This is a genomic window from Peribacillus sp. NPDC097197 (assembly GCF_050278025.1).
Classification (GTDB): domain Bacteria; phylum Bacillota; class Bacilli; order Bacillales; family DSM-1321; genus Peribacillus.
Genome location: NZ_JBNNST010000007.1, coordinates 1 through 228,217 on the forward strand (window position 1 = coordinate 1; position 228,217 = coordinate 228,217).

At 42.5% G+C, this 228,217-nt stretch carries 224 protein-coding genes, 21 tRNA genes, 2 rRNA genes, 5 pseudogenes, 2 riboswitches and 1 other annotated feature; of the genes and pseudogenes, 174 read left to right on the forward strand and 78 right to left on the reverse strand.

What is annotated here, in order from left to right:
* The 23 genes from ACQKL6_RS10690 to ACQKL6_RS10800 form a co-directional block, all read left to right on the forward strand.
* Positions 1 to 89: ribosomal RNA gene (locus ACQKL6_RS10690) — 23S ribosomal RNA — on the forward strand; the annotation flags it as partial.
* 119 nt (positions 90 to 208) lie between these two features.
* Positions 209 to 324 (forward strand): 5S ribosomal RNA (gene rrf, locus ACQKL6_RS10695).
* Positions 325 to 333: 9 nt separating this feature from the next.
* Positions 334 to 409 (forward strand) — tRNA-Val (locus ACQKL6_RS10700).
* A gap of 15 nt (positions 410 to 424) precedes the next feature.
* Positions 425 to 500: transfer RNA gene (locus tag ACQKL6_RS10705), tRNA-Thr, on the forward strand.
* Between the two features lie 22 nt (positions 501 to 522).
* Positions 523 to 595: transfer RNA gene (locus ACQKL6_RS10710), tRNA-Lys, on the forward strand.
* Between the two features lie 13 nt (positions 596 to 608).
* Positions 609 to 690 (forward strand) — tRNA-Leu (locus tag ACQKL6_RS10715).
* Between the two features lie 8 nt (positions 691 to 698).
* Positions 699 to 773 (forward strand) — tRNA-Gly (locus ACQKL6_RS10720).
* Between the two features lie 12 nt (positions 774 to 785).
* A tRNA-Leu gene (locus tag ACQKL6_RS10725) sits at positions 786 to 874 on the forward strand.
* A gap of 9 nt (positions 875 to 883) precedes the next feature.
* Positions 884 to 960: transfer RNA gene (locus ACQKL6_RS10730), tRNA-Arg, on the forward strand.
* Between the two features lie 10 nt (positions 961 to 970).
* Positions 971 to 1,047: transfer RNA gene (locus ACQKL6_RS10735), tRNA-Pro, on the forward strand.
* 18 nt (positions 1,048 to 1,065) lie between these two features.
* Positions 1,066 to 1,141, forward strand: a tRNA-Ala gene (locus tag ACQKL6_RS10740).
* A 31-nt stretch (positions 1,142 to 1,172) separates the two neighbouring features.
* Positions 1,173 to 1,249, forward strand: a tRNA-Met gene (locus tag ACQKL6_RS10745).
* Positions 1,250 to 1,259: 10 nt separating this feature from the next.
* Positions 1,260 to 1,336, forward strand: a tRNA-Ile gene (locus ACQKL6_RS10750).
* A gap of 20 nt (positions 1,337 to 1,356) precedes the next feature.
* Positions 1,357 to 1,449: transfer RNA gene (locus ACQKL6_RS10755), tRNA-Ser, on the forward strand.
* Positions 1,450 to 1,552: 103 nt separating this feature from the next.
* Positions 1,553 to 1,626, forward strand: a tRNA-Met gene (locus tag ACQKL6_RS10760).
* A 6-nt stretch (positions 1,627 to 1,632) separates the two neighbouring features.
* Positions 1,633 to 1,708, forward strand: a tRNA-Asp gene (locus ACQKL6_RS10765).
* Between the two features lie 7 nt (positions 1,709 to 1,715).
* Positions 1,716 to 1,791 (forward strand) — tRNA-Phe (locus ACQKL6_RS10770).
* Positions 1,792 to 1,809: 18 nt separating this feature from the next.
* Positions 1,810 to 1,885: transfer RNA gene (locus ACQKL6_RS10775), tRNA-His, on the forward strand.
* 4 nt (positions 1,886 to 1,889) lie between these two features.
* Positions 1,890 to 1,963 (forward strand) — tRNA-Gly (locus ACQKL6_RS10780).
* A 4-nt stretch (positions 1,964 to 1,967) separates the two neighbouring features.
* A tRNA-Ile gene (locus ACQKL6_RS10785) sits at positions 1,968 to 2,044 on the forward strand.
* 11 nt (positions 2,045 to 2,055) lie between these two features.
* Positions 2,056 to 2,130 (forward strand) — tRNA-Asn (locus tag ACQKL6_RS10790).
* A 1-nt stretch (position 2,131) separates the two neighbouring features.
* A tRNA-Ser gene (locus tag ACQKL6_RS10795) sits at positions 2,132 to 2,222 on the forward strand.
* A 3-nt stretch (positions 2,223 to 2,225) separates the two neighbouring features.
* A tRNA-Glu gene (locus tag ACQKL6_RS10800) sits at positions 2,226 to 2,297 on the forward strand.
* A 190-nt stretch (positions 2,298 to 2,487) separates the two neighbouring features.
* On the opposite strand, the gene ACQKL6_RS10805 is transcribed toward ACQKL6_RS10800, so the two are convergent.
* The 3 genes from ACQKL6_RS10805 to hxlA all read right to left on the reverse strand — a co-directional run bounded on the left by ACQKL6_RS10805 (position 2,488) and on the right by hxlA (position 4,339).
* Positions 2,488 to 2,697: an ABC transporter permease subunit gene (locus tag ACQKL6_RS10805; protein WP_402957659.1), complete on the reverse strand. Its 210-nt coding sequence runs from the start codon at positions 2,695 to 2,697 to the stop codon at positions 2,488 to 2,490.
* Positions 2,698 to 3,140: 443 nt separating this feature from the next.
* A complete protein-coding gene (gene hxlB / locus ACQKL6_RS10810) occupies positions 3,141 to 3,698 on the reverse strand; it encodes a 6-phospho-3-hexuloisomerase (RefSeq protein ID WP_402991868.1) in 558 nt (185 codons plus the stop codon).
* 8 nt (positions 3,699 to 3,706) lie between these two features.
* Entirely contained in the window at positions 3,707 to 4,339 is a 633-nt protein-coding gene (hxlA, locus tag ACQKL6_RS10815; RefSeq protein WP_402991865.1) for a 3-hexulose-6-phosphate synthase, read from the reverse strand.
* Positions 4,340 to 4,548: 209 nt separating this feature from the next.
* Between hxlA and ACQKL6_RS10820 the strand changes: the two genes are divergently transcribed.
* Positions 4,549 to 4,914 (forward strand): winged helix-turn-helix transcriptional regulator, encoded by a 366-nt coding sequence (locus ACQKL6_RS10820; protein ID WP_402875234.1) that lies wholly within the window; start codon positions 4,549 to 4,551, stop codon positions 4,912 to 4,914.
* Positions 4,915 to 4,999: 85 nt separating this feature from the next.
* Here the strand turns inward: ACQKL6_RS10820 and ACQKL6_RS10825 are convergent, their stop codons facing one another.
* Together ACQKL6_RS10825 and ACQKL6_RS10830 are read right to left on the reverse strand one after the other, a co-directional pair.
* Positions 5,000 to 5,770 carry a TraR/DksA C4-type zinc finger protein gene (locus ACQKL6_RS10825; protein ID WP_402875231.1) on the reverse strand — a complete coding sequence of 257 codons (771 nt, stop codon included), beginning with the start codon at positions 5,768 to 5,770 and terminating at the stop codon, positions 5,000 to 5,002.
* Positions 5,771 to 5,908: 138 nt separating this feature from the next.
* Positions 5,909 to 6,832: a 1,4-dihydroxy-2-naphthoate polyprenyltransferase gene (locus tag ACQKL6_RS10830; protein ID WP_402991862.1), complete on the reverse strand. Its 924-nt coding sequence runs from the start codon at positions 6,830 to 6,832 to the stop codon at positions 5,909 to 5,911.
* A 298-nt stretch (positions 6,833 to 7,130) separates the two neighbouring features.
* On the opposite strand from ACQKL6_RS10830, the gene ACQKL6_RS10835 reads away from it, so the two are divergent.
* From ACQKL6_RS10835 to ACQKL6_RS10865, 7 genes are all read left to right on the forward strand, one after another.
* Complete coding sequence (locus tag ACQKL6_RS10835) at positions 7,131 to 8,540, forward strand: isochorismate synthase (RefSeq protein WP_402991859.1); 1,410 nt, start codon at positions 7,131 to 7,133, stop codon at positions 8,538 to 8,540.
* Positions 8,533 to 10,284, forward strand: a complete 1,752-nt coding sequence (menD, locus tag ACQKL6_RS10840; RefSeq protein WP_402991856.1) for a 2-succinyl-5-enolpyruvyl-6-hydroxy-3-cyclohexene-1-carboxylic-acid synthase — start codon at positions 8,533 to 8,535, stop codon at positions 10,282 to 10,284. Before ACQKL6_RS10835 ends, menD begins: the two co-directional genes overlap by 8 nt.
* Entirely contained in the window at positions 10,281 to 11,090 is an 810-nt protein-coding gene (gene menH / locus ACQKL6_RS10845) for a 2-succinyl-6-hydroxy-2,4-cyclohexadiene-1-carboxylate synthase (protein WP_427651058.1), read from the forward strand. Before menD ends, menH begins: the two co-directional genes overlap by 4 nt.
* A 12-nt stretch (positions 11,091 to 11,102) precedes the next feature.
* Positions 11,103 to 11,921: a 1,4-dihydroxy-2-naphthoyl-CoA synthase gene (gene menB, locus ACQKL6_RS10850; protein WP_402991850.1), complete on the forward strand. Its 819-nt coding sequence runs from the start codon at positions 11,103 to 11,105 to the stop codon at positions 11,919 to 11,921.
* Positions 11,922 to 12,022: 101 nt separating this feature from the next.
* On the forward strand, positions 12,023 to 13,504 hold the full coding sequence (locus tag ACQKL6_RS10855; RefSeq protein WP_427651059.1) for an o-succinylbenzoate--CoA ligase: 1,482 nt from the start codon (positions 12,023 to 12,025) through the stop codon (positions 13,502 to 13,504).
* Positions 13,501 to 14,604, forward strand: coding sequence for an o-succinylbenzoate synthase (menC, locus tag ACQKL6_RS10860; protein ID WP_427651060.1), 1,104 nt, complete (start codon positions 13,501 to 13,503; stop codon positions 14,602 to 14,604). The genes ACQKL6_RS10855 and menC overlap by 4 nt, the downstream gene beginning before the upstream one ends.
* A gap of 373 nt (positions 14,605 to 14,977) precedes the next feature.
* Complete coding sequence (locus ACQKL6_RS10865) at positions 14,978 to 15,124, forward strand: hypothetical protein (protein WP_402875202.1); 147 nt, start codon at positions 14,978 to 14,980, stop codon at positions 15,122 to 15,124.
* 44 nt (positions 15,125 to 15,168) lie between these two features.
* Here ACQKL6_RS10865 and ACQKL6_RS10870 read toward each other — a convergent pair whose 3' ends face one another.
* On the reverse strand, positions 15,169 to 15,864 hold the full coding sequence (locus ACQKL6_RS10870; protein WP_402957002.1) for a response regulator: 696 nt from the start codon (positions 15,862 to 15,864) through the stop codon (positions 15,169 to 15,171).
* Positions 15,861 to 17,465, reverse strand: coding sequence for an ATP-binding protein (locus ACQKL6_RS10875; protein ID WP_427651061.1), 1,605 nt, complete (start codon positions 17,463 to 17,465; stop codon positions 15,861 to 15,863). Before ACQKL6_RS10875 ends, ACQKL6_RS10870 begins: the two co-directional genes overlap by 4 nt.
* Before the next feature lie 143 nt (positions 17,466 to 17,608).
* Between ACQKL6_RS10875 and ACQKL6_RS10880 the strand changes: the two genes are divergently transcribed.
* Positions 17,609 to 18,670, forward strand: coding sequence for a DctP family TRAP transporter solute-binding subunit (locus ACQKL6_RS10880; RefSeq protein ID WP_427651062.1), 1,062 nt, complete (start codon positions 17,609 to 17,611; stop codon positions 18,668 to 18,670).
* A gap of 47 nt (positions 18,671 to 18,717) precedes the next feature.
* Here the strand turns inward: ACQKL6_RS10880 and ACQKL6_RS10885 are convergent, their stop codons facing one another.
* From ACQKL6_RS10885 to yidD, 3 genes are all read right to left on the reverse strand, one after another.
* Positions 18,718 to 18,879, reverse strand: coding sequence for a DUF1540 domain-containing protein (locus tag ACQKL6_RS10885; RefSeq protein WP_402875188.1), 162 nt, complete (start codon positions 18,877 to 18,879; stop codon positions 18,718 to 18,720).
* Positions 18,880 to 18,992: 113 nt separating this feature from the next.
* Positions 18,993 to 19,934, reverse strand: a complete 942-nt coding sequence (locus tag ACQKL6_RS10890) for a metal ABC transporter solute-binding protein, Zn/Mn family (protein ID WP_427651063.1) — start codon at positions 19,932 to 19,934, stop codon at positions 18,993 to 18,995.
* Between the two features lie 143 nt (positions 19,935 to 20,077).
* Positions 20,078 to 20,296 (reverse strand): membrane protein insertion efficiency factor YidD, encoded by a 219-nt coding sequence (gene yidD / locus ACQKL6_RS10895; RefSeq protein WP_427651157.1) that lies wholly within the window; start codon positions 20,294 to 20,296, stop codon positions 20,078 to 20,080.
* 205 nt (positions 20,297 to 20,501) lie between these two features.
* Between yidD and ACQKL6_RS10900 the strand changes: the two genes are divergently transcribed.
* Positions 20,502 to 20,975: an S-ribosylhomocysteine lyase gene (locus ACQKL6_RS10900; RefSeq protein WP_402957008.1), complete on the forward strand. Its 474-nt coding sequence runs from the start codon at positions 20,502 to 20,504 to the stop codon at positions 20,973 to 20,975.
* A gap of 40 nt (positions 20,976 to 21,015) precedes the next feature.
* On the opposite strand, the gene ytzI is transcribed toward ACQKL6_RS10900, so the two are convergent.
* Positions 21,016 to 21,171, reverse strand: a complete 156-nt coding sequence (gene ytzI, locus ACQKL6_RS10905; RefSeq protein WP_402875181.1) for a YtzI protein — start codon at positions 21,169 to 21,171, stop codon at positions 21,016 to 21,018.
* A gap of 122 nt (positions 21,172 to 21,293) precedes the next feature.
* Here ytzI and ACQKL6_RS10910 point away from each other — a divergent pair, with 122 nt between their 5' ends.
* The gene (locus tag ACQKL6_RS10910) at positions 21,294 to 21,734 is read left to right on the forward strand and encodes a Dps family protein (RefSeq protein WP_402875179.1); all 441 of its coding nucleotides are present in this window, start codon (positions 21,294 to 21,296) and stop codon (positions 21,732 to 21,734) included.
* 52 nt (positions 21,735 to 21,786) lie between these two features.
* Here the strand turns inward: ACQKL6_RS10910 and ACQKL6_RS10915 are convergent, their stop codons facing one another.
* The gene (locus ACQKL6_RS10915) at positions 21,787 to 22,701 is read right to left on the reverse strand and encodes a DMT family transporter (RefSeq protein WP_427651064.1); all 915 of its coding nucleotides are present in this window, start codon (positions 22,699 to 22,701) and stop codon (positions 21,787 to 21,789) included.
* 152 nt (positions 22,702 to 22,853) lie between these two features.
* On the opposite strand from ACQKL6_RS10915, the gene ACQKL6_RS10920 reads away from it, so the two are divergent.
* Both ACQKL6_RS10920 and ACQKL6_RS10925 read left to right on the forward strand, forming a co-directional pair.
* Positions 22,854 to 24,257, forward strand: a complete 1,404-nt coding sequence (locus tag ACQKL6_RS10920) for a PLP-dependent aminotransferase family protein (RefSeq protein WP_427651065.1) — start codon at positions 22,854 to 22,856, stop codon at positions 24,255 to 24,257.
* A gap of 97 nt (positions 24,258 to 24,354) precedes the next feature.
* On the forward strand, positions 24,355 to 24,705 hold the full coding sequence (locus ACQKL6_RS10925; protein ID WP_427651066.1) for a GNAT family N-acetyltransferase: 351 nt from the start codon (positions 24,355 to 24,357) through the stop codon (positions 24,703 to 24,705).
* A gap of 534 nt (positions 24,706 to 25,239) precedes the next feature.
* Here ACQKL6_RS10925 and ACQKL6_RS10930 read toward each other — a convergent pair.
* Both ACQKL6_RS10930 and ACQKL6_RS10935 read right to left on the reverse strand, forming a co-directional pair.
* The gene (locus tag ACQKL6_RS10930; protein WP_427590957.1) at positions 25,240 to 25,773 is read right to left on the reverse strand and encodes an isochorismatase family protein; all 534 of its coding nucleotides are present in this window, start codon (positions 25,771 to 25,773) and stop codon (positions 25,240 to 25,242) included.
* Between the two features lie 253 nt (positions 25,774 to 26,026).
* On the reverse strand, positions 26,027 to 26,284 hold the full coding sequence (locus ACQKL6_RS10935; RefSeq protein ID WP_402875161.1) for a DUF6154 family protein: 258 nt from the start codon (positions 26,282 to 26,284) through the stop codon (positions 26,027 to 26,029).
* 241 nt (positions 26,285 to 26,525) lie between these two features.
* Here ACQKL6_RS10935 and ACQKL6_RS10940 point away from each other — a divergent pair, with 241 nt between their 5' ends.
* Positions 26,526 to 26,870: a hydrolase gene (locus ACQKL6_RS10940; protein ID WP_402875159.1), complete on the forward strand. Its 345-nt coding sequence runs from the start codon at positions 26,526 to 26,528 to the stop codon at positions 26,868 to 26,870.
* A gap of 97 nt (positions 26,871 to 26,967) precedes the next feature.
* On the forward strand, positions 26,968 to 27,429 hold the full coding sequence (gene ytkD / locus ACQKL6_RS10945) for an RNA deprotection pyrophosphohydrolase (protein ID WP_427651067.1): 462 nt from the start codon (positions 26,968 to 26,970) through the stop codon (positions 27,427 to 27,429).
* Positions 27,430 to 27,495: 66 nt separating this feature from the next.
* On the opposite strand, the gene ACQKL6_RS10950 is transcribed toward ytkD, so the two are convergent.
* The 5 genes and pseudogenes from ACQKL6_RS10950 to ACQKL6_RS10970 form a co-directional block, all read right to left on the reverse strand.
* The gene (locus ACQKL6_RS10950) at positions 27,496 to 28,287 is read right to left on the reverse strand and encodes an ABC transporter permease (protein ID WP_402875150.1); all 792 of its coding nucleotides are present in this window, start codon (positions 28,285 to 28,287) and stop codon (positions 27,496 to 27,498) included.
* On the reverse strand, positions 28,277 to 29,047 hold the full coding sequence (locus ACQKL6_RS10955) for an ABC transporter ATP-binding protein (RefSeq protein WP_402957022.1): 771 nt from the start codon (positions 29,045 to 29,047) through the stop codon (positions 28,277 to 28,279). The genes ACQKL6_RS10950 and ACQKL6_RS10955 overlap by 11 nt, the downstream gene beginning before the upstream one ends.
* A gap of 24 nt (positions 29,048 to 29,071) precedes the next feature.
* Positions 29,072 to 29,533, reverse strand: a pseudogene (locus tag ACQKL6_RS10960) (ABC transporter substrate-binding protein); the annotation flags it as partial.
* A 175-nt stretch (positions 29,534 to 29,708) separates the two neighbouring features.
* Entirely contained in the window at positions 29,709 to 31,208 is a 1,500-nt protein-coding gene (locus ACQKL6_RS10965; protein ID WP_427651068.1) for a malate:quinone oxidoreductase, read from the reverse strand.
* A 506-nt stretch (positions 31,209 to 31,714) separates the two neighbouring features.
* Positions 31,715 to 32,251 carry a TetR/AcrR family transcriptional regulator gene (locus ACQKL6_RS10970; protein WP_402957024.1) on the reverse strand — a complete coding sequence of 179 codons (537 nt, stop codon included), beginning with the start codon at positions 32,249 to 32,251 and terminating at the stop codon, positions 31,715 to 31,717.
* Positions 32,252 to 32,416: 165 nt separating this feature from the next.
* Here ACQKL6_RS10970 and ACQKL6_RS10975 point away from each other — a divergent pair, with 165 nt between their 5' ends.
* From ACQKL6_RS10975 to ACQKL6_RS10985, 3 genes are all read left to right on the forward strand, one after another.
* A complete protein-coding gene (locus ACQKL6_RS10975) occupies positions 32,417 to 33,847 on the forward strand; it encodes a DHA2 family efflux MFS transporter permease subunit (RefSeq protein ID WP_427651069.1) in 1,431 nt (476 codons plus the stop codon).
* A 152-nt stretch (positions 33,848 to 33,999) separates the two neighbouring features.
* Positions 34,000 to 34,206, forward strand: a complete 207-nt coding sequence (locus tag ACQKL6_RS10980) for a hypothetical protein (protein ID WP_427590953.1) — start codon at positions 34,000 to 34,002, stop codon at positions 34,204 to 34,206.
* Positions 34,207 to 34,267: 61 nt separating this feature from the next.
* Entirely contained in the window at positions 34,268 to 35,875 is a 1,608-nt protein-coding gene (locus ACQKL6_RS10985; protein ID WP_427651070.1) for a recombinase family protein, read from the forward strand.
* An 18-nt stretch (positions 35,876 to 35,893) separates the two neighbouring features.
* Here ACQKL6_RS10985 and ACQKL6_RS10990 read toward each other — a convergent pair.
* Positions 35,894 to 36,400, reverse strand: a pseudogene (locus tag ACQKL6_RS10990) (ABC transporter substrate-binding protein); the annotation flags it as partial.
* Positions 36,401 to 36,580: 180 nt separating this feature from the next.
* On the opposite strand from ACQKL6_RS10990, the gene ACQKL6_RS10995 reads away from it, so the two are divergent.
* The 7 genes from ACQKL6_RS10995 to ACQKL6_RS11025 all read left to right on the forward strand — a co-directional run bounded on the left by ACQKL6_RS10995 (position 36,581) and on the right by ACQKL6_RS11025 (position 43,068).
* On the forward strand, positions 36,581 to 37,369 hold the full coding sequence (locus ACQKL6_RS10995; protein WP_402957029.1) for an alpha/beta hydrolase family protein: 789 nt from the start codon (positions 36,581 to 36,583) through the stop codon (positions 37,367 to 37,369).
* A gap of 39 nt (positions 37,370 to 37,408) precedes the next feature.
* On the forward strand, positions 37,409 to 37,651 hold the full coding sequence (locus tag ACQKL6_RS11000; RefSeq protein WP_403080354.1) for a DUF2584 domain-containing protein: 243 nt from the start codon (positions 37,409 to 37,411) through the stop codon (positions 37,649 to 37,651).
* Between the two features lie 299 nt (positions 37,652 to 37,950).
* Entirely contained in the window at positions 37,951 to 38,721 is a 771-nt protein-coding gene (locus ACQKL6_RS11005) for a TSUP family transporter (RefSeq protein WP_407406295.1), read from the forward strand.
* Between the two features lie 156 nt (positions 38,722 to 38,877).
* On the forward strand, positions 38,878 to 39,450 hold the full coding sequence (locus ACQKL6_RS11010) for a TetR/AcrR family transcriptional regulator (protein ID WP_402875130.1): 573 nt from the start codon (positions 38,878 to 38,880) through the stop codon (positions 39,448 to 39,450).
* Between the two features lie 24 nt (positions 39,451 to 39,474).
* A complete protein-coding gene (locus tag ACQKL6_RS11015; RefSeq protein ID WP_402957033.1) occupies positions 39,475 to 40,836 on the forward strand; it encodes an MATE family efflux transporter in 1,362 nt (453 codons plus the stop codon).
* Positions 40,837 to 40,966: 130 nt separating this feature from the next.
* Complete coding sequence (locus tag ACQKL6_RS11020; protein WP_402957035.1) at positions 40,967 to 41,104, forward strand: hypothetical protein; 138 nt, start codon at positions 40,967 to 40,969, stop codon at positions 41,102 to 41,104.
* Between the two features lie 275 nt (positions 41,105 to 41,379).
* Positions 41,380 to 43,068, forward strand: a complete 1,689-nt coding sequence (locus ACQKL6_RS11025) for a methyl-accepting chemotaxis protein (RefSeq protein ID WP_427651071.1) — start codon at positions 41,380 to 41,382, stop codon at positions 43,066 to 43,068.
* 247 nt (positions 43,069 to 43,315) lie between these two features.
* On the opposite strand, the gene pckA is transcribed toward ACQKL6_RS11025, so the two are convergent.
* Entirely contained in the window at positions 43,316 to 44,899 is a 1,584-nt protein-coding gene (gene pckA / locus ACQKL6_RS11030) for a phosphoenolpyruvate carboxykinase (ATP) (RefSeq protein WP_402875118.1), read from the reverse strand.
* 577 nt (positions 44,900 to 45,476) lie between these two features.
* Positions 45,477 to 45,640, forward strand: a riboswitch (SAM riboswitch).
* 167 nt (positions 45,641 to 45,807) lie between these two features.
* On the opposite strand from pckA, the gene metK reads away from it, so the two are divergent.
* The gene (gene metK, locus ACQKL6_RS11035; protein WP_402875116.1) at positions 45,808 to 47,004 is read left to right on the forward strand and encodes a methionine adenosyltransferase; all 1,197 of its coding nucleotides are present in this window, start codon (positions 45,808 to 45,810) and stop codon (positions 47,002 to 47,004) included.
* Between the two features lie 140 nt (positions 47,005 to 47,144).
* Here metK and ACQKL6_RS11040 read toward each other — a convergent pair whose 3' ends face one another.
* Positions 47,145 to 47,663 (reverse strand): gamma carbonic anhydrase family protein, encoded by a 519-nt coding sequence (locus tag ACQKL6_RS11040; protein WP_402875249.1) that lies wholly within the window; start codon positions 47,661 to 47,663, stop codon positions 47,145 to 47,147.
* A gap of 214 nt (positions 47,664 to 47,877) precedes the next feature.
* Between ACQKL6_RS11040 and ACQKL6_RS11045 the strand changes: the two genes are divergently transcribed.
* Positions 47,878 to 48,681 (forward strand): lysophospholipase, encoded by an 804-nt coding sequence (locus tag ACQKL6_RS11045; protein WP_427651072.1) that lies wholly within the window; start codon positions 47,878 to 47,880, stop codon positions 48,679 to 48,681.
* A 327-nt stretch (positions 48,682 to 49,008) separates the two neighbouring features.
* Here the strand turns inward: ACQKL6_RS11045 and ACQKL6_RS11050 are convergent, their stop codons facing one another.
* On the reverse strand, positions 49,009 to 49,581 hold the full coding sequence (locus ACQKL6_RS11050) for a class I SAM-dependent methyltransferase (protein ID WP_427651073.1): 573 nt from the start codon (positions 49,579 to 49,581) through the stop codon (positions 49,009 to 49,011).
* Entirely contained in the window at positions 49,578 to 50,543 is a 966-nt protein-coding gene (locus tag ACQKL6_RS11055; RefSeq protein WP_403080356.1) for a TIGR01212 family radical SAM protein, read from the reverse strand. The genes ACQKL6_RS11050 and ACQKL6_RS11055 overlap by 4 nt, the downstream gene beginning before the upstream one ends.
* Positions 50,544 to 50,707: 164 nt before the next feature.
* Between ACQKL6_RS11055 and ACQKL6_RS11060 the strand changes: the two genes are divergently transcribed.
* From ACQKL6_RS11060 to ACQKL6_RS11080, 5 genes are all read left to right on the forward strand, one after another.
* Entirely contained in the window at positions 50,708 to 51,211 is a 504-nt protein-coding gene (locus tag ACQKL6_RS11060) for an SMI1/KNR4 family protein (RefSeq protein WP_402875102.1), read from the forward strand.
* A gap of 87 nt (positions 51,212 to 51,298) precedes the next feature.
* Positions 51,299 to 51,562 carry a DUF2524 family protein gene (locus tag ACQKL6_RS11065; RefSeq protein ID WP_402875099.1) on the forward strand — a complete coding sequence of 88 codons (264 nt, stop codon included), beginning with the start codon at positions 51,299 to 51,301 and terminating at the stop codon, positions 51,560 to 51,562.
* Positions 51,563 to 51,721: 159 nt separating this feature from the next.
* Positions 51,722 to 51,950 (forward strand) — a binding site (T-box leader).
* 54 nt (positions 51,951 to 52,004) lie between these two features.
* Entirely contained in the window at positions 52,005 to 54,419 is a 2,415-nt protein-coding gene (gene leuS / locus ACQKL6_RS11070) for a leucine--tRNA ligase (protein ID WP_427651074.1), read from the forward strand.
* Positions 54,420 to 54,567: 148 nt separating this feature from the next.
* Positions 54,568 to 55,053, forward strand: coding sequence for a GNAT family N-acetyltransferase (locus ACQKL6_RS11075; RefSeq protein WP_427651158.1), 486 nt, complete (start codon positions 54,568 to 54,570; stop codon positions 55,051 to 55,053).
* Positions 55,054 to 55,494: 441 nt separating this feature from the next.
* Positions 55,495 to 58,401 (forward strand): S8 family serine peptidase, encoded by a 2,907-nt coding sequence (locus ACQKL6_RS11080; RefSeq protein ID WP_427651075.1) that lies wholly within the window; start codon positions 55,495 to 55,497, stop codon positions 58,399 to 58,401.
* Positions 58,402 to 58,542: 141 nt separating this feature from the next.
* Here the strand turns inward: ACQKL6_RS11080 and ACQKL6_RS11085 are convergent, their stop codons facing one another.
* From ACQKL6_RS11085 to ACQKL6_RS11095, 3 genes are all read right to left on the reverse strand, one after another.
* Complete coding sequence (locus ACQKL6_RS11085) at positions 58,543 to 59,127, reverse strand: hypothetical protein (protein ID WP_427651076.1); 585 nt, start codon at positions 59,125 to 59,127, stop codon at positions 58,543 to 58,545.
* A gap of 126 nt (positions 59,128 to 59,253) precedes the next feature.
* Entirely contained in the window at positions 59,254 to 59,775 is a 522-nt protein-coding gene (locus ACQKL6_RS11090) for a spore coat protein (RefSeq protein WP_402987301.1), read from the reverse strand.
* A gap of 82 nt (positions 59,776 to 59,857) precedes the next feature.
* Complete coding sequence (locus ACQKL6_RS11095) at positions 59,858 to 60,760, reverse strand: LysR family transcriptional regulator (RefSeq protein WP_402957059.1); 903 nt, start codon at positions 60,758 to 60,760, stop codon at positions 59,858 to 59,860.
* A 133-nt stretch (positions 60,761 to 60,893) separates the two neighbouring features.
* On the opposite strand from ACQKL6_RS11095, the gene gltB reads away from it, so the two are divergent.
* The 6 genes from gltB to ACQKL6_RS11125 all read left to right on the forward strand — a co-directional run bounded on the left by gltB (position 60,894) and on the right by ACQKL6_RS11125 (position 69,812).
* Positions 60,894 to 65,444: a glutamate synthase large subunit gene (gltB, locus tag ACQKL6_RS11100; RefSeq protein ID WP_427651077.1), complete on the forward strand. Its 4,551-nt coding sequence runs from the start codon at positions 60,894 to 60,896 to the stop codon at positions 65,442 to 65,444.
* 16 nt (positions 65,445 to 65,460) lie between these two features.
* Positions 65,461 to 66,942 carry a glutamate synthase small subunit gene (gltD, locus tag ACQKL6_RS11105; protein WP_427651078.1) on the forward strand — a complete coding sequence of 494 codons (1,482 nt, stop codon included), beginning with the start codon at positions 65,461 to 65,463 and terminating at the stop codon, positions 66,940 to 66,942.
* Positions 66,943 to 67,527: 585 nt separating this feature from the next.
* Positions 67,528 to 68,022, forward strand: a complete 495-nt coding sequence (locus ACQKL6_RS11110; RefSeq protein WP_402875070.1) for an RNA polymerase sigma factor — start codon at positions 67,528 to 67,530, stop codon at positions 68,020 to 68,022.
* On the forward strand, positions 68,019 to 68,567 hold the full coding sequence (locus ACQKL6_RS11115; RefSeq protein WP_427651079.1) for a zf-HC2 domain-containing protein: 549 nt from the start codon (positions 68,019 to 68,021) through the stop codon (positions 68,565 to 68,567). Before ACQKL6_RS11110 ends, ACQKL6_RS11115 begins: the two co-directional genes overlap by 4 nt.
* Before the next feature lie 2 nt (positions 68,568 to 68,569).
* Entirely contained in the window at positions 68,570 to 69,253 is a 684-nt protein-coding gene (locus tag ACQKL6_RS11120; protein WP_427651080.1) for a hypothetical protein, read from the forward strand.
* Between the two features lie 133 nt (positions 69,254 to 69,386).
* On the forward strand, positions 69,387 to 69,812 hold the full coding sequence (locus ACQKL6_RS11125) for a cytidine deaminase (protein WP_427651081.1): 426 nt from the start codon (positions 69,387 to 69,389) through the stop codon (positions 69,810 to 69,812).
* 56 nt (positions 69,813 to 69,868) lie between these two features.
* Here ACQKL6_RS11125 and ACQKL6_RS11130 read toward each other — a convergent pair whose 3' ends face one another.
* Together ACQKL6_RS11130 and ACQKL6_RS11135 are read right to left on the reverse strand one after the other, a co-directional pair.
* Positions 69,869 to 70,504, reverse strand: coding sequence for a FusB/FusC family EF-G-binding protein (locus ACQKL6_RS11130; protein ID WP_427651082.1), 636 nt, complete (start codon positions 70,502 to 70,504; stop codon positions 69,869 to 69,871).
* Between the two features lie 137 nt (positions 70,505 to 70,641).
* Positions 70,642 to 70,905, reverse strand: a complete 264-nt coding sequence (locus ACQKL6_RS11135) for a CD3324 family protein (RefSeq protein ID WP_427651083.1) — start codon at positions 70,903 to 70,905, stop codon at positions 70,642 to 70,644.
* Positions 70,906 to 71,248: 343 nt separating this feature from the next.
* Between ACQKL6_RS11135 and ACQKL6_RS11140 the strand changes: the two genes are divergently transcribed.
* The 5 genes from ACQKL6_RS11140 (at position 71,249) to ACQKL6_RS11160 (ending at position 76,885) form a co-directional block, all read left to right on the forward strand.
* Positions 71,249 to 71,890 carry an SDR family oxidoreductase gene (locus tag ACQKL6_RS11140; protein ID WP_427651084.1) on the forward strand — a complete coding sequence of 214 codons (642 nt, stop codon included), beginning with the start codon at positions 71,249 to 71,251 and terminating at the stop codon, positions 71,888 to 71,890.
* A 364-nt stretch (positions 71,891 to 72,254) separates the two neighbouring features.
* Positions 72,255 to 73,583: a branched-chain amino acid transport system II carrier protein gene (gene brnQ, locus ACQKL6_RS11145; RefSeq protein WP_427651085.1), complete on the forward strand. Its 1,329-nt coding sequence runs from the start codon at positions 72,255 to 72,257 to the stop codon at positions 73,581 to 73,583.
* Positions 73,584 to 73,721: 138 nt separating this feature from the next.
* Entirely contained in the window at positions 73,722 to 74,585 is an 864-nt protein-coding gene (locus ACQKL6_RS11150) for an AAA family ATPase (protein ID WP_427651086.1), read from the forward strand.
* A gap of 15 nt (positions 74,586 to 74,600) precedes the next feature.
* Positions 74,601 to 76,517 (forward strand): vWA domain-containing protein, encoded by a 1,917-nt coding sequence (locus ACQKL6_RS11155; protein WP_427651087.1) that lies wholly within the window; start codon positions 74,601 to 74,603, stop codon positions 76,515 to 76,517.
* 74 nt (positions 76,518 to 76,591) lie between these two features.
* Complete coding sequence (locus tag ACQKL6_RS11160) at positions 76,592 to 76,885, forward strand: spore coat protein (protein ID WP_427651088.1); 294 nt, start codon at positions 76,592 to 76,594, stop codon at positions 76,883 to 76,885.
* 67 nt (positions 76,886 to 76,952) lie between these two features.
* On the opposite strand, the gene ACQKL6_RS11165 is transcribed toward ACQKL6_RS11160, so the two are convergent.
* Positions 76,953 to 77,072, reverse strand: coding sequence for a DUF4023 domain-containing protein (locus tag ACQKL6_RS11165; RefSeq protein ID WP_402875037.1), 120 nt, complete (start codon positions 77,070 to 77,072; stop codon positions 76,953 to 76,955).
* A gap of 175 nt (positions 77,073 to 77,247) precedes the next feature.
* Here ACQKL6_RS11165 and ACQKL6_RS11170 point away from each other — a divergent pair, with 175 nt between their 5' ends.
* On the forward strand, positions 77,248 to 78,222 hold the full coding sequence (locus ACQKL6_RS11170; RefSeq protein WP_427651089.1) for an alpha/beta fold hydrolase: 975 nt from the start codon (positions 77,248 to 77,250) through the stop codon (positions 78,220 to 78,222).
* Between the two features lie 108 nt (positions 78,223 to 78,330).
* On the opposite strand, the gene ACQKL6_RS11175 is transcribed toward ACQKL6_RS11170, so the two are convergent.
* On the reverse strand, positions 78,331 to 79,041 hold the full coding sequence (locus ACQKL6_RS11175; protein ID WP_427651090.1) for a DUF4261 domain-containing protein: 711 nt from the start codon (positions 79,039 to 79,041) through the stop codon (positions 78,331 to 78,333).
* Positions 79,042 to 79,502: 461 nt separating this feature from the next.
* Between ACQKL6_RS11175 and ACQKL6_RS11180 the strand changes: the two genes are divergently transcribed.
* The 3 genes from ACQKL6_RS11180 to ACQKL6_RS11190 all read left to right on the forward strand — a co-directional run bounded on the left by ACQKL6_RS11180 (position 79,503) and on the right by ACQKL6_RS11190 (position 81,190).
* On the forward strand, positions 79,503 to 80,219 hold the full coding sequence (locus ACQKL6_RS11180) for a YebC/PmpR family DNA-binding transcriptional regulator (RefSeq protein ID WP_427651159.1): 717 nt from the start codon (positions 79,503 to 79,505) through the stop codon (positions 80,217 to 80,219).
* Positions 80,220 to 80,619: 400 nt separating this feature from the next.
* Positions 80,620 to 80,862, forward strand: a complete 243-nt coding sequence (locus ACQKL6_RS11185) for a hypothetical protein (RefSeq protein WP_427651091.1) — start codon at positions 80,620 to 80,622, stop codon at positions 80,860 to 80,862.
* Positions 80,831 to 81,190: a hypothetical protein gene (locus tag ACQKL6_RS11190; protein ID WP_427651092.1), complete on the forward strand. Its 360-nt coding sequence runs from the start codon at positions 80,831 to 80,833 to the stop codon at positions 81,188 to 81,190. Before ACQKL6_RS11185 ends, ACQKL6_RS11190 begins: the two co-directional genes overlap by 32 nt.
* Positions 81,191 to 81,795: 605 nt before the next feature.
* On the opposite strand, the gene ACQKL6_RS11195 is transcribed toward ACQKL6_RS11190, so the two are convergent.
* Positions 81,796 to 83,208 (reverse strand): polysaccharide deacetylase family protein, encoded by a 1,413-nt coding sequence (locus ACQKL6_RS11195; RefSeq protein WP_427651093.1) that lies wholly within the window; start codon positions 83,206 to 83,208, stop codon positions 81,796 to 81,798.
* 256 nt (positions 83,209 to 83,464) lie between these two features.
* Positions 83,465 to 83,689 (reverse strand): hypothetical protein, encoded by a 225-nt coding sequence (locus ACQKL6_RS11200; protein WP_402875029.1) that lies wholly within the window; start codon positions 83,687 to 83,689, stop codon positions 83,465 to 83,467.
* Between the two features lie 50 nt (positions 83,690 to 83,739).
* On the opposite strand from ACQKL6_RS11200, the gene ACQKL6_RS11205 reads away from it, so the two are divergent.
* The 3 genes from ACQKL6_RS11205 (at position 83,740) to ACQKL6_RS11215 (ending at position 85,028) form a co-directional block, all read left to right on the forward strand.
* Entirely contained in the window at positions 83,740 to 84,141 is a 402-nt protein-coding gene (locus ACQKL6_RS11205) for a hypothetical protein (RefSeq protein WP_427651094.1), read from the forward strand.
* 172 nt (positions 84,142 to 84,313) lie between these two features.
* Positions 84,314 to 84,652, forward strand: coding sequence for a barstar family protein (locus tag ACQKL6_RS11210; RefSeq protein ID WP_427651095.1), 339 nt, complete (start codon positions 84,314 to 84,316; stop codon positions 84,650 to 84,652).
* Positions 84,653 to 84,797: 145 nt separating this feature from the next.
* Positions 84,798 to 85,028 (forward strand): DUF3953 domain-containing protein, encoded by a 231-nt coding sequence (locus tag ACQKL6_RS11215; protein WP_402875021.1) that lies wholly within the window; start codon positions 84,798 to 84,800, stop codon positions 85,026 to 85,028.
* 251 nt (positions 85,029 to 85,279) lie between these two features.
* Here ACQKL6_RS11215 and ACQKL6_RS11220 read toward each other — a convergent pair whose 3' ends face one another.
* Both ACQKL6_RS11220 and ACQKL6_RS11225 read right to left on the reverse strand, forming a co-directional pair.
* Positions 85,280 to 86,104 (reverse strand): hypothetical protein, encoded by an 825-nt coding sequence (locus ACQKL6_RS11220; protein ID WP_427651096.1) that lies wholly within the window; start codon positions 86,102 to 86,104, stop codon positions 85,280 to 85,282.
* 141 nt (positions 86,105 to 86,245) lie between these two features.
* Positions 86,246 to 87,169, reverse strand: a complete 924-nt coding sequence (locus tag ACQKL6_RS11225) for a substrate-binding domain-containing protein (protein ID WP_427651097.1) — start codon at positions 87,167 to 87,169, stop codon at positions 86,246 to 86,248.
* 154 nt (positions 87,170 to 87,323) lie between these two features.
* Between ACQKL6_RS11225 and modA the strand changes: the two genes are divergently transcribed.
* From modA to ACQKL6_RS11245, 4 genes are all read left to right on the forward strand, one after another.
* A complete protein-coding gene (gene modA / locus ACQKL6_RS11230) occupies positions 87,324 to 88,118 on the forward strand; it encodes a molybdate ABC transporter substrate-binding protein (RefSeq protein ID WP_403080361.1) in 795 nt (264 codons plus the stop codon).
* A 126-nt stretch (positions 88,119 to 88,244) separates the two neighbouring features.
* Complete coding sequence (locus ACQKL6_RS11235) at positions 88,245 to 88,478, forward strand: hypothetical protein (protein WP_402875010.1); 234 nt, start codon at positions 88,245 to 88,247, stop codon at positions 88,476 to 88,478.
* Positions 88,471 to 88,809, forward strand: coding sequence for a hypothetical protein (locus ACQKL6_RS11240; protein WP_402875008.1), 339 nt, complete (start codon positions 88,471 to 88,473; stop codon positions 88,807 to 88,809). Before ACQKL6_RS11235 ends, ACQKL6_RS11240 begins: the two co-directional genes overlap by 8 nt.
* Positions 88,806 to 89,306 (forward strand): hypothetical protein, encoded by a 501-nt coding sequence (locus ACQKL6_RS11245; RefSeq protein ID WP_402875005.1) that lies wholly within the window; start codon positions 88,806 to 88,808, stop codon positions 89,304 to 89,306. The genes ACQKL6_RS11240 and ACQKL6_RS11245 overlap by 4 nt, the downstream gene beginning before the upstream one ends.
* 170 nt (positions 89,307 to 89,476) lie before the next feature.
* On the opposite strand, the gene ACQKL6_RS11250 is transcribed toward ACQKL6_RS11245, so the two are convergent.
* Entirely contained in the window at positions 89,477 to 90,178 is a 702-nt protein-coding gene (locus tag ACQKL6_RS11250; protein ID WP_427651098.1) for a hypothetical protein, read from the reverse strand.
* A gap of 271 nt (positions 90,179 to 90,449) precedes the next feature.
* Between ACQKL6_RS11250 and ACQKL6_RS11255 the strand changes: the two genes are divergently transcribed.
* The 3 genes from ACQKL6_RS11255 (at position 90,450) to ACQKL6_RS11265 (ending at position 92,412) form a co-directional block, all read left to right on the forward strand.
* Positions 90,450 to 90,968, forward strand: a complete 519-nt coding sequence (locus tag ACQKL6_RS11255; RefSeq protein WP_402987240.1) for a GrpB family protein — start codon at positions 90,450 to 90,452, stop codon at positions 90,966 to 90,968.
* A gap of 30 nt (positions 90,969 to 90,998) precedes the next feature.
* Positions 90,999 to 91,301, forward strand: a complete 303-nt coding sequence (locus ACQKL6_RS11260; protein ID WP_402874996.1) for an ArsR/SmtB family transcription factor — start codon at positions 90,999 to 91,001, stop codon at positions 91,299 to 91,301.
* Between the two features lie 97 nt (positions 91,302 to 91,398).
* Positions 91,399 to 92,412 carry an LLM class flavin-dependent oxidoreductase gene (locus tag ACQKL6_RS11265; RefSeq protein ID WP_427651099.1) on the forward strand — a complete coding sequence of 338 codons (1,014 nt, stop codon included), beginning with the start codon at positions 91,399 to 91,401 and terminating at the stop codon, positions 92,410 to 92,412.
* Between the two features lie 939 nt (positions 92,413 to 93,351).
* Here ACQKL6_RS11265 and ACQKL6_RS11270 read toward each other — a convergent pair.
* The gene (locus ACQKL6_RS11270; RefSeq protein ID WP_427651100.1) at positions 93,352 to 94,041 is read right to left on the reverse strand and encodes a type 1 glutamine amidotransferase domain-containing protein; all 690 of its coding nucleotides are present in this window, start codon (positions 94,039 to 94,041) and stop codon (positions 93,352 to 93,354) included.
* A gap of 74 nt (positions 94,042 to 94,115) precedes the next feature.
* Between ACQKL6_RS11270 and ACQKL6_RS11275 the strand changes: the two genes are divergently transcribed.
* Complete coding sequence (locus ACQKL6_RS11275; protein WP_403080368.1) at positions 94,116 to 94,451, forward strand: MerR family transcriptional regulator; 336 nt, start codon at positions 94,116 to 94,118, stop codon at positions 94,449 to 94,451.
* Positions 94,452 to 94,511: 60 nt separating this feature from the next.
* Here ACQKL6_RS11275 and ACQKL6_RS11280 read toward each other — a convergent pair whose 3' ends face one another.
* On the reverse strand, positions 94,512 to 95,378 hold the full coding sequence (locus ACQKL6_RS11280) for an SDR family oxidoreductase (protein WP_427651101.1): 867 nt from the start codon (positions 95,376 to 95,378) through the stop codon (positions 94,512 to 94,514).
* 611 nt (positions 95,379 to 95,989) lie between these two features.
* On the reverse strand, positions 95,990 to 96,541 hold the full coding sequence (locus ACQKL6_RS11285) for a GNAT family N-acetyltransferase (protein WP_403080370.1): 552 nt from the start codon (positions 96,539 to 96,541) through the stop codon (positions 95,990 to 95,992).
* 78 nt (positions 96,542 to 96,619) lie between these two features.
* On the opposite strand from ACQKL6_RS11285, the gene ACQKL6_RS11290 reads away from it, so the two are divergent.
* Positions 96,620 to 97,219, forward strand: coding sequence for an RNA polymerase sigma factor (locus tag ACQKL6_RS11290; protein ID WP_427651102.1), 600 nt, complete (start codon positions 96,620 to 96,622; stop codon positions 97,217 to 97,219).
* Positions 97,209 to 98,798 carry a DUF4179 domain-containing protein gene (locus ACQKL6_RS11295; protein WP_427651103.1) on the forward strand — a complete coding sequence of 530 codons (1,590 nt, stop codon included), beginning with the start codon at positions 97,209 to 97,211 and terminating at the stop codon, positions 98,796 to 98,798. The genes ACQKL6_RS11290 and ACQKL6_RS11295 overlap by 11 nt, the downstream gene beginning before the upstream one ends.
* Positions 98,799 to 98,937: 139 nt before the next feature.
* On the opposite strand, the gene ACQKL6_RS11300 is transcribed toward ACQKL6_RS11295, so the two are convergent.
* Positions 98,938 to 99,354: a hypothetical protein gene (locus tag ACQKL6_RS11300; protein WP_427651104.1), complete on the reverse strand. Its 417-nt coding sequence runs from the start codon at positions 99,352 to 99,354 to the stop codon at positions 98,938 to 98,940.
* 223 nt (positions 99,355 to 99,577) lie between these two features.
* A pseudogene (locus tag ACQKL6_RS11305) lies at positions 99,578 to 99,838 on the reverse strand (hypothetical protein); the annotation flags it as partial.
* Here ACQKL6_RS11305 and ACQKL6_RS11310 point away from each other — a divergent pair.
* Together ACQKL6_RS11310 and ACQKL6_RS11315 are read left to right on the forward strand one after the other, a co-directional pair.
* Positions 99,793 to 99,951, forward strand: coding sequence for a winged helix-turn-helix transcriptional regulator (locus tag ACQKL6_RS11310; RefSeq protein WP_402987417.1), 159 nt, complete (start codon positions 99,793 to 99,795; stop codon positions 99,949 to 99,951). The pseudogene ACQKL6_RS11305 and the gene ACQKL6_RS11310 overlap by 46 nt on opposite strands.
* 304 nt (positions 99,952 to 100,255) lie before the next feature.
* On the forward strand, positions 100,256 to 101,356 hold the full coding sequence (locus ACQKL6_RS11315; RefSeq protein WP_427651105.1) for a metallophosphoesterase: 1,101 nt from the start codon (positions 100,256 to 100,258) through the stop codon (positions 101,354 to 101,356).
* Positions 101,357 to 101,475: 119 nt separating this feature from the next.
* On the opposite strand, the gene ACQKL6_RS11320 is transcribed toward ACQKL6_RS11315, so the two are convergent.
* Positions 101,476 to 102,036, reverse strand: a complete 561-nt coding sequence (locus tag ACQKL6_RS11320) for a TetR/AcrR family transcriptional regulator (RefSeq protein ID WP_402873959.1) — start codon at positions 102,034 to 102,036, stop codon at positions 101,476 to 101,478.
* Positions 102,037 to 102,186: 150 nt separating this feature from the next.
* Between ACQKL6_RS11320 and ACQKL6_RS11325 the strand changes: the two genes are divergently transcribed.
* From ACQKL6_RS11325 to ACQKL6_RS11355, 7 genes are all read left to right on the forward strand, one after another.
* Complete coding sequence (locus ACQKL6_RS11325) at positions 102,187 to 102,945, forward strand: SDR family oxidoreductase (RefSeq protein WP_427651106.1); 759 nt, start codon at positions 102,187 to 102,189, stop codon at positions 102,943 to 102,945.
* Positions 102,946 to 103,163: 218 nt separating this feature from the next.
* Positions 103,164 to 104,792, forward strand: a complete 1,629-nt coding sequence (locus tag ACQKL6_RS11330; RefSeq protein WP_402957212.1) for a spore germination protein — start codon at positions 103,164 to 103,166, stop codon at positions 104,790 to 104,792.
* Between the two features lie 16 nt (positions 104,793 to 104,808).
* A complete protein-coding gene (locus ACQKL6_RS11335) occupies positions 104,809 to 105,993 on the forward strand; it encodes a Ger(x)C family spore germination protein (RefSeq protein WP_427651107.1) in 1,185 nt (394 codons plus the stop codon).
* A gap of 25 nt (positions 105,994 to 106,018) precedes the next feature.
* A complete protein-coding gene (locus ACQKL6_RS11340) occupies positions 106,019 to 107,131 on the forward strand; it encodes a GerAB/ArcD/ProY family transporter (RefSeq protein ID WP_427651108.1) in 1,113 nt (370 codons plus the stop codon).
* A gap of 447 nt (positions 107,132 to 107,578) precedes the next feature.
* Positions 107,579 to 108,316: an alpha/beta fold hydrolase gene (locus ACQKL6_RS11345; protein WP_427651160.1), complete on the forward strand. Its 738-nt coding sequence runs from the start codon at positions 107,579 to 107,581 to the stop codon at positions 108,314 to 108,316.
* A gap of 4 nt (positions 108,317 to 108,320) precedes the next feature.
* Entirely contained in the window at positions 108,321 to 109,553 is a 1,233-nt protein-coding gene (locus ACQKL6_RS11350; protein WP_427651109.1) for an MFS transporter, read from the forward strand.
* Positions 109,554 to 109,906: 353 nt separating this feature from the next.
* Positions 109,907 to 110,392, forward strand: coding sequence for a hypothetical protein (locus tag ACQKL6_RS11355; RefSeq protein WP_427651110.1), 486 nt, complete (start codon positions 109,907 to 109,909; stop codon positions 110,390 to 110,392).
* 113 nt (positions 110,393 to 110,505) lie between these two features.
* On the opposite strand, the gene ACQKL6_RS11360 is transcribed toward ACQKL6_RS11355, so the two are convergent.
* Entirely contained in the window at positions 110,506 to 110,868 is a 363-nt protein-coding gene (locus ACQKL6_RS11360; RefSeq protein ID WP_403124777.1) for a hypothetical protein, read from the reverse strand.
* A gap of 72 nt (positions 110,869 to 110,940) precedes the next feature.
* The gene (locus tag ACQKL6_RS11365) at positions 110,941 to 111,105 is read right to left on the reverse strand and encodes a hypothetical protein (protein ID WP_402873984.1); all 165 of its coding nucleotides are present in this window, start codon (positions 111,103 to 111,105) and stop codon (positions 110,941 to 110,943) included.
* Positions 111,106 to 111,297: 192 nt separating this feature from the next.
* Between ACQKL6_RS11365 and ACQKL6_RS11370 the strand changes: the two genes are divergently transcribed.
* The 6 genes from ACQKL6_RS11370 (at position 111,298) to ACQKL6_RS11395 (ending at position 117,568) form a co-directional block, all read left to right on the forward strand.
* Positions 111,298 to 111,648: a n-acetylglutamate synthase gene (locus tag ACQKL6_RS11370; RefSeq protein ID WP_403124774.1), complete on the forward strand. Its 351-nt coding sequence runs from the start codon at positions 111,298 to 111,300 to the stop codon at positions 111,646 to 111,648.
* 449 nt (positions 111,649 to 112,097) lie between these two features.
* Positions 112,098 to 113,129 (forward strand): ABC transporter substrate-binding protein, encoded by a 1,032-nt coding sequence (locus ACQKL6_RS11375; protein WP_402873989.1) that lies wholly within the window; start codon positions 112,098 to 112,100, stop codon positions 113,127 to 113,129.
* A 13-nt stretch (positions 113,130 to 113,142) separates the two neighbouring features.
* Positions 113,143 to 113,949, forward strand: coding sequence for an ABC transporter ATP-binding protein (locus ACQKL6_RS11380; protein WP_402874284.1), 807 nt, complete (start codon positions 113,143 to 113,145; stop codon positions 113,947 to 113,949).
* Positions 113,950 to 113,975: 26 nt separating this feature from the next.
* Positions 113,976 to 114,797 (forward strand): ABC transporter permease, encoded by an 822-nt coding sequence (locus ACQKL6_RS11385; RefSeq protein WP_427651111.1) that lies wholly within the window; start codon positions 113,976 to 113,978, stop codon positions 114,795 to 114,797.
* Positions 114,798 to 114,820: 23 nt separating this feature from the next.
* Entirely contained in the window at positions 114,821 to 116,179 is a 1,359-nt protein-coding gene (locus ACQKL6_RS11390) for an LLM class flavin-dependent oxidoreductase (RefSeq protein WP_427651112.1), read from the forward strand.
* 36 nt (positions 116,180 to 116,215) lie between these two features.
* A complete protein-coding gene (locus ACQKL6_RS11395; RefSeq protein ID WP_427651113.1) occupies positions 116,216 to 117,568 on the forward strand; it encodes an LLM class flavin-dependent oxidoreductase in 1,353 nt (450 codons plus the stop codon).
* An 85-nt stretch (positions 117,569 to 117,653) separates the two neighbouring features.
* Here ACQKL6_RS11395 and ACQKL6_RS11400 read toward each other — a convergent pair whose 3' ends face one another.
* Complete coding sequence (locus tag ACQKL6_RS11400; RefSeq protein ID WP_427651114.1) at positions 117,654 to 118,382, reverse strand: FadR/GntR family transcriptional regulator; 729 nt, start codon at positions 118,380 to 118,382, stop codon at positions 117,654 to 117,656.
* Between the two features lie 319 nt (positions 118,383 to 118,701).
* Between ACQKL6_RS11400 and ACQKL6_RS11405 the strand changes: the two genes are divergently transcribed.
* From ACQKL6_RS11405 to ACQKL6_RS11485, 17 genes are all read left to right on the forward strand, one after another.
* Positions 118,702 to 119,895, forward strand: coding sequence for a M24 family metallopeptidase (locus ACQKL6_RS11405; protein WP_427651115.1), 1,194 nt, complete (start codon positions 118,702 to 118,704; stop codon positions 119,893 to 119,895).
* On the forward strand, positions 119,892 to 122,015 hold the full coding sequence (locus ACQKL6_RS11410; RefSeq protein ID WP_402987196.1) for a hydantoinase/oxoprolinase family protein: 2,124 nt from the start codon (positions 119,892 to 119,894) through the stop codon (positions 122,013 to 122,015). Before ACQKL6_RS11405 ends, ACQKL6_RS11410 begins: the two co-directional genes overlap by 4 nt.
* A complete protein-coding gene (locus ACQKL6_RS11415) occupies positions 122,008 to 123,786 on the forward strand; it encodes a hydantoinase B/oxoprolinase family protein (protein WP_402874009.1) in 1,779 nt (592 codons plus the stop codon). The genes ACQKL6_RS11410 and ACQKL6_RS11415 overlap by 8 nt, the downstream gene beginning before the upstream one ends.
* A gap of 159 nt (positions 123,787 to 123,945) precedes the next feature.
* Positions 123,946 to 125,181 carry an acyl-CoA dehydrogenase family protein gene (locus tag ACQKL6_RS11420; RefSeq protein WP_407407060.1) on the forward strand — a complete coding sequence of 412 codons (1,236 nt, stop codon included), beginning with the start codon at positions 123,946 to 123,948 and terminating at the stop codon, positions 125,179 to 125,181.
* Positions 125,160 to 125,936, forward strand: a complete 777-nt coding sequence (locus tag ACQKL6_RS11425) for an SDR family NAD(P)-dependent oxidoreductase (RefSeq protein ID WP_402987193.1) — start codon at positions 125,160 to 125,162, stop codon at positions 125,934 to 125,936. Before ACQKL6_RS11420 ends, ACQKL6_RS11425 begins: the two co-directional genes overlap by 22 nt.
* Positions 125,937 to 125,958: 22 nt before the next feature.
* The gene (locus ACQKL6_RS11430) at positions 125,959 to 127,254 is read left to right on the forward strand and encodes an aromatic ring-hydroxylating oxygenase subunit alpha (protein WP_402957247.1); all 1,296 of its coding nucleotides are present in this window, start codon (positions 125,959 to 125,961) and stop codon (positions 127,252 to 127,254) included.
* An 18-nt stretch (positions 127,255 to 127,272) separates the two neighbouring features.
* Positions 127,273 to 127,851 carry an aromatic-ring-hydroxylating dioxygenase subunit beta gene (locus ACQKL6_RS11435; RefSeq protein ID WP_427590905.1) on the forward strand — a complete coding sequence of 193 codons (579 nt, stop codon included), beginning with the start codon at positions 127,273 to 127,275 and terminating at the stop codon, positions 127,849 to 127,851.
* A gap of 18 nt (positions 127,852 to 127,869) precedes the next feature.
* The gene (locus ACQKL6_RS11440; RefSeq protein ID WP_427590904.1) at positions 127,870 to 129,378 is read left to right on the forward strand and encodes a glutamine synthetase family protein; all 1,509 of its coding nucleotides are present in this window, start codon (positions 127,870 to 127,872) and stop codon (positions 129,376 to 129,378) included.
* A 24-nt stretch (positions 129,379 to 129,402) separates the two neighbouring features.
* Positions 129,403 to 129,669 (forward strand): hypothetical protein, encoded by a 267-nt coding sequence (locus ACQKL6_RS11445; protein WP_402874025.1) that lies wholly within the window; start codon positions 129,403 to 129,405, stop codon positions 129,667 to 129,669.
* 17 nt (positions 129,670 to 129,686) lie between these two features.
* Complete coding sequence (locus ACQKL6_RS11450) at positions 129,687 to 130,373, forward strand: class II glutamine amidotransferase (protein ID WP_403124760.1); 687 nt, start codon at positions 129,687 to 129,689, stop codon at positions 130,371 to 130,373.
* Between the two features lie 39 nt (positions 130,374 to 130,412).
* Entirely contained in the window at positions 130,413 to 130,733 is a 321-nt protein-coding gene (locus ACQKL6_RS11455) for a hypothetical protein (protein WP_427590902.1), read from the forward strand.
* A gap of 372 nt (positions 130,734 to 131,105) precedes the next feature.
* Entirely contained in the window at positions 131,106 to 131,750 is a 645-nt protein-coding gene (locus tag ACQKL6_RS11460) for an FMN-dependent NADH-azoreductase (RefSeq protein ID WP_402874033.1), read from the forward strand.
* A 152-nt stretch (positions 131,751 to 131,902) separates the two neighbouring features.
* Entirely contained in the window at positions 131,903 to 132,148 is a 246-nt protein-coding gene (locus ACQKL6_RS11465; protein WP_402987183.1) for a DUF2164 domain-containing protein, read from the forward strand.
* A gap of 451 nt (positions 132,149 to 132,599) precedes the next feature.
* Complete coding sequence (locus ACQKL6_RS11470) at positions 132,600 to 133,820, forward strand: M20 metallopeptidase family protein (protein WP_402957257.1); 1,221 nt, start codon at positions 132,600 to 132,602, stop codon at positions 133,818 to 133,820.
* A gap of 79 nt (positions 133,821 to 133,899) precedes the next feature.
* Positions 133,900 to 134,709, forward strand: coding sequence for a DUF3100 domain-containing protein (locus ACQKL6_RS11475; protein ID WP_427651116.1), 810 nt, complete (start codon positions 133,900 to 133,902; stop codon positions 134,707 to 134,709).
* 31 nt (positions 134,710 to 134,740) lie between these two features.
* Positions 134,741 to 135,184: a hypothetical protein gene (locus ACQKL6_RS11480; protein ID WP_402874046.1), complete on the forward strand. Its 444-nt coding sequence runs from the start codon at positions 134,741 to 134,743 to the stop codon at positions 135,182 to 135,184.
* 118 nt (positions 135,185 to 135,302) lie between these two features.
* Positions 135,303 to 135,458 carry a hypothetical protein gene (locus tag ACQKL6_RS11485; RefSeq protein WP_402957261.1) on the forward strand — a complete coding sequence of 52 codons (156 nt, stop codon included), beginning with the start codon at positions 135,303 to 135,305 and terminating at the stop codon, positions 135,456 to 135,458.
* Positions 135,459 to 135,575: 117 nt separating this feature from the next.
* On the opposite strand, the gene ACQKL6_RS11490 is transcribed toward ACQKL6_RS11485, so the two are convergent.
* Both ACQKL6_RS11490 and ACQKL6_RS11495 read right to left on the reverse strand, forming a co-directional pair.
* Positions 135,576 to 135,920, reverse strand: a complete 345-nt coding sequence (locus tag ACQKL6_RS11490) for a DUF1048 domain-containing protein (protein ID WP_402957263.1) — start codon at positions 135,918 to 135,920, stop codon at positions 135,576 to 135,578.
* Positions 135,917 to 136,261: a PadR family transcriptional regulator gene (locus ACQKL6_RS11495; RefSeq protein ID WP_402987181.1), complete on the reverse strand. Its 345-nt coding sequence runs from the start codon at positions 136,259 to 136,261 to the stop codon at positions 135,917 to 135,919. Before ACQKL6_RS11495 ends, ACQKL6_RS11490 begins: the two co-directional genes overlap by 4 nt.
* A gap of 289 nt (positions 136,262 to 136,550) precedes the next feature.
* Here ACQKL6_RS11495 and ACQKL6_RS11500 point away from each other — a divergent pair, with 289 nt between their 5' ends.
* From ACQKL6_RS11500 to ACQKL6_RS11515, 4 genes are read left to right on the forward strand one after another with little or no spacing between them, the layout of a single operon-like run.
* Positions 136,551 to 136,928: a GntR family transcriptional regulator gene (locus ACQKL6_RS11500; protein ID WP_402957265.1), complete on the forward strand. Its 378-nt coding sequence runs from the start codon at positions 136,551 to 136,553 to the stop codon at positions 136,926 to 136,928.
* The gene (locus ACQKL6_RS11505; protein WP_402987179.1) at positions 136,925 to 137,611 is read left to right on the forward strand and encodes an ABC transporter ATP-binding protein; all 687 of its coding nucleotides are present in this window, start codon (positions 136,925 to 136,927) and stop codon (positions 137,609 to 137,611) included. Before ACQKL6_RS11500 ends, ACQKL6_RS11505 begins: the two co-directional genes overlap by 4 nt.
* An 8-nt stretch (positions 137,612 to 137,619) precedes the next feature.
* Entirely contained in the window at positions 137,620 to 138,441 is an 822-nt protein-coding gene (locus tag ACQKL6_RS11510; RefSeq protein WP_403124754.1) for a hypothetical protein, read from the forward strand.
* Positions 138,442 to 138,475: 34 nt separating this feature from the next.
* The gene (locus ACQKL6_RS11515) at positions 138,476 to 139,651 is read left to right on the forward strand and encodes a hypothetical protein (RefSeq protein WP_403124751.1); all 1,176 of its coding nucleotides are present in this window, start codon (positions 138,476 to 138,478) and stop codon (positions 139,649 to 139,651) included.
* Between the two features lie 55 nt (positions 139,652 to 139,706).
* Here the strand turns inward: ACQKL6_RS11515 and ACQKL6_RS11520 are convergent, their stop codons facing one another.
* A complete protein-coding gene (locus tag ACQKL6_RS11520) occupies positions 139,707 to 140,399 on the reverse strand; it encodes a hypothetical protein (RefSeq protein WP_427651117.1) in 693 nt (230 codons plus the stop codon).
* Positions 140,400 to 140,529: 130 nt separating this feature from the next.
* Positions 140,530 to 141,291: a YqjF family protein gene (locus tag ACQKL6_RS11525; protein WP_427651118.1), complete on the reverse strand. Its 762-nt coding sequence runs from the start codon at positions 141,289 to 141,291 to the stop codon at positions 140,530 to 140,532.
* A gap of 137 nt (positions 141,292 to 141,428) precedes the next feature.
* Here ACQKL6_RS11525 and ACQKL6_RS11530 point away from each other — a divergent pair, with 137 nt between their 5' ends.
* Complete coding sequence (locus ACQKL6_RS11530) at positions 141,429 to 141,836, forward strand: VOC family protein (RefSeq protein WP_402874072.1); 408 nt, start codon at positions 141,429 to 141,431, stop codon at positions 141,834 to 141,836.
* Here the strand turns inward: ACQKL6_RS11530 and ACQKL6_RS11535 are convergent.
* The gene (locus ACQKL6_RS11535; protein WP_402957273.1) at positions 141,833 to 142,489 is read right to left on the reverse strand and encodes a DUF6944 family repetitive protein; all 657 of its coding nucleotides are present in this window, start codon (positions 142,487 to 142,489) and stop codon (positions 141,833 to 141,835) included. The two genes, ACQKL6_RS11530 and ACQKL6_RS11535, sit on opposite strands and share 4 nt — an antisense overlap.
* A gap of 175 nt (positions 142,490 to 142,664) precedes the next feature.
* Between ACQKL6_RS11535 and ACQKL6_RS11540 the strand changes: the two genes are divergently transcribed.
* Positions 142,665 to 142,946: a hypothetical protein gene (locus ACQKL6_RS11540; RefSeq protein ID WP_402874078.1), complete on the forward strand. Its 282-nt coding sequence runs from the start codon at positions 142,665 to 142,667 to the stop codon at positions 142,944 to 142,946.
* 19 nt (positions 142,947 to 142,965) lie between these two features.
* Entirely contained in the window at positions 142,966 to 143,439 is a 474-nt protein-coding gene (locus ACQKL6_RS11545) for a DUF4306 domain-containing protein (protein ID WP_427651119.1), read from the forward strand.
* A 162-nt stretch (positions 143,440 to 143,601) separates the two neighbouring features.
* Here ACQKL6_RS11545 and pruA read toward each other — a convergent pair whose 3' ends face one another.
* The gene (gene pruA / locus ACQKL6_RS11550) at positions 143,602 to 145,146 is read right to left on the reverse strand and encodes an L-glutamate gamma-semialdehyde dehydrogenase (RefSeq protein WP_427651120.1); all 1,545 of its coding nucleotides are present in this window, start codon (positions 145,144 to 145,146) and stop codon (positions 143,602 to 143,604) included.
* 138 nt (positions 145,147 to 145,284) lie between these two features.
* Between pruA and ACQKL6_RS11555 the strand changes: the two genes are divergently transcribed.
* Positions 145,285 to 146,577: a sigma 54-interacting transcriptional regulator gene (locus ACQKL6_RS11555; protein ID WP_402987165.1), complete on the forward strand. Its 1,293-nt coding sequence runs from the start codon at positions 145,285 to 145,287 to the stop codon at positions 146,575 to 146,577.
* 83 nt (positions 146,578 to 146,660) lie between these two features.
* On the opposite strand, the gene ACQKL6_RS11560 is transcribed toward ACQKL6_RS11555, so the two are convergent.
* On the reverse strand, positions 146,661 to 147,653 hold the full coding sequence (locus ACQKL6_RS11560; protein WP_402987163.1) for a proline dehydrogenase family protein: 993 nt from the start codon (positions 147,651 to 147,653) through the stop codon (positions 146,661 to 146,663).
* A gap of 245 nt (positions 147,654 to 147,898) precedes the next feature.
* Here ACQKL6_RS11560 and ACQKL6_RS11565 point away from each other — a divergent pair, with 245 nt between their 5' ends.
* Both ACQKL6_RS11565 and brnQ (ACQKL6_RS11570) read left to right on the forward strand, forming a co-directional pair.
* A complete protein-coding gene (locus tag ACQKL6_RS11565) occupies positions 147,899 to 148,879 on the forward strand; it encodes a proline racemase family protein (RefSeq protein ID WP_427651121.1) in 981 nt (326 codons plus the stop codon).
* 33 nt (positions 148,880 to 148,912) lie between these two features.
* Positions 148,913 to 150,277, forward strand: coding sequence for a branched-chain amino acid transport system II carrier protein (brnQ, locus tag ACQKL6_RS11570; RefSeq protein ID WP_427651122.1), 1,365 nt, complete (start codon positions 148,913 to 148,915; stop codon positions 150,275 to 150,277).
* A gap of 188 nt (positions 150,278 to 150,465) precedes the next feature.
* Here brnQ (ACQKL6_RS11570) and ACQKL6_RS11575 read toward each other — a convergent pair whose 3' ends face one another.
* On the reverse strand, positions 150,466 to 151,392 hold the full coding sequence (locus tag ACQKL6_RS11575) for a ketopantoate reductase family protein (RefSeq protein WP_427651123.1): 927 nt from the start codon (positions 151,390 to 151,392) through the stop codon (positions 150,466 to 150,468).
* Positions 151,393 to 151,519: 127 nt separating this feature from the next.
* Here ACQKL6_RS11575 and ACQKL6_RS11580 point away from each other — a divergent pair, with 127 nt between their 5' ends.
* The 7 genes from ACQKL6_RS11580 to ACQKL6_RS11610 all read left to right on the forward strand — a co-directional run bounded on the left by ACQKL6_RS11580 (position 151,520) and on the right by ACQKL6_RS11610 (position 161,101).
* Positions 151,520 to 152,056 carry a GNAT family N-acetyltransferase gene (locus tag ACQKL6_RS11580; protein ID WP_427651124.1) on the forward strand — a complete coding sequence of 179 codons (537 nt, stop codon included), beginning with the start codon at positions 151,520 to 151,522 and terminating at the stop codon, positions 152,054 to 152,056.
* Positions 152,057 to 152,370: 314 nt separating this feature from the next.
* A riboswitch (guanidine-I (ykkC/yxkD leader) is annotated at positions 152,371 to 152,478 on the forward strand.
* 91 nt (positions 152,479 to 152,569) lie between these two features.
* Complete coding sequence (locus tag ACQKL6_RS11585; RefSeq protein ID WP_427651125.1) at positions 152,570 to 153,874, forward strand: APC family permease; 1,305 nt, start codon at positions 152,570 to 152,572, stop codon at positions 153,872 to 153,874.
* Between the two features lie 34 nt (positions 153,875 to 153,908).
* A complete protein-coding gene (locus ACQKL6_RS11590; RefSeq protein ID WP_402874102.1) occupies positions 153,909 to 154,646 on the forward strand; it encodes an urea amidolyase associated protein UAAP1 in 738 nt (245 codons plus the stop codon).
* Positions 154,646 to 155,302, forward strand: coding sequence for an urea amidolyase associated protein UAAP2 (locus ACQKL6_RS11595; protein WP_427651126.1), 657 nt, complete (start codon positions 154,646 to 154,648; stop codon positions 155,300 to 155,302). Before ACQKL6_RS11590 ends, ACQKL6_RS11595 begins: the two co-directional genes overlap by 1 nt.
* Positions 155,303 to 155,307: 5 nt before the next feature.
* Positions 155,308 to 158,943, forward strand: coding sequence for an urea carboxylase (gene uca, locus ACQKL6_RS11600; protein WP_427651127.1), 3,636 nt, complete (start codon positions 155,308 to 155,310; stop codon positions 158,941 to 158,943).
* Positions 158,915 to 160,636 (forward strand): allophanate hydrolase, encoded by a 1,722-nt coding sequence (locus ACQKL6_RS11605; RefSeq protein WP_427651128.1) that lies wholly within the window; start codon positions 158,915 to 158,917, stop codon positions 160,634 to 160,636. Before uca ends, ACQKL6_RS11605 begins: the two co-directional genes overlap by 29 nt.
* Before the next feature lie 150 nt (positions 160,637 to 160,786).
* On the forward strand, positions 160,787 to 161,101 hold the full coding sequence (locus tag ACQKL6_RS11610) for a thioredoxin family protein (protein WP_402874112.1): 315 nt from the start codon (positions 160,787 to 160,789) through the stop codon (positions 161,099 to 161,101).
* Between the two features lie 207 nt (positions 161,102 to 161,308).
* Here ACQKL6_RS11610 and ACQKL6_RS11615 read toward each other — a convergent pair whose 3' ends face one another.
* A complete protein-coding gene (locus ACQKL6_RS11615) occupies positions 161,309 to 161,809 on the reverse strand; it encodes a membrane lipoprotein lipid attachment site-containing protein (protein WP_402874114.1) in 501 nt (166 codons plus the stop codon).
* A 316-nt stretch (positions 161,810 to 162,125) separates the two neighbouring features.
* Between ACQKL6_RS11615 and ACQKL6_RS11620 the strand changes: the two genes are divergently transcribed.
* Entirely contained in the window at positions 162,126 to 164,318 is a 2,193-nt protein-coding gene (locus tag ACQKL6_RS11620) for an SH3 domain-containing protein (RefSeq protein ID WP_427651129.1), read from the forward strand.
* A gap of 249 nt (positions 164,319 to 164,567) precedes the next feature.
* Here ACQKL6_RS11620 and ACQKL6_RS11625 read toward each other — a convergent pair whose 3' ends face one another.
* The gene (locus ACQKL6_RS11625) at positions 164,568 to 164,819 is read right to left on the reverse strand and encodes a hypothetical protein (RefSeq protein ID WP_402874120.1); all 252 of its coding nucleotides are present in this window, start codon (positions 164,817 to 164,819) and stop codon (positions 164,568 to 164,570) included.
* 228 nt (positions 164,820 to 165,047) lie between these two features.
* Between ACQKL6_RS11625 and ACQKL6_RS11630 the strand changes: the two genes are divergently transcribed.
* From ACQKL6_RS11630 to ACQKL6_RS11645, 4 genes are all read left to right on the forward strand, one after another.
* Entirely contained in the window at positions 165,048 to 165,557 is a 510-nt protein-coding gene (locus ACQKL6_RS11630) for a hypothetical protein (protein WP_402987141.1), read from the forward strand.
* A gap of 7 nt (positions 165,558 to 165,564) precedes the next feature.
* Entirely contained in the window at positions 165,565 to 165,957 is a 393-nt protein-coding gene (locus tag ACQKL6_RS11635) for a DUF1648 domain-containing protein (RefSeq protein WP_427651130.1), read from the forward strand.
* Positions 165,958 to 166,310: 353 nt separating this feature from the next.
* Positions 166,311 to 168,869 (forward strand): 5'-nucleotidase C-terminal domain-containing protein, encoded by a 2,559-nt coding sequence (locus ACQKL6_RS11640; protein WP_427651131.1) that lies wholly within the window; start codon positions 166,311 to 166,313, stop codon positions 168,867 to 168,869.
* A gap of 162 nt (positions 168,870 to 169,031) precedes the next feature.
* Positions 169,032 to 173,369: an endonuclease gene (locus ACQKL6_RS11645; protein ID WP_427651132.1), complete on the forward strand. Its 4,338-nt coding sequence runs from the start codon at positions 169,032 to 169,034 to the stop codon at positions 173,367 to 173,369.
* A 97-nt stretch (positions 173,370 to 173,466) separates the two neighbouring features.
* Here ACQKL6_RS11645 and ACQKL6_RS11650 read toward each other — a convergent pair whose 3' ends face one another.
* Complete coding sequence (locus ACQKL6_RS11650; protein ID WP_427651133.1) at positions 173,467 to 174,264, reverse strand: peptidoglycan-binding protein; 798 nt, start codon at positions 174,262 to 174,264, stop codon at positions 173,467 to 173,469.
* Between the two features lie 624 nt (positions 174,265 to 174,888).
* On the opposite strand from ACQKL6_RS11650, the pseudogene ACQKL6_RS11655 reads away from it, so the two are divergent.
* Positions 174,889 to 175,014, forward strand: a pseudogene (locus tag ACQKL6_RS11655) (hypothetical protein); the annotation flags it as partial.
* 2 nt (positions 175,015 to 175,016) lie between these two features.
* On the opposite strand, the gene ACQKL6_RS11660 reads toward ACQKL6_RS11655, so the two are convergent.
* From ACQKL6_RS11660 to ACQKL6_RS11675, 4 genes are all read right to left on the reverse strand, one after another.
* Complete coding sequence (locus tag ACQKL6_RS11660) at positions 175,017 to 175,712, reverse strand: ABC transporter ATP-binding protein (RefSeq protein ID WP_402874135.1); 696 nt, start codon at positions 175,710 to 175,712, stop codon at positions 175,017 to 175,019.
* Positions 175,709 to 176,521: an ABC transporter permease gene (locus ACQKL6_RS11665; protein WP_427651134.1), complete on the reverse strand. Its 813-nt coding sequence runs from the start codon at positions 176,519 to 176,521 to the stop codon at positions 175,709 to 175,711. The genes ACQKL6_RS11660 and ACQKL6_RS11665 overlap by 4 nt, the downstream gene beginning before the upstream one ends.
* A gap of 150 nt (positions 176,522 to 176,671) precedes the next feature.
* Positions 176,672 to 177,202, reverse strand: a complete 531-nt coding sequence (locus ACQKL6_RS11670; RefSeq protein ID WP_427651135.1) for a nitrous oxide reductase accessory protein NosL — start codon at positions 177,200 to 177,202, stop codon at positions 176,672 to 176,674.
* Positions 177,199 to 178,464: a right-handed parallel beta-helix repeat-containing protein gene (locus ACQKL6_RS11675; RefSeq protein WP_427651161.1), complete on the reverse strand. Its 1,266-nt coding sequence runs from the start codon at positions 178,462 to 178,464 to the stop codon at positions 177,199 to 177,201. Before ACQKL6_RS11675 ends, ACQKL6_RS11670 begins: the two co-directional genes overlap by 4 nt.
* Positions 178,465 to 178,618: 154 nt before the next feature.
* Here ACQKL6_RS11675 and ACQKL6_RS11680 point away from each other — a divergent pair, with 154 nt between their 5' ends.
* On the forward strand, positions 178,619 to 178,765 hold the full coding sequence (locus ACQKL6_RS11680; RefSeq protein ID WP_403124704.1) for a hypothetical protein: 147 nt from the start codon (positions 178,619 to 178,621) through the stop codon (positions 178,763 to 178,765).
* A gap of 252 nt (positions 178,766 to 179,017) precedes the next feature.
* On the opposite strand, the gene ACQKL6_RS11685 is transcribed toward ACQKL6_RS11680, so the two are convergent.
* Both ACQKL6_RS11685 and ACQKL6_RS11690 read right to left on the reverse strand, forming a co-directional pair.
* Entirely contained in the window at positions 179,018 to 179,605 is a 588-nt protein-coding gene (locus ACQKL6_RS11685) for a GNAT family N-acetyltransferase (protein ID WP_427651136.1), read from the reverse strand.
* A 129-nt stretch (positions 179,606 to 179,734) separates the two neighbouring features.
* Positions 179,735 to 180,382, reverse strand: coding sequence for a glycosyltransferase (locus ACQKL6_RS11690; RefSeq protein ID WP_427651162.1), 648 nt, complete (start codon positions 180,380 to 180,382; stop codon positions 179,735 to 179,737).
* A 158-nt stretch (positions 180,383 to 180,540) separates the two neighbouring features.
* Here ACQKL6_RS11690 and ACQKL6_RS11695 point away from each other — a divergent pair, with 158 nt between their 5' ends.
* From ACQKL6_RS11695 to ACQKL6_RS11710, 4 genes are read left to right on the forward strand one after another with little or no spacing between them, the layout of a single operon-like run.
* Positions 180,541 to 181,053: a DUF1572 family protein gene (locus ACQKL6_RS11695; RefSeq protein WP_427651137.1), complete on the forward strand. Its 513-nt coding sequence runs from the start codon at positions 180,541 to 180,543 to the stop codon at positions 181,051 to 181,053.
* A complete protein-coding gene (locus tag ACQKL6_RS11700) occupies positions 181,053 to 181,457 on the forward strand; it encodes a PH domain-containing protein (RefSeq protein WP_402987125.1) in 405 nt (134 codons plus the stop codon). Before ACQKL6_RS11695 ends, ACQKL6_RS11700 begins: the two co-directional genes overlap by 1 nt.
* 38 nt (positions 181,458 to 181,495) lie before the next feature.
* On the forward strand, positions 181,496 to 181,831 hold the full coding sequence (locus ACQKL6_RS11705) for a VOC family protein (RefSeq protein WP_402987123.1): 336 nt from the start codon (positions 181,496 to 181,498) through the stop codon (positions 181,829 to 181,831).
* Between the two features lie 47 nt (positions 181,832 to 181,878).
* A complete protein-coding gene (locus ACQKL6_RS11710; protein WP_427651138.1) occupies positions 181,879 to 182,340 on the forward strand; it encodes a VOC family protein in 462 nt (153 codons plus the stop codon).
* A gap of 410 nt (positions 182,341 to 182,750) precedes the next feature.
* On the opposite strand, the gene ACQKL6_RS11715 is transcribed toward ACQKL6_RS11710, so the two are convergent.
* Positions 182,751 to 183,260, reverse strand: coding sequence for an SH3 domain-containing protein (locus tag ACQKL6_RS11715; protein ID WP_403080457.1), 510 nt, complete (start codon positions 183,258 to 183,260; stop codon positions 182,751 to 182,753).
* 406 nt (positions 183,261 to 183,666) lie between these two features.
* Here ACQKL6_RS11715 and ACQKL6_RS11720 point away from each other — a divergent pair, with 406 nt between their 5' ends.
* Complete coding sequence (locus tag ACQKL6_RS11720; RefSeq protein ID WP_427651139.1) at positions 183,667 to 184,599, forward strand: ABC transporter ATP-binding protein; 933 nt, start codon at positions 183,667 to 183,669, stop codon at positions 184,597 to 184,599.
* Positions 184,599 to 185,552 carry an ABC transporter permease gene (locus ACQKL6_RS11725; protein WP_427651163.1) on the forward strand — a complete coding sequence of 318 codons (954 nt, stop codon included), beginning with the start codon at positions 184,599 to 184,601 and terminating at the stop codon, positions 185,550 to 185,552. Before ACQKL6_RS11720 ends, ACQKL6_RS11725 begins: the two co-directional genes overlap by 1 nt.
* Before the next feature lie 124 nt (positions 185,553 to 185,676).
* Here ACQKL6_RS11725 and ACQKL6_RS11730 read toward each other — a convergent pair whose 3' ends face one another.
* From ACQKL6_RS11730 to ACQKL6_RS11740, 3 genes and pseudogenes are all read right to left on the reverse strand, one after another.
* The gene (locus tag ACQKL6_RS11730) at positions 185,677 to 186,090 is read right to left on the reverse strand and encodes an SET domain-containing protein (protein WP_403124848.1); all 414 of its coding nucleotides are present in this window, start codon (positions 186,088 to 186,090) and stop codon (positions 185,677 to 185,679) included.
* Between the two features lie 12 nt (positions 186,091 to 186,102).
* Positions 186,103 to 187,182, reverse strand: a pseudogene (locus tag ACQKL6_RS11735) (CotH kinase family protein); the annotation flags it as partial.
* A 96-nt stretch (positions 187,183 to 187,278) separates the two neighbouring features.
* Complete coding sequence (locus ACQKL6_RS11740) at positions 187,279 to 187,506, reverse strand: hypothetical protein (protein ID WP_427651140.1); 228 nt, start codon at positions 187,504 to 187,506, stop codon at positions 187,279 to 187,281.
* 230 nt (positions 187,507 to 187,736) lie between these two features.
* Here ACQKL6_RS11740 and ACQKL6_RS11745 point away from each other — a divergent pair, with 230 nt between their 5' ends.
* From ACQKL6_RS11745 to ACQKL6_RS11755, 3 genes are all read left to right on the forward strand, one after another.
* Positions 187,737 to 188,057 carry an antibiotic biosynthesis monooxygenase family protein gene (locus ACQKL6_RS11745; RefSeq protein ID WP_402874169.1) on the forward strand — a complete coding sequence of 107 codons (321 nt, stop codon included), beginning with the start codon at positions 187,737 to 187,739 and terminating at the stop codon, positions 188,055 to 188,057.
* A gap of 113 nt (positions 188,058 to 188,170) precedes the next feature.
* Positions 188,171 to 188,332 (forward strand): hypothetical protein, encoded by a 162-nt coding sequence (locus ACQKL6_RS11750; RefSeq protein WP_402874171.1) that lies wholly within the window; start codon positions 188,171 to 188,173, stop codon positions 188,330 to 188,332.
* A gap of 317 nt (positions 188,333 to 188,649) precedes the next feature.
* Positions 188,650 to 189,477: an STAS domain-containing protein gene (locus ACQKL6_RS11755; RefSeq protein WP_427590989.1), complete on the forward strand. Its 828-nt coding sequence runs from the start codon at positions 188,650 to 188,652 to the stop codon at positions 189,475 to 189,477.
* A 158-nt stretch (positions 189,478 to 189,635) separates the two neighbouring features.
* On the opposite strand, the gene ACQKL6_RS11760 is transcribed toward ACQKL6_RS11755, so the two are convergent.
* Positions 189,636 to 190,160 (reverse strand): GNAT family N-acetyltransferase, encoded by a 525-nt coding sequence (locus ACQKL6_RS11760; protein WP_402987109.1) that lies wholly within the window; start codon positions 190,158 to 190,160, stop codon positions 189,636 to 189,638.
* 118 nt (positions 190,161 to 190,278) lie between these two features.
* On the opposite strand from ACQKL6_RS11760, the gene ACQKL6_RS11765 reads away from it, so the two are divergent.
* The 5 genes from ACQKL6_RS11765 (at position 190,279) to ACQKL6_RS11785 (ending at position 194,635) form a co-directional block, all read left to right on the forward strand.
* A complete protein-coding gene (locus tag ACQKL6_RS11765) occupies positions 190,279 to 190,428 on the forward strand; it encodes a hypothetical protein (RefSeq protein WP_402874177.1) in 150 nt (49 codons plus the stop codon).
* A gap of 269 nt (positions 190,429 to 190,697) precedes the next feature.
* Positions 190,698 to 191,342: an FMN-dependent NADH-azoreductase gene (locus ACQKL6_RS11770; protein WP_427651141.1), complete on the forward strand. Its 645-nt coding sequence runs from the start codon at positions 190,698 to 190,700 to the stop codon at positions 191,340 to 191,342.
* 206 nt (positions 191,343 to 191,548) lie between these two features.
* Positions 191,549 to 192,151: an Ltp family lipoprotein gene (locus ACQKL6_RS11775; protein ID WP_427590864.1), complete on the forward strand. Its 603-nt coding sequence runs from the start codon at positions 191,549 to 191,551 to the stop codon at positions 192,149 to 192,151.
* 239 nt (positions 192,152 to 192,390) lie between these two features.
* The gene (locus tag ACQKL6_RS11780; protein WP_402874184.1) at positions 192,391 to 193,146 is read left to right on the forward strand and encodes an SDR family NAD(P)-dependent oxidoreductase; all 756 of its coding nucleotides are present in this window, start codon (positions 192,391 to 192,393) and stop codon (positions 193,144 to 193,146) included.
* A 220-nt stretch (positions 193,147 to 193,366) separates the two neighbouring features.
* Entirely contained in the window at positions 193,367 to 194,635 is a 1,269-nt protein-coding gene (locus tag ACQKL6_RS11785) for an L-lactate MFS transporter (RefSeq protein WP_402874188.1), read from the forward strand.
* A 485-nt stretch (positions 194,636 to 195,120) separates the two neighbouring features.
* Here ACQKL6_RS11785 and ACQKL6_RS11790 read toward each other — a convergent pair whose 3' ends face one another.
* The gene (locus ACQKL6_RS11790; protein WP_427651142.1) at positions 195,121 to 196,533 is read right to left on the reverse strand and encodes a hypothetical protein; all 1,413 of its coding nucleotides are present in this window, start codon (positions 196,531 to 196,533) and stop codon (positions 195,121 to 195,123) included.
* A 261-nt stretch (positions 196,534 to 196,794) separates the two neighbouring features.
* Here ACQKL6_RS11790 and ACQKL6_RS11795 point away from each other — a divergent pair, with 261 nt between their 5' ends.
* Positions 196,795 to 198,594 carry a hypothetical protein gene (locus ACQKL6_RS11795; RefSeq protein ID WP_427651143.1) on the forward strand — a complete coding sequence of 600 codons (1,800 nt, stop codon included), beginning with the start codon at positions 196,795 to 196,797 and terminating at the stop codon, positions 198,592 to 198,594.
* 106 nt (positions 198,595 to 198,700) lie between these two features.
* Here ACQKL6_RS11795 and ACQKL6_RS11800 read toward each other — a convergent pair whose 3' ends face one another.
* Both ACQKL6_RS11800 and ACQKL6_RS11805 read right to left on the reverse strand, forming a co-directional pair.
* Positions 198,701 to 199,246, reverse strand: coding sequence for a PadR family transcriptional regulator (locus ACQKL6_RS11800; RefSeq protein WP_427651144.1), 546 nt, complete (start codon positions 199,244 to 199,246; stop codon positions 198,701 to 198,703).
* A 54-nt stretch (positions 199,247 to 199,300) separates the two neighbouring features.
* Positions 199,301 to 200,485: a YhgE/Pip domain-containing protein gene (locus ACQKL6_RS11805; protein WP_427651145.1), complete on the reverse strand. Its 1,185-nt coding sequence runs from the start codon at positions 200,483 to 200,485 to the stop codon at positions 199,301 to 199,303.
* 271 nt (positions 200,486 to 200,756) lie between these two features.
* Between ACQKL6_RS11805 and ACQKL6_RS11810 the strand changes: the two genes are divergently transcribed.
* Complete coding sequence (locus ACQKL6_RS11810; RefSeq protein WP_427651146.1) at positions 200,757 to 201,299, forward strand: hypothetical protein; 543 nt, start codon at positions 200,757 to 200,759, stop codon at positions 201,297 to 201,299.
* A gap of 150 nt (positions 201,300 to 201,449) precedes the next feature.
* On the opposite strand, the gene ACQKL6_RS11815 is transcribed toward ACQKL6_RS11810, so the two are convergent.
* The 3 genes from ACQKL6_RS11815 to ACQKL6_RS11825 all read right to left on the reverse strand — a co-directional run bounded on the left by ACQKL6_RS11815 (position 201,450) and on the right by ACQKL6_RS11825 (position 204,341).
* A complete protein-coding gene (locus ACQKL6_RS11815; RefSeq protein WP_402874205.1) occupies positions 201,450 to 201,815 on the reverse strand; it encodes a hypothetical protein in 366 nt (121 codons plus the stop codon).
* A gap of 243 nt (positions 201,816 to 202,058) precedes the next feature.
* Positions 202,059 to 202,694: a 2OG-Fe(II) oxygenase gene (locus ACQKL6_RS11820; protein WP_402987094.1), complete on the reverse strand. Its 636-nt coding sequence runs from the start codon at positions 202,692 to 202,694 to the stop codon at positions 202,059 to 202,061.
* A 177-nt stretch (positions 202,695 to 202,871) separates the two neighbouring features.
* Entirely contained in the window at positions 202,872 to 204,341 is a 1,470-nt protein-coding gene (locus tag ACQKL6_RS11825; protein WP_427651147.1) for a serine hydrolase domain-containing protein, read from the reverse strand.
* A gap of 322 nt (positions 204,342 to 204,663) precedes the next feature.
* On the opposite strand from ACQKL6_RS11825, the gene ACQKL6_RS11830 reads away from it, so the two are divergent.
* The 6 genes from ACQKL6_RS11830 (at position 204,664) to ACQKL6_RS11855 (ending at position 212,167) form a co-directional block, all read left to right on the forward strand.
* Positions 204,664 to 204,909, forward strand: a complete 246-nt coding sequence (locus ACQKL6_RS11830) for a hypothetical protein (protein WP_402874214.1) — start codon at positions 204,664 to 204,666, stop codon at positions 204,907 to 204,909.
* 137 nt (positions 204,910 to 205,046) lie between these two features.
* The gene (locus ACQKL6_RS11835) at positions 205,047 to 206,993 is read left to right on the forward strand and encodes a putative thiazole-containing bacteriocin maturation protein (protein ID WP_402957357.1); all 1,947 of its coding nucleotides are present in this window, start codon (positions 205,047 to 205,049) and stop codon (positions 206,991 to 206,993) included.
* Positions 206,990 to 208,924, forward strand: a complete 1,935-nt coding sequence (locus tag ACQKL6_RS11840; protein ID WP_427651148.1) for a TOMM precursor leader peptide-binding protein — start codon at positions 206,990 to 206,992, stop codon at positions 208,922 to 208,924. Before ACQKL6_RS11835 ends, ACQKL6_RS11840 begins: the two co-directional genes overlap by 4 nt.
* Positions 208,925 to 208,945: 21 nt before the next feature.
* Positions 208,946 to 210,505 carry a SagB family peptide dehydrogenase gene (locus tag ACQKL6_RS11845; RefSeq protein WP_427651149.1) on the forward strand — a complete coding sequence of 520 codons (1,560 nt, stop codon included), beginning with the start codon at positions 208,946 to 208,948 and terminating at the stop codon, positions 210,503 to 210,505.
* A 592-nt stretch (positions 210,506 to 211,097) separates the two neighbouring features.
* On the forward strand, positions 211,098 to 211,229 hold the full coding sequence (locus tag ACQKL6_RS11850) for a hypothetical protein (RefSeq protein WP_427651150.1): 132 nt from the start codon (positions 211,098 to 211,100) through the stop codon (positions 211,227 to 211,229).
* A 176-nt stretch (positions 211,230 to 211,405) separates the two neighbouring features.
* On the forward strand, positions 211,406 to 212,167 hold the full coding sequence (locus ACQKL6_RS11855; RefSeq protein WP_402874229.1) for an SDR family oxidoreductase: 762 nt from the start codon (positions 211,406 to 211,408) through the stop codon (positions 212,165 to 212,167).
* 96 nt (positions 212,168 to 212,263) lie between these two features.
* Here the strand turns inward: ACQKL6_RS11855 and ACQKL6_RS11860 are convergent, their stop codons facing one another.
* Both ACQKL6_RS11860 and ACQKL6_RS11865 read right to left on the reverse strand, forming a co-directional pair.
* Positions 212,264 to 213,025 (reverse strand): hypothetical protein, encoded by a 762-nt coding sequence (locus ACQKL6_RS11860; protein ID WP_427651151.1) that lies wholly within the window; start codon positions 213,023 to 213,025, stop codon positions 212,264 to 212,266.
* Between the two features lie 316 nt (positions 213,026 to 213,341).
* Positions 213,342 to 213,725 carry a DUF302 domain-containing protein gene (locus ACQKL6_RS11865; RefSeq protein WP_402957369.1) on the reverse strand — a complete coding sequence of 128 codons (384 nt, stop codon included), beginning with the start codon at positions 213,723 to 213,725 and terminating at the stop codon, positions 213,342 to 213,344.
* Positions 213,726 to 214,130: 405 nt separating this feature from the next.
* On the opposite strand from ACQKL6_RS11865, the gene ssuD reads away from it, so the two are divergent.
* The 5 genes from ssuD (at position 214,131) to ACQKL6_RS11890 (ending at position 219,144) form a co-directional block, all read left to right on the forward strand.
* Positions 214,131 to 215,177 (forward strand): FMNH2-dependent alkanesulfonate monooxygenase, encoded by a 1,047-nt coding sequence (gene ssuD, locus ACQKL6_RS11870; protein WP_402957371.1) that lies wholly within the window; start codon positions 214,131 to 214,133, stop codon positions 215,175 to 215,177.
* Between the two features lie 28 nt (positions 215,178 to 215,205).
* Positions 215,206 to 216,450, forward strand: coding sequence for an ABC transporter substrate-binding protein (locus tag ACQKL6_RS11875; protein ID WP_402957373.1), 1,245 nt, complete (start codon positions 215,206 to 215,208; stop codon positions 216,448 to 216,450).
* Between the two features lie 70 nt (positions 216,451 to 216,520).
* Entirely contained in the window at positions 216,521 to 217,396 is an 876-nt protein-coding gene (locus tag ACQKL6_RS11880) for a carbohydrate ABC transporter permease (RefSeq protein WP_402987402.1), read from the forward strand.
* A 190-nt stretch (positions 217,397 to 217,586) separates the two neighbouring features.
* Positions 217,587 to 218,222, forward strand: coding sequence for a carbohydrate ABC transporter permease (locus ACQKL6_RS11885; protein ID WP_427651164.1), 636 nt, complete (start codon positions 217,587 to 217,589; stop codon positions 218,220 to 218,222).
* A gap of 22 nt (positions 218,223 to 218,244) precedes the next feature.
* Positions 218,245 to 219,144, forward strand: coding sequence for an aldo/keto reductase (locus ACQKL6_RS11890; protein WP_402957377.1), 900 nt, complete (start codon positions 218,245 to 218,247; stop codon positions 219,142 to 219,144).
* Positions 219,145 to 219,193: 49 nt separating this feature from the next.
* Here the strand turns inward: ACQKL6_RS11890 and ACQKL6_RS11895 are convergent, their stop codons facing one another.
* Entirely contained in the window at positions 219,194 to 219,520 is a 327-nt protein-coding gene (locus ACQKL6_RS11895; protein ID WP_402874247.1) for a hypothetical protein, read from the reverse strand.
* Between the two features lie 288 nt (positions 219,521 to 219,808).
* Here ACQKL6_RS11895 and ACQKL6_RS11900 point away from each other — a divergent pair, with 288 nt between their 5' ends.
* From ACQKL6_RS11900 to ACQKL6_RS11915, 4 genes are all read left to right on the forward strand, one after another.
* Positions 219,809 to 220,582: an amino acid ABC transporter substrate-binding protein gene (locus tag ACQKL6_RS11900; RefSeq protein WP_427651152.1), complete on the forward strand. Its 774-nt coding sequence runs from the start codon at positions 219,809 to 219,811 to the stop codon at positions 220,580 to 220,582.
* Positions 220,583 to 220,652: 70 nt separating this feature from the next.
* Positions 220,653 to 221,312 carry an amino acid ABC transporter permease gene (locus ACQKL6_RS11905; RefSeq protein ID WP_402874253.1) on the forward strand — a complete coding sequence of 220 codons (660 nt, stop codon included), beginning with the start codon at positions 220,653 to 220,655 and terminating at the stop codon, positions 221,310 to 221,312.
* Between the two features lie 14 nt (positions 221,313 to 221,326).
* Complete coding sequence (locus ACQKL6_RS11910) at positions 221,327 to 222,073, forward strand: amino acid ABC transporter ATP-binding protein (protein ID WP_402957679.1); 747 nt, start codon at positions 221,327 to 221,329, stop codon at positions 222,071 to 222,073.
* Between the two features lie 143 nt (positions 222,074 to 222,216).
* Complete coding sequence (locus tag ACQKL6_RS11915; RefSeq protein ID WP_402987074.1) at positions 222,217 to 222,675, forward strand: VOC family protein; 459 nt, start codon at positions 222,217 to 222,219, stop codon at positions 222,673 to 222,675.
* Positions 222,676 to 222,925: 250 nt separating this feature from the next.
* Here the strand turns inward: ACQKL6_RS11915 and ACQKL6_RS11920 are convergent, their stop codons facing one another.
* Positions 222,926 to 224,284, reverse strand: a complete 1,359-nt coding sequence (locus ACQKL6_RS11920) for a cytochrome P450 (RefSeq protein ID WP_427651153.1) — start codon at positions 224,282 to 224,284, stop codon at positions 222,926 to 222,928.
* Positions 224,285 to 224,611: 327 nt separating this feature from the next.
* Here ACQKL6_RS11920 and ACQKL6_RS11925 point away from each other — a divergent pair, with 327 nt between their 5' ends.
* Genes ACQKL6_RS11925 through ACQKL6_RS11940 form a run of 4 tightly spaced genes read left to right on the forward strand, consistent with a single transcriptional unit; the run spans position 224,612 to position 227,841 of the window.
* On the forward strand, positions 224,612 to 225,076 hold the full coding sequence (locus ACQKL6_RS11925) for a YwqH-like family protein (RefSeq protein WP_427651154.1): 465 nt from the start codon (positions 224,612 to 224,614) through the stop codon (positions 225,074 to 225,076).
* Positions 225,077 to 225,364, forward strand: a complete 288-nt coding sequence (locus tag ACQKL6_RS11930) for a YwqI/YxiC family protein (protein WP_427651155.1) — start codon at positions 225,077 to 225,079, stop codon at positions 225,362 to 225,364.
* Entirely contained in the window at positions 225,361 to 227,346 is a 1,986-nt protein-coding gene (locus ACQKL6_RS11935) for a T7SS effector LXG polymorphic toxin (protein ID WP_427590847.1), read from the forward strand. The genes ACQKL6_RS11930 and ACQKL6_RS11935 overlap by 4 nt, the downstream gene beginning before the upstream one ends.
* A gap of 6 nt (positions 227,347 to 227,352) precedes the next feature.
* Entirely contained in the window at positions 227,353 to 227,841 is a 489-nt protein-coding gene (locus ACQKL6_RS11940) for an antitoxin YezG family protein (RefSeq protein ID WP_402876146.1), read from the forward strand.
* Between the two features lie 112 nt (positions 227,842 to 227,953).
* Here the strand turns inward: ACQKL6_RS11940 and ACQKL6_RS11945 are convergent.
* On the reverse strand, positions 227,954 to 228,217 hold a 264-nt coding region (locus ACQKL6_RS11945), incomplete at its 5' end, for a transposase (protein WP_427651156.1).

Below are 228,217 nucleotides of genomic sequence, written 5' to 3' on the forward strand. Positions count from 1 at the left end.
CCTGAAAGATGATCAGGTTGATAGGTCAGAGGTGGAAGCGTGGCGACATGTGGAGCTGACTGATACTAATAGATCGAGGACTTAACCAACGCTTTTAAAAAATGAACACCTTCTAATATATTATCTAGTTTTGAAGGAATGAAAATTTCTTCTTGCTTTTTTTCAGAGACATGCTATAATAGTAAATGTCCTAAAAAAGTTAACAATGTTTGGTGGCGATAGCGAAGAGGTCACACCCGTTCCCATTCCGAACACGGCAGTTAAGCTCTTCAGCGCCGATGGTAGTTGGGGGTTTCCCCCTGTGAGAGTAGGACGCCGCCAAGCATATAATATGGAGGATTAGCTCAGCTGGGAGAGCATCTGCCTTACAAGCAGAGGGTCGGCGGTTCGATCCCGTCATCCTCCACCATTATTTTTTACACCTGCCGGTGTAGCTCAACTGGTAGAGCAACTGACTTGTAATCAGTAGGTTGGGGGTTCAAGTCCTCTTGCCGGCACCATTTTTTATAGTAAGACAAGCATGAGCCATTAGCTCAGTTGGTAGAGCATCTGACTTTTAATCAGAGGGTCGAAGGTTCGAATCCTTCATGGCTCATCATTTTTTTCATGCGGGTGTGGCGGAATTGGCAGACGCACCAGACTTAGGATCTGGCGCCGCAAGGCGTGGGGGTTCAAGTCCCTTCACCCGCATCATTCATGCGGAAGTAGTTCAGTGGTAGAATACAACCTTGCCAAGGTTGGGGTCGCGGGTTCGAATCCCGTCTTCCGCTCCACTTTTCGTATGTGCCGGGGTGGCGGAACTGGCAGACGCACAGGACTTAAAATCCTGCGGTAGGTGACTACCGTACCGGTTCGATTCCGGTCCTCGGCACCATCTTAATATGCGCCCGTAGCTCAATTGGATAGAGCATCTGACTACGAATCAGAAGGTTGTAGGTTCGACTCCCGCCGGGCGCACCATGTTTTTTTGCGGGAAGTAGCTCAGCTTGGTAGAGCACTTGGTTTGGGACCAAGGGGTCGCAGGTTCGAATCCTGTCTTCCCGACCATGTGATTTTTAATGAAATGGGGCCTTAGCTCAGCTGGGAGAGCGCCTGCCTTGCACGCAGGAGGTCAGCGGTTCGATCCCGCTAGGCTCCACCATTTTTTCAAAAAAGAAAACTTATATTATTTTGGCGGTGTAGCTCAGCTGGCTAGAGCGTACGGTTCATACCCGTGAGGTCGGGGGTTCGATCCCCTCCGCCGCTACCAATAAATATAAGGACCTTTAGCTCAGCTGGTTAGAGCAGACGGCTCATAACCGTCCGGTCGTAGGTTCGAGTCCTACAAGGTCCACCATAGAATTTTTTCTTAGCCACGGAGGTATACCCAAGTTCGGCTGAAGGGATCGGTCTTGAAAACCGACAGGGGAGTCAAATCCCGCGGGGGTTCGAATCCCTCTACCTCCTCCATTTTTTTTAAAAGCAACAAGTTGTTTTAAAACAACCTTACATATTAGGAAGTAAAAAAACTGTATTCATGAAAACTTGGTGCAAAATGATTCATTATTACCGTCGCGGGGTGGAGCAGTCCGGTAGCTCGTCGGGCTCATAACCCGAAGGTCGCAGGTTCAAATCCTGTCCCCGCAATCATTAGGTCCCGTGGTGTAGCGGTTAACATGCCTGCCTGTCACGCAGGAGATCGCGGGTTCGATTCCCGTCGGGACCGCCATTTTTTAGGCTCAGTAGCTCAGTCGGTAGAGCAAAGGACTGAAAATCCTTGTGTCGGCGGTTCGATTCCGTCCTGAGCCACCATTACAATTTCATATTACGGCGATTGTGGCGAAGTGGTTAACGCACCTGATTGTGGTTCAGGCATTCGTGGGTTCGATTCCCATCAGTCGCCCCATTTCGCGGGTGTAGTTTAGTGGTAAAACCTCAGCCTTCCAAGCTGATGATGAGGGTTCGATTCCCTTCACCCGCTCCAATATGGGCCTATAGCTCAGCTGGTTAGAGCGCACGCCTGATAAGCGTGAGGTCGATGGTTCGAGTCCATTTAGGCCCACCATATTTTATTGTTCCGCAGTAGCTCAGTGGTAGAGCATTCGGCTGTTAACCGAACGGTCGTAGGTTCGAGTCCTACCTGCGGAGCCATGGGGAAGTACTCAAGAGGCTGAAGAGGCGCCCCTGCTAAGGGTGTAGGTCGCGCGAGCGGCGCGAGGGTTCAAATCCCTCCTTCTCCGCCATTCGGCCCGTTGGTCAAGCGGTTAAGACACCGCCCTTTCACGGCGGTAACACGGGTTCGATTCCCGTACGGGTCATAAAAAGAAGCATACTTATGTATGCTTCTTTTTTATGACTGTTTTTCTTGAAGAGATGCGACAAGGTTGATGCAGTCTATTTACTTATTATAGATGTATTTAATCAATCCGATGTTTAATAAAGCTAATTCTATCTATTTAACCGATTGCGTAATGTGCATTCCTACCATAATGATCACTCCTATTCCTACTAATACTCTATCAATGTTAAGTTCGCTGAAGGCTGTGCAACAAAATAGCCTATTCCCCCCAGTGAAACAAACATTTCAGCAGCAATTACACCAACTAAGGACTGCCCGATTCCTAGACGTAATCCAGATACAATTTGGGGTAAAGAACCTGGAAGAGCGACCGTAAGGAAAGTTTGAAGCTGAGAAGCTCCGAAATTTGTACCATCCAGTAATTAGTCCGATGCCTATCCCTACGAAAGCAGCTAGAATGAATCCTACGAAAAAATTCTTAAGTGTGAATGCCAAATTTTCCAAAAGTACACCGCTTACAGCTAGTTGATATCCGACCTGTACCATTTGCAATGGAGAACTTAAAAATATAGGATTGATTACTCTAAATTGATAGAGTAACTCCCAAAAGTTGAGTACACTTAAGAAGCTAATCAAACCTATATAGGGTGGTCAGCTACATCGTAGGAGTCTTTTTTCTATAAGTTTGATGTTTCCCTCTATAAAGGAAGAGACCTTTTATTAGGATGGGCATATAATATGTCTTCCGTCACTGGACGGTATCTTAATTTATAGAATATATAGGAGCCTGTAATCCTTTTACAAAAAAAAGACCGCAAGTAAATTCAGAAGAATTTCTTGAGGTCTTTTTATATTTCACTTTTTACTCGAGATTTGCGTGTCGGCCATACATTTTATTCGTATCCAATCCCTTTTTATCCATTATCCTTAAAATGACGCTATCGAAGAAAAGTAAGAGAGTCTGCTCAAATAGAGAGCCCATCGGTTGGATTGTTTGGTAATCACCTTCCGACTGGTCTTTAGGTGAACCAGGTAGCTTTATTGAGAAATCCGCCAATTTTCCAATGGTCGATTCGGGGGAAATTGTTACGGTCGCAATGGTTCCACCGATGTTCGTTGCTTTCTCTGCTATGGAAATCAAACTTTTTGTTTCTCCCGAACCGGTTCCAAGGATTAAAAGGTCATCTTTTTCGAAGGTAGGGGTGACGGTTTCACCTAATACATATGCATCTATCCCCATATGCATCATTCGCATGGCAAAGGATTTACCCATCAGCCCGGATCTTCCTGCACCTGCTACAAAAACTTTCTTTGCTTCAAGAATCCCATTAACCAGTTGTTCAGCTTCTTCGTCAGCTATTAAGTCTACTGAACGACTTAGCTCTTGTATGATTTTAGCCATATATTGTGAAGTCTGCATGTTAAATATTAGCCTTGTTTAATTAATTCTTGTATTTGGGCAGCTGTCCCTTTAATATCGGCTTGTCCAGTGATGCCTCCGCCAACAATGATAAGGTCAGGTTGTACTTTAATGACTTCCGGAAGTGTATCTAATTTTATGCCGCCTGCAATAGCCGTTTTTGCATTCTTTACAACGCGTTTAATGGTTTGAAGGTCCTCAAAAGAGTTTTTTCCAACAGCTTGAAGATCGTAGCCAGTGTGCACACAGATATAGTCGACGCCAAATGCATCCAATTCTTTCGCACGTGTTTCAAGATCTTTCACAGCGATCATATCAACAAGGATTTTTTTGCCTTGTTTTTTAGCTTCTTCAACAGCCCCTTTGATGGACATGTCTTCAGCTGCACCAAGAATCGTGATGATGTCAGCGCCAGCTTCAGATGCCTTCATCACTTCGTAACCGGCTGCATCCATAATTTTAAGGTCAGCTAATACTTTTAAAGAAGGGAAAGCTTCTTTCATTTCTTTAACAGCCCGAAGCCCTTCATTAATAACTACCGGTGTACCGATTTCTACGATATCTATATATTCTTCCACCTGTTTAACCAATTCAATTCCTTCTTGAATGTTTACTAAGTCCAATGCCAATTGTAATTCCATTTATCCTTCACTCCCACTAGTATGTTTTAGTATGTTGCACAGTAAGTATGTACCTCTCACGTTCATTCAATGCACAGCAAGAAAATCATCTTGGCTATACAATGTATCATATACTAAGTATAATATTTTTGTTAGTACGCACTTTTATTATACATAGTGTTAAAAAGTATACTATGGGATTTAGGATTATAAATATGGAGGTAATTCAGATGACAAGGCTAGAGAATAAAACATTCAATTGTGAGAAGGAATTGACCCTTTCTGTTATAGGGGGCAAATGGAAGATGCTTATTTTATGGCACTTAGGCAAGCAGGGGACCAAGCGTTTTGGTGAATTGAAGGCACTTATGCCGGGCATCACTCAAAGAATGCTGGTTAACCAGCTTCGAGAGCTGGAAGAAGATCTTATTGTTCATCGCGAGGTCTATCCAATCGTACCTCCCAAAGTGGAATACTCTCTGACAGAACAAGGAGAAAGCCTGATGCCGATTCTTGATTCGATGTATAATTGGGGTAAAAATTATATGGAGAATGTCGTTGGAGGCCAAGAAGATAGTAAAGAGAGTATCAAGTAGAAAACGATTTCTTTTAAGCCTTATAAGGATAGCATTAAAAAAGTGCTGACCCCGTACAAAGTTCTGTACAAGGTCTGGCACTTTTTTATTTTTCATCTATATAGCTGTCTTTCTTCTTGTAAGGGATATTGCCCATTTTAGAATCAATCTTCCGGTCATCGAGCATGTCTTCGTATTCTTCTTTGTTCTCGTTGGATACGACTTGACGATTTTTCCCTTCTATATCATTGGCTGCATAACCTTCATAGTCTTCAGGGAATGTCTCGGTATCGTCTTCTGTATCATAAAGTTCGTTATAGCTTGTGCGATTATGCTGATAGTCTGCCGGAGTGTCTGATGTTCCGAATTGAGCGACTTCACCGAAACTGTCCTCTTTGACCGTATTTTCGTCGTCTGTATCTGAATGGCGCCTGTTCTCAAAGTTATCTCCCTTAGAAGGGATCAGGATATCTTCCTCGGCTGGCCTATATTCATCGGTCACGTCGTCATGGACTTTTTGTTCTGGTGTATGCTCGATACAATATAAGGTGGAAGGAACCACTTCAAGCCGTTCATATGGGATATCTTTGTCGCACTCCTTACAAACACCGTATGTTCCTTCTTTTATGGCTTCTAGGGCAAGATCGATTTTTCCGATTTCCTCTTCCGCGTGCTCATTGATGGCTTGATATCGTTCCTTGTCGAAAAGCTCGGTGCCTAAGTCGGCGGGGTGATTATCATAGGAAGAGATTTCGCCGGAAAAGTCGGTTTGTGACTGTTTGGTTACAGTCTCATCATTCTTGATTCTTTGTTGAAGCTGTTCTTTTTCACTTAACAGTTCTTCTTTTAATTTCAGGATTTGTTTTTCAGTCGCCATTGGTTTCCTCTCCTTTTATAAGTACGATTATGGTTTCATCGTTGTTTTTTGTGTAGTTATTAGTAAGTACCCGAATCAGCGGGGTGGGAAACAACGAAAAAACCCCATGCACCATGCACGGGGTTTAAAGATTTGCGTTTATTGAATGAAATAATGGATGAGTAAACCGATGAACATCAGTAAACCGAAGAACGTATTCGTTTGTGCCGTTGCTTTCATCGCTGGCACCATTGTGATGGCTTCCGTTTTACCTGCAAAGCCTTTGATGGCAGTCAGGGCCTTCGGAATGCTTAGGAAAGAAAGCAGGATCCAAGGTGTTACATCTCCCAAGAGAATCAGTCCGACAACCCACACATAACAGAATGCAAACATGACGGACATGAAAGTTAGTGCATTTTTCCTTCCCATAACGACAGGCATCGTTTTGCGGCCATGGGCCTTATCGCCGTCATGGTCCCGAAGGTTATTCGATAGATTGATCAACCCGACAAGAACACCGCTTGGTACGGCAATCAGGATGGCTAAGGAAGAAACTGTACCGGTCTGGATGAAGTAGGCGATCAAGATGATCAAGAAGCCCATGAATAGACCGGAAAAAAGTTCCCCAAATGGTGTGTATGATATCGGTAGCGGACCTCCGGTATAAAGGTAGCCGACCAGCATGCAAACAAGGCCGATAGCGGCAATCCACCAAGATGAAGCGGCGCAAATATAGATTCCTAGTAAAAGAGAGATTCCATACATGCTAAGGGCCAAGGTCATGATCAGTTTCGGGGTCATGCCATGACGGACGATACCGCCACCGATGCCGACTGATTCTTCGGTATCAAGGCCCCTTTTGAAATCATAGTATTCATTAAATAAGTTCGTTGCAGCCTGAATAAGGATGCTTGCAATCATCATGGCCGCAAATAATAGCCAATTTACGCCATCCTCTAACAAGGCAATGACGGTTCCAAGCAGGACGGGAACAAAAGCTGCGGTAAGTGTATGTGGACGAATTAACTCCCACCAGATTTTCCAGGTTCGTTTAAGGGGAAGCTCGTCGTATTCTGTGTGCATTATTTCTCTCCTCAAAATCATGATCAGTACCTTAAAATTATAACAAAGATTGAATTTGTTCACAAAAGGATATCCTATAAAATGTAGGAAAAGTGTTCGAGCGTGTCAAAGGGATTTGATGAGCCGGGACTTCCAAATTGAAGGAGATGCTACATCATTATCTAAGAATCATATAATAAGGAAAAAAGCTGGCATGATTTGTCGGTTCGAGGGTGGTTTTATTGACATGAGGTTAAACGGAGGTGTATCTTTAAATAGGTTAAAAAGCTTTTAAAATGTACGATTTGGGGGGATATTTTTGGCTATCTCGAAAGAAACTGAACGGTTTCAGGGACTGGCTATGGCCATACAAAAGGCGAAGAACTTGAATGAACAAGTTCTATTCAGTCATATTAAGAAAATAGAGTGCAACAACCCCCTTTCATTTTATCAAGCTGGAAGAGAACGGTATAAGGGTGAACGCTTCTTTTGGCAGGATCCCGCAAAAGATATAACCATTACTGGTTTAGGCAACGTTAAGAAAATCCAGGCGGCACCAAATGCCGACCGTTATAGAGAAGTTGAAATGAGCTGGATCAAGCTGCAGAATACTGCTGTTACAACAGGAGTGACCGATGTGGATGCGACCGGCCCTTTGCTATTTGGGGGCTTTTCTTTTGATTATGAAACCAACAGTTCGTTCCTATGGAATCAATTTGGGGACAATCTGTTCTATATACCTGCCTTCATGCTATCGATAGTGGAGGGGGAGGCCTACTTAACGACAAACCTACTTTGTTCGCCGGATGATTCAGAAAAACTCTTCATAGATATGATAAACGAAAGGGAAGCATTCCTTACCGAAAACTTGGATGATGGCGAAATACCGGCCAATGTCTTTGTTGAGCAGAAGGAAGTCGAACCTGAGGCATGGAAGAAGACCGTTGCGCGGGCCGTTGAGGAAATTAAGACGACGGATCTTGATAAGATCGTTCTGGCAAGGGAATTGCGCCTTGTGTTTGAACGCTCCATCGATTCGAAACAGGTTCTAGAGCAACTGCTTGCCGAGCAGCCGATGAGCTATATTTTCTGTTTAGAGGCAGGCGGTGACTGTTTTGTCGGGGCCACTCCTGAGCGATTAATCAAAAAGCAGGGAAATGAAGTCTTTTCAACTTGTCTTGCCGGATCAATGGGCCGGGGGAAAAGCGAAGAAGAGGATACTCGTCTAGGTAATGAACTTCTTTTGGATCAAAAGAATCTACAAGAGCACAAGTACGTCGTTTCGATGATTACCAACGCTTTTGAAGCCGTATGTGATGAGGTCATCATTCCATCAGGACCGAAGTTGATGAAGAACCGTCATATACAGCATTTGTTTACACCGGTGAAAGGAACGTGTAAAGCGGATACGACTATTTTCGAGTGTGTCGAGAACCTCCATCCAACGCCGGCATTGGGTGGGCTTCCAAAAGAGAAAGCTGTCACACGCATTCGGGAAATAGAAGGTCTGGAACGAGGCTTTTATGCGGGACCACTCGGCTGGGTGGATTCGAAGGGGAACGGTGAATTCGCGGTTGGAATCCGTTCCGCACTATTACAGGACAATGAGGCATCGCTTTTTGCAGGATGTGGCGTGGTAGAAGATTCAACACCGGAAAGTGAATTCCAGGAAACGGGGATTAAATTCAACCCGATGTTAAGTGCTTTAGGAGGAAAAATGAATGAATGACCGAGATGCATTGACAGCCTATGCTGCTTCATTTGTCGATGAGCTGGCACAAAATCGAATGAAGCATGTGGTCGTGAGCCCTGGTTCACGTTCTACACCTCTTGCTTTATTGATGGTGGAACATCCTGATATTCAGGTACATATTAATGTCGATGAGCGTTCGGCGTCTTTTTTTGCTCTTGGATTGGCTAAGGCATTAAAAGAACCAGTCGGACTTCTTTGTACGTCCGGAACGGCTGCGGCGAACTTTCATCCTGCCGTCATTGAGGCTTTCTATTCAAGGGTGCCCCTAGTTGTCCTGACAGCTGATCGCCCCCATGAACTGCGAGATGTCGGAGCTCCACAGGCCATCGACCAAATCAATTTATATGGAAAGCAAGTGAAGTGGTTTGTCGAGATGGCGCTTCCGGAGAGCAGTGATGAAATGATCCGGTATGCGAGGACCATTGGGGCAAGAGCGGTAGCGACGGCATCCATGGAACCTTCAGGACCTGTCCACTTGAACTTCCCTTTACGTGAGCCACTCATTCCAGATTTAAAACAAGCCAAGGAATATAGGCAAAGTAAAGAAACGCCGACTGTGATGATCGATAGTGGGATACGCTCACTAACGGCCGCACAATTAGACGGATTGACCTCTACTTTGTCAAAAGCAAAACAAGGCATCATCGTGTGTGGGGAACTTAGGAACCCAGAGATGAAGGATGCCATCATCACATTAGCAGACAAGCTTGGGTTCCCGATACTGGCTGACCCGCTTTCTCAGTTACGGAGCGGCACACATGACAAAGACGCCATCATCGAGGCTTATGATACATTTTTGCGTGATGAAGCTGCCAAGGCTGCATTCCAACCGGATGTCGTGCTTCGATTCGGCTCGATGCCAGTTTCGAAGCCCCTGCTTTTATTCTTGAAAAAACAAAAGCAGGCTTTGACATTGGTCATCGATGGTGGTGCAGGATGGCGTGAACCGGCTGGATTGGCCACGAGCATGATCTATTGTGATGAAGTCGACTTTTGTCATCGCATCGGTGAAAAATTACCTGAAGCAACAGACAGAGACTGGCTTGGTTTGTGGCAATCCATCAATGGAGCGACGAAGAATGCCTTATCTTCCATCCAGGATGAATCGGAGTTGAGTGAAGGAAAGCTCTTTTCCTTACTCCAGGACATGATGCCGGTAGGTTCGACCATATTTGTCGGGAACAGTATGCCTATCCGGGATTTGGATACGTTCTTTTTAAACAACGAGAAAAGCATCAAGACGATGGCGAACCGTGGGGCAAACGGAATTGATGGTGTCGTTTCCACGGCAATCGGGGTGAGCACGGTTACCGAAAATACGGTGCTGGCCATAGGTGATTTAAGCTTTTTCCATGATATGAACGGATTGCTTGCAGCCAAACTGCAAAAGCAGAACATCACGGTCCTGTTGATCAACAATGATGGCGGAGGGATCTTCTCCTTCCTTCCACAGGCGAAAGAGAAGGAACATTTCGAAACGTTATTCGGAACGCCGCACGGACTTGATTTCTCCCATGCTGCTTTGCTTTATGGAGGGAAATATAACAAGGTGCGGAATTGGGATGAATTAAAACAAGTGTTCACGGATTCCTTTGAAATACCTGGATTGAAAATCATTGAAGTGCCTACAGAGCGGGAATCCAATATGCAAACCCATCGAAATTTGTGGAGTTTTGTTTCCCAGGAAATAAAACGGGTGCTTGATGGGGAAATTTCATGAAAATTGTCAGTGGAGATGTCACATATACTGTTGAAATAGCGGGAAATGGTGAACCTATAGTATGTCTACATGGGTTCACCGGGAGCCGGGATACATGGGACTTTCTTGTTCCCATGTTGCAGGACCGCTATTCTTTGATCATGGTTGATATCATCGGCCATGGGGAAACGATGGCGCCTGATGATTTCCAGCGGTATGGGATGGAGCAAGTAGCAAAAGACTTGAAGCATATTCTAGAGACATTGAAGCTGCGAAAAGCCCATATCCTTGGTTACTCGATGGGTGGCAGATTAGCATTGGCGTTCTCTTGCTTGTATCCAGCGTATGTTCATACATTGATGCTGGAAAGCTCCTCTCCGGGTCTAAAGACAGAAGAGGAGCGAGAACACCGCAGGGGCAATGATGCGAAGCTTGCCAAGCGAATCCTTGCACATGGCATGGAAGCGTTTGTCGAACAGTGGGAAAACATCCCGTTGTTTGAAACCCAAAAAAGGTTGTCCACAGATATACAAACTGCCATTCGACAGCAACGGCTCGCCAATACACCGATCGGGCTGTCGAACAGTTTGCTCGGCATGGGGACAGGAAGCCAACCTTCCTATTGGGAAAATCTTGAGACCCTGGATTTTCCCGTGTTGCTTGTGACGGGTGAATTGGATGAGAAATTCTGCCATATCGCTGAAATGATGCAAAGTCGAATGAAAAATGTCGAATGGAAAAAAATTAATGACGTTGGACATGCAATTCATGTGGAAGATGGACAAAAGTTTGGTAAAATAATAAGTGGGTTTTTAAAGCGAAATTAAGGAGGAATTACGATGACAATTCAATGGGAAACTATTCGTGAATATGACGAAATTTTATACGAGAAGTATAATGGCATTGCAAAAGTATCGATTAACCGTCCGCATGTACATAATGCATTCACACCAAAGACGACTGCAGAAATGATTGATGCTTTTGCTAGAGCACGTGATGATGCAAGCATCGGTGTTATCATTTTGACAGGTGTAGGCGGAAAAGCCTTCTGTTCAGGTGGAGACCAAAAGGTACGCGGAAATGGCGGATATGTTGGGGAAGATAATATCCCACGCCTGAACGTACTTGATTTACAACGCTTGATCCGTGTGATTCCAAAACCGGTCGTAGCGATGGTTGCAGGTTGGGCAATTGGCGGCGGTAATGTATTGAATGTCGTTTGTGACTTAACAATCGCTGCTGACAATGCGGTCTTCGGTCAAACTGGTCCGAACGTGGGAAGCTTCGATGCCGGTTACGGTTCAGGTTACCTAGCTCGTATCGTTGGACATAAGAAAGCGCGTGAAATCTGGTACCTATGCCGTCAATACAATGCACAAGAAGCATTGGATATGGGCTTAGTCAACACAGTTGTGCCTCTAGATCAATTAGAAGCCGAAACAGTTAAATGGTGTGAGGAAATGCTTGAGAAGAGCCCAACAGCGCTTCGTTTCTTAAAAGCAGCGATGAACGCCGATACAGATGGACTTGCTGGACTTCAACAACTTGCTGGAGACGCAACTCTTTTATATTACACAACAGATGAAGCAAAAGAAGGTCGCGACGCGTTCAAAGAAAAACGTGATCCAGACTTCGGGCAATTCCCTCGTTTCCCTTAATGAAAAAAGTAAGAAAATGAGTGGTTTGATTAGTGGACAGCTTGGCGGAATTATTCGTCGAGCTGTTTTCTATATATAAAAGAAAAGGAGAGGGCCTTTGGATGACTGAAGAGAAATTGCCGAATTGGCTGAAAAACCGTGCTCATTTATCACCTGACCGTCCGGCGATCGAGTTTGAAGGGAGCACGTATACGTTTCTTGAATTACATAGGTTGACGGCAAAAATGGCGGGGAAATTGGCAGCTAGTGGGATAAAGGCTGGTGAACCATGCGCGGTTTTACTTCGGAATCATATTGATAGCGTCGTCATGATTCATGCCCTCTTTTATTTGGGCGCGAAAATCGTGGTGCTGAATAATAAGCTGACGGTCAGGGAATTATCTTGGCAAATCAAGGACAGCGAGTCAATGAGGCTGATTTCGGAAGAAGGGTTTATCGAAAAGCTTTCCGGGATCCAATCGTTGCTTCCGGATGTAGAGGTTCTTTTAAAAGAAGAGTTGCCTGCCCAAGGAACCGCTGATATACGCGATGACTTCTATCTGGAAGATACTGCGACGATCATGTATACATCGGGTACGACGGGCCATCCAAAAGGCGTCATCCAATCGTTCGGCAATCACTGGTGGAGCGCGGTCGGCTCCGTATTGAACCTTGGCTTGAGGGAAGAGGACAGCTGGTATTGTGCCGTTCCGATTTTTCATATAAGCGGGTTATCGATTCTGATGAAAAGTGTAATCTATGGAATGAAAGTCGTGTTGGTCGAGAAATTCGATGAACATGAGGCAAACCGGGCCATCTTGAATAATGGTGTGACGATGATATCGGTTGTGACGGCGATGTTGAATAGAATGCTGCATGACCTTGGTGCTGCGCGTTATCCGGAAACATTTCGTTGCGCACTGCTAGGCGGAGGCCCTGCACCTGTACATATGCTCGAAGCCTGCAGGGAAAAAGGAATACCCGTTTATCAGACCTACGGCATGACGGAAACTGCTTCGCAAATCGTGACACTTGCCCCGGAAAATGCGATGACAAAGGTTGGGTCTGCCGGTAAGGCCTTGTTCCCTTCCCAACTAAGGATAGAGAAGGACGGCAAGATATGCGGACCGGGTGTACCGGGTGAGATTGTCGTATCGGGTCCGAATGTAACGAAAGGCTATCTCAATCGTTTGGATGCGACAGAGCAAGCGATTTCAGGGGGCTGGCTTTACACGGGGGATCTGGGTTACCTTGATGAAGAAGGGTTTTTATACGTGCTTGACCGGCGTTCGGACTTAATCATTTCTGGAGGGGAGAATGTCTATCCAGCCGAGATTGAAAATGTCCTAAGTACGCACCCAGCCGTTTTCGAGGCGGGTGTCACCGGTATCGATCATGAAACATGGGGGCGGGTGCCGCTTGCTTTCGTTGTCAGGCATAAAGGCATGGAAGTTAGCGAAGCTGAGCTGTTGGCCCATTGTCGAGAGGGGCTAGCTGCTTATAAAATTCCCCGCAACGTATTATTTCTTGAAGAGCTGCCACGCAATGGTGCAAGTAAGCTCTTGCGAAGGGAACTGAAGAAGCGATGGGGGGACCAGAAATGAAGTTGACATCCATCACTTTAAGGCTTGTGAAGGCCCCTTTAAAGCGGCCATTCACGACCCATCTGGAAACCGTGACGGAACGGGAAGTCATCATTGTTGAAGCACGAGATCAAGATGGGGGTATTGGATACGGGGAGGCAGTGCCATTTTCGAGTCCATGGTACACCGAGGAAACGGTGAAAACCTGTTTTCATATGTTGGAGGACTTCCTGATTCCTAAGACTTTGGCATTCGATTTGACGCATCCCAATCAGCTTGCGGGCCTTTGGAGTGGGATCAGAAGGAATGCCATGGCAAAGTCGGCCTTGGAACAGGCAATCTGGGATCTGTATGCCAAGCAAGAGGGCATCTATCTCGGAAAGCTATTCGGGGGTGAACGAACCGAAGTGGATGCTGGGGTCGTCGTTGCCTCCGATCACATAGAGGATGCACTCCGGCAAATAGAGGAAGGCTTGGCGGTCGGCTATCGACGCTATAAAATCAAGATCAATCCAGCAAATGATACGGAATACCTGACGCAAATCCGGAGGGCCTATCCAGATATCCCCTTGATGGTGGATGCGAATTCGGCCTACTCGCTTTCGGATGTCCCTCACCTGCAAAAGCTGGATGACTTTCAGCTTATGATGATCGAGCAGCCTCTTGGGCATGATGATATCGTCGAACATGCCATTTTGCAAAAGCAGCTGAGGACACCGATCTGCCTTGATGAAAGCATCAATTCCTACCATGATGCGAAAAGTGCGCTGATGCTAAAGAGCTGCGGTGTGATCACGATCAAAATGGCGAAGGTCGGAGGTTGGTCCCAAGCGGTCAAAATCCATGATCTTTGTGTGGAGCAGGATATTCCCCTTTGGTGTGGTGGCATGATCGAGTTCGGCATATCACGTGCCCATAACCTTGCACTGGCCACGTTAAAAGGATTCACGATTCCAGGAGATATCTCCTCTTCGTCCCGCTATTGGGAGAGTGACATCATCGAACCGGAAGTCATCGTGAAAAATGGTGTCATTAAGGTTCCGAACAAACCGGGAATCGGTTTTGGCATCCGTGAGAAGCGGTTGGATGAACTGACAAGCTATAGGGCCGTTTATAAGTAATGTAAACTCCGATGCAATAGGGGAGATTATAGTGAGTAGATGAAGCTGTCATGGGGCAGCTTTTTTGCTATGGATAAAGGAGAGAACTGGATCGGTTTCCGATTCGGCGCCTCTATTACAATCGTAACTGGTTTTACCTTCCTCCTCATTTTTATTAATACATCAAAGCTAAAGAATTTTCACTCACCCTATTAAAATTTATAGCAAACTTGGAATGTTTATCGATTGAATGATTAATCCTTATTAAAATATTTATATTCAAAAAAAGCCCCATTTACCCAAAAATGGGGCTTTGTCTATTTTTCCTTTTATGGATTATTTTGTATAATTTAAGAAAGCGAAAGCATTTTAGAGAAAGGGAGGGGGGAAGAATATGAAAAAGCCGTACCTTATTGCAGAGGTTTTGTTAAGAAGGGGGATGCCGGATTTTGTCATTAAGGAAATCACTGCATTAGCGGAGTGCGAGTTGTTTCTTTTGAAAAGAAAATGGGGAATCTATGACCGGACGAAGGAAGCATGAAAGGAACCGTCTTCATGGTATGAATCGGTCCCTTTTCATATGGGCTATTCTTTGTTAAGGCGGTATCGATTGACAGGGCGGCCAATATTGCCATACTGGACATCAAGCTGAAGGATTTCTTCATCATGTAAGTACTCGAGATAGCGTCGGGCCGTCACCCGCGCAATGCCGATTCCATCGGCGACGTCCTCTGCGGATAGAGAGCCAGGTTGGGTTTTGATGAATTTCGTGACCTGTTCCAGAGTGGATCCGTTCAACCCTTTGGGGACATCTTTTTTCAATGTCTGCTTAGGAGACGATTTGTTTTGGAAGAGAAGGCGATCCAGTTGGGTTTGAGAGATAGAATGATCTGGCTCCACTTCCATGCGAAAGGCATAATATTGCTCAAGTGTGTGTTGCAGCCTTTCGAATTTAAAGGGTTTGATTAAATAATCAAAGGCTCCATTCTGAATCATTTTCCGGATGGTTTTCTGATCATTGGCCGCCGAGATGATGATGACGTCGACATCAAGTTGGTCTTTCCTTATTTGATAAAGCGTATCCACGCCATTCAAGTTCGGCATGAAGATGTCCAAAATGACAAGATCCGGTTTTAGCTTCTTGATTTTTTCAAGACCTTCCAGTCCATTATTAGCCGTATCCACCACGGTAAAGGCGGAAAGGCGCTCGATAAATTGTTTATTTACCTCCTGGACCATTGGGTCATCTTCAATTAAAAGTACACATATTTGATTGGTCATTTGATCTCCTCTATATCCTGCATGGGAAAGGAAAGAAAAAAGCTGGTCCCTTCGTTAGGCCGCGTCGTAAAACTCATTTCGCCATGCGCCTTTTTTACAATTTGATTGATTAGATAAAGTCCTATTCCCGATCCCTCGGAACCTTTTGTCGTGAAACCATACTCGAAAATATCCTTATGTATAGGTTCGGGAATGCCCGGTCCATTGTCTTCCAGCAGGATTTGACAATGCCGTTCATCTTGATAGATGGACAGATAGACCTGCTTGGATTCTTCGGTCGAATATTTGAGTGCCGCAAAAGAATTCTCTATCAGATTTCCGACGATCAAGACAAAATCATGATAATCCATGTCAGGTGGAAAGCGGTCCAGCTTCGTATGCTTATCCATGGTAAGCTCGATGCCAAGCTCCCTGCCTATGGAAACCTTACTCAAAAGCAGCCCCACTAAATTATCATCGTGTATGTGCTTCGTTAAGAACCTGGTCAATTCCTCCTGTTCCTCGGTGATCTGAAAAATATACTGTAGAGCATCGTCTAAATTTCCTAGTTGTATCAATCCGGCGATCGTATGTAGCTTGTTCATATGTTCATGATTTTGTACACGCAGAGCTTCCACGAATGCCTTTACGCTTGTCAGTTCCTCGGCAAGCTTCGTCACATCCGTCCGGTCTTGGAAAATGGCCACGGCGCCGACGGTCTTATCGTCTATCTTGATCGGTACCCGGTTGCTCAGGATGTTTTTTTGTTGGACGGAAATTTCCTGATTGACGATGGGAGTTGTCCGTTCCAAAACTTCTGGGAGGCGGGTATCATCCACCACATCCGTGATTTTTTTGCCGATCACGGAACCGCTTATGTTCAGCATCTGTTTGGCCTTTTCATTGAATATCGTAATGATCTGATTAGTGTCAATGGCGATGACCCCTTCATGCATGGCATTGAAGGCGGCCGTCCTTTCAACGAGCATCTGGGAAATCTGGTGGGGCTCAAGCTGGAAGGTTTCCTTTTTAATGCGCCTGGCCAGGAGCCATGAGCCACACACACCAAACAGAAGCGTCAAAAAGAGAAGAATCAGGATTTCCGTCTTTAAGTCAGTGATGACTTCCGGGATCGTCGGCAGGATGTTCCCGACAAGGACGACACCTATCTGCTTGTTTTCTTCATTTAGGATGGGAACGAAGGCACGAACGGAAACACCAAGTTCCCCTACGGCTTTCGAGATATATTCATGTTCTGCAAAAGCGGCCCGCTCGTCATTGCTTTTCGATAAGGTCCCCAGTTGGCTATAAACCGGATGGGAGTACCGCATATGCTGATCATTCAGGACAACGATATAATCGGCCTGATGAATCTTTCTTAAATTTTCAATGATGGGATTCAGTTCGGTCCAGCCTTCCGGTTCCAGGACCATCTTTTGTACTTCGGGAAGTTCCGCAATCGTATGGGCCGTGATCATCGAACGGGTACCGGTTTCCTCTTCCCTGATGGAGACGATATTCCCAAAAATGATAATCCCACCAATGAGGATGGAAAAGGCCACGATTATAAAGGATAGCAGGGTGATCTTTAATTGAATCGGCATATGAAAGGATTTATCCATTTGTTTTCCTCCATTAGATCTCTCCTTAATACTACCAGAATCTTCGGTTATTTTCGCCCAATTTCCTAGGTTGTCATACAACGGTGAAAAAGCTGTGATAGAATGAACGTATAATGTGAAGCGTTCGTTAAGGAGATGTCACTATGCGTGCTTACGGGGGATACCTGGTGTTGATCGGAATAGGGGTATTGGTTGCGGTTTATATCGCCTTTCAATCGTTCTTTACAAGCTTTGGGTTCGATTTGCCCATAGATGAGGAACAGGTTGGAATGGAGGATCAAATCGTGATTAAGTTCAGTCATGTGGTGGCTGAGAATACACCCAAGGGTTTGGCGGCAAGCCGGTTTGCGGCCCTTGTGGACGAATATACCGATCACCGTGTCAAAATTGAGGTGTATCCGAATCAATCGTTGTATAGTGATCGCGAAGAAATAGAGGCATTACAAGAAAATAAGGTGCAGATGATTGCACCGACCACTTCTAAAATTACGAACATATCGGAAAAATGGATGCTTTTGGACCTTCCTTATATCTTTCCCACGGATGCTGCCCTCAAAGAAGCGCTGAATGGGGAAGTGGGAGAAGAACTTCTGAATCATTTAGCTGAGGTAAATATCGAGGGTCTTGCCTTTTGGTCCAATAACTTTAAACAAATGACAAGCAATGAGCCCATCCGCCGTCCTGAAGACTTGTCCGGGAAAAACTTCCGGATCATGCCGAGTCCTGTGCTTGAGAGTCAATTCGAACACTTTGGCGCGTCAACCTCCAAGTTGGAGTTTAATGACACATTCAAAAGTCTGGAAATCAAGAAGACGGATAGCCAGGAAAATACGATCTCCAATATCTATTCCAAGAAGCTATATGACGTGCAAAAATATTTAACCATAAGTGACCATGGCTATTTAGGGTATGTCGTCATGATGAATCAATCCTTTTGGGAAGACCTTCCTCCGGATATCCAACAGCAAATCACGCGGGCGATGGATGATACAACATCTTGGCTTTGGGACAAGGCGAAGGAAATGAACCAAGCCCAGCTACAAGCCATTGAAGAGAAATCCACGATTGAAGTCTATACCTTATCCGATAAAGAGAGAAAGCTGTGGATGAAAGAAATGACAAGCATCTATCCTGAATTCGAGCCAGTCATCGGAAAAGACTTGATGGAGAAGATGGAAAGAATACGCGAGAAATATATCGAGTGAAAAAAACCGGACTCAAATCCAATCTTTGAGTCCGGTTTCTTATGAACTTACAAATCCTCAGCGGGTTTGAAGGTGCGGCATCCAGTTTGATGGCTTGTGTGAGCACGTTCTTCGGAATAGTGCTCGATTTTAATCATATCAGCGGAACAACGATTGCCGTGCTTCCAAAACGTACAGCTGTCAACAGCACATTTTACATCCTGAGCCATATGAATTCCTCCTCCTTTAATGGTACATCTATAGCTTTGAACAAAGGAAGGGCATTTACACTGGATTAAAAATGGAAAAGAGGCGAACCATGTGGGTTCGCCTCCTGATATGTTTAGTGTAATGCCGTTTGTAGGGTCTTGATGTTATTTTCCATGAGGCTGAAGTAATCCTCACCGGCTTCGATGTCTTTATCTGTCAGAACGGAAAGATTGTGGAACTCGAGTGCTTCCGCCCCCATTTCCTTCTGGATGATTTCGGTCAGCTTGGAACTGATATTCTGTTCGAAGATGACGTAATGAAGGTCTTCATCTTTAGCCATGGAGACGATGCCAGCCAGCTGTTTTTGCGACGGTTCATTTGACGAGGTAAGTCCGGTTACCCCGATTTGTTCAAGGCCGTAGCGATCTTCCCAATACCCATAAGCAGAATGGGAAACAATCACTTTATTCGTACGACCGGCCTTGATTGTTTTCGCGAACTGCTTGTCGAGTGCCTTCAATTTATCTGAAAGCTCGTTAAAACGCAATGTGAAGTAGCTTTCCTGTTCCGGCATCTGCTTCGTTAACTCGTCTTTCACGGTTTCGGCCATCTGAATGGAGTAAATGGGGTCAAGCCATAGATGTGGGTTGACGCTGCCATGATCATGGCCATCGTCATCGGTTTCTCCATGATCGTGTTCCTCATCATGTTCATCTACTGAAACGGTTTCACCTATAGCGACCGTAGTTACGCCTTCACCCTTTAAGATCGGTTCAGCTTTTGTGACAAAACCCTCTAAATTATATCCGATATAGAAAAATAGGTCTGAGTTCGCCATGCCTACAATATCCTTTTGGGAGGGATCGAAGGTATGCTCATCTGTACCCGGAGGATAAACCGTTTCAACGTTCACAAATTCGCCCCCAATGGTTTCCGTGAAATATTCCAGAGGATAAACGGTCGTGTATATATCCAGCACATCTTTATCTTCCTTCTGCTTTCCTTCAGACTTGCCGCAACCTGTAAGGGCCAATGCTGCAATGAGTGAAAGAGAAAGTAATAATTTTCTTTTCATGAAAAAATTCTCCTTTTTAAATAATTCGTATTGATTACGATTTAAAATGTATGGTTTTGAAAACGAAATGATTACGATTTGACTATAGTATAATACATAAAATCGTTCCGAAAAGCAAGGTTTTTTTGACTCGTTCCTTCTTATTATCGTTTTTTCTTTTTTTCTGGAACAAGGTCAATACCACCTGGATGGAACGGATGGCATTTAAGAATCCTGATGATGGCTAGCCAGCTTCCTTTGATCGGACCGAAACGGTTCACGGCCTCTAAACCGTAATGAGAACAGGTAGGGTAAAAACGGCAAGTTGGCGGTTTTAATGGAGAAACCACGATCTGATAAAAACGTATGATGCCCATGATCATTTTTTTCAGCAAGGCACTTTCATCTCTTTTCGAATAAATTCACTATCGTTTATTATACCATATTTCTTTTGTTTTCTAGAAGGTTAATAAAGGATGTGAGAAAGGATTTTAGGCCTGTTCAGCCAATTGCCATAAATTTAAAAGGGTGAAATATATTGTGTTTCAAGGTAAAATAGAAGAGACATACAATTAAGGAGTGAATAAAATGCCTTCAGTTGAAAGCTTTGAATTAGATCATAATGCTGTTAAAGCCCCCTATGTAAGACATTGCGGTGTCCATAAGGTCGGAACAGATGGTGTTGTTAATAAATTTGATATCCGTTTCTGCCAGCCGAACAAGCAAGCGATGAAGCCGGATACGATCCACACTTTGGAACATTTGCTCGCGTTCAACATCCGTAAGCATTCCGAGCAGTACGATCATTTTGATATCATCGATATTTCGCCAATGGGTTGCCAAACAGGATATTACCTGGTTGTGAGTGGTGAGCCGACCGTGACGGAAATCATCGACGTTTTGGAAGATACGTTCAAGGATGCACTACAAATCACGGAAATTCCAGCTGCTAATGAAAAGCAATGCGGCCAAGCAAAATTGCATGATCTTGAAGGAGCTAAGAAATTGATGAATTTCTGGTTATCACAAGATAAAGCGGACCTTCATAAAGTATTCGGTTAAACTCTAAAAAAATCCTGTCTTTTCCAAGACAGGATTTTTTTTATTTATCTTGGTCTTTTTCCTCTTCTTCGTTTTTTGGCAGCGGGTCAATTGGATCGACAGTATGCTTGTAGCTATAGCCTTTACCGATCGTCAGGACGGATAGCCCTAGTACAATCAAGATGACTATGATGGATATCACTAAAACCGTAAACATATTGACAGCTCCTTTGGGACAAATTATATATTCATTTTAGCATAAGAATTGAAGCGATAAAGGTTTCAATTTTTGTGGAGAGGGAACTATATAGGTATAACCAACTAACGGAGGTAGATATTATGACTCAGAAAAAATTAGGTAAATTAGTAAACAAAGAAATTGCAAACTTCAATGTCCTTTATACAAAAATCCACAATTTCCACTGGTTCGTAAATGGACCTCACTTCTTTGAACTTCACCAAAAACTAGAAGAATTATACACAGAAATCGGTACAGACATGGACGAGCTAGCTGAACGACTTTTAGCCATCGGAGAAAAACCGGTCGCTACGCTTAAAGAATATTTAGAATTGACGACTCTTGAAGAAGCGACAGGTAAAGAAAATACAGAAGATATGGTACAAAGCGTCATCACCGATTTCGAAAAACTTTCTACGGAATTCCTAGAAATCATCGAAGCCGCTGAAGAGGAAGATCCAGTAACAGCCGATATGCTTACTAGCATGAAGAAAAGCTTGAACAAACATGCTTGGATGCTACGTGCTTATTTAGGAAACTAAGCTTAGAATGAGATGGGTTCTACTTCGGTAGGGCCTTTTTTTTGTTTCTAGACTATTTCGTCAAATCACTTTTCATGTCGTCTGTCTCGGCTTTCATTCGTGGTGCTCTTGCTACACGCCGGGTCGCTGCCACACAAAGCACCACAGCTATATTCACAGCTATGAGTGTGGGACCAATCTCCTCATGCAGAAAGACAGCTGCAAGCAACAGCCCGAAAAATGGTTGAAGGAGCTGCAGCTGCCCAACCGCCGCTATACCACCCTGAGCGAGACCACGGTACCAGAAGATGAAGCCGATGAGCATGCTGAATAAAGATACATAAGCAAGGCTCAATAGTGAAGGTCCACCAATGTCGTCCCACGAATCCGGGGATAGATAGACGGAAAGTGGAAGCATTAGGGGAAGGGATAGAACGAGAGCCCAACAGATCACCTGCCAGTCCCCTAGCTTCCGTGAGAGTCGAGCGCCTTCAGCATAACCAAGACCACATATGATGATCGAGGCCACCATGTAAACGTCGCCGATTGGGGAAGCTTCCCCATCTTGGATGAGGGCATACCCTGCAACCAGGAAGCTACCAGCAGCAGAAAATATCCAGAAGGAGGGACGTGGGCGTTCCCCACCCCGAATCACCCCAAATATAGCCGTCGAGAGCGGAAGTAGACCAATGAAGATGATAGCATGTGCCGATGTGACAGATTGCAGGGCCAAGGCAGTCAGCAGTGGGAAACCAACCACGACACCAACCGCTACGATCATAAGAGGGACGATATCCGTTCTTTCAGGACGTGACTGCCGGAAGAGAAGAAGAAGGGCTCCTGCCAATACACCTGCTATCGCCGCGCGGCACAAGGTAAGGAACACTGGATCGAAATCCGCTACAGCTAAGCGAGTCGCAGGCAGTGAGCCGCTAAAAATCACTACGCCAATAAAACCGTTCACCCAACCATTTGATGTTTTCTTCATTACAATCACTCCCAATCATATTTCTCCAACATCCTTTTTTATCTGCGTCTTATTCCTTTTAATGGATTACAATGAATATAAACAGAAAATGGTTCTTAATAAACAGCCAGTTTCTTTAAATAAAACAATGCCAGTTAGGAGGGATCATCGAAGTGGATATCACATTTTTTTTAAATCGAAACCACGATACGCCCCTTTATCAACAGCTCTATCAGCTTTTCAAGAAAGAGATGCAGGAAGGGCATCTTCAAAACGGGATGAAACTTCCTTCCAAAAGGGTGCTCGCGTCTCAGCTTTCAATCAGCCACACGACAGTCGAGCGTACCTATGATCAGCTTGCGGCTGAAGGGTACATTGTGAGCAAGCCGAGAAGTGGCTGGTATGTGGATTATAGTGAATCCGATTTTGTACATATGGCAAACGACTCTTCCATTAAGCCCAAAGTAAAGGAGAATGAACAATGGATTGATTTTCATTATGGCCATGTGGATTCAACTCACTTTCCTTTTTCTTCTTGGCGAAGAAGTATGGTCAGTAGCTTAGATCAATATGGTCAACAGCTTTATCGGCCAGGGAATATATTGGGGGAACCTGTGTTGAGAGAGCTTATTGCCGAACACTTATATCATTCACGCGGTGTTCATTGTCAACCTGAACAGGTCATTTTAGGGGCGGGTAATCCTATACTGTTGCAGATCTTATGCCAAGTCTTTGGGCGGGATATTTCCATAGGGTATGAGGATCCGGGCTTTCCGAGAGCGAGGAGGATCTTTGAAATCAATTCTATGAAGATTCTCCCTATGCCAGTGGATGAAGAGGGAATCTGTATGCAGGGAATCCGAAATAAAAATCCATCTCTTGTGTATGTAACGCCTTCTCATCAATTTCCACTCGGCACCACCATGACGATCAACAGAAGAAGGCAGCTCCTTAAATGGGCAGCGGATAATCAATCTTATATCATTGAGGACGATTATGAGGGGGAGTATAGATACAGCGGACAGCCGATTCCTTCTTTGCAAGGGATTGACCAGCATAACCGGGTCATTTATATGGGCACTTTCTCTAAATCCCTTCTCCCCTCGTTGCGCATCAGCTATATGGTTCTTCCTGCACCTCTATTAGAAAAAGGTACCGAAATCACTTCCTTGTATAAACAAACGGTATCCTGTCACATTCAGTTTACGCTTGCTGAATTTATCAAAAGGGGTGAATGGCAAAAACACATCAACAGAATGAGAAAGCTGTATCAAAAAAAGAGAGAGATGGTATTAGAGACCATCCAAAACGAATTAGGAAGACATGTGAAGATTCGGGGAGGAGACTCAGGACTGCATATCTTGCTTGACGTGGACTCACGGTTTAATGAAGGAGAGCTTATTGAGAGAGCAAAAATGCATGGCGTGAAAATCTATCCCGCTTCACTGTTTTATACAAAGCAACCTCCGACCACCACTGTCTTAATAGGGTTCGCAGGGGTATCAGAAGAAGAGATACAAGTGGGCATAAAGAAATTGAAAGGAGCCTGGGATCTAGAAGAAGATAAGTTGAAGTAGGGAGACTGAGGAAATTAGGAGGGTCTTCGATGGAACGTAATATTCGGTTATTAACAGATACGGATTTAGAGGAAGCAGCAAAACTGTTCACCAGAGTGTGAAGACTTCTTACAAACGCTTGTTGGACATAAGCAGGACTCCTGGATACATAGGAATCGGTTATTATACTTCCGAGGAACAATTAATTGGATTTTTAGTTGGAAATGAAGGGCAATGGGCTGATAACAAGAGCTACTATATAAACGAGATTTGTGTGTGTGGTAGCATTCAACAAACAGCTATTGGCACAAACTTGTTAAACTATTTGACGGAAATCTTAGCAGAGAAAAAAGTTGATTCGGCCTATTTATCGACTGAGAGAGGCGAAGGAAAACCGGAGATGTTTTTCACGAAAAATGGTTATACGACAAGTGAGTCTAGAGTGTTAATGACGATGAAGATATGTTGAATCGAAATGATCGAATTTTTTTAAGAGAGAATCTACAATCAAAATGATAGCAAATTATCTAAATAGACATTTTAATCGTTATATAACACTTTTTCAGCTCTATTTGTTTCAATAATGAAGATTATCAAAAAAAGGGGCTGTCCAAAAAGGGGGGAGCCCGAATTGAAAAAAGTGAAGAGGCATAAACGTTGATGTAACAACATTTATGCCTCTTCACTTTGTCGTCCGTTTCCTTCCTAGTATAGTTCCAGCTTTAGTTGTTCTCTGCTATGTATATCTAAAAAAAAGAATCGAAATAACATCAAAAAAGGACCAATATGTTCACATAATGGTCCTTACCGAAGACCTGAGCAATGTACAGGTATAACGTTTTTTTATAAGAACTCTTGTTTTTGTATGCCTTCCTTCAGAAATAAAAAAGGAAGGCATACAAAAACCTAATATCCAAGCTTAGACAAAGTATTAAATGAACTGATTTTTTTTGTAAAGCTTTTATTCACATTTTCTTTACTCAAATTGCTGACTGTGAAATACCTACAAGAAAATATCTTTCGTTTTTTGTACATTTGCAAACCATTGAGCATGTATATCGTTATGGTGATTGATAATTTGAGAAGCGTTTAAAATGTTAGAGTCGTATGTGCTATGACCATCCTCTGCAAGAATCACTTCATAACCTAGGCTATATGCACGACGACAAGTAGCATCTACACAAACTTCCGATTGAATCCCTGTTATAATAATTCGACTGATTTTTTTGTTTACTAATTGTTGCTGAAGATCCGTTTGTTGGAAGGAATCAGGAAAATCTTTTTCAATGATAACGTCCTCTTTAAAAAGAGGGATCGACGGATGAACTTCCCATCCACGATTTCCTTTCTGATTAAGGGTCCCCGCTTTACCATTGTGTTTCGTGAAAAAAATGGGGATCTGCTCAATACGGGCTTTTGAAATGAGAAATTGAATATTGTTTAATAATTCATCTCCTTTATATATCAGTTTTTCCTTCAAAAATGATCCTATCTGAAGATCAATTATAAGTAATGCCGTGTTTTTTTCCGTGTTCATAAACATCCCCGCTCATTCTGGATTGTTCCTTTCTAATGCTTTTTTAAAATGAGGTAATATTCTATCTAGTTTCCCCTAAATCAAGAGTTTATCCCTAAGATGATTAGCCTATTAAAACCGGAAAAATTAGAGGAAGTACAAGCCGTTGTATGACAATTTTTAGCGAACTTCGGCAATAAATAAGGGTAACCCTTTTAACAGACAACAAAAAGAAAGGCGTCCCAAGATGCGGGACGCCTAATATGGTATGTAATTAATGTATATTCCTTGGTGAAAAGTGAGTAGGTTTCGTATCATTTAAACTATTTTGTGCGAATTTTCCTTTTAACGTTTCAATAATGTAAAGGCCCATAAGATCGGTTAGTTCTTGGTCATCCATCTCTTGAAGCAATTCAAAAATTTCCTTGCGGTCCAATTGTTCCAGGACAGCAAAGGTTAGCATATCAATGTCTTCTTCATCACCAGTCAATTTATTACGGTACATGTTGTACAATTCTTCAATCAACTTCATAACTTTCACCTCACATTTCTTGAAAATCCGTTATCTCTTTATATGTAGGTTATCAAAAAAACCTCATGATGCATATAAAAATCTGTAGGATGCTTGGGCTTATTATATGTTTTACCCTTTGAAAGATACTTTAATCTATTATTTAACATCTTTCCCATTTGTGCAAACAAATTTTTCCATCGTATGAAGGTGGAATCTGGTGAGAAAATAAGCGTAGGAGTTAGGGAAAGGATGATGATGAATGGAAGAAACCAGGAAAAAGTATTACGTATACATCCCAAACGGGCAAATCACGCAGGACCGGGAAAGTTCTCCATGGAATTTTGAAATCGAGGCAACGGATAATGAAATCATCCAGCTTCGGGAATTGTTCGATTACAATTATTCTGTAGGGGAAGATAATTTTTATCGTGCCCACGTACCGTATTTACAATATCATTATGACCGTGAAAACGATGAACAGGATGTCACGCTTCAAAAGATTTATGAAATGATCTATATGCTAGGAACAGAAGAAGGCAAGCGGCATATCGAAAGCATGGGTATTCTGCAGGCAAAGCGGACAGATGATGGCCTCGAATATTAGAGGTCATCTTTTTTGCTACATTCCCATTTTTTTATCTTATAATAAGTATAACGCAAATGGAGAGAAATGGGTGAAATAAGGATTGGTTGTGGGAAATATGAAAAGCTTTATAGACGAAAATGGATATATGGTCGAGTTTTCACATGATGAGGCTTTCGGGGATGCCTATCATGTTTTTGTAATATGCCGATATAACGGCAAGTGGGTATTGACGAAACACCGGAAGCGGGGGTTGGAATTTCCAGGTGGCAAGCGGGAGGATGGAGAAACGATTGAAGAGGCAGCCAAGCGTGAAGTGTATGAAGAAACAGGCGGATTGGTGAACGAGTTGATTTTTTTAGGGCAATACAAGGTCCATGATCCCATAAAACCGTTCATCAAATCCATCTACTTCGCCGAGCTAGGTGGTCTGGAAAGCAAAAAGGACTATCTGGAGACGGACGGACCGCTCCTTTTGGCTAAGCTGCCGGACGTCCCAGGGAAGGAGTACAGTTTTATCATGAAAGACGAAATCCTGCCGCTTAGCCTGAAACGGCTTAAAGACATGATGGAAGGATGACAAAGAGACAGTCAGCAGGCTGTTTTTTTACATAAAAAAACTGCCGATTTACGATCAGCAGCTAGGTCAGTCCTTGATCAATTTTCGTTCAAGCAGTTCGACAAGCTGGTACATGATAGTTGCGAAGACAGCGATGATCATCAAGGCAAGCATCACGAGGGTGAAATTGAAGACTTGGAATCCATAGATGATTAGGTAGCCGAGCCCTTTTGCGGAAACAAGGAATTCTCCGACGATGACACCCACCCATGAGAGTCCCACGTTCACTTTCAAGGTGGAGATGATGGTTGGAAAGGAAGCGGGTAATATGGCTTCCCGGAACGACTGTAACCGTGTGGCACCAAATGTTTGAAGGACTTTCAGGTAGTTTGGGTCGACTTCCCGAAATGCGGTATAGACGACAATCGTGGTGATGATGATGGAAATGATCGCTCCCATGGAAATAATCGAAGGGAAGCCGGGACCGAATGCGACGATGATGATGGGACCAAGGGCCACTTTTGGCATCGCATTTAAAATGACGAGATAGGGATCAAGGATATTGGATAGTCTAGGAGACCACCAAAGTACGGAAGCGAGCACCGTCCCAAGCAGTGTTCCGATAAGAAAGCCGAGTACGGTTTCGAATAGCGTCACGCCCGAATGGGAGAGCAGGGAACCATCAGCCACTTTCGTTAAAAATAACTGCCAGACTTTCGAAGGGGAACTGAAGATGAGCGGATCGATCCATTTCATCCGTGAAAACAACTCCCACCCACTGAAAAAGACGATGAAAATGAGGAGCTGATAAACACGGACCAGCTTTTTTTCTTTTTTCAACGAGGCTTTATATTGGCCATGAAGCTGTTCAATATTCAAGACTTTCAAGCTCCTTCCAAATTGTTTGGAATAACGCGGTGTACTCTGGATGATTACGGGCATGGAAAGGTGTCAGTTCACGCAGTTCCATGGGCACATCGAATGTCTTATGGATTTTACCCGGTTTCGCAGCGAACAAATAGATCCGGTCACTCATCGCAATCGCTTCACCGATATCATGGGTCACAAGGACAGCAGTCTTTCCGAATGATTTCAGTGTTTCCGATACAAGGTCCTCGAGTTTCAGTTTCGTTTGATAATCCAGGGCAGAAAATGGTTCATCAAGAAGCAGGATCTTCGGGTCAACGGCGAGAGTCCGGGCCAGGGCGGCACGTTGCCTCATTCCACCAGAGAGTTCGCGTGGATACGACTTTTCAGATCCGGCCAACCCCACCTCATTCAATAACTTCAACGCTTTGACCCGTTCTAATCCTTCATTTTTCTTCAATAGACGTAACCCCAACGTAACATTTTCATCTATCGTCTTCCATGGAAAGAGGTAATCCTGTTGAAGCATATAGCCAATCGGAAAATCATGATCCGTCCCAAGCGGTTCGTTTTCGAGCAGGATTTTCCCAGAAGTGGGTGGAAACAGTCCGGCGATGATGGAAAGCAGGGTCGTTTTCCCGCAACCGCTCGGGCCAAGAAAAGAGACGAATTCACCTTTTTCAATATCGAGAGAAATGCCCCCAAGTGCGGTTTGGGCCGCCTGATTTGAAAAATACGTGTGGTGAATGTCTTCGATCGTCAAAAATCCCATGAGACATCCTCCTTACTCTGTACCTTATTTGGTGACTTCTTTTGCAAAGTCCGTATTGACAAGCTCATCATGGCTGATGCGTGTAGGCAATTCACCGGCTTCGTCCATGATATCCTGCAAGTTATTCCATTCTTCTTCATCCAGAATCGGATCCGGTGCAAAGGAACCTTGCTCCTTGTAACGGTCGATAACGGTCTCCATCGTCTCAACGTCGATATCATCGAAGAATGGTTGGATCACTTTGGCGACTTCTGCTGCATCATTTTCCTGCACCCAATCCTGTGCCTTCTTCAAGGCTCGAGTAAATTTCTCTACGGTCTCTTTATCGTCCTTCAGATAACTTTCCTTGGCCATAAAGGTGGTATAGGGAAGATGACCGGACTCTGCACCAAAGGAAGCGACAATATGGCCCTTGCCTTCTTTCTCGAACACACTGGCAGTCGGTTCGAACAATTGGACGAAATCACCTGTACCGGATGCGAAGGCAATGGATAACAAGATACATACTTTTTTGAGGATCATGGTATGGGAAGATTAGTGAATCTATTTTTATGGTCTATGTCATGATTTCCAGTTTGGCGGAATAAATAGAGGGGGAGAGTTTTGAGTTAAAATGAATAAAAAAACCTTCAATCCTTTTCAGATTGAAGGTTATCGAATATTAATTATAGGCTTTTTCTTTTTTTTTGTGTAAACCAAGTACCTCTGCTGTAGAAGCATGAACTTCTTCAAGAACGTCTGGGTTATCTTTCAAGGAAATGCCGTAAGACGGAATCATTTCTTTAAGTTTCGGTTCCCATTCTTGCTTCTGTTCAGGGAAGCATTTGTCGATGATTTGAAGCATAACATGAACGGCTGTTGAAGCACCTGGTGATGCACCCAATAACGCGGCAATCGAACCGTCAGCCCCTGTAATGACTTCCGTACCAAATTGAAGCGTTCCTTTTCCTTTATCCGTATCCTTGATAACTTGAACACGTTGTCCAGCTACGACCAAATCCCAATCTTCAACTTTAGCGTTAGGGATGAACTCACGTAATTCTTCAACGCGTTGTTCTTTCGATAACATAAGTTGTTGAACCAGATATTTAGTCAAAGGCAATTCTTTTGCGCCTGCTGATAACATTGTCAAGACATTATTCGGTTTGACGGAAGTGATTAAATCAAACATGGAACCAGTTTTCAGGAACTTCGGTGAGAAGCCGGCAAACGGTCCGAATAGCAATGATTTTTTATTATCGATGAATCGTGTGTCAAGATGCGGCACAGACATTGGTGGCGCACCAACTTTAGCTTTTCCGTATACTTTGGCATGATGTTGCTCGATGATTTCTGGATTATTACATACCATGAAGATCCCGCTGACAGGGAATCCACCAATATGCTTTCCTTCAGGGATACCGGATTTTTGCAGTAAGTGCAAGCTTCCGCCCCCGCCGCCGATGAAGACGAATTTAGCATTATGGCGTTCAACATTACCCTTGGCGTTACGAACTTTCAATTCCCAAGAACCGTCGTTAGCCCGTTTAATGTTATCAACAGAATGTTTATATTTAATATCTACATTTTTATTTTCTAAGTGGTCAAATAACATACGCGACAAGGCACCAAAGTTAACATCTGTTCCAGAGTCGATTTTAGTGGCCGCAATGCGGTCATTCGATGGACGGTTTTCCATGATAAGTGGAATCCATTCCATCAATTTTGCAGGGTCTTCAGAAAATTCCATCCCTTGGAATAGTGGGCTTTCTGATAGCGCTTTAAAACGTTTCTTTAAGAACGCAATATTTTCTTCCCCTTGAACCATACTCATATGTGGCAATGACGTGATGAAGTCTTGCGGATTATTTATCAGCTTGTTCTTTACAAGATAAGACCAAAACTGAGTTGAAAGTTGAAATTGTTCGTTAATTTTAATGGCTTTGCTAATATCAATAGAACCATCTGGTTTTTCAGTTGTGTAATTAAGTTCACACAGTGCTGCATGACCTGTCCCCGCATTATTCCACTCGTTAGAGCTTTCTTCCCCCGCGCTTTCAAGCTTTTCGAACACCTTGATATCCCATTCCGGTACTAGTTCTTTTAGCATTGTCCCCAAAGTCGCGCTCATGATCCCGGCACCAATTAAGATGACGTCTGTTTTGATTTCTCCGTTGCTCATCATTACCATCCTTATACCCTAAAATTTGCAGAAAGGATGTAGGTGGTCCTGCTTAGGCGTCACAATAAGCCAAGGCGTGACCTGGTCACACATCATTCCTGTCTTTATTATAAGCATATCATACTGTATTGCTTTTTTTAATAGATTAAAATAGCCAATAATACTATATCGTTAAAATATAGATGATGTGAAGTAGTGAACGTAAATTATATCGCTGCTTTGGTTATGAGCATAAACCCAATACCAATAGGTAAAACCAATGAAACATGACCTACCTTATACATTATCTCCATTATATCTTAAAAACACTCTCAGAAAAAGTTTATCAAATTGGATTTTCCACCCGTATTTCTTATAGAAGGAAAGTAATGGAGAACGTAAATAAAGACGAAATATGGAAGTATTGTTTGATAAATCCGGTCGATATTTATTTTACACCTTTTAATGAAAAGAATGCATATTAAATGTAAAAAAAGAGCATTTTAATTATTTGGTTTGCTACTCGATTATCGATAAAGTTCAATAATCTGGTTGGCAATGTATTCGGAACTGAAATGAACGCCATCTTTAAGCCACCACATGATGACACCCAAGATGGAGGAGGCGAGAATATCCATGGATAATGCTACTTCCTTTGTCCGGTCCCTTACACGTTTTATGGCAATGGAGTCCTTTAAGATCATATGCAATTTTTTCTTGAACCCCGGGTGGGCAAAAAGCACGGCAAAAAGCTTTCGGTGTTTATAAAAGTAATCCAAAAACGTAATTAATTGCTCTTCATGATTCAAATTATCAATTTGCAGGATGGGTGACAATTCCGACGATAAGTCGTCGAAAATATCATAGACCAACTGTTTTAATAAATCATTAATATCGACAAAGTGTAAATAAAAAGTTGCACGATTCAGCTCTGCGCGGTCCGATATCTTTTGTACGGTAAGCTTCGATATATCAGGGTTTTCCATCAGTATATCTGTGACGGCCTTTTTAATCATTCGCTTAGAGCGAAGGGCACGGGGATCCTGCTTTTTTTGTGTCGACAACGTAAACCTCCTTCATCTATTATCTCGAACTTCTTCAATATTTTTTAAAAATCTGTTGTTTAATTAACACTTCATAACAAATTGTGAATAGGCATCCAAATAAATGAATGATACCATCTATTTTATTGACAAGGTGTTAAAAAAGCAAATGAAGTGAGGGGTAATATGTCGGAACCAATCAATAAAAAGGTATTATTAACCGTGTTGATTTTAGGGTGTTTTTTATCCACCTTAAATCAAACCCTGTTAAACGTGGCGCTAAGTAACTTAATGGAGGTATTTTCTGTATCTGCTACAACCGTACAGTGGATATCCACTGGGTTCATGTTGGTGAATGGGGTGTTAATCCCGATTACGGCCTATTTAATGAAACGTTTTTCTACACGGCAATTATTTTTAAGTTCGATGCTGTTTTTATTAATGGGCTCCATTTTGTGCGCGGTAGCACCGAATTTCGCGATCTTACTGATGGGTCGTATGATTCAGGCCGTGGGGGCGGGAATTATTATGCCATTGCTAATGAGCGTAGTCATGTTTATTTTCCCTCCTGAAAAAAGAGGAAGCATGATGGGGTTGATGGGACTGGCGATCATATTCGCTCCAGCCATTGCACCGACATTGGCCGGTTTTGTTATTGAATATTATTCATGGCGCTGGTTATTTATCGGGATCATTCCATTTGTCGTGATCGTCATAGTATTAGCGATGAAATATTTAATCAATGTTTCGGAAACAGAAAAGGTGAAGTTGGATGTAGCGAGTGTTGTTCTATCAACCATGGGATTTGGTCTTATTCTATATGGCTTCAGTAATGCGGGGAGCCATGGGTGGGATGATAAGGTTGTCATAATGACCATCCTTGTAGGAATCGTGACGATAGCGATTTTCTGTATGAGACAAATTAAATCTTCTGATCCGTTTCTTAACTTATCGGTTTTTAAGAATAAAGTATTTACGCTAACTTCCTTCATTAACATCTTCGTTACGATGATGATGTATGCGGATATGATCTTATTGCCGATCTATTTACAAAATGGTCGAGGATTCACTGCATTTGACGCCGGTTTATTATTATTACCGGGTGCTGTCATCAATGCCTTGATGTCTCCGGTCACGGGAAAATTGTTTGACCGCTTAGGCGCGAAACCGGTATTTATCATCGGTTTGATTTTCATCATCCCGTCCATGTGGGTGGTTACAGATTTAACTGAATCGACGACCTTCGTCTTTTTGATGGTGCGGACCATTTTCCTTCGAATAGGATTGAGTTTTATTACGATGCCATTGAACACGGCCGGTTTGAATGCCTTACCGAAAACACTAGTGACACATGGCACAGCCGTGAATAATACCGTTCGCCAAATTGCAGGGGCAATTGGAACGGCTATCGTCGTTACCGTGTTTACGGCACAAACGACAAAGCATGGGGAAACATTGCTGGGGGATACACCAAATGCTACAGCTGAATCCATCCGCGCACTAGCTTCGATCTTGGGTTCGAGTGATGCCTATTATTTCATGACCATCCTAGCGATTATCGCATTCGTGTTAACCCTGTTCGTTCCGTCTAAAGCAAAGATTAAACAACCATCATAATTGGTCAGCCAGTACTTTCGGGTACTGGCTTTTTTCTATCCTTATGAATCTCATTCTGCCCCAGTATTCTACGGGTAGTGATTAGAAGACTATTAATACTATCATCGTGACGGCCATAGATTATAGGAATCCATGGCAACGGGGTGATGGCGATGACAGAGGAAGCAAATGGAGGGGAAGGGAAACTGATTGTATGGGACACAACGGAATACCAGCACAGAACAGATGAAGAATACGATCATTTGTTGGAGATCTCCGATTATAAGGTGAAGGTGACTTTGAAATTCGCTAAGAGTGAGGCGAGGAACGAGGTGGCGAGAAAAGGGCTTAAAGCGTTTTTTAGGGGGATATGGTTTTGAAGCACCGTTTTAATGAGGGTTTTATTTTAACCGAATGAAACAGGGAAAAAGGGGTGTGAAAATGAAACGGGTTTGGTGCCTGTATCGAGTATCCACCATGAAGCAGATGGCTACGGATGATGATATTCCCATTCAAAAAAACGCATGCCAAGAATTCGTGAAAAATAGGCCGGATTGGCGCATCACTCATGAAGTAATAGAAAAAGGGGTTTCGGGCTGGTCGAAGAAAGCGGACGAAAGGGATGCCCTGAATACGATTAAACAAGGGGCCCTGGACAAGGAATTGGATGTTCTTTTGGTGTTCATGTTTGACCGATTAGGGAGGCGGGAGGATGAAACGCCTTTAATCGTCAATTTCCTGAATCAAAATGCCGTAGAGGTCTGGTCCACGCAAGAAGGAAAGCGGAACACGGAAACACATATCGACAAGCTGTTGAACTATATCAGTTTCTGGCAATCCGACGGGGAAAGCCAGAAAACTTCTATGAGGGTTCGAGAAGCTAAAAAGCAGCTAAGTGAGCAAGGCTATTTTCAAGGTGGGGCCGCCCCGATTGGTTATAGAATCCTCGAAACAGACCGGGTGCATTGGAAGAACAAAGACAGGCACCTGAAAGAGTTGGCGGTGGATGAGGAAGAGTCGGCCATGATAAAGCTGGTCTTCAGTTTATACGTGGACCGACACATGGGGTATCGAAAAATTGTTGATTACTTGAACAACAAAGGCTATCGAAATAGGGACGGGAACATATATGGGGTAAGTACCATTCAGCGCATCTTGGCCAACCCGATTTATATCGGGAACAAACGCTATAAAGGCTTTAATGGGGAAGACGGAAATACACAGCCATATAATGAGAAGTTACGAATTATTCCGGATGAAGTATTCAAGGAAGCGGAGCGGATCAGGAGTGCAAGGAGCACTAAATTATACCAACAAGACAAGGAAGGCATCCCATTGGCAGGGAAGCTGATGTTTTCGGGGTTGGCCTATTGCCAGTATTGTGGGGCAAAGTTGAGTGGCAACTACTTGTATCGCAAAAGTAAGGGGAAGGAGGATCACTCCGCCAAAGTTATGTATCGCTATAGGTGCCCGCTCAATAAAGGCAGGATGAATGGCGAACATGTAAGCAGCACATGGGAAGGCAGAAAATACGATGCCATCGTGATGAAAAGGGTGAAGGCGGTTCTGTCTCAACTGGATATGGGCTCCTACTTCGATCTCTCCTCTCACAAGGCATCACATCTAGCCCAGCTTGAGCGGAACCTAAAGCAGCTGGAGAAGGAACATCAGGTTCTGACGAAGCAATTGGCTAAGCTACATGGTGAAATCATCAAATCATTGGGGGGAGATAGTGCATTCACCCCGGACCAACTGTCGGGTGCCATGGGAAGTGTAGAGAAAAAGTTAACAGAAAATACAGCACGTATGACAGGATTGAAAGCAAATATCGAAAAGGAAAAAGAAGCCTCATCAAGGCATGTCGATCTAGCTGACCAGTGGGAGAGTGAATTCGATCAGGCGGACAATGATTTGAAAAAGGCTATGCTTTCCAGGGTTGTGGATAAAGTGGTTTTTGGAAAAAATGAAGTCCAGATTACGTTCAATTTAGCTCTTCGGGAATGTTTACATGAAAATACGGAGGAACTTCCTGATAGCGAGGCGCCTTGAAGTATGCATTTTGTTACTGGATGCGAATGCGGTCGCGATGTTCGCAAAATCAATATTCTGAATGAGCGTCAGATCTTTTTGCGGGTCGATATTGTGTTTTTTCAAGACGAATTCCCCCGCCATTTGCGGCATTCCGCCTTTACGCTGTCCGAGGAAGGTGGAGTCTTTCAACATATCCCATTCAAAATTTTCAATCTTTTCACGTGAAACAAGGAAGGTCCCATCCGTTTGCGTTAGCTGGGCAAAGTTAATGACCGGGTCACTGGACCCTTGCGCCTGGACATAGATGGATGTTTCCGATCCGACGAGTGCAATGTCCGCACCATCAGACAGTAAAGTGGTCATCGTCTTGTCGCCACCAGCAGTCGTTTTTAAATCGATTTTTAGGCCTTCTTCTTCAAAAAAACCTTTTTCAATCGCGACATATTGCGGCGTATAGAAAAGCGAGCGTGTTACTTCGGCCACACGGACCTTCGTCGTTTCTTCTTTCTTTGAACCACATGCCCCAAGGGGTATGACTAGCATGCATACAAGTAAAAATAGGACACCCGCTTTACACCATTTCTTCAATTTACCTTCCTCCTTGATATATAGGAATTTTGCCTATCTTATCGTATGAACGAGTGGGAAAATGGTGAATGCCTAACAGGGGATAAAATCGATTGAATGTTTTACAATAAGGGAAACAGAAAGGGGGAGCGGAACATGGAGAACGGAAGGATGATTTCAAAGCAACGGTTCCCTTCACCACATCCTGGCATTCACCTTTTTTTAGTCACTTACATGTCTCAAGGTTTGAAGGTAAAGGGATTACTGGCTGAGCCGGTGGATGGGGACATTCACGATGCTTTCCTTTATTTACGGGGTGGCATTAAAAACGTCGGCAAGGTAAGGCCTGGACGTATCATCCAGTATGCGGCAGAAGGGTTCATCGTCTTTGCCCCGTTTTATAGGGGCAACCAAGGCGGCGAGGGGGACGAGGATTTTGCCGGAGAAGATCGGTTCGATGCGATAGCAGGCTTTAACCTGTTGGAGCAGCATCCACGGGTGAATAAGGAGCATATTCATATCCTCGGCTTTTCCCGGGGTGGCATCATGGCACTATGGACGGCGATCCATTGTCAGACGGCTGCGTCCCTTGTCACATGGGGTGGAGTGTCGGATATGTTCATGACGTATGTCGAACGAGTCGATATGCGGCGGATGATGAAGAGGGTCATCGGTGGTAGTCCTAAGAAATGCCCGGAGCAATATGAATACAGGACGCCGTTGTTTGCCATCGAGGAATTGAATGTTCCGGTTCTGATCATTCATGGGGAAAGGGATGATAATGTATCGGTGGAACACGCCTATCGACTGGAAAAAAGGTTGAAGGCCCACGATAAGCCTGTCGAAAGTTGGTATTTCCCACAATTCACGCATTTTTTCCCGCCTGCGGTCAATCGAAAAGTGGTCGAAGATTTAACAACTTGGATGAAAAGTAAAACCGAATAATGGTAGAATGAAGTATATTGACCAGAGGAGGAGATATACATGGGCATGCCTATGGAACTCAACACCATGATCGTGACAAAGGGAAACGAAATTCGTGAAGAAGAAAATGTGTTCAGCCTGACGAAAGCCGGGTACCGCTTATATCCAATCGACATCCCGATTGATGTCCGTAAAACGATTCAATCCGATTCAAGTGGAACGGCCGTCATCCGCAAAGTCGAATGGATGAATGAAAAAACCAACATTACATATCAATTGATCTCACTGAATTCAACGAATTGAATACATGAAGCGCATGCGAATCTAGCATGCGCTTTTTTATGTGGTAGAGAACGGACGGAATTCGACCGAACTATCCAGCATTCCGCCATTGGTGGCACATAATTCGACGTTCGTGCGATTAATTCGACATTCACGCGGATAATTCAACATTCACAGCGTGCAGACCGGTCGTGGGCCGTTGATTCGCCCACGTTATAAGATCAAACCGAAATTTTATGAAGAATTGTTTGATATTTATAAAAAATCCGGGACACCGGAGTATAATGGATGAGATATTGCTGTTGAAAGAAGGAATGTAGATGGAGGATATTAATCTTTATACGTTGCTGTTTTTGGTGATAGCGGGTTTCATCGCTGCGTTCATTGATTCTGTTGTGGGCGGGGGCGGTCTTATTTCCATACCTGCTTTATTGTTTACGGGAATTTCACCATCTGCGGCTTTAGCGACGAATAAGTTTTCGAGCTCGATGGGTTCCTTGACGAGTACGATTTCATTTATTCGGGCAGGGAAAGTGAACTTCAAATTTGTCATCAAGTTTTTGCCGCTGACCGTGATCGGGTCGATATTGGGTGCCTATGTCGTTCACTTTGTTTCGCCTGACATATTGAAGCCGTTGATTCTGTTGATATTAGTGATTGTCGCGATTTACACGATCGTCAAAAAGGATTGGGGTAAAGAAACCTTGTATAAGGGATTGACCCGGAATAAGCTCATTCTGATGTTAGTGGTCATTTTTGCAATTGGTTTTTACGATGGTTTTCTTGGACCAGGGACGGGTTCTTTTTTATTGTTTGCCTTTTTGATCATAGGATTTGATTTTGTTCAAGCGGCTGGCAATGCCAAGATTTTGAACTTTGGCAGTAATATTGCAGCACTCGTTGTTTTCCTATCGATGGGCACGGTCAATTTTGCTTACGGAATTCCGATGGGAATCGCCATGGTGGCCGGGGCTTTAGTCGGGACGAACTTCGCGATTAAAAAGGGATCTTCCTATGTTAGGCTATTATTCATTTGCGTCACCGTCTTATTGATCGGCAAGAATATTTTAAACTATTTCCATGTGATTTAAATGCAAGTATACATACCAGTGGCCGTGGAATGATCTGCGGCTGCTTTTCCCTGTTTACAGAATGGAATTTCTGTGTGATAATTGCCTGACGAACGTTCGTTAGGATAATGAGCGTACCAGTGCGGGTAAAATATTGGTTGATGAAGGGTGAAGGTAATGAAAAGTGAAGAAATTAAAAAAGCGGCACTCAAACATTTTGCGGTTAACGGATATGAGGGCACGTCGCTTTCTCAAATAGCTGATGATGTGGGAATTAAAAAACAGTCGATTTATTCTCATTTTAAAGGAAAGGATGATTTATTTTTAGCCGTCCTTACAGATGCCAAGGAGATGGAGCTATCCTTTTATGAGGCGTATTTTAAGCAAAAACAAGATCCGGAAAGGACGCTATATGGATTCTTGGATGAGATGAGAAGGATGTTTCAGGAAAATGAGAATTTAAAGTTCTGGCTCAGGATGGAGTTCTTTCCGCCTACTCATTTGTATAAAGTGGTGCAGCGGGAAGCGGCGGATCTCGAGAATCAACAGGAAGCACTGTTAGAAAAGTTATTCGATTCATGGATAGCAGAAGGGGCGGTTCGTTCGGGAAATGCCCGGACGCTAACATTGGCCTACACAGGTGTGATCGTGGCCATCTTGGTCGAACTTGTATACTCCGATGACCCTAAGCGGTTGGAAGATAAATTTGACGCATTATGGACCGTATTTTGGAGCGGAATTTCCAAGTAAGGTTAAGCAATAGGAGATGGGAACATGGCAATGAGAGAACAACAACAGAAAAGTCTTCTGGAAATAGAATCGACGGGAAAGATTTTCTTACGCTATTTGATTCCTTCCATGATCGGAATGATTTTGATGGCATTGAACTTTGTCGTCGATGGCGTCATGGTCGGTAACAAACTTGGGTCCGTTGCCCTTGCAGGGGTAAATATTGCTGGACCCATTTATACCATTTTTGTCGCCATGTCGATCTGGATTGGTGTCGGTGGTGCAACGCTATACTCCCAAAGCATGGGAGCGAAGGATTATGTGCGTTCCCGCTTCATTTTTACGCATTCCATCGTTCTAATTACAGGCTTCACCATCGTCATTGGTTTGATTGCCTATATGTTTCACAATCAGCTCGTTTTCGCATTAGGGGCAAATGAAGCGACCGCTCCCTTTGCGACGGATTATATGAACGTTTTCTTGATGCTCGGTTTTGTTTTCACCTTAGAAAATGCCTTGAGTATTTTTATCCGGAATAATGGAAATCCGACACTGGCCATGACGGCATTGATCGTGACGGCTGTATCGAATTTCGTATTGAACTATATCATTTTGTATGTGTTCGATTTAGGGGTGCGTGAAATCGCGTTTGGGACAATCACCGCGTCGGCGCTTGGAATCGTCGTGCTTTCGGCCCATTTCTTCACGAAGAAAAATACCCTTCGTCTGGTCAAATTCCGGTTTGATAAGCGGCTTTTCCTTTTGACCATGTCCATCGGTTTTCCCAGCTTTTTATCTGAACTCGGTGTATCCGTCTTTACGATTGCGCATAATAATGTGTTTTCCCGGTTGGCGGGAACGGACGGATTGTCCGCCTTTTCCATCGTCAATTATGCCCACAGTGTGATGCTATTGATGTTTCTTGGCATCGGGTCGGCCATCCAACCGCTTGTTAGCTATTACCATGGAGCAAAAGATGAGAAGCGAAAACGCGAGACGGTTCGCATCGCCATTTTTACGGCCATCGGTGCGGGGGTATTCATTACCTTACTCGGACAAGTGACGGCACCGTATATAGTTGCTTTATTCGGGGACTTTTCACAAGACGTGAAGGAACTTGCGACAATCGGCATTCGGATTTTCTTTGGCGGGTATATTCTGATGGGGGTCAACTTCGTCATGATGACCTATTTTCAATCGGTCGGGCAAGTCAAGATGGCAGCCTGGATCACGATTGGGCGGGAATTTCTTTTCATGCTCATATTCCTGGTAACCCTTCCTTTCCTATTCGGAACCAATGCGGCATGGCTGTCGATTCCTTTATCAGAAGTAGTCATTTTCTGTACCATCCTGCTTTATTTGAAAAGAGAAGGTACGTTCTTTGGTAAAAGAGGTCATGGAATTTAGAGATCACCTATTCGGTGGTCTTTTTTTGTTTTTTTAAAATTTCTGAAAAAATATTGACAGAATGATTCACCCTGTTATATATTATTAATACAATAAATAATTTGTTATATAACAGAGGAGGAGAAGTAAAATGAATATGTATACTAAAGCGTATGAAACCTATTTAATGATTTGCGAAAGATATGGAATCGAGTCGATTAACTTTCACCATTTCATCAAACATTTAACCGAGGATCAGTTAGACGAATACAGCAAATTAGCCATTTAAATTGAAAAGGACGTGTTCTTGTAGATGGATCTAGCCGATGTGGAAGCCTTATAGAAACCCCACCCGTTACGAATAGTAGAGGTGGGGTTTTGTTATGTCTAAAAAGGAAAAAGTGATATGGATTCGACGAGGAAACCTAATGACTCTTTAGCGAGCATTAGGTTTTTTTCCTTGAAGTGACAAAATATTATGTAGAATATGGTAAAATTGATATAGGACTTTATACTCTTATATGATGGTCAAAGAAGATAGAAAACCGACTTGGGGGATGCTATATGAAATTAACTGTATCAAAAAAATTATGGGGTAGTTTTTTATCTTTACTTGTATTTTTATTGGCCATTGGGACTGTATATTTGTTGATTATCGATGATCTTAATAAACAATATACGTTTTTATTGGATAATCGCGTGAAAAAGACTCAACTTGTGGATGACCTGATCATCAATCAGCAAGATTACTCCAACGATATTCGGGGATATATGATCTATGGAGATGCCAAGTATTTAGAAGGCCGGTCCGAGAAGTATGATAGGTTTGAAGGTGCCTATAAAGAGTTAGAAAAGACGATGGAAAAGAAAGAAGATCGGGTTTTACTGGAAGAGGCATATAAAGCAAAACAGAAGTATACAGAACTTTCAGAAGAAATAATCAATAATGTCCAGAAAGAGAAAACACAGGAAGCTTTGGTCATTGCAAAAGAGACCAGTGTACTAGAAGAAACAATCATCGAAAAAGCCATACAGTTAAGTGACAACCAGAAGGTTTATATGCAAGAGAAAAGGAAAGAGATTGATGCTTTGGTAAAGGATATGCTGAGCTTCATCACGTTGGTCATCATCGGAGGCTTCATACTTAGTATCGTAATGCCGACTGTCCTGAGTCGCAGCATTACCCGCCCGGTCCGCAAGCTCACTGCGGCTATTGGTGAGGTTGCTGGAGGAAATCTCCAGGTGGAAAGCATACAGGTCAGGAACAAGGACGAGATTGGGGAAATGGCCGGTGCATTCAACAAAATGGTTAATGAACTGAAGTCGATAGTCTCGAGTATGAGGGATTCTTCGAGCCAGTTAGCTGTTCAAGCGGAGCAAATGTCAGCCAGTTCCGAGGAAAGCCTTGCCTCTTCGGAGATGGTTGCTAAAACGGCAGAGGATAATATGCAAGGAACGAATCAGCAGGTGGTCATTATTGAAAATTCGGTGGATTCCATGAATGAAATGGCTGCAGCCGTCGGGAGAGTTACGGAAAGCAATGTCGACATGCTTCAATCTGCTGAAACGGTGAATTCGCTAGTTCGTGAGGGATCATCCAGCATGAATGCGGTGACAAAGGAAATGAATCATATCAATTCCACCATTCAGGACTCGGCGAAAATCATGGAAATGATGACGAGCCATTCAAGTGATATTCAAAGAGTGACAGCCTTGATTACGGACATTTCCGACCAAACTAATTTACTGGCATTGAATGCCGCGATCGAGGCTGCCCGTGCCGGGGATCATGGAAAAGGTTTTGCGGTCGTGGCAGATGAAGTCCGGAAACTGGCTGAGCAATCGAAATTGTCCGCCTCAGAGATTGCAAACATGGTCAGCATGATTCAAGATGCGACCAAAAAAGGGGTGGAATCCATCAAGATGGGAACCAAGAAAGCGGAAGATGGACTCATTGCCTCGGAGAATTCCTTGCAGGTGTTCGACCAGATCAAAGTGGCAGTCGGTGAAGTGGGAAAACGGATAGAGTCGGCATCCAATGCTATCGAAGACATTCAAGCCATGACCGAAGAGGTGGGAGCAGGGGCCACTTCCGTAAAGGAAATTGCGGTGAGCGCTGCTGAACGGGCACATGATACAAGTGCAGCCACAGAAGAGCAGCTAGCGGCGAATGAACAGATTACGACAGGCGCCCAATCACTAGCAATCCTGGCCGAAAACCTACAGAAGGAAGTAAGCCATTTCAAGATTTAAGAACACGATGAAGAACCCGAACGAAGAACACCACTCACACGGTGTTTTAGTCGTTCAGGTTTTTTCTGTTGCAATGCGGTTTGTCACATGAAATAGGAGGAAGGGGATGGGGATAGCCAAGGGGTGTGCGCGTAGAAAGCTAATGTGAATATGGGGAAGAGGAGGATATCCAGGGACTATGCATTCTTGCTTTGATGATAAAGAAAAGGACCAAGCGATTTTCGCTTGGTCCTTTTTCCTATCTTTATTATGCAATCGGTCCGCCAAGTTCTTCGATTTCGTTTGGTACGCTACCGAATTTCTTGAAGTTTGCACGGAATTGAGCGGCAAGGTCTTTTGCTGATTTTGTGTATGCAGCAGGGTCTGCCCATGTTTTGATTGGTTGAAGCACTTCATCAGGAACACCAGGAACATGAACCGGAATGTTCAAGCCGAAGATATCATCTTGAACGGTTTCAATGTTGGCTAATTCACCTTCAAGTGCTGCTTGGATCATGGCACGAGTATAAGCAAGCTTCATACGGCTTCCAGTTCCATAAGCTCCGCCAGTCCATCCTGTGTTAACCAGGTATACTTTTGCGTCATGCTCGTCGATTTTTTCTCCAAGCATTTCAGCATAGCGTGTAGCAGGAAGTGGTAGGAACGGTGAACCGAAGCATGTAGAGAATGTTGCTTCAGGAGACGTCACGCCTCTTTCTGTACCTGCCAATTTGCTTGTGTATCCGCTCAAGAAGTGGAACATGGCTTGTTCTTTAGAAAGTTTGCTGATTGGAGGCAGTACGCCAGAAGCATCAGCCGTTAAGAAAATGATTGTATTCGGGTGTCCCGCAATACTTGGATTCACGATGTTATCGATCGCTTGCATTTGGTATGCAGCACGGGTGTTTTCCGTTAATGAGCTGTCATCGTAGTCCGCCACGCGTGTTTCGGGATCTACCACGACATTTTCCAATACGGCGCCGAAACGGATGGCGTCGAAGATCTGTGGTTCTTTTTCACGTGAAAGGTTGATGGTTTTTGCATAGCATCCGCCTTCGATGTTGAATACACCGTTAGAAGACCAGCCGTGTTCGTCATCACCGATCAGTTTACGGTTCGTGTCGGCAGATAAAGTCGTTTTACCAGTACCGGACAATCCGAAGAATAAAGCGACATCGCCTTCACGACCTACGTTTGCCGAACAATGCATCGGAAGGATTTCTTCTTCCGGAAGTAGGTAGTTCATGATTGAGAAAATCGATTTCTTCATTTCACCTGCGTATTCAGTTCCACCGATTAGGATAGTACGGCGTTCGAATGATACCATGATGAACGTTTCGGATTGCGTTCCATCAACTGCTGGATCCGCTTTGAAATTAGGTGCGGAAAGGATGGTGAATTCTGCTTCATGCCCTCTTAGTTCTTCCTCATTCGGACGGATGAACAATGTATGAGCAAAAAGGTTGTGCCAAGCATATTCATTAACCACTCGGATAGGAAGGCGTGATGATTCGTCTGCTCCAGCAAAACCTTTGAAGACAAAGACTTCTTCTTTTGTCTTTAAGTAATCCACTACTTTACTATATAGTTTATTGAATACTTCCTCGGAAATGGGTTGGTTCACTGGGCCCCAGTCAATTTTGTCCTTTACAGAAGCTTCTTCCACAATATATTTATCTTTAGGTGAACGGCCCGTGTATTTGCCCGTTTCAGCTTTTACTGCGCCGGTTGAAGTTAAAACGCCTTCATTTCTGCTTAATACTTTTTCCACTAATTGAGGAACTGAGAGTTGAGTTTGCACATTATTTCCTGCTAATAATTGGTGTAACTCATTAACGTCAACAGAATTCATATATGAGATACCTTCCTTTGTTTAAGTTTTTATAATACAATTAGTATAACACATTGGATTGAATAGTCTATACTATTTAACTTTTTTTGTGAATGAAAATGGAATAGTCACATTAATCAATTATCTCACTTCGAGTGTAACCTTATGTATAGTGCGGGCATATACTTGCAGTGAGTCATCCTGGATGGATGTTTTTGAATCTGGTTGATTCGGGAGACGATCTGGATGAAGTGAATCTAGGATGTGAAAAACGATTGCTGCCACAAGTCTTTGTGAAGTCCCGTTTTAGGATTAGTGTACCTTTTCATTTATATAGGAAGAAAAGAAGTGAACAACCATTTATGTATCTGAAAAAGGGATGAATATAGGGGTTCGGATGGTATGTTCATTTTGTCTGATTTATCCATTGTAAGTAAATGGTCTTATCTTCTTAGTTTACACTCTTTAAGAATACTATTTATAGTCCGGCTGTGCCAGATAAAAAGTTTTTTTATTTTTCATTGGGGAAAAATGTTCTATTTAGAAAAACATTGACAAATTCAGACTAAATACGATAGTATCTTAAATTGTACGGATTCTCTTATCCCGAGTTGGTGGAGGGACAGGCCCTTTGAAACCCAGCAACCTGCCATATTGAACTTGACTCCAAGGTCAATCGCCGAAAATAAAGCGATGAACCTTCAAGGAATAGTGGTGATGGTGCTAACCTGAGCAAGGTAAAAAACCCTTGAACGATAAGAGTGAAAGGATAGATGATAGAATTTTTAAACCTTTCCTCATTGCCAGGGAAGGTTTTTGTGTTTTTATTCATTAATTCTGTGTCTATGATTGAAACTAATAAGGGAAACGAGTTCCGTAAAAGATCAGGCTCATGCCTACAACATACTAACTTCCAAGGAGGAAATAAGATGTCAAAGAAACGTCTATTTACTTCTGAATCTGTGACAGAAGGCCATCCGGATAAAATTTGTGATCAGATTTCAGATTCCATTTTAGATGCAATCCTAGCTAAGGATGCAAATGCACGCGTTGCGTGTGAAACAAGTGTAACGACAGGTCTTGTACTTGTTGCTGGAGAAATTACAACATCGGCTTACGTGGATATTTCACGCATTGTCCGCGATACGATTGCAGGTATCGGGTACACTCGTGCGAAATATGGTTTCGATGCCGAGACTTGTGCTGTGCTAAGCTCGATCGATGAGCAGTCTGCTGATATTGCAGCGGGTGTTGATAAAGCATTGGAAGCACGTGAAGGTACGATGTCCGATGAGGAAATCGATGCTATCGGTGCAGGGGACCAAGGTCTTATGTTCGGATTCGCGTGCAATGAAACGGAAGAGCTTATGCCACTTCCCATTTCATTGGCTCATAAGCTATCATTCCGTCTTTCTCAAGTTCGTAAAGATGGCACGCTAAGTTATTTACGTCCTGATGGAAAAACGCAGGTAACGGTTGAATATGATGAAAATAACCTACCTGTACGTGTAGACACAATCGTCATCTCCACACAACATGATCCTGAAGTGACACTTGAACAAATTCAAGCCGACTTAAAAGAACATGTGATTAATGCGGTCGTACCGGCTGACTTAATCAATGAAGATACGAAATACTTCATCAACCCGACTGGCCGTTTTGTAATCGGCGGACCTCAAGGGGATGCTGGTCTTACTGGCCGTAAAATCATCGTTGATACGTACGGCGGATACGCTCGTCACGGCGGCGGTGCTTTCTCTGGTAAAGATGCAACAAAAGTGGACCGTTCTGCTGCATATGCCGCTCGTTACGTTGCGAAGAACATCGTAGCTGCTGGCCTGGCTGACAAAGCGGAAGTGCAATTGGCCTACGCAATCGGCGTGGCTAAGCCTGTATCCATCTCAATCGATACATTTGGAACGGGAACAGTAAGTGAAGAGGTGCTAGTGGAATTGGTAGAGGCGAATTTCGACCTACGTCCAGCTGGTATCATCAAGATGCTTGACCTACGTCGCCCAATCTACAAGCAAACAGCTGCATATGGTCACTTCGGCCGTACAGATGTTGATTTGCCTTGGGAGCGTACGGATAAAGCAGAAGCTTTAAAAACACAAGCTAAAGCGTAAATCATATGAGAAAAGGTGCCTTGCTTTAATGCAAGGCACCTTTTTTGATGGGCAAAAATAGGATTAAATATGGCTTCCTAGGGAATAATTCAAGGAATCCTATTTTTAGCTAAGCGTTTTTTGTAATCATACGATTGGTGTTACTTTATTCGGTCAGCCTGTTTATAGAGTTGTCCTTTTTCAGCATATTCCCGGACAATGCGATCCATATCCTGGCGATCTTCCTCATTAATTTCACGAACGACTTTGGCCGGCCTTCCAAAGGCTAAGGTGTTCGGCGGGATAACCTTTCCTTGGGGGACAAGGCTTCCTGCACCGATGAAGGCACCTTCACCGATTTCCGCTCCATCAAGGATGATCGAACCCATGCCGATGAGGGCTCTCTTTCGAATTTTGCAGCTATGTAGAATGACTTGGTGGCCAATGGTCACTTCATCTTCGATTATCAGTGGGTTATTGGGACTTTGATGAAGTACGCTGTTATCTTGCACGCTTACTCTTTTCCCGATGATGGTGGGTGCCACATCGCCGCGAATGACGGTATTGAACCAGATCGTTGATTCATCACCGATTTTGACATCGCCTGTCACGACGGCATTTTCAGCAAGATAGGCGCTTTCGGAAATTTCTGGTTCCATGCCTTTGAATGGATAAATAATCAATTTTCATCATTTCCTTTCCGAAGTGGATAATTTTGCTGTATTATTTTAATATACCGTATCAAAATAGCCTTGGCTACTATTTGATTGAGCACAATTAATTAGGTTTCGTTTTTGTCGAAAACCGAAAATGTGGTTATAATTTACCATATAGATTATTTTTCATTCTGCATGGAACGTTTACAACTAGAGAAAAGTGAAAGGGGGATTTCGAATGTGGAAATGGGAGACGGACGGAGATGCAAAAGGCGTCATCGTCATTATTCATGGGGCAATGGAGCATCATGGCCGTTACAAGTGGTTAACACAAATGTGGCTTTCAGCCGGATACCATGTCGTCATGGGCGACCTACCCGGGCAGGGAATGACGACACGCGCCTTCCGGGGGCATATCGATTCCTTTGACGAATATTTAGATGAAGTAAAAAGCTGGATTGAAGATGCATACGATTATTCCCTTCCTGTCTTTTTATTAGGACATAGCATGGGTGGGTTGATTGCGATCCGCCTGCTTCAGGAGGAAGAATGGGACATCGCGGGGGTCATTTTATCATCGCCATGCCTCGGTCTGATGACGCATCCTCCCAAATACTTAACCGCCATTTCACACGGCATGAATATCGTGATGCCAAAATTCCGGGTGGATTCTGGGTTAACTCCCCAAATGGCGACGAGGAATTCGGAAATCCGTGAATCGGATACGAACGATACATTGTACATTACCAAGGTTTCCGTTCGCTGGTATCGGGAGCTTGTACAGGCAATGAAGGATGCTTTTGAAGAGATTCCGGAGTTTCAGGACGTGCCTTTACTGATGATGCAGGGCGGAGATGACAAGGTCGTCAACAAAAAGGCGGTCCGGGAGTGGTTCAACTATAACTTGGCCAGCGAAAAGCAATACAAGGAATGGCCGAAACTATATCATGAAATTTTCAATGAACCGGAGCGGGATGACGTATTTCAATATGCACTGAGTTTCGTTGAAAACCGGTTGAAGATATTGGGCTATGTCGTTTAAATAAGAAAAAAGCTGCTGAGAAACTTCAGCAGCTTTTTGTTTTGGAGGAATTTGTCAAAGACATGTTCGAACGGCTTCAATTCTTCCATCGTGTTCTATCTTCGGTCAATGCAGTCAGGCTAGTGACGAATTGGCCAAATGATTCACTTGTATCCCGTTTGATTTTCTCAGTCAATAAATCTGCCCTGCCAACGAAGTCGATAATTGTTCCATGTTTCTACACCCACTTATCGATTTTTTTTCATTATAATAGGTATAAGTTCAAAATTCAAAAAATTCGGTCGGATTTACAAAAACACCACCGTTTATTGAACGGTGGTGTGAGTTCTACCTTTTTTCTATCGCAATGAGGAACGGAGGTGAATGAACTTGGTTGATGAAGTCGTATTTCAGGACATGGGCTTTTTGTTGAGACAGGTTCTGTACGTAGTGCATCAACGCATCCCGTTCCGCCTCTCCTCCTGGATGGCCGTGATAGATGACGAGGACGATGATGCCCTCCGGCGCCATCATGTCGAACAGTTTTTCAAGAGAAGCGATTGTCGTATCGGCTTGCGTGATGATCGATTTATCGCCTCCAGGGAGATAGCCAAGGTTGTAGATGGCCCCGGTGATCTTTCCAGCATGTTCCACGGTGATATACGTATCGAGCTGTTCATGTCCATCGTGGACGAGGGTGCAAGGCTTTTGTAAATGTTCCGTTTCCAATTTATTCGCGGTAGTGTGAATGGCTTGCTCTTGAATGTCAAAACTATAGACATGACCGGTTTCGCCGACCAATTGGGCGAGAAAGACGGTATCATGGCCGTTGCCCATCGTTCCATCAACGGTGATGTCCCCTTGTTGAACGGCTCTCTCAAGAAGTAGCTTCGCAAAATCCAAAACGCGATCCAGCTTCATGGTGATGGGACCTCCTCTGATTGATAATGTTTTCCCTGCCAGCTATTGCGGCGTTTCAGTTCGGCATCGATGGCGTTCAGGACATCCCATTTATTGACGCTCCACATCGGCCCAATCATCAAGTCTATGGGGCCATCGCCGGTAATGCGGTGGACGATCATTTCTGGGGGAATGACTTCCAACTGATCGCATACGAGATTTACATAATCGTCCCGTTCAAGAAATTCAAGCATTCCTTTTTCATATTGCTTGACCATCGGCGTTCCTTTCAAAAGGTGAAGCAGGTGGATCTTGATTCCCTGGACATCAAGTTTAGCGACTTCACGTGCGGTCTCCATCATCATTGCATAACCTTCGTTAGGCAAGCCATTGATGATGTGGGTACAGACCCGGATCCCGTGTTTACGCAGTTTATCGACGCCTTCCTTGTAGCAAGCATAGTCGTGGGCCCGGTTGATCAAGTTCCCCGTTTCATCATGGACCGTCTGCAGGCCAAGCTCGACCCAAAGATAGGTACGTTGATTCAGTTCGGCTAGATAGTCGACTACATCATCAGGCAGGCAGTCCGGGCGTGTCGCGATGGAAAGCCCGACCACTCCTTCCTGAGTGAGGACGCTTTCGTATTTTTCACGAAGCTCTGCCACGGGTGCGTGCGTGTTCGTGAACGCTTGAAAATAGGCCATATACTTGCCGTCTTTCCATTTGTGGTGCATTTTTTCACTGACTTTCTTAAATTGGACATCAAGCGGTTCGACGCGATCGCCTGCAAAATCCCCCGATCCTGCGGCACTGCAGAAGGTGCAGCCGCCATGTGCGACTGTGCCATCACGGTTCGGACAGTCGAAACCGCCGTCAAGCGCAACTTTGAAAACTTTATGGCCAAAGTGATGGCGTAAATGGTAATTCCAAGTATGATATCGTTTGTTATCCGTTGCATATATAAACGGGTTTGCTTGATCCATATCAGCAACCTCCTACGTGTAATAAAGCGCAACCTATATTATACAACATTCCGGAGAATAGGTCTTTTTCTTAAAAAAGAAGCGTATAATGTATCTTGAAGGTTAATTTTAGATAGTTAAACAGGTGTGTTCGTTTATCTAAATTGAGTCGGGAGCTGGTGAATATGACCGTTCAAGTAGAAGAAGTCATAAATCAAATGAAAAAGAAATTAGCAGAAAATAACCAGGTGCTAGAAGTCAATGATGATGGGACTGTGTTCAATGCAACGTGTACCTTCAATTCTCCTGCCTCGGACGAACAAATCCTCGCTTTTGAGGAAAAGACCGGTTTGCTGCTGCCAGATGAATATAAAGCATTTTTGAAGATAACGAATGGGTGCCGCCTGTTCGATCATGTTGAATCCGGGGGCGAAAATGATTTATACAGCCTTGAGGATATCATAAATTACACGTATGAAGAAGATTATGAAGGCTGTTATAAGGTGGCCTGCATTTATCAAGATAATATTGTGATCCATGGAAATGACGTGGCCAAAGGCAAGCAGGATTATATCATGGTAAAAGGTCATATCGATGATTTCGATGAAAGCAAGCCGCTTCATATGGGTTTCGCGGAGTGGCTGGAGCAGTTCATTTCCCATCAAGGGGTAAAGTTCTGGGATAAGTGAAAAAAAATGATAATCCTCCCGTTCTTAGTTCAAACTAATTGTGATGATGTAATGTCATCCAAACGAACGTGAAGGAGAGGGTTTGAAATGGCAACTAGACAATCCGTTGGTCAGTTATTGGAGCAATGCGAAGGGGCTCTCCGATTTGCAGATTATGAATATAACGAAGCATCAAGGCTGGGCCATTACAGTGATGAGGAATTCCAGAAGTCACAGCTTTATATCGAAGAGGCTTTGACAAATTTGGACAAAATGTATGGAAGTGCGGATGCCCAGCAACGGGATATGCTTCAAAGGATGCAACAGCAATTGAATGATATAAAGAATGATATGATTTTATTGCGTCATTAAAGGTGTATGTGGGGGCTATGGAAGCATAGCTCCCTTTTCCAATGTGCACGATTTTGAATGGTGATGCATATATAATGAAAAACCTGGAGATAATGTTGGTGACCGGCTATTGCAATTATCGGTAAAATTGACTAGAATGAAATAAAATCAAATATTCTTATAAAGACTATGAAGAGAAGTAGTAGCAATTAGAACCAGTTTAGAGAGTTGACGGATGGTGCAAGTCAACCTGGATTGATTGTGAACTCGTCTTGGAGTCACAGGTGTGAAGCGATAGTAATGCCTGGCGTCCAATCCACGTTACGGAACTTTTAAGCTGGGCGATTGTTTGTTGTCGCCAATGTGGGTGGTACCGCGGGAAGATATACATAATCCTCTCGTCCCAATTTGGGATGAGGGGTTTTTTATTGTTTTTTTTATACGGAAAATAGGAGGAAGTCTAATGAGTTTTGAACATAGAAGCATAGAAACGAAATGGCAGCAATATTGGGAAGCGAACAAAACGTTTAAAACGGGAGAAGATAGCGGCAAACGTAAATTCTACGCGCTGGATATGTTCCCCTATCCATCTGGAGCGGGTCTTCACGTTGGACATCCGGAAGGTTACACGGCGAGTGATATTCTGGCACGGATGAAACGGGCGCAAGGGTACAATGTGCTCCATCCAATCGGCTGGGATGCATTCGGTCTTCCAGCAGAGCAGTACGCAATCGATACCGGGAATGACCCGGCTGAATTCACGGAACACAACATCAACACGTTCCGCCGCCAAATCAAGGCGCTTGGTTTCTCTTATGACTGGGATCGTGAAATCAATACGACGGATCCGGAATATTATAAATGGACACAATGGATTTTCTTGAAATTATACGAAAAAGGCCTTGCCTATATCGATGAAGTCGCTGTGAACTGGTGCCCGGCACTTGGTACGGTTTTAGCGAATGAAGAAGTCATCGATGGGAAAAGTGAACGTGGCGGACATCCGGTCGAACGCCGTCCAATGAAGCAGTGGATGTTGCGCATCACGGCTTATGCCGACCGTCTGATCGACGATTTGGATGATGTGGATTGGCCAGAAAACATCAAGGATATGCAACGTAACTGGATCGGCCGTTCTGAAGGAGCTGAAGTCACGTTCACGATCGATGGATTCGATGAATCATTCACGGTGTTCACGACACGTCCGGATACATTATTCGGTGCAAGCTATGCGGTTCTTGCTCCAGAGCATCCTTTCGTGGATAAGATCACGACATCCGAACAACGTGCTGCCGTTGACGCTTATTTAGACGAAGTGAAACATAAAAGTGACCTGGAAAGAACGGACCTTGCAAAAGATAAATCAGGCGTGTTCACGGGTGCTTATGCAATCAATCCGGTCAATGGCGAAAAGATGCCGATCTGGATTGCCGATTACGTATTGATCAGCTATGGAACGGGTGCAATCATGGCGGTTCCTGCTCATGATGAACGTGATTATGAATTCGCAGTCAAATTCGACTTACCAATCAAAGAAGTCGTAGCTGGTGGAGATGTGACGAAAGAAGCCTATACGGGCGACGGGCTTCATGTGAACTCCGGATTCCTGGATGGAATGAATAAAGAAGAAGGCATCACGGCCATGATTAAATGGTTGGAAGAAAAAGCGATCGGTACGAAAAAAATCACGTACCGCCTTCGCGACTGGTTGTTCAGCCGCCAACGTTACTGGGGTGAGCCAATTCCAATCATCCATTGGGAAGATGGCACCATGTCAGCACTTAAGGAAGAAGAGCTTCCATTACTTCTACCTAAGGCAACGGACATCAAGCCTTCAGGAACGGGTGAATCACCACTTGCGAACATCACGGATTGGGTGAATGTAGTTGACGAAAACGGACGTAAAGGCCGTCGTGAGACGAATACCATGCCACAATGGGCAGGTAGTAGCTGGTACTTCCTTCGTTATATCGATCCGGACAATACGGAAGCTCTTGCCGATCCGGAAAAATTGAAAGAATGGATGCCGGTCGACATTTATATCGGTGGTGCCGAGCATGCCGTGCTTCACTTATTGTACGCGCGCTTCTGGCATAAATTCTTGTATGACATCGGTGTCGTACCAACGAAGGAACCGTTCCAAAACTTATTCAACCAAGGGATGATCCTTGGCGAGAACAATGAAAAAATGAGTAAATCAAAAGGGAATGTCGTGAACCCTGACGACATCGTCGAAAGCCATGGGGCGGATACACTTCGCATGTACGAAATGTTCATGGGGCCATTGGATGCATCCATTGCCTGGTCGACAAACGGATTGGACGGTTCACGCCGCTTCCTGGATCGCGTCTGGCGTCTACTTGTCAATGATGATGGCACGATGACGGATAAATTGGTCGAAACGGATGACAGTGGCAAGCTTGAAAGAGTGTATCACCAAACTGTCAAAAAAGTGACCGAGAACTATGAAGAATTGAAATTCAATACGGCGATTTCACAGTTGATGGTCTTCATCAACGATGCCTACAAAGCGGAAGCACTTCCGAAGGAATATATCGAAGGCTTCGTGAAATTGCTAGCACCGGCTGCACCGCATATCTCAGAAGAACTTTGGTCTAAGCTGGGTCATTCTGAAAGCATCGCTTACGGAACGTGGCCTGCGTTCGACGAAGCGAAGCTCGTCGATAACGAAGTGGAGATCGTCATTCAAATCAACGGTAAAGTCAAAGCCAAACTGATGGTGCCGACTGATACGACAAAAGAAAAACTAGAAGAAATCGCGATGGGCGAAGACGCCATCAAAGAACAGATCGATGGCAAAACCATCCGCAAAGTCATTGCCGTACCTGGCAAATTGGTCAATATCGTCGCAAACTAACCATCAAAAGAGCTGTCCCGCATATTGGCCGGGGCAGCTCTTTTTTTGTGTTGCCCTGGAAAGGGACATTCGTCGATTTATAAATATTAGGACCATATTGTGATATGTATTTTTATGGTAATATGTAATGAAAAACCAAGGAGCAACTATGGAAAACGTTCATAACGTGGAGTTAAAACATTTTTCGAATGAATATTTGGATGTATTAAATTCCTTTGAACTTCCTGAAGAACAAGGGCAGTTCACAGCATTACCATGCAAGATTTTAGAGTTGAAAGAAGGACAACATCGTATTGTTATTTTATGTGAGGATGAGCCTGTAGGCTTCTTTTTATTACATTCAACGGAACGAGTTAAGGCGTACTCGGATAATCCGAAAGCGATGCTCTTAACTGCATTATCTGTTAACCATGCAAAGCAAGGAAAAGGTTATGCTAAACAAGCGATGCTCTTACTAAGTGATTTTGTTAAAACTGAATTTCCTTACTGTGATGAAATCGTTTTAGTTGTTAATCATAAAAATGTTCCTGCTCAGCGACTGTATGCAAAAGTAGGTTTTACTGATACAGGTAAGAGAAAAATCGGTCCGATTGGCGAACAGTTTGTCATGCATTTATCGGTGAAGAATACGTAACTCTTCTAACTTTCCCGAGCTAACCTGTAATAGAGAGATAGAATGAATCGGTCAATAATCGAGCGTTTTAATTGAATCGGAAAAAAAGGGATCTTCGCTGAAGATTCTTTTTTTTTTTTGCTAATGATGGTTGATTATGTACCTAAGAATAAGGCTTCCCAAAACGCAGATGAAGAAAGTGGAAGAAGCAAGATTCGAGATTCGGACACATATGGGTGATATGGGCGGAATCCTAAGTGAATGGGGAAGAAATAGTAGGAAAACCCTGTTCTAATAAAAAGCAGAATAGCTAGATTCAAAGATACGTATTAGTGCAAAATGCCTGTTTATTCCTTGGAGTCTACCATTCTCAAGTTATTGCCAAAAAAATGGTTGATAATATTTAACAGTGTGATAATTTGGTATAGTAAAGCATTTTTAGCAAATTTAGGAGGGTAACTATTGAACGTTAAAAAGGTAAGTCGATTTACGGTATGTGTACTTATATTTTCACTTGTTTTTGGCATGTTGATTCCACAAAGATCCCAGGCTGCGACAGATTCATCAAAAATCATACAAGCAGCTTCCATTAAAAGTGGGGAAACGGTTGAAGGCACTTTTGACAAGCCTGAGACCCATTGGCTCCAGATCACCCCAACGAAAGATGATACTAATCAGTTTTCCCATGTTGAGTTCGATGTAGAATCGGACGATTATCTTAATATTTCAGTCTATCCTACTTTAGAAAAAGCAGAGAAAGATGAAACGTATGATAACTACCGGGCAACTAGCGGCCCTGAAGAAAAGGCCGTCATCGACTTCCCGTTCGGTTGGGAAGGAAGCTATTATGTGAAAATAGAGTATTTCGGTGAAGTGGATGAAGAGGGCCTATCATTACCGGAATCGGAGAATAAGACGGCTTACAAAATACATGCACAATCCGTTAAATTGCCTCCTTCCGCAACATCGGACGAACTTGGAATGGATTCATGCCCAGTGGAGTTAAGCGCTGTAGGAAAATCCACGGGTAAAAACCTATTGAGTGAAATTCGCAAGTTCAGAGATGGAGTTCTTTCCAAGTCAGAGGAAGGACGCGCCCTATCTTCCTTGTATTATAAGGCTGCACCGTTCTTGGTCCTTGATATGGCCGGCAGCAAGAGCAAAAGAGACAATGTATACAACAATCTAGTAATCCTTCAACCTCTAATTGCGGACCTTAATGAAAATGGGGAAAGCAGTACGGCAGTCATTTCAAATAAGCAGCAACAAGCGATTAAAGAATTGTTCGATGTGACGGTCGATGCCGTCCCAGCTTCACTGAAAAAAGAAATGAACGGCATTGCGGATAAGATCGGCATCAATAACCTTGCAGGCGAGCGCGTTGTCGATATCGCAAGCAAAGCGGGTTATAAGCTACCGGCTTCCAAAAGCATCACGAGCAAGTATATCGTCAAGATGAAACCGGGTAAAAAACTGACTTCGGTTCAAACCAAGGTACAAAGCTATGGAACGTTCTCGACCTTCAAAAAACAAGATGTCATCCTCGATGATACATATGTGGTGGAGTTAAAGGGAACGGGCAAGATGAGCGCAACGGCCCTTACACAGGTTGAAAACCTCTCGGATGTAGAGTATATCGAGCCGGTTAAAACGTATAAAGCCCTTTCGAATGATATTCAATCACCGTATCAATGGTCCTTGAACAATGAAGGGCGTGAAGTGAGTAAAAAAGGCGCTGACATCCATAATGACGAATTGCAGAAACTTATTAAGCATCGCGATCTGAAAGAGACATTGGTTGCGGTAATCGATACAGGCGTCGATAATACGCTCGCGGATTTAAAAGACAAAGTCAATATGGGACAAGGCAAGAACTTCATCGATCAGAAAGTGGACGCAATCGATGATAATGGACATGGTACACATGTTTCAGGCATCATCGCAGCCCAGTCGAATAATGGATATTCCATGGAGGGAATCAATCCATTGGCCAAAATCCTTCCGGTCAAGGTCCTTGATTCTTCAGGAGCAGGGGACACGGAAAAAATTGCAGCCGGAATCATTTATGCGGCAGACAAGGGAGCAAAGGTCATTAACTTAAGTTTGGGCGGGTCTTATAGCCGGACCATCGAGTACGCCCTGAATTACGCAGCATCCAAAGGTGTCGTGATCGTGGCCGCAAGCGGGAATGAAGCCAGCATGCTTTCTTATCCGGCTTCTTCTAAATATGTAATATCCGTCGGGGCAACCAATGCCTATGATATCGTTTCGGATTATTCCAACTTTGGCCCGACACTTGATTTGGTGGCACCTGGAACAGGGATCCCAAGTCTTATGCCAAACGGAAATGTCACGTTAATGGATGGGACATCGATGGCAACACCACATGTCGCAGCAGTTGCCGCGTTATTACTATCCGGTAATCCAGGATTGAAAATAAATGACGTACGCACCATCCTTCATGAAACATCCGATTACATTGCCTTCAAGGAAGAAGACAATGAAGGAATGGATCAGGATTATACAGATGAAGGAGAGCCGATAGCACCAGCCGTCGACAGGGATTATGTTTCAGGATTTGGAAGGCTGAATGGCTTTAGTGCACTTAGTAAAGTGGACCTGAAAGCTGCAGTGAACCCGATTCTTGATAATCAAACGAAGCTGACAGGAACGGCAAAAGCAGGTTCAAAAGTGGAAGTGAAAAACGGAAGCAAAACAATCGGAACAGCGGTGACTTCAGCCAAAGGTACGTTCAGTGTTGCAATTCCAGTTCAAAAGGCCGATCAACGCCTAAACGTCGTGATTTCGGATTCTTCTAAAGTCGCTGTCTCTTCAATCAAGCTGTTTGTGAAGAAGGGGGAAACTCCTAAAGCACCTACTGTGAAGGCAGTAAGTGACAAAGATACGTTTGTAACAGGAAAAGCAACGGCGGGAATCGCGATTTCCATCAAGAATAGCGCCAAAAAAGTAATCGGCAAAGGCAACGCAGACAGCAAAGGGAATTACAAAGTAAAAATCAGTAAACAAAAAGCAGGGACAAAACTCTCCATCACAGCTACTGACGCGGCGAAACGGGAAAGTAAAGCAGCGAAAGTGACTGTATTGGACAAAACGGCACCAAGTGCACCAAAAGTCGACAAAGTAACGGACAAATCAAAAAAAGTAACCGGTAAAGCGGAAGTGGGATCGACGGTTACGGTCAAGTACAAAGATAAGAAGATCGGATCGGCCAAAGCTGATAACAAAGGGAAATATACCGTGAAAATCAGCAAGAAAAAAGCAGGTTCGACCTTGTCCGTTACAGCGAAAGATAAAGCGGGCAATACAGGCAAAGCTACGAAAGTGACTGTGAAGAAATATAAAAAGTAAAATGTTAACTGAAACGGCATGTCCCCTTGTTTGAAATAACTAACAAGGGACATGCCGTTTTTTTCTTGAACCTCTAATAGGATGACGACAAAAAAGCCTATCAAAATAGTTTTGATAGGCTTTCATTATGTACACGATAAACTAGAAATTAATAGAAAGAGAATCTTTCAATTCCTGTAACAGTTCAGGGTGCTTCGCAATCGAAACATAGGTTTTTTCCTGATCTTCCTTTGACTTGTTCGATAAGTCCGTCTTCACTAACATGACTTGCCCATCTTCAAAGAAAAATACACTAAATTTGTTGTTTTCGTCCTTGAATAATTCAAAAAAATATGTGGTTTCTTCTAAGGTGGCCATGGAGTAATCTAGTAGTTCCGCTGCGTCATTATTCTTTTTCACTTCAATCTTATCCATTTTGTCAATGAAGGTCCTGATATCTTTCTGTTCTGTCATGACTTTATGATAGTCTTCAGGATCAAGACTGGGATCATTCTGATTTGAAAGTAGTGCGGAAAGCTTTTTATAGCTTTCTTGATTCGGTATGTCTAGCTTGACGGATTTCGTATTCTCTTCGGTTTTTTCGTCAGGCTGTTTTTTTTCTTCCGTTTTGTTCTCTGTCGTATTTTCGGTTTGTTCTTTAGTTACGGTTTCCTCATTTTCTGAAGCACAGGCACTTAAGAATAGAGAAAGGCCGATACAAAAGAAAATCATTTTAAACAATCTCATGGTTTAATCCCCTCCGGCTTATTATTCTACCATATAAAGGGTTATATTACATATTTATCTTATTTGGTGTTTAGGGAAAATAAAAAGGTAAGTGGAGGCGATCGATTTCCACTTACCTTTTTTCGTTCATAATTGGGACAAAGCTTTTTTGGCCGTCTTCACGTCGTTTTGGAGAAGCTGGTTGAAATCATAAGCTGGATAGAGATCTCTTTCATATAGATAGTTGAAAATTCTTGCGTGATTATCGATGGCCCCATTTAATTGCTTTTTAAAGACCTTCCGTAGTGAGGGGGTGGCCGTTTCAGTTATAGCAGTCGCATAATTTTTGATGGAGGATTTGGCTAGCCCGAGTAGATCCCCGGCAGCCATTGCCGATGCATCATCTCTTATTTCATCCCCTTGCATTATTTCTCCCATACGATCGTCCTCTTCCCGATTGGCATCAGGCGTTAACGGATAAAACTGCAACAACTCCATGATGTTTTGCGTAAGCGAATTGATCATGTGTTTGTAGTGTGTTTTTAAAACCGGGTCTTTTATTTCTGGATAGGCTTTTTTTAATTTCATAAGGGCATTGGACTGTGAAGCTACCAATTCATGAAGCTCAAGTGTTTCATGCCAAGCAAGATGTGAATGTGTGGGTGTCATGTTAATACCTCCTGAACATATTGTCTCGATACAGTATTCAAGAGGTGGGCATTTCGGAAGTTATCCCATTATTGAGAATATATCATTGGTATTGCTCCAACCTTGCAAAGAATTTTTTAACAAACTCGTAAAATACCTTTTCTGATGGGGCAAGTTCTCGATTTCTTGGAGAGATGATACCGACTGTCCGTTTGACTGAAGGTGTTTCAATGGGAATTTTGACGGTCATCCTCGGAACGATTTCATAGAAGGTGCTATCAGGCAGGAGGCTGACCCCGATTCCAGCGGACACAAGCCCTTTTATGGAATCCATGTCTTCCCCTTCCGAAGCGATGTTCGGCGTGAAGCCGGCCTGCTTACAAGCCTCGATGGCAAGGGTGTTCAAGACGTAACCTTTGGGGAACAGCACAAAAGGATCATTCCGCAGGTCGCTTAGGCGCAGGCTCTTTCTTTCAGCCAGCGGATGGGTGATGGGAAGTAGGGCAGACACGTTTTCGGTGAATAAGATATGGCCGTCGATATCAGGATCTTTCGTAGGGACCGGCCCTAGGAAGGCCAAACCGATTTCACGGTTTTTCACGGCATCCATTAAGTAGGAGTAGGAACCTTGTTTCAAATGAAATGAGATGTTCGGCTGTTCATCTTTAAAAGCGGAAATGACAGTCGGCAACAAATAGGTGGAGAGGCTTGTCGGGAACCCGATTTTGATCATCCCATGTTCCGGATCCAGGAATTCCTCGATTTGATATTTGGCATATTCGATGGATTTTATCGCCGTTTTGGCATGAACTAAAAATATTTTTCCGATGGGCGTTAATTGGATGTTCCGGCCGATTTTTTCGAATAACGTGACGCCGAGTTCTTCTTCCAGTCTAGCAATCTGGCGGCTGATGGCCGATTGGGCAATATGTAGGTGTTCGGCGGCTTCAGAGACGTGTTCCCTCTCCGCAACCTCGACGAAATAACGCAATTGACGTAGTTCCATTTACTCATCTCCTTCCACCTATCTCAAAGTGAGATAGATTTTGGCTTAATTATATATTGTTTATATTGATTTGAAAACCTAGAATAATATGTAAGTGACATAACGGTGTAAGAAATAAGAGGGGGGAAAACGTATGACATACAATCAATTACCAAAAGCACAAGGTCTTTACCGTCCGGAATTTGAACATGATGCATGTGGGATCGGTTTATACGCTCATTTAAAGGGGCTAGCTACACATGATATCGTCAAGCAAGGACTGCAGATGCTGTGCCAATTAGACCACCGCGGTGGACAAGGGAGCGATCCTCTAACAGGGGATGGAGCAGGATTGATGGTGCAAATTCCTGATAAGTATTTCAAGCTGACTTGCCCGGAAATGAATTTGCCGGCAAAAGGACGCTATGGTGTGGGCATGCTCTTTTTTTCCAACGATGATGCTGAACGAAATGAGATTGAAGCGCGTCTGAATTCATTAATCGAACAAGAGGGTCAAACGCTTCTAGGCTGGAGAACGGTTCCTGTGGATGCAGGTAAATTAGGGGACGTCGGCAAAGAAACATGCCCGACGATCCGACAGGTGTTCATCGGGGCAAGTGATGACGTTACAGAAGACTTGGCTTTCGAACGCAAATTATTCATCATCAGGAAACAGGCTGAAAACTGGGCAAGGGAACGTGGAAACCGTTTTTATTTTGCGAGTCTTTCCAGCGCGACGATCGTTTACAAGGGATTGCTGACACCGGAACAAGTCGATGCATTTTATCTTGATTTGCAGCATGAAGATTTTTTGTCCGCTTTCGCTTTAGTGCATTCCCGCTTTAGTACCAACACCTTCCCTAGCTGGGAACGGGCCCATCCAAACCGCTACTTGATCCATAATGGGGAGATCAATACGCTTCGGGGCAATGTTAACTGGATGAAAGCGCGTGAACAGCAGTTCGTCTCGGAAGCTTTCGGTGATGATTTACAAAAGGTCCTTCCTATCTTGGATACGGATGGAAGCGACTCATCCATTTTGGATAACGCCCTTGAATTCTTCGTCCTGGCAGGCCGCAAGCCGGCGCATGCAGCGATGATGCTGATTCCTGAACCATGGACGGAAAATCCGCATATGACCAAGGAAAAGAAAGCCTTTTACGAATACCACAGCATGTTGATGGAGCCTTGGGATGGTCCGACGGCGATTTCGTTCACGAATGGGAAACAAATCGGGGCGATCCTAGACCGTAACGGATTAAGACCTGCCCGTTATTATGTGACCAAAGATGACTACATCATTTTCTCCTCTGAAGTCGGGGTAATCGAAGTCGAGCCGGAAAATGTATTATATAAAGAGCGTTTAAGCCCAGGCAGGATGCTTTTACTTGATTTAGAGGAAGGCCGCATCATCTCGGATGAAGAAATCAAATCCGAAATGGCGAACGAACAACCGTATCAAAAGTGGCTGGACGAACAGATTGTGCAGTTGACGGACGAAGTTCAGCCGGTCGATGAGGAACCTCTATCCGATTTGGTTTTCCGTCAGAAAGCGTTCGGCTATACGTATGAAGACGTACAAAAATACTTGTTGCCGGTCATTAAGGAAGGAAAAGACCCACTTGGCTCGATGGGGAACGATATTCCGTTGGCGGTATTGGCCGATGGTCCGCAATCGCTTTTCAATTACTTCAAGCAATCCTTTGCCCAGGTGACCAACCCACCAATCGATTCGCTTCGTGAACAAATCGTTACGTCAACGATGACGTTTCTAGGGGCAGAAGGCGACTTACTGAATCCGAATGAAAAGAATAGCCATCGCATTCAATTGGATACACCGATATTGACGCCAGGCCATATGAATCAGCTTAAAGAAAATAACTACCCGGAATTCAAAAGTAGGGTCATCGAGACTTTATTTTCTGAAGATTTGGAACTTGAATTAAATCGAATATGCCGGGAAGCGGAACAAGCGATAACGGAAGGCGTCAGCCTCCTGATTTTATCCGATAAGAACATGAGCGAAGACCGTGCTGCGATTCCTCCATTATTGGCGGCCAGTGCCCTTCACCAAGAGCTTATTCGTCATGGGAACCGGACGAAGGTCAGCATCATCGTCGAAACCGGAGAGGCAAGGGAGGTCCATCACTTTGCGGCTTTGATTGGATATGGGGTGGATGCCATTTATCCGTATCTTGCTTTTGAAACGTATAAGCAGGCAGTCGCAGACGGCAGTTTAACGATCAGTTACGAGAAAACGGTCAGCAAATATGTGAAAGCCGTGACGGAAGGCATCGTCAAGATCATGTCGAAGATGGGAATTTCCACGGTCCAAAGTTACCGTGGTGCCCAAATTTTCGAAGCGGTCGGAATTAGTGCGAATGTGATTGAACGCTATTTCAGCGGTACGGCTTCACAGCTTAGCGGGATCGAGTTAGAGACCATTGCAGAAGAAGCATTGATCCGTCACCAACGGGCTGTCGTCGATCTTTCCAACCAGACGCTTGAAGCGGGCAGTGATTTTCAATATCGGGCAAATGGTCAGCATCATGCGTTCAACCCGAAAACGATTCATACGTTGCAATGGGCGTGCCGAAAAGGTGATTACAGCCTATTTAAGCAATATTCCCAGTTGGCGAATGAAGAGAGACTTGGATTCTTGCGGAATTTATTCTCATTCCATCAAAAGAACCAAAGTATCTCCATAGATGAAGTGGAATCCGTGGAATCCATCGTGCGCCGCTTCAAAACAGGGGCCATGTCATTTGGGTCGTTAAGTCAGGAAGCCCATGAAACCTTGGCGATTGCGATGAACCGTTTAGGCGGAAAAAGTAATAGTGGAGAAGGCGGGGAACATCCGAATCGGTATGAAATCGATGAAAACGGTGATAGCCGCCGCAGTGGAATCAAGCAGATTGCATCCGGTCGTTTTGGTGTGAAAAGCCATTATCTCGTGAATGCCGATGAGCTTCAAATTAAGATGGCACAAGGAGCGAAACCGGGTGAAGGCGGGCAATTGCCTGGGAATAAGGTATACCCTTGGGTGGCGGAAGTTCGTGGATCCACGCCAGGTGTCGGCCTGATTTCACCACCGCCCCATCATGATATTTATTCGATTGAAGATTTGGCGCAATTGATCCATGATTTGAAGAATGCCAATCGTGAGGCTAGGATCAGCGTCAAGCTGGTATCGAAAGCGGGAGTCGGTACGATTGCCGCAGGTGTTGCCAAAGGAGCTGCCGATGTGATCGTGATCAGCGGGTATGACGGTGGAACGGGTGCCTCGCCTAAAACGAGCATCAAGCATACTGGTCTTCCGTGGGAGCTAGGCCTTGCCGAAGCCCATCAGACCTTGATGCTGAACGGTCTACGTAGTCGAGTCGTCCTTGAAACGGACGGAAAGCTGATGACTGGCCGTGACGTGGTCATGGCGGCGATCCTTGGTGCCGAAGAGTTCGGTTTCGCAACCGCTCCACTAGTCGTACTTGGTTGTGTGATGATGCGCGCGTGCCACTTGGATACATGTCCAGTAGGTGTAGCTACACAAAACCCTGAGCTACGGAGCAAATTTGCCGGAGATCCGGATCATGTCGTGAATTTCATGCGTTTCATTGCAGAGGAAGTTCGTGAAACGATGGCTGAATTAGGGTTCAAAACGGTTGACGAAATGGTTGGCCGTACGGATGTTCTACAGGTGAGCCAGCGGGCCAAGGCTCATTGGAAAACGAAACACCTGGACTTATCGACCCTTCTTTTCCAACCGGAAGGAATCCGTACGTTCCAGCATCCGCAAAATCATAAAATCGAAGAATCCTTGGATGTCAGGGAAATCCTCCCTGCTGTACAGCCTGCCCTTGAGGACCAAACTCAAGTGGACGCAAGTTTCCCAATCACAAACGTGAATCGCGTGGTTGGAACGATCGTCGGCAGTGAAGTTTCCAAACGATATGGTGAGGAAGGACTGCCGGAAGATACGATCACCCTTCGCTTCACGGGATCAGCCGGTCAAAGCTTCGGTGCCTTCATACCGAAGGGGATGTCGATGTATTTGACAGGTGATGTCAATGACTATATCGGTAAAGGATTATCAGGAGGGAAATTGGTCGTCACATCTCCACCTGGAAATCAGATGGAAGCGGGCGATAATGTGATTGCCGGGAATATTGCCCTATATGGTGCCACAAGCGGGGAAGCATACATCAACGGACGTGCCGGTGAGCGTTTTGCGGTCCGGAATAGCGGCGTACATGTCGTCGTCGAGGGAATTGGCGACCATGGTTGCGAGTATATGACAGGCGGTCGTGTCGTGATTCTGGGGGATGTCGGGAAAAACTTTGCAGCCGGTATGTCAGGCGGTATTGCCTATGTACTTGCAGACGAAGTGGAAGCATTCAAAGCCTTGTGTAACCCAGAAATGATCGAATTCGAAACGCTTGACGACATAAAAGATAGTAATGAAGTAAAAGAATTGATTTCGAACCACCTGCATTATACAGAGAGTGCGAAAGCCTCCTATGTGCTGGAGAACTGGAACGATCTTGTGAAAAGGTTCGTTAAAGTCATTCCGAAGGATTACAAGCGGATGATGAATAGCATCGAGGAACATAAGCAAGCTGGTCTATCGAAAGAAGAAGCCTTCATGAGTGCGTTTCAGGCTAATGCGATCCAAGGTAAAAAATCCACCAAACAAGCTGTGATGCTGTAAGGAAGGGGAGAGTCAAATGGGAAAAGCAACAGGATTTATGGAATATCCGCGTGAAAAGCCAAGTGAACGGAATCCTCTAACAAGGTTAAGGGACTGGAGAGAATACTCCACTTCTTTCTCGGACGAAAAACTAAGCAGGCAGGGAGCACGGTGCATGGACTGTGCCACCCCTTTCTGTCATGTGGGCATGGAATTGAACCGGGTCACAACGGGTTGTCCGATTAACAATCTGATTCCGGAGTGGAATGATTTAGTGTACCGTGGCAGATGGAAGGAAGCGTTGGAGCGTTTAATGAAGACGAATAACTTCCCTGAGTTCACGGGCCGTGTCTGCCCGGCTCCTTGCGAAGGGTCGTGTACGGTAGCGATTAACGACCCGGCCGTTGCCATCAAAAGCATCGAACGCTCCATCATTGACAAGGGCTTCGAAAATGGCTGGATCACACCGCGCATTCCACAACAGCGGACCGGGAAGAAAATTGCCATCATCGGTTCCGGTCCTGCCGGATTGGCAAGTGCTGATCAGTTAAACCAAGCAGGCCATTCGGTAACGGTGTATGAGCGTTCTGACCGTGCCGGCGGTTTATTGACATATGGAATCCCGAACATGAAGCTGGAGAAAGATGTCGTCGCACGCCGGATCACTTTATTGAATCAAGAAGGCATCGATTTCGTCCTGAATACGGAAGTCGGGAAGGACATCACAAAAGAGGAACTGCAAAACCAATACGATGCCGTCATCCTCTGCACAGGTGCCCAGAAGCAACGCGAACTGGATATCGAAGGCCGTGAAGCAAAAGGCATTCACCTAGCGATGGATTACTTAACAACGGCGACGAAAAGCTTATTGGACTCCAACTTCGAAGATGGCAAGTTTTTAAATACGAAGGGTAAGGATGTCATCGTCATCGGTGGCGGCGATACAGGCTCCGATTGCGTTGCGACGGCCCTTCGCCAAGGATGTAACAGTGTCGTGCAATTCGGGAAACACCCAATCCTGCCGACTGCTCGTACGTCGGATAACATGTGGCCAGCCTATCCAAACGTATTTTCACTTGAGTATGCGTACGAAGAAGCGGAAGCGAAATTTGGCTCCGATCCACGTCAATACTCGATTCAAACGAAAAAGATCGTGGCTGATGAACAAGGCAACGTAAAGGAACTTCATACGATCCAAATGGAAAAAATTAAAGGGGAAGATGGCATCTATCTCTTTAAAGAAATTCCGGGCACGGAGAAAGTATGGCCGGCCCAATTCGTCTTCATTGCCATCGGATTCGAAGGAACAGAGCAACCGCTCCTCACTCAATTCGGGGTGGATACGGTCAATCAAAAGATCGATGCCGCCTATGGTGACTATAGAACGAATGTCGAAGGCGTTTTTGCTGCCGGAGATGCGAGAAGAGGGCAAAGCCTAATCGTCTGGGCCATCAATGAAGGCCGTGAAGTAGCGAGGGAAGTGAACAGCTACTTGATGGGTGCCACGGTATTGGCGTAAGAAGTGCGGTTTCTAGCACTTCTTTTAGACTGTAGCCACACTTGATGAAAAATGTGTTTGTTTATATGTGGTTTGTACAATGTGGACGTTGATTTCCACTTCAAGCACTCGCTTTCCGCGGGCGGTCGGGGAGCCTCCTCGGCTTCGCCTGCGGTGTCCCTCCTAGACGCGCATTTCCCGCAGGAGTCTCGTACCTTCCGTTCCAATCGACTTTGCATTATCATCAAGTAAAATCTATATATTCGAAGCGTAAAGAAACGATTGAGTATGTTTCGCGGGCAAAAGAGTATGGATTGGATTACTTTAAGGGACTTTTAAAAAAACAGGCGATGTTCTTTTGTCGATAAACTGTAAGAAGTGCTGTTTCTAGCACTTCTTTTTTTTAGGTTTTTTTTCTTTAATCTTAATGTACAGGTTTTATAAGGTCATTTAGTCTACTCATCTATAAGGCTGTTAACTATTTTTCGCTTAACTATATAGTAAAATTACAAAATGAACCTAAAATATGGTGATTTTTAAAAAAAGTTGTAACGAAACATGTAACCGAGGTATTAATACTAGGAAAGGCAAGAGAGAGAGGGCGTTATGAAGAAGCTTGAAGAAGAATACGAAGAAATCCAACCAAAAATTTATGCGTTTTTTTATGCCAAGACAGGAAATCAGGCAACTGCTCAAGATCTTTGCCACGACACCTTTTATGAGGCGTGTAAAAACATCGCATCATATAATGGCGATTCCACCTTATCAACTTGGATGTTTTCGATTGCAAATAATCTATTGAAGAAGTATTACCGCAAAAACAAATATCAGCTTGATTTAATGCAAAAACTTTCCATGGTGCCGGAAACGGAAATCCATTCATTAGAAGAGCTAGCAGAAATTAAGGAGGATACGAAAAATCTTTTGCATCATATTTCAAAATTGGAGGATTCAGAGAGGGAGATCGTACTACTGCGTATATACGGGGAGCTGAGTTTTGCAGATATTGGCGCATTAATCGGGAAATCTGAAAATTATGCGCGAGTATCCTTTCACCGCTTGAAATTGAGAATTCAAAAAACAATGGAGGAGACTTTATGAACACAAAATGTTCGGTGACGCAAGATTTACTACCTTTATACGAAGAGGAATTATTGCAACGGGAAACTCAACGGTTTGTTGAGGAACATTTGCAAAGCTGCCAAGAATGTCGGCAGATAGCAGAACAATCACAGATTCCATTGCCCGCGGAAGTAATACCGGGCGGTGCTTCTAAAAAAATGATGCGGAATATAACCTTGAAATTGACGACAATACAGATTTTCTTTGTAGCCATTGCCTTTATATTGGCAATGAGTACGACCATTATGAATGACAATAGTGGCTTTATTCTGACCTACGCCATTTTAGGTACGGTCACGTATCTGTTCTACCGATCAGTCCTCATTGCCATCCTGCTTGCGGGTGTACCGAATTTCATATGGAATTGCCTGTTATATATGACGGATTGGTTCGGTGAGTTTTATGCTCAAAGTTTTTCGGAAGCTCTTCTGATAGCACTGACTTCCTTAATTGTCCACCTGCTGTTAACTTTTGTAGGAATCATCATCGGCTTTTGCATTCTTAAAGTAAGAGAGGAGCATTAATTATGAAAAAGAAAATGATATACAGTGTGATTGCAATTTTATTAATTGCCGCCATAGTGTTCGCTTATATGCAAATGAGCGGAAATAAAACTGGTAAGTATAAAGCTAAGGAGAGCCTGGAGGAATTTTTAGAACAGACCTATCCCGACATGGACTATGAAATCAAGCGGTCGGTAGGGTATGGATGGACCGATGAAACGTATGAGTTCAATGTAGTGGTAAAGAATTCAAAAGCAGTTGAAACCACCTACCGGTTCTATGTCTCCGGCATCGAACCATATGAAGTGTATAGTGATACAATCCATGAATCCAAGATAGAGAAAGACGCATCCGAAAAGCTAAGTGCTGAGGCAGAACAGTATATTCTAACGCTCCTCCAGGAAAAAATCCCGCAAGTCGATTCTGTGGATACCGATGTGGAAGTATACAACGAAGTTACCGAGGAATGGACGCCGCAGATGAAAACGCCAAAGCCCCTTCACATTATGCTGGAAATGGAAAAAGGCGATGTAACAAAAGAACAGATGGTGCAGCAGTGCAAGATGATACAGGAGCTATTGAATGACGAATCGATCGATTATGATACTACCGAGGTGGGATATCGAAGTATGGTGAACGGAGAAGAAAATTATGAGTATGTTAGTTTTACTCCAGGCAAGGAATTGACCATAAATGATTTGAATTAAAAACGAATAAGCCTTTCACTTAAATAATTTCTATGGACCGCATCGTTTGTTAGCCGTAACTGCCAAGTTCGGTGTAGATTGATAAGTCAGGTGTGTCTAGAGCTAGTCGTTTTTTAGAAAAGGGGAATGCTGTATGATGACCTATCCTTTACAAGAATCCGATTATCCAGTAATCGAGGCTGCAAGGGAAAAGATCAAAGCGCTGTACGAGGAAGATAAGCACCATGTAGGGGCAGCGTTGAAGACAAAGTCGGGTAAAATTGTAGCTGCGGTACATATGGAAGCATATGTCGGCCGTATCACGGTGTGTGCTGAAGCCGTTGCGATTGGAAAGGCGATATCGGAAGGGGAAAAAGAGTTTGATACGATCGTGGCTGTGAAGCATCCCTATTCCGATGAAATCAATAGTGAGTTGAAGGTGGTCAGTCCTTGTGGGATGTGCCGGGAACTGATCTCGGATTATGCAGAGGATTGTTTTGTGATCATAGAGGTGGACGGGGAAACGGTTAAAACGAAAATCAGCGAGTTGATCCCTCTGAAATATACGAGGGGTTCGTAAAACAAGAGGCACATGCAAAAGGCAATCCTTCCTACCGAAGGGTTGCCTTTATTCCTTTATTTGATCCGCGAAATGAAGTCATCCAATTTATCCAATGTGGTGATATTCTGATTGCATTTCATACTATCGTTACAAATATAGTTTCCTTTTTTTATGAATGTGCCTTGAACGGTTCCTTTTGTTTCAGACATGAACATCCCGACTTTCTCAAAGCGGCTACATATCGCGCAAATCCCTTTTTTATGAGAAGGTTTGAATGTCCCATGCAGTCCAACCAGCTTATTATGCCGGGGGGCGATGATGAATTTCTTTCCTGAGCCAGTATCGTCCCATCCCAAGTAAGAAATCTCTCTTAAATCGATGGTTTCCATTTTGGGGGCCTTTAATTTCTTCGCCTTGGGAAATAACTTCTTGACCGTTTGCTCCGTTACTTCTTTAAAAGGGATGACATAGGGTTTGAGTTCCAAGAGAAAGGCTTCAGCATGGGCAGGATCCTTGATGGTGTCGATGGGGTCCAGAAGTTGCTTGTGCCTGTCATCCAGTTCATTGAATAATTTAAGCACTCTTTCTTTTGCAACGGACTTGACTGTATGAACGACATCTTTATCGTTGGCCGTTGCGTGTCCATTTATCAGTATCTGCGTTTGTAATGTAATGAAGTTATATTGTTCACTTTTGATAAAGGGTTCCATTTCCCCACTCCTGTTCATGTTCCTGTTGCTTTCATTTTACAGAATCCGCTTTTTGAATGAAAGGTGGAAAATGTTTAGGAAACAAATTTGGCATAGAAATAGCACTGATCTCTTTCATCAGTGCTGCGAGACAAGCTCTATTTGGAATAAATGATTTTTTTTATGGTTTCCGTTGAGAGAAAATGTTCTTCTGCTAATTGATGGATAGAGGTCCCGGTTTTAAAGGCATATTTAATCGAGGCATTTCGTTCATCGATCAATTTCCGGGATCCAGAACGTGTTCCCCATTTATGATGCGTTTGATCAGGTTTGGGAATATAGATGGTTTCCCCTTGCACATACTTTTGAATTTCCTGAATCAATGCCTCGGGTAAAACGGCTGTTGCTTTTACATACGTCATTTCTGCCAGCTCCTTATTTTTTGTTGCGAATGAAATAAGGGGCAAAGCCTGTTTATTAGAAATGATAAAAGATGGGCGATGTTCGTTTATTTTATTTCCACCCCATGCAAAGTATCGCCTCCACTATCAGGCTTTGCATGAGATGCTGCAGAAGGTGGCAAAACACATATCATTGCCATCATTACACCTCCTTATCGAATTCCCTTTATTATAAAATATCTCAAGCGCATTGCAAGGAAATTCCATTTTTGTCCTGGCGGTATGCGGATTGTTTGCTGTTGTTCTCTGTTCATGAAATAATTGGGTGAGAAAACCAATTATCCAGTATGGGGGCTGATTTTATATGAAAGTATTCGTAGTTGGAGCAAATGGGCAGATCGGGAAAAAGGTAGTTACGTTATTGAAAGAAAGTGAACATAGTGTACGGGCCATGATTCGAAAAGAGGAACAGAAGAAATCATTTGAACAAATCGGAGTCGAATCAGTGGTCGTCAGCTTGACGGGAACGGTGGAAGAGATTTCAGAAGCGGCGAAAGGGTGCGACGCCATCGTGTTTGCAGCAGGTTCCGGGGGCAACACAGGGGCTGATCAAACCTTATTGGTAGATCTTGACGGCGCAGTCAAGACAATCGAAGCGGCTGAAAATTTACAGGTGAAGCGGTTTATCATGGTCAGCGCTTTTCAGGCAAACAACCGGGAAAACTGGAGCGAAGCCATTAAACCGTATTATGTGGCCAAGCACTATGCCGATCGAGCACTGTTGCATAGCGATCTAACGTATACAATCATCCGGCCGGGCGGTCTCGTGAACGAACCGGGAACAGGCCAGGTGACGGCTGCCGAGAAACTGGAAAGGGGCACGATCCCGCGGGAGGATGTGGCCAAGACAATTGTGGCTGCCTTAACCGAGGAACATACCTATAACCGTTCCTTTGATTTGATTGCAGGGGAAACTCCAATTGCTGAAGCGTTGAATTCCATATAAGATAGGAAGAACGAATGAGCAGGGCCATCCTAAATGGATGGCCCTGCTTTTGCATTTATCAGGCCAGCTCTGGTTAACCAAACAAAAACATTATCGGCTACTGAAATAACGTTATTTTAGTCTTCAGAGTTCTTTTTCCTTGTATCGAAAGACCCACTATCATGCATGAAACTATTTTTATTTAGATAATAAGAAGCACTAAAATGATTTTTCGGAATAATTACTAAAATAGTTTTTGACAAACGTACCACTGCATTTTATAGTTAGGAGTGTTGTGTTGTGAGTTTGTACGAATCGGTACTTTGAATCGCAGACACTTCTCTTATCTAATGATTAGGAGAATTAGAACATTGGAGGTTTCGTAATGTCACAGAAAGCACCACTTTCTTTTACATTGGTTACAGGTTTAATGCTATTTGCTTTGTTTTTTGGGGCAGGTAATTTGATTTTTCCTGCCATGCTTGGTCAATCCTCTGGGACCAACTTATGGTCGGCTAACCTTGGATTCATCCTTACCGGAGTTGGATTGCCTTTTATCGGAATCCTGGCATTTGGTATTTCAGGTAAAAATGATGTGCAGTCACTGGTAAGCCGGGCGCATCCTATGTTCGGTTTGATTTTCACAATCGTTCTTTATCTATCGCTTGGACCATTATTCGCTCTTCCGCGAACCGGAAGCGTATCTTATGAAATAGGAATTAAGCCATTCCTTCCCGATGGAGTCGGTTTTTTACCTTTGTTGGTCTTCACCATCATCTACTTTGGCGTTGCTTGTCTCTTATCTATTAATCCCTCAAAAGTTTTGGATATTGTCGGAAAAATATTAACTCCATTATTATTAATTTTCATTGCCATCCTGATCATTGTGGCGATCATAAACCCAATGGGGGACATTCAAGCTCCTATAGCAGACTATTCTGATAATTCATTCTTTAAAGGGTTCAAAGAGGGCTATTTAACAATGGATACCCTGGCATCCTTTGCTTTTGGTATCATTGTGATCAATACCATCAAGGATAGGGGCATCACTTCCAAGAAGGAAATTCTGAAGTTCTGTACTAAAGCCGGTTTGATTGCCGCCTTCCTGTTAATGATCGTTTATACGTCATTAACATATGTAGGGGCAACTAGTGTGGAATTGCTTGGCCAGTTAGGGAATGGCGGAGACGTTCTTGCCCAAGTATCGAACCACTTTTTCGGTTCTGGAGGTGCCGTGTTATTAGGCCTGATTGTGATTGCCGCTTGTTTAACGACGAGCATCGGCCTGATTACGGCATGTTCTACTTACTTTAACAAGTTGTGGCCATCTGTATCCTATAAAATTTATGTGGTCATTTTTTCTGCATTCAGTGCAGCGGTGGCCAATGTAGGCCTAAGCAACTTAATCGAGTATACGGTGCCGGTATTGACGGCGCTCTATCCAGTAGCCATCGTCATCATCGCGTTGACATTTTTACATCCCCTTTTCAAAGGGAGATCGGAAGTGTATTTGGGAAGTCTTTTCCTTACCGTGATTTTCGGGATTTATGATGGACTCATTGCTTTCGGGATACCAAAGAACCCGGTTACTGAATTTTTGACTGAGAACCTGCCATTATTTAATGTAGGGGTAGGTTGGGTTATTCCTGCCATCGTTGGTGGGATAATCGGCTATATCGTAAGCCTGATAAAAGGGCAACCGGTAACGAATTAGAATGTAAGGCTAAAAATGATACGATTATGAATGAAAGGAGCTGTCTTTTTTGACGGCTCCTTTTTGATTAAATGCAGATGTTTGTCTTTACTGGAAAAGAACTTTAGAATGAGGAAAAAGGAGTGGAGTGAGATCGTGATGAATACGTTGCCAGAAAAAATAGCGAATATTTTACATACGAATAAGAAAAAACCTGTTCAATTTCAGGAGCTGATTTCCAAAGGTGGATATTTGCCACCCGAGATGGATTTGATGGTCGATGCGATTTCAGCGTTGAGCATGGGGAAAAACATTTTGTTAAAAGGTCCCACAGGGGCAGGGAAGACGAAGTTTGCGGAGACGTTATCCCATTTATTCAACCAGCCGATGTTCAGCGTCAACTGTTCGGTCGATTTGGATGCTGAGAGCTTGTTGGGCTTCAAGACTTTATCCTATAACGAGGGCAAACAGGAGATTGAATTCGTTCCGGGACCCGTGACAAATGCGATGAATCACGGAACTTTTCTCTATATTGATGAAATCAACATGGCGAAGCCTGAAACGTTGCCGTTGATCAATGGGGTGCTTGATTATAGAAGGACGATCACGAATCCATTTACGAATGAAATCGTCACGGCAAAAGAGGACTTCAATGTGATTGCGGCCATCAATGAAGGCTATGTCGGTACAGTGCCGTTGAATGAAGCGCTGAAAAACCGGTTCATCGTGATTGAGGTTCCCTATATTGAAGGAGAGCAGCTTAAGCAATTGATCGAAGCCAATACGAAACTGAAGGATGCACGGACCATTGAGCTGTTCGTCAAGCTATCGGGTGATTTGATTCATGCCGTGAATCAAGGGAAAGTGGCTGAGGATGCAGCATCGATCCGGGCACTGCTTGATGCGTGTGATCTCAGCGTACTGATCCCACCTAAGCGGGCGATTCTTCGTTCAATCGTGGATAAGCTTGATGAGGAACGGGAGCGGGAATTTGTGAAGAACTTGGCCGACACATTATTCTAACTAGGAGAATGCCGCATGAAGTATATTCGATTCAACGATTCAATTATTGATACGGCGCTTTTTTTGCAGCTTCAGGATTTATCGACGGTTTTATCCGGTATTCCTGAACTGGAATTTGAATACAACTATGGATCTTTCCTTGATTCTGTAAACAGTAAAGTCACGGCGAGTCATTTTTGGGAAAACGGCAACCGAGAGGTAAAGGCTGCAGGATTGAAGACGGATGTACTTCTCAGGACGATTGGGACCCTTCATCATTCGAGCGTGAAGGATTTACAGTCCTATCGGGAAGTCATCGAGGAAAGCGGGCTTCCAAAGTTTTCGGCAGAGCTGTTTACCTTATTCGAAGATGTACGACTTGAAGAATTGATCAAAAAAGAGCGCCCGGGAACAAAGAAGTGGTTTTCTATACGCGAGGCGTATCTTACGCAATACTTTGAAACGCAATCGGCTGCGAACGTAACGAGGAGCTTTGCACTTGATGAACTGTTCTGCCTGATTTATTTACTGCTTCATTCCGATCGTCCGGATCCGATTTTTCCACGAGCCAACGAACGCCAGGTGGAGGCATTGGAAAAAATCAAACCGTTGATTTATATGGTGTTTGAAGCAAGGAAAACGAGTGATATCACGAGGATATGCGAACAAATCGTCTTCCGTTTGAATGAAGAGTATCAAGATAGCATGAATGAGTATTTCATCTTCCCGGTCGCGAATGTGGAACAGTATACGGCCAACACGCTTTTCGATGAACTGACGCGAAACGATGAGCTGTCGAATGATGACACAGAAGATGTGGATGAAGAGGATAGCGAGTTCATCGATGAAAAGTTCTCGACATGGCACCGGGAGAATAAGAATGGCGAAAATCCTTCCACCTTCCTTCAGTTTGAACTGGAGCAGGGGACGAAAACCAGCATGCTAGGCGGCGGTGCACGGGAAGCGGAAGATGCTGACCAGGCGTTGGCCTCGATTCAAGGCTCTTCCGGTGAAAGTAAAGAAAAGGACTACAAGCAACAGGAGACACTCGAGAAAAAGCAAACGAAACCCGGGAAAAGCGGTGATTATCCTTTTGGCGAGGATAATAAAGATGCCGTCATGATAACCAAAGAGGCGAGGGCGTCAACAATCGATGAGGAAAAACGGTATCGAGAGTTCGTGGCCGACATCGAACCTTTCAAGCGGAAGCTTTCCAGCACCATCGAAAAGACGCTTGAAAATAAGAAGAATGCACCAAGAAGAGATTTGGCGTTCGGAAGGTTATCCAAGAAGTTGCTGCCACTCGTACTGGATGAAAACCCGAGGGTCTTTTATAAAAAGAACCAGGAGTCCAAGGAAATCGATGCCGTGTTCACACTTCTTGTCGATTGCTCGGCCTCGATGCACAATAAAATGGATGAAACGAAGCGTGGCATTGTCCTCTTTCATGAAGTGCTGAAGAAATTGAAAATCCCCCATTCAATCGTCGGATTTTGGGAAGACGCCAATGATGTGAAAGAAGGGTACCAACCGAACTATTTTCACGTGATTCACTCCCATTCCGATTCTCTTTACCAGAATGCCGGCGTGAAAATCATGCAGCTTGAACCTGAGGAAGATAATCGGGACGGTTACAGCATCCGCGTCGCCACTAAGGAATTGGAAAGAAGGCGGGAGAAGAATCGCTTTCTGCTCGTCTTCTCCGATGGCGAACCGGCTGCTGCACATTACGACCAGAATGGGATCGTCGATACGCATCTTGCCGTATCCGAAGCACGTAAAAAGGGAATCGATGTCATTGGCATGTTTCTAGCGGATGGAAGTATCGAGGAAAGCGAAGAACTGACGATGAAAAACATCTATGGCAAAGAAAGGCTGATGGTTCCCACTGTATCTGAATTGCCAGAGCACTTTACCCCGCTGTTGAAGAAACTGTTATTAAAGACCATTTGACGCCTGGAATTTTTGAGCACGCTTCTGTCTATTCATCATATTCTAGACTGTAACCTAGATGAGGAGTGACAGAGATGTACTACACAAGACAGAACTTTGGCGGATATGGAAACTTCGGGGGATTCCCGGGAGTTGGAGGATATGGTGTTCCAGGAGGGTTTGGTCAACCAGTTGGGTATCCGATGTTTGGTGGCATGGGTGGTCATCCGGGAATGGGCTTTCCAGGAGGATTTCCGATGCAACACGGTTATGGCGGACAGAATAGCTTTCCCATGCAGATGCCAGGTGGCATGGGCGGACATGGAGGAGCCTTCCATCCATACCCGATGCATGGCGGCATGGGCCAAGGCGGCGGATATCAGCAATAATGAAACAGGAAAAAGAGCTAGTGGAGGTCCTTGTATGACCTCTTCTAGCTCTTTTTTGGCTCTTTGATCAATGCTGTTTGTTCGGCAACCTTTTCTCTGGGTGTCCGTTCCCCTGACGGCGTTTATTATCCGCTTCTTTTTTTTGCTGTTCCTTGATCTTCTCAACAAATTCCTCAGAACGTTCCATGCATAAAACCTCCTCCGTTATATTCTTTTTTACTATAACCAGAACGACTATGATTCATGAGGAAATTGAGCCGGAATTTACCCTGTGTGGCGAGAACATCCATAACTTAACAAATTATCCTGTATCCTTTTCCGAACCTGGAGCGTCATTTATATAGAAGGGAAAGGGGATGAACATGAAAAAGAGAAATAGGACGCTCAGGGTCATACGGTCAATCCTATTATTTGTTGTGGCCATATCCTTGGCTTGGGTCGCTTTCCATACGGTCATGAAGGCCTATGAACAAAAGAAACACCCGGTATGGGGGCAAATGGTGGAAGTGGATGGAAAGGAGATGCATGTGTATACCAAAGGCGAGGGGGAGCATACGATTGTTCTATTAAGCGGTTTAGGAACGGCGGCGCCTGTCTTGGATTACGAACCATTGATTGACGAGATGGCAAAGGATAATAAAATCGTCGTAGTGGAGCCATTTGGCTATGGTTGGAGTGAGCTGACAGATAAGGAGAGGACCGTGGAAAATATCGTGGAGGAAATACGAACGGCCCTGAAAAAATCAAAGATAGAAGGTCCATACATATTGATGCCCCACTCCCTATCCGGAATCTATAGCATGTACTATGCCCATGAATATCCAAACGAGATCAAGGCCATTATCGGAGTGGATTTCACGTTACCGAAGGCATTGGAGTATTTTGAGGAGCCTGCTCCTAGCATGCCTGCCTATTTGAAGTATGTTGCACCCACTGGATTGGCACGAATAGCTTCTTACGTGAGCGCGGAAAATGTCCTGCCGATTGCGGATGAGGGTATATATTCAGAAGAAAATCTAGACATGACCAAAACGATTGCGGCTTGGAAAGTGTACAACCGAAATATTGTCGATGAAGCAAATGCGATAGAGGAGAATGTGAACAAGACGAAGGAGATGTCCTTCCCTTCAAACATGCCGCTCCTGATCTTTGCTGCCAAAAGAGATAAGGTAACAGAAGATGGTAAATCGAATGAAACGTTTTATCAAGAGCAATTGGGGGAGAACCCTTTAAATGAACTCGTGGTCTTAGAAGGCCATCATTATCTTCATTGGACGCGCTATAAGGAAATGGGTGAACATGTTCGTCATTTCACGGCACAATTAGAAGACCGGTAAAGGGGAGCTGTCGGTAAACACCTTGAAGGAACAGGGAGAAAAATTTATGAAAAAGCCACCTATTCTGTATAAGTGGCTTCCTGATCGTTATATGGTATAACACATTTATTACTCTAAACTCCACAATCCATACGGGTTGTAAAAAGGATGGTCTTCCTCGTACCTGAAGTCTTGACGGCTAGTCAATGTAAAGGTGGGGGCATCCGATTTTATCCGGAAATCCTGGCCATTTGTGAAGGTAGGTCTTTCCCCAAGGTTATAAAAGTTGAAGGTGCTCAGTAACGTCACCGCATCTTTTGGGCTCATCGTGTTGAGCGTGACGATATCGGGAAGGCCGAATGCCTTCATTCCGAACGAACCATAGTGGTCTTCCTCACCAATGATGGTGACAAAGTGGGCATATACCGGGATGACATCCGGGTTCTTCTGTAAAGTTTGCCAGGCTTCCTTCGTATGAGCCATGCCCGCCGTTTCGATTTTTACAGCCATGCCGCCAGCTTTAAGCAAGGCCGACCCAGCATCAATCAGGTTTATGACGGCCTCGAAGTCAGATACTTCGGCAATGATATAGACCGTGAAGGTATGCTGATCGATTTCGGTTAACAAACGTTCAGGAAACTCCCCTTTACTGGCATAAGAGAAAGCCTCTTTCAAATGTGGTTCATAATCATACACTTCAACATGAAACGATATGCCTTTTTCTTGGTTATGCAATACTTGTCCAGCCAACTGGTATCCATCGCTTTGCGTAGCCACCGCCTGAATCAATTCCGTGCGGTTCTTCCACACTCCAGGTATTCCGATAATAATTTCCGTCATGACGCACCTCGACTTTCTTTTTTTTACTATACTACGTCTTCTGCCGGTTTGTCTTATTGTATAATAGTGGAAAAGGGGCGATTCTTTTGAAAAATTACACCTCGATTTGTTTGCTCTTATTCAGTTCCTGCATTTTTTCGGGGTTAGCGTTAAGGAGTATCTCGGAATATTCCATGCTTATTGGCGTGAGTATAGGGATGGTCTTCCTGATTCTGGCCATGATTACTGTAGGGATAAGAAACAGAAGGCAGACCTGATACTTTTTCTAGTGGAAAATTCATAGTGTGTAGGACTTTTTCAAATTAATGCAATTGATGTATAATATAAGCGAGTGACGGTATGTGATATTTTTACTAGAATATAATTTGTAGATTTACTCGTGAATCTATGGAAAAATGGTAATGGAATTTACCATATCAATCGATTTTTGTTTATCCAAAGATGAAAGAGAGTGGAATATAATGGGTCGTAAGTGGAATAATATCAAGGAAAAAAAAGCGTCTAAAGATGCGAATACTAGCCGTATTTATGCAAAATTCGGACGTGAAATCTATGTGGTAGCCAAACAAGGTGAACCTGATCCGGAATCGAATCAGGCTTTACGTGTCGTATTGGAACGTGCGAAAACGTACAATGTACCAAGAGCGATCATTGACCGTGCAATCGAGAAGGCAAAAGGCGGTTCTGAAGAGAACTATGATGAACTTCGCTATGAAGGCTTCGGACCTAATGGATCCATGGTGATTGTGGACGCACTGACGAACAACGTTAACCGTACTGCTTCTGATGTACGTGCCGCTTTCGGTAAAAATGGAGGAAACATGGGGGTCAGCGGATCTGTTGCCTATATGTTCGATGCCACGGCCGTTTTCGGAATAGAAGGAAAGAATTCCGAAGAAGTACTAGAATTATTGATGGAAGCGGACGTTGATGTTCGTGATATCATCGATGAAGAAGATTCGGTTATCGTGTATGCGGAACCTGATCAATTCCATGCTGTACAACGAGCATTCAAAGATGTAGGCATCACGGAGTTCACGGTTGCGGAGCTTACCATGCTTGCACAAAATGACCTAACACTTCCTGCTGATGCACAAGAGCAATTCGAAAAAATGATTGATGCATTAGAGGACTTAGAAGACGTTCAACAAGTTTACCACAATGTGGATCTTGGTTGATCATATAGAAAAGCGGGCCTGTGAGATATAATCACAGGCCTTAAACTGTAGGCACACTCGATTAAAATCGAGTGTGCCTACAGTTTTTTTTGTTTCAAAATGGAAAGACACCTTTTTTTCCACCGGATAAAATTTGATAAGGGTGAAACCAAAGAAAGTACACAAAGTCCTGAGAGAAGTTATTATGTGAAAGATGAACGGACACACACAGATAGCCTATTCATTCTACACGGCTGCGACCGGAAGGATCTATACGGGGAATAACCGGCCTGATTTACCTACAAAGGAGATGAAAATTCGCTGAAATACGGAATTACATAAAAATTTCAATCAATTGATTAAGTGCCTTTTTAGTATAGGAAATAATTGGTAATAAGTTGTTTTAATATATTAGTGTTTTATGCCTCTATATTTGACAGGGGGGTATTATGTTATTTCACTAGTATTACTTTTTGGTATCGTACTTTCACCGATATCTATTAAAACAAAGAGCTCTGCATATGCTGATGAATTACCAACAGAAGTTGAAAAGGGAAAAATCCTATCAGTTTTAGAGATTATCCAAAATGGAATAGCAGAAGAGGATAATAAAATATTATTAGACTTAGATTATGCTAAAAGTAATGGATTATCTAGCACTTGATAATCTTAAACTAGCACTAGCAGATATTTCTGTTGAAGAGTTAAATGGGATTACAAATGAGTCAAAGTTTCTTGAAAAAGAAATTCTTAAACAAGATGATATAATACAAATTGAGGAACTTACAGCTGAGGCCAAGGGGCGCCATGCTGCTCCACCAACTGCTCTTGAAAAAACGCTTAAAGTGATTTTTGGAACAATTGTTGGTATGACAATAGCAACTACTATTGTTCAAGATATGTACAAGTTGGGTGCCAATAAAGCTTGCCATAAATGGGGAAACAATCGACCTAAGGTTAAAAGTGCCTGTAAAACTCTAGGATACTGGTAAAATGATCGAAACTAAGGGGTGAACTTTTATGTTTAACGTACCTGAATTTTCGAGGGTGAAAAAATTAAAATTAGCTACACATTCATTACTTATATGTGTTCTATTAAGTTTAATCAGTTTAATCATTAATGATGTATTTTCTCTGGTGGTACATGAAAGAATTAATGTAAACCTATTCTTTATCCCTATTATTATGGTTTTTTGGGTTTTAATCGCTATAAATAAACCTACTTATCAAAAGTAAAAAGAGAATCTAGCTTACCTAAACGGATACCTATAGATTGGACACTTAGAAAAGAGTGTTTCTTCTGTAGGTATTTTTTTAGAGAAGGCCAAGGTACGGGTTAAGGCAGCCTTAAAAAATATTAGAGACAGCAAAGGCGCCTATACTGTGAAAATCTATTCTTTCTCAAGCTGCTCAATTTTGGTTGTTGTAGAAAAATATCTATATCTATAGATCATTGTGGTCTTGGGATCGGCGTGTCCCAGGCTTTGTTGAATTCTACATAAAGCGGTTTCTGTTCGAGTATCGTATGAAGTACTTTCGGTTTAGCCCCTTTTTACAGTAAAGAGCCTGTTTGGATGACCAAACAGGCTCTTCGCATTTATTCTTTTACTTTGATTCCATATCGTTTACGGTCTTGCTTCACTTTTTCAAGTTCGGACACGGTAACGAGTTGGTAGCCTTGCTGGTCCAGCTGTTTGATGATTTCATCAGCCGCTTGGGCGCTAGTTTTGTAAATGTCATGCATAAGGATGATCTTCCCGTCTTCCGCTTTGTTCATGACTTTGCGGACCACTTTCTTCTTGTTCCGGAGCTTCCAGTCTTCCGGGTCTATTTCCCAGAGTGCGACATCCATATCGCCTATATGTTTGCGGACCTTGTCATTTATTGCACCATATGGCGGACGGATAAGGGATGGCTCGTAACCACTGGCTTTTAGGACGGCAAGTTGTGTTTTGTTAATTTGACTCTTGATCTGTTTCTTATTTAGGCGTGTCAGTTGCGGATGATCCCAGGAATGGTTCCCGATTTCATTTCCTTGTGCAATCATTTCTTGCAAGACCTCTGGATAGTGCTCGACACGGCTTCCTAATACGAAGAAGGTCGCATGTGCTTGATGTTTGTTCAAGGACTTCAGGATGGCCATGGTATTGTCAGGGTGAGGTCCGTCATCGAATGTGAGGGCGATCACCTTTTGTGAAGGATCAATCCAATCGTTCTTTGGAGGAAGCTTGGCGACAATATGCTTGGGCTGCCTTTCTTTCACGCGGTCTTGATTCATTTCCTTGTTTTGATATGTATCTAGCAAGCTATCTTTGAATAACTCTTTTTTGATAGCGATGGATTGTATGGTGGATGAATCTCCGTCTTTTTTCGGTTTCATATAGAAAACCAGCGTATTCTTCAATACGGAAAATGAATCGAAATTGTCCATTTTCGGATCTGTCATTTTCTTGATCATGTCTTCGGTAAGTGTTTTGTCTTTATTATCATGTAACTCTTCAAAGGCAATGTCGGATAAGACCGATAAATAATCAGTATCAGAATAAAAAATGTCATCTAAAGAGAGGATTTCTTGAGAGGGAATATCATATGTGAAAATGTTATATTCCGATTGTTTTTTACCTGCAATTTGTTGATATTTATCGAAGGAAATTGTGATGGTTTGTTTGCTGAAATGAAGGATTTCATACGTGATGTTCAACTCAGAGGAAGCTTCCCCATCGACAGCCTTCCATTTCTTTTGATACGCCTTTATTTCTTTATGAATATAGGATTCTAGCTGCTCATCGATTGACTCTTGATGGAATATCGGCCTGCTTACTGAAAATCCACCTTTTGTATAATCGTTAACATCCGTTTGAATATCCGCCTCTGGATAATTTTCATCTATGGAATAAGCGGAAACGGTATGCTTATTTTTCAACAGTTTAATAGCCAATCCGGACAAGCCCAAAACCACAGTTAGACATAAAAGAGAAATAAATACTTTTTTATAATTTGATTTGCTCATGATGCTTTCCCACCTCGTGATAATTCTACTATAATATAACTACAAAAGCCTTAAAAGTTTGTAAAATAATTCATTTTTTATAGGGTGAATTTTCCCTAGTGGTTTTTAACTAAGATATGACCTTCCTTGTGCCTATAGAAGTGGTATTTATTATCAAAAGTAATGGGACCGTTTCATGAAAAAAGCGGAGGTTGAAGTGTATCGTGGTGGAAGGAATGAACGTCCATGTTGACCTCTGTTTCTAAGCGGAAAAAGATTAGAGAGTTTTGGATTCATCGGCAGGAGAATGAAGCTTCATTTGATCGAGTTCAATCCTCAACTTCTCTGTTTCTATCAGATAGTTTTCGTGTTTGAGTTTTTCGAGTTCTATTTCGTCTTTAAGCATTTTATGCTTAATTTTCGCTTGTTCCTGAAAATGGTTTGTCACGATCGCGATAATAGGAATAGAGAATATCATGACAACGGTTATTGTGCCAACCATAATGTGCCCTCCCCTCAAGTGGAATTTTATGTCTTCTCTATATTATACAATTGTGGTTACATTTAGGAAGCGGTTTTGAAATAATTGGTTATTCCTTCGGAGGGAATAGGCGGAATGGCCAAGGGAAGGGAGCGGTTAAAATAAAAACTACGGAAATATCAGAGCGAAAATCAAAAGGTTTACTGGCCCTTGCCATCATACTGGAATCCATATTTTTCTTCGTTTTTTTCACCGGAGTTCTTTCTAACCTGCATGTCTATATAGGTGCTGCTACTGGCTTGGTGATTGGGTTTGTCAGTTTATTGATCAGCGCCTATTTACTAGCGAAAAAATCATATGGTGCCATCTCGCTATGCATCCTATTCTTTTCTGTATTGATCACTTTTTTCACGTTCGTTGCTTATTTTTTACCCGAAGCAGGCTATCCACCACCCATTCGTTTGTTCTTTTAATTTTATTGATTCTTTAGCGAGGTGATGACCGTGGAACTTTGGAAAAGTCTCCTTTTAAATGGTGCTGTTAAGCTATTTCAGAGGACAGAATTATTGGATGCATGTATTTCAGATATTTCTCGTGAAGGATTCGAAATCCATGTAATGGATTGTTCAAAGTGGGATTTGGAAAGTGGAAAGTTACCATAATGACTTGGCATCGATACTCCACTTTCCGGATTATTACGGAAAGAATTTGGATGCCTTTCATGACTGTTTATCAGATATGGCCCCAGAAGGAAGAGGGATGGTCTTGGTGTTTAAGAATTACGACTTATTCGCAAATAAGGAACCGGAAGTTGCTTATCGATTGTTGGATATCGTTCAAACAAACGCTTGGCGATTTTTACTGGAGGACATTAAATTACTAGCTTTTGTCCAATCGAATGACGCGACAATCAAATTCCCGCGTTTAGGCGGCATGCCTGCTGAATGGAATAATGAAGAATGGCTGAATGTAAATAGAGGCTAGTATTTTGGAGAAGGTTGCTGCGGCAGCCTTTTTTATTTGGCCCCAGCACGTCAGTAAACTAAAGAAACGTTCAATGTCCTCATAAATGAAAAGATGATAAATGGTATGATTAAGAAATCATACATAAATAGGAGGAATTAATTCCTTGAAAGTAGTAAAAATCATCTTAGCAGCCATGGTTATTAGTCTAGCCACTTATAGTCTAAAAACTGAAACCGAGTTAATGCCATATTATATGTTTTTCTTAGGGGCGCTTATATTGGTGACAGGGATAGCCGAACTTCAAAAAGACAAAAAAGGCTTTAAGGGACACCTGAGCATCGGGATTGCTTTCTTTGTTTTCTTGGTTTCCATCCAGAGTTTTTTCATGGGCTAACAGGTAGGCAGCCTATTTTGAAAGAACAATAAATGATAGAAGGGCATGTTTTGATCGGTTTCAAAACATGCTTTTTCTATTGATTTGAATCAGAGGGGGAGACGATGGTCAGTTTGAAATGATCTTCACGTACATTCCTTTTTTGGCTTTCCGTTTAGCGCTTTCGTTCATCGTTTTAATAGTTTCTGATAAGGTAGAAGCAGATTCCATATAGTTCATCCGTTATTAACACCTGGGGAACGCCTCACTTATCATGTCATGTCCATCCTGTTCACTTCATCCGTCAAACCCATCTTCAGCATTTCGGTTTTCACACATTCTTTCAATTCATCGTCTTCTTGTATGAGGTAGAAGTATTGCAAGTTTCGGATGGTTGCTAATTTGGTTGCCTCATCACTTCTATCAAAAAATTCCCCCAAATCTTTTAGATTGATCGTTGAATCTCTGTTCATGGAAAATGTCTCCTGATTAGGACGGTCATCGCTTACAACCCCTAATGTATCAAAAGTAGGGAGGGAGGCCACTTTTTTTCTTTGCTCACGTACAGTGACTTCGACATATTCGTATAAATCATCAAGGGGTTTACGGTTGAGTTCTTGTTGGATCCTGTTGCAGACGTAGGCACTTTGCGCTGAAAACTCCGGATCCGCGGTTGCTTCTTTAGTGACCCAATCCGAAAATTCCTGATATTCTTCTTTTTTTGAATAACCTAATAGGTTTTCGATCACCGAGGCATCATTCAAGGTCAGAATTACATCTATGAATTCTGCAAGATTTCTAGCAATGATTTTTACGTGATTTCCGAAATTCATGGGGCTCACACAAACGATGAAGGCCTCGTCTAATTGTTGCACCCTGCCAAAATCGGTGAGGAACCCATAGTGAATCCCATCAGCCCCAATGCTTGCAAATGGGATGACATCATAGGGCGTGACATCGTAGGAATAATCATCATCTTGTAAGAATAGGGATAACTGATCGAATAAGCTGTGTCCCTCCTTTTGTAAATCTTGATCTAATTTAGTCAATGCCTGAAGAGCAGCGGGGAATTCTTTGTATTTTCCTAGAACATTCACGTTCAAAGCCTCCTATAAAAGAAATAGTGTTTCCTACTATATTCACTATCCTTCGTCATCAAGCCTGCTTTTACAGAGGAAAAATTATTAATGATTGGAAGGCATGCCAAACGGGAAGGCTCCTCAAAGAGTCCTCCCCGTTTAAAATGTTTCACAAATGATCGAACCCGTCCTGGATATGTCGTAATCACCCAATGCGTTGATTTCGGACTGAAAGGGTTTCGATGTTAATATCTCCTTAACCATCGTTAGAAGCTGGTCATTTTTCGGAGTCTTTAGAATGACCAAATCGTACCGTTCGGTTATTAATGGAACGAAGTCCACCCCGACGATTTTGGCCGCCTTTTCGATACCAATCCCAACATCCGCCATCCCTGCCGAGACAGTCGAGGCCACACTCAGATGATTGGTTTCTTCGTGTTCATAGCCCTTAAGGCTTTGAGCGGATATCTGATGGAGTCTAAGCTGCTCATCAAGCAGGATACGGGCGCCGGACCCTCTTTCACGATTGATGATCGTCAAGTCCTGATTCAAGTCAGACCATGTGTGGAGATGGAGCGGGTTGCCCTTTTGGACGTAAAAACCTGCTTTCCTTGAAACAAGGTTGATTAACATATAGGGATATCCAACCAAAATTTTCTTTATGTAAGGAAGGTTATATTCTCCTGTATCTCCGTCAAACATATGCATGCTGGCAATATCCGCTTCCCCGTTGTACATCGAGATCAGTCCGTTCAAACTGCCGGTGTAGGACCGTAACGTTTTATAAGGTGAATCCTTTTCGATATATTGACCAAGAATATCTAGGACCATATCTTGTCCGCTTATGACAAGGTTATGCGATTCCTTCGATTGCGCTTTTTGATTTTCGGTAACCGGAGCTGTGGTGGATGGGGACTTATGACCTTGAATGTAGTCGTCCAAGTCTTTTGCATCCATTCTCATCTGCCTGCCGACCCGGAAGATGGGTAGCTCGCCTTTTTTAACCAAATCATAGATCGTTAGTTTGGATACCTTTAATAATTGTGATACTTCTTCGATCGTATAGGATAGCTCTTTCGACATGATGTGCATCCCTCCAACTTTATTGTATCCTAGTGGCTTACATAAATAAATTACAAGAGGGAAAAATTAAGTATTACATTTCATCCTTTTTATTATTATAATTAGTTATAACTAGTTATAACTAATTATAACTAGAAAGAAAGGAAGATCGATTTTGAAGAAATTATATCTTATTATCTCGATTATGTTTGTCATGATAATCGGAGCTGGATGTTCATCGGATGAAAACACAGAAACGAAAAAACAGGAAGCAACGAAGCAAGTCGATTTGACCATTTCGGCAGCTGCAAGTTTGCAGGATGCCTTGAACGACATTAAAGCAAGTTTTGAAAAAGAAACGCCAAATGTGAATGTGAACTTTAATTTTGGAGCGTCAGGAGCACTACAACAACAAATTTCCAAAGGAGCACCTGTCGACCTATTTTTCTCAGCGGCAGAAGATAAATTCGATACGTTAGTCGATGAGGGGCTTATCGATGAAAAACAAGGCACCGACCTAGTCGGCAATGAGCTTGTGTTGGTGGTTTCAAAGGAATCGGATAAAGAGATCAAGACGTTGGAAGATGTTACGAAAGCTACGAAACTATCAATTGGCACTCCTGAATCCGTTCCCGCAGGTCAGTATGCGTTGCAAACGCTGAAAAACAGCGGTCTTTGGGAAGAGGTTGAAGAGAATGTGATCTATGCCAAAGATGTTCGCCAAGTGCTTACATATGTGGAAACGGAGAATGTCGATGCAGGCATGGTGTATAAAACGGATGCGCTGACTTCATCGAAAGTGGATATCGTCGCAACGGCTGGGGAAGATTTACATGACCCGATCATCTATCCAGCAGGTGTGATCAAGGATAGCTCACATCCAAAAGAAGCCCAGTTATTCTATGGCTACCTCCAAACGGAAGAGGCCATGAAGATTTTTGAAGAATACGGATTTACGGATGTAAAATGATGAAGGGACCGCCGGTTAGGCGGTCTTTTTTTGTGTTATCATCCAATTTTAATCCTTATTTAGAAACTTTTTCATGTTCGAATCGTATATAATGGGGTCACAGATTGTGATGGATAGGAGAATTGGATGGCTTATATAAGAAAACATGCTTACTTGAAATTCACCCTGTTCTTTATTGGCATTTTTGCTATGAAGGTATATTGGGATTTTAAAGAGGAGCATGAATTCCATTGGATGGAAAACTTATTTGATTCATTGTTTTACGTTACATTTTATACCTTTATGATGTGGCTATGGGCAGATAATAGTGATAAGAAAGGGACCAAAGAAGACGAAGTAGGGGGAGGTACAAATGAGTGAGGGGATGGATTATCTTATCACCGGGATTTTGGTCATCGCATTCACATGCGGATTTGCCATGCAGCTTCAACAGTTATTACTGCTTAGAAAAAATAACGAAACGATACAAAAAAGGGTGTTATATGGATCCTATTTGCGTTGCATCGCTTACGCCGGGTTTTTATCGACCTATATCTTGAATATCCTGATAGGTGCACAGCTTGTCCCGAATGCGTTTTTTACAGAAAATAACACGAGTTTGGGGTGTATACTTTTTCTTCTGGTTTTAGTGTTTGCTACTTTGGTAGTGGGTCCTAATAAACCAAAGCGTTTAAAGAAGGAGAAATTATGAAAAGGAAAAGAAAAATCATTATTGTACTGACCCTGCTTGTAGCCATTGTCATTATGATATCGGTGACTCCTCCGCTAGCAAAAAAGGTGAAGAGCAGTCCCATGCATGTTTTGTATACATATAACGTCACGAAATCCTTTTCGGAACATACGGATAAGACGGTTGAAGTGGCATCCGTGCCGTCAGGAGAAGTGAAGAAGAAAATGAATGGGGTGTATCATACGGATGTAAAGATTGAGGGAGCACCTCTAGATATTGAAAGTGTTGTGGCCGAAAGCTTAAATGAGCCGAGGGAGTACGGAGGGGAAAGTACACTGATTGGTCCAGATAAAGGATTTAAGGTGCGTAAATTTTATCGGACGAAGAATTACGATAAAGGAGAATACACTGTGACACGGACCAATAGAATCACGGGCAAGGAGAAGGAGTACACAGGAATTTATTATGAACCGAGTATTCAGGATCCCGTTATTAATTGGTCACGTGATTATAAGTGACGATCATTTGTCAATAAGAGAAGGCCGGACGATTCCTTTTTAGAGGAATCGTTTATTTAAGCTTCTGTTAAAGATTTGCATGAAGGTGGCTACTGACGCGGAAACTTACCTAGTGTGAGCCCGAATTGACTCCCATTAATCAATTCGGGCTTTTTAAAATATGTAAAATTTCACCTTGAATAAAGGTCATTGATGAATTCAGTGTCTTTATTGTTAAAGAATTCGTCTATTTCTTCTGCAGATGGCTTTCGTTGAACCGCAAAAGGGATTTGCTTCTTTTGAATCATTTCATCTATCTTCTTGATCGTAGGAAGATTTCCTTCCAAAATGCCTTCCCACATATCGATTTTCTTCCCATCTTTAAAGTGAATGATGTACCTACCATTAAAATGACGTTTGTGGGGAATCTTCGTGGTGGTGGTAATGGAATAGTCGATGGCAACGCCTTGTACATCTTTTTCCCAGGAATACTCGGTTTCTTTCAAACTCCAGAACGATGAAAACTGAATCTTTTCGTCACTTACTACGAGGGCATGTGTCACGCCTAAATAAAGAAAGGGCAAAGAAAGAAGGAGGGGCAATCCTGCTAATGTCATCATAAATTGAGCGCCCTTTTTGAATGACTGAAAGGATTTTTCATGGATCCCTTGTTTCATCGTAAAATAGATTCCCCACGTGGTGAGGCCATATACGACTGCACATATGAAATATACCCAATAGGAACTAGCGGGCGTTCCGTAAAACAGGACATCTCCCGTATCATGTATCTGCCTGTTGATCCAATAGAAAAGAAAGAACCACAGTGAAGAAAATAGGATGAACAGTAAGGAAAAGCGCCACCACACTACTTTCACGGATGTATTTTTTGCCACAATGACTCCCCCAGTCGATCGATTATGATTACTAAACTATATCACAAAAATGGTAAAAAGAACCATATCAGTTTGTGTGTATGATCAAGAAGTGGGGAGGATGGCACTTGGTTAATTCCTTATATTGGATAATAGAAAGGGTTTTTATCGATCGGTCAAGAATATATAACATAAGAGTATAGTGCTAGTGTGAATGAATGAAGCGGAGCGAAAGAGGTGAGTGCGGTAAGAAAACGTTTAAGAGAAATCGTGTAAGAAGAAGGTGGTTCGTATGAGGAAAGTGGAGGTTGTCTCTCATCAGGAGAAGTGGCCGCACATGTTTCAGGATGAATGCGAAAAGTTACTAAAGATCTTTGTGAACGATATTTTGAACATCCATCATATTGGGAGTACAGCCATCCCTACAATTCATGCCAAACCGGTCATCGATATGGTGGTTGAAGTGAAGTGGTTGAATCGAGTGGATGAGTATAATGCGGATATGGATAGGATCGGGTATGAAGCCATGGGTGAGTATGGAATCGCCCATCGACGTTTTTTCGTGAAAGGTGGGGACAAGAGGACTCATCATGTTCATGTCTTTCAACGGGGCAATGAAGAAATTACCCGTCACGTACGATTCAGGGATTATATGATTGCCCATCCAGAAGAAGCGCATAAGTACAGCCAACTCAAGAAAAGGTTAGCGAAGGTGTTCCCGAATGAGATGGCTGAATACATAGAAGGAAAGAACAAGTATATACAAGAGATCGATAAGCGGGCAAAAAAGTGGGCCAATCCGCCTGATTGACATATCTACTTAAATAGATATAATGAACCCATGGATCATTTACTCATTTTTAAAGCATTATCTAATGAAAAAAGACAGTTAATCTTACAGTGGTTAAAAAATCCTGAAGAAAACTTTATTCATCAACAACATGATGGACAGTTCAATGATGGCGTGTGCGTCGGGAGTATCCAGGAAAAATCGGGTCTCGCACAATCGGTCATCTCCAGTTACCTTGATATGATGCAAAAGGCGGGGCTCTTGGAATCCAAACGGATTGGTAAGTGGACCTATTATCGCCGTAATGAGCAAGTCATCAAGGAATTAGGGGAGTTCATCAAAAAAGAGTTATAGGTAGAATTTCGCGGAAACTCTGCCTATTTTTTTACCATATCATATCTACATATTTAGATATGTTGAAATGAAATTGTTGGAAGAAGGGATAACACACATGAAAAACACGAATAAACAACTTCAAGACCTTTCTTTATCCGTTTTGGATTTAGTGACGGTTTTACAAGGAAAAGTGCCTGCGGATTCCTTTCACAATGGACTTGATCTGGCTAGAAAAGTAGAGGACTTTGGCTACGAACGATATTGGTTGGCAGAGCACCATAATAGCCCAGGTGTCGCAAGTTCGGCCACTTCGCTATTAATCGGTTATATCGCCGGCGGTACAACCAAAATCAGAGTCGGTTCTGGAGGAATCATGCTACCGAACCATGTACCGCTAGTGGTCGCGGAACAATTCGGGACGCTGGAATCACTTTATCCGGGGAGAATTGATTTAGGCTTGGGACGAGCACCGGGAACGGACCAAATAACAGCACGGGCCCTACGACGGAATGTCGGTGGCTCCGGGGAAGACTTTCCTTCCAATATAGTCGAGTTGCAAAACTATTTAAGCACGAATAAATCCGGTCCAGTCCGGGCGTTTCCTGGAGAAGGCACGAATGTCCCTCTATGGATACTCGGATCGAGTCTATTCAGTGCAAGACTTGCCGGCATGATGGGCTTGCCATATGCGTTTGCGAGCCACTTTGCTCCATCGTATTTAAAGGACGCGCTAAAGCTCTATAAAGATTCCTTCCAACCATCTGAACAGTTAAAGGAACCCTATGCAATCGCCTGCGTGAATGTAGTGGCAGCCGATACGAATGAGGAAGCCGAACGCTTGGCGACTTCCCTGAAATTGTTCTTCCTAAACGTGATCAGGGGAGGGCAGGAACTGTTGAAACCGCCTGTCGATAACCTGGATACGTACTGGAGTCCATACGAAAAAGCCGCCGTCAATCAGATGTTGGAGTACACATTCATCGGCGATTCCACTAAAATCAGCCATGAACTACAAGCATTTCTTGATGAAACGCAAGTGGACGAGATCATGGTCTGCTCACATATTTACGATCACGAAGCACGTGTTCGTTCGTACGAAATCATGTCGCAAATCGTTAAAACTAAATGACGACCTACCCCCGGGTGCACCTGCATCCGGGGGTTTTTCTGTGTTGATGGAGCTTGGGGTGGCGGCGTTTGACCGATAAATAGTGGGATTTGACCGATAAAACACTGATATTGACCGATAAAAGCTGCAACTTGACCGAAAAACCATCGAAATGGACCGATATGGAGAGGGATTCTCGAAAAATTGCAAAAAACTCATCAACAAAAGAGACCTAAACTTTGTTGATGAGTCCGATATCGCCGAAAACCCCTCATAATGCGTAATAATCACTGAAAATGCACCTTTTATTATATTGATATAGTAAAAATAACGAACGTATTAAATTAATGGTCGTTATTAAGAACAAAAATAAAAAGTATGAATGCATAAACATGCATAAAATCAACCGAACTGTTTTCTTTGTTTCAATTTTTCGACTAGTACAGTGTGTGGGTGAATACCGAATTAGGTAAATAAGGTACTACTTGTCCATTTTCTTGTGTAAATACCAAAGGCAAGGATTGGACTCCTAATATCATTCGTTTTGGTCACAGATTTATATAATTTACCTAAACATACAAAAATAACCATATTTATCATACTATAAATATGAGTGCAATATCTCGAAGATTTTCGAAAAAAGTCATGTTTATTAAAATGCAGAGTAGTGTGTGTGCTTTAATAGTAGGGCTGAGTTGAGATGTATCCCGCCCTAAGGAGAACTACTTAAAAGGCGTTCAAGCTCTTAAAAACGAAGGATTTATTTAGAAGGTAAATGTAATTTAATTTGGACAAACAACCTTGAACAAGCAATCTCTACATCCAATAAAAAAAGAAGAAGCAACCCATGTTCCATCTGGTTACTTCTTCTTTTATAGAAAATGCAAATACATCTATGTCAGTTGTCAGAATAGTGGCTGACACAGGGACGTGATGCAGTTGGATTCGAATACCCTACTATTATTGTGCGGATTTTAATAGTTCTATGACCTTTTTCGCAACGGCCGCGCCTGATGCTGGATTTTGTCCAGTGACAATGCGATTATCAGCTACAGCGAATGCTGCCCAGTCATCGCCCTTCACGTAATTGGCTCCTCTATTGACAAGCTCATCTTCTGTTAAGAATGGAACCGTTTTGTCTAGTCCAAGTGCGATTTCTTCCGTATTTGCAAAGCCTGCAACCTTTTTGTCAGCAATTAAATAGTTACCTTCTGCATTTTTAATATTTAATAAGCCTACAGAACCATGGCATACAGCTGAGACGATCCCGCCATTTTCATGGATTGCACTAGCGATACTTTGTAACTTTTCATCTTCAGGGAAATCCCACATTACCCCGTGCCCACCTGTATAATAAATGGCATCATAATCTTTAGGATTAATCTCATCTGCCGATAAAGTAGTGCCTAGTTTCGTTAAGAATTCATTGTTTGAATAATATTTCCAATCCAATTCAGTCATTTGATCGGCTTCCAAGCTGTGTGGATCAATCGGTGTAAACCCACCTTTAGGACTAACGTAATCGATTTTATAGCCTTCTTTTTCCACCTCGTCCACGAAGTGAACGGCTTCTCCCAACCATAATCCTGTTGCACGTTCCTGATTTGGATATTTAGAAACATTAGTGACTACTACTAAGATATTTTTCATTATACATTCTCCTTTTTGTTTGATAGTATTTACCTTAAAGGTTAAACCATACTTTAAGTCAAGGAGGAAGCATTTTGTATTCCATTCAAGAAGCTAGCCGTTTAGCTCAGGTTCCTTCAAGCACTATTCGATATTATGAAAAGATAAACGTACTTCCTCCTATTAAAAGAAATAAACAAGAACATCGTATATTCGATGATAAAGACATAGAAATCCTTAATTTAATAAGATGTTTCCGAAATCTAGGCATGTCGATTGAAGAGATACGAGCAAGCATGTCAACCATACATTTAGAACAAGAAGATATAGATACTAAAGAAATTTTGTTTCAGCATAAGAAAAAATTAGAGGAGCAAATTGGTATTTTGAATGCTTACATTCGTGAAATCGAGAAAAAAATAGTTAATTAAAAGTGCTCCTTGAAAAAACGACCGAAGGCTTTGTGCCCCGGTCGTTTTTGAATCCTGGGATTAAGATGACATCGTAATTCCGCCATTGATATGAATGCATTGTCCTGTAATGTAGGCACCTTCATTCGATGCGAGTAAAACGTAGGCTCCGGCGTGGTCGGCTGGTTGACCTGGGCGGCCGAGTGGTGCCTCGGTGCCGAATTCAGCTACGGATTTTTCATCGAATGTCGCTGGAATAAGTGGAGTCCAGATTGGGCCTGGCGCTACCATGTTGACACGGATTCCTTTACTTGCCACATTCTGTGCGAGGCTTCGAGTGAATCCGACGATTGCACCTTTTGTCGCAGTGTAATCCATCAATGTCGCGTGTCCTCTATAAGGGTTGATGGATGTCGTGTTGATGACCGAATTGCCTTGTTTCATATGTGGAACCGCATATTTGCTCATGTAAAATACGGAATAGATATTGGTGCGGAACGTTTTGTCCCATTGCTCGCCCGTAATATCTTCGATTTTCTCGGTCGGATATTGTACGGCTGCGTTATTGACCAGGATATCTAGTTTACCGAATTCGTCCAATGTTTTTTGAACTAATTCCTTACAATTCGATTCCACGGAAACATCAGCAGGAAGTAGTAGGCATCGCACGCCTTCCGCTTCAATCAGTTTCTTCGTTTCCTCTGCATCGCTATGTTCGTTCAAATAGTTTACGACCACATGGGCACCTTCTTTTGCATACGCGATGGCGACCGCACGTCCGATCCCGCTATCTCCACCTGTAATCAAGGCGACTTGATCTTTTAATTTACCTCTTCCTACATAGTCCGTTGGTTGAATCGGAAGTGGATTCATCTCTGATTCAATTCCAGGCTGTTTGGACTGTGTTTGTCCCGGTTGTCCGTTTTTTTGCTGTTCATAGATATTCAAAAAAATCTCCTCCTCCAAAATAGTAATCTACTAATACTTTAGCCATCGTGGAGGGCGGTTAAACATATAATTCCCAACGGATTAACAGGAAAACGGTTACAAATATCATCGCTGTTTTTTCCTTCTATATAGGGGACGACAAAAAAAAGCTTCGATTCCCTGTCTGCCCCTGTTATATGACAAGGGTTTAAAGGGTGATGCGTTATTGAGAACGGGAATACACTCCTTTCTCCCATTTCCAGCTGTTTTTCCAGGTCATTAAAGAAAGTGGAAGAAAGCCGATTGAAGGCTTTTCTCCACTATACTCCCTGAAAAATCATGAAGAGCACGAAAACTACGTTCACGGCTATCAAAATCTTACCAAAGGGATTTTTTATGGCCAAAATAGAAAATACAAGCGCTGCCAAGAAAGATCCAAGAGCGAGTTTTGGTGGGAAATAGGCAAAATCTAATAGACTTACCATAGGAAAATATAAAAGGAACATACTAACCAAAATAAAAATCATCGAAAAAAGCAAGGCCATCGACAGATAAATAAAAGTCCTGATTTTCCTCATGTGTCGTTTCTCACTCGTACTATTCACCATTTTCCCCTCCTGATATAACGTGACTTACACCCTCTTCTTCTCCCACTCTTCGGCCAACATCCCATACACGATATGATCCACATAATGGTCATATAACCATTCGGCTTGTCTGATACAGCCTTCATTTACGTACCCCAATCGTTCGGGAATGCTTCTGCTTTTTTTATTGGCGACCGCCGCCCTGATTTCCACCTTGTTCAGGTGCAACTCGTTGAAAGCATAGTCGGTCAATGCCTTGGCCACTTTGGTCATCACTCCATTCCCTTGAAATTCTTCTCCCAGCCAATATCCGATATAGGCTGTTTTGTTTGCCCAATTAATCTGGTTGTACCCGGCTACACCGGCAATTTCCCCCTGATATAAAATGACCGTTGTCATGCTCGCATTATGAGCAAACCCGTTCAAGCAGTGTTGAATATAGGATATTGTATCCTCAATCTTGGTTGTCCTATCCAACCATGGCAGCCATTCTCGTAAATAATTTCTTGATAGGTCCGTTAGCTGGAGAATTTTCTTGGCATCCTTCATTTCTAGCATCTTCAAAGAAACTTCTTCATCAATCTTATGTATAAACATCTCTTTACCTCCTACTTATTTCCTTATTATTGAACTATTTTACTATAAAATGGAGGCAAGGTTGAAAAAAATTTATGAATGAGGGAACTTTATCCATATTTAGATGCTCTACTTATAAAAGGGGAAATTGGAAAGGAGAGACTAGCATTTGTGATCACATCGATTTCGGAAAATAAGGTATTGGAGAAAATTAAGAAACAAGATATGAGCGCTGTGATAGATTGGTTTACTACTAGACAATCAAAGTTTTATAAACTGGGGTGGTCGTATCTGAAGAACCATCAGGATGTGGAGGATGTTTTTCACAATACAATCATGAAGGTGCATGCCAAGATCGGCCAGTTGAAGGAAGACCGATCGTTTGAATCATGGGTCACTTCGATATTCATCAATGAGTGCCGGGCCATTTATCGGAAAAGGAAGCCTAGTGAAATGGAATTCTCACAAGATATGGGGGCGGCTTCTCACTTTCAGGATGAGTTGGAAATGTTGGATGACCTGGACCGCCTGGATGAAAAGTATCGGGAAATGATCATGTTACGGTACTTTCAAGGCTATTCGCAAAAGGAAATCGCCACCATTTTTAAACTACCGGTCGGGACCGTTAAATCCAGAATATATAGAGGACTTTTGATGCTGAGAAAAATAATCGAAGGCGGTGACGGAGATGAAGTGTAAAGATATACAAGCCGATTTACTGGATTATCTGGAAGGCGTTCTAGATGAGATGAGAACAATAGAGATGGAAGAACACATACAGGAATGTGAAGGCTGCCGAAAGGAAATGAACGGGTTGAAACAGGTGATTGCGGGCCTTGAGTCAGGAAACGATAGCATAGTAGTTCCGGAGGATTTCATGACTGGGGTTCGCGCTAGGGTTTCCACCACGCAAAAAGGCAGGCGCACGTTTATACCCAACCATCGACTTCGGGTGATGATGGGGATGGCCGCCGCGTTATTCTTACTGGTATTCATGGGGACGGCGGTAGCGACGAATGGCTTTGGAAGTGTGATGGATTGGTGGAAGGATTCAACCAACAAGCAAACTGAGCAGGTGGAAAGCTATATCGAGCAGGGGCTTGGAGAGAAGTTGAACCTTGTGGCTGAAAGTAATGGGGTGAAGGTGACCATTACGAATGTGGTGGCCGATGACATCCAGACGCTGATTTATTATGAAGTGGAAGATAGAAAGAAGGAGAACAAATATGGCATCAATTTCACTGAAGGGCTGAAAATCGCTAATCAAGATCGAGATTGGGACAAGGAAGATGATTCTACGTTTTCACCCATCAATAGTAGTTCGGCCCTCTATTCGGAAAAGGATTATGTGTATAAAGGCGAACTTGGCGCGTTACCGATGTCCGCTGAGGAAGGAACGATTCAACTGGAGCTTACTAAGCTTGAGAAAATGATAAATCAATCATCAGAAGGAGAAGGTTCTGAAGGGATTCCTGGGGGAAGCAATGAGTTCATTGAAGGGAAATGGCATTTTGACATTCCTGTGAAGAAGCATCCAGCCCTCGTATATGCGATTAAAAAGGAAACGAAGATCGAAGGCAATCCCGTTATATTTGATAAAGTGACGATCGCCCCGACGGCGACAATCTTATCCTATCGCTACCGGAACGATAATGATGAGAAAAACATGGAGTACCTTCAAATGGCCAGTATCGAAAGTGACGGAACATTTGTTTATCCAATAATGGGTAGCGGTGGTGGGGGAGGAAGCGCAGCTGGCTGGAATTCAACGGAGGCAACATTTGAATCCCTATATTTCAATCAACCAAAGGAAATCCGTGTTCATATGGGTCCTGCTTCATTCTTTGTAGAGGATTCAGCCCGTTTCGCGATTGACCCTTCAAAAGAGCTCCCACAAACATTTGAATATTTGGGGAGTGGGATTTCCATCGATTCGATAAAGGTCGGTAAGCCTACTGAAGTCGTGATGACCGAAGAACTCAAACCCAAACGGAAATATGAAACGCTTCATTTTCATTTTTATGATAAAGATGGGCAAGGATCATCAGGTAATAGGAGGGATGGCTATTACAGAGATAAAGAGGGGCATACGTATAAAGCAAGCGAGAACTTTCACCGTTTGAACGAATTGGAGCAACCGAGATTCTTCTCGACCAATCATCAAATCGAGCTATCAACGGATGATGGCAAGGAACCTTTTGTCCCCATCGGGATAGAAATTGAGGGATATTCCATCACGACCTTTTACGACCAAGTGATTGAGATTCCGTTGGAGTGAAGTCGCAAGTGAAAGTCTGATACGCTGTCAAATCGTATCAGACTTTTATATTTACAGATTTCCCTTTTATATTATAGCTATGTTAAAGTTATTGTTTGATTTAAAAAAGCACATAAAAACCTTTAATAAAGACATTGATTTATTCTTCGACCAAAGCTCTGTTAGTGAAGTAAGAAATAACGAAGCCAACTAATCCAAGTAATGTTTGGATGATGCTTAATATCAGAAATTGTCCTGTTGGTAAGTACCATTCTCCCACCAACCTAGTTGATATAATCGTACAGAAGAAAAGCAAAGCACCCATAGTTAAGGTCATTATAAATATTATTTTTTCTTTCTTTATAAATCCCCAAATGGAAGCAAAGGCATTTCCCATTCCAAAAATAATCATTCCAAATGAAGCTAGGCTCGCCCAACTATTAAATGGCAATTTACCTATCCACTCAGGTGGGAATGTTTCGAAAACTCCTCTTCCTAAAAGCATTGACACACCCATATAAAAAGCTCCTAAAGACAACAATAAATTGTAAAAATTCAAAATTTTTTTTAGTAACATACTTTTAATCCCCTTTCATTCCCACTTTAAATTATCATTCGCTTGGTGAATACTAATACCATACATTAAATCTCCAAAATTTCCCACCGAAACTTATCAATGATTATCAAAAAAGAGAACCCGTTACTTTAAGCGAGGTACCCTTTATGTATCTACCACAGCTTTAGCTTAAAATTAAACCAGTTGAAGATCGCTTCAAATTTTATAAATAATATAGGCTGTGTTAAAGTTCTTGGTTGATTTTGAAAAACTCATAATCATTTGTTGTTTCCTGTTTATAATTTATGACATAGGGGTAAGTCACTAGCCTAAATACCTTTTCACCCGGTAGAGAAATCGGATTACCAAACGGCATTTGGGTAATTAATTTCCAGTTGGTTGGTATATTCCATTCTCCTTTCACTTCGTCATGAATTAGTGGATTATAATGTTGTAAAGATGCCCCTAATCCTGCTTCTTTTAAAGCTGTCCATATTAAAGCTTGAGGACCAAGATATAATCAAAAGGGTTGTGTACCCACAAGTCCCACCGAAAGTAGAGTATTCACTCACTGAATATGGTAAAACGCTTGAGCCCGTTATGAAGTTTTTTGCATGAATGGGGAGTTAATCATCTTAAACACCTTGAAGAAGTCAAAGATTGACTATAACTTGAGGGTCATCTAAATAAGTACTATAGAAAACCCATGACAATTGGTATGGGTTTTCTACTTTGAATCTTTAATAATGAGATTTCATCTCACCAAGCGTACGCTTCTCGCAATCTAGTTAAAAACATTTAAAAGGAATTTTATAGCCATTTGGTGTATGATTCTTACAATTATAATGTAAGCGGTAGCTCATTTGCAGAGGTAAAAAAGTATAAAAAGGAGATTGAAAAATAAAACGTTAGGAGAATACATATGCTCATCCTCATTCTGATCATCGCCTTGCTGCTTTATGGCGGTCTTGTCTATTATATCGGATGGCGGGGATATCGCTGGCTCCGCCCGGAATCATCAAGCCGGCGTTTCAAGATACTTTATAGCCTCGTCCTCGTGCTGGCAGCCAGTTCGCTTTTTGTCGGCCGCATGTCTGGGCTCACCTTCATAAATATTGTGGGTGCTTATTGGATGGCATGCTTTTATTTGCTGTTACTGCTCGTTCCCCTTGCCCATATTACGGTAATCCTCTTGCGCCTAACTCGGCTACCAAGGCACATAACACATAAATGGGCGGGCATCGTCACGATAGGCTTGGTTGTTTTTTTTCTAGTATACGGGACATATAACGCATACAGCCCCGTTGTTCGCAACTATGATATCAAGATGGAAAAAGGCTCCTCTACTCTTGATAGCCTTCATATTGCGATGGCGGCAGATACACACTTTGGTCTGCTGTCAGGTAAAAATCACGCGGAGCGTTTGGTTAAGGAAATGAACGCGCTCCAACCAGATATCATCCTGTTGCCAGGCGATCTCTTCGATGATGATATTCAGCCTTTCCTTGATCAAAAAATCGATCAGACATTATCCAAGCTCCATGCCCCGTACGGAGTCTATGCATCGCTTGGAAATCACGATAGGCATGATGGTACGATAAAGGAACTAATCGAAGCTTTGGAACAGGGCGGAATCACTATCCTCTATGATGAGATCGTAGACGTTCAAGGGCAATTCACGCTCGTCGGGCGCAAAGACCGAATCGATCACGACAGGCGACCATTAGACTCACTGATGAATGGTGTGAACCTTACAAGACCTACTATATTACTGGACCATCAACCATATGAACTTGATAAAGCACAGCAGGCAGGCGTTGACTTGATGCTGTCAGGTCATACCCATGGCGGGCAGGTCTTCCCAGGCAACCTCATTACTGATGCCATTTATGAAAATGATCGGGGCTACTTGCAAAAGGGACAGATGCATTCGATTGTAACGTCCGGTTTTGGTTTTTGGGGTCCGCCTATCCGGATTGGTACACGCTCCGAAGTCGTTTCGATTCAAATCCAGTTCGAATAGGATAATTTCAGCAACGACCAATCTTGTTTTTAGCAAAAGGAACCCAGTAACTGAATTCATGGTTACTGGGTTTTCTATTGTGTGAAATCATCTCGTAAAGTTACAGGTAATTCGTCCATTTATCGATTATTCTTGTTCATACGAAGTAATTGTTCGCTTAAATATTCAGGCGTTTCCTTGAATCCCCTGGATACCCATTCGATGACCATCCCCAAGATGGCGTTGGCCTGATAACTTGCCGTATAATCCGAATGAAAGTCATCTGGATGGAGGATGTTTTCCTCGATGGAATCCTTTAAATAAACGCGGATGATGTCAAATAACGTATAGTAATACATCAGTGGCGCCTTTCTGTTGAAAACAATGGAATAAAAGGTATCGAACGTCTTTACATGATGAAAGATACGGACCATATGTGGTTCTAAATTCGCAATATGATTGTTTGTTAAATGAAAGGGCTCATAATAGGCTTTCTTCAAATCAATCGTGATTTCTTCAAAGTACATTTCAAACAACTCCGGTACATCCTGAAAATGTAAATAAAATGTCCCCCGGTTCACGTTTGCTTCTCTGCAAAGTTCCGCAATCGAGATCTTTTCCAGTGGTTTTTTTTCAAGTAAGGTCAATAAGGCCGTTTGCAAATTCTTCTTTGTTTTGATCACCCGTAAATCTTTTTTCATTGTATTTCTCCTTTAACGGACACATCATCCTAAATCTGTCTATTTATGAACACATTCTACCATTTTTGTCGATTGTACATATTCATTCTTTTCATTATAATTTTTATTGAACAAGTGTTCAATAAAATGGTGTGTAAGGGGGAGTATTTAATGAAATTACAAGATAAAGTAGCAATCGTCACAGGTGCAGCGTCAGGTATGGGGAAAGCCATTGCGGAAGGTTATGCAACTGAAGGGGCGAAAGTAGTGGTTTCGGATATGAACTTAGAAGGTGCAAAAGCTGTTGCTGAAGCGATCGTGGCTGAAGGTGGAACGGCATTTGCAATCGATACGAACGTAACAAAATCTGCTGACCTAGAACGCTTATTCGATGAAACATTAAAAACATACGGACAACTGGATATTTTAGTGAATAATGCTGGCATCATGGACGGCATGGAGCCTGTCAACGAAATTTCAGATGACCGTTGGGATATGATCTTTGCCGTAAACACGACAGCTGTCATGAAATCCATGCGCATCGCGACAAAACTATTCCTAGAGCAAGGGCACGGAGTCATCGTGAATAATATTTCTGCGGGCGGCCTACATGGCGGACGAGCAGGTGCAGCTTACACAGCTTCTAAACATGCGGTGGTCGGTTTAACTAAAAACACGGCATTCATGTTCGCTGACAAAAACATTCGTTGCAATGGCATCGCACCAGGTGCTGTCTTGACGAACATCACTTCATCGATGACTAGCGTTTCTGAAGTGGGTGTAGCTCGTCAAGGGTTGGGAATGGCCCTTAACCCGCGTGTCGGCCAAGCAGAAGAAATTGCTAAATTGGCTATCTTCTTAGGATCCGAAGATGCTAGCTTCATCAATGGACAAGTCGTTACAGCTGATGGCGGTTGGACAACTTATTAATCCAAACCTTATATTGAAGATTTTAATTTGATACGGTATACCTAAAAGCACCTCAAAACCTAGCGGTTTTGAGGTGCTTTTTTATTTCATAAATAGTAAATAGGGTTGAATTTCCATGGGTAGCGGGAGACAAAAGTTTGTCCTTCTTACCGGGGAGAGCCTTGCATAAATGGGTACATTCACGAACAGAATAGGAAAAGAAAAGGAAGGTCGGTGCCATGTTTTCATTTATAAAAGGAAAGCCTGATTCGGGAAATGATGAAAAGAATAACGGTCAAGATCCTTCTAGTGCTAAATTAAAAGACTATTTGGAGATGACATTGAAAGCGAATCTTGAAGTTTTGAAGAAGAAAACGGGGAACAGTTCGGATATCGTGATTCGATCATTATCTGAAAAAAATTTCAAGGTGAAAATTGCCATTGTATATATTAAAGGTTTAATTGACACTCAAACTTTACATGATTTCTTAATAGAGTCCATTCTTAATAATCCTGTGTTACACGAAAAGTCCATTCCTAAAGAGGCTTTACAGTTTATTGGCGAAGAGGTTATTGCTCTTGGAGAGATTAAAGAAGTTGTTGATTGGGATTCTTTATTCACGGACCTGATGTCAGGCAACACCATCATTTTTATAGATGGGGTAAGGGAAGCTCTCAGTGCCAGCACGCAGGGTGGAGAGAGACGTTCCATTCAGGAATCGACTACAAGTATTGCTATTCGTGGTTCAAAAGAGTCCTTTACGGAATCCATTGAGACTAATATAGCAATGGTTCGTAGAATAATTAATACTCCAGATTTGTGGAGTGAGTCCATGAAGATAGGTAAAACAACGAAAACGGATGTATCGTTATTGTACATAAATGGTATTGCAAAAAAGGAAATCATTGAAGAAGTGCGTACCCGATTAAAAAGGATTAACATCGATGGCATTCTTGAATCTGGATATATCGAACAGTTAATTGAAGATGAGACAAAAACGACGTTTCCGACCATCAACCATACAGACCGGCCAGATAAGATTGCAGGTAATCTACTTGAAGGGAAAATTGCCATATTTGTTAATGGGACGCCCTTCGTATTGCTTGTTCCCGCCTTATTTAATGATTTTTTTCAATCTGTTGAAGATTATTATGAACGGTTTGACATTTCTACGGCGATTCGCTTTTTACGTATCGCCATCTTCTTTATTTCTCTTGTAGGACCAGCAGTCTATATCGCTGCTACCACCTCCCATCAGGAGATGCTTCCAACAAAGTTGGTCATAATCATTGCGGCACAACGTGAATCGGTCCCATTTCCGGCATTTCTCGAAGCGCTCATCATGGAAATAACCTTTGAAATTTTAAGAGAAGCAGGCCTACGCATGCCTAAAGCGATAGGTTCGACTATCTCTATCGTAGGGGCGCTTGTCATTGGGCAGGCAGCTGTACAGGCAGGCATAGTCTCACCGGCAATGGTCATTGTCGTTTCAATAACAGCCATTGCCAGCTTCGCAACACCTTCGTATGAAGTGGCTATATCTGCACGTATGATCAGATTTGTATACATGTTAAGTGCCGCGGTATTCGGTTTCTATGGAATCACCCTTGCCTTTATCGTCCTAATTGTTCACTTATGCAGCCTGCGCTCATTCGGTGTCCCTTATATGTCTCCGTTGGCCCCATTCATAAAGGATGAAGTCGGAGATACGATTTTCCGTAGGCCACTTTGGGCTTACAAAAAGAAACCAAGATTAATGAGCGAATCTACTAATACTGGACAAGGTGAAACTCAGAAACCTAAGCCCCCAGGACCTCGTAACATGGTGAATTCTACCGTAAGAAAAGGTGGTCGCAATGAACCATAAATCGATTTTTCTTTATATGATGATGATATTCCCCATTTTCCTATCAGGGTGTTGGAACCAGAAGGAGTTAAACGACCTAGCCATCATTTCTGCTATGGCGATTGATAAGAATGATGATGGAACCTATACCAAGACGATACAAATAATCAATCCAGGTAACGTAGCAGGAGGGCTCCAGGGCGGTGGGGGCGGACAAAGTCCTGCTGTTTCCGTATACAGTGCTAAGGGGCATAGTACGCTGGAGGCTCATTTCAACGCAACATCGAAAGTCTCTCGTAGGCTCTATCATGCTCATGCAAATCTACTAGTCATCAGTGAAGAACTGGCAAAGGAAGAAGGAATTTCAACCATTTTAGATGCTTTTGAAAGGGATCCAGAAATCAGAGCCACATTAAAACTTGTGATTGCCCATGATACAAAAGCGGGGGATTTGCTTAAAACGTTGACGGCCATAGATAAAATTCCTGCAGAGAAAGTGAACGGCACATTAAAAATTACTGAATTAACAAAAGGAGAGCATTTGGAGGTTTCCATTCAGGAATTCATTTCTGTACTTACTGCCGATGGAAGGGAACCGGTCCTCAGCGGCTTTCGAATGAAAGGGAAGGTCAAACAGGGCAAAGATATGACGAATGTTCAAAAGTCGGAGCTCGATACAACACTGGAAGCGCACGGGCTAGCCATTTTTAGAGACGGGAAGTTAATTGATTGGTATCAGGGCGAAACCTCCCGAGGTGTTGTTTGGATACTGGACAGAATTAAAGAAACCGATGTTGAACTGGATTGGAGAGGGAATAAAAATAGCCTTGTCTATAATGTTATCCGTCAAAAAGTTAAAGTCACTGCTGACACGAAGAAGGACCTCCCTGTCATTACGGTACGAATCCGGGCGGAAGGAGATATTCGCGAAGTAAGGACACCCATCAATCTAAATGATCCTTCTATAATTTTGGAATTGGAAAAAGTAGTGAGAAAAGAAATCAAAAAGGAGCTAGAAAAGACAGTTAAGAAGACTCAACTAAATAAAACGGATATTTTCGGATTTGGCGAAGTGGTTCATCGGTCCGACCCAAAGCAATGGGAAGGTATGAAAAGTGAGTGGAATGAAGCTTACTTCCCGAAATTGACCGTAAAGGTTGAGGTAGAAGCTTTTATCAGGCGGAGTGGGTTAAGAAAAAATTCGTATCTTTCAGATATGTAAAGTCTAAGATGGGATGTGAATTTTATTGGAAAAGGCAAAGATCAGTACACATCAGCTGTTCGTGCTTATTGTCTTGTTTGAACTTGGCAGTGCGATATTGGTCCCCCTCGCGGTTGAAGCGAAACAGAATGCTTGGCTGGCTATACTAATTGGACTGTCAGGCGGGTTATGCTTATTTTTGATATATTATGCTCTTTTTTCGTACTATCCAGATATTCCTTTGACCGAATATCTGCAAAAAATACTAGGTAGCTTTGTAGGGAAAATATTGGCTTTCTTTTACATCCTTTACTTTATTTATATTTCCGCTAGAGTCCTGAGGGATTTTGGGGAACTTTTGATCACGGTCTTCTTTCCAGAAAGTCCATTATTTATTATGAATGCACTGATGATCATAGTCGTCGTGTATACAATTAGAAAAGGGATCGAGGTCCTGGCCCGAACTGGAGAATTGATTTTTATTATTATCGCTTTACTCGGCATCAGCGGCTTCATACTAATTAGTATTTCTGGAAGTATGCATATTTCTAACTTGCAACCTGTATTGGAAGAAGGATTAAGGCCAGTCCTAAAAACCGCTTTTACTACTCTATACTTTCCATTCGGTGAAATTATTGTATTCACCATGATTTTTCCCTTTTTGAACAAGCCCGAAAAGGTGATGAAAACAGGATTATACGGACTAGGGTTAAGTGGCGTGATTCTGGCACTGATCATGACAATAAATATCAGTGTACTCGGTGTGAGTCTACTTTCACGCACGCAGTTTCCCCTTCTTTCTACTATCCAGACCATAGAGCTAGCTGGGTTTTTAGAAAGATTGGATGTTACTTTTATGCTATCCTCCGTTTTTGCAGGCTTCTTTAAGCTAGGTGTTTTTTTCTATGCATCTGTGGAAGGTACCACTAATTTGTTCCAGATCAAAGAATCTTCTGTATTGGTTTATCCAATGGGGTTCATCGTCTTACTACTATCGATATTAATTGCCAGCAACTTTTCAGAACATGTATATAAAGGACTAGAGGTTGCTCCTTTGTATATCCATCTTCCCTTTCAGTTGGTTATTCCTCTTTTCCTTCTGCTCATTGCTTTTATCAAGAATAGGAAAGGGAAGGATGAAGGAATGAATGTGAACTGATAAATCGGTGGGACTAAAATCTATGGGGAGCGTGTTAAGGCTTGAAAGTATTAGGAATCTCTATTTTGATATTTGTATGCTTGATTTTGTTTTCGTTAGGAATAGATATGCTCATAGGCTTTGATGTGCCCACTTCCATTATAGACACGTTTAATCCTTTTCTTGTCATGGAGGTAGAGGAAGTGGTTCTTTTCTTTCTTTTTATTATCTATATAGTTTGCATTTCTACTCTAGCCATTTATCGAAACCGTAAAAAGAAGCAAGGAACAACAAAAGATTAAATATAAAAAACATAGCGCAAAACTCTTGGCTTTATTGATTAAGGACTTTGGGAGGCGTGATTATAGGGGTTTGCTACCCAACCCCTTTTATCTGAATATTATGTAAAAATATGTATGATTAATAGTATAATAAATGAAAACTTATAGAATGATTGGAGAGATGGGGATGATTTTACATACATGTATTTCAGGAGAAGGGTTCCCGCTTGTATTGATTCATTCAGGCGGTATGACGGGATTAACGGAGTATGAAGAACAAAGCGATTATTTTTCAGAGAGGAATTTCAAAGTGATTCGTCCTGATTTAAGGGGCCATGGTCAATCGGAGGGTCCGATTGATCATTATTTCAGTCATTGCGCAGACGACATCCATGACACATTGAAGGCATTGCGGATTGAAAAGTGCCATATTGCCGGAGTTTCCCTTGGCGGCATAGCCGCTTTATTATTTGCTAAGAAATATCCCGAGCAAGTGTCATCCTTAACCTTCTCCGGAATTTTCCCCATTGAGCCGGATAATTGGAAGGAGCTTTCGAAACAAGAAGCAGAGCATCACGAACAACTATTTGAAAATGAAGAAGTGGTTTCTATTTTAGATGGAATGCATGGAAACAATGACTGGAAAGCGTTACTCCGCTCTTTTCAAGGAGATGATTTTTATCCGTTCGCCGAAACGGGTGATGTTTCCCACCTTCCTGTTCCGGCTTTGTGTATGGTCGGCGAAGCAGAGAAAAACGAAATTTCAGCGGCTGTAACCTATAAGCAATTGAATTCGGATATCCACGTTTCTATCATTCCATTCGCGGGACATTTGGTGCACAGAGACCAGCCCGAATTATATTCACGAACACTACATACTTTTATAGAGTCACTGGATAACAATTCTTCGATAGTAAAGGGGTGAGTGAATGAAGAGTTGGAAGAACCCCATTCTATTACTATCAGGAATAGGGGTTTCGTATCTAGGAAACTGGATTTACTTAATTGCCCTTAATGTTTCCATCTTGAACTTGACCGGTTCAGCGGCAGCGGTGGCTGGACTGTATATGATCAGGCCATTAGCGACATTGATCACGAATACCTGGTCGGGGAGTGTCATTGATCGGGTCAATAAACGCCGGTTGATGATGTCCATTGATGTCGTAAGAGGGATCTTGATATTCTTGATTCCTTTTATCGGGTCATTATGGTCTATCTATGCGGTGCTACTATTAATCAATATTGTGGGCGCCTTTTTTGGCCCAAGTTCATCGGTCTACATAACGAAGCTCGTTCCTCTTGAACAGCGAAAACGTTTTAACTCCATCATGAGTTTGACCAGTTCAGGTGCGTTCTTATTGGGACCCGCCATTTCAGGAATCCTCATGATGTCGGTAGGGACCGATTTATGTATTGTGATCAATGCCATAACGTTCTTCGTTTGTGCTTTTTTCATCTACCTTCTTCCGGATATGGACGAAGATTTAGGAAAAGCGGAAAGAGCCCCCGTTTCCTTGAAAACGCTCCTGAGCGATTGGAAAGCGGTCAGGGAATTCACGAAGGGAGCCAAGTTCTTCATAACGGTATACATCTTGTTTCAAGGGGCCGTGCTCATCGGTTATGCCTTGGATTCACAAGAAGTCACCTTCATTAAACAGCACTTGGAATTGACGGATAAGGAATATGGCTTCATTACAAGTCTCACGGGTGCTGGGGCATTGGGAGGTGCGGCCGTTGCGGCTGCGGTTTCCAAGAAACTGCCACTTCGATACTTTGTAGGAGGGGGATTGTTCCTGTCAACAATCGGATACCTGTTATTTTATGCATCCGTGGACTTAATAACGGCGACGTCAGCTTTCGTGTTTTTAGGCTTTGTGATGTCATTTGCGAACGCGGGATACGCCACATTTTTCCAAAATAATGTACCGGTTGCGATTATGGGGAGATTTGGCAGCATGGCAGAAATGGTTCAAGGCATCGTACAAATTGTTTTGACGTTGTTACTCGGGTTAATGGCCGACTGGTTTTCGTTGCAAATGGTTTGTATCGGCTTTTGCCTATTAGGAATTGTACTGGCCGGGGCCCTTTGTCTGACCATATTCACCCCTTCCAAAGCACAATATTTTGAAGAAAAGGAAGAAATAATGACGGGGAATCTATGACTCTAGGATAGGAAAATCTTCTTCAAAATTTTTATGCCCCACCAAAGAAATACTGTCAATAACGCACTTTCACATATACTTAAACCACATACAAATAAGAGTCTTCCAAAATCTTCAAGCTCATTGAAGCCATAGAGTGGGAGTTCCCAATTGTTAAAGATATTATGATAGCTAATTATTACAAGTATTATAGGGAACAAAGACCAATAAAACTTATGGATGCGTTTAGGCAAATGTAGTTCCATATCAGTCAACTCCTTTGTAATTATTATATTATAAAAATTCAATATCTCGAGAAGAATTGACAGGAAGTTTTACAAGAGTCAAAAGACAAGAGATGGAGGGAATTTGATGTGAATATTAAGAAAAGGTATATGATAGCTTCGGTGTTCTTGACGATTCTCATTGTCTTCATATGGGCGAATCCATTTAAAAAGGAGATTTGGGATACGAATGCAAAGCTGCTCGAAGATAAGATCCTGACGATGGAGATACCGGACGAACCTGTGAATTTGACGGAGTTTACTCCATTTGAATGGGATAAAGTCTATTCATTTCCCGCGTATTATACAAAAGAAGATGTGTATGAGACGGTCGGATATAAGTGGGATAGAATTAAGGAAACGGTCAACGAGGGCATGAATCAAATCGTGTTCATGAAAGAGGGGGAAGTCGTTTGTTACATATATGGCTACCCAAGCAATAATAAATTCGGCATTTCCTTTAATCACGGAGAGTATAGTTATGGCGATACCGTATTATATGCAAAGGATAACGAAGTATTTACGGTGGTTAAAAAAGAAGACGTAACCTATTTGAACTTTGAGGGTGAAGAGTGAATGGGAAATCGGGGTCGCTTACATTCCGCCAATTTTTTAATCTTGGCTATGTATGAGATAGTTTGATATTTTCAAGAAATGAGTAACTTTAAAAAAGTTACCCATCCAACTAGTTAAGCTTTATTCTTATATATATTTGCTAACTTCATAGTGAAAAATTGAGGAATTAAATTCACAAGAGCAACAAATATAAGTAATTGATATGGAGTAAGTGGTTTAAAATAGCCACCCCAATGTTCGTTTCCTGCCATTTCACTGATAAAATAAAACGATATGATTGCAGATACTGTATTACCCGAAATAATAGGGATTGAGTTACTATATAATTTGCCGAAAAAGGCAAGAATCGAAGTTGTTACAATCATTAATAAATAGCCAAGCATGGAACGGTTATTAAAGTCTTGGTACATCGAAAAATAGACAAATGGGAAACAATATAGACAAACTATTAAGAAGCCAACTACTATTTTCCTCATATCTTCACCTCTGGTTATAATTATTGTACAAGCATTTCTTCCTTTCTAAGAAATCAAACATTCGAACATCATTTACTGCTTACTTTTCCAATCATCATAAAAATCTTTAAGTGTTGAATGGATGGCATGTAGAGCAATCAAGATTAAGTAGAGCATCATGACCGTAGCAATTTCCCCTGTAAAAAAAGCAATAATGGCGATACCCACTATCCAAAAGTAAAACATCATTTTATTCATTTTAAAACCTCTTTCTAGTCTATATAACCAAATTTTAACACAATGCTAGAGGGGATAGATGGGCTTGTAAGGAAATGAACGTTGATTAAACAATTTTATATCCATATAAATATTGGTTGATTAGGAGAGCAAAAATTATTTGGGTCTGGCAGTACACAGGTCAAGAGGACAAACAAAAAGGAGCCTTTATCTATGATTAATTACGATGGACGTACTTTTGCATCGACTGATAATACAGCAAACGGAGAGGTTTCTTCAAAAACCATTTTTGACTATCATCAAGAAGGGAATATTCTTTTTGCCACCTATAGCGGAGGATACATCCTAAAAGGGACCATGATCGGGATTGTACAGGAAAATGGCTGCATCCAGTTTAGGTATAACCATGTAAATGTTCAGCAGGAGATCAGAGGCGGGCAATGCTTTTCCACACCTGAGTTCCTATCTGATGGGAGAATCCGATTGCAGGAAAAGTGGAAGTGGTCAGATCGTGATCAGAGTGAGGGGGAATCGATTGTTGAAGAAGTGACCTGCCCACAGTGATTCCTGTTGGTGAATGAATGCTGCACCATTCTGTATCCTATCTAATCTAAATTAAATAGCGAATTATCTTTACATAAAATATGGGTAAAAAGAAAGAACTTTCAGAAAATGATTGACATTTTTTGAAAAAGTAAATATATTAAACCTATAAACTTTATTGGAATTAAATGAATTGGCTTACTGGTTAACCGGAGGCCCCTACGTTCACCACATGGTGAAAATGGGGGCCTCTTTTGTTTAAGAAAGGGGGGATTTGCGTTTCAGATATATACATATTGATCCAATGCAAGGAGCTCTAATGGGAAGAATCTTCAAAGGGATGTTCATGTGGTCCCTGAATCATAATTGAATAGTGTGGCTGACTAGACTTCTGGAGGCCTTCGTTTAATTGGAAAATTAATCGAGGGTCTTTTGTGTTTAAGAGCCCCGTAAATAAAGGAGAGTAAAAAATGAAAATGACTCGACAGGCCTTATTTTTAGTATGGATTGGTGCATTACTTGTGATAGTTGGTTGTTCTTCAGGGAAAGCAGTGGAGAAAAACCAGGATGGCTATGAAAAAGTGGAACTGAAGTATCAGGGATATGCTGGATCGGTACTCTATCCAGAACTGGCGGAGGATTTAGGTTATTTAGATCCGATTAAGTTAGATTGGGTGGGAAATGTGAATGGCGGACCTCAGGATATTCAAACGGCCGCGACGGGTCAAACGGATTTCGGTGGTGCCTTTAATGGAGCCATCATCAAATTGAAATCAAGCGGCGCCCCCATTAAATCGGTCATTGGTTATTATGGGAGTGATGAAGACACCTTCGTCGGCTTTTATACATTAGAAGGCAGCCCGATAAAAGATGCACGTGATTTAATCGGTAAAAAAGTCGGGGTAAATACGCTTGGAGCCCATCTTGAATTGGTTCTAAAGGAATATTTAAAGAAAAATGGCCTCACGGATGATGAAATCAAACAGGTTACGTTAGTGGTGGTGCCAACGGGGAATGGTGAACAAACATTACGCCAAAAGCAAATCGATGTCGTGGCTTTAAATGGAGCGGCACGTGACAGGGCACTGGATAATGGAGGCATCAGTAAATTATTTAGTGATTATGATCTATTTGGAACCTTTACGGCAGGAAGTTATGTCTTTACGGATAAGTTCATAAAGGAAAACCCGAATACCGTGAAAAAATTTGTGGAAGCAACTGCAAAAGCGATTGAATGGTCACGTACAACACCTCGTGAAGAAGTGATTGCCCGCTTTGAATCGATCATAGAGAAACGAGGTAGAAAAGAAGATTCGGAAACGGTTCAATATTGGAAAAGTCCGGGCGTAGCCGCAAAAGGTGGCTATATAAAAGAATCCGAATTCCAAGTATGGGCGGATTGGCTAGAAGCCAACGGGGAAATCAAAAAGGGCCAAGTGAAGTTGGATGACTTATATACGAATGAATATAATCCATATACGAAAGAGCTTGAAACTAAATGAATGGGGTGTGGATATGGCGGATAAAATTCGATTTGATCAAGTGACAAAGGTGTTTACTGTACGGGATACCGAAAAGGGAAAAGGCTCGAAGAAGGAGTTCACGGCGGTAAGGGATTTGAACTTCTCCGTGAAAGATGGTGAATTTTTAACGCTGGTCGGTCCAAGTGGGTGCGGGAAATCCACGTTGTTGGATCTGCTCGGTGGTTTAACGAAACCGACTTCAGGCCGTATCCTCCTTGATGGAAAGGAAATTACGGGACCTGGATTGGACCGCGGAATCGTGTTTCAGCAATATGCTTTGTTTCCTTGGAAGACAGCGCGAGGCAATGTTGATTTTGGTCTCGAAGCTAAGGGAGTTCCGAAGAAAGAACGACATGAACGGACGCAATATTACTTATCTTTGGTCGGGTTGGAGGGGTTTGAAGATCGTTTTCCTCATGAATTGTCAGGTGGGATGAAGCAGCGCGTCGCCATCGCTAGGAGTCTAGCTTATAATCCGGATGTGCTACTGATGGATGAGCCGTTTGCCGCATTGGATGCGCAGACGCGGGAAACCTTGCAGAGTGAATTGGTACGGATTTGGGAGAAGACCAAGAAAACGATCATCTTCATCACGCATGGCATCGATGAAGCTGTGTACTTAGGGCAGCGAGTCGCAGTAATGTCCACAAATCCAGGAACGGTCAAGTACATGGTGGATATCCCCTTGGATTCACGTTTGAACGAAGTGGACATTCGATCACATGAAGACTTTGTAAAAGCACGACATCATATATGGAGCCTTCTTCATGAAAAGGTCTATCAAGCGGCTTCCATTTAATTCATAAAAAAAGGAGTGGTTTATAGATGTCCAGTTTAGAAAAAGCTATTGCTGTACCTATTGAAAGAAAGCGGCCTATCCATTTATCGTTTACCTGGCTTCAAAAACTTGTGAAGCAGACAGCCGTGATCTTCCTGTTACTAGCCATTTGGGAGATTGCACCGCGAATTGGATTGGTGGATTCCGTATTCTTCCCCCCTTTCTCGGCAGTGGTTGCAGGATGGTGGGGATTGGTGACATCAGGAGAATTATTCGCCCATTTCAAGGCAAGCTTCTTCCGTTCGTTCATTGGGTTTGGGTTGGCCCTATTGATTGCGATACCTTTAGGTCTGATCATCGGCTGGTTTCCTTTGGCCAAAGATTTTTTGAACCCAGTATTGGAGTTATTCCGCAATACAGCCGCGTTGGCCTTATTGCCTGTTTTTATCCTATTGCTTGGGATTGGGGAAGTGTCCAAAATAGCGATTGTCCTGTTCGCTTGTACGTTTCCGATTCTTTTAAATACCATCAACGCCGTTCAAAATGTCGATCCGTTGCTCATCAAGTCAGCTAAATCAATGGGATTATCCTCTCAGAAACTATTCTATAAGGTTATTTTGCCGGCCTCTATTCCGACTATTTTTACCGGAATACGGATGGCGGGAACGGCATCGATTCTCGTGTTAATTGCAGCTGAAATGGTAGGAGCCAAAGAAGGCTTAGGTTACTTGATCAATTATGCGCAGATGAATTTCCAAATCGCTGAAATGTACGCCGGGATCATAACGATTTCTTTGCTTGGATTGTTATTGAATTATGTTTTAGTATCTCTGGAAAAACGATTCTCGGCTTGGAAAGTCAATCAATAATCGAAGGTAGAAGGGGTGGTTTGATGACGAATAATAAACGAGAAATGAAGTTAGGTGCCTTCTTCATGATTCCAGGTCATCACGTGGCAGCTTGGCGTCATCCAGAAGCAGAGGTAAGGGATATCATGAACTTTGATTTTATAAAAAAGCTGGCCCAAACTGCAGAGCGCGGAAAATTCGATTTACTGTTCCTTGCCGATCATGTATCACTCAACACGCAGGATGAACAAGTATTAGGGCAAACCGTAAATACACGCTTTGAACCATTTACCTTGTTATCGGCGCTTTCAGCGGTAACGAAAAACATCGGGCTGGTTGGTACCGTATCGACGACGTATAACGAACCTTACCATGTCGCCCGTAAGTTTGCTTCTTTGGACCATCTGAGCAATGGGCGAGCAGGATGGAATGTTGTCACATCAGGCTCTGATTCAGAAGCTCGTAACTTTAATCTCGACGCACATCCCCTTCATGAAAAGCGGTATGAGCGTGCTGAAGAGTTTGTGAATGTCGCTCAAAAGCTTTGGGATAGCTGGGAAGATGAGGCGCTGGTCATGGATAAGGAATCGGCGCAATTTGCGGATGGTTCAAAGATCCATGCCGTCAATCATAAAGGGGAATGGTTCTCCGTTGCAGGACCACTGAATATTTCCCGTCCTGTTCAAGGTCATCCGGTTGTAGTTCAAGCCGGATCTTCCGAAGCCGGAAAAGAACTGGCGGCGCGAACGGCCGAAGTGATTTTCACTGCTTGGCAAACATTAGAGGAAGCACAAGCATTCTATGCGGATGTAAAAGGGCGGATGGCGAAATATGGTCGTGCCCCTGAGGAACTGAAAATCATGCCTGGAGTATTTCCCGTCATCGGGAATACGGAAGAGGAAGCAAATGAGAAGAAACAAGCATTGGTCGATCTGATTCCAGAAGGAGCCGGTGTGTCTCTTTTATCGAAGATGGTCAATGTCGATTTGAGTGGTTACCCATTGGATGGTCCCTTGCCTGAACTTCCTGATTTAGAAGAAGTCAATGGAACAAAAAGCCGCTTTCAGTTATTGAAGGATGTGGCGAACCGTGAAGGGTATACAATCCGTCAGCTATATCAACATATTGCAGGTGCTCGCGGGCATCGTGAAATTAAAGGGACACCAATACAAATTGCTGATCAACTTCAAGAATGGTTTGAAAATGGAGCGGCAGACGGATTTAATGTCATGCCTCCCTATTTACCGGGCGGGTTAGATGATTTTGTCGATCAAGTCATTCCTGAATTGCAAAGGCGGAACATATACAAAACGGAGTATTCAGGCAGCACATTGTGTGGAAATTTGGGATTACAACGTCCGAAAAACACCCTCCTTGAAAAAGTGGCGGGCGCTCATATATAAGTGTTGAAAATAAAACAGTAGAAAGAAGGAGATTAGATGAGTACGAATAAAAAAGAAATGAAATTAGGCGCTTTTTTCATGATTCCTGGACACCACGTGGCCGGTTGGCGCCATCCCGAGGCTGAAACTCATAATATATTGAATTTTGATTTTCTAAAAAGACTGGCCCAAACAGCAGAGCGCGGCAAATTCGATATGCTGTTTGTGGCGGATGTCAATGCACTTCAACATAACGGTGCTAAAAACGTCCAAAGAGCGGGAATTAGTTTTGAACCGTTCACCTTGTTATCAGCACTTTCAGCGGTAACGGAAAAAATCGGGCTAGTCGGCACGGTGTCCACGACGTACAACGAACCCTATCATGTAGCCCGTAAGTTTGCATCGCTCGACCACTTAAGCAATGGTCGTGCAGGGTGGAACGTCGTCACTTCCAATACGGATGCCGAAGCAAAGAACTTTAACTCGGACCATCATCTTTTACATGAAAGGCGTTATGAACGGGCCGAGGAATTTGTGGACGTTGTAGAAAAGCTTTGGGATAGCTGGGAAGATGAGGCGTTGATCATGGATAAGGAATCCGCGCAATTTGCCGATGGCTCGAAAATCCATGCCATCAATCATAAGGGTGAATGGTTCTCCGTAGAAGGACCCTTGAATATTTCCCGTCCGGTCCAAGGCCATCCCGTCGTGGTTCAAGCGGGATCATCCGAAGCTGGAAAAGAGCTGGCGGCACGAACGGCGGAAGTGATTTTCACAGCGTGGCAAACAATCGAAGAAGCTCAAGCATTCTATGCGGATGTGAAAGGAAGGATGGCGAAATATGGCCGTTCCCCTGAGGAACTGAAAATCATGCCGGGTGTCTTCCCCATCATTGGGGCAACAGAAGAAGAAGCGAATGAGAAAAAACAAGTATTTGAGGAACTTATCCCAGAGGAAGCTGGCGTTGCACTTTTGTCGGCGATGATCAGTGTGGATTTAAGTGGGTATCCCGTTGATGGACCACTGCCAGACCTGCCGGAACTAGAACAAATCAATGGAGGTAAAAGCCGTTTTACATTATTGAAGGATCTGGCTGAACGTGAAAACCTGACCATACGCCAGCTATATCAACGAACAGCCGGCGCCAGAGGGCATCGTGAAATCAAAGGAACACCGGAACAAATCGCAGATCAATTGCAAGAATGGTTCGAAAATGGAGCGGCGGACGGATTCAACATCATGCCTCCTTATTTACCGGGCGGCCTTGAAGACTTCGTCGATCATGTCATCCCTGAATTGCAAAAACGTGGCATATTCCGTACCGAATACACAGAAGATACCTTACGCGGAAACTTAGGACTGAATCGGCCAACCAACACGTTGGTCAACAAGATTATAGAAACCGTGTAACCAGTAAGGCCGGGCGATTCTGCCCGGTTTTTTGTTTTTCTTTCCATGCACTTCTTTACCATTAAAATTCAACCGATATATCGCCTCAAGATGTACGGAATTCCTTACTGGCGCTTTCAAATTGAGGAATGAAGTTTATGAAATGATTCAGATGTTCTTTCATTTTTTCCTCTGCAGCTTTTGGATCCTTCTGTTCTATGGCTTTGTATATGCCGTGCAGTTCCTTGTTAAGGTCCTCTTTTAATTCACTGGAACAATCAGTTGACTGAAAGTATGGAATAATCGCTTCTGAAATCGCTTCAATATTAATCATTATGAGTCGGTTTTTTGTGGCTTTTGCTATAGCCCTATGAAATTTAAAGTCATCTCTAAAGTAGTGCGAATCATTAACGGAATCTATTTTTGGAATTAAACTCTTTAACCTAATAAGATCTTCATCTGTACGCATTGCTGCAGCAATTCCACATGCTTTGATCTCTATCATTTTTCTCATTTCGATTACTTCCTCTAACGTAATCCCCTTTAAACTGAGGGAAAGAGTTATGTAATCGCTAAAGTCACTTACGAATGAATCAGGGTCAAACTCCGTAATGAAGTGTCCCCCCTTAGCTCCCGGTTTTGTTATGACTAATTTAGAAGACGACAATATTTTAATGGCATCCCGAACTGTAGGCCTACTCACTTGAAATTCATTGGCAAGTTCTTTTTCCCCAGGCAGTTTATCCCCAGGCTTTAAGTCTTTATTGATTAAGGAATCTTTAATTTGCTCTGCTATTTGTTCGGATAGACTTAATAGTTTCTTTGTATGGATCAACGTCCAATCACCTCGATGGATTTTTTACGGACAAAACAACTAAATTGATTATAGATTAAGCGTTTATAAATGAGTTCAACTGTATTTAGTAAGTTAATTTTGTTTACTGTGGAGCTTAATAAAATATTACTATATTTTTACATAAATTGATATAATTTGATATTAATGTGTTTTTCAACGCAAATCAATAGTATTGTAAATAACCTTTAAATGTAAAAACATTTTACAATTAAAGGTTATTTACAATTGGAGTGAAGGTGGTAAGATTATGTTATTGGATTTTATTGAATTTTCTAATAACTAAAGAAGAGGTGGTAAAGTGATCATTACACTTGAACAAACAGAAAGAGAGCAACGGTTACAAGCGGTAAGGAATGTAGTCAGAGAAAAGAATTACAAAGGTATGTTATTTGTAGCTGATTCTTATTTAGGGAAGAAAGGTTCCCTGCGTTACTTATTTGACAATCACTTGATCCATCGATACGGTTTCGGATTAGTGTTGCCAGATGACCAATATCAGATTCTTCCATCCGGGCTCCATTGGTGTACCGATCGTCGTGTTCCAGATACGCTATTCCCTTCCGACCATGAAATCATGGAAGTAGTCCGAAGGTTAAAAGGGCATAACGTTACAACGGGGGTAGTTGGAGTAGTTGGATTGAATAATACAATGAAACTCGAGGACTTCCATTATTTAACTCGAGAATTACCTGATATTGAATGGGTGGACGCTAGTGTGGCATTTGATGAAATTCGTTCTATTAAAAGTAAACCAGAGATAGAAGGAATTAAAGAGGCCAATCGTATTATTGAAGAAAGTTTCGATGCCATTATCGATCATATCAAACCGGGTTTAACTGAAGAGGAAGCCGTTTCGGTCGCTTATTCCACGGCTCATGCTTTAGGAGCAAAAGATACTCTGTATTTAACTCTATCAAGCGAACAAGCAGGAGCAGTAGAACCATATTTCTTAAATCCACGGCCGAAAGTGATCAAGGATGGAGATTACTTGATCATTTCTTTAGAAGTAACTGGGCCTTCAGGACATTGGGTGGAGCATTCCAGAATGTTCTGTTTCGGACAGCGAGATGAAGAAATGGAGAAATTGGCAGGTCTAGTGGCAAAAGGTATTCAATATGCCGAAGTGACGATGAAACCGGGAGTTAAAGTGACGGATATTCAAGAACAGGTTGAAAAGATGGCACAAGTAGAAGGATATCATTGTGGTCATTTAACGGGTCATGGAATTGGAATGGATGTAATTGAACGACCATTTGTCGCAAGACAAACGAATACAGCATTCGTTGGAGTAGAAGTGCCAGGTAAAGATGATGAAGAATTACTTTATTTGAAAGAAGGTATGGTCATCAGTTTTCACCCTCAAATTATGCGAACCGATAAACAAAAATCCGCTTACATGTCAGATGTTTTTGTCATTACAGAGGATGGCGCCGAACGATTATCATCACGTAATCATGAAGTTATTTTAATAGGGGGCGAAACTATACGATGAAGTTTAGAATAGGAATCGATGTTGGAGGTACTTTTACTGACTTTTTATTAATTGATGAAAATGGGAATTCCGAAGTGTATAAAACCCTTTCCACACCCCAAGACCCTACAATCGGATTCTTCAATGGCTTGAGTGAAATGGCAGGCAACCATGGACTCTCGTTAAAAGAGTTCATTGGAAATGTCGAGCTGATTGTACACGGTACAACGGTTGGAACAAATGCAGCATTAACCTATTCAGGAGCCAAAACAGCTCTATTCACAACAGAAGGGTTCCAAGATATTCTTCAAATAAGAAGGGGAATCCGTCCTGATGCTTATAACAACAAATATGATTTACCTACACCATTCGTTTCACGAGATCTGCGAGTAGGGATAGAAGGAAGACTTGATTACTCTGGGAGTGAAATTACACCGCTTTCTGAGCAAGATGTATTGAATGCCTTGGAATATGTGAAAAAGCAAGAGGTCGAAGCTATTGCCGTTTGCTTTATGCATTCTTATACAAATGACTCCCATGAAAAACAAGTCGGAGACATACTAAAAGAAAAACTTCCCAATGTATATTTAACCTTATCCAGCGAGTTAATCCCACGTGCAAGGCTTTATGACCGCGTCAGTACTACAGTCCTCAATTCTTACATTGGCCCCATCATAGAAAAATACCTAACGAAATTGATCCAGCGTTTATCAGATATAGAATTCCAAGGCACGCTGTTAATTATGCAATCAAATGGTGGAGTGGCAACTCCCGAGGCGACTATCGAAAAAGCCGCCAATACTTTATTATCTGGTCCAGCTTCTGCTCCCATCGCAGGTAGTTATTATTTAAAACCTCTTGGAATTAAGGATGCATTGACTATGGATATGGGTGGAACAAGTTTTGATGTTGCCTTATTAAAGGATGGCTATCCCCTTATCCGAACAGAAGGTGAAATTGCTGATTGGCCAATAAGTCTTTCAACCGTGGATATCCATACAATTGGTGCAGGAGGTGGCTCTATTGCCTGGGTCGATGAAGGTGGATTGCTACATGTAGGTCCTAAAAGCGCGGGAGCCCATCCAGGTCCAGTCTGTTATGGATTCGGGGCAGAGTTCCCGACAGTAACCGATGCCAATTTAGTTCTCGGTTATTTAAACCCGAACTTTTTCTTAGGCGGCAAGATGAAACTCGATGTGGAGAAGGCGAGAACGGCCATCCAAAAACATATCTCTGAACCTCTTGGACTATCTGTACAAGAAGCGGCCCAAGGAATCATAGATATGGTCAACGTGAATATGGCAAGTGGCATACGGGAAATAACAGTGAAAAGAGGATATGATCCTCGGGAATTTCCTCTTGTTTGTGCAGGAGGTGCAGGACCGTTGCATGCGGTAGCGATTGCTCAGGAATTGGATAACACTCTTGTCATCGTTCCAAAAGAATCATCCATTTTCTGCGCAGCGGGCATGTTGATGTCTGACCTACGTCATGATTATGTCAAAGCCTATCGCTCCCCACTTGGAAAAATCAATATAGAGCAAGTGGAGGCCATTTTCTCTGAGTTAGAGGGCGAAGGATACCAGACGTTGAAAAAAGATAAAGTAAAAGAGGATGAAATGCAATATCAATATAGCATGGATATGATGTACTACGGTCAATATTACGAAGTAACCGTGCCATTTACAGCCGAGGAGATGGACGGCCTTACGATAGAAGTAATAGAAAACAAGTTCCACACATTGCATGAACAACTATACGGGTACTCCACGCCTGAAATGCAAGTGGATGTGATCAATTTCAATTTATCGGCAATCGGTGTAACGAAAAAACCTAACATGCAACAAACGGAATATAAAGGGACGTCATCAGAACATGCAATAAAGGGATATCGTCCAGTTTCTCATGGTCAAAAGGGAACCTTGATGGACACCCCAGTTTATGACGGGGACATATTGGTTCATGGTAATCAAGTGATTGGACCCGCCATCATCGAACAGAAAGTCACGACTATCGTTGTATTAAGTGGGTACAATGTTCTTCTCGACAAAAATGACAACTATATCATGTATCGCAAGGAGATGGATGAGAAATTGTTACAACCATTCATTGAAGAGAAACGGGGTGTCGCAATTGAGTAGGATAGTAGAAAAGAGTGTTGACCCAATCTTGGCTTCCATCATTCAGCGTCGGTTAAATGCTATAACCCATGACATGGCAAAAGTGTTACAGCGAACATCACGTTCACCGGTATTTAATGAAGCAGGAGATTTCGTTACGGGGCTATTCGATCATCAAGCGAGAATGATTGAACAGAGTGCGAACATACCGATAATCGGGTTTGGGGCCCAACCTGCATTACCCAATATAATAGAATCGTTTAAAGATGACATTTTTCCTGGAGATATCATTCTACACAATGATGTCTTTGAAGGGGGAAATCAAACACATGATGTAGGCGTTTATAAACCGGTATTCCATGAGGACGAATTGGTTGGATGGGTTGTCAGCAAGGGACATTTAACTGATTTAGGAGGCGCGACACCAGGCGGTTATAATCCAAAACATACGGAAGTGTGGCAGGAAGCCATACGGATCCCAGGATTGAAAATCGTAAAAAAAGGCGAAGTCATCCATGATGTATGGAAAATGCTGTTTTCAAATGTACGTGTCAAAGTTGTTGAAGAAGATGTCAAAGCTATGATTGGCTCTTGCAACATCGGGGAAAGAGAATTTGTGAATCTTATAGCCAAATATGGTAAACAAACATTCCGGAATCATTTAGATTACGTGATTGAAGCTACAAAGAAGCAAGTGAAGGAAAGAGTCAGCAAGTGGAGAAAGGGCACTTATTATGGGGAGAGCTATATGGTCTCCGATGGTTTTGATACCAAGAAGAAATACAAAGTAGCAGTAACCATTACAATCGACGATGGAAAAGTGAAAATGGACTTCACAGGAACTGCCGATCAAGCCCCTGGATTTACAAATATGCCACCGGCTTCAGCAAAGGCTGCGTGTGCCATTGCCTATCTGATGTTGATTAATCCAGGCGATACCATTGCCCAAAATGAAGGATTATTTGCAGGGCTGGAGTGCTTTTTTCCGGAAGGAAGCATCGTAAACCCGAGATTCCCTGCAGCAACCTTATTTGGTAATCAAATGGCGGACGTTTTGCTCGAAGCGATTATGAATGCTCTACAGGAGGCCGTGCCTGAATATGTAACAGCGGGTTGGGCAAAAGCGTGTCCACCTGTATGGACGGGAACAGATCCAAGAAATAATGAACCTTACTTTGATTTTGGGTTTATGGCCAAAGGCGGTCAGGGTGCCTTGAAGGGCAGTGATGGCTTTGATGGAATCGGTTTTTCAGGTGCAGCAGGTTGCATGCTTTCGCAAGATCCGGAAATGTTCGAAATAAAAGACCCATTTTTAATAGAAAGATATGAACTCTTGAAAGACTCGGCTGGCTCAGGTCAATACCGTGGAGGGTATGGTACCTACGTCAAGGTGCGCATTGATGGGGACAATAACTCAGTCGGTACAATCGGTGATGGCATGGCATATGAAGGTGCTGAATTACCTAAAGGAATATATGGCGGTTTAGATGGGACATATAATCAATTTTCCTTGAAGTTCCCAGATGGTACAGAACAGCAATTAGGTTCAAAAGATATGTTGTTCGATGTACCAAAAGGGACAGTTATGGAAATGTATTCTGGAGGTGGTGGTGGATATGGTTCACCATTCCTTCGCGATATAAATAAAGTCCAACAGGAAGCTATCGCTGGATTGCTTTCTATCGAAAAAGCACGAGAAGATTATGGTGTGTTGATCGATTCAATAACCTTCGTAGTAGATGAACAGGCTACTAATAGGTTGCGAGAAGAAAGGTTGAAGGTGAATAAATAGGTAGGCATAGGAACTTCAACTTAGGAGAAAGCCGGTATGTTCCCTTTAATAATAGATATCTGAAAATTTAGAAAAAATAAGCGATTGAAGGCTTTTTAAACTGGTATTACACACGGCATGAAATCATTGAAAAATAATCGATAGATTGGGGATACCTATATGACAATTAGTTTTCAAATGACAAACGAACAAATGAAGTTAAAAGAAACGTGTAGAGAACTAGCGAAAGACTTTGCAACTCGTGCATCGAAGCATGATGAAGAACGGTCAGCTCCAGTGGAAAATTATAAGAAATTACAAGAGGCTGGATTTTTCGGTTTAACGATTCCAAAGAAATTTGGAGGGCTTGGAGAAGGGTTCCTCGGTTACACGATTGCGGTTGAAGAGCTTGCACAAGGCTGTGCGGCAACCATGATGTCATGGAATATGCATGTAGCTGGAACGGCAGCCATTATGGAAAACCCTGAAATTAGTGATGAAAAGAAACAGTATATTGCCGATCTAGTCATCAACGAAGGCGCACTATTGTGCCAATCTGTTTCGGAACCAACCTCTTCTAGTTTAATAGGGCAATCCTATACCCCTTCCTTAAAAGCGAAGAAGGTTGAAGGAGGTTATATCTTAAATGGAAAAAAAGCATTTGCGTCGATGTTTGAAGCAAGTGACTATGTGTATCTATACGCCCATCCGGAAGAAAGCGAGAATCCACAAAGCAGCATCGGTTTCTTTTTATCAACAAAATCGGAAGGGATTTCTGTAATCGACATTTGGGATACTTTGGGTATGCGTGCAACGCGCAGTAACACAGTAGTCTATGAAAATGTTTTTGTTCCGGAGGAAAATGCCATTCATAAAACGGAAGAATTTTTGAATTCGTTTATTATGAAAAACGCAGCCTGGGCTTTCGGGACGTTTGCATCGATGTATTACGCAATCGGGCGCGGGGTCGGGAACTGGGTGAAGGAAACGTTGATGACAAGAAAACCAAAAGGTTTTTCTCAACCCATGGGCTATCACCCGGCCATGAGAGCACGTGCAGGAGAGATATTCGCGGATCTCGAGGCCGCTCGATTCCTAGTCTATCATGCCGCTTGGTTACATGATACAAAAGGGCCGGGCCCTGAAACGACAGCGGCGTGTCTCCGTGCGAAGTACATTGCCGCCCAAACGACTGGCCGTGTAGTTCGTTCAGCTACAATTGCCTGTGGTGCACATGGTCTCATGAAAGGACTGCCATTTGAAAGAATGCTTAGAGATGCGGTGACAGCACCCATTATGCCACCTAACGAAGATGCATGCCTAGATTTAATCGGAACCATGGACTTAGGCTTGAATCCTGAAGAAATCTTGCCGTTTTTGAAGGAGGAAGAAGTATGTCAAACAGTGAAGAATTAAAGAATCAGGTAGCTATCATAACGGGGGCAGCCAGTGGTATCGGTAAGGCCACGGCTGAACGATTTTCAAAAGAAGGCGCATATTTAGTTTTAAATGATATAAATGCAGCGGTGTTAGAAGAAGTGGTTTCTCAATTATCAAATCCTGATCAGTGCGTGTTAGTCCCTGGTGATATTTCTCTAGAAACCACTGTTCAACAGTTGCACGATGCGGCAATAAAACGGTACGGGAAAATTGATATTCTGGTTAACAATGCAGGTATTCATTGGATTCAAGATATAACGGAGACTTCAACAGAGGAATTCGATCAAGTGTTCTCGACGAATGTAAAAAGCATGTTTCTCACCTGTAAAGCGGTCATCCCAACGATGGTACAACAAAAGAGTGGGGTCATTATCAATTTGAGTTCGATTTCAGCCTTCGTCGGTCAAGAGATGATGGGGAAAAGCACCTATTTATATAACATGACTAAAGCCAGTATTCTTCAACTAACCCGTTCATTAGCTACCCGTTATGGGAAAGAGGGAATTCGAGTGAATTGTGTAGCGCCAGGCGCAACAAAAACGAACCAGATTAATGAAACGCACACGGATGATCTGGAGAACTTTTGGAGTGCAGTTGGTGGAGCCCATCCAATCGGCAGATATGGCGAGTCGGAAGAAGTTGCGAACTGTATCCTATTTCTAGCTTCCAAAGAATCATCATTCGTTACAGGATCTTCGTTCGTTGTAGATGGAGGGTACTTAGCTCAATAAAGGTCTAGAGGGGGATAAGCTAATGAAGCAACAAAATTGGGATGAACTAATCCAGCCAAACCGAGTACATCGGCATTTATATACTAAACCGGAAATTTTCGAACAAGAAATGGTGAATATTTTCGGGCAGACTTGGGTCTATGTAGCACACGAAAGTGAAGTGCCCAATAATAATGACTTTAAGACGGGCTACCTCGGCCAACGTCCTATCATAACTGTAAGGGACAAAGATGGAGTTTTTCGAGTCCTATTCAATAGATGTACGCATCGAGGGGCGACGGTTTGCCGAGCGGAAAAGGGTTCAGCAAAAGTATTCACTTGTCCATATCATGGGTGGAACTTTCGGAATAATGGAGAACTGGCTGGTGTCCCATGGCCCAAGGGATATGGGGAGTCTTTTAATAAAGATGAACTAGGATTAGGGCAAGTACCAAGAGTCGAGAGTTATCGTGGATTCATCTTTGCTACTTTAAATGAAGAGGCTCCTAGTTTGGAGGAACATCTTGGGGCGGCAAAAGAATTAATGGATCAATGGCTCGATCGCTATGATGGAAAAAGGATCATCCTTGGTAATGCACACCGGATGATTTACAAAGGAAATTGGAAATTGACATACGATAATGCGGCAGATGGTTATCATGTCACTTTCTCACACCGCTCCCTGCTTGAAATGGGTGGAAGAATGGGGGAAAACAAAGATATGACTTATTTCTCTGCGAACCCTGATTACGGTCCAATGTACGTACAGTATTTGGGGAATGGTCATACTTTTATCGATCAACGTCCTAACTATAGTGAAACAGGTGAGTACTGGGCACAACAAAGAGCACAGCCAGGACGTGAAGTTAATGAAGGGAATGTCCGTCAAAAATACGGCGATGAGGCAGATGCATTATTAGATCAGGCAATTGGTGCCCAGATGAATCTTAATATCTTTCCAAACCTATTGTTCATAGGCAATCAAGTCCAAGTGATTCAGCCACATGCTGTAGATCGTACAGAGTTGATATGGTATTCCACTGCAGTTGAAGGGTTGCCTGAGGAAATAAATACATTGCGTATGAGAAGCCAGGAAGACTTTCCGGCATTCGGGGAACCTGATGATATGACGAACTTCGAGGAGTGCCAACGGGGACTGTCTATTTCGGAAGTGGAGTGGATCAATACCGAAAGGGGATTTGGCCTTTCCAATCAACAATCCACGAACGAACAAGGTGTGATAACCGGACCGGTCACGGATGAACTGTACATCCGTAATTACTACAAAGAGTGGAAAAGGTTGATGACGAGCAAAGTCCATTCAGGTGCACAGCATTAAGAATAGGAGGGATCAAACATGAATGTAGATAGTTCCAAGTTCTCGAATTATATGGATAACGATTACTACAACCAGTTAATCGATCATTTAAAAGACTGGGAATTAGACGTAGGTGTTGCAGACGATGGAATAACGAGGGAAATTGAAAAATTCCTGTATCAAGAAGCACGTTTATTGGATGAAGGTAAGCTAGAAGATTGGCTGAACCTCTTTTCTTCTGAATGTTTATATTGGATTCCATCTATACCCGGTGGAGGTAATCCGAAAAAACAAGTATCCATTGCTTTTGATGATCGACGCCGCTTGGAAGACCGGGTCTACCGTCTTCGTACTGGATATGCCTGGTCACAGATCCCAAGTTCAAGAACCATTCGTTTGCAAAGCAATATAGAGGTATGGAAAGAATCCAACCAAAAAGATCTTCGGGCCCGCACTAACTTCTTGGTATCCGAGTTTCGTAATGGTAAACAAAAATCATATGCAGGCTGGAATGGCTATCGATTAGTGCAGGAAAACAATCAATGGAAAATAGCCGTTAAGCAAGTGAATTTGATTGATTGCGATCAAGGCCATGAAAATATGACGTTTATTTTATAAAAAAGGGGAGATTTGTATATGAATAGCCAAGGAATCGTAAAAAACCGGGGATTTATCGATCGTTTTAACTTATGGAATACGGAACAAAGTGAAGCCGTTGAAAAAATCCATGCCGTGATTAAAGAAAAGGGTTTACGTTTGATACGTGTCGCATGGTCGGATCAACATGGTATATCACGGGCTAAAACTTTAACCATTCCAGCATTTTTAGGGGCAATGAAAAACGGGATTGATTTTAATACGGGTCCCCTATTTTTCGATACAGCCAATGCCATTGTATATAACCCCTTTATGAAAGGCGGCGGATTCGATTCAGATGAAATGACCGGCTGCCCAAATTATACACTCGTACCTGATCCCCTTACATTTAAATCTCTTCCATGGGCTGAACATACTGGATGGATATTATGTGATGCCTATTTGAAAAATGGTAACCCTCTCCCCTATGACAGCCGTCAAATCTGTAAAAAGGCATTGAAAGAACTAAACTCCATAGGCTATGACCTACTTTCCGGATTAGAAGTGGAATTTTCCTTAACCAAAATCGTAGACGATGAAATAGATGCCTCATTACTTGGAGCGCCTGGTAGCCCAGGGCAACCTCCAAAAGTAGTACCGGTTGCGCGCGGCTATCAATATCAACTGGAAGCGCATAATGATGAAATAGATGACATCTTACAAATAATCGCTGAAAATATCCAACAATTGGACTTACCTTTGCTCACGATGGAGGATGAATGGGGCCCAAGTCAATTAGAATTTACGTTTGCACCAATGAAAGGGATTGATACAGCGGATACCATGCTTTTATTTCGGACAGCTGTAAAACAAATCTGTAAACGCCACGGATATTTAGCCACCTTCATGTGCAGGCCGTCGATTCCAGGGTTTTTCTCAAGCGGTTGGCATCTACACCAATCCTTGATTGACATAAATACAGGAGAGAATGCTTTTATACCAAACAATTCAGATGGTCCCATTTCAGAAATCGGACAACAGTTCATTGCTGGTATCCTAGAAAATGCAAGGGCGGCAACTGTTTTTACAACCCCAACAGTAAACGGATATAAGCGTTTTAAACCTAACTCATTAGCTCCAGATCGTGCTGGTTGGGGTTTGGATAATCGTGGGACGATGATTCGTGTAATCGGTGGAATCGAAGATGATAGTCTTCACTTCGAAAACCGTGCTGGAGAACCAGCTGCCAATCCATACTTATACATGGCTTCACAAATCTTATCGGGACTGGATGGAATAGAGAGGAAACTACAACCAGGGCCATTAAGTACAGAAGCCTATAATGATAATCGCCCGTTATTGCCAAAAGATCTACAATCTGCTGTGGATTCACTAAAGGAAAGTGAAGTTTTCCATAATAAAATGGGAACAGACTTTGTGAATTATATTATTAGCATGAAAGAAAGTGAAATAAATCGTTATACGACATATGTCCAAGAAAATAACATAGAAGACTATGCGAATATCGTGACCGAATGGGAACACCTGGAGTATTTTGAGATCTTTTAAAGCGGAGGACGAGGTGAAGATAGTATGGATCTGCAACAGCAAAAAGAAATAGAAGAGTTAAAGTCATATATTCAACAATTACAAAAAAAGATAACTATTTATGAGACGTTAGCGGAAGCCGTTCGACTGGCACATGTCCAGGATAGGAGCATTTACTCCCATGATGCCAATCAGGAAGATTACCTGGCTATAGATCGTGATGATTATGCCAAGTGTATGGAAATTATATCGGAAGTCGATCTATGGAAACCATGGAAACATACCCTCCAAAGAAGAATTACGAATAACTAGGCAAGGAGGGGACTTGTATGTGTGAACTATTAATCGTAAAGTCTCAGAACTCTATTCCGATGGAATGGGTTCTGGGTTATGCGAAATTATTGGACGAATACGGACTCGGTGGATTCAGTTGGGGTGTTGCTTGGAAGGATACTGAAGGGGAGCTACGCTGCTATAAATCCGTGGACGGGATTAGAAAAGATCAACAAGCATCTGAAAGGCTAAAGGGCATAACCTCCAAAGAGATTTTTATACACTTGCGTCGGCCTAGCTTGATGAACAGCATTACCCCTTTCAATATTCAACCGTACCTCACAACCGACCACTCCCTTGCTTTTGGGCATAATGGGAATTTTGAAGAACATGAGTCTTTCCGGTCGTCTTTTCTTCAGTTATTAAAAGGAACTTCAGATAGCGAAATAGCCTTCCAATACTTCTTTCAACACCATAAAAAATACAATCGCCCGGTAGAAGCTTTGGAAGAAACACATCGTGCATTAAAAGGAAAAGCGAATATGGCGCTTTTTAGAAAAAATGAAGCGACAATCATCTATTCTGGAAATGTGGATAACAAGATGTATTCGTTTCAATTAGATGATATAAAGTGTGTATCGACATCTGTGCACAGTCATGATGACTTTGTCTTCCAAAACATTTTCCCATCCGCAAAGGATATACGTCCATTACCGTTATTTACTTCATTACTTTTAGAATGATCTTAGCATGTCTACGTAAATAAAAAGGAGGATTATGTAATGCACGGCATAGATTTAAAAGAAATCATAGATGAAATTGCTGTACATTTGCCTGATCTAGCGTTTGTGAATTGGTGTTCAGAAATATTTTTTATTAATAAAGGTATATTTAATCGTATTGATTTATGGTTTTTTGAATATGGATTTTATAATATTACAGCGAGGCGGAAGGGAATTATTTATTTCTTGAGATATTTGCATTCAAAAAATCTTTATAATCCCAATAAAATGTATCTACAATTTGGCAAAGGTGGATTAAAAGCTTACTTTGATTCTTTTGCTCATGAATGCTTACATGAACGAAGACAATACGTTCATTAAAGAAAGAAGCTGAATAAAAATGTTTTTCTGAATAGACAGGGTGAGCCCATTACTACTAAGTCTTTTGATAGCGACTTAGTAGTGGGTTCACCCTCTTTTTAGTACATAGAAAATTTTTATTCTCCATGCTCCAGGCCTAGGGGAAAAAGAGTTTTTTAATCATGGATCCTGACGGTTATTTATTAAGATTTGCGGAACACTTAAAAGAAAGAGAATGAGGATAATGATCTAATTATCAATAATCTGGATAAAAGTTCAAACAATTTCCAAACAAGTGTGTTGACAAATATGCATGCTTTCTTGTAAGATATAAATATCTTGAATTAAAGATAACTTAAATCAAAATATTTTAATGCGAGGAGATTTTATATAATGAATGTATTAGTAGTGAAAGCAAACAACCGTCCGGCAACAGAAGGTATCTCAAGCAAAATGTACGAAACGTTCATGGCTTCATTAGAAGGCAAAGATGTAAACGTAACGACTTACGATGTGTTTGAAGAAGATACACCATACTTCGGTCAAGAAATTTTCAACGCATTCGGCAAAGTGCAAACAGGCGGAGAGTTAACGGATATTGAATCACGTCTTTTGGCTGCTAAACAAAAAGCAATGGATGCAATCACTGCAGCTGACGTAGTGGTATTCGCGTTCCCATTATGGAACTTAACAATCCCGGCTAAATTGCAAACATTCATCGATTATGTGTATGCGGCAGGATTCGCATTCAAATATGATGCAAATGGGAACATGGTTCAATTAATGACAGACAAAAAAGCGATCTTCCTAAACGCTCGCGGCGGAATTTACTCAACTCCGGAAGCGGCTCCAATGGAAATGGCAGTGAACTACATGCGCAATGTATTCGGTGGCGTATTCGGCATGAAAATCATTGATGAAGTCATCATCGAAGGTCACAATGCAATGCCTGATAAAGCACAAGAAATCATTACTGCAGGGTTGGAAGAAGTGAAAGCTTCTGCACAGCGCCTAGCAGAATTAGCTGTAAAAGGGTAATTAAACGGAAACGGCCAACGAAGCTTTTTGCTTTGTTGGTCGTTTTTTTTTTACTTTTGTGCTGTACATATTCTTTTATGAAAAAACAGGCTATAAATGGGGGCCATCACCATTTATAATTACATGTACTATCCATGAAGGGGTGTTCGATTTTGTTTATAAAACTTACAAAAGAACAACAGCAATTAATGATTTCCGATATCCAGTATTTCTTCTCGCAAGAAAGAGATGAGGAAATCACGGAATTTTCCGCGGAAAGAGTATTGGATTTCGTCAAGGAAACACTTGCTCCTCATTTCTATAACGCGGCCGTCCAAGATGTTAAACATGTCGTGGAACAACAGTTTTCTTCCATGGAAGATGAAATTCTGACGTTGGAACGCCCGATAAAGAGATAAGCGAGGAAGAATGTGAAGCCTTTTTCCATCCAAAGAGCCGTAGCTTGAGTATATGATAAGTCGTCGATCCCAAGAAAGTAAGGGCGAAGGCTTATTTTTTTATATAGATATAACATTTCTAATTCGCTTTTTAGAAAAAATAATATTGTAAAAAAGAAATTTTTCTAAAAATTAAAATAAAGTTATATAGAAGATATAAACTGATGCCCGATCCTATTAACCTTATAAACTCAATAAAATCAGCTCTTTCATAGCCTAAATTAACTCTATTTAGAAGACCATAATTCTATGAATATGCAGAATTATTGGTATTTTCTGATATGTACAGGTGATATTTGAAATGGTAGTATAAAAGTACTGATGGATATTGAGGTTAAATATGTAATTTGGATATAATTGTGGCAATTATTATTTTAATAGTATGTACAAAGTAGTATAGGGGATGAGGATTGTGAGTATAAAAAGCGTTACAAGTTCTTTGACGGCAACTGAAATCGTGGAGAAGGCATCAGGGATCTATGAAGAAGCTGTGAGAATAAGAAGAATGATCCATGAAAATCCTGAACTTGGATTTGAAGAGACAAAAACCGCTGAAATGATTGCGGATTATTTGAAAGGGCTTGGAATCGAAGTGACTACAGGAGTAGCGAAAACGGGAGTTGTGGGTCTTCTTCATGGCGATAAAGAGGGGCCAGTACTTGCGTTACGGGCCGACATTGATGCGTTACCGATTCAGGAGAAAACGGGTGTGCCCTATCAATCTCAAAATCCCGGTGTGATGCATGCGTGCGGACATGATATGCATACCGCGATGTTACTGGCTGCCGCCCATGTTTTATCCCAAAATAAGCAACATATATCCGGTACGATAAAATTCATTTTTCAACCCGCTGAAGAGATGAAGGGCGGGGGAGGCGTAATGGTCGATGAAGGAGTTCTTAGTAATCCTGCAGTTGACCATGCCTTTGCTTTTCATGTTTGGCCTGAGTTAGCTACTGGAACATATGGATTTAGAAATGGAGCCATCATGGCAAGCATGGATTCCTTTGATGTTGTGCTAAAAGGCAAACAAGGCCATGGGGCAGCACCTCATCAAGGGGTGGATGCAATCGTCGGGGCTGCTCATATCGTAACGGCCCTCCAAACGATAGTCAGCAGGGAAACGGATCCGGTTGACTCCGTCGTTCTGACAATCGGAACGATAGAAGCAGGAGATGGCTATAATATCATCCCTGAAAAAGCTAGTTTTAGAGGAACGGTGCGTACTCTTAATGCCGATACCCGTAAGAAAGTGGCTGACAGTATTCAGCGGATCGTTGAAGGTGTGGCTTCGGCTCTTAAACTAGAAGTGGAAATCAATTTTAACTTTTCAGTGGGCTACCCTGTTACCATAAATGATTCAACATTCAATGAACATGCTGCTGCGATTGCCGCGGACTTATTTGGGGAAGAGTCCGTTCAATGGTTGAGTAAACCAAGTATGGCAAGTGAAGACTTCGCTTTTTATTTAGAAAAAGTTCCGGGTACGTTTGTCTTCTTAGGTGTAGCGGAAAACCCGGATGACCCTATGAAGTTACATAGCGACGTGTTTCTGCCAGATGAGAAAGCAATGATTCAGGGGATTTCACTTATCGTGGGCATAGCTTTACATACGACTGAGAAAATTCAATAAATAACATCGCAAACATGGATCGTACGGGCTTTCCTTTTTGAAGTCCGTACCAATCGTAGACAAAAAAGGAGTGAAGAATGTGCAAGAAAATTCTCTGCGTAGTTGGAAAATTCATTTTTTTGTTTTGATATTAGTGTGTATAACAGAATTCATCGGTGTAAAAACCTTTAATATCGGTATTGGGGCCATTGCCTTATTTCCCATGTTGTATGCATTGATCATCGGTGCGGTCATTAGTTTACCTTCTTTGAAAGTCTTAAAACCGAAGGAAATGAATGTGGCGGCCAATATTTTAGGGATTTCATTCATGCTTTTTGTAGCCAAATTAGGCATGTTAATGGGACCATCCTTGCCACAGATATTTGATGCCGGCCTTGCTTTAGGCTTGCAGGAATTGGGGCATTTCGCAGGGACGATCCTATTAGGTTTACCGATTGCATTGTTACTTGGCATGAAAAGGGAAGCAGTCGGTGCCACTTTTTCGATTGATAGAGAACCAAACTTAGCCATCATCGCTGAAAAATATGGATCGGATTCACCTGAAGGCAGGGGAGCACTGGGCGTATATGTGTGCGGGACTTTGTTTGGAGCATTATACCTTTCCGTGTTAGCGAGCTTTTTGGCTCAAACTGGTTGGTTCCATCCGATTTCTCTTGCCATGGGTGCAGGAGTGGGATCAGGTAGCATGATGGCTGCCATGTCTGGAGCGCTAGCGGTAATATTCCCGGAATCCGCAAAGGATATTGCTGTATTTGCCGGTGCGGCTAACTTAATTACAACAATCTTAGGGACATACATATGTGTATTCTTCTCCCTTCCTTTTACAAACTTTTTATACAAAAAATTAGAACCCGTTTTGGGGCGTAAGTCAAAAGTGATTGAAAAATAAGGCAGTGCAGGACTTAAAGGGGAGAGGTTATATGAAAGATAAGATATTGACTTTTATAATCATTGGAATAATAGCCCTTATGGGAAATTGGATTGGATACGATGTTTCACCTATAGATGCACTACCAGGCATGTTGATCATTGTTGCCGTTACGATCGTAGGGTTCTTTTTGGCTAAAGTCATCCCTATAAAACTACCCATCGTCATTTGGGTTTCGATGTTAGCGCTGCTGATTACAACGCCCATTTTTCCCGGAAATGCAGAAATCATCAAGGTAACGGAACATGTGAATTTCATGGCGCTGGCCACTCCCATTTTGGCATATGCGGGTCTATCCTTCGGGAAAGATTTAAAGGAATTCAAACAATTAGGGTGGCGAATCGTTGTCATTTCTCTAGTTGTTTATACAGGAACATTTGTCCTTTCAACGGTTGTTGCAGAAATTAGTTTTAGATTAACTGGGAAATTCCATTAAGCGTACTTAAAGAAAGATGCCCGTCTCAGTAAAATGAAGCGGGCATTTTTTTATGCAAACTGATTCAAGAATGAAAAAGCCACTCCTGGATATTCTATCAATGAAAGGAGTGTAGCCCATGAAAAAGCGCGAAAATCATGAAGAAGAACCGATCGTAGCCGATGGAATCACAACGCAAGAGGAGCTGGATGAAAGCGCCACTCCGGAAGAGGTGGCAAAAGGAGACTATACAAAAGTCGTTACACTCTCATTGGATGAAAATGATCCAAGCTGAACGGAAAGTCAGCAGGCCCATTGGGTTTGCTGACATTTTTCGAAAATAATAAGAGCCTTCTACATTCTACGTAGCGAGGCTCTTTAAAATTGTTTGCTTCTTATCCTTCAAATAGATTCAATCAATACGTCCGATGGTATCGTTCAATTTCTTACGATACTTATCCTTCCAAGTTTGCTCATCCTTCACTAGTTCGTCACAGAAGGCAGCCACGTCCTCACCTGTCAGGTCAGTGACTTTTTTGCTTTCCGCTGCACCTTCCTCGAAAAGATCGAGAATACCGGAAAAAATACGATTGGTACCCTCCCAATCGGTGGGGCTGTCGCCAGCAGTCCACATATACTTTTGGATCGCTTTGTAAGCGTTATGGTATTCACTAGGAAGAGCCTTCGCACGCGCCTCCATCGCTTTCCATTCTCTCTTTTCATCAAAACTTCCCATTATTTTTTCAAAAAAACTCATTTTGCGTCTCCCCTTTCAATCGGTAAGTTTTTAAGTTCATTCAGTTTACTTGAAATGAATGCCCATTTTGTCCAGAAAACTTGAAGCTTTTCTTGACCCGCTGCATTGAGGGTGTAAAATTTCCTTGGTGGTCCCATCGTGGATGGCTTTTTCTCGATGTCTACCAGATTGTTCTTCTCAAGCCTCATCGTAATCGTATAAACCGTGCCCTCCACTACATCGACGAAGCCAAGTTTTTGTAGTTGCTGTGTAATTTCGTAGCCATACGTTTCGCCCCGGCTGATGATTTCAAGCACACAACCTTCAAGCACCCCTTTCAGCATTTCTGTCAGATTCTCCAAAAGAATTCACCCCATATGTTTGTTGTTGGATTTTATACGCTATTTAGTAATACTTACTACTAGTACATAGTATCACATGGTAGTGATTTGTCAATCGCCTTCCATTTATCTATAGAGTATTTTTGGAGGAATCGTCTTCATCATAAAATGGAAATATTTTTTAAAACGATATTGACAGCTGAAGTGTATTACGGGTATAGTACATACATAAGGTGTATGAACCACTTAATACATACACTTGAGTCCAAGTGTGATTATCAGATCTTTTATTAAATATAGGGGTGGTTTAATGAACGTTTCGTTTAATGCCCGTGAGCCGGTTTATTTGCAAGTGGTGAGGCATTTCAAAGAACAGATGGCCATTGGAGAGTTAGTTGCGGGACAGGAAATCCCTTCACGCCGGGAATTGGCGGCAACATTGAATATTAATCCGAATACGGCTCAAAAGGCGTATAAAGAAATGGAGGAACAAGGTTTGATTCATACTGAAAGAAATTTCCCAAGTCGAATCACTACGAATGAAGAGATGTTACATGATGTCCGACAGGAGCTTATTCTTGCTGCGGTCGATTCTTTTGTAGAGGCCATTCGTCCCATTAATGTACCGGTTGATGAGCTACTTCAGGTCGTGAAAGATAAATATGTAAAAGAGGGGGAAGAGAAATGATCGAAGTGAAGCAAATCTCTAAGAAGTACGGCCGTAAGAAAATCTTGGATGGTATGTCTTTTACCGCGAAGAAAGGGGAAATCACCTGCCTGATCGGGATAAACGGTGTAGGGAAAACCACGACGTTGAAGGCCATTATGGGATTGACGCCATATCGCGGGGAAATTCTGATTGATAATGAAAAACTGGATACAGACCGATATGAAAAGATTACCTTCATTCCGGACGCTCCGATTATGCTTCCGCAAATGACGATTAAGCAGGCGATGGTTTTCATGAACGATTTCTATACAACATGGAATCAGTCAAGAGCCAATGAGTTGCTGGATTTTTTCAAACTGGAGGAAAACACAAGGATATCAGATTTATCAAAAGGGAACACGGCGAAAGTCAACCTGATGCTGGGTCTGTCTCTTGATGTGGATTACGTGCTAATGGATGAACCATTTTCCGGCATCGATATGTTTAGCCGGGAACAAATTGCCGACGTATTTGCCAGTCACTTGATCGAGGACAGGGGAGTTATCATCACGACCCATGAAATCGGTGATATTGAACATTTAATCGATAAGGTCATCTTACTTGGAAACGGAAATGTATTGAAAGAGTTCAATACGGAAGATATGCGTGAAGAGGAAGGAAAATCAGTAGTCGATGTAATGAGAGAGGTGTATCAAGGATGATGCGTTATATGAAGCTAGTCAATTTCGAAATCAACCGTTTTAGTAAAATCTATTTTTCATTGTTGTTGATCACGATTCTTTCGCAATTTGTAGGCGTGATCATTAAAGTACAAGGATTCTTAAATAAAACTGATCAAACCATGTTAGAAGAAAAATTGACCGAAGCTACTTATTTAGAAGTGTATGGCGGAGTGAACTTTAACTTGGTTTCAGGGTCGCTCTGGTTTTTAGGACCGATTGCGTTGTGTGCCGTTGCCCTTATATTCTACATCTTTCTAATTTGGTACCGTGATTGGTTCGGGAAAAATACTTTTATTTATCGCCTGTTGATGCTGCCGACTACGAGATTATCTCTCTATTTATCCAAAGCTACAGCGATTTTCTTAATGGTATTAGGACTGATTGCCTTACAATTGATCATCCTGCCGATGGAGAATGCTCTGTTCAATTCCATGATGCCGGAAGTGTTCCTAACCGCAAAAATGAGTGTGATGACCATCCTTGAATCCAAACCAGTGTTAGCGCTCATCATTCCTAACTCGTTCACTCAATTTATCATTTCCTATGGAATCGGGCTGATGATCCTGTTTGTCCTGTTCACAGCCATCATGTTGGAAAGAAGTTACCGGATCAAGGGGATTGTGCTAGGTATTATCTATTCCGTACTCGCGGGCGCATTGTTTCTATCGCCTATTTGGCTGAATGGTTCTAACGGAATCTCTCTTTATCCATCAGAAATCTTCGGTAGTTTAATCGCTTTGGGGATTATCATTACAGCCGTCTCCATCTGGCTTGGCTCTTGGTTGTTAAAGAAACGTGTAACCGTATAAAGTCCCACCAACTAATATAAGGAGAGTGAACAGGGTGAAACGATATATCAGCAGCATCCTCATCGTCGTCGTTATGATTCTTAGCATCGGAACGTATTATGCTCAAGTAACTTCTTACGCTTCAAACCTTCCCAAACTTACATTTAAAACAATCGAAGGTGACGAAACAGAATTAGAATCCGTCCTTGTAAGCGGAATGTATGAAGAGGGAAGTTCAAATGAATCCTTTCGTTTGGAATCCAATCAATTGAAATATGAAAAAGAACGGTCGTATTATGAAAACCTACTCGGTTACTACGACCCCAACTATAACCGGTTAGTGAAAGAGTACCGTTCATTCATGAGGGGTAAAGCATTTATTGAAACCTATTATGAAGATCAAGATAATCTGACGATCGTAACCATGAATGGCGATGATAAGAATGGAAAGTATAGCTTGAATTTTATTATTGATAGTTTGGCAAAGAAAAACAAGGAAGAAAAGTCTTTTGAAATAGACGTCCCAGAACAAGCAAAATACGAGAACATCATAGTCAGGGATGTCCAATTCGTTCAATCGAAATTACAAATCCTTACTCAAAATGATGTGAAAACAGACAATGAAAAAGATACAGATGAAATCCATCTCTATACCATCGATTTAGCCGGTAAAAAAGTGGTGGCTGATGAAACACTTTTGTCCGAAACATTTGATTCATCCAATGAAGGACATTTCGCCATGCCGTCAAAAGTCGATAGAGGGATGGCCAATCATGTGTTCTTACTGGCGTTAGTAAAAGGCAGGTATAGTGAAGAGGGAGGATTCACGGAGAAAAAAAGGGAAAGCTCTCTTTACGCGTATCATTATGACACGAAGAAACTGGAAAAAATCAAGATTCCAAATGAAAAGGATATCACCTTTGAATCTGTGGAAAGTGACTTTTCCGTTGATGGGGAGACTCTCTACGTGACAGGATGGGAGGAAGGGATGATGCATATCCTCACCTTCGATATCGATAAACAGAAAGTAATAAATGACTACAAACCGGGATCTGTTGATTTCACTGAGATAAAGGATGGACGCATCTTTGCCATTACCGCAGATGAATTGCTGATTGTCGATGCGAAAACAGGAAAGACGCTCTATAGAGGCAAATTGGTGAAGGATTCGCACGATCAAAAGAAAGATAAGAACTATCTCATTCAATTGCATGATGTAATTATCAAATAAAATCCATGCCGCGACTCCCCTTGAAGAAGGGGAGTTTTTCAGGTTTATAAGTCTTCTATTTTTCCGTTATGAATCTCTCAACATTATCTGATAAAAGAACGGTATCCCATGGTATCCAATACCATTGTTCCCCATCGAAAAATAAGGGGAACGTATAGGCGATCGGTTCTTCGGTATAGAATGCGAGTTGATAGCCAGTCGGGTCTCCTTGGCTGGTATTCGGATTAAAGCTGGCGTTCGTCTTTCCTTCGTTAAGTATCAGGGTCATAGCTTGTATCTCATGTTTATCCGATAATGAATGGGTCAGTACAGGATGATTATCTTTATCCTCTTTATATATATCTATTCGATTGATCGATTCTTCATCGATGTCTTCGTATTTGCCCCGGAATGTTTGATTCTCCGTAACTTCATGATAGATTGCATACCCATTGATCTCGTCTTTTGACTGAATAGCAGCAAATTCAGGCTTGCCTTGTACGGAAAAGACCTCCGTACCCTTTTCCCAGAATGCGGCGTCACCTTCTTTCGTCTTGTAATCGACATCGGATACATGATCCGCGACTCTGAACTTCACTTCTCCTATCTTTTCCCCGATAGAAGTGGAATCGGCAAGGAAAGCGGAATGGACCCCTTCATACTGTTTGCCATTGATTTTAACGAAATCGACCCACTCAATGATTGATTCTTGAGCATTACAAGAGACAAGGAATAAACTGCATGCCAACATCCCTATCCATTTTTTCATCATGACACCTCCGTTTGTAGACTGATAAAATGCCGATTTTGACCGATAAATAGGGGCAATTGACCGATATATTCCAATTTTGACCGATAAATGCTCAACATTGACCGATAAAATGGCTATATCCCATCATTTAGTCGGTCGCACGGACTAATGGCCACATCCGGACTTCCAATGTTTTTGCAAAATGCAAGATGGGCTTGTCGTTTTCAACATGAATGCCTTGGTTGGTCAGCATCGTGTTCTGTCTGATATCCGCTTCAGCATGCTGGAGTGGCCAGGGTTTATGCAGGATATCGCAGCGAAGCGGCACTCCTTTATTGTTTAGTGTATATAGGCAATAACGCTCTGTAAGCCATTCATCGAAAGAACCTTTTTCGGCAAGATACGGTTCTGAGGTTGGTTTGTATGTACACTCGAATGTTTGATTGCCGTTTCTTCTCTTGCTTTTATAATCGATGACATCACCGCTGCGCTGCACATTCATATCGGCAAACTTATATGGCAAGTGGTATACAGTTTGGGCAGTCTTGACCGCAAGCATATTGGACGCATCCAGGCTAAAGAAGTACACCCCCGGTTTTCCATCCACCGTGACATAAGTCCGGACGTTGAGTTCAGGAAACCGGTCCGTGCCTGGAACGGGAGGTAGCCCTCTTAAGCGGATGTCAGTCATATGAAACGGAACGACGCCTATCCACCCCATGCCATCAAAAGAATCTATCGGCAGCACGGTAGGTACTAACTTTCGCAAGACGTCGATCTTTATTGGATAATGGGCAAACAATAGATCATTCCATGTCTGTTTCATCGTCCAGGGTAATCTTGGCAATGACCAAGAACGATGGCTATCGTCCCATTGGTTATCAAAGAAGTGTTTAGGTTGGTCTTTCATGTTGTTCTCCTCCTTATTCACGGCTGGTTTAAATCTGTTGCAAGCATCTATTCTTTTCTTTTATGCTAAAATAAACCAGTTACTGGTAGTATATCAAAATGAACCCGTTTTCGATATAAAACAAAGGAGGTGGGCACATGTCAAAAGGTTTCATTCATCATATCGAAATAAATGTATCCGACTTGGAAAGAACCGTGACATTTTGGAGTTGGTTTTTGGAAGAGCTAGGGTATCGTCCTTTCCAGGAATGGGATGGGGGGAGGAGCTGGAGAATCGATGATCTGTATGTGGTGTTTGTCCAAGCAGAGAAGCGTTTTCTCGAAATTCCCTTTCATAGGGGAAGAGTGGGGCTTAATCATCTAGCCTTTCATGCAAGCTCACGCCAGGAAGTGGATGAGATGACACATAAATTAAAACAGCAGGGCATGCGCATTCTTTATCCCGACAGGCATCCGTTCGCTGGTGGGAAGGATCATTATGCTGTATTCTTCGAGGATCCCGATAGATTGAAAGTGGAATTGGTTGCTCCTGTTGAATCCCTTTAGGGATGGGCAAAATGATAGTGGTGATACGAATAAGGATTATCGCCTCCATTTTCGGGGGCATTATCCGCTTCCACTTCCATCGTGACGGCACGAATCAAGATGAAGGCACCGATCACTTGGAGCCAGGCACCGACTAATAGAATCATTTCACCGATTTCCCTGCTATCCTGTAAAATGAAAATATTGCCGATGGCGTCGAGGAATGAGCCTAATGATACGAGGCTATTTCCTGTAATATCGAGAGACTTGAATGACGATTCTTCGGCAATGTATGCTGCGACTGCCTCGAAAGCAGCACCGAGGCCTTGGATGCCACTACCGAGTGTATCGATTTTTAAGCCTTCTTCCTCTTCACCACTCAGTTCAATACTGATACCTACAGAATTTGCCGTATTTCCCGCGGCTTCAACCCATTCGCCGAAAATATAATATAGTTGCGATAGCGGATACTCCTCGGGGTTGAACAATTTTGTCCTAGCGATTGCCTGAAGTGAATTGCCGACCGCCTCGATTCCATTCCCCTTAATAATCAAATCCTTGCCCAAATCCGTGCCTGTCAATGTTTGCTGGGTTTGCCCGATGGCTTCAACAACCGTGCCGATCCCCAATAACCAAGCTCCCGTGATAAGGAGGTCTTCTCCGCTTGTACCCATAGTCCGAACGCCCCTTACAAGAAGTTACCTTATGGTATTCGGGGAAGTACATTTATGTACAGGTGAACGATGGGGAATATCATATAATTTGGATGTTTATGTTAAACTGGATGAGGAGTTATTTACCTTTTAATAAAAAATAAGAATGTTATTAACCATGTAGGCGGGGGTTCAAATGGGGATATTTTTTATAAAGAGAGGAAATGCGAAAAGAACAAAAGCGAATATGATCCTTCATACGATGATTGCGGTAGCGATGATCATCCTTTTAGTGATGGCAATCATCAACGGAAAAGATTTCTTTTACTTAAAGCTGATTTTCCTATTAGCGGGTATAAGTTCGATTATAGATGGAATGGAAAGCTATTTACAAAAGGAAAAAAGGAAAGTCTATCTGCTTGATTTCGGATATGCTTTGGTTTGGTTCTTATTGGTTTATATGTATACGACCATGTAAGAGGGAAGGGGACATGACGATGAAGGGTGCAATACAGGTCATAATGGCGATGCTGTTCCTTATGATTTTCACGTTTTGTGCGTGGTATGAAGGAAGCGAAATCTTGGACAATCCATGGGAGTGGGAATATTCGACGCCTTTTTCGGAGCTATTACACACTCAAGTTGAAGGCCCGGAGGATATTTCCAATCTGGACCATTTTGTGTACGCGGCCAAGTTCAGGCCGTTGTTCCCGGCACTTATGATGTTGACACTATTATATCTAGTCACGCTAACGGGCCTTACAGTAAGTAAAGGAAGCCAGAAAAAATCGGCTTTCTTCCTAACTGGGCTGGGCGTTTTATTGCTGCTCATGAGCGGTTTGATTTGGAGTTCACCGACGGTTGGGGGCCATTTCTTCAAGGGGATTTCTCTAATCTTGGGTATAGTGTCCATCTTGCTCGGAGCGTTGTACTACTTTAAATGGACACCCACATCCAAAAGAGTGGCTTAGTTATAGGTACTCTATGAATTTGAATATATATATAGAAGAAACTCGGAATATATGAGCCACAAAAAAGGAACAGCCCGCATTAATAGGGCTGTTCCTTTTTTGTGGCTCATGATTTTATCTTTCCTATATAATAGGAAGAAACTCGACATGGACTAGAGGTTCTTACAATTTTTCAGATACTGATTTGGATTGCATATGCAACGTCAAGAAGTCAGGGCCGCCTGCTTTTGAACAAGTTCCGGACATATTGTACCCTCCGAACGGTTGGTACCCAACGATTGCTCCTGTACAGCCACGATTAAAGTATAGGTTCCCTACGAAGAAGTCCTCGCGTGCTTGTTCGATATGGTCACGGTTTGTTGAAATGACTGCACCCGTTAAACCGTATTCTGTGTTATTGGCGATTTCTAGAGCTTCGTCAAAGTCTTTTGCTTTGGAAACGGCGACGATTGGACCGAAGATTTCCTCTTGCATCAAGCGTGCTCTTGGTGCTACATCTGCGACAACAGTTGGTTGAATGAAGTAGCCGATTGAATCATCCGCTTCACCACCCGTTAGGATGCGGCCTTCTTCTTTTGCGATGTCAAAGTAGCTTGTCACTTTTTTGAAGGCTTTATCATCAATGACGGTAGCCATGAAGTTATTATGGTCGGTCGGATCTCCGACGGTTAGTTCTTTTGTCAATTCAACCACCCGGTCCAACACGGTATCGTAAACATCTTCGACGATGATGGCCCGTGAGCATGCAGAACACTTTTGGCCACTGAAGCCGAACGCGGATTTAACGATGGACTGTGCAGCCAATTCAAGATCGGCCTCTTTGTCGACGACGATGGTATCTTTCCCGCCCATTTCGGCAATGACGCGCTTGATCCAAATTTGTCCTTCGTTTACGGCTGCCGCGCGTTGGTTAATGCGCAAACCGACATCGCGTGAACCAGTGAAGCTGATGAAGCGAGTGCGTGGGTGATCGACTAAGTAATCGCCAACCTCACCACCAGGTCCTGGGATGTAGTTCACGACACCAGCTGGAAGGCCGGCCTCTTCAAGGATTTCGATGAATTTATACGCAATGATTGGTGTTGTGGATGCCGGTTTCAGTAAGATGGTGTTCCCTGTAACCACTGCTGCCACGGCTGTCCCGGCCATGATTGCAAATGGGAAGTTCCATGGTGAAATGATGACACCGACACCTAGTGGGATATAGCCAAATTTATTATATTCGCCTGGAAGGCTTTTTACTGGTTTTCCGTCTTTCATTTCGAGCATTTGACGTGCATAATATTCCATGAAGTCAATGGCTTCCGCTGTGTCAGCATCTGCTTCCACCCATGGTTTACCTGCTTCGATTGTCATGATTGCAGACATTTCATGACGACGACGTCTTGTAATCGCAGCTGCTTTAAATAGAATGTCAGCCCGAACTTCAGGTTTTACTTTGCTCCAAGTTTTGAATGTTTGATCGGCAACTTGCATCGCTTTTTCAGCCAGTTCTTTGTTTGCCTTAGATACAGTGCCTACGACTTCGGTTTTTTTAGCCGGATTGTAAGAAGTGATTTTATCATGAGTAGTAATGCGTTCCCCACCAATAACTAATGGATAATCTTTTCCAAGTTCACTTTGAACCTTTTGAATGGCCTCAGTGTAAGCTTGTTGGTTTTCCTTTTTTGAAAAGTCAGTTAGTTGTTCAGTTGTGTATGGAATCAATTTAATATCCTCCTTATAATCACGGGTGCCAAATAATTGTGCACTTATGTTATTGTTAATATATATATAATGCAACATTTTTTGGCATATTACAATAACTTTTCCGAAAATTTACAAAAATTCAAAAGGGGTGTTCCAATGAAACAGCAAGATTTGCACGAGATTTATAAATATATCACGGACAATATTTCAGCAGGAATACACGCCGTGGATGCTCAGGGGAAAACCGTGATCTATAATGCAAAAATGCGGGAGCTAAAAGGGATTCATTCGCTTGAGGAAGATCAATTCGAGCAAGAAATGATCGCTAAAATTAATGACAGCCATCTTTATCGGGTCCTGAAAACATGTGAGCCGATTAAGAACTACAAAATGAATTTCTGGAATCGTGTCGGTCAGGAAATTGTGACGATTTCCGATATTCTGCCGATTAAAAAAGACGATGAATTGATTGGCGCTGTCGAGATATCGAAGGATATTACCGAGAGGGAATTAATGGCCTATCAACCATTGCGGCGGTATGGGCAACCCCTCACATTCGATATCATTACAGCTGTTTCCCCACTTATGGCAGGGGTGATCGAACGGGCCAAGATGGCTGCCAAAACGAGGATGCCTGTTTTGCTTTATGGGGAGTCCGGGACGGGAAAGGACATGATTGCAGAAGGGATCCATCATGATTTGAACCCTGAAAATGATCATTTCATTACACTGATTTGCCGGAATGATGAACAAGCGTTGATCGACCAGCTGAAGCAGCAAATCGATAAAAATGAACAGGTCACGATTTTTTGTGAGCGTGTGGAATACCTTTCCCTTGAAGGTCAGGAAAGGATTCTTAATCTGTTCATGGAACATCTTGAGAGTCACGTTTTTATAGCAAGCGTCGGAAAAGACCCGATTGATTTGATCGAGAAAGGGCAGCTTTCCAAGGATTTATATTACTTCTTTGCATCGGTTTGTATAAATGTCCCCGCATTAAGTGATCGAAAAGAAGATATTAAGCCATTTATATCGGACTACTTTAAGCGCTATCGCAATAATACCGGAAGCCGGATCCAAGGGCTTTCAGCTAAAGTGGAACAGATCTTTCTCGATTATGATTGGCCAGGAAATTTAAAAGAGCTAGAAGTATTGCTGGATGATATAACCAGTACGATGACGAATGAAACATCCATTGATTTTGATATGCTGCCGATTTATTTCAGGTGGAAGATCCAAAGCGAGGAGCTTTCCGATACGACGGGGAACATGTTTGTAGCGGAAAATGAAAAAGATATTCGTCCATTAAGCGTATTCATGAACGAAGTCGAAGAGTACTATATCCAAAATGCCTTGAAAATGTTCGATGGCAACGTTTCGCAAACGGCAAAAGCACTTGGCCTTCGGAGGCAAAGCCTGCAATACCGCCTCAAAAAATTCAATGAGTAACAGGAAAACCCGAATGATGTTCATTCGGGTTTTCCTGTATAAAAAAATGACTCCCGAAAACAACGGGAATCATCCAGTTTGCCTTATCGTGTTTTTTGCTTAACTGAACGTCTTTTTGAAAGTCGGCCCAGTATAAATGCTCCGGTCGCTACGCTGATTCCGATATTTGTTTTCTTGTTGAAGACTTGCTTTGTGACCAATGTCAGGTTTTGAGGTCTTTCGGCCAGTCGTCTCATGAAGTATCCATACCAATCGGCGCCAAATGGGACATATGTACAGAAATTATATCCTTCTTTTGCAAGCTCTAGCTGTAATTCTTTACGGAAGCCATAAAGCATTTGGAATTCGAATTTTTCTTTAGGGATATTATTTTGGATGACGAACTTCTTAACATGGTTGATGACACGATGATCGTGTGTCGCAATCGATGTGAATTTTCCGTGCAATAAGTGGTATTCAATCAGGTCGATATAGTGTTTATCGATTTCCTCTTTACTTTGATACGCAATCGTTTCAGGTTCTTTGTAGGCTCCTTTTACAATTCGTAAACGGTAATCCTTGAATCGCTCGATATTCTCCATCGATTCGTGGAAGTAAGCCTGAATGACGGTCCCTACGTTACCAAAGTGTTCTTGGACCGTTTCCATCAAATCGAATGAGGGATGTAAGCGTTCATAATTTTCCATATCGAAATTGATGAAAATATTATATTCCTTCGCTTTTTCAGCGATTTCTAATAAATTCTGAAGACAAAAATCATAATCAATATCTAAACCAAGCTGTGATGGTTTGAGGGATATATGTGCATCTGCCTGGTTTTCATGAATGGCTTCGATTACCTTGATGATTTGTTCCTTTGCTGCCGTCGCTTCGCTTTTTTCGAATACAAATTCACCAAGGTTATCTACTGTACAGGAAATACCTTGTTGATTTAAATGTTTGATGGTATGAATCGTTTCTTCAATGTTCGTCCCTGCGACCACACTTTGTGCCCCAAGCTTTAACCCATACCGTTGTGCAGCGCTGTTCAAGGTTTTATTTTCTGACAGATGAATAAAAAAATCACGTAAAATCATGTGATTGCCCCCTAAATTATGAAATTATTTGAAGATTATAATATTTTTTCAAGAAAATCAAATCATTTTTTTTCTTTTTCTGTGAAACTTTGAAAATAAGCTTTGGTAATAAAGGGTTTTCAAGGAAAAATAAATATTTTCCAGGTATTCAAAATATAAACATCTTTATTTTCTGTCTTTTCAAAAAACTATTTATGAATTATGATGTGTATTAATTTCATGTTTGTAAAATATAGGGGGTAGCGATGGAGAATTATAACGTACAAATTCAAACAATCGACACGCATACGATGGGGGAAGCTACACGAATTGTCATCGATGGATTCCCTGAAATCATGGGGGAAACCATGATGGATAAAAAGAATTATGTGCGAGATCATTTTGATGATTTCCGCAAGTTGCTGATGAATGAGCCGCGTGGACACAAAGATATGTTCGGAGCCATTCTAACAAAACCGACACATCCCAAGGCGGATATAGGCGTCATCTTCATGGACAGCGGATCTTACTTGAACATGTGTGGCCACGGAACGATTGGGACTGTAACCATGTGTCTAACGAAAGCGCTCATACCTAAAAAAGATAGAGTGTTCATTGATACGCCTGCAGGTTTGATAGAGTGCTTGATTACGTATAAAGATAACGTTGTCGAAAGCGTGTCATTCCAAAACGTTTCGTCATTCGTTCTCTACAAGGAAACCCCTGTTCACCTGTCAGATGATCGACAGGTAAACGTGGATGTGGCATTTGGGGGAAGTTTTTTTGGAATAGTGAATGCTCATGATTTAGGAATAGAGATCTCACTGGAAAATAAAAACGAAATGATACATAAGGCTTTGGAAATTCGCGATAAATTGAACAGTCAGTTATCCATCGAACATCCGTTGAAGCCGGAAATCAATACGGTTGATTTAATAGAAATCAGCGAAAAGGTAGGGCCTAACCATTATCGGAATGTTGTCATATTCGGTGATGGGCAAATAGACCGTTCACCTTGTGGGACAGGAACTTGTGCGAAAATGGCAACCTTGGACCTGGAAGCGGGCGAATCAATCATTCAGGAAAGCATTATCGGATCGAAGTTCAAAGGGACGGTAGTCGAGCATACAGAAGTAGCGGGGATTGAAGCCGTGACCCCCGAGATTACAGGATCAGCATGGATTACTGGGGAACACCTTTTTGTATTACAGAACCATGATGTGTATGAAACAGGATTCTCTATTTAATTTTATTACAATAACATAATTGGGGGCGCTTCCATGAAATCGGTATCAAACTATCAGATTATTATCATTGGGTTCATGCTTTTCGCTATGTTTTTAGGTGCTGGGAATGTCATCTTCGCCCCGGTTCTTGGTCAAGAAGCCGGTACGAACACCATCATTGCGATGGGTGGATTTCTCATCACGGGTGTTGGTTTGGTCATTCTCGCAATCATTGCTTTAACGAAAGGGGGCGGGACCGTCGAAAAATTGGCGAGCCGGGTGCATCCCAAGTTCGCTCTAGTATTTAGTGTCCTTCTGTTTCTAGCGTTAGGGCCCTTATATGTCATTCCCCGAACAACGAGTGTCGTGTATGAAATCGGCATTCGCCAGTTGATTCCTCAATCTACTATGCACGTATTTTTCTTACTGGGTTTCTCTATCATCTTCATTGGACTAACCATCTATTTATCCTGGGAAACTTCCAAATTCGTGGATCGACTCGGTAAAATGATCACACCAATCTTTGGGGTTCTGCTTGTGATCTTGGTTGGTAAATCCATCTTCACGCCCATGGGTTCGATTTATGCTCCTGTAACAGGTGCTGGGTATGAAACGTCAACCGCTGCCTTTTTAAAAGGCTTTACGCAAGGCTATTTCACAATGGACGTTTTAGCGGCATTTGTATTTGGCGGCATCTTCATCAAATCAGTCGATGCTTTAGGGGTGAAGTCAGCTAAGGAAGTTTCCTCGGTCTTCATTAAAGCGGGGGTCGTCACGTTGATAGGCCTGATTTTATTGCAGGTTTCCATGGCTTGGATCGGTGCGTCCAGTGTCGATGCCATCGGGTATAAACAAAATGGCGGTGAACTGATTGCATTGGCGTCTAAGTCTTTGTTTGGGCAAGTGGGCCTGTACTTAATCGGTGTGGTCATTTTCCTGACAGGCATTACGACCAATGTTGCTTGTCTTGCAGCCGTGGCGGAATATTTTGAACGGATCATTCCATCGATTTCCTACAAAAAATGGTTGATTCTGATTTCTGCCGTGAGCTTGGTCATCACGAACTTTGGCTTGAATACGATTCTTAACATGGCATCCCCGGTCTTAATGTTGTTATATCCGATTGCTATCGCATTAATTGCTTTAGTTTTCTTAGACAAACTATTTGGCGGAGCTCAATCGGTTTATATCGGAACCATCGTGGGCGTAACATTTGTCGCCATTTTGGATGCACTTAAAGATGCGAATCTAGCTACCTCAACCATTAATGACATCTTCTCTTTCATTCCATTTTTCACGAACGGCGCAGGCTGGATCATTACCGGCATCATCGGCTTTATCGTGGGTATGTTCTTTAAAAATAAGTCTCAAAAGAATAGTGACGTAGAGATGGAATACAACTCGACACTATCAAAGTGAGCCTTGTGAAATGAGACCGAAACCTCTACTCTTGCCAATCGATTGGTGGCCAGGGTAGAGGTTTTCCAGTTCTTTGAAAGTTGTTAAGCCTATGGAATATCATAAAAAAGGCTTAGCCAGCAAAGTAGTTTCGTTCATCCTTTTTTCTAAAACTAAAAAAATCAGCCGACTTCCGTCGGAGTGCACCATCACTGAACGGAATATTGCCTTTCCATTGATTTGATCTTCTCATATAGTTCTTGATTGATAGGAGTGGGCATTTGATACTTTCTTCCCAGTTCAATAACCGTTCCAGCAAATAATTCGACTTCACTGATTCGTTGCGCTTCTACATCTTGAGCCATGGAGGGTTTGCCATTTGGACTTAATGTCCCTAATACTTTCAGCCAATACCCCAGATCCTTTTCCGTTAAATGGACACCTTCTTTTTCCGACAAAGCAATTACTTCTCTCATGGCTGCAATCATCATGTCTCTGGCTTTTCCTTCTCGCTGAATTTCGCCATAATTGCTTTGATAGATAGCAACCGTTTGATTGACCCCTACATTCAGCATGAATTTCCCCCATTGTCTTCTATACATATCCGTATCCACCTCAAAAGGCACATCCATCTGTTCAAAGAATTCTGCCAGCTTTTTTGCTTGTGGTGAAATGACACCAGGTTCCCTTGAACCAAAGCAGAGCATACCCATATGTTCGTAGGTTAGTTCATTGCCGACCTTTACTGCATCCATGCCTTGGGCCACACAATACAGTACTTTATCCATTCCATACGTTTCACCAATAATGGTTTCGCTTGTAATGCCATTCAGTAGGGAAATAATGATGGTATCATCTCCGACATGGTTCTTTACCGATTCAATGGCATTTTTCAATCCATTATATTTAACGGAAACAATCAACAAATCTGCCGGCCCGCAGTCTTCTTCAGGTGTAACATAGTGAAAACGGCAAGGCTCCCCATTACTATAAAGCTTATCGTTTTCATATCGCAAAATGCGATCAGAATCAGCTATGATCCGTAAATCCTCTGTTCCCATCTTCTTGGACAAATGGTGTCCAAACAAAACCCCTAATGCACCTAGCCCAATAATCGAAACTTTTTTCATTGTCATTTTTCCTCTACCTCCTGTACATGTCCCATTAGCATTCTAACATAATTTATTGAATTTTCTAATAGTTTTACTTACGATAACAGTAGCCTATCGAAGGCAAAGAGAAAGAGAAGAAGGGGATGGAATAATGAGCAAAATTAACATGATCAAATTTGAGAATGAGTACCATGATTTAGTTTCCCTTTTGACAAATAATACGTGGCCCTATCACTCGGATCCACAACCTTCTGGCGAACAAATTGTCGAAGCGTACCATAAAGGGTGGTATCAAGAAGATAAGGAAACTATCTGGATAGAAAAAGACAATGAAAAAATCGGATTGATTATAATACATGATATAACCGACACCATCCCTTCCTTTGACATTCGTTTAGACAAAAGTGTTAGAGGAAAAGGGGTTGGAACGAAAGCTGTTCATTGGATAGTAGACCATATTTTTGGTTTACCCGATAAGAAGATTAGGATAGAAGCCTATACGCGCAGTGACAACCTAGCTATGAGAAAAACATGTAACAAATGCGGATTTGTTAAAGAAGGGTACTTACGAGATGCTTGGGAAAATAATGATGGGAGTATATCGGACTCGGTTTGCTATGCATTCATTAGAAGGGATTGGGAGAAGAAAGAAATAACGCCGATACAACTAAATGAATGGCCTTTCTAAATATCTTCATGGTTATGTTGTTGAACGTTTAGTGGAAATAGGAAACATCTTAAAGGACCAAATGGGGTCCTTTTCTTTTTGGTAAGGAATAACGAAATCGGAGTCTGAAAGAAATCTAAATGAGACAATCCTGATATCCACGTATGAAAGGGTTTCTATCATGTTAGTCAATTTGCCTCGGGATCGATTTTTCTCTTGGAAATCCACTCCAGATATAGAAAAATTCAAGTGATGTTAGAAAATATAACATCACGTGTTGACTTTTCGTAACATTCTGACTATAATTGGGTTATTAAAACAACGCACAACATCATAAAATATCTTTCTAGGGTTCCGTTCAATCTATATTGAAGTCTGGACCGAGAGAAAGAGTATAGCAAATCATACTGCTATATACACGGAGGGATAAAAGCCCGGGAGAACTTAGTATAGTTCACCCGGGCTTTTATCTTTTTTTATAGCCATTGATGAAAGGGGTAGATGCTTATCAGCAACGTACAATTTAAGAGGAGTTTGAAGACATCACAAATTGTTGTTATGGGGTTAGCATGGATGACACCGATGATTTATTTTACGGTATATGGTGTGGTATTCGAAACAGCCGATGGTTTAATGACCCCCGCTTATATCGTCGCATTTCTTGCCATTGTGTTTACTGCTTATAGTTACAGTCGAATGGTTAAAGTGTACCCGACCGGAGGCTCTGCGTACACCTATACCAGTAAAGCAATTCACCCAAAGGCTGGGTTTTTGGTAGGTTGGGCGTTATTGATCGATTACCTATTTTCTCCGATTATCGCCATTTTAACATTTGGGATTTTTATGCACGCTGAGTTTCCAAGCATCCCAATATTCGTTTGGATTATCTTGATGAACATTGTGCTGGCGGTTGTGAATATTATCGGAATTGGATCAGCGGCACGCATTAGTGGCTTTTCCGTGTTGGTCCAGATCGGGTTTATCCTCATCTTCTGTTTATTGACAGCTAAAGACATTGTCCTTAATCAAGGTGCCAGTGCTTTATTCACCTTAGAACCATTGCTGGTTGGTGAGGGTTCAGTTGTATCAGTTTTTTCCGGTGCGTCACTGATTTGTTTCTGCTTCTTAGGTTTTGATGCAGTTACAACAATGGCAGAAGAAACAATTGATTCGAAAAAGACGATTCCACGAGCCATCTTTTATATTATTTTCATCGCAATCACTTTGTACGCGATGATCTCGTTTTTAACAGCTATTGCATTCCCGGCATTCAGCTTTGCAGATCCAGACAATGCGGCGTATAGCTTGATTCAAATGGTCGGCGGCAATTTGTTTAGTACTCTCTTCATCATGGTGCTGATTATTGCGACATTCACACAAGGCTTGTCTTCAATGACCAGTGTAACACGTTTTCTCTATGCATTAGGGGAAGCATCCGTTTTACCGAAAAAGGTATTTACTTCATTACATCCAAAACTACGTACACCCATTCTTAACATTTTGTTTGTATCAACAATCTCCTTATCAGCCATTTTCATCAACCTTGATACGGCGGTGCTGTTCGTCAGCTTTGGCGCTTTGACCGGTTTTATCTTTGTTAATTTAAGCGTTATTTCCCACTACTATATCAAGGAGCAGAATCGAGGGGTCAAAGCCACCTTCTTCTATCTGGTTTTCCCAAGCATCGGGGTGTTGTTCATCGGATGGTTATGGACGCTACTCGATCCTCATACTTTATGGATTGGGGGAGCATGGGTTGCCTTTGGATTTGTCTACTTATTTTTGAAAAATAGAATCACGACACCGAGTTTAAGGAACTTAGATAAAAAGTTGGTTTAAAAATCAGAATATTCAAACTATAGGAGGCAGTTATATGCAACAGACAAGTGTGATTGTATCAAAAATCATTCCAGCAGGGGGCAAATGGTCTGCATTCATCAAACGCGGCAAAGAAATCACCTTTACCGTGTCAGCGGAACAAGCGAATGTATCATTGCTGCTTTTTAACGCACATGATTTGGCAGAACGCTACAATATGCCGGATTCATTAAAGGCTCAATATACTGCCTTTTTTACGAAGCATAATGTATTAATGAGTGACCAAGGCCGTGTTCTAGCGAGCATTACCGAAGATTCTGTCGGCTGGCATGATACCATCGGCGGTTATTCGACAAAAGCGCAAATTGACTCACAATTCGGCGAAACAACGTATCAAGAATCACGCAATGAACGCTATCGTAATGGAGAAGATAACTTGCTTATCGAATTGTTCCGTAATGGCTTAAGCCGCCAAGATTTAGGACCTGTTGTCAACTTATTTTCAAAAGTATCCTGTGATGATGCAGGCTATATGCATCTAGCACCCGATCATGTAAAAGCTGGAGATACAGTGACATTACGGACGGAGATGGATGTTTTTATGGCTCTGTCGAATACGCCCCATCCATTATCGGAAGCGACCACTTATCCACAAGCGGAAGTAACCGTGGAAGTAAAGGATACGATGCCTGCAACCGGAGATGATCCATGCGTCCTTCACCGCGATGAAAATAAGCGCGCATATGAGAATACGTGGGAATATGTACAACTTACACAAGGAGGCGTTCTCTAATGGCTGTATTTAATAATGTTGAAAGTGAACGACAAGAGGTGAAGGCCATTTATTCGAAAAGGTTGTTAGCGGGCGATGGCTGGTTACATACATTAGAACCTGGCCAAGTATTACGCATCGTGGACCTAGAAGGCAATCAAGCAGCAGATACATTATTTTTCAATGCAGAGGTACCGACAGATCACTATAGCGCGATTAAAACGATTCAGAAACAAAAAAATATCTATCTATCAACAGGCTCCGTTTTACTGTCCGAGATGGGTACAGAACTAGTTGAAATTGTCGCCGATACGTGTGGGCGTCACGATACACTAGGGGGCTCATGCTCAGCCCAAAGCAATACAGTACGTTATGCCCACGAAACGTTACCCATGCACAATTGCCGTGACACATATATGTTGCAGTTAGCGAAAAGCGATCAATATCAACACATGCAAAAACGTGATTTATCCCCTAATGTAAACTTCTTCATGAATGTGCCTGTCACACTTGAGGGCGGCCTGAAATTTGATGATGGAGTTTCCGCTCCAGGTAAATATGTGGAGATGCGTGCCATCACACGTACAGTGGTGCTCATTAGCAACTGTCCACAGCTCAACAATCCATGTAATGCGTATAATCCAACACCAATTCAACTACTAATTTGGGAAGGGTGAATAAGATGTTCAAAAAAGTATTGATTGCTAACCGAGGTGCAATTGCTGCACGAATCGTTCGAACATTAAAGAAAATGAATGTACAATCTGTCGTCGTTTATACAACGGCCGATCAGGACAATACGTATGTAGCTGAGGCAGACGAAGCCATTTTCATCGGCGATGGGCCTGCAAAAGAAAGCTATTTAAATGCGGATTTAATTTTAGAAAAGGCACGTGCCGTTGGTGCTGAAGCGATTCATCCAGGCTATGGCTTTTTAAGTGAAAATGCCGCATTTGCACGTGATTGTATGGCGAGTGGCATTGCTTTTGTAGGACCTAAACCTGAACAAATCGAACAATTTGGCTTAAAGCACTCAGCACGTCAACTTGCAAAAGAAGCGCAAGTACCGTTACTGCCCGGTACGCATTTGATTGAGGATTTAGAAGAAGCACTAGCATCCTCTACAAGGATTGGCTATCCAGTGATCTTAAAAAGTACGGCTGGTGGCGGTGGCATTGGCATGAAAGTGTGTGAGGATGAGCAAGCATTGCGTGAGGCGTTTGAAGCAGTGACGCATTTAGCAGAGAAGAACTTCAATAATGGTGGTGTATTTGTTGAAAAATATATTGCAAGTGCACGCCATGTAGAAGTGCAGGTCTTTGGTACAGAGACGGAAATTGTGGCATTGGGCGAACGGGATTGCTCATTGCAGCGCCGCAACCAAAAAGTAGTGGAAGAGACACCCGCACATCTATTGAATGAAGCGGTTCGTGAAAAGATGTTGGAAGCTTCCATACGTTTAGCGAAACTAGTGGGCTATCGTAGTGCTGGTACGGTGGAATATTTATACGATCCTACGAGTGATCAGTTTTATTTCTTGGAAGTGAACACGCGTTTGCAAGTAGAGCATGGTGTCACGGAAGAAGTCACAGGTGTAGATTTAGTGGAATGGATGATTAAAGAGGCAGCCGGGGAGTTGGCGAATCTTTCCACACTCGTATCATCGCCACAAGGTCATAGCATGCAAGTTCGCATTTATGCTGAAGATTGTTTTAACCAGTTTCAGCCAAGTGTCGGGACGATAGATGATATCGTATGGCCAGCGGGTGTCCGCATCGAAACTGGCATCCAAAAAGGCGGTACCATCTCAATGTATTATGATCCAATGGTTGCCAAAGTGATTGTCCATGCCGATACGCGTGAGGATGCCATTACAAAGTTACAGCAAGCATTATCTGAAATGCGTGTATATGGTGTGACGACAAACCTGCAATATTTAGAGCAAGTATTAATGGAAGAATCGGTGCGGTCAGGGGCCGTTTATACGAAGCTATTGGAATCTTTTTTACCAGAGGAAGCAAGTATTGAAGTGTTAGATGGTGGCATTCAAACGACGGTACAAGATTTTCCGGGGCGAACAGGACATTGGAACGTCGGAGTGCCGCCATGTGGTCCGATGGATAGCTATGCATTCCGCATCGGCAATCAGTTACTTGGCAATGCCTTCGATGCACCAGGCTTAGAGTTGACACTGCGTGGCGGTAGTTATCGCTTCCGTGCACCGATGACTATTTGTTTAACAGGGGCCGATATGCAAGCGACGCTCGATGGGGTGCCAGTTGCACGTTACGAAACGATTCAAGTAGCTGCGCAACAAGTACTGTCACTAGAAGAGGCCGAAGAAGGCATGCGCAGTTACTTGCTCGTGGCAGGGGGACTTGATATGCCGAAGTATCTAGGCAGTGCCTCGACATTTACGCTTGGTGGATTTGGCGGACATAATGGCCGGCCACTACATACAGGTGATGTGTTACGCGTCAATGCGGCAGAACCCGTTGTACCGCGCGCCTTACCAGCTGAAGCTCAGCAACACTATACACATGAGTGGGAAATTGGCGTTATTGCTGGACCTCATTGCACGAAGGAATATTTAGAAGCGGCCTACTTAGAAGAGCTGACGGCAACCAACTTTGAAGTGCATTTTAATAGCTCCCGGACAGGGGTGCGGCTCATTGGTCCCACACCGAAGTGGACACGTAAAGATGGAGGCGAGGCAGGCTTGCATCCATCGAATATTCACGACAATGCCTATGCGATTGGTACCCTGGATTTAACAGGTGATATGCCGATTTTATTAGGCCCGGATGGACCGAGCCTCGGCGGTTTTGTTTGTCCAGTGACGACGGCTTCGGCAGAGTTTTGGAAGATCGGTCAGTTGCACGCGGGTGATACGGTACGCTTTAAATTATTATCAGTAGACGAAGCCAATGCTCTACGTAAAAATCAAGAGCAATTTTTAGAGGAATTAACGGTCACATCGTTTGAAGAGATGAACGATGTAAAATATATGGAACAAGCTGATCCAGAAACGGCGATTCTATTCAGAAGCGAGAAAGGCCGCTTCCCGATGGTTATCCGTGCAGATGGGGATGAAAATTTGCTTGTGGAATATGGCGATATGGTTCTGGATTTATTATTGCGTTTCCAAGCCCATCTGTTAATGGAGGCGATTAAAGAGCGCACTGATATTCCAGTGATTGACCTCACACCAGGTATCCGCTCCCTGCAAGTGCATATTGATTCAACGAAAATGACGCTAATGGAATTATGCCGTATTATAGACGAGCTAAATCAAGCATTACCTGTGTTGGAAGAAGTTGAGGTACCTTCGCGAATCGTCCATTTACCCTTGTCATGGGACGATCCTTCGACACAATTAGCCATCGAGCGTTATCAAAAAAATGTCCGCCCGGATGCACCTTGGTGTCCGAGTAATATCGAATTCATCCGCCGTATGAACGGTCTTGGAGCAATTGATGATGTTCGTCGTATCGTGTTTGATGCCAATTATTTAGTGATGGGGCTTGGCGATGTATATCTTGGGGCACCCGTTGCCACACCACTCGATCCGCGGCACCGTCTCGTAACGACAAAGTACAATCCTGCGCGGACATGGACGCCTGAAAATGCAGTTGGGATTGGTGGCGCATATATGTGCGTATATGGCATGGAAGGACCTGGTGGCTATCAATTCGTTGGCCGTACGGTCCAAATGTGGAATCGCCTTAGAGCAACAAAAAGTTTTACAGAAGGAAAGCCATGGTTATTACGCTTCTTCGATCAAATTCGCTTCTATCCAGTAGCAGAAGAAGAATTAGGAATAAAACGCCAACAATTTTTACGTGGTCAATTTGAGGTCAAGATTGAAGAGACAACATTCAAACTCCGTGACTATATCAGATTTTTGGAAGAGGTTAAAGTCGAAACGCAAAGCTTTAAACAAACTCAACAGCAAGCGTTTGATACAGAGCGTGAGCGTTGGCGCGACCTTGGATTAGACGAATATGTAGCAGAGCATCATGAAGCGGTGAATGTCGATAGCGATGTGCCCGAAAATAGCGAGGCCATCCGCTGTACATTACCGGGGAGCATATGGAAAGTACTTGTTGAAGCAGGCATGTATGTAAGAAAAGGGGATGTATTGCTAGTTGAAGAAAGTATGAAAATGGAGTTTCCGCAGGTTGCCCCATTTGATGGCATAGTGAAACAAATTTATGTTTCTCCTGGAGACGAAGTACAAGCCAATCAATTAATGGTAGCCCTAGAACCCATAGAAGTGGAGGTAAAAGATGATGAATCCATTATTATCTATCAATAATTTACAACAAGCTTATGCAGATGGTAGCTTGACGCCACGGCAAGTAGTCACCGATATTTTACAGCGTGTGGAAGACTATACGGCGAGTACGGTATTTATTGTTCCCCCGACATGGGAACGACTGACGCCTTATGTTGAAAAATTGGAACGAGTCAATATGCAGGACTTTCCGTTATATGGAATTCCATTTGTCATTAAGGATAATATTGATTGGGTTGATGTCGACACAACTGCGGCTTGCCCAACCTATGCCTATACACCTACTGAAAGTGCGACTGTTGTCCAACGTTTAATTGATGCTGGTGCGATTCCAATTGGCAAAACCAATTTAGACCAGTTTGCAACGGGGCTGATTGGCACGCGTAGTCCATATGGTGTCGTGAAGAACGCCTTGAACGAAGAACTGATCAGCGGGGGCTCCAGCTCTGGTTCGGCAGTCGCAGTGGCACTAGGATTTGCGAGCTTTGGTCTTGGTACAGATACAGCGGGTTCGGGTCGCGTACCAGCCGCATTAAATGAGTTGTATGGTTTGAAACCAAGTCTAGGTGCTTGGCCCGTGAAAGGTGTAGTACCGGCATGCGAAAGTTTAGATTGTGTGACGGTGTTTGCGACTGAACTGCAAGATGTCTATTCAGTAGATGCCGTTGTGCGCGGGGAAGGTGCAGCTGATATCTGGAGCCGTACCGTACCATTAGCCCCCGCTGCAAATCCATCTGTTGTGTGTTTGCCGAAAAACGACTTAACGTTTTTTGGCCCATATGCGCAGGAATATGAAGCGGCCTGGAATCGCACGGTGCAACGTCTGGAAAATGGGAACGCGCCGATCCGTTATATAGATGTGACGTACTTACAAGAAGCGGCAGCCATTTTATACGACGGTCCATGGATTGCGGAGCGCTGGTCTGCAATTGGGGATTTTGTAGAGGAGCATCCTGATGAAATCTTCGATGTTACGCGCCAACTACTACGTGAAAGCGAAAATCAAACGTATCGTGCCACTGAGCTATTTCAGGCAATGCATCGTCTACAAGCATTAAAGAAACGTGCGATGCTAGATTTAGAGAACGCGGTGCTTGTTTTGCCAACAACAGGTGGTACGTGGACGATTCAACAGGCAAAAGAAGACCCGATTTCCACAAATCAACAATTGGGCTTGTATACGAATCATTGCAATTTGCTCGATTTGGCAGCGATTGCTGTTCCGGCAGATCATGCAACCACAAACGTTCCTTTTGGCATTACACTTTTTAGCCGCTTCGATGAAGAACATTTATTAAAAGGACTGGCCACTACTATTGAGCGTGGCAACACAATTCCCGTTGCCGTATGCGGACTTCATATGCGTGGCTTTGCATTAGAGCATCAAATGCTAGAATGCCAAGCTACCTTTGCCTATCAAACAACAACAGCCTCTACCTATCGATTATATCAACTAGCTACACAGCCAGCTAAACCTGGGTTAGTTCGGTGTGCAGATGGTTTTTCCATAGAAGTTGAGGTATGGGATATGCCAATTGCACAGCTCGGTGCCTTCATGCAACGGATTCCTGCACCGCTTGGAATGGGAAAAGTCCAGCTAGCAAACGGTCTTGAAGTTCTTGGTTTTATTTGTGAGCCAGATGCAATCGAGCAAGCATTGGATATTTCTTATAAAGGTGGGTGGCGTTATTTAGAAACGACATCGATTGAATAAGTAGTGGAACTCTGTAATGTTGGGAACAATAACGAATCTGACTGGTGAGTTGTAGTTAGAATTTGAATAATGAAGGAAATACCTATATATTTATCACTGAGTCACATATGCGACATAGGCTATTTTTAGAAAAGCTCGGAGGAGAATATTATGAAAACGATTAGTACAGAACAAGAATATCGTGAACAAATCAAACAAGATGAATTAACGGTCGGGATTTTCACGACAACATGGTGCCCGGACTGCAAGCGTCTGGATATGTTCATCGGTGACATCACAGCAGAACATCAAGACAAGAATTGGTTCACCATCGATAAAGACGAATTCCCGGAAATCGCAGAAGAACAGACTGTCATGGGAATCCCTTCATTATTGGTATTCAAGAATGGTGAAAAAATCGCCCACCTGCACAGTGCGAACGCTAAAACTCCTGATCAAGTGAATGAGTTTTTAAATAACCTATAATAATAAGCACGGAACCTACCCTCGCATGATGTCATGTGGGGGTTATTTTTCGTTTATGTGAATAGGATTAAATAGTTACGCAGTATACAAAATTTCAGACATTCAACAAGCCACCGATCTGGCGATTGGGAGCTAAAGATTCGATTCAAGATATAGTCGATGTAACGAATTAAAATGTCCCCCACTAAAGGGGCATTTTTCTTTTGTTTATAACTCCTCAATTTTTTTGAAGAGATCGGTGTAAAGTTGATCTATGTTCTTTTTATCGTCTAAATAAAAGTACCAAGCATCCTCTTTATTTACATGATCATCATGCAAATAAATGGTCGTATGAGAACCATTCGTTAAAGAATCATGGGCCGTTTCATAAGTAAGGCCCTCCGTTATAAAGGGATCGTGCTTTTTACTAGAATCGAAGAAGACAATCGGAATGTCTGAACTTCTATAAACGTTCACAAATTTATCGTCTGATGCTTCTTCAAAAACGTCGGGTGCTAACAGAACGGCATCAAAGTCAGCTTCGATTCTTGCAATATCTTTACTTAATTTGTCTAATGATAGCGATTTAACAGAAATACTATTATTTTTAAATTCAGGTGTTTCGCCAATTACTGCAATGTTCAAAGGTGCTCCATCGTACTTCACCTCACTATTCGAACAAGCAGCCAATACTGCTACTACGCTTAAAAAAAGGATGATCTTTTTCATATGCAACCTCCTTATTAATGGAAATCTTTTTTTCTTTCCTCAACTTATTATTCTACAAATATTTTCAAAAGCCTTGCTTACATAACATTCCTTTTTGAAGGATAAAGTATATTCCTGAAAATCCTATCATTTCAATTATGTTACATAAATATTAATTATTTTACTATTAGATTAAGAGAACTTAACAATAGATAGAAACTTAGTAGAATGCACAATTATGTCATAAAAATAGTTTGAATTACCTATACCAGAATACTATTTTTAACCGATATTTAAATTAATGTAATAAAAATAATACTTTAGTAGGGAGAATGATATGAAGAAGTTACTTATACCAACGTTCTGTTTCGCAGTATTGAGTACTGTTGCTTTTGAAGAACATATATCTGCAGCTCCACTATCAGCCGAACAAAAAACGATAGAAACGATAAAATATGTGAATGTGAGCTCAGGGTCGCTGAATATGCGAAAAAGCGGTAAGGAAAGCGCAACCGTTGTGGCGAAGCTAAGTAAAGGCACGAAGGTAACGGTGTATTCGGAATCCAAGGGATGGGCTAAGGTCAAGGCAAATGGAAAAGAAGGATACGTGAGTACCACTTACCTTTCCACAAAAAAGCCAGGAGCGGTTAAGCAAGCAGTGACTGCCAACGTCAAAACGACGACAAAATACGTGAATGTGAGTTCAGGCTCGCTGAATATGCGGAAAAGCGGATCCGCGAGCGCGAAAATTGTCACGACGCTAAGCAAGGGTACCAAAGTAACGGTGTACTCGGAGTCAAAAGGCTGGGCAAAGATCAAAGCGAACAATAAGGAAGGCTATGTGAATACAACCTACCTTTCGACAAAGAAGCCAGGAGCGGTTAAGCAAGCAGTGACTGCCAACGTCAAAACGACGACAAAATACGTGAATGTGAGCTCAGGGTCGCTGAATATGCGGAAAAGTGGTTCCGCGAGCGCGAAAATTGTCACGACACTAAGCAAGGGCACGAAGGTAACGGTGTACTCGGAGTCAAAAGGCTGGGCGAAGATCAAAGCGAACAATAAGGAAGGCTATGTGAATACGGCCTATCTTTCCACAACGAAACCAGTCACGGCCAAACCAGCGTCCACTCCGGTTAAGACGACGACAAAATACGTGAATGTAAGTTCAGGTACGCTGAATATGAGGAAAAGTGGTTCCGCAAGCGCGGCAATCGTCACCGAGCTAACGAAAGGGACGAAGGTAACGGTGTATTCGGAGTCCAATGGCTGGGCAAAAATCAAGGCGAACAATAAGGAAGGTTATGTGAATACAAAATATCTTTCAACGACCAAACCGACTTCAATAGAGGAAAAGCCGGAACCTACCCCTCCAATTGAAGAAAACACGCTCATTAAATTCGTGAAGGTGAACGATGGATCTAATCTCAACATGCGATCCGCAGCCTCAACGTCTGCCTCTATCGTGGCAATGCTTGCCAATAATACGGCGGTAACGGTGTATTCTGAATCTGATGGTTGGGCAAAGGTTTCAGCCAATGGGAAAACGGGATATGTGAGCTCACAGTATTTAGTTAACACAGCTGCAGAAACTCCAGGCAATGCTCCTGGAACGGTCATTAAGAATTATACAGATTATGGCCTGACGATCGACAAGATGGTAGATTTGCAGATGGCCGTCAATGCCCAAACCGATAAAAGCTACCAAACCTACATACGTGAAGACGGTATTATTTTGACCTCTTCCACGAAAGGTACGGTCAATGGATCGGGCTGGCGAGTACGGGGAGGAGCTGGTCCGGATAACTGGGTAGTCGGTTCGGTCAGCAATAATCAGTCTCTTACAATCAAATCGAAGGTGAAAGGCTCTGACGGTTATTACTGGTATGAAGTCGATATCAATAAAACCTGGGTTAATGCGAGTCCAGAAGATGTGAAATATCATCTGAATCCAGATAATTTCGTGGATGATCCAGTTAACTCGTTCCAATTTGTCAAACTCTCTCAAAGTGCGAACCTGAATGCTGCCGAAGTGAATAGTAGAATCCTATCCGGCAAAGGGATTTTAGAAGGACAAGCAGCCACCTTCATGACGGCAGGGGATAAATATGGAGTCAATGATATTTATCTTATTTCACACGCATTATTGGAAACGGGCAAAGGGACTTCACCATTAGCAACAGGCGTTATGGTGAATGGAAAGACGGTCTATAATATGTATGGAATCGGCGCGTATGATGGAACGGCAGTAAGCAGTGGCGCGCAATATGCCTATAATGCAGGATGGTTCACTCCGGAAGCGGCCATCATCGGCGGTGCAGAATTCATCGCCAAAGGCTATATCTCCACAGGTCAGGACACCTTATATAAAATGAGATGGAATCCTGCTGGGGCTAGCAGTTATGGATATGCCACACACCAATATGCAACAGATATCGGCTGGGCCGTGAAGCAAGTAAAACAGATTTATAATCTATATAGTTTATTAGATTCCTATAATCTAAACATTGAAATTCCAAAATATAAATAATATCGTAAAAACCACATGATTAGGTTCATGTGGTTTTTACGATATATAGCTTATTTCAACATTTATCTACGAAAAGGCAATTTTATCTTCGAAATCGTCTCATTTATCTTCGGATTTTGCCATTATATCGATTTTTCGACAAAATTCTTCAGTAATATAAGTAGGAAAAGGTTCGGGTTATCACGCTTGGCCTGAACCTTTTACCTATCCACCCTTCAGTCCAATATCGTCTCTCTTAAATAAAATATACTAGAATTTACGGACGAAGACGGAAACCCCGAAAACTCCCAAACAGGTATTCGAAACCCTTACAAAATCATTTGATAGTAGACAATTTACAGCTTTTCGGTAGGACTTACCTGTTGATAGCTTGCAGGAATCAGCGTTTCCAATGACTGTAGCTTCTACAATTGTACGAGAAGAGTGAGGTCTTAAAGGATTTCTTTCCCATAGTATCGTCACTACATCAGGAGGTCTAGGAATGGACACAGAATCAGACATGTAATTCACCTCTTTTCTACTGGTTTATATAGTTAATGCGACTTCGGACAAGTTAGCTTATCGATTTGTCATGGTTTTTTAATAAAAGGATCAAGGATACCCATATAAAATTGGTAGTCATGAGGGGTGCCTGGAAGGATTATTTTGTTTTTTAGAGAAATATTATGTAGAAAGCTGAAGAGAGAAATTGATAGAAAAAAATATTCGAATGTATACAGGGGGAATTAGATGCAAAAAAAAGCGAACCGGAAATTATACAGTTTATGGACAGGTGAGTTTACGGCAACGGTCCTTTTTGCCGCTTTGTGGTTGTTATTCATTCAGCAACAGAAATGGGCGGATCCTTACTTGATTTCGTTCCCGCCTATCTATGCCTTTGTTGTGCTGGAGTTCATCCTGCTTCAAGGGAGCCTCTATTGGTTTCTGAAATGGAAACAAGCGAAGCAAAAGAAGTTCGTCGGGCTGCCTTCTGCTCCACTACGTATTTTCCGTGCGTTTAAAAAGATTAATATTGTTCTGATCTTGATAGGATTACTCGTAGCCGTTTATCAATTCACCCTGTTTCGGGTCGGTCATTATTGGTTCATCTTTCTTTACGCATTCGCCATCATTGAACATATCAATTACTACCATATTAGGCTTTCCTATCAGACTCCGGAAGAGTTAAAGGAGTTCTTTCATCAAAAGAAATTCCGTCCTTCCATCCTGGCAAAGGAATTGGCTATGTTAAGAAGGTGAGGAGACCATGGACAAGCAACAAGTAACAACTAAAAAAACATTCGTTGAGAGTTTATTAGATAGTGTTTCGATGATTCTACTTATAATGATGTTTGTATACATATTTTTAAAGTGGCCGGTTCTACCGAATAGCATCCCTATGAGTTTTGATCCATCGGGTGCCGTATCCCAATGGGGAGATAAGAAAAGCATTTTAGGTCTGCCATTAATCGGGCTATTGGCTTTTGGTGTGTTTAGCCTTGTTGAAAGGTATCCTGATACCATCAACTTACGAATCTATAAAAGTGAAGATAAAGACAAGGAGATAACGTACAATAGGCTGATGGTGAATATCATCAAAACGGGCATCGTCATTTGTCTGCTTCTTGCTAACTGGAGGATCATGGAGGCGGTTCTATAATAGGTACAGATTAAACGGGTGATTCTTCATGAAGAGGAATCGCTTTTTTACTATAGAGATTTTTATGGTAGAGGGAGCTGGATTTTGTAAAGTGATGTAGAAAGATGCTAGAGAACAACATTTGTCAAGTTATAAAAATGTCAATATTGTGTAAAAAATCATGGATTTGATATAAATTTGGAATATTCTGTTGTATTATAGGTTATACACATATCTAGAAAAATGGATTTGTGATAATGGGATATGCTGAGATTTTCTGTTTTATGAAAGCGTGTTTTGCCTTGAGTCCTCGGTGGGCATGCTAATAAAACCTTATTTCGGCATAGAAAAAGAATGGGGAGGAATTATTTTTTATGGGGAAAAAGAAAATGATTCAATTTGCGTCAGCCACCGTACTGGCCGCATCAACTATCGTCGCAGTGGCACCGGTGCCAACGGATGCTGCAACAACAAGCTTAAACAGTAAAATCAAGATAGCGAAGGCCACCATCAAAAAGCCATTCGACACGTACTTCTACTCTTCTAAACTCGCTTCCGTATCCACTATCAAGAAACAAACCAAAGCTGCAAAACAGGCGAAAAAAGACATAACCGCTACGATTAAAAAATCAACCTTAACGAAAAAACAAAAAGATGAAAAACTAAAGGAAATCAAGGCCTATGATAAATACATAACACGGGCAGAGGGTTATGTGAAAGGCTATCAAAAGGCGGAAAAGGCTAAGGTAGCCCATGATAAAGCACTTAAGTCTCTGACGAATTCCGTTATCGCCCAAAAACCGACGGAGGTTAAGAAAAAATATAACGCACTGGATGCAACTGTGAAAAAGACCGAAAAGGGCATTAAAGATACCGTGTACGGCGCCAAGATTGAAGCCCTTCTATACGATAAGTTCACCAAAGGAACGAAAAAATCCTTAAACGGGGATCTTAAAGTGCCGTACTACTATGATAAGGCCGAGTATTGGATCGCAAAAGGGGATTTGAAAACAGCTGCCAAACGGATGGACGCCGTTTCAGGCCAGTTGAAAAAGGTAAGCAAAACATCCAAACTCGGTAAGGCCATTCATGCTTACGCGAAGAAAGTCAACGGAAAATATGAAGCGGCCCTGAATGCAGAAAAGAAATATGCCGAAAAGAAAAAAGCAGTAGAAAAGAAAGTAAGTGCGTATGAAAAGCTGGCAAAGGGACCACTTAAGACGAAAGCACAGATCAACGCGGCTAAACAAGCGAAAGCGGCTATTGATTTAACTGGAATCAATAAAGCGGATATCAAGGCTTTCCAAGCAAGGATTGCAGCAGCGGATAAGCTGGTTGCAACAGCTGAAGAAGGGCTTCAATTCACCCTATCTTTGATGCATACGAATGACACGCATGCTCATTTGGATAACGTGGCCAAACGGGTGACAGCCGTTAAGGAAGTAAGAGAAAGTAAGCCAAAAGCGCTTTTAATCGATGCGGGTGACGTATTCTCAGGAACCTTGTATTTCAATGAATTCAAGGGTCAGGCTGATTTACAATTCATGAATTTAATGAAATATGACGTGATGACATTTGGAAATCATGAGTTTGATTTAGGGTCAAGTCAAGAAGGCCATCAAGCCTTGGCAGACTTTATTAAAGGCGCCAAGTTCCCATTTGTCAGTTCGAATGTAGACTTTTCCAAAGACGATAAATTTAAAGGGTTATTCTCGGATCTATATTCGAGTGAACCTGAACAAGGAAAAATCTATAATGGAATCGTGAAGGATATCGATGGTGAGAAGGTCGGGTTCTTTGGCCTGACGACAGAAGAAACGAAAGACATTTCAAGCCCTGGCAGCATCGTATTCGAGAACTATCTGGAAGAAGCAGAAAAGGCCGTGAAAGCTTTCGAAGGCATGGGCGTGAATAAAATCGTCGCCATCTCCCATCTTGGGTATGATGACAATGCCGAATATGATAATGATTTAACGCTGGCGTCTAAGGTAAAAGGGATTGATGTGATCGTCGGTGGACATAGCCATACACAGTTAGACGGTCCAGTTGTGATCAGTGAGGATGAAAAAGGACAAACGAAAGACCCGACGGTCGTTGTCCAAGCTTATCAATATAGTGATTATCTAGGTACGCTTGATGTGGAATTTGATAGTAAGGGGAAAATCATTGGACAAGCAGGGCAGTTAATCAAGCTTGCCGACAAACAGGATGATGCAGAAGCGGCCAAGAAGTTGGAAACCTACTCCAAGAAGATTCAGGAAGTAAAAGAAAGCAAAACGGGCGCAACCGCAGTGAAGGCAATGGAAAGTCCGCGTGATTCAGGTGACGTTACGAAACCAAGTGTCCGTAAAAATGAAACGGAATTAGGCAATTTGATCACCGATGCCATGCTGACGAAAGCGAAGGAATTTAATAAAGACACGGTCATAGCTTTCCAAAATGGTGGAGGCATCCGTGCCGGTATCGATCAAGGTGACATCACATTAGGGGATATCCTCACCGTTTTACCGTTTGGCAATACACTGGCGACGATGAAGCTAACTGGTGCGGAAATAACGCAAGCATTGGAACATAGCGTGAGCCAAGCACCGAGAGAGAGTGGCGGTTTCCTACATGTATCTGGCATGAAATTCACATATGACAGCACAAAGGATGCGGGGCAACGCGTACAAAAGGTTGAAGTGAAAGGACAAGATGGAACGTATAGTGAATTGGATAAAACCAAGCAATATACAGTAGCCACCAATGCCTTTACAGCCAAGGGTGGAGATGGCTTTACAGTCTTTGCAAAGGCCTATGCAGAAGGAAGAGTGACGGACATCGGCCTTCCTGATTGGGAGAACCTTGCGGATTATGTAAGCCAGTTAAAAACGGTCAACCCAACCATCGAGGGACGGATTACGGACGTTTCTGGGATTACACCAAATCCCTGATACAGGGAGGGCGATGCCACTTTAGATGTCACGAATCTTTCTTCCTTTAAAAATGTAGTAGTTAAAGGGGACACCACTCTTTAATAGATAGGAAGCGGAATATCTGACTCACTGACAGGTAACATCGCCAAGGTTTAATAAAAAACTGGAGGGGTTGAGTACTTGAAGAAGAATGGGATAAGTAAGATTTTCTTTGCCCTATTATTAGTTCTATCAACGATTTTGCCATATGCAGCGGTCGCAAAAGCGGAAGAGTTCCTATCTGTAGCAGAAGCCATCGCGAATAACAGTGGGAAAGGTAAAACGGTGAAAGGCTATATCGTAGGAACAGCTTCTAGTGGTACAAGCTATGTCCAAAGTGCACCTTTTACTGTGAATACCAATATAGGAATCGCAGATAGTCCGGATGAAACCGACAGTAAAAAAATCATGCCGGTTCAGCTACCTAGCGGTAACATTCGGACATCCTTGAATTTAGTGGATCACCCGGAGCTACTCAAGAAACAGGTGACGATTACCGGTTCATTGGAAGCGTACTTCAGTGTTCCTGGTCTTAAATCTCCAACTGCTTACACAATCATTAGTGATGGCGGCATACCGCCAGAGCAACCTGATGTGAAGGTTTTGGGTTCCCTTGCAGAAGCACGCACGAATACGGAAGATGTGGTGCAGATTGAAGGAATCGTTACGACGGGAGTTGGCTATTGGGGAGGAAAAGGCTTTTACATCCAAGACCAAACCGCTGGACTTTATGTGTATGGAACTTCATGGACAACGGATGTGAAGCAAGGAGATAAGGTTCGATTAATTGGAAAGGTCTCTGCTTATAGTAACGAATTACAAATCCAACCTACGACCCTTGATGTGGTTTCTTCTGGGAATGCCCTTCCTGAAACACAACGAATCGATGCGTCAGGAGTCAATGATGCCACACAAGGAGAGCTAGTCACCATTGAGAAGGCGACCATCACTGATTTGGCAGCATCGGGCACATACGGAACATTCGAATTTAAAGCAAAAGATGAGAAAGGTAATTCCGTACTCGTTCGCCATGATAACCGGAATGGTTCGAGTTATGAGGATTTCCTGAAGAGCTTTAAAGAAGGAGACCTCATTTCCGTCACTGGAATAGCGTCACAATTCAATGATGCGTATCAGCTTAAGCCAAGAGGGCTTGAAGACTATGAATTGGTGAACAAACCAGCTGTGTATACGGATGTTTATCCTGGAACGGTCAGTGAAAATACAAAAATATCCCTTGAATCTGGCTGGGAAGGAGCAAAGATTTATTATACGTTAGATGGCTCTACTCCAACCACTTCAAGCACGTTATACACAGCACCGATAACGTTAACGAAAGATACGGTCATTAAGGCAATCGCCGTGAACGACAAAACATCGGAAGTATTCACATTTGCCTATACCGTCACGAAAACGAATGACTTGAAGATTCGTGACATTCAAGGGATGAATCATTTTTCACCGTATGAAGATCAGCTTGTCTCAAATGTCGAAGGTGTGGTCACGTATGTAAAGGATGCCAATAACTTTTACATGCAAGATCCTAATCCGGACGATGATTTGACGACGTCGGAAGGAATCCTTGTCTACAACAAAGCGCATGGGTTGAAAGCGGGAGATTCCGTCTCGGTGGATGGTAAAGTTGTGGAATGGTATGTCGAAGGCTACGCTGAAATGAAAACGACGGATCTGCCAACGACTGAATTGACCAATACGACTATTAAAAAGACGGGTACTCTAGCCATTCCGAAACCGATAGTTATAGGCAAAGATGTCATCCCACCTTCTGAAAATATCGATGATGATCAATTGACCGATTTCGAACCGACAGAAGATGGAATTGATTTTTATGAGAGTTTAGAAGGAATGCTCGTTGAAGTCTATCAACCGAAAGTGGTAGCTCCCCAAGATTATGGTGAATTGGTTGTGATTCCGGGAGATATGAAAACAAACACGGCAGTGGGCGGAGTCAAAGTAACGGAAGAAGACTATAATCCGGAAAGAATCACCCTGGATATGGATGATGAAAAATTCGTCGCAAAAACAGGAGACTTCTTTACAAGTAATGTTACCGGGGTAATCAGCTACGGCTATAGCAACTATAGGGTGTTGACGGATAAAAACAAGCTGCCAACATTACAGGATGGCGGAACAGCTAGGGAAGTGACGTCGTTATCATCAGAGTCTGATAAACTATCGATTGCGTCTTATAACATCGAGAATTTCTCGACACAAACGGCTGATTCAAAGGTTACGACAATAGCAAATTCCATCATTACGAATCTAAAAGCGCCGGATATTATCGGCGTGACGGAAATGCAGGATAATGACGGGGCAACAGATAGTGGAACGACGGATGCCAGTCAAAGTGCACAGAAAGTGATCGACAAAATCAAGGCATCAGGAGGACCAGCCTATCAATATATTGATATTGCGCCAGAAGATAAAGCGGATGGCGGGGCACCTGGTGGAAATATCCGCGTAGGCTTTTTGTATAATGCAGACCGAGTGAAATTAGTTGAGGGAACAAAAGGGAAGCCGACGGAATCCGTTGCGTATAAAGGGGATAAGCTTACCTTGAACCCTGGGAGAATCGATCCTACTAATTCGGCCTTTGCTTCAAGCAGGAAGCCATTGGCTGCCCAATTTGAATTTAAAGGGGAAAGTGTAGTCGTCGTCGCCAATCATTTCAATTCCAAGGGCGGTGATCAACCATTATTCGGGAAAAATCAGCCACCTGTACTATCAAGTGAGGTTCAAAGGCTAAAAATTGCTTCCATCGTCAATCAATTTGTCAAAGGGATCACGGAAGAAAATCCTGATGAACATATTGTATTGCTCGGCGACTTTAATGACTTTGAATTCTCAGCACCACTTAAAGAGTTAAAGGGTAAAGAATTAACCAATATGATTGAGAAAGTACCGTTTGAACAACGTTACTCTTACACATACCAAGGAAACTCCCAAGTACTTGATCATATTCTTGTATCCAACAATATGGCAGAATCCACAAAAGTGGACATCGTTCATATTAACTCATCTTTCATGGAAACACATGGACGGGCAAGCGATCATGACCCTGTATTGATTCAGACCGATATATCAGCAGCTGAGGAAGAGGAATCCATCATTCCGAAAAAAACATATTACTTGAAAAACTTCAAAAAGAAACAACTGATGGTTGCCGTACCTAGCGCCTTGATTGATGTCGATGAATTCTCTACCATTGAAGAGGGCATTTACATCAAGAGTGAATATGCAAAACTGCAGGGGCCAGGTTTGAAGAACACAAGGGTGATCCTTCAGCCGAACAAACAGGCTTCCATCATTGATTTCAGTGGCGCTATGGTGAAAGAAGTCATCATAGAGAATGCGAATATCAAAGAAATCAGAGGCGCTGAAAATGTTCAGAAATGGACGACCAAAAAAGGTGTCAATACGTCAGGAATCAAGTTCTTGAATGCGAAAGGGAAAGCGATTGCTTCTCCTTTTGCTCCAAAAGAGAATAAAGCCCCAGTTGTAAAGAAGAAAATAGAAAATGTAGATGTAAAAGTGGGTTCGACGGTTACTCTTAATCTACGTGAGTACTTTGAGGATCCCGATAACGATTCACTTACTTTTTCGTCTACATTCGGTTCAATAGTAGGCTCTACATTGACCCTTCCAACCGATAAAGTGGGAAATTATATTGTCGCTGTAACAGCAAAGGACAAGTCTTCAGAAGTGATTGCTAGTTTCAGCCTGAAAGTATCAGAGGATAAACCACTCGAAGCATATTACGAGAAGGCGTCCGGAAAAACGGGCAACGAATTGAAAACGACGCTCCACACCATCATTAAAAGTCAGACAAAATTGACGTACGCACAAGTATGGGATGGCATTAAGGATGCAGATGAAGATCCCAATAATCCTAAAAACGTCATCTTGCTGTACTCTGGAAAATCCATTTCGAAAAGTTCAAATGGAGGGAATTCGGGACAGTGGAACCGTGAGCATGTTTGGGCTAAATCCCATGGGAATTTTGGGACAAGCGTAGGTCCTGGTACAGATCTTCATCACCTTCGTCCGGAAGATGTGTCGGTGAATAGTAAACGAGGGCATCTGGATTTCGACAATGGAGGACAGGCATATAGCGGATGTGACTGTAAGGTTGATTCGGATTCATGGGAGCCACCTGACAATGTTAAAGGCGATGTTGCCCGCATGTTGTTTTATATGGCCGTTCGCTATGAAGGAAACGGCGAGCTTGATTTGGAACTTTCCGATACGGTCAATACGTATCCAAAGCCGCTTCATGGAAAGTTGTCAACGCTTTTGAAGTGGAATGAACTCGATCCAGTTGATGAATTTGAGAGCAACCGCAACGATGTCATTTATGAAAAATGGCAGCACAATCGTAATCCATTCATCGACCATCCAGAATGGGCCAACGAGATTTGGTTATCAGCACAAACCAAAGATTTTAAAAAAGCGAGCTAATTTCTTGAATCTCTGACAAACGAGTAAACAATGAAAGGCAAAAAGAGCATGTGTTTGTCACCATGCTCTTTTTGCCTTTGTTCTATTAGAAGTACTATTAATCTACTATTGTCATTTTGACTTGTTTTTTACCCCAGATTAAAGCATCCGATTGTTTAGGGATGAATACATCGATTTTATTTCCTTTGATTGCTCCCCCAGTATCGACGGCCAGGGCTTTCCCATAGCCTTCCACTTCCACTGTAGAACCTAATGGAATCACATTTGGATCGACGGCAATTACTTTTGCATCATCATATTTCTTCAAATCTACGCCCATTCTCGTAATACCCGAACACCCTTCACAGCTAGCCGTGTAAGCGGTACTTGAAACGGTCAAAGTCTTTGAGCTGTTACTAACTGTATTAGCTTTCGTTTCTAGCTTACTCATGGTTTTTGCCCCGGCAATTCCGTCGGCGGTCAATCCTTTTTGTCTTTGAAATGTGGAGACAGCTTGTTTTGTACCGCTGCCGAATATACCATCAACCGTTGACGTGTATACATCCCACACCTTCAATAATCTTTGCAGATCGGCCACGTGCTTACCGATGTCCCCCGTGCGAAGAACCTGTATTTTTTGATTCGTTTGTAAACCTGCTATTCCATCGGCTTTCAGGTTCGATTTTTCCTGGAATTCCTTCACGGATTCTTTTGTAATGGAACCGTAGTAACCTGTTGCCTCATGATAGGGATAAACCCCTTTTGTCAGCAATAATTCTTGTAATTCTTTTACATCACTATGGCTTGTACCTTGCGATAGCGTGCGATCTCCAAGGGCCGCTTCACCTTTAGTCGGCATCGCTAATCCTATCATGAATATCGAAACCGTGATGATCATGCATATAATGTTCTTCATGTTTGTCCTCCTTGTTGTATCTCACGTATACAATTCGTTTGGCTACCGATTCTTTCGTGCGGGGAACGGAAAAACACCGCAAAGGGACCAAAGAACTGTTAATACATGTAACGGAATCTGAGAAAACGGGGAGGTTCGATGTGATTACAAATCCCTTGTTTCATGGGATTTGGTTGTTTTTGTATAAAAAATGTGAAAAATTGTGTGATTTCATCTTGCTCCCGGCCTTTGACCGATAAAAAGCCAAGATTGACCGATAAATCGGCGAGTTTGACTGATAAAAAGTCTCCATTGACTGATAAAAAGTCTCCATTGACTGATATAACCTGAATCTTGACTGATACATGGATGAAACGGATAAGGGGTTACTGAAAAAGAGTCATTATCTTTTAAAATCATAAGCTAGTTTGCTAGTGAAATGATAAAAAATGTCCCAAAATCAAGGCATACAGCAAAAAGCCACCTAATTATAGTTAAGTGGCCGGCATTCTCTTATCCATTTTCATTCATGTGATTTTTGTAAAAGTTATCGACTGATTCGCAAGTTGATTAATTTTAGCAAGAATATTCCAATAAGGCATTGTGTCTCTTTTCTTGTGTAAAAGTTGGAAAGAGTTAGATTGTATGGGAAAAGTGATGATAGTCATGGAGCCTACCGGGCAATATTGGCTGAGCTTAGCTCACATTTTAAAAGAAAATGAGATGAAGTTTGTTGCATTTAATCCGTTACACGTAAAGAAAAGCAAGGAATCCTATTGGCGATGAAGCTTCAACAATTTCATTGTCGTCTCTTCTAATCTGTTCTCATTCTTGATTATCTGAATGATTTCCCCCTGTTTCATAAATAGAATAATGTCTCCCGTCTCGGCTGCTACATCCATCATATGGGTAGAAAAAACAATGATTGTACCATTTTTTTTAATCTGATTAAGAATTTCAACGAACTGGTTAACCCAGTAGGGATCCAATCCATTAGTGGGCTCATCCAGTAGCAAAACATTCGGTTTGGCTAAAATGGATTGCCCGAACAATAATCGTTGCCGCATGCCCTTAGACAAACTTTTTACTAGTTCACGTTTCTTATCAACAAGACCTATCAACTCGATTACTTCATTAATCCTTTCGCTTTTCACTTTCCGTAAAGATCCATAAAAACTAAGGAACTCTTCAACTGTCATCATTTCCTGGGCTTGGAAGTCATCAGGCATGAAACCGATTTCTTTTAAATAGTTCTCGCGATCATATTTAATGACTTTTCCGTTAATAGAAGTTGTACCACTAGATGGATATAGAAGACCCGCAATTATTTGTAATAATGTACTTTTGCCAGCACCATTTCCACCGCATAATACGATACAAGTTCCCTCTGTTACTTCAAAAGAACATGGATATAATGCCGTCTTTTTCTTATAAACCTTCGAGACACCATCCACTTTTAATCCTGTCATCGCCTTTTCCTCCATTCCAGCATGAGCATCGAAAATAATAACGTCAGTGACAAAAATCCAATGACATATAATATATAGATAATAATTCCGAAAGGAGAGTCTAAGAAAGTCATAAGTGAATCATATGCTTGACCAAAAACTGCCCCTGCATCAAGTGACATGACAAAGGACACCCGAATGATTTCAGCGGGATTTGCAAATAAGAAAAATTTCATCATGGGGGCAATCCAAGGATAAGGGAGCAAACCTAAGATAGCAATCAATGCAGTCGGCCAAATCATGATTAGAAAAAACCAGATAATGACGGAAATTGATAATGCCTGCCACCTTGTCGATACGATACACCCTACGGTTACCCCAAGGATGAGAAAGAAAAAAATTAGAGTAATAGAGAAAAAGTAAATAGATAAAAGCCAGTCGCTGGAAAAAATATTCCCACTCACTATCCCTATGGCCAAGCTAATTCCATAACTGAACGTGAAAACGATCGCTTGAGCCGTGAATTGACCACCTATTTTGCCCACTATGTACGACAAAGTAAATAACGGATAGGTATTCAATAACCGCCATTGTCCATTTTCCATCTCATTAGCGATTGAAAAGGAACCAATGATCAACATGAAAAGTGGGATGATATATAAAGCGACGTTGATTATAGTACCACTCGTATTGGTATAACCAGTTAAGGAGGGGGAGCTGCTTTGCAATAAAAATAAGAGAGACAATACAGCGACCCACAAGCCCAAGAAAGAATAATACGATCGCTGTCGTACGGTCATGCGCAGTTCAGAAAACCAAATATTCCACATCTTTATTCCCTCTTTTCGAACAATCTTCTACTTCAGTATCTTATATGTCTAACATGTAGTTCACCAATCATCTCAATATATAACGGTCAGATACCTAGATACCTGATAAAGAAATAGGGGCAGCCCGAAAATGGAACTGGCCCCTATTCTTTAATGGGAACCGCTATCTTCTTCACCGTCTGAATGTGAATGGTCCTTCATATTATGTTTCTGCATCATTTCATGGTTTTGCTCCCACCCATGGTCAGCTAAATCGTTTGCAGACATTAGCTGGCTGCCTTCATTTGCAGTGGCAAACTCTTCAGCGGAAGCTTTATCTTTAAATGATAGTACATTGTAGGCCATTGGTGTTTTAACCGATGGATTGTATACATAAATTGCATCTTTTCCTAAAATCCATTCTTTATCGTTGTAATCACGGACAAATTGAGCATCAATTTTTTTATTTTCATTAGCATGAACCCAATCATACATACAGCCTATATCATCAAAAACCATGGATTTACCATTATCTAAAATAATTTGGGTAGCATGTTGATCGTTAATAACGGCCATATTACATGTTTCACAAGTGTCCGTCGCTTCATTAATGGCAACAGGTTTAACCTCATCATTCCCACATGCTGTGATACTCATAATTATTCCTGCCACTGCAAGGAAACTAAATAGTTTTTTCTTCATCGTTTTTTCCTCCCAAATATAAATAAACTACAACTTGCTACAATCATCACTGCACTCATAAACCATAAACTAAAACGAGATGATTGTTCTTTTTTTACTTCCATGGTCATGTCCATTAGAGGGGCTGAATCTATTAATAACTGTTCAAATGGACTTTTCAACATGTTTTGTAACATGATAATTCCCGGTGCTTGGAAAAATAGTTGATATTCCGGAACATCCGCTGTTAAGGTAAGAAAATATGGGTCGGCAGTATAGACAATATCACTCTTGCCATTCCCATCTAAATCAACCTTACTAGCTGAATCCCAATAATTACCGTCCAGTTGATTATTTGAGCTGTCTATTGCCTGGGCATCGTTGACATTTCCGACGAATGTATTATTCATTGCCTTATTTCCATTCGATTTTAAAAACTGTATTCCAGTAAAATTGTCCATGATTTTATTGGATTTCAATCGATTGTTTTCAGCTTTTTCGATAAAAATGCCTACTCGATTGGATATAAACTCATTTCCGGTCACCTCAGTATCAGAAGCTAAATATAGTAACAGTCCTTGAGCATTCACACTATTATTATTAGAAGAAAACTGATTATTACTAACGACTGTCCGTTTTGATTCCATTAACTCCGTGCCTGTTGTATTTAATGTAGATACATTTTCGTCAAGTATATTATCATTGGAGAACATGAGATGCATACCGTAACGGGATTTTTGGATGTTATTTCCGCGTAAGATATTCTTGTCGCTTTGCTCTAAATAAATCCCATCAGAAACATTCGTTATAGTAAGGTTTTCAAACTTATTGCGGTTAGATTTCCATAAATCGATTCCATTCCCTCGATATTTGCCAATAATCTCGCTGTCTTGGATTGTCACGTCATTTGCATTGTCGAGCCTAATCCCTAAATGCTTCGTCTTAATGTTTAATTTTTCCAGAGTATGATAGGACCCCGTAACATAGATAGCTGCGTCTTCTTTTTCATTCCCACAATGTTCCACCATGATATTTTTTAGAGTAACACCCTTGTTGAGAATGGTAACGACCGGTTCATTCTCACAAGAGCGAAGAAGGACTTTACCTGTTCCTTCTAGGGTTACTGGCTTGGAGATTATTACTGTCTCCTCATACTCTCCCTCCTCTATTTTAATCGTGGCACCGTTTGGAGCTTCATCAATTTTAGATTGTAAAGGGCTTGTGGCTTCTGATACGGCTGGCAAGCAACAGGATAATAAGAGGAGAAACAGGATATTATACATTAATTTCACTTCTTTAGTCTCCTCGCTCTCGAATTGATTCACATGTTAGTCTAGCTAATAAATGTATAAATTTAATGAGGATACCAACCATGCTCATGGTGTACAGACAACATTTCCTTGAAGTGTAAATGTTCATAACATTAGTATAGACAGAATGAAAAGATTAAATAATATGATGATCATTCTATTGAAAGAGAAGGCAAGAGAAGGAATTCGAGGAATCTTAGAAGAATTGAAGACTTTCTTATTATTGGAGAAGGGAAAAATGGAGAAGAAGCGATTAAACGTACCGAAGAATTAATGCCTGATATGATCCAAATGGATATTTAAATACCTGTAATGGATGGACTAGAAGCGACTAAAATTCAAACCATATGTGAAAATTGTAATGATTACGGTTTTAGAGGATATCATAAATTTATTTGATGCGTTAAAAAAAGGGGAGGAGTTTATGAGAAGTATAACGAGTGGATATTGGTAATGACAGAAATGAAATTTACAAGGTATTCATCGATCATTCCACCAACTAAAGCAGCTTGAAAGGACAAGCTGCTTAAATGTTATTTTCCATTTTGGGCTGATGAAGTGGGGAGAACTCTTCTTGTAGTATGGAGTACATGTTAAGATCTCGATGTTTTCCTTTTGCGAAGATGCCTTTTCTCAAGGTTCCTTCAAATGACATCCCTATTTTCTCCATCACCCGTGCGGATCCTGTATTCTCTACGAAACATCTTGCTTGAATTCGAACGACATTCATCCGGTTAAAGCCAAAGGCAATCACTTCATTGGCAGCTTCTGTCATGATTCCCTTACCCCAATAATCTTGAGAAAGTACATACCCGATTTCGGCTACACGATGCCCCACCAGCCACGAGACAAAATCAATGGTTCCGATGATCTTCCCGGTTGCTTTATACTGGATTCCCCACGGAGCGACATACTTATTCTCATATTGTGCCATGGCAAAGTCAATAAAATCTCTAGTATCAGCCAGTGTCTTATGGTTATCCCACGTGACGTATTTTGTCACTTCTTCATCAGAACCGTAAACATGAATATCTTCAGCATCTTCCCACGTTATTTTCCTCAGGATCAGGCGTTCTGTTTCTAAAGTAGGAAAATTTTTGAATGGATTTTCCATTTTATCACCTCTTGTTCTATTAGTTATTACCATTATATAGGGAATTATAAAAAGATACAGAAAAAATAGCATTCAATGAAAGAATGCTATTTTACCATTGCTATTGCTATGAAATACTTCGTTCAAAATCTAAAACTTCTTAGGAAACTGCTTGATAATCCCTTTGGTTAAAATATCCGCCAATATAATAATATGGTCTTCTCCTTTATCAAAAGCAACAATTTCAGCGTCTGTGTCCTTTTTAAGTCGGGCACTCACTTGGTCTGTCAACAATTGCAGATGCATATATAACAGTTCCTTTAATTCTTCATTGCTCCAATTTGGATTGGCTTTGCTGAGAAAGAGGGCGATATCATCAGCGTTTTTATACCATTCTGTATTGTATTTCTTGAAGTTATTTTGGTTTCCGCTTTTTGCTGCCTCCACCACTTTTCCTGCAAGTACAATGTGCTCCCTTAGCAATTGGGCCAGCTTGTCACCGGCCTCCTCCCCATAATAGGGCTTAATGGCATTCCCGATATCATCTTGGTTTTGTAATAACCGTGCTAACACTTTTTCTTGATCATCCAGGCCTGAGATGGCACTGACAATATAGCTTCTTGTCCAGATCGTATGATCGATCCAAAGCTTCCGTAAAGCATTTTGCAGTTGAACCGACGATTCTTCCATACATTGCCTTGAAGGATTGGCTTTACCTTTGGCCTCCGTATGTAGGGGTGAGAAAATTAAGGCAAATGACATAATCAATAACGTTACCTTCATGAACAGGTTTTTAATAAAAAACATCTCCTTTATTTAAGATGAAATACTGGCTTATTATTTGATGTAGTTCCAGTTTTTACTCCTAAATCACCTAAAACTTATCCCATTCAATCAGTGATAAAGAGAAGGAAATCCCCCTTTAATAGAGAAATACATACAAAGGGGATGGTGAGATGTCAAACGATATTTCTTCTGAATATATTAGGGTGTTTAAATGGCGGTTTAAGGATATGAAATATACAGCGGATAAGGCGATGGAACAGCTTGATGAGGAGATGCTTTTTTGGTCACCGAATGAGCAATCCAATAGTATCGCCATCATCGTGAAGCATATGAGCGGGAATATGGTTTCACGGTGGACGGACTTTTTATATACAGATGGGGAGAAACCGTCCAGGGACCGAGATGCGGAATTCGAGCCTGCCATTACCAGTCGAAAAGAGTTAATCGAGGTTTGGGAAAAGGGATGGAATGTCCTTCTTTATTCCTTGCATGCCATCAAGAAGGAACATCTGCTTCGAGACATATTCATTAGAAAAGAACCCCATACCTTGATTGAGGCCCTTGAGCGACAAATGTATCACTATTCCTACCATATCGGCCAGATCGTCTATATAGCCAAGCTGCAAAAGGGGGATGCCTGGAAAAGTTTGACCATCCCAAAACGAGTAAAAGGAGAGTTTTAATGAAATTTCAATCAAAGAAAGATTGGTGGACTTACCCTGTCTTCTTAGGGATAATCATCGCAGTCTTCATCCCGCTATTCACGGATCAAGACCTGACAAGTCTATATATAGGCGTGCCGGTAGCCGGTTTGATTCTTTGGATATGGTTTACGACCTATTATGTGATAGAGAGAAATAGTTTGGTCGTTCGGTCGGCATTCATTCATAAAATCATCCCGGTCTATGAAATCAGATCGATAAGAAGAACCTTTAATCCATTATCTTCGCCAGCGCTTTCACTCGACCGGTTGGAAATCCTATATGGGAATGGCAAAACGGTGCTTATTTCCCCGGAAAATCGTGAAAAGTTCCTTGAGGAATTAAAGAAATTGAATCCCTCGATTGTCATTGTCCTGAAGAAATAAAGGTCTTAAGGAATGAAAAATATGTGGGAGGCGAGAAAATGAAATTAGCTTTTTTATGTCATCCAGTCAAATATTTAAAAGGTTCATCCCGTTACTATCGGGAAGTGTTGGGATTTGAAGAAGCTTGGCAGGAAGGGGACCATACGGTTGCGTTAAAGCTTCCGGATAGTGATGTGCAGTTAATGCTTGAAGATGATGAGGAAGGATTCTCGGCCGGTGGCGTTTTTATCGTGGATAGTGTAGACCGGTTTTACCATGAAAACAGCACATTGGATTTTGTGAAGGAACCATGTGATATTCCACCAGGTAGATACGCCATCTTTCAAGATCGCTCGGGAAACCTAATCCGCATCATCGATAAAACGAAGAGTTGAAGGGGAAGACACCCTTTTTATCCGACATAGCAGAGGAGAGCCAACCCATGATCAAAGGCCTGTATGAAGCACATTTACCTGTATCAAATCTTGCTCGATCCACCGAATTCTATGAACAACTGGAGTTAGAACTAGCCTATCAAAATGATACCTTAGCTTTCTTTTGGATTGAGAAGGGGCGTAGTTGGTTAGGGTTGTGGGAAACGGATAAAGTGCAAACCCCTTACCACCCTTCTCTGAGGCATGTTGCCTTACATGTGGACAAAAAAGATATTGAACATGCGAAAGAATGGCTGGGAGATAAGGGAATTCAGATAAAAACAGCTTTCGACTTTCCACCTGATAGGCAGCCGCTTATTCTACCTAATAACCCTCATGCCCACGCAGCCATCTATTTTCAAGATCCCGATGGTAACTCCCTTGAATTGATCACCCCTTTAAGATTGGATGTCGAAGAAGACTTTACCATGATGTCCCTGGAGGAATGGAGTAAAAGACGTAGGGTTTAATAAATGGGAGGCAGATGAAATGAATTGATTACATATAGGTATTGTGAAATCTTCCTATTCGATAACACGTTTTTCTATAGAGTAGGCTATAAATTAGATAGTGAAGGGGCGGATCGAATCTTATAGTTAATCCCCATTTCTCATATGATTATATAGCGTGATTTCCTTCAAATGCACTTAGACGGACTTCTGAATATCCATCAACTGAAACATTTTCTAACCTATAATCTTAAATTAAAATTCGAATTTCCTTTGTAGATTCACAAAAAGTCATTCAATATGCTGACTATAATTTTTTACGATTAAATACGAATGATTCTTATTCCACCTAAAAAGAGATAAAAGAGCCACACCTATTAAATATATCTAATAGATATGGCTCTTTTTTAAGTTTTTAAGGTATTACTTAATTAACCGTGATACCAGCCTGTTTTACAGTTAATATATACAAGTTGATGCCAATCACCTTTTCCATCAAATTGTATATACATATCATAATAACCTAGATCACTTTTTTCTAGTTTGGTTTTATCTTTTTTGCCAACATAATTTTTCTTAATCTCGTTAATTGTTTTTGTTTTTACTCCTGGTGACCATTTATATGGATCAGCAAAGTGGAGTTCGTGTGTTTTTACATAGCCGTATTTACCTTTGTATTTGATTTTTGACCAGCCATATTGTTCAGAAGAGGACAAGTTATCCTGATCCTTACCGATAGGTACGCCACCATATACTTTTACGATTGTCCCAACCTTAATTTTCCCCAATGTTTTATACGATGTTCCTGCTGAAGATTTTACAGAAAGGACTGTTGCTGCATAGGCTTTGTCATAGCTTGTGGTTTTAGCTTCGGTTGAATTGAATGATAAACATAATGTTAGTAAACAAACACTTGCAAAAATCGAGATAATTTTTTTCATTCTAACAACACTCCTAATCAGTTACATAGATTTATTTTATAGAATTTTTTTCCTTTTTTATCATATCATGCGTAGTTATATAATACTATGTTTTCAAAAATGGTTTTGAATAAGTAGTAATCTTAAAAAAGAACTTGGGGAATTTTCACCAAGCTCGGTTATTTAACTATCATTTTTTTTACTGTTCCTTGGAGAAACAAAGAAGGCGAAAGGCATCCGTAAAATAGAAATGAGAATGATTTAGGACCTTCAAACGTTCTTTCTTTATTAAATACTTGTAGCAACATTCTTTTAGAACATAGCCTAAAATAAAGACGTACTTATAAACTAGATGGAAAATAAGTGGATATTATGATACGTTTATACTGGTGACTTATAGGTCAATTCAAAAAAAGGTAGGTATATTATGTCGGAAACAGTTCTTAAGGTTCAATCCTTGAAGAAGAAAATTGGGAAAAACGTCATTGTCGATGATGTGAGTTTTGAAATCAAAAGCAATGAAATATTCGGTTTGCTTGGTCCGAATGGAGCGGGGAAAACGACGATTATCCGGATGATTACCGGTCTTATTAATCGCACGGGCGGCAGCGTTATGATCAAGGGGCATGATCTTGATAAAGATTTTGAAGGGGCAATGAACCAACTAGGGGCCATTGTCGAAAATCCAGAATTCTATAAATATATGACGGGCAGAAAGAACATCATGCATTATGCTCACATGTCACATAATAAGATTTCCCCTGAGCGGATCGAAGAAGTGATCAAGATCGTAAAATTGGAAGAGGCCATCGATAAAAAGGTGAAAACCTATTCATTGGGCATGCGTCAACGTCTTGGTGTAGCACAGGCCATTTTACATAAACCATCTTTATTGATTTTTGATGAACCAACCAATGGCTTAGACCCACAAGGAATACGTGAATTCCGTGATCATTTGAAGTTGCTGGCAAGTGAGGGAGTGGGTGTGTTGATTTCTTCGCATCTCCTTTCAGAAATGCAATTAATGTGTGATACCTTTGCCATTATCGAAAAGGGTAAATTGATACATACGGAAGAAAAAAGAACAGAAGAAAAACAAGAGGATATTCATGAAGTGGCCTTTACGGTTAGCGATGGGGAGCGGGCAAAAACGATTTTGCTAGAAGAGTTTCCTAATCTTCCAGTGATCAAGCATAGTGCGGAATCCATTTCCGTATCAGCGACACGTGGACAGACGGCCCGTATAAATAGTAGTTTCATAAAGAATCAAATCGATGTCTATGAAATCGTGGTTACTAGAAAATCGCTAGAAGATAAGTTCTTTGAAATAACACAGCAGGGAATGAGGGAAACGGTATGATGTCCTTGATACGCAATGAATGGATGAAGATTTTTCAAAAAAAATCGAGCTATGTGTTTATTGGTTTCCTTCTATTAATGGTAATCGGCTCGGCGTTTATAGAAAGTAAACTGAATCCAGTCGATAAAGATGCAGACTGGAAGCAAGATGTGCGTGCAGATATAAAAGAGCAGGAAAAACAAATGAAAAGTCCGGAATTTGATGACGAAGACAAGGAATTCTTCAAGGAACAAATGGAAGTTAACGAACAACTTCTCAAGGAAAACATAAACCCAGACCTTCAAACGAACTGGACGTATATGGCGGAATGGACGACATCCATCACTTCATTCATTACTTTATTTGTCGTCATCGTTTGTAGTTCCCTGGTGTCTTCCGAGTTTTCGGATGGAACGATTAAGCAGTTGTTGATCAGGCCTTATAAACGTTGGAAGATCTTACTTTCCAAATACATTACTTCCCTATTATTTGCGGCACTATTACTTGTGATTTTACTCGCATTCAGCTATCTAATTGGTCTTTTATTCTTTGGAAGTGGTTCTTATACAGATAAAATCATGGATCCGACTTCTTTTGGATTCGCTCCTGTTTTAGTTGGCGAATATGTTGTGAATATGATGGTCTATTGGATTCCGGGATTCTTGGTGATCACAGCCATCGCCTTCATGTTAAGCACATTATTTAAAAGCCAAGCCCTTGCGGTGGGGATTGCTATCTTCATTTTATTTGCTTCTTCTACGTTGACTGCGATCATTCAGTCATTTATAGAAAAAAATGAGTGGTTAAAGTTTGTCCTGTTCCCTCATCTCGATTTAAGAGGATATATCTCTGAAACGGTGAATATGTTCGATGGGGCATCCCTTGGTTTCTCAATAGGAGTGCTTGCCGTCTATTATTTCCTATTTTTAGCGCTAACCTTTTTCTTCTTTCAAAAAAAGGATATTACGAATTGATGGTAATTCGTTGGGAAAGTCGAAATCCCTTTGGGGGTTTCGGTTTTTTTTTGAAAAGGAAGAGGTAGAAGATAGGTTTAAAAAAGTAAAAAACCGTTCGCTTAACGGAACGGTCATTGTTAAATCACTCAATCACATCAAACCAGAGGGAATCCGTATCATCCACCTCGCCATTGTAATTGATGGTGATTTCCTCCCCGGCCACTATATCGGCATGTGCATAAAAGTCGATGGTCATCCGTTCTTCATTATTATCAAACCGGGCATTTGGGGTGTAGGAATGATTAAATAAGGAACCATATCCCAAGGCAAGCGCGGTATCGTCGTCTCCCCAATAGAAGCAATGCTCGAATAGTGAGGTTTTCTTTAAGTATTTCCAGTCCTTTTTTGGTGAAACGACAACAGGGGATGATTCTATCCATTCATCTTTTTTTATATCCCGTGTAGCGAATATCCCACGGCCATATTTTCCTGTGTGTTTGATGCAAATGGGGGGCACTGAGGCATCTCCTTTCTGCCAATCCTGATTCGTTTTCATGTGTTCCTTATCTAGGGTTTTTAGTTGTGTTTTTAAATAAGCATTCCGTTTGCGAATGAAGTCAAAGATGAATTCAGGTTCTTGATCGAATACATCGATCTGCCCCTTCTTATAAGGATCGAGGAGGACATGGGGGCGTAATGCTTGATGGAGGGTGTGTACTTTATCTTCCATATAATCGACCGTGAATGTTGTTTCCAGGATTTCTTCTACTGTATCTTTATAGAGTTTACGAAATTCAGGAACTTGTAAGAGAAGGGTGTTCAGGTGATTTTTCTTTTTTCCTTCGATAGGCACGTACGTGTGCTCCATGATTCCACCGCTCACTTTCCGTCCCCATGTTGCATCATAGTCCCAAGGAATGATTTCGAATAAACCAGTTTTACTATTGCGGTATAAGGCATAGTTATGCGTGAAACCGTCATTATTCATCGTACAAACGGCTGCGGATAGCCAGCGTAAGTATGAATCCATATGGATATGCTGTGCGACGACATCATGTAATTTACTTAGAGGGGTTGTATTGATTTTTTGAATGAAATCATGCAGGAAAATATCGTCGGACTCTATGCCATACACTCGTTTATAACCAGATAGAAGCGATTGTTTTGGTTTTTCGTCTTTTTCCAAGGAAAAGTTTGCACCATTGCCGACAGCGTAGTAGATGGGTCCGGAGGGAAGACCTCTTTTTTCTAAAAAAAATTCGTCCACGGATTCCAATTGTAAATATACGCCCTTTAAGGCATCATTACGTGTTAAATTGATATGCTGACTATGTGGTGAAAGAACTCCGAGGTCTTCGAAGAAATCTAGAGAAAGCTTGTTGCGCATTAACGAGGGATCTCTGTATTCAGCATTCAGATGGATTTTTTGAGCGCCAAAGAATCTTTCAGGTTCGATAAACTCAACCCAATAAGACCTTTTTCGGAATTTCCGTGTATAAGAGCCCCGATAGGCCATATCGATATCATAGGAATTTTCACCAACTTTTAAATAAGCGGGAATCGGGTTGTCGCTCCATACATTTTTCCGTAAATGATCCAAATCTTCTTCTTCAATCGTCAAGAAATATGAGGGAATATGATAGCTCATACAATTACCTACCTTTTATACTATTGTTAAGAAAGAAGTCTCAGCTTGATGAAGCGGCTACTATTCATCAAGCTGAAACCGCAATGATTCATTTACTTATCTTCTATTTCTTCTTTTTCTTGTTGAACATCCAGTAGACGTCCTGCGAGTACACGTCCTGCGAGTGGACGTCCTGCGAGTACACGTACTGCGAGTGGACGTACTGCGAGTAGACGTACTGCGAGTAGACGTTCTGCGAGTAGACGTTCTGCGAGTAGACGTTCTGCCAGTGGACTTATGTCCAGTAGAATGTTTACCCTTTTTTCCTTTTTTTCCTTTCGTCATTCAAACCCCTCCTTTCATGAAGCTAATGGTATAGTATGCAGGGGTGTCCGAGCTTGAATGTGTTTTTGAAAAATCAGGCGAAAAATGATAAAGGGAAAGGATATTTGTCACATAACTTCGGATAGCCCCCACAAAAAACATGGGCATCTTGAAGTTACTATTTATTGACAGTGAGAATCATTATTGATTAAACTGGTTAATAGAAAGCAAATGGATGGGGGATGTGCACTATGTTCGTTCAAATGAAAAAAACAGTGGTAACAGAAGGCCATGCAGATCAAATCGTGCAAAAATTCAGTAGAGAAGGTTTGATTGAAAAGCAAGAAGGGTTCGTCGATCTAAGTGTTTTGGTCAAAAAGGTGCGACGGGGCGATGAGGAAGTAATCATCATGATTCGCTGGGAATCAGAGGAATACTGGAAGCAGTGGGAGAAGAGCGACGCACACATTGCTGGACATAAAGCCAATCTTGGCAAGCCAAAGCCTGATTATATCGTCAGCTCAGAAGGCGGATTATATGAAGTGAAAGCAGTGAAATCGACAGGAAAGTAAGATATGAGTCAGCCAGCATGTTTATGATGGCGACTTTTTTTATATACGGGAAAGGCTACTTATGCATACTCCTTCCATGATAAGACACCCTATATCATGGAGGTGAATACCACATGGATCAATCAAATTTGAAAAAAGATGAAAAGCAAAAACGTGAGGATAATTTAGTCGGCGGCGAAGACTTTACGACACAACAGCTTTTGAACGGGATGAATGGCATCTCGGAAATCTATCGTGATAATAGTGATGAAGACGAAAAAGAAACGACTGAATAAATATGAATGTATGTAAGCATAGCTGAAAAGTTATGCTTATTTTTCTGTCTGTGGTCGAATAACTAAGGGCTGTGGTTGAATGAATACAACGGGTGGTCGAATTAATGGATCCCGTGGTTGAATAAATCCTATTCGTGGTCGAATGAATCAAAAAATGAGGTCGAATGTCACCGTGCATGACAAGTATACTGCAGATATTTCGACTTTTTAAAACTGACCGATTGACCATTATCTATTTTTATTAGCATTTAGCAGGAAAAACCTCCTGTCACAGAGAAATCTAGGAGTACAGATGTGACGAAAAAGGAGTGGGTATGTTGAACTTTTCCATTAATGAAGAAGACAAAATCATGGAGTTCCTCCTAGAAAAAAAGGATGATTTCGAGCAGCAAATTTTGGAAGAGGCAGTCAATGTTAGAGAAAAAATCGAGGAAATCCTGCTGGTTGGGAATGTGGACCTTCTGAATAATGCGCATAAGCTGGTTCGGTACATCGTGGAACAGAATGAGGCAGCCATCATTGCTTTTGCTGAACAAGAGGGAGAAGCGTGGGCCACGCACTCCTTGACTCTTTCATTCAAGTTGGAATGGGTTCAGGCCATTCGCAGAACGTTATGGAAATTCCTATATGAATATGAACAATTACAAGATACATTCAATAATGTGGAAGTGTTTTTCGATTTAGAGAAGAAAGTGAATGAACAGGTCGACCAATTTCTTAAAGCGTTCTTCATTCGTTACTCGGATTATAAGGATCGATTGATCTTATCGCAACAGAACTTGGTGGAGAACTTATCCGTCCCAATCATTCCAATTACCCCAAGTATCTGCATCCTGCCTTTGATTGGGGATATGGAAGAATCACGCATGTATATCATCGAGGAAAAAGTACTGATAGAGATAGGAAAACTGGGGATACAAGTTTTGATATTGGATTTATCAGGAATCGTCGATATGGAAATTTCCGTCCTTAGAAAGTTAATGAACATTCTGGATGGGACGGCGATGATGGGGTGTAAAGCGGTAATCACTGGCCTCCGTCCTGAGATCGTTACGAAAATGGTGAGATCTGGAGTGTGCTTTGGTAATAAAGCAGAAACGAAAGGAACGCTGCAACAGGCGTTGCAAGATTATTTAATCGTATAAGATGAAGTGATCTCTCAATATCGGTTATATTTTGACCGGAATTACGGAGAAAAAACAAGTTCTACATGATGGAAATGCCGTTATCGATGGAGTCCAACGAGAGATTGGAAATTAGAGACTGCCCAAGAAAATGCTTGGCAGTCTCTTTATGCATTCCCCTACTTGATCAAGGAATACATATACGTATCGTGTGGGACTCCATTTTGATACATGTACTTTCGAAGGATCCCTTCCTCGGCAAAGCCTGCCTTTTTTAATAACTGACTGGATTGGACATTTTCCGTAAACACCACCGCACCGATACGCGTCAGACCGAGCTCATTGAAACCGAAGGCGGCTATTTCTTTGAGCCCCTCTGTCATATACCCTTTATTCCAATGATCCGGATGGAGTTCATAGCCAATTTCCGCTCTTCTGTTTTTGGGAAGGTAGGCGTGAAATCCTATCGTTCCAATCAGTCCAGGTATCCCTTTTCTTTCGATTCCCCAACGAATGGCCCGTTTCTCTTTATAGTTCTCAGCAAATTTTTCAATGATTTCCCTTGCCTGTTCGATACTTTCAAACGAATCTTGCCCATAAAAACGTGTAAGGTCATCATTGGAAAAGCACTGGTAGATTTCTTGGCTATCGCTTTCGGTAATTTCCCTTAAGGTCAGTCTTTCTGTCTCGAGTATCGGAAACATCTGTATCATCCCCTTCCATTCTTGTTATTCGACCTTGAGAAGAGGAATCCTGCCCTATACATGTTTTTCAGTTTCCCGGACAAGATATGCTTATCCTTTACTTAAAGGGGGGATTATCATGGGTAAAAAGCATCGTAATCGCATCAGTTCACCGAAGAAGAATAACCATATTCCAGAAGAAGCCATCATTGCCGAACATGAAGCACACGGTAAAGAGTATTCTGCGGAAAAACGTAAGAGAAGCAATCCTGGCCAGAGTCAAGACTAGAACAGAACCGCTTAGCCTTAAGGGCCGAGCGGTTTTTTTATGCTTGGGGTGCAAGTAGATCGATTCGCAATCGTCGATGCACAAAGTACTTTGTCTGCAGAAACGGTACATGTATGGAGTTATTGTTATTTAAAACATAATAAAAGTATAACGAAAACAAATCTAATATGTTGACAGAATAGGATGGATGATACAAAATATAATTATCTTGAAATAAAGATACATTATTTTAAAATAACTAAATATAGGATAAATGAGGAGAATATATAATGAATGTATTAGTAGTAAAAGCAAACAACCGTCCGGCAACAGAAGGAATCTCAAGCAAAATGTACGAAACGTTCATGGCTTCATTAGAAGGCAAAGACGTAAATGTAACAACGTACGATGTGTTTGAAGAAGATACACCATACTTCGGACAAGAAATTTTCAACGCGTTCGGCAAAGTGCAAACAGGCGGAGAGTTAACGGATATAGAAACACGCCTTTTGGCTGCTAAACAAAAAGCAATGGACGCAATCACTGCAGCGGACGTAGTGGTATTCGCGTTCCCATTATGGAACTTAACAATCCCGGCTAAACTGCATACATTCATCGATTATGTCTTTGCGGCAGGATTTGCATTCAAATATGATGCAAATGGGAACATGGTTCAATTAATGACTGACAAAAAAGCGATCTTCCTAAACGCTCGTGGCGGAGTTTACTCAACACCGGAAGCGGCTCCGATGGAAATGGCTGTTAACTACATGCGCAACGTATTTGGCGGCATCTTCGGCATGGAAATCATCGATGAGGTCATCATCGAAGGTCACAATGCAATGTCTGATAAAGCACAAGAAATCATTTCTGCAGGGTTGGAAGAAGTAAAGGCTTCCGCACAACGCTTAGTAGAATTGGCTGTTGAAGCATAATAAATATATAGGGTAAATATCAAAAACGGCATTTGAGCTTCGACTCAAATGCCGTTTTTGATTAATGGAGAAGGCCCTATTTTATGTTGTTTTTTTAGGAGTCAGGACAACGAACAAATGCGAGTTTCTACCAATTCTTAATAACTTATATGATTATCTAATCCAAACGGTATAATGATATAGGTATTTAGGTATATTTAAAAAACATGTACGAAGAAATGCGAGGGAATATTTTGAGTAAACAGATGACCAAGTGTAAAGCTTGCGGTAAGGAAATTGCAAAAGGAGTAAAGAAATGCGTTCATTGTGGAAAAGATCAACGTAATTTTTTTATGAGGCATAAAATTTTCACCGGTTTTTTAGTAATCATCATCTTGGTGATTATCACTTCATTAGGCGGGAAAGATGATGATACCAAGGTAGAAAATGATAATAAAGTGGCAGAGACAAATAAGGTAAAAGACGAGAAAAAGGTAGAAGATGATAAGAAAGCAGCAGATAATGTACCAAACGAACATAAGGCGGCATTAAAGAAAGCAGAAACGTATGCGGAAAACATGGATATGTCAAAAGCAGCGGTTTATGATCAATTGGTTTCAGAGCATGGAGAAAAATTCCCAGAAGAAGCGGCACAATATGCTATCGACAATATAGAAATTGACTGGAAAGAAAATGCGTTGAAGAAAGCAAAAACGTATGTGGATGAAATGGATATGTCAAAAGCAGCGGTTTATGATCAATTGGTTTCAGAGTATGGGGAAAAGTTTACCAAAGAAGAAGCTCAATATGCTGTGGATCATTTAGAATAATATTCACATGAAATACCAACAAAAAACGTTGAATCTGATTCAGCGTTTTTTTGTTGGATTTTTTAACGATAAACAATCAATAGAGGATGCCAGTTGAGTAAACAACGTGTGCATCGACTTAATCCCATGGTCGTGGGATTGATAGGGGATATGTTTTAAGGGTAGTTTAATTATATAGAGACAAATTTTTGATTTTATTACTAGAAAAAGCAATAATCATGGTGAAGGAAGGTGTTTATATGAAAAAATTAGAAGATAAAGTGGTCTTGATTACTGGTGGTGCTGGTGGAATCGGTGCTGGTATGGCTCATGCGATGGCGAAAGAGGGCGCAAACGTAGTCATTGTCGATGTGAATGAAGAAACAGGCAGGAAAGTGGAGGCCTCGTTGCAACAATACTCACCTGATTCGATGTTCATTCGATTCGATTTAACGAAGCATGATGAGTTAAAAGGGTTAGTGGACCAGGTTGTGGAGAAATACGGAAAGCTGAATGTGCTCGTTAATAATGCTCATGTATCGAGACAAATTCCCTTTATGGAAACGACTAGAGAGAATCTGGATTTATCATTCAATACCGGGTTTTATCCAACATTCTATTTAATGCAGGCGGCCGTTCCCCATCTAAAAGAAACGAAGGGAAATATTATCAACTTCGCTTCTGGGGCGGGGATTAAAGGGCAGCCGACACAAGCGGCCTATGCAGCGGCAAAAGAAGCGATTCGTGGTCTTACCCGTGTCACGGCCAATGAACTTGGCGGATTTGGAATTACCATCAATCTAATTTCTCCGATTGCCAACTCGGAAGGCGTGCAAGCTTGGGCCAAAGCGCATCCCGATATGTATGAAGGAATGCTGGCGGGTATTCCGGTGGGGCGCTTGGGTGATCCCGAGGAAGACATCGGTCGCGTGGCTGTATTTTTAGCTTCCGACGATAGTAAATATATTACTGGTCAAACGTTGATGGTAGACGGTGGATCCATCATGTTACATTAAAATGTTCGGGCGCGTTGATTCTATCGACGCGCTTTTATCATGCTTCAATACGTTCCCCTACCCACTTCGTTCATTAAACTGGTTGTTTTTTAAATGAATTGTCTAATAATTATCCATATGTTACTATTTTTGTAGATATTCTACGTGTGGGTTGTTCTAAATCTACGGGTATTTTGTCTAAGTATGATGTTTCGTTCATTTGTAAGGGGGATGTTGGGGAATGGGGAAGAAGACGAAGAATAGGTGGTTGATTGCCGTTTCTGCAGTGGGAATTCACTTGTCGATTGGTTCGGTGTATGCTTGGAGCGTATTCACGAAGCCACTTGCAAGCGAATTCGGTTGGGATTTGACTGATATTAGCTTAACATTTAGTATTGCGATTTTGTTTCTTGGGTTATCGGCTGCATTTCTTGGTCATTTTGTTGAAAAATATGGACCTAGGAAAGCGGGAATCCTCTCGGCGATTTTTTTTGGTTTAGGTATTACGGGGTCCGGTGTAGCGATTCATCTAGAATCCTTGCCTCTCCTTTATATTTCTTATGGCGTTTTCGGTGGGATCGGGCTCGGTGTAGGCTACATAGCACCGGTATCGACCTTGGTGAAATGGTTTCCAGATCGCAGGGGTCTAGCGACTGGCCTAGCCATTATGGGCTTTGGGTTTGCGGCACTGATTAACTCGCCAATCATCCAGGGTCTGATTGAATCGGTAGGAATTGCTACTACCTTTTTCATCCTTGGCACCGCTTACTTTATCATCATGATCGCTTCCTCTCTTTACTTGGAGCCTCCAGAGAAAGGCTGGCTACCTGTAGGGTATAAAGAGAAAATCAAAACGGGCAAAGTGAAGGCATTGCAAGATCTTTCGCAGTTGACCGCTAACGAAGCAGTTAAAACAAAACGGTTTTATTATCTATGGATCATGCTGTTCATTAATATAACTTGTGGGATTGCCATCATTTCAGCTGCCTCCCCGCTTGCCCAGGAAAGTATTGGGTTAAGCGCCGCTGCTGCTGCGGCACTAGTGGGCGTGCTCGGTGCCTTCAATGGTCTTGGACGGATTGGCTGGGCATCTGTATCGGATTTCATTGGTCGCCCGAATACGTATACCATATTTTTCACGATACAGGTCATTGCCTTCCCGCTCTTGATCATTACGGATAACCCGGTTATCTATCAAATTTTATTAGCGATTATTTATACATGCTATGGTGGAGGATTCGCTTCCATTCCAGCGTATATTGGAGATTTGTTCGGTACGAAGCAGTTAGGGGCCATTCATGGATATATTCTAACGGCATGGGCAGCTGCTGGGCTCGTGGGTCCGATGTTTGCTTCATGGATCAGGGAAACAACCGGGAGTTACTCCCAAAGTTTAATCGTATTCACTGGTTTTTTCGCCGTTGCATTGATTGTTTCCTTATTGATTCGTCTGGACATAAACCGATTGAAAAAAATCCAGACGAACGAAAGCCAGGATATCAGTGTTTGATGGTAAGTAGTTTGTATAATGATAGAATAAGAAACTCGCTGATTTCTTCCTCAGCGGTTTTTTTAAGTAAGTATTTAAGGACATTCATTTTGCCCTAAACGATGAAACCGATTCATCTCCTTATTCAAACGATTAGTCAGGATCTTTTTCAGTTCTTTCTTTTCAGACCCATTCTTTAGACCCTTAGATAACTTGCATGCCCAAACCCTTGGTATGACTTGGTTTTGGAACTACTTCTTTTATCACTTACGGCTACCTATTCACAATCCACATATACCATCCACAACTCACATCCTATCAGCCGACATCCACAGGCGGATATCCACAATCCACAAACGAAATTCTTTAATTCACAGCCACGTCTTCTTATCCACAGCCGCTTTAAAGGACAAAAAAAGAGAGCGGAATCCGCTCCTGTTATGAATCTATGTAAATGGTGAAAAAGGGCAGGGGAAAAAACACTAGCTTAGGAAGGTAGTGTGATGTTAAGAAGGGGATGCAGCAAAGGCATCGAGCCGATCACGTTGTATGGCGAAATAGGATTGGATGGTTTCCTTTTTCCTCGTTAGTGTATATTGCTGGTTGGACGGCGATACCGCAGCGTTGCCGAACTTTCCGATTAAAGCGAGCAGTTTGTCCAATTGATCATATGTATCATTTCTAAGCGCTATGATATATTCCGAATCGGTCCTTGTGGGTACCGGGTTGGTTGTCGGTGCAGTCATTTCCTCTTCTGTTTCGATTGTCTCGGTCGCCGTCTTCACGCGGGATATGAGCCACTCTTCGCACCAGCCGTTCAGTATGGAATAGATGAAGTCCGCTTGCTGAAACTTGAGGCGGATCGGTTCGATGTGTTGGTTCACTTCCATATAGTTCACTTCCCGTCCAAGTGCCTTCTCTGAAATCTCTTTATGAAAATGTTCACGGTCAAGCAGGGACTTGATGGACTCGGCCTGGTGCGCATACTTCGCCATTTGTTCTAATGTTTCATTATAGACAATCGTGCTTAAATAAGCCGATGCCTGTTTTGGTTCAGTGAGCAATGGTTTGTTGGCACGCAAGGCCTTGCCGAATTTCTTGAGTGCTTGTGAATAGACGAATCGCGCAAGGGTCAGCAGTTCCTTTTGCGTATCGCTCGGAGCTTCCGCTTTTTTTGCATCTTTAAGAAACGAGCGGAAAATGTACTTCCCGACCCGTTCCAACTCCATGCAGACGGCATCGCTGATATGGCCAGGAAAGCCCGCATTGAAAATGGTCCGGCGCAGTCCTGCCCGCTCGCCACGGTTTTCGCGATACTCTCCAAGCGTCCCTTCCTTAAAGGTAAACATCATCACTTCTTTCTTGGAGAAAGCCTTGCTTGTGAAAGCAATCGTAACGAGATCGCCTAAGCCTGCTTCATAGATGGCATCCATCGCTTCGAACAGGCGCTGTCTTGTGAATAGGGAAGTGGAGTCCGAAACGAATTCATGATAATCGAACATCACTTCTTCCGATTTTGAAACCGACATCCGGTAAGCGGCCATCAGCAACAGACGTTTTGCTGAAATCGTCAACCCTTTGAAAGCCTCATGATAAAAGAAACGGTATTTCTTGCAATAACGATCGGTCTTACGGTTAAAGCCAAGGTTACTTGTCGGTCCAAGGTTGAACTTATATAAAGCATCCCCATCTTGTTGAACGGGTACGAAAACCTGCGGAAGGTCTCCTTTTGGTGACGTGAATTTCCTGATGATCTGCTTCAAATATTTTTCTGATGTCCCCAAACTGCTTGCCATTGCATGAAGCGGGCTCTGAATGACCCCATCCCAATCACTATGCAGCAAAGAGTACAAACACGCATCAAATTCAGTGGAGGATACATGTTTCAATAAGTAATGGTACGTTTCTTCATAAATCATCCGGTTCCGTCTCCTTTTAGTATCCGCCTACATCCATTGGGCAGAGGGTATGATCTAACCAAATTGTTCTTCATCTTATTGAAGCTTTCGAAAAGAATCACTTCACCGTCTATATAAACTTTAAAAAGGAAAAAGTAGCATGCTCTAAAAATATTTTTTTGAAAATGTATAGGTTTGTAGGGGAGAGGCAAAAGTGGCTGATTAGTTGTGTTAAAATTAGGTAGAATTAGAAAAATAGATAAAGGGAGTTTTTTTGTAATCATGATATTTTCATTACTAGTATTCATCTTAAAAGGGATTGTGACGAAGCTTCCGTTTGCTTTATTGGGACTTTCCCTCATTCCGCAAAGGTGGTCCATAGCCGTCAGGAAAAAAGATTGGCTCTTTTTCACTGAACAGGTTCTGCGGCTATTACTGGCCGCTGTCATTTTATTTTTTATCATCGATATTAATCTACTAGACCAAACGGTCGAAGCGTTCTTTTCCAACTTGGCCATAGTATTTGGGTTGTTCCTTATCGTGGACGCAAGCTTGTACCTATCGAGGGATAAAGAACCTTCCCTAAAAAGACGTGACCGGGAACAAGGCGTTTCGAAGCGAGTCAGAACGCCTTGGAATGTCCATGCCATGTATATCATCGGTTTATTGCTGATTGCCACTTGGGTGATCATGCTGTTTTATCCCCTTACGATTGCCGGGAACCTTCATGGGTTAGCCGATGTCGTAAAGAAGAATAAACTAGAGGAAGTCCAAGATATTAAAACGATGCCACTAGTGACGGTGAAAATGGCTGATGCAAAGGGCGATGCTGCCATTAATAAAATCCAGAATGCCTCATATTTCACGGAAGGTGAATACCGTCTGACCAATATCAATGGCGAATTGACGTATACTTCTCCCATTGAAATGGACGGATTCCTGAAAGCTGGAAAAGCCGAATACACGCCAGGATATAATTTGATTTCGGCCATAGCGACCGATAAAGGTGCGAGCACGGTGAAAGGGAAGATGCTGTATGCCCCGTCGCAGTATTTGGATTATGATGTAGAAAGACAGATTCGTAAATCCTATCCGACCAAAGTCATCTACGATTCATACCTGGAGCCAGATGAAGAAGGCAAGCCTTTCTTTGTAGCTTCGGTTGGCCATTATTTGAAATACAGAAGTGGGTCCGTCGTGGATGGGGTGGTCTTGGTGAATCCGGAAACGGGCGACACGACCTTCTATCCCTTAGGAAAAGAACCGAAATGGGTGGACAGAACCTTCACTGAGGAAACGGCTCTAGAATATTGGAGCTATTGGGGAAAATATGTTCACGGGTGGAAAAACCAATCACTCATCGGTCCGAAAAAAGATGTCTTGCTTCCGAATGAGGAAAATATGCAAGTCACCTTTAATGATAAAGGCGAGTTGATTTATGTCGTCGATTTCACGAGGGCCAAATCAAAAGGGAACTCGAAAACGCTGGTAGGTTACGGTGTGTTCAACGCCAAGACGGGTGAAATGACATATTATAAAGGCGTGACATCCGTTTTAACCGGTAAAGAAGCAAAATCGAACGCCAATGCGAGTGAATTCTTATCCAAATATCCAGGATGGAAAGCGACCAATGGCGTGTTCTATACGATATACGGGGCACCGACCTATGTAATCCCCGTTACAAAAGGCAGCAAGTTCCAAGGGGTGGCCATCGTGTATGCCAATAGCGACAATCCTCAAGTAGCTTTCGGAAAGAACAAAGATGAAGCATTCCGGAACTATAAGAAACTGATCGCCTCCTTAGGGAAAGTCAATGGAGTGACGCCCCAAAAAGGATTTGAAATGAAAGAGATCAAAGGGAAAGTCATCAGAATCAACGATGCCAATCTTTCGAGTGGATATGTGTTCTATCTTATCGTAGAGGGAAGCAGCAAAAGGTTCTCGATTGATCCTTCCGTTCAAGGATTGTCCGATGTAGTCTTGACCAAGGTAGGAGACCGGGTCATCTTGAACGTGATGGACATGGAAGAAGAGATTGTTCCCGTCGATCAGTTCACGAATGTAGATTTGCCGAAGAAATAAAAGAAGCCGTGCGTACTCCTTGAAAGGAGCGCACGGCTTGTTCAATGAAAAAAACTGTACCTCCGATTGTTAGGTGTGTCTAACAATCGGAGGTACAGTTTTTTCTTTATAATTCCCCTTGTTGAATCCGTTTAATTACCTCATCAAGCCAGTAAATGGTGTGATCTGCTCTGGATGAAAAGTATTCACCTAAATATTCCACTAGCTTTTCTTTATCATGGTCTTTTTCCATCTTGATCTGTTTTTCAAAATCCGAAATTTGTTCCCACTTTGCAAGGAACTTCTTTTTGTTGTTTTTCAGGATTTCGACTACCTTATCACGGTCTACATATTTGAGGTATGCAAGTCCCACCACCATATCACTAATGGAACTGGCATTTTCAAACAACTTATAGATTTTCTTCGGAAGTTCTTCACGGCCTTTAGCCGTAATCCCGAATACTTGTTTATCAGGTCGATGATCTTCTTTAATGATTTCGACTATCTCGATTAAGCCTTGTTTGACTAGCGAATCAAAATGGTAATACAGCTTACTTTCCGTCAGCCCACCCAGTTGATCGAAAGGGATGGGTTCAGACAGTTGCTTTTTTAATTTATATGGATAATTATTATCCTTCATCAGTTTGCTCAATATGAAAACTTGAATGGGCATCTCTAAGCTCCTTCAGAAAATGGTTATCCTTATTATAGCAAACGAAGCGGGAATTTAAGCGGTCTTTGCAGCTTCCGTTTCCTGTTGTACCACTTGATTATCCATTGGGACTTTTTTGTGGACAAAGGCCACGATGAGCATGTTGATGAACATGGCACCCAGACCGACGGCTACCATGGACCAAATAAACGGACTTGGACTCGTGGTGCTATATAGGTTGGCAAAGTATGCTTGCACCGAGTAATACATAGGTGAAATGTGGCTCATCCATTCATACGGCGCATACATCATATCACGTGACACGGTGGCACCATTTGCGATGGTTTGTGTTAATAAGATCGGGATGTTTAACACCATACCACCATCTCCAACCAAGAATACCAAAATGGCTGTAAAGTTGAAACATACCATATAGTTCAAAATTTGTTGACCTAGCGTGCTGAGGAATAGGTCTCCACTTGGTTCATTCACTAAATAAGTGATGCCTAGGGCAACGAATGATGAAACAACGGCAACCAATAAGGCAGTCATTTGTACATACATGAATAGTCGTGTCTTGCTCGCTTTTCCACGGCTCTGTCTGAATGAGGTCACTAATTGCATCGCACCGATCATGGCACCTACATATCCTGCCATCGTCAAGAACATCGGTAACATATTGTGGTGCATGCCATCTGGCACTTCATTGATCGTGACGATGTTTCCTGAATACGCCGTTTCGATTTGTTTCGCCATTTCAGCCGCTTTTTCTTCCGGTAAATTGAAGTTCATCAATACGCCTTGAGCGGTTTGTTGTGAGAATTGTGCGCTCAACTGATTGTTAATTTCCGTAACGACTGAAGTCATAGTTGAGGAAACAACGGTTGGTCCTGCTTCATTCACTGTAAAGTCAATGCTTGATGACGTTTCGCCATTTTGCATATCGGCAGAGAATGTTTTCGGGATGTGTACGACTAGCGCTAAATCATTCTTATTTAAATCTTTTAACGCTTGTTTATTTGTTACATCTGTTTCGATTTCTTTAAACGGTAAGTTTTCTTTCAATTGGCTGGCAATCTTGTCTCCGTATTCACCAGCATCATCATTGACGATGGCAACCGGCAATTGATCGATATTTCCTGGAATGGCCGAATAACCAGGTAAGAAAATGCCTAGCATACAAAGGCCATAGAAAATCCCCATGAAAATGGCAGCAATGGAACCTTGTGTCTTTAAGAAATGTTTATATTTAAACTTCATTTGTTGCATCCATCCTTCTTCAAATATATTCTGGTTTAACTACTTTAATTTGAGTACTTTAATTTAACCGCTTCATCAGTCTACTCGAATCCTTTTTTAAAGTCAATAAAAAATTACGATACTAACATTAGGAAAGTCTCCATTATGTCGCTGGTGCTAAGCGTGAGTGTATATGTATGTAAGTCTGGTTTTTACAGTATGGTTACTGTTTTGCTTTTGTGTTGTGTATAATGGGATTATATGTAAAATATTTCGGGCAGGGGGAGCTTTTTTGAAAAGTAAAATCGCTTATATAGCTTGTTTAGTGTGTTTACTCGTGATTAGTGGATGTACCTCATCCAAGGTGCAAGAACCGGAGAAAACAGACGAGGTAAGCGTGATTGATGAGACTCCAAGTTTCGTAACGGATAAAGACCTAAATCAAATTGACTGGGAGCGGAAAGCTGTCGAATTTCGTACATCGACAAACGCCAAGGTAATCGGTAACGAAAACAGGCTTGGCATCATAGGGCCTGAATTAAAGGCAAATAAAGTGGAAAAATGGTTGTGGCATTTTTGGGGAATGGATAAGGGCGTAGCGACATTCGTCGGATATCATCGGAACACGTCAACCATCCATTCCGTATTAATTGATGGAGAGTGGTCCAGAAGCTTGACGGGGAGTAGTGCCGTGAATGGAGCCGATGGGAGTGTACCTTCGAATGTCATGTTGCCGGATGCGGGTGAATGGGCCATTTTGGTTTATTCGGATGGTGAATTATTCGATACATTGGTGATGGATGTGAAGGAGGAACAGCACACAAGTCATAAATGATTCTCGAAGGAGTGGACGATTCGGAACACAAGGGGATTTTTGAACAAATAAAAAAGATCACCGAATAAGTGGTCTTCTTTGATGAATCCTATGGAACGAATGCCCTCGTTAGGGGAAGTCATCGTTTTACCGACTTGCCAGGTCAGTGGTCTACCTATTCATCATAAGGATAAATACTAGCACGACGATGACAAAGGCTATGATAACGGATAGCCATCCAATTTTCACTTTTGCTAATAGACGGTCAACAATAAAGAATGAGATGGCAGAAACAAGACTTAGGATTTGTAAGACGAATCCGAATAAACAGTGAAATAAGAAGGAGAGAATTTCACGAGTGTAAGCCTTTTTAGAAATCTGCCTACTCAGCCAGTCACTAAAGAAGGAAGTGATCACTCCGTAGATAATGACAATCATAAGATTTAAATAATATAAATTCATAAATGCATTCAAATCAAAGCCACCAAGCGATGAAAGGACCAATGCAAATAACAAACTACTAAGAAAAGCAGTCAATAGTTTTCTCTTTAAAATAATAGGAATGTTCTCCTCTCTAATTTCGATTGCTCCAACAGCAACCCATGTAATATCTATATCTAGCCCTTCTTTTATTACCGTTCGTTCATCGGTAATAGAACCAAAATAAAAAAAGACTGAAGAGAGGGGTTTGTTCTCAGCTTTTGGGAGGATGCTTTCCCCAAAAGCCTACCTTTTACCTCTACTTACAGTTTGAAGGCACACCGGCATTGAAGTTTTTGTCTAGATCTGTTTCTGTTTTCTCATCCATTGTGTCGCTACCCATTTTTCTCCTGTTATGACCGGGGCTCCACCGTGTAAGGTTTGTTCATTTACATGTTGATCATCATAGAAATACTCGAAGTACACGGCCATTCCCTTTTGGGGAGATACAGAGAGATTTAGTTTAGGAAAGAACGTTTCCCCGCCTTCCTCCACATCATTCAAGTACATGATGATGGTGCTAATTCTATTATTTTTTGCAGCTTTACTAGAAGATGCGAAAAAATCATAATGGGCCTTATACTCTTGACCAGGTGTATACTTTAGAATTTGAATACCGTCCCCATGTTCAACGGGTACATTCATTATAGAAGAAACTCTTTTTTCAATGGTCGTGATGAGGTCATTTTCCTTGTCCTGGAAGTACATGCTACTGCTTGTCCGCATCTCATTTACTTCGCGTGTATCACCGATTTTGGAACGGTTCAGTTTATCTTTGGACAAACTGATTAATTCGTCACATTCTTCGTCACTTAACACATTCCCCAAAACGGCGATGAGCGGTTCTTCTAATCTAGTAAGGATCGTAATCTCTCTATCTTCTGTTTTGATTGTATTTCCCTTATGGGTGAAAATAGTCTGTTCTTTGTTATCCATGGTCGTTCACTCCCTTAATGAATGAATTTTCGGAAAAATCCATCAGTCTATTTAGCTTTTTAGCGATAAATGATTATATCACGAACCTTTCGAATAACGGAAATTTTTTACTTTGGTATATATTATTAGTACGAAAGGTTTTTGTGGAACGATGGTGTGAATCCCCACCATCGTTTTTCATGCATTCAAATGGGTTTTCCGCGCAGTTCGTATGCCTTTCCCCAATGTAACGACTCCCACAATCAATAGAAGCAAAGGCAGTCCAAATAATAGGTGACCGATTCCAGGAGCAAATAGTGTAACTGTAGATAAAGGACCGAATAGATAAGGGAAATTGATCAAAATACTCAACGGAATCAGCCAGTAAACCATGACGAGGAACATCATATGGAGAATACGGAGGAATCCGTGTACTTCTCGTGATTTAGGTTTGAATATTCTATAGACTGACCAGACAATCAGGGTCACGAATCCCAATATAATCAGATCAATCACTGCATATTTCATAAATGGGTGGTCAGTGGGGCTAGGGGGTTCTTCATGATGTACGAGCTTGTTCACTCCGCTTATGATCGAATCATATTCATTGAGGTTGAAATAATCCATTGAATTAATCTGTAAGCTGATGCCATACTGCCCGTCTAAGATCACTTTTGAGTAGGTGTTTTCTGTCCATCCATTATGGGAGATTTCATCATCCTTCACTTCCCATCCCATTGCGTAGTACGTATCATCCCCTATGTATGATGATGGCTGATGCAAGGTGTTCATGCCATTCTTCGATAAAATGCCTTTTCCATTGAATGTGCCATGATTCAATTGGGCGATCATATAATTTGCCATATCTTCCGCACTAGAAATGATGTAACCGGAAGGAACCGATCCCTCGTGTTTCAATTGCTTGGTCGGTAGCTTCCATCCAAATACCGTCTGATAACCGCCCGCAATGGCATGGTTTGCAACATCTTTAGGGTCAGCGTAGGTATTCTTCATTTCAAGCGGCTTGAATATGAATTCATTTAGATAGTCTTTATATGATAGATTTGTCACTTCCTCAATGACTAAACCTAAGATGTTGTAATTTAGATTCGAATATTCATAGCGGTCACCGGCAGGGTGCTTCAATTCAATCTCTGCCAAGCCTTTGACATGTTCTTTCAATGTCTTATCTCCCTGTGAGATAGCCACTTGGCCGTCATATGTGGAAAGACCGCTCGTATGATTCAGTAAGTGCTGAATCGTGATTTTCCGAGAAGCCTCCTTATCGTCAAGATGAAACCAGGGGATGTACAATTGCACGGGATCTTGTACTCGTATTTTTCCCTGATCCACTAACTGCATAAGGGCAAGTGCCGTAAATGATTTACTGACGGACCCAAGAACAATGGGGGTTTCCGAAGTCATTTCAGTTCCATTTTGGTTGGCCACACCATATCCTTGCACGTATTCCACCCGATCTCCCTCTACGATGGCCAATGAAGCTCCCGGAATCTTGAGCCGCTCGATTTCATTTGCCATAAACTCATCAATAGCGGAAGAATCCAGTTTTCTTGACGCCTGTTCGTTTCCCAACACAACTCCGGAAACACTTGTCAGGACGAGCAGTATGGTCAGTATGAAACTAATTATCTTATGTCTTTTTCGCATCTTCTCATTTTCCTTTCTCTATCAAGTGCTAAATATCTTTCTTGAATCATTGTAAGGATTTAACAAAAGTGGGTCAATGAATTCCAGATAAATAGATTCGTTGATGGCTCGTGCACTACTTTGCTGTTCGCCTTTGATAAGTAAATATTCCGTGAAGATTTCGGGGGAATGCATGAAAATGGGCATCTGAATCAGTAGCAATACCCATTCCGAGTACATATTTTGTGTGGAGGAGTACTTGAAAGATTGAAAAACCTATAGACTATTTTTTTTCAGTACTCCTTCGTTATTTTTCATTAATTCAAATATGGAGGTTTTATACATGAATGAGTTTCAAAATCAGCTTCAAATGTTGAATGTCGACCCACAGTTCCAGGCCAGTCAGCCGGTCCCTTGGGATCCGAATCAATTTCAGCATCAGCATTCCATGGAAGATTCCCGTCTTATCCCGTTAGGGTGTTTTGGTTGCCTTGGTTGTTTCGGATGCTTTTTCTTCGGAGGCATCGGAGGGTGTGGCGGATGTGGACGTTGCGGAGGGTGTGGACGCTGCGGTCGTTGCGGTCGCTAATCGATTTTCAGAGAAGAACCGACCCCTGCAGAATGCCTGCAGGGGCTTTTCTCCATGGAATTAGACATAAGAGACAAATTGTCATACATACGATTAGAGGGATAGCTAAGTAAAGCTTGTTGGTTAGGAGGTTCGAGATGAAGAATTTGACCCCTTCTATGCGTCTGAAAGTGAATAGGGATACGTTTTTTCTCCCTGAACCAAATGGGGGAGTGTATTTTCGGAATAATGTAAGTTCTTTCCGTATGGAAGGACGTACCATCGTTCAATGGATTGAACAGTTAATACCCATGTTTAACGGGGAACATGCATTGAGTGATTTGACGGATGGATTGCCTGGGCCATACCGGAATCGGGTCATGGAGATTGCCGAAGTTCTGTACAAGAACGGGTTCGTTCGGGATATCAGTCAAGATGCCCCACACCAGTTGACGGATCGGATTGTGGATAAGTATGCGTCTCAGATTGCGTTTTTGGATAGTGTCGGCGATTCGGGAGCCCGTCGTTTTCAGGATTATCGTCAGCTGAAAGTATTGGCGATTGGCTCAGGTCCGTTTTTCGTATCACTGGTATCCGCGTTGCTTGAATCTGGATTGCCTGCTTTTCATATTCATATAAAGGATTCGAAATCGACGAATAGAAAGCGACTGAAGGAAATTGTTGCCCATTTCCGTACAACAGATGAGGACGTGGTGGTGGAGGAGGTTTCCCAGAATCAGGAGGGGGAAAGAGCTTGGCAGGAAATAATCCGGCCATATGATTATATCGTGTCTGTGTCACAAGATGGAGAGGTGGAGGAACTGCGGGCGCTGCACGCGGCCTGCAGGCAAGAGGAGAAGATGTTTTTCCCTGCACTGAGTCTGAATCAAATTGGTCTTGCCGGTCCGATGGTGAACGGGGAATCGCTTTCCTGCTGGGAGTCTGCCTGGCGCCGTTTACATCAGTCTTCCCTGATTACCGATCAAGAGGTTGCCTCTTTTTCCTCCACGGCGGGTGCGCTCCTCGCAAATGTACTGGCGTTCGAGTTATTCAAAAGGAGTACGGGAGTGAGCGAATCGGATCAGAGCAATCAACTTTACCTGCTTGATATGGAAACCTTGGAAGGAAGCTGGCACACCTTTTTGCCCCACCCGTTTGTCACGGGCACGGCGGCTGCAAGATGGGTGACGGATTTCGACTTGAGATTGAACCAGCAATCAAGCCGAGGCGAACGGGGAAAGTTGTTTATGTCCTTTGGCCGAATGACTTCCAGCCAATCGGGCATCTTCCATAGCTGGGAAGAAGGAGAACTGAAGCAACTGCCGTTAGCTCAATGCCGTGTCCAAGTGGTTGACCCGATGTCGGAGGGTCCAACTGAATTGTTGCCAGCGATCATTTGCTCGGAATTATTGCATGAAGAAGCGAGGAGGGAAGCGGGCTTAACGGGAGTCGAAGTGTATGCCACGGAAACGGTCAGCCATCTTGGTCCGACTTTACCTCAATGGGATGGAGTAGGTGTAGAAGGATTCGTCGGAGTTGGTACGGGAGAGACGTTCGCGGAGTGTATGTGCCGGGGGTTGTACAAGTGTTTGGACGAGGAATTAACCAAGCGAAGCAACGAAAAGCACGCCTGTGGTCGAATTCAGTTGGAGGTCATAGACGATGAGCGCTGCCGGTATTACTTGCAGGCGTTGACTAGAATGGCAGGTGACCCCGTGATTGCGTTAGGAGAGGAAGTATTCGGTTTCCCTGTCGTATGGGTCGGTACGGGGGATGAGTGGTACGGATGTGTAGGGTTGAATAGTACACAGGCTTTACGGAATGCTTTACAGCAGGCACTCATGGTCATTCAAAACGAAAAGGGGGGCTACAAGAAGCAGGGTTTGAGAGCTTCATCTGTACTAATGGAAAAAAGGACGCCGTTGACACTTAGGATTGCGTCGTATGAAGGATCAAGAGAATCGGAAGTGCTACAGGAGGCCTTGCAAGTGCTGGATTGGAACGGAAAGCGGCTATTGGCCTTCGAACTGGAATTGGAACCTGTTTTGAAAGAGGAGCTGGCAGGGGTATTTGGTGTGTTGCTGCGAGAGGAGGGATCAAGGTGAAGCCTGTCATCTTGATGGTCGGAGAAGGAGTGCTGGCGGACCTGGTGTACGGAATATTGTCAGTCCAATACGAAATCATTCACCAGGTCGACTTTTTGACAGAGATACCCGAAACGGCTGACCTGGCTCTCGTGCTGCAGGATGCCTGGGATCCTTCTGCCCACCTAAAGGCGGAGGAAGTCCTCGACATTCCATGGTTACGGGGCTTTGTGTCATTTGGTGAAGGGATGGTTGGGCCACTAGTGTGGATGGAGAAGGAAGGGTGCTCGCAATGCGCGGATCTACGGCATCTCATGGCGGGGCGCGATCGGAAAGAAATGTGGGCCATCCAAAAGCAATTGCAGGAGAATGGAGGGAAGCAAGATGACCCGGCGGCATCGCGCACGGGACTGTTACAAATGGCTTACCTGATTGGAGAAGAGGTGCAGCGGGTGACGGAAGGGACTGGGGCCCGGTCGGAATATGCTGTAGCCTTGATCAACATGAAGACACTGAATATTTCCTGGCATCCTTTTTTAGCGGATCCAATCTGCCCGGTCTGTAGTCCCATTCCCGATGATTCTTCAAGGGCGGCCCGAATTTCGTTACAACCAAGTCCGAAGGTGGATCCCGATGGCTACCGCACCCGTTCAATGACTGAGCTAAGTCAGGTGCTGGCCAAGGATTATCTCGATCCCCGGATGGGTTTTCTGAATAATAAGATGGTCGATCTTGTGCCGCCATTTGCCGATGTCAGTGTGAGTCTTCCTTTGTTCATGGGGGATGAAGGGACAGCGGGGCGGACTAATTCCTATGCGGTTAGCGAGATGACTGCGATTTTGGAAGGATTGGAGCGGTATTGTGGTCTTGAACCACGGGGAAAGCGGACCGTTGTCCATGACAGCTACAATAATCTGAAAGATGAGGCCCTGGATCCCAGCAAGCTTGGTGTTCATACCGATGAAATGTATGATCTGCCTGATTTTCCTTTCAAGCGGTTTCATCCGGATTCCCCAATCAACTGGGTTTGGAGCTATTCTTTTTTACAAGAGCGTCCAATTTTGGTTCCAGAGCTGGTGGCTTATTATAGCTTGGGCTGCGGGGAGGGGTTTGTTTATGAAACGTCCAATGGCTGCGCGTTAGGAGGCAGTTTGGAAGAGGCGATTTTGTACGGGATTTTCGAAGTGGTGGAACGCGATTCTTTTCTATTGACCTGGTACGCTAAGCTCCCGCTTCCCCGCCTTGACCCGTATTCGGCGAATGACGAAGAACTGGCATTGATGATGGACCGGGCACGTGCAGCGGCGGGATATGACATCCATTTGTATAACGCGACGATGGAACATGGCATTCCAAGTGTCTGGGCGATGGCGAAAAACAGGAAACGAAAAGGATTGAATCTCATTTGCGCGGGTGGTGCCCATTTGGATCCCGTCCGGGCGGCGAAAAGTGCGATTCATGAGTTGGCGGGCATGATGCTGACCCTTGACGATAAATTCGAGGCCAATCAGGAAGAGTATGAGAAGATGCTCGCTGACCCGTACCTAGTCCAGCAGATGGATGATCATGGCATGCTGTTTGGGTTACGGCAAGCGGAAGAACGGTTGCACTTTTTATTGGATGATCGACGGCCGTTGCATACGTTCGACGAGGAGTTCTTGGCCGGGGTGAAACATGCCGACTTAATGGATGACCTACAGGACGTGCTTTTACAGTTGCAACAGCATGGCCTTGATGTGCTTGTCGTGGATCAAACGACGCCAGAACTGAAAAAGAACGGGTTACATTGCGTGAAAGTGCTGATACCGGGCATGCTGCCGATGACATTCGGTCATCACCTGACCCGCGTTACAGGACTCGATAGGGTTTTGCAGGTTCCCGTGGAACTAGGATATGCGAAGCAGCCGCTGACAATCGAACAGCTTAATCAAGATCCGCATCCATTTCCATAAGCGGTGGTAAGGAGGCAGGGGATGAATCTAGATCAATTTTTGCATAATCTTCAGTTTGACACAGCGAAGGTCAGACCGCCTGACTGGGAAGTCGATTGGGAGGATGCGCCACTTTCCTATAAACTTTACCGTGACTTGCCTGTGTTCCCTTTTTCGCCGGAAGTGCCGCTGACATTGGAAGCCTGCCAAACATCATCCCAGCCCGACTTCAAGGCTATCGGTCACTTTCTTTGGTATGTATTCGGCCTTGCTCAAGTGAGCCAGTTCATGAATGATCCGGAACAAATGGACTTCATGCAGTCGTTCCGCCGTTTTGCGCCTTCAGGGGGAGCATTGTATCCAAACGAACTGTACATCTACCTGAAAATCGAGGAGTTGCCTGCTGGCGTGTACCATTATGATGTGGCACACCATCGTTTGGTATTAGTGCGGGAAGGTAATTTTGATGACTATCTGGACCAGGCACTTGGCGGTCGTTGCGATATGACAACGTGTTTCGGAACGGTCTTCGTGTCGACGATGTTTTGGAAAAACTTCTATAAGTACCACGATTTTTCCTATCGCCTGCAAGGATTGGACGCAGGTGTCCTGATGGGTCAGTTATTGGAGGTGGCGAAGAAGTTCGGCTTCTCGACTGGCGTGTCCTTTCAATTCCTGGACCGGGCCATTAATCACTTAATTGGATTATCTGAACAAGAAGAAAGCACATATGCCGCCATTCTTTTATCTGTGGAAGCTACAAATGAAGTGGCATTTGAAAGGGAAATAAAACGTGCCGTCACGTCGGTTGAATTATGTAAGGCACTTCCTGCGATAGCGCGTACCCACTACGAACGGTCACAGAAAATCATAGAGTACCCAATGTTGGTCCAAATGAATGAAGCTTCCATAATCGAAACCACTTGTTCCTTTCAGGGAATTGAAGCAAAGGAAGCGCGAAGTGGAAAAGGTATGGGGAGTATAGATTTGCCAGCGGTGGAGCGGTTGTCGTATGACCTGGCTACTATTTGCCGTAAGCGGTTTTCCCCGGAAATGGATTTCGTTTTAGGGAAGGTGAGCAAGGTTCAACTCGCCACACTGTTGCAAGAGGCTTCGGCATCTTTTTCGTATACGAATGATGTGGATGAGAAGCAAGAACACGATGTCTCCATTTATGCCTGTTTGCATCAAGTGGAAGATATTTCAGATGGTGCTTATGTTTATGATAGAGCCAATCATGCACTACGGCTGGTGCAACAAGGTGATCAGCGAACTCAGTTGCAATACGCCATGTCACTGGATAATGTGAATTTACTGCAAGTTCCAATCTGCCTGCATGTCGCAGGGAATAGAGATCACCGCAAAAAGGAGCTAGGCTACAGGGGATACCGCATCCAACAGATGGAAGCGGGGATGCTCGTCCAACGATTACTTTTAGTAGCGACAGCCTTGGATATGGGAGGTCATCCTTTGCTTGGGTTCGATGTGAACGTATGTGATGACATTTATAAAAAAGGACTGCATGAAAAAACAACGCTCATCCAAGTCCCAATCGGACCGTATCGGGGGCGACCTTGGCTAAAAGGAAGTTTGCATGGTTAGCTTCTGGATGGAGGAATGTGGGGAAAATAAACTCTTGAATACCAAATGAATGGATCCAACTCAACCCCTACTTTTTTCATAAAGAGGGGTTTTCTTTTATGAAGAGATAGAGAGTTTGTCCAATCCAATTGATTTCTTCACTCATAAGATAGTGAGAAACTATTTTATGAGTGAAGATATTGAGTAAATGTAGTAAATGTGGCCATAGTGATTGTCGTTGCAAATCAAAGAAGTGCAAGGACTGTGGGCACAAAAAATGTCGGTGCGAAGGAAACTCACAAATTATCAAACAAAATGTACAAGTTAGGGTTTCTGGAGGAGTAGGAGCCACAGGGGCAACAGGAGCAACAGGAGCCACGGGAGCAACAGGAGCCACGGGAGCCACGGAAGCATCGTACCTCCAGGGTTCGTTGTTCATACTCCGGGGAGCGCAGCGATTACGATTTCGCAAACAGGCACGTACCTCATCACGTATGAAGTATTTCCACAACAAGGTACGTCAGCATTCGCTTTATTCGCTGGAGCGGCTCAAATAGCTGGTTCCAATTATGGCAGTAGATCTGGTAACCAAACGTATAGCGGACAAGTTATCGTGACATTACCTGCTGGTACCGTTCTTACTTTACGTAATATCGACGGGGCGACTACACTGAATAATACGATAAGCAGTCCAGGGGCTGCAGCTGTCCTAAGTGCATCCATCGTGATTGAACAGCTGGTATAAAATCAGGCCTTAGAAAAAAATTCTATTCTTTTTGAGGAACTGGAGACAGTTCCCTTTTTTTACATAGGAGAAAATTGTTTGGTGGTTACCCAGAGGTACAGTACATGAAAAGCAGGAGGGTTGGAAAAGCTATGAACGCATTCATTGATTGAAAAACCTTAATAGGAGGGATAAATATGAAACTTCAAAATAAAGTAGCCGTGGTAACAGGTGCAGCATCGGGTATGGGGAAAGCGATTGCGGAATTGTATGCTAAAGAAGGAGCCAAAGTCATTCTCGCAGACCTTGATATGGATGGTGCGAAAAAGGTCGCAGATGCCATCGAAAGTAATGGCGGAACGGCTAAAGCGATAAAAGTAAATGTCGGGGAACAAGCAGATATTGATCATATGATTGATACCGCTGTATCAGAATATGGCACATTAGATATCCTGGTCAATAACGCAGGAATTATGGATGGTTTCGAACCAGCGGGTGATATCGATGATGATAAATGGGATAGAATCTTTAACATCAACACAAAAGGTGTCATGCGTGCCACCCGTAAGGCCTTGCCGATTTTCTTGGAAAAAGGACAAGGTGTCATCGTCAATACGGCTTCTACCGGTGGACTGAACGGAGCGCATGCCGGCGCTGCATATACGGCTTCAAAGCATGCAGTGGTCGGATTTACAAAAAATACAGGCTTTATGTATGCCAATAAAGGGATTCGCTGTAATGCCATCGCTCCCGGAGCTGTCATGACCAATATTACGGCCGGCATGAAAAATCTGAATGAATTTGGTTCAAGCCGTACGAAGATCCCACAATCTGTCATCCCTCGTGCAGGTCAATCTGAAGAAATTGCAAAAGTGGCCCTATTCCTGGGTTCAGACGACTCAAGCTTCGTAAATGGCACAGTCATAACCGCAGATGCAGGCTGGACCGCAGCATTTTAGTTAAGGTTATAATGATCATACAAAGAAGGCCGCCAATTAGCGGCCTTCTTAAGGTACTAAAGTTCATATAGAAAACATCCGGTGGTGACAAGTTATTTATTTAAAGGTAACCAGCCAATTAAGCGTGTTGTCACCAAAATCGGTTAGCGTATAAACAAACTTTTGTTTTTGCCACTTTGCAAGGCTGCCTGTATCGTTTGCATCGATATGCAATTGCCCATATTTCTTAGGAACAGGCATCATATGCGTTTCCAAAAATTCTACAGTTTCCTTCGCTGTCGCTAAGCTTTCTTCTGACTTTTCTGTTGTGGAACGGGCTATAATGGCCCAGCGTCCTTCATTCCAACTTGTAAATAATGAACCTGCTCCTGCATCCTGATACCCCGTTATGCCATGCCCTAAATCAACAGCTTCACCATCTGTGAAAACGGTTTGATCTATTTCCTCACTTGCTGCTTTTTCCGTTTCATATTGAGTCATGACCAACTTGCCAACTAATTGCCCGGTTTCTTTTATCTTTGGATCGTTAATCTCTAGTTGTTTATCTGTGTTATAAAATGTAAAAGTCGCTTTATTCTGAGTTGAAGACGCGATAGCCGTTAAATGTTTTCCTTTGGTCACAGGGAAATCTGTTGGTAGCTTAATGCCCCAGTCACTTGGAATGATACTTTGGAAATCTGCTTTTTCAGCTTTGCTATCACTTGCTACATTCGTATTCGGTTTATCCGCTTCTTTTGTTTCTGTCTTTACCTCTTCCGTTTGCTCCTTATCTGTTTCAACATCTACCGTTTGTTCAGGATTTTGCGTTTGTACCGCCTCTTTCTCTTCATTTCCGCAAGCAGTCATCATCACCATCATGAAGGTTAAAAAGAATAGATATTTCAGCGTAATCCCTCTTTTCTTTTTTTGTTATCTTCCCTAACTATATTTATGATAAAAATTTCAATTGTTCAGGGGGAGCCGTCTCCAACTAACCGGTTTGATAGCCGTCAAAACTCAAACTAATAAAAATAAACGTTCAGTGTTAATGTCTGAAATCCAAAATGAAAAGCAGTTGTAACTGGTGAACAGCAGCAAGAGAGGGTTAGCTGATCCACATAGTTCGATGATTGGAAATGAAAACTATTTGTTTTTCTTTCCGTCTTTTGATGTATATGGACATTTTATCAAAGGCTTAAATGCTGCGATCGATACAACCAATTAACCGTTTTTCAATATCCAGGGCGAATGCTTTCATATCATCATTCTGAAGCATTTCAATCAAGGATGAAGGTTTTGGCATTCCCACTTTTATGACATGATTATCTTCATAAACCACGATTTTGCATGGCAAGAAATACCCAGCTAGCAGATTTTTCGAAAGGATATGTTGAGCTTCTTTCGGATTACATACTTCTAACACCGTATATGGAGTATTAAACTCCATGCCTTTTTCCTGAAGCTTTGCCGTTAAATTAAAATTCCACAATACTCCGAACCCTTCACTTTTTAAATTTTTCTCTAATGAGGCAATGGTTTGTTCTAAGCTTTTCTCTGTTGAAACCGTATAATCGAACATCATTCACTCTCCGTTTCTTAATGAAAAAATAGTAGTTTTAGAATGGTACATTCATTTATGGTATTCCCTATAGCGAAAATCATAAACGGAGAAATAGTCAGCTCCATTTAACTATTCATGAGGGGAATCTATGATTGTTGCTCTTTCTTCTAATGTTAAAGGATTGACACTCCTGTCAAGAATTCATCTTCACCAAACCGTCTCCCAGGCATTAAATAACAGGGAGATGCCTAATTGAAAAAAGGTTTGACACAGTGGGACAATCCGACTATACTAGCTAGTAATTATAAAACACAGTAAACAAATAAGAATAATTAGCTGATTGGAAAACCAAAGGCATCGTCTCATATTATTATATGGGCGATTTGCGTTTGGTTTTTTTTATTTTAAAAGGGGGATATAGGCATGGAGGTTTTTTGGTTTTTACCGACGGCGGGAGAAGGCAGGTATTTGGGTACGGAGCATGGTAAGCGTGAGGTCACGTTTGATTATATTGAGCAGGTGGCAAAGGCTGTCGACACGCTCGGATTTGACGGTGCACTGCTGCCTACGGGGGTTGCTTGTGAAGATTCATGGGTGATCGCGTCGAGTCTTGTCCCATTGACGAAACGGATGAAATTCCTGGTTGCGGTCCGCCCCGGATTCGTCGCTCCGCCCGTTGCTGCGCGGATGGCGGCAACTCTTAATAAAATTTCGGGAGGACGCCTCCTGCTGAATATCGTACAGGGTGGGGACCCCAAGGAATTGGCAGGGGACGGTCTCCATTTGACTCATGATGAACGCTATGAAATGAGCGGCGAGTTTTTATCTATATGGAATCAATTATTTAAGCAGGAATCCGTAACCTTTAAAGGGAATTATTTTAATATTGAGAATAGTCAACTCCATCCTTCCACTCCAAAGCAATCTCCGGCCTTATACATTGGCGGGACATCAGCTTCTGCTTATGAAGTGGCGGCGAAGCATGTCGATCATTATCTGACATGGGGTGAACCGGTCGATGTGGTCAAAACAAGAATCGACACGGTAAGGGAGTTGGCGAAACAACAAGGGCGAGAGGTGAAGTTTGGCATAAGGCTTCATGTGATCGTCAGGGAGACGGAGGAGGAAGCGTGGGCCGCAGCGGATGAACTAATCAAGTATGTAGATCAACATACAATTGATGAAATGAGAAAGAAGATGGCTGGCTTCGATTCCAATGCGCAGAACAGGATGAGCGATATCTCGTACAAAAACAGGGATTCGCTTGAAATCAGTCCTGGACTTTGGGCAGGAATCGGTTTGGCCCGGGAAGGGGCAGGAACGGCTTTGGTGGGAAATCCCGACCAAGTGGCTAGCAATATGAAAAAGTACCAGGAAGCGGGTGTAGACACTTTCATTCTATCTGGTTATCCACACCTGGAAGAATCATATAGGGTTGCGGAATTGCTTTTTCCAAAATTAAAGGATTGAAAAGAGAAGAAAGATAGGGGGGAATCACATGAAAAGAAAGTTTTCGGTTTTATTTATATGTATGATGATGGCGGTCCTTGTCATCGGATGTTCTTCGAAAAGCTCTACAGACGACGGCGGGAAAACGACAATCAGCTTCATCCACTGGCGTGGGGAAGACAACAAGGCCTTCAAGGAGCAAATTTCTAAATTCGAAAAAGAAAACCCGGATATCAAAGTCAATATGACGGTATACCCGTCCGAGGAATACCAATCTACTGCCCAGACCATCCTGAAGGACGGCTCGACAGGGGATGTCTTCACGGCGTTCCCGGGATCGCAATTTGAGATTCTGAAGAAAGCCGATCTATTCACGGATCTTAGCGGTGAAGAGTTTGTTGGGAAATTCAATGAAAGTCTGATTGAAGCCGGACAGGATGACGGGAAGCAATTGGCGCTTCCGCTTCAGCTTGTCTTCAACCAGCCCGTTTACAATGTCGGCCTTTTTGAAAAATTGGGACTAGAACCTGCCAAGGACTGGGATGGCTTCCTTGCCCTATGCGAAAAGTTGAAAAAGGCGGGCTACCTGCCCATCGCTTTCCCAGGAGCCGATATTGGCCCAGGTCAGCTGATCAACTCGATGGTCATGAACAATGCTCCGGACGAAGAAGTTTTCACAAAATTAGTTAATGGCGAGAATGAGCTGACTGAAGAATGGTGGGTCAAAACCCTGTCGCAATTTAAGGAGCTAGTTGATAAAGGATACATTTCAAAAGACTCCTTAAGCGTGAAGCATGACGGTGCCATTGCCTTGGTGGCACAGGAAAAAGCGGCGATGCTGGGGACTGGGTCCTTCGCGATGGCGAACATCCAGGCACTCAATCCGGATATCAAGCTGAAGATGCTGGCACCGATTACGGTTTCAGAGGATGAGGCAAAATTCGAAGGCGTCCATACGACAACCTTCATGCTGGCGGTGAACAGCAAATCGAAGAAACAAGAAGCAGCCAAGAAGTTCATCGACTTCTTAACAGAGCCTGAAAACGCGTCGGCCTATGCCAATGAAACGGGCCAGCTTTTAACACTGAACGATGTCGAGTATGAGTCCGATATTCTGAAGGATTCAACAGAATGGATGGATAAAAATACAAGATTCCAGCCAAGATATACCATCACCAACGCGAACGTGGAAAAAGCCGTCCTGTCTTCCATCCAGGCAGTCATCGGCGGCACGGAACCGGATAAAGCGGCAAGTGACGCCCAGAAAATCGTCAAACAAAATATCGATGAATGAAAAGCGTACGGAGGGAGAAGATCTTTCTCTCTCTCTTTCTTTTGTCTGTTAGGGGAGGTTGTGCATCGTGCTGAAGAAGAATAAACGATTGTTCCTGTTTATTGCACCAGGTTTACTTATGTATCTCATCTTTTTCATCTATCCTACGCTTAGCGCGCTTTTCTATTCCTTCACAAACTGGGATGGCATCACACCCGATTATCAGTTCGTCGGGTTCGATAACTATGTGAAGCTAGTGACCGAGGACAGCATTTTTGCGAAGGCCTTTACGAATAACATCAAGTTCATGCTGTTCGTCGTGATTTTCCAGACGATCCTGTCGCTGCTGTTCGCCTTATTTTTGATCAAAAACACGAAGGTCAATGTGTTTCTCCGGGCGTTATACTTTTTCCCGACGATCCTTTCCTCGGTATCGGTCGCGTTCATCTGGACCTTCATTTATGACCCGAACATGGGGTTATTATCAAGCCTGCTTTCTGGCCTGAACCTCGAGTCTCTTTCACAGAATTGGCTGGGAGATGAGGATATCGCCATCTTCTCGATTGCAGCCGTTCAAGTTTGGTTCCATACGGGGCAGATGCTGATCATCTTCGTCGCCGGACTTCAGGCGATTCCAAGCGAATTGTATGAGGTGGCAAAAATTGAAGGGGCCAACCGCTGGCAGACGTTCCTTACTGTCACCTGGCCGCTTGTCGCACCGGCAGCGACCATCGTCATTGCCTATACGACGATTCAGTCGTTCAAGGCGTTCGACTTGATCTTCGCGATGACCAAAGGGGGGCCAAACTACTCGACGGAAATTCTGGCAACCTTCATCTATACCACGGCGTTTCGTAGCTTCAAGTTCGGTTACGCTTCAGCTGAATCGGTCCTGTTCATGATTCTGATGGCAGTTATTACATATATACAATTCAAAGCCTTACGGGCCGATCGAGTAAACTATTAGGGGGGAGACCGCAGCTATGAAACTTTCAAAAACGGTACTGATGCTTCTCTATGCGTCATTGATCATCATTCCGATCCTGACGATCTTCCTGTCGACGTTCAAGCCAATGTCTGAAATGTACAGCAATGTGCTGGGGTTGCCGGAATCCTTTCAGTTCGATAATTATGTCAATGTGTTCATCGACCAGTCGATGGGAACCTACTTTAAGAACAGCTTGACCGTCACGTTGGTATCCGTCATCCTGACCTTGTTTTTTGCCAGCCTGATTGCCTTTTCAATTGTGAGGATGGGTGGCTGGGCCGGTGGACTATTGTTCAGTTTCTTCGCACTCGGAATGATGGTACCCGCCCAAACGAACATGATTCCGCTTTATCAGCTCATGTATGATTTAGGATTGACGAACAGCCTTGTCGGGTTGATGATTGTCAATATAGCGGTGACGATGCCAGTCGGGGTGTTCATCCTGACCGGATTCATGAAGTCCCTGCCGAAGACGATATTCGAGGCAGCCATCATGGACGGTGCTGGCAACTGGCAGATGTATACCCGCATTGTCTTGCCACTATCCCTGCCGTCCTTATCGGCAACGGCGATCTTCCTGTTCGTGATGCACTGGAACGATCTCTTATATCCGCTTCTGTTCATCACACAAGACGAGTTCAAGACCCTGCCGCTTGCCTTACTGGAATTCCAGGGTGAATACATGACGAATTATCCGCTTCTGTTTACGGGAGTCATCATTGCTTCAGCGCCAATGGTCATTATCTATGTATTTTTGCAAAAGTACTTCATCGCCGGCATGACGGCCGGAGCGGTGAAAGGCTAATAAATAGGAAGAGGTGTCGGTTATGGAACGAGTTACACTGCAAGAAGGATTGTCTTTTTCAAGGATCGTCCACGGGCACTGGAGGGCGGCGGACTGGAATAAGTCCACACAGGAATTCTTAACTCTGACCGAGCAATGTCTCGAGTTGGGAATCACTACCTTCGATAACGCGAATATTTACGGTGATTACACATGCGAAGGGCTTTTCGGCAAGGTGCTGAAAGTGAAACCCGACCTTCGGGACCGAATGGAAATCGTGACGAAGTGCGGCATTAAGCTCGCCAATGGCAAAAATGGCTTCTCGCTCAATCACTATGATTCAAGCAAGGAGCATATCATCGAATCGGCCGAGCGATCCTTAAAGGAACTGAACACGGACTATATTGATGTCCTCTTGTTGCACCGCCCGGATGTGCTCCTTGATCCCGATGAAGTAGCGGAAGCCTTTACACTTTTGAAAAAACAAGGGAAAGTCAGGCATTTTGGCGTATCCAACTATCTTCCATCACAAGTGAACATGCTTCAGGCATCCTTGGACATGCCGCTTGTGACGAACCAGGTAGAGCTTTCCGTCATGTACCGAGACAACTTCGAGAATGGCGTACTGGACCAGTGCATCGAGAAGAAGATGCCGCCAATGGCCTGGTCGCCGCTCAATCAGGGACTTATCTTCACCAGTGAAACGGAAAAGGCAATCCGGGTGCGAGACGCGCTGAAGAAAACCGCGGCTGAGATCGGGGCGAACGATATTGACGAAGTCATGTACGCATGGTTGATGAAGCATCCGGCTGGTATCATGCCAATCGTGGGATCCGGACGGATTGAACGCATTCAATCAGCGGTTAATAGCCTATCGCTTAAGCTCGACAGGCAGCAATGGTATGAAATCTGGGTCAGCTCTCGTGGCCGGGATGTGGATTGATGCAAAAAAAAGGCAGGCGCCTCTATCGGTGCCTGCCTTTTTATTATGGTTAAAATCTGGTCATCAAGAACCAAGTGCCGATAGCCACAACGACAATGGCTAGTAATAATAACCCGTAGCCGAGTGGAGCGGATTTAAACTGTTTAAGATTTCCTTTATATAAAGATATCTGGTTGATCGTTCCAGCCGGGTCACACTTGATGAATAAGGTTCTGGCCTCTTCCGATTCTTTCATATAGTATCTCAAATACTTCTTATCATCCGTCAACGTAACCTCTATGTCTTTGTAACCCAACGATTCTAGAAAAGAAAGGAGATACTGCTTATTATAAGGCTTGTTTTTAAATTCTTTCACGATTATTTCGCGTCTGTTCATGCTCACTCTTCTCCTATCTAGCTCAATCAAAATACGTATTGAATATATACCCAAGAATAATAGTAAAACTCTTGTTGCCGTTTTTCCATACTTTTTGCAAGAAGTTTGAAATTTTGAGTGTGAAGGTACAAAGAAGTCAGGCAGGAGTGGGGGAATGGTCTTGGTTTCGAGGAGGGACTAACATCCTGAAAAATTCCGTTGACAATCAGTTTTAGTGTATGTTAACTTTAGTACATTAGTAAACTAAAGCATAGAGAACAACAATCAGCCAAAGGTGGTTTTTCTGAAATGAAACGTTCAACTATATTCATATTAACGATAATCGCAATGTTTTCACTTCTTGCAGCCTGTTCCTCCAATGATGGGGAAAAAGAAGACAAGCTAGTGATTGGAATCGATGATAAATTTGCCCCGATGGGATTCCGTGACGAGGATAATGAAATTACTGGTTTTGACATCGATTATGCCAAAGCCGCCACTGAAAAAATGGGTGTAGAAGCTGAATTTCAACCAATTGACTGGAAAACGAAAGAATCCGAGTTAAGTAGTGGACGGATCGACCTTATCTGGAACGGGTACACCATTACGGATGAGCGTAAGGAAAAGGTCCTTTTCACAAAACCTTACTTGGAAAATGCACAGGTGGTCGTGACGCTTGAAGATTCCAAGTTGACTAAGCTTGATGATTTAGCAGGTAAAGTCGTCGGTCTTCAATCGCTTTCTTCCGCATCAGATGCATTGAATGCTAATCCGATTAAATCCGAGGTCAAGACGATCACGGAATACTCCGATAACGTCTTGGCCCTAAGTGACCTGAAGGCTGGCCGTTTGGATGCCGTAGTCATTGATGAAGTGGTCATTGATTATTATATGTCCAAAGAAGAAGCTACATTCAAGGTACTGGATGAATCACTTTCTCCGGAGCAATATGGAGTAGGCGTGAAAAAAGGAAAGGAAGATCTTCTGAAAGACCTTCAAAAAGCACTGGATGAAATGAATGAAGATGGCACAGCCGCTAAAATCTCTGAGAAATGGTTTGGCGAAAATAAGGTATTAAAATAAGAACGAACAAATATTAGGCAAACAGGATTTCCTTTTGGGAACCCTGTTTTGTTTTTGGGGGAATCGATTCATGTCTATAGATTATCTTACTTCCATACTGAAGCCCATGCTAGAAGGGGCCCAAATAACGGTCCTCTTGTTTTTGATTGCCATTGTCGTTTCCATTCCACTGGGCTTCCTGCTAACCCTTCTTGTCAGGAGTAAATTCAAGCCTGTCGCTTGGCTTGCTGAGGGTTACATCTACTTGATGCGCGGTACGCCGCTTTTGCTACAATTGTTATTTATCTGCTTTGGATTGCCGATGCTGCCCGTAATTGGTGAATACATGGTGTTGGATCGTTTCGTTGCAGCTTGTTTAGGTTTTATCTTGAACTATGCAGCTTATTACGCCGAAATCTTCCGCGGCGGTCTGTTGGCAGTTGAAAAAGGTCAATATGAAGCCGCCCAAGTGCTTGGATTGAATAAATGGCAAACGATGAGAAAAATCATCCTGCCGCAAATGTTCCGTGTCGCACTTCCTGCGGTCTCGAATGAATCGGTCACACTGGTCAAAGATACCGCGTTGCTCTATGCCGTGGCTGTACCGGAATTGCTACACTTTGCCCAGACTGCGGTGAACCGTGACTTTACGATCGTTCCGTTCTTCTTGGCAGGAATCATTTATCTGTTGATTACACTCGTATTAACGATGTTCTTTAAATGGCTCGAAAAACGATACAAAATCGAATAGAAGGAGTGGTGAATGTGGCTATCCTTGAAGTGTCCAACCTCAAAAAGTCATATGGTAAGCTAGATGTACTAAAACGGATAACATTGGATGTGAATAAGAACGATGTAGTCGCCGTGATCGGTCCTTCGGGATCCGGGAAAAGCACGATGCTCCGCAGCCTCGTCCATCTTGAAGAAATAAATGGTGGCAGCATTGCTGTCTCCGGCGAATATATGGTGAAGGATGGGGTTTACTCGAATCCGAAAGAACTCAAGCAAATCACCTCCAAAATGGGGATGGTGTTCCAGCATTTCAACCTTTTCCCGCACTTAACGGTCAAAGAAAATCTTGAAATCGCTCCAAAAATGGCCAAAAAGGAATCTTATGACGTCATCCAGCAACGAAGCACCGAGTTATTGGGGAAAGTGGGGCTCTCGAATCGATCATCGGCACTTCCGGCCCAGCTTTCCGGTGGTCAAAAACAAAGGGTAGCGATTGCCCGGGCTCTGATGATGAATCCTGAAATCCTGCTGTTCGACGAACCGACTTCCGCCTTGGATCCGGAATTGACAGGCGAAGTGTTGAAAGTAATGAAGGACCTGGCTGAAGAGCACATGACGATGGTCGTCGTCACACATGAAATGGAATTCGCCAAAGAAGTGGCCAATCGGGTCATCTTCATGGACAATGGGGAAATCATCGAATCCGGACACCCGGACGACGTCTTGACGAACCCACAGCATGACCGGACGAAAGCCTTCCTGAAACGCAGTTTTAAATAATTCATAGTATCGATCAGGGGCGTTTCCAATGGGGAGCGCCTTTTTCATGAACAATTTGTCCATCTTTCACATGCGATTATGCAGGATTTCTTATTTTTGAGTCGAATGAAACACGGGACAAACATAATAAGGAGCTTTTGCCGATGATCAAAGGGTTATTTGAAGCACATTTACCCGTTCGAGATTTAAATCGTTCCATTGAATTTTATGAAGGACTTGGGTTGGAGTTCGACCATAGAGTCGAAGATAGCTTGGCTTTCTTATGGATCGAAAAGGATAAAAGCTGGTTGGGATTATGGGAAACCGAGAAGGTGGAAGTGGAGTATCATCCTTCCATAAGGCATATCGCTTTTGAGGTATCCTTAGATGGATTAAAAGGATCGGTTGCTTGGCTGAAGAATAAGGGATACGAGCCAAGGGAGGCTTTTGGGTTTGAACCCATCGAACCTTTTGTGATGCCTCATAAAGATTATGCTCATGCCAAAATCCATTTCAATGATCCGGATGGAAACAGCCTGGAGTTTATTTGTAAGATAGGCAATCCCCAAGGAATTATGAAGCGAATGTACCTAAGTGAATGGGAACGGCTAAATTTGAAATAGAAGTACCCCATTCTTTAGTGACGGAAATCATTTTTTGCACATTTCTACATTTTATCTTCCCATCTCGGACTTTTATCTTCGGTTTCTACGATTTATCTACGCAAACCGAACTTTTATCTGTGGATATCGGCAATATATCGATTTTTCGACAAAAAACGATCAACCAGAAGTGTCCTCATATAAGGAGCAGTCCAAACAAAAGGTCATATCAACGACAATGGTATCCAACTGTCGTTGACATGACCTTTCCTTATCCATTATTTCTTTCCTCCACTATCATCCTCAATCCACTCTTTGGTCTGAGTGTAAGCAAGGGCAGGGGTTTTACTTCATGATGGTCAGGTGCGAGCTTGATACGATATTGTTGGGCAATGCAGGCTAGGACCAGCACTGCTTCCATCAACGCAAAGTGATTGCCGATGCACACCCTCGGGCCACCACCAAATGGAAAGTAAGCGAATGGAGGGATGGTTTTCAAATAGTTGTTTTCAAACCGCTCAGGAATAAAAGAATCGGGTTGATCGAAATACTCTGGATTATGATGCATGACATAGGAACTTAACAAAAACATCTCGCCTTTTTTAAAATGGTAGTTTCCGATGGACACATCTTCTGCAACTTTCCGTGATATGACGTAGAGTGGTGGATAGATGCGAAGCGATTCCCAGATAATATTCTGAGTGTATGTTAATTTCATGAAATCATCAGGAGTGGGGGTGCGGTTTCCGATTACGGTATCTATTTCATGGAAAAGCTTAGCTTCCACTTCAGGATTCTGCGATAGTAAGTAGAGTGTCCAGGAAAGTAAGGTAGCGGTCGTATCGTGACCGGCAAGGAAAATCGTCATTACTTCATCGCGTACTTGCCGATCTGACATCCCTAAACCATCCACTTCATCTCGGGCTTCCATCAGGATTCCCAACATATCTTCATGACTCTTTGCATCTTCTCTACGTCCTTCAATTATGCTATATATCACGGTATCCAGTCGTTCGAGCACCTTTTTATATTCCCGGTTGCTTTTTGTTGGAATCCATAGAGGCAATTGAAAGAGATTCCTCATTCTTTTGACAGCAACCTTCATCACTTCATCTATCGGCTCCCCAATCAGGTTATATCCATCTTTGAGTTCCGTGCTGAACATGGTCTTGCTGACTATACCAAGAGCAAGGCTCATCGTGTCCTCGGTGATTATTCTTTCTTCCCCGTTTTTCCAGGTTGAGATATATTCCTTGGTTATATCAATCATATCTTGTGCGTAATTGCTAATATGGGTCTTTTTGAAAGATGGTTGAATAAGCCTTCTCTGGCGCATGTGAAAATCTTTATCACTCGTAATGAGCCCTTCTCCAATGAGCGGCTTTAAGCTATCGAAGTCTTTTGATTTCAAAAACGACTTTTGTTTGGTTACAAGGATTTGTTTAATTAAATCCGGATCTGAAATGAGGTAAACGTTTTGGAAAGGCCCCAACCGAAGTTTTGCAACGTCCCCATATTCTTTAGCTAGCCGTGTAAGAAAACCAATTGTGTCTGATTGAAACTCCTTTGTATGACCAGTTATTATTTTCCCTTTTGGGCCAGTGGGAGAATCATGAGCATCTTTATCCAACAATGATTTGTTTCATTCCTTTCTATATAAGTAGTTATAATCATTCTATGTGGATTGCGCATATTGGTTTGGACAAGTATGCGAGAGGGCTAGCATTTTTTACATATTAATAGGAGGAAAAACCGTTAAAAATCGCGATTATAGACTCTCCATTCCTTTTTTAAAACTATAATTGTTTAATTTTGGAAAAAGTAGGGTAAAAATACTGGAACTTGAAATGGAATGAGTGCATCCATTTTCCTAACGGGAGCTATAAATAGCATACTTATCCCTATTTATCTCTCGGACTATATTCCTTATAATAAGAAAATATGAAAAATATGACAAATGGTAAAACAGATACCAAATGATGAGGTGATCCTTTTGGGACTTGTAGATGTAATAAGCGATTATAGCTCGTCCTTTTCTAGTGGAATAGCTAATTTAGAGGAGCAAATTAGCCGATTGAAGCTGGCGAAAACACAAATCAACAATGAACAGGAAGCAAGTCTTATAGAAATCAAAGAAATAAAAAAACCGGAGTTAGGAAAAAGTTGGACTGGTAATCGTGCAACGGATTTTAACGAGTCAAGAAGTGGTGCATATAAGGTCATGCTGACAATCGTTCAGGATGAGTATGATGATTATCAAGCGAAAATTGAACAGAAAATCACCTTCCTGGAGATTCAAAAAGCTGCGATGGCGGCCGCCGAAAAAGCTGCCCGTGAAGCGAGCGAACTGTTGAGTAAAGGGGAAGAATTCCTTGACCAAGTGGAAAGTAAAGTATCGGATTTAAAGAAGTGGGTGTTTTAAATGACGACAATTAAACTGAATCATGCAGTCGTGACAAAACAAGTAAGCCAGGTAAAAACGGCCGTGGATGGGACGACAATCGGAGCACTGCCGGCCGATCAGCTCGGCAATAACGATCTGAGCTTCACATCGAAATGGGAAGAACGGGAGAGCAATCTGGAAAAGACCTTCAATCAATACCTGACGATCGTCAAAAAGAATCTGGAAGACACCCGGGCGAACGTGGATTTACTGAAAGAGCAGGATGAGGCCATCACCCATACTGTACAGGGGTATCAGCCATTATGACAATCTTCGAAGCCAAACCTCTGAAGTCAGCAGTCAAGTCACGGGCCAAGCAATATGAAGACCTATTGGGGCAAGTAGAGACACTGAAAAAGGAATTTCAGGGAATCGTCGATTTGGATGAAGAGCTGGCCGGAGCCGGGGCGACGGCCATCAAGAACTTTTATCGAGCACAAGTAGAGGTGGCCAATGCCTGGATCGAATTATTCACGACCCAAATCAGCTTTCTGAAAGGGATTCCGGCCATATTGGAAGACGCCGACCTATCCGGTGAAACCGTGGTCGAGGTGCCGTTTTTAGAGGGGGAAGTGACCCACGGTCTCTCCAACGCCAAATCGATGGTGAACCAGCAGTCCACCGATCTCCAAAAGATATTCCAGAACATTGATGATATCCTCTCACTACAGGTGTTCGACCAAGGCGATTTCCATGAGAAAATGGAAAAGGCCGAAAAAGAAAAGAACGATACCATCAAGAAAGTGCACGAAGTAGATAATAAATTAGTAGAAGAATACCAAGTGACCGAAGCCCAGGAAAGTGTAGCCATTAGCCTTTTCCAGGCCTTACTTGAAGCCACCAGTCAGGATGGCACCGTTTCCCCGATGAACTTCAACCAAAGTGCCTTTCAAGCGAGTCAAGCTTATCAAGTGAAGGATGAAGTGGCCGAGAATATGCAAGGATACCGGGACTTCAAGAAGCAAGAAGAGGAAGCGCGGAAACTCGAACAGGAAATGGAAGAACTCGAGAACCGCCCATGGTATGAAAAAGCCTGGGACACGACAAAAACCTTTACAGGGGAAATCACGGGGTATTATGATTCAGTAAGAGCGACAACGGGAGTCGATCCCGTAACAGGCCGTAAACTTTCCGAAGCTGAACGAATCGCCGCGGGCGCGATGGCCGCGGCCGGATTCATCCCCATTGTCGGCTGGGCTGGGCGTGCGATCAAGGGTGGAAGTGCCGTCTACAAAACGGTGAAGGGACTCAACGCTGCAGACCATGCATTGGATGCCTATAAATCAAGTAAAGGGCTGGATGTCCTCAAGCAAACCGAATACGGTCTATACGGATTAACAACCGCCAACGGACTCAGCGAAGCCGTCACCGGCAAAGATATGTTTGGAAACGAACTCACGGATGAACAGCGCCAAAACAGCCTGATGAACGCCCTTGGTATCGCCGGAGTTGCGGGGGCAGCCAAGGTCGCAGACAAAATGGCAAGCGGAACAAAACTCATCCCCTACAGCAAGGAATTTGTGCAAAATCAAGTCCAGAAAGCCCAAGACTCGATCAAGGATATGGGCAAGGCCATCGGGAAAGTGGAAGTGCCAACTGGAGTTAAGGTTAGGACAGTCGCGGATACAACTGGAAATACTTACAAAAATATCTCGGTTGATAAGACGACGATAAAGGATCTTGCGCAGAAGATAACGGCGAAGGGTGAAGGTAGTAAGGGTACGGGTAATATTGGTAAGATAACTGAAATAAAAGAGAAGGATCTTGGGAAGCAAATTATCAAAGGGAAAAATGGAAGGAAAGAACTTGCGCCCAACGTACGCTATGTTACAGAGGATGGTTATAAATATACAACAGATGAAATTGGTAGAATAGTAGATGTTGAGGCAGAAGGATTGATACTTCAAAAAGGTACACGAAATCCGGGAATGCAAGTGGCAGCAGGCCGGGAAGATAGGTTAATGGATGATGATGGTGGGCACTTGATTGGAACCCAATTTCATGGCTCTGGGGATATTGACAATTTAGTAGCTCAAAATAGACAAATTAATCGCTCGGGTGGAGAGTGGTATAAAATGGAGAATGAGTGGGCAACTGCTTTGAAAGAAATTCCACCGAAAAAAGTATCTGTAAAAATTGAGCCAATTTATTCAGGAGAGTCACTAAGACCAAGTTACTTTGAGATATTATATGAAATTGAAGGAAAAGGGATATTTGAGAAAACGATTAGAAATAGTGCTGGGAGTTGATTGAAAGTGGAAAAAGAAATGAATAAATTATATAGAGAAATAGCAGAAACAGTTAATGAAATGATTCCAGAAGAATGGGATAAATTTTATTTTTATTCACAGATATCAGAAACCGGTGGAGGAACTTATTTTTTTTATAATACTCCTGAAAATAAAGAATTTTTTAATTATAGTGTGGAAATTCCATTTAACTATTCTATTGATAAAGAAGAATTCAAAAAGAATAAACGAAAGCTGTTTGAGTTGTGCGATGAACTAAGGAATATCTTTAAAAATAATCAGCAAGAGCTTTGGTACTCTTTTACAATGTCTCTTGAGAATAGTGGGAAATTTAAAATGCATTATGATTATACAAATTGGTTCGATACTGAATATAGTTTTAGTGACCAAATGATTATTTGGAAAAATAAATACTTAGATGAGGTGCCAAATGATGAAAATTATAAAGCATTAATCGAGAAGTACCATAATGAATTTCCAGATAATCCGATTTAATTAGAGAAGGATAGTAATACATCAGGAAGAGAAATGGCGGAATTCAAAAAAGAAATTAATTGCAAGAAAATTAGCTTGAGATGATGAAATGCTTATAAGTTCTACTATCGATTCAAACGGGGCTGTCTAATAAGTCCCTAAAATAAAACAGGTGGAGAAAAACGAGTTGTTTTTCTCCACCTGTTTTTCTATTTTTATAATAATTTACTGAAAGTAGCTGACGTAACCCAGCTATCTTCAGTAAATTATGTGCCATGGCTACGATGCCAAACTCCGTTTGGACTTTCGCTAAGCCCCGAAGCGAAAAGCGACGGAACGACCTATTGCCCTTGATATGACCAAAAACACTCTCTACCTCGATTTTTCGTCGAGCGTA

Bases quoted from the DNA above. Each gene is read 5' to 3' on its own strand.
- hxlB (WP_402991868.1), bottom strand. From the start codon at position 3,698: ATGCAGACTTCACAATATATGGCTAAAATCATACAAGAGCTAAGTCGT.
- hxlA (WP_402991865.1), bottom strand. From the start codon at position 4,339: ATGGAATTACAATTGGCATTGGACTTAGTAAACATTCAAGAAGGAATT.
- ACQKL6_RS10820 (WP_402875234.1), top strand. From the start codon at position 4,549: ATGACAAGGCTAGAGAATAAAACATTCAATTGTGAGAAGGAATTGACC.
- ACQKL6_RS10825 (WP_402875231.1), bottom strand. From the start codon at position 5,770: ATGGCGACTGAAAAACAAATCCTGAAATTAAAAGAAGAACTGTTAAGT.
- ACQKL6_RS10830 (WP_402991862.1), bottom strand. From the start codon at position 6,832: ATGCACACAGAATACGACGAGCTTCCCCTTAAACGAACCTGGAAAATC.
- menD (WP_402991856.1), top strand. From the start codon at position 8,533: ATGAATGACCGAGATGCATTGACAGCCTATGCTGCTTCATTTGTCGAT.
- menH (WP_427651058.1), top strand. From the start codon at position 10,281: ATGAAAATTGTCAGTGGAGATGTCACATATACTGTTGAAATAGCGGGA.
- menB (WP_402991850.1), top strand. From the start codon at position 11,103: ATGACAATTCAATGGGAAACTATTCGTGAATATGACGAAATTTTATAC.
- ACQKL6_RS10855 (WP_427651059.1), top strand. From the start codon at position 12,023: ATGACTGAAGAGAAATTGCCGAATTGGCTGAAAAACCGTGCTCATTTA.
- menC (WP_427651060.1), top strand. From the start codon at position 13,501: ATGAAGTTGACATCCATCACTTTAAGGCTTGTGAAGGCCCCTTTAAAG.
- ACQKL6_RS10865 (WP_402875202.1), top strand. From the start codon at position 14,978: ATGAAAAAGCCGTACCTTATTGCAGAGGTTTTGTTAAGAAGGGGGATG.
- ACQKL6_RS10870 (WP_402957002.1), bottom strand. From the start codon at position 15,864: ATGACCAATCAAATATGTGTACTTTTAATTGAAGATGACCCAATGGTC.
- ACQKL6_RS10875 (WP_427651061.1), bottom strand. From the start codon at position 17,465: ATGGATAAATCCTTTCATATGCCGATTCAATTAAAGATCACCCTGCTA.
- ACQKL6_RS10880 (WP_427651062.1), top strand. From the start codon at position 17,609: ATGCGTGCTTACGGGGGATACCTGGTGTTGATCGGAATAGGGGTATTG.
- ACQKL6_RS10885 (WP_402875188.1), bottom strand. From the start codon at position 18,879: ATGGCTCAGGATGTAAAATGTGCTGTTGACAGCTGTACGTTTTGGAAG.
- ACQKL6_RS10890 (WP_427651063.1), bottom strand. From the start codon at position 19,934: ATGAAAAGAAAATTATTACTTTCTCTTTCACTCATTGCAGCATTGGCC.
- yidD (WP_427651157.1), bottom strand. From the start codon at position 20,296: ATGATCATGGGCATCATACGTTTTTATCAGATCGTGGTTTCTCCATTA.
- ACQKL6_RS10900 (WP_402957008.1), top strand. From the start codon at position 20,502: ATGCCTTCAGTTGAAAGCTTTGAATTAGATCATAATGCTGTTAAAGCC.
- ytzI (WP_402875181.1), bottom strand. From the start codon at position 21,171: ATGTTTACGGTTTTAGTGATATCCATCATAGTCATCTTGATTGTACTA.
- ACQKL6_RS10910 (WP_402875179.1), top strand. From the start codon at position 21,294: ATGACTCAGAAAAAATTAGGTAAATTAGTAAACAAAGAAATTGCAAAC.
- ACQKL6_RS10915 (WP_427651064.1), bottom strand. From the start codon at position 22,701: ATGAAGAAAACATCAAATGGTTGGGTGAACGGTTTTATTGGCGTAGTG.
- ACQKL6_RS10930 (WP_427590957.1), bottom strand. From the start codon at position 25,773: ATGAACACGGAAAAAAACACGGCATTACTTATAATTGATCTTCAGATA.
- ACQKL6_RS10935 (WP_402875161.1), bottom strand. From the start codon at position 26,284: ATGAAGTTGATTGAAGAATTGTACAACATGTACCGTAATAAATTGACT.
- ACQKL6_RS10940 (WP_402875159.1), top strand. From the start codon at position 26,526: ATGGAAGAAACCAGGAAAAAGTATTACGTATACATCCCAAACGGGCAA.
- ytkD (WP_427651067.1), top strand. From the start codon at position 26,968: ATGAAAAGCTTTATAGACGAAAATGGATATATGGTCGAGTTTTCACAT.
- ACQKL6_RS10955 (WP_402957022.1), bottom strand. From the start codon at position 29,047: ATGGGATTTTTGACGATCGAAGACATTCACCACACGTATTTTTCAAAT.
- ACQKL6_RS10965 (WP_427651068.1), bottom strand. From the start codon at position 31,208: ATGAGCAACGGAGAAATCAAAACAGACGTCATCTTAATTGGTGCCGGG.
- ACQKL6_RS10975 (WP_427651069.1), top strand. From the start codon at position 32,417: ATGTCGGAACCAATCAATAAAAAGGTATTATTAACCGTGTTGATTTTA.
- ACQKL6_RS10980 (WP_427590953.1), top strand. From the start codon at position 34,000: ATGACAGAGGAAGCAAATGGAGGGGAAGGGAAACTGATTGTATGGGAC.
- ACQKL6_RS10985 (WP_427651070.1), top strand. From the start codon at position 34,268: ATGAAACGGGTTTGGTGCCTGTATCGAGTATCCACCATGAAGCAGATG.
- ACQKL6_RS10995 (WP_402957029.1), top strand. From the start codon at position 36,581: ATGGAGAACGGAAGGATGATTTCAAAGCAACGGTTCCCTTCACCACAT.
- ACQKL6_RS11000 (WP_403080354.1), top strand. From the start codon at position 37,409: ATGGGCATGCCTATGGAACTCAACACCATGATCGTGACAAAGGGAAAC.
- ACQKL6_RS11005 (WP_407406295.1), top strand. From the start codon at position 37,951: ATGGAGGATATTAATCTTTATACGTTGCTGTTTTTGGTGATAGCGGGT.
- ACQKL6_RS11010 (WP_402875130.1), top strand. From the start codon at position 38,878: ATGAAAAGTGAAGAAATTAAAAAAGCGGCACTCAAACATTTTGCGGTT.
- ACQKL6_RS11015 (WP_402957033.1), top strand. From the start codon at position 39,475: ATGGCAATGAGAGAACAACAACAGAAAAGTCTTCTGGAAATAGAATCG.
- ACQKL6_RS11020 (WP_402957035.1), top strand. From the start codon at position 40,967: ATGAATATGTATACTAAAGCGTATGAAACCTATTTAATGATTTGCGAA.
- ACQKL6_RS11025 (WP_427651071.1), top strand. From the start codon at position 41,380: ATGAAATTAACTGTATCAAAAAAATTATGGGGTAGTTTTTTATCTTTA.
- pckA (WP_402875118.1), bottom strand. From the start codon at position 44,899: ATGAATTCTGTTGACGTTAATGAGTTACACCAATTATTAGCAGGAAAT.
- metK (WP_402875116.1), top strand. From the start codon at position 45,808: ATGTCAAAGAAACGTCTATTTACTTCTGAATCTGTGACAGAAGGCCAT.
- ACQKL6_RS11045 (WP_427651072.1), top strand. From the start codon at position 47,878: ATGTGGAAATGGGAGACGGACGGAGATGCAAAAGGCGTCATCGTCATT.
- ACQKL6_RS11050 (WP_427651073.1), bottom strand. From the start codon at position 49,581: ATGAAGCTGGATCGCGTTTTGGATTTTGCGAAGCTACTTCTTGAGAGA.
- ACQKL6_RS11055 (WP_403080356.1), bottom strand. From the start codon at position 50,543: ATGGATCAAGCAAACCCGTTTATATATGCAACGGATAACAAACGATAT.
- ACQKL6_RS11060 (WP_402875102.1), top strand. From the start codon at position 50,708: ATGACCGTTCAAGTAGAAGAAGTCATAAATCAAATGAAAAAGAAATTA.
- ACQKL6_RS11065 (WP_402875099.1), top strand. From the start codon at position 51,299: ATGGCAACTAGACAATCCGTTGGTCAGTTATTGGAGCAATGCGAAGGG.
- leuS (WP_427651074.1), top strand. From the start codon at position 52,005: ATGAGTTTTGAACATAGAAGCATAGAAACGAAATGGCAGCAATATTGG.
- ACQKL6_RS11075 (WP_427651158.1), top strand. From the start codon at position 54,568: ATGGAAAACGTTCATAACGTGGAGTTAAAACATTTTTCGAATGAATAT.
- ACQKL6_RS11085 (WP_427651076.1), bottom strand. From the start codon at position 59,127: ATGAGATTGTTTAAAATGATTTTCTTTTGTATCGGCCTTTCTCTATTC.
- ACQKL6_RS11090 (WP_402987301.1), bottom strand. From the start codon at position 59,775: ATGACACCCACACATTCACATCTTGCTTGGCATGAAACACTTGAGCTT.
- ACQKL6_RS11095 (WP_402957059.1), bottom strand. From the start codon at position 60,760: ATGGAACTACGTCAATTGCGTTATTTCGTCGAGGTTGCGGAGAGGGAA.
- gltB (WP_427651077.1), top strand. From the start codon at position 60,894: ATGACATACAATCAATTACCAAAAGCACAAGGTCTTTACCGTCCGGAA.
- gltD (WP_427651078.1), top strand. From the start codon at position 65,461: ATGGGAAAAGCAACAGGATTTATGGAATATCCGCGTGAAAAGCCAAGT.
- ACQKL6_RS11110 (WP_402875070.1), top strand. From the start codon at position 67,528: ATGAAGAAGCTTGAAGAAGAATACGAAGAAATCCAACCAAAAATTTAT.
- ACQKL6_RS11115 (WP_427651079.1), top strand. From the start codon at position 68,019: ATGAACACAAAATGTTCGGTGACGCAAGATTTACTACCTTTATACGAA.
- ACQKL6_RS11120 (WP_427651080.1), top strand. From the start codon at position 68,570: ATGAAAAAGAAAATGATATACAGTGTGATTGCAATTTTATTAATTGCC.
- ACQKL6_RS11125 (WP_427651081.1), top strand. From the start codon at position 69,387: ATGATGACCTATCCTTTACAAGAATCCGATTATCCAGTAATCGAGGCT.
- ACQKL6_RS11130 (WP_427651082.1), bottom strand. From the start codon at position 70,504: ATGGAACCCTTTATCAAAAGTGAACAATATAACTTCATTACATTACAA.
- ACQKL6_RS11135 (WP_427651083.1), bottom strand. From the start codon at position 70,905: ATGACGTATGTAAAAGCAACAGCCGTTTTACCCGAGGCATTGATTCAG.
- ACQKL6_RS11140 (WP_427651084.1), top strand. From the start codon at position 71,249: ATGAAAGTATTCGTAGTTGGAGCAAATGGGCAGATCGGGAAAAAGGTA.
- brnQ (WP_427651085.1), top strand. From the start codon at position 72,255: ATGTCACAGAAAGCACCACTTTCTTTTACATTGGTTACAGGTTTAATG.
- ACQKL6_RS11150 (WP_427651086.1), top strand. From the start codon at position 73,722: ATGAATACGTTGCCAGAAAAAATAGCGAATATTTTACATACGAATAAG.
- ACQKL6_RS11155 (WP_427651087.1), top strand. From the start codon at position 74,601: ATGAAGTATATTCGATTCAACGATTCAATTATTGATACGGCGCTTTTT.
- ACQKL6_RS11160 (WP_427651088.1), top strand. From the start codon at position 76,592: ATGTACTACACAAGACAGAACTTTGGCGGATATGGAAACTTCGGGGGA.
- ACQKL6_RS11165 (WP_402875037.1), bottom strand. From the start codon at position 77,072: ATGGAACGTTCTGAGGAATTTGTTGAGAAGATCAAGGAACAGCAAAAA.
- ACQKL6_RS11170 (WP_427651089.1), top strand. From the start codon at position 77,248: ATGAAAAAGAGAAATAGGACGCTCAGGGTCATACGGTCAATCCTATTA.
- ACQKL6_RS11175 (WP_427651090.1), bottom strand. From the start codon at position 79,041: ATGACGGAAATTATTATCGGAATACCTGGAGTGTGGAAGAACCGCACG.
- ACQKL6_RS11180 (WP_427651159.1), top strand. From the start codon at position 79,503: ATGGGTCGTAAGTGGAATAATATCAAGGAAAAAAAAGCGTCTAAAGAT.
- ACQKL6_RS11185 (WP_427651091.1), top strand. From the start codon at position 80,620: ATGCCTCTATATTTGACAGGGGGGTATTATGTTATTTCACTAGTATTA.
- ACQKL6_RS11190 (WP_427651092.1), top strand. From the start codon at position 80,831: ATGCTAAAAGTAATGGATTATCTAGCACTTGATAATCTTAAACTAGCA.
- ACQKL6_RS11195 (WP_427651093.1), bottom strand. From the start codon at position 83,208: ATGAGCAAATCAAATTATAAAAAAGTATTTATTTCTCTTTTATGTCTA.
- ACQKL6_RS11200 (WP_402875029.1), bottom strand. From the start codon at position 83,689: ATGGTTGGCACAATAACCGTTGTCATGATATTCTCTATTCCTATTATC.
- ACQKL6_RS11225 (WP_427651097.1), bottom strand. From the start codon at position 87,169: ATGTCGAAAGAGCTATCCTATACGATCGAAGAAGTATCACAATTATTA.
- ACQKL6_RS11235 (WP_402875010.1), top strand. From the start codon at position 88,245: ATGGCTTATATAAGAAAACATGCTTACTTGAAATTCACCCTGTTCTTT.
- ACQKL6_RS11240 (WP_402875008.1), top strand. From the start codon at position 88,471: ATGAGTGAGGGGATGGATTATCTTATCACCGGGATTTTGGTCATCGCA.
- ACQKL6_RS11245 (WP_402875005.1), top strand. From the start codon at position 88,806: ATGAAAAGGAAAAGAAAAATCATTATTGTACTGACCCTGCTTGTAGCC.
- ACQKL6_RS11255 (WP_402987240.1), top strand. From the start codon at position 90,450: ATGAGGAAAGTGGAGGTTGTCTCTCATCAGGAGAAGTGGCCGCACATG.
- ACQKL6_RS11260 (WP_402874996.1), top strand. From the start codon at position 90,999: ATGGATCATTTACTCATTTTTAAAGCATTATCTAATGAAAAAAGACAG.
- ACQKL6_RS11265 (WP_427651099.1), top strand. From the start codon at position 91,399: ATGAAAAACACGAATAAACAACTTCAAGACCTTTCTTTATCCGTTTTG.
- ACQKL6_RS11270 (WP_427651100.1), bottom strand. From the start codon at position 94,041: ATGAAAAATATCTTAGTAGTAGTCACTAATGTTTCTAAATATCCAAAT.
- ACQKL6_RS11285 (WP_403080370.1), bottom strand. From the start codon at position 96,541: ATGTTTATACATAAGATTGATGAAGAAGTTTCTTTGAAGATGCTAGAA.
- ACQKL6_RS11290 (WP_427651102.1), top strand. From the start codon at position 96,620: ATGAGGGAACTTTATCCATATTTAGATGCTCTACTTATAAAAGGGGAA.
- ACQKL6_RS11295 (WP_427651103.1), top strand. From the start codon at position 97,209: ATGAAGTGTAAAGATATACAAGCCGATTTACTGGATTATCTGGAAGGC.
- ACQKL6_RS11300 (WP_427651104.1), bottom strand. From the start codon at position 99,354: ATGTTACTAAAAAAAATTTTGAATTTTTACAATTTATTGTTGTCTTTA.
- ACQKL6_RS11310 (WP_402987417.1), top strand. From the start codon at position 99,793: ATGCCCCTAATCCTGCTTCTTTTAAAGCTGTCCATATTAAAGCTTGAG.
- ACQKL6_RS11315 (WP_427651105.1), top strand. From the start codon at position 100,256: ATGCTCATCCTCATTCTGATCATCGCCTTGCTGCTTTATGGCGGTCTT.
- ACQKL6_RS11320 (WP_402873959.1), bottom strand. From the start codon at position 102,036: ATGAAAAAAGATTTACGGGTGATCAAAACAAAGAAGAATTTGCAAACG.
- ACQKL6_RS11325 (WP_427651106.1), top strand. From the start codon at position 102,187: ATGAAATTACAAGATAAAGTAGCAATCGTCACAGGTGCAGCGTCAGGT.
- ACQKL6_RS11330 (WP_402957212.1), top strand. From the start codon at position 103,164: ATGTTTTCATTTATAAAAGGAAAGCCTGATTCGGGAAATGATGAAAAG.
- ACQKL6_RS11335 (WP_427651107.1), top strand. From the start codon at position 104,809: ATGATGATGATATTCCCCATTTTCCTATCAGGGTGTTGGAACCAGAAG.
- ACQKL6_RS11345 (WP_427651160.1), top strand. From the start codon at position 107,579: ATGATTTTACATACATGTATTTCAGGAGAAGGGTTCCCGCTTGTATTG.
- ACQKL6_RS11350 (WP_427651109.1), top strand. From the start codon at position 108,321: ATGAAGAGTTGGAAGAACCCCATTCTATTACTATCAGGAATAGGGGTT.
- ACQKL6_RS11360 (WP_403124777.1), bottom strand. From the start codon at position 110,868: ATGAGGAAAATAGTAGTTGGCTTCTTAATAGTTTGTCTATATTGTTTC.
- ACQKL6_RS11365 (WP_402873984.1), bottom strand. From the start codon at position 111,105: ATGAATAAAATGATGTTTTACTTTTGGATAGTGGGTATCGCCATTATT.
- ACQKL6_RS11370 (WP_403124774.1), top strand. From the start codon at position 111,298: ATGATTAATTACGATGGACGTACTTTTGCATCGACTGATAATACAGCA.
- ACQKL6_RS11375 (WP_402873989.1), top strand. From the start codon at position 112,098: ATGAAAATGACTCGACAGGCCTTATTTTTAGTATGGATTGGTGCATTA.
- ACQKL6_RS11380 (WP_402874284.1), top strand. From the start codon at position 113,143: ATGGCGGATAAAATTCGATTTGATCAAGTGACAAAGGTGTTTACTGTA.
- ACQKL6_RS11385 (WP_427651111.1), top strand. From the start codon at position 113,976: ATGTCCAGTTTAGAAAAAGCTATTGCTGTACCTATTGAAAGAAAGCGG.
- ACQKL6_RS11390 (WP_427651112.1), top strand. From the start codon at position 114,821: ATGACGAATAATAAACGAGAAATGAAGTTAGGTGCCTTCTTCATGATT.
- ACQKL6_RS11395 (WP_427651113.1), top strand. From the start codon at position 116,216: ATGAGTACGAATAAAAAAGAAATGAAATTAGGCGCTTTTTTCATGATT.
- ACQKL6_RS11410 (WP_402987196.1), top strand. From the start codon at position 119,892: ATGAAGTTTAGAATAGGAATCGATGTTGGAGGTACTTTTACTGACTTT.
- ACQKL6_RS11420 (WP_407407060.1), top strand. From the start codon at position 123,946: ATGACAATTAGTTTTCAAATGACAAACGAACAAATGAAGTTAAAAGAA.
- ACQKL6_RS11425 (WP_402987193.1), top strand. From the start codon at position 125,160: ATGTCAAACAGTGAAGAATTAAAGAATCAGGTAGCTATCATAACGGGG.
- ACQKL6_RS11430 (WP_402957247.1), top strand. From the start codon at position 125,959: ATGAAGCAACAAAATTGGGATGAACTAATCCAGCCAAACCGAGTACAT.
- ACQKL6_RS11435 (WP_427590905.1), top strand. From the start codon at position 127,273: ATGAATGTAGATAGTTCCAAGTTCTCGAATTATATGGATAACGATTAC.
- ACQKL6_RS11440 (WP_427590904.1), top strand. From the start codon at position 127,870: ATGAATAGCCAAGGAATCGTAAAAAACCGGGGATTTATCGATCGTTTT.
- ACQKL6_RS11445 (WP_402874025.1), top strand. From the start codon at position 129,403: ATGGATCTGCAACAGCAAAAAGAAATAGAAGAGTTAAAGTCATATATT.
- ACQKL6_RS11450 (WP_403124760.1), top strand. From the start codon at position 129,687: ATGTGTGAACTATTAATCGTAAAGTCTCAGAACTCTATTCCGATGGAA.
- ACQKL6_RS11455 (WP_427590902.1), top strand. From the start codon at position 130,413: ATGCACGGCATAGATTTAAAAGAAATCATAGATGAAATTGCTGTACAT.
- ACQKL6_RS11460 (WP_402874033.1), top strand. From the start codon at position 131,106: ATGAATGTATTAGTAGTGAAAGCAAACAACCGTCCGGCAACAGAAGGT.
- ACQKL6_RS11480 (WP_402874046.1), top strand. From the start codon at position 134,741: ATGAAAGATAAGATATTGACTTTTATAATCATTGGAATAATAGCCCTT.
- ACQKL6_RS11485 (WP_402957261.1), top strand. From the start codon at position 135,303: ATGAAAAAGCGCGAAAATCATGAAGAAGAACCGATCGTAGCCGATGGA.
- ACQKL6_RS11490 (WP_402957263.1), bottom strand. From the start codon at position 135,920: ATGAGTTTTTTTGAAAAAATAATGGGAAGTTTTGATGAAAAGAGAGAA.
- ACQKL6_RS11500 (WP_402957265.1), top strand. From the start codon at position 136,551: ATGAACGTTTCGTTTAATGCCCGTGAGCCGGTTTATTTGCAAGTGGTG.
- ACQKL6_RS11505 (WP_402987179.1), top strand. From the start codon at position 136,925: ATGATCGAAGTGAAGCAAATCTCTAAGAAGTACGGCCGTAAGAAAATC.
- ACQKL6_RS11510 (WP_403124754.1), top strand. From the start codon at position 137,620: ATGAAGCTAGTCAATTTCGAAATCAACCGTTTTAGTAAAATCTATTTT.
- ACQKL6_RS11520 (WP_427651117.1), bottom strand. From the start codon at position 140,399: ATGAAAAAATGGATAGGGATGTTGGCATGCAGTTTATTCCTTGTCTCT.
- ACQKL6_RS11525 (WP_427651118.1), bottom strand. From the start codon at position 141,291: ATGAAAGACCAACCTAAACACTTCTTTGATAACCAATGGGACGATAGC.
- ACQKL6_RS11530 (WP_402874072.1), top strand. From the start codon at position 141,429: ATGTCAAAAGGTTTCATTCATCATATCGAAATAAATGTATCCGACTTG.
- ACQKL6_RS11535 (WP_402957273.1), bottom strand. From the start codon at position 142,489: ATGGGTACAAGCGGAGAAGACCTCCTTATCACGGGAGCTTGGTTATTG.
- ACQKL6_RS11540 (WP_402874078.1), top strand. From the start codon at position 142,665: ATGGGGATATTTTTTATAAAGAGAGGAAATGCGAAAAGAACAAAAGCG.
- ACQKL6_RS11545 (WP_427651119.1), top strand. From the start codon at position 142,966: ATGAAGGGTGCAATACAGGTCATAATGGCGATGCTGTTCCTTATGATT.
- ACQKL6_RS11555 (WP_402987165.1), top strand. From the start codon at position 145,285: ATGAAACAGCAAGATTTGCACGAGATTTATAAATATATCACGGACAAT.
- ACQKL6_RS11560 (WP_402987163.1), bottom strand. From the start codon at position 147,653: ATGATTTTACGTGATTTTTTTATTCATCTGTCAGAAAATAAAACCTTG.
- ACQKL6_RS11565 (WP_427651121.1), top strand. From the start codon at position 147,899: ATGGAGAATTATAACGTACAAATTCAAACAATCGACACGCATACGATG.
- brnQ (WP_427651122.1), top strand. From the start codon at position 148,913: ATGAAATCGGTATCAAACTATCAGATTATTATCATTGGGTTCATGCTT.
- ACQKL6_RS11575 (WP_427651123.1), bottom strand. From the start codon at position 151,392: ATGACAATGAAAAAAGTTTCGATTATTGGGCTAGGTGCATTAGGGGTT.
- ACQKL6_RS11580 (WP_427651124.1), top strand. From the start codon at position 151,520: ATGAGCAAAATTAACATGATCAAATTTGAGAATGAGTACCATGATTTA.
- ACQKL6_RS11590 (WP_402874102.1), top strand. From the start codon at position 153,909: ATGCAACAGACAAGTGTGATTGTATCAAAAATCATTCCAGCAGGGGGC.
- ACQKL6_RS11595 (WP_427651126.1), top strand. From the start codon at position 154,646: ATGGCTGTATTTAATAATGTTGAAAGTGAACGACAAGAGGTGAAGGCC.
- uca (WP_427651127.1), top strand. From the start codon at position 155,308: ATGTTCAAAAAAGTATTGATTGCTAACCGAGGTGCAATTGCTGCACGA.
- ACQKL6_RS11605 (WP_427651128.1), top strand. From the start codon at position 158,915: ATGATGAATCCATTATTATCTATCAATAATTTACAACAAGCTTATGCA.
- ACQKL6_RS11610 (WP_402874112.1), top strand. From the start codon at position 160,787: ATGAAAACGATTAGTACAGAACAAGAATATCGTGAACAAATCAAACAA.
- ACQKL6_RS11615 (WP_402874114.1), bottom strand. From the start codon at position 161,809: ATGAAAAAGATCATCCTTTTTTTAAGCGTAGTAGCAGTATTGGCTGCT.
- ACQKL6_RS11620 (WP_427651129.1), top strand. From the start codon at position 162,126: ATGAAGAAGTTACTTATACCAACGTTCTGTTTCGCAGTATTGAGTACT.
- ACQKL6_RS11625 (WP_402874120.1), bottom strand. From the start codon at position 164,819: ATGTCTGATTCTGTGTCCATTCCTAGACCTCCTGATGTAGTGACGATA.
- ACQKL6_RS11630 (WP_402987141.1), top strand. From the start codon at position 165,048: ATGCAAAAAAAAGCGAACCGGAAATTATACAGTTTATGGACAGGTGAG.
- ACQKL6_RS11635 (WP_427651130.1), top strand. From the start codon at position 165,565: ATGGACAAGCAACAAGTAACAACTAAAAAAACATTCGTTGAGAGTTTA.
- ACQKL6_RS11640 (WP_427651131.1), top strand. From the start codon at position 166,311: ATGGGGAAAAAGAAAATGATTCAATTTGCGTCAGCCACCGTACTGGCC.
- ACQKL6_RS11650 (WP_427651133.1), bottom strand. From the start codon at position 174,264: ATGAAGAACATTATATGCATGATCATCACGGTTTCGATATTCATGATA.
- ACQKL6_RS11660 (WP_402874135.1), bottom strand. From the start codon at position 175,712: ATGACAGGATTAAAAGTGGATGGTGTCTCGAAGGTTTATAAGAAAAAG.
- ACQKL6_RS11665 (WP_427651134.1), bottom strand. From the start codon at position 176,521: ATGTGGAATATTTGGTTTTCTGAACTGCGCATGACCGTACGACAGCGA.
- ACQKL6_RS11670 (WP_427651135.1), bottom strand. From the start codon at position 177,202: ATGAAGAAAAAACTATTTAGTTTCCTTGCAGTGGCAGGAATAATTATG.
- ACQKL6_RS11675 (WP_427651161.1), bottom strand. From the start codon at position 178,464: ATGTATAATATCCTGTTTCTCCTCTTATTATCCTGTTGCTTGCCAGCC.
- ACQKL6_RS11680 (WP_403124704.1), top strand. From the start codon at position 178,619: ATGAAAAGATTAAATAATATGATGATCATTCTATTGAAAGAGAAGGCA.
- ACQKL6_RS11685 (WP_427651136.1), bottom strand. From the start codon at position 179,605: ATGGAAAATCCATTCAAAAATTTTCCTACTTTAGAAACAGAACGCCTG.
- ACQKL6_RS11695 (WP_427651137.1), top strand. From the start codon at position 180,541: ATGTCAAACGATATTTCTTCTGAATATATTAGGGTGTTTAAATGGCGG.
- ACQKL6_RS11700 (WP_402987125.1), top strand. From the start codon at position 181,053: ATGAAATTTCAATCAAAGAAAGATTGGTGGACTTACCCTGTCTTCTTA.
- ACQKL6_RS11705 (WP_402987123.1), top strand. From the start codon at position 181,496: ATGAAATTAGCTTTTTTATGTCATCCAGTCAAATATTTAAAAGGTTCA.
- ACQKL6_RS11710 (WP_427651138.1), top strand. From the start codon at position 181,879: ATGATCAAAGGCCTGTATGAAGCACATTTACCTGTATCAAATCTTGCT.
- ACQKL6_RS11715 (WP_403080457.1), bottom strand. From the start codon at position 183,260: ATGAAAAAAATTATCTCGATTTTTGCAAGTGTTTGTTTACTAACATTA.
- ACQKL6_RS11720 (WP_427651139.1), top strand. From the start codon at position 183,667: ATGTCGGAAACAGTTCTTAAGGTTCAATCCTTGAAGAAGAAAATTGGG.
- ACQKL6_RS11725 (WP_427651163.1), top strand. From the start codon at position 184,599: ATGTCCTTGATACGCAATGAATGGATGAAGATTTTTCAAAAAAAATCG.
- ACQKL6_RS11730 (WP_403124848.1), bottom strand. From the start codon at position 186,090: ATGAAAACGAATCAGGATTGGCAGAAAGGAGATGCCTCAGTGCCCCCC.
- ACQKL6_RS11740 (WP_427651140.1), bottom strand. From the start codon at position 187,506: ATGACGAAAGGAAAAAAAGGAAAAAAGGGTAAACATTCTACTGGACAT.
- ACQKL6_RS11745 (WP_402874169.1), top strand. From the start codon at position 187,737: ATGTTCGTTCAAATGAAAAAAACAGTGGTAACAGAAGGCCATGCAGAT.
- ACQKL6_RS11750 (WP_402874171.1), top strand. From the start codon at position 188,171: ATGGATCAATCAAATTTGAAAAAAGATGAAAAGCAAAAACGTGAGGAT.
- ACQKL6_RS11760 (WP_402987109.1), bottom strand. From the start codon at position 190,160: ATGTTTCCGATACTCGAGACAGAAAGACTGACCTTAAGGGAAATTACC.
- ACQKL6_RS11765 (WP_402874177.1), top strand. From the start codon at position 190,279: ATGGGTAAAAAGCATCGTAATCGCATCAGTTCACCGAAGAAGAATAAC.
- ACQKL6_RS11770 (WP_427651141.1), top strand. From the start codon at position 190,698: ATGAATGTATTAGTAGTAAAAGCAAACAACCGTCCGGCAACAGAAGGA.
- ACQKL6_RS11775 (WP_427590864.1), top strand. From the start codon at position 191,549: ATGTACGAAGAAATGCGAGGGAATATTTTGAGTAAACAGATGACCAAG.
- ACQKL6_RS11780 (WP_402874184.1), top strand. From the start codon at position 192,391: ATGAAAAAATTAGAAGATAAAGTGGTCTTGATTACTGGTGGTGCTGGT.
- ACQKL6_RS11785 (WP_402874188.1), top strand. From the start codon at position 193,367: ATGGGGAAGAAGACGAAGAATAGGTGGTTGATTGCCGTTTCTGCAGTG.
- ACQKL6_RS11790 (WP_427651142.1), bottom strand. From the start codon at position 196,533: ATGATTTATGAAGAAACGTACCATTACTTATTGAAACATGTATCCTCC.
- ACQKL6_RS11795 (WP_427651143.1), top strand. From the start codon at position 196,795: ATGATATTTTCATTACTAGTATTCATCTTAAAAGGGATTGTGACGAAG.
- ACQKL6_RS11800 (WP_427651144.1), bottom strand. From the start codon at position 199,246: ATGCCCATTCAAGTTTTCATATTGAGCAAACTGATGAAGGATAATAAT.
- ACQKL6_RS11805 (WP_427651145.1), bottom strand. From the start codon at position 200,485: ATGAAGTTTAAATATAAACATTTCTTAAAGACACAAGGTTCCATTGCT.
- ACQKL6_RS11820 (WP_402987094.1), bottom strand. From the start codon at position 202,694: ATGGATAACAAAGAACAGACTATTTTCACCCATAAGGGAAATACAATC.
- ACQKL6_RS11825 (WP_427651147.1), bottom strand. From the start codon at position 204,341: ATGCGAAAAAGACATAAGATAATTAGTTTCATACTGACCATACTGCTC.
- ACQKL6_RS11830 (WP_402874214.1), top strand. From the start codon at position 204,664: ATGAATGAGTTTCAAAATCAGCTTCAAATGTTGAATGTCGACCCACAG.
- ACQKL6_RS11835 (WP_402957357.1), top strand. From the start codon at position 205,047: ATGAAGAATTTGACCCCTTCTATGCGTCTGAAAGTGAATAGGGATACG.
- ACQKL6_RS11845 (WP_427651149.1), top strand. From the start codon at position 208,946: ATGAATCTAGATCAATTTTTGCATAATCTTCAGTTTGACACAGCGAAG.
- ACQKL6_RS11855 (WP_402874229.1), top strand. From the start codon at position 211,406: ATGAAACTTCAAAATAAAGTAGCCGTGGTAACAGGTGCAGCATCGGGT.
- ACQKL6_RS11860 (WP_427651151.1), bottom strand. From the start codon at position 213,025: ATGATGGTGATGATGACTGCTTGCGGAAATGAAGAGAAAGAGGCGGTA.
- ACQKL6_RS11865 (WP_402957369.1), bottom strand. From the start codon at position 213,725: ATGTTCGATTATACGGTTTCAACAGAGAAAAGCTTAGAACAAACCATT.
- ssuD (WP_402957371.1), top strand. From the start codon at position 214,131: ATGGAGGTTTTTTGGTTTTTACCGACGGCGGGAGAAGGCAGGTATTTG.
- ACQKL6_RS11875 (WP_402957373.1), top strand. From the start codon at position 215,206: ATGAAAAGAAAGTTTTCGGTTTTATTTATATGTATGATGATGGCGGTC.
- ACQKL6_RS11885 (WP_427651164.1), top strand. From the start codon at position 217,587: ATGGGAACCTACTTTAAGAACAGCTTGACCGTCACGTTGGTATCCGTC.
- ACQKL6_RS11890 (WP_402957377.1), top strand. From the start codon at position 218,245: ATGGAACGAGTTACACTGCAAGAAGGATTGTCTTTTTCAAGGATCGTC.
- ACQKL6_RS11895 (WP_402874247.1), bottom strand. From the start codon at position 219,520: ATGAACAGACGCGAAATAATCGTGAAAGAATTTAAAAACAAGCCTTAT.
- ACQKL6_RS11900 (WP_427651152.1), top strand. From the start codon at position 219,809: ATGAAACGTTCAACTATATTCATATTAACGATAATCGCAATGTTTTCA.
- ACQKL6_RS11905 (WP_402874253.1), top strand. From the start codon at position 220,653: ATGTCTATAGATTATCTTACTTCCATACTGAAGCCCATGCTAGAAGGG.
- ACQKL6_RS11915 (WP_402987074.1), top strand. From the start codon at position 222,217: ATGATCAAAGGGTTATTTGAAGCACATTTACCCGTTCGAGATTTAAAT.
- ACQKL6_RS11925 (WP_427651154.1), top strand. From the start codon at position 224,612: ATGGTAAAACAGATACCAAATGATGAGGTGATCCTTTTGGGACTTGTA.
- ACQKL6_RS11930 (WP_427651155.1), top strand. From the start codon at position 225,077: ATGACGACAATTAAACTGAATCATGCAGTCGTGACAAAACAAGTAAGC.
- ACQKL6_RS11935 (WP_427590847.1), top strand. From the start codon at position 225,361: ATGACAATCTTCGAAGCCAAACCTCTGAAGTCAGCAGTCAAGTCACGG.